Source organism: Achromobacter xylosoxidans (genome assembly GCF_014490035.1).
Lineage (GTDB): Bacteria > Pseudomonadota > Gammaproteobacteria > Burkholderiales > Burkholderiaceae_B > Achromobacter > Achromobacter bronchisepticus_A.
The window spans coordinates 2365079-2589633 of record NZ_CP061008.1 but is presented as its reverse complement, the minus strand read 5'-3'; the positions used below and the strand labels follow the sequence as shown (position 1 = coordinate 2589633).

Annotated in this window: 211 protein-coding genes and 2 riboswitches (2 of these 213 running past the window's edge); of the genes, 88 read left to right on the top strand and 123 right to left on the bottom strand. The window is 67.0% G+C overall.

The features are described 5' to 3' along the window. Positions 1-1092 carry the 5' portion of an alanine racemase gene (gene alr, locus IAG39_RS12155; RefSeq protein WP_118934915.1) on the bottom strand. It extends 36 nt beyond the left edge of the window, so the window shows 1092 of its 1128 coding nt (coding positions 1-1092); its start codon is at positions 1090-1092; the stop codon falls past the left edge of the window. A gap of 129 nt (positions 1093-1221) precedes the next feature. On the opposite strand from alr, the gene hpnC reads away from it, so the two are divergent. From hpnC to hpnE, 3 genes are read left to right on the top strand one after another with little or no spacing between them, the layout of a single operon-like run. Beyond that, on the top strand, positions 1222-2052 hold the full coding sequence (gene hpnC / locus IAG39_RS12150) for a squalene synthase HpnC (RefSeq protein WP_059379918.1): 831 nt from the start codon (positions 1222-1224) through the stop codon (positions 2050-2052). Between the two features lies 1 nt (position 2053). Beyond that, complete coding sequence (hpnD, locus tag IAG39_RS12145) at positions 2054-2917, top strand: presqualene diphosphate synthase HpnD (RefSeq protein WP_059379919.1); 864 nt, start codon at positions 2054-2056, stop codon at positions 2915-2917. After that, a complete protein-coding gene (hpnE, locus tag IAG39_RS12140; RefSeq protein ID WP_118934917.1) occupies positions 2914-4236 on the top strand; it encodes a hydroxysqualene dehydroxylase HpnE in 1323 nt (440 codons plus the stop codon). Before hpnD ends, hpnE begins: the two co-directional genes overlap by 4 nt. Before the next feature lie 16 nt (positions 4237-4252). Here the strand turns inward: hpnE and crcB are convergent, their stop codons facing one another. Both crcB and IAG39_RS12130 read right to left on the bottom strand, forming a co-directional pair. After that, positions 4253-4645 carry a fluoride efflux transporter CrcB gene (crcB, locus tag IAG39_RS12135; RefSeq protein ID WP_059379921.1) on the bottom strand — a complete coding sequence of 131 codons (393 nt, stop codon included), beginning with the start codon at positions 4643-4645 and terminating at the stop codon, positions 4253-4255. A gap of 6 nt (positions 4646-4651) precedes the next feature. Then, complete coding sequence (locus tag IAG39_RS12130; RefSeq protein ID WP_054452451.1) at positions 4652-5206, bottom strand: HdeD family acid-resistance protein; 555 nt, start codon at positions 5204-5206, stop codon at positions 4652-4654. 188 nt (positions 5207-5394) lie between these two features. On the opposite strand from IAG39_RS12130, the gene IAG39_RS12125 reads away from it, so the two are divergent. Genes IAG39_RS12125 through IAG39_RS12105 form a run of 5 tightly spaced genes read left to right on the top strand, consistent with a single transcriptional unit; the run spans position 5395 to position 9801 of the window. Next, positions 5395-6021, top strand: coding sequence for a PepSY-associated TM helix domain-containing protein (locus IAG39_RS12125; protein WP_059379922.1), 627 nt, complete (start codon positions 5395-5397; stop codon positions 6019-6021). A 28-nt stretch (positions 6022-6049) separates the two neighbouring features. Continuing rightward, a complete protein-coding gene (locus IAG39_RS12120; protein WP_059379923.1) occupies positions 6050-6565 on the top strand; it encodes a DUF2271 domain-containing protein in 516 nt (171 codons plus the stop codon). A 20-nt stretch (positions 6566-6585) separates the two neighbouring features. After that, positions 6586-7386 (top strand): DUF4198 domain-containing protein, encoded by an 801-nt coding sequence (locus tag IAG39_RS12115; RefSeq protein WP_059379924.1) that lies wholly within the window; start codon positions 6586-6588, stop codon positions 7384-7386. A gap of 14 nt (positions 7387-7400) precedes the next feature. Next, positions 7401-8426: an FAD:protein FMN transferase gene (locus tag IAG39_RS12110; RefSeq protein ID WP_187524018.1), complete on the top strand. Its 1026-nt coding sequence runs from the start codon at positions 7401-7403 to the stop codon at positions 8424-8426. A 4-nt stretch (positions 8427-8430) separates the two neighbouring features. Beyond that, positions 8431-9801 carry a sulfite reductase subunit alpha gene (locus IAG39_RS12105; protein ID WP_118934317.1) on the top strand — a complete coding sequence of 457 codons (1371 nt, stop codon included), beginning with the start codon at positions 8431-8433 and terminating at the stop codon, positions 9799-9801. A gap of 15 nt (positions 9802-9816) precedes the next feature. Here IAG39_RS12105 and IAG39_RS12100 read toward each other — a convergent pair whose 3' ends face one another. Both IAG39_RS12100 and IAG39_RS12095 read right to left on the bottom strand, forming a co-directional pair. Continuing rightward, the gene (locus IAG39_RS12100) at positions 9817-10776 is read right to left on the bottom strand and encodes a tripartite tricarboxylate transporter substrate binding protein BugE (RefSeq protein WP_165867952.1); all 960 of its coding nucleotides are present in this window, start codon (positions 10774-10776) and stop codon (positions 9817-9819) included. A 32-nt stretch (positions 10777-10808) separates the two neighbouring features. Continuing rightward, entirely contained in the window at positions 10809-12278 is a 1470-nt protein-coding gene (locus tag IAG39_RS12095) for an N-acyl-D-amino-acid deacylase family protein (protein ID WP_118934315.1), read from the bottom strand. A gap of 126 nt (positions 12279-12404) precedes the next feature. On the opposite strand from IAG39_RS12095, the gene IAG39_RS12090 reads away from it, so the two are divergent. Further along, positions 12405-13370, top strand: a complete 966-nt coding sequence (locus IAG39_RS12090; RefSeq protein WP_059379928.1) for a LysR family transcriptional regulator — start codon at positions 12405-12407, stop codon at positions 13368-13370. A gap of 16 nt (positions 13371-13386) precedes the next feature. Here the strand turns inward: IAG39_RS12090 and IAG39_RS12085 are convergent, their stop codons facing one another. Genes IAG39_RS12085 through IAG39_RS12075 form a run of 3 tightly spaced genes read right to left on the bottom strand, consistent with a single transcriptional unit; the run spans position 13387 to position 15940 of the window. Beyond that, positions 13387-13830: an SRPBCC family protein gene (locus tag IAG39_RS12085; RefSeq protein ID WP_059379929.1), complete on the bottom strand. Its 444-nt coding sequence runs from the start codon at positions 13828-13830 to the stop codon at positions 13387-13389. Between the two features lie 56 nt (positions 13831-13886). Beyond that, entirely contained in the window at positions 13887-14717 is an 831-nt protein-coding gene (locus tag IAG39_RS12080; RefSeq protein WP_118934313.1) for a phosphoenolpyruvate hydrolase family protein, read from the bottom strand. 11 nt (positions 14718-14728) lie between these two features. After that, on the bottom strand, positions 14729-15940 hold the full coding sequence (locus IAG39_RS12075; protein ID WP_118934311.1) for a Tm-1-like ATP-binding domain-containing protein: 1212 nt from the start codon (positions 15938-15940) through the stop codon (positions 14729-14731). A gap of 147 nt (positions 15941-16087) precedes the next feature. On the opposite strand from IAG39_RS12075, the gene IAG39_RS12070 reads away from it, so the two are divergent. Next, entirely contained in the window at positions 16088-16759 is a 672-nt protein-coding gene (locus tag IAG39_RS12070; RefSeq protein WP_118934321.1) for a TetR/AcrR family transcriptional regulator, read from the top strand. Between the two features lie 8 nt (positions 16760-16767). Here IAG39_RS12070 and IAG39_RS12065 read toward each other — a convergent pair whose 3' ends face one another. From IAG39_RS12065 to IAG39_RS12040, 6 genes are all read right to left on the bottom strand, one after another. Next, positions 16768-17418: a GntR family transcriptional regulator gene (locus IAG39_RS12065; RefSeq protein ID WP_059379932.1), complete on the bottom strand. Its 651-nt coding sequence runs from the start codon at positions 17416-17418 to the stop codon at positions 16768-16770. A gap of 73 nt (positions 17419-17491) precedes the next feature. Further along, on the bottom strand, positions 17492-18538 hold the full coding sequence (locus IAG39_RS12060; RefSeq protein ID WP_118934309.1) for a hydroxyacid dehydrogenase: 1047 nt from the start codon (positions 18536-18538) through the stop codon (positions 17492-17494). After that, on the bottom strand, positions 18535-19212 hold the full coding sequence (locus IAG39_RS12055; protein ID WP_118934307.1) for an RraA family protein: 678 nt from the start codon (positions 19210-19212) through the stop codon (positions 18535-18537). The genes IAG39_RS12060 and IAG39_RS12055 overlap by 4 nt, the downstream gene beginning before the upstream one ends. Positions 19213-19246: 34 nt before the next feature. Next, entirely contained in the window at positions 19247-20212 is a 966-nt protein-coding gene (locus tag IAG39_RS12050; RefSeq protein WP_059379934.1) for a Bug family tripartite tricarboxylate transporter substrate binding protein, read from the bottom strand. Positions 20213-20278: 66 nt separating this feature from the next. Further along, positions 20279-21154: an NAD(P)-dependent oxidoreductase gene (locus IAG39_RS12045; protein ID WP_118934305.1), complete on the bottom strand. Its 876-nt coding sequence runs from the start codon at positions 21152-21154 to the stop codon at positions 20279-20281. A 283-nt stretch (positions 21155-21437) separates the two neighbouring features. Beyond that, a complete protein-coding gene (locus tag IAG39_RS12040; protein WP_118934303.1) occupies positions 21438-22256 on the bottom strand; it encodes an IclR family transcriptional regulator C-terminal domain-containing protein in 819 nt (272 codons plus the stop codon). 140 nt (positions 22257-22396) lie between these two features. Between IAG39_RS12040 and IAG39_RS12035 the strand changes: the two genes are divergently transcribed. From IAG39_RS12035 to IAG39_RS11995, 9 genes are all read left to right on the top strand, one after another. Next, positions 22397-23974: an alkaline phosphatase family protein gene (locus tag IAG39_RS12035; protein WP_059379936.1), complete on the top strand. Its 1578-nt coding sequence runs from the start codon at positions 22397-22399 to the stop codon at positions 23972-23974. Positions 23975-24023: 49 nt separating this feature from the next. Further along, a complete protein-coding gene (locus IAG39_RS12030; protein WP_118934301.1) occupies positions 24024-24992 on the top strand; it encodes a Bug family tripartite tricarboxylate transporter substrate binding protein in 969 nt (322 codons plus the stop codon). A 71-nt stretch (positions 24993-25063) separates the two neighbouring features. Further along, the gene (locus IAG39_RS12025) at positions 25064-25558 is read left to right on the top strand and encodes a hydroxyquinol 1,2-dioxygenase (RefSeq protein ID WP_118934299.1); all 495 of its coding nucleotides are present in this window, start codon (positions 25064-25066) and stop codon (positions 25556-25558) included. Between the two features lie 36 nt (positions 25559-25594). Then, a complete protein-coding gene (locus IAG39_RS12020; RefSeq protein WP_059379939.1) occupies positions 25595-26614 on the top strand; it encodes a hypothetical protein in 1020 nt (339 codons plus the stop codon). 33 nt (positions 26615-26647) lie between these two features. Further along, a complete protein-coding gene (locus IAG39_RS12015) occupies positions 26648-28108 on the top strand; it encodes an aldehyde dehydrogenase family protein (RefSeq protein ID WP_059379940.1) in 1461 nt (486 codons plus the stop codon). Between the two features lie 9 nt (positions 28109-28117). Then, on the top strand, positions 28118-28990 hold the full coding sequence (locus tag IAG39_RS12010; protein WP_118934298.1) for an intradiol ring-cleavage dioxygenase: 873 nt from the start codon (positions 28118-28120) through the stop codon (positions 28988-28990). Continuing rightward, positions 28965-29327: a Rieske (2Fe-2S) protein gene (locus IAG39_RS12005; protein ID WP_118934296.1), complete on the top strand. Its 363-nt coding sequence runs from the start codon at positions 28965-28967 to the stop codon at positions 29325-29327. Before IAG39_RS12010 ends, IAG39_RS12005 begins: the two co-directional genes overlap by 26 nt. 125 nt (positions 29328-29452) lie before the next feature. Beyond that, positions 29453-30643, top strand: coding sequence for an FAD/NAD(P)-binding oxidoreductase (locus IAG39_RS12000; RefSeq protein ID WP_118934294.1), 1191 nt, complete (start codon positions 29453-29455; stop codon positions 30641-30643). Then, positions 30640-31068 carry a DUF1641 domain-containing protein gene (locus IAG39_RS11995; protein WP_059379944.1) on the top strand — a complete coding sequence of 143 codons (429 nt, stop codon included), beginning with the start codon at positions 30640-30642 and terminating at the stop codon, positions 31066-31068. Before IAG39_RS12000 ends, IAG39_RS11995 begins: the two co-directional genes overlap by 4 nt. Before the next feature lie 93 nt (positions 31069-31161). Here the strand turns inward: IAG39_RS11995 and clpB are convergent, their stop codons facing one another. After that, a complete protein-coding gene (gene clpB / locus IAG39_RS11990; protein WP_054452508.1) occupies positions 31162-33768 on the bottom strand; it encodes an ATP-dependent chaperone ClpB in 2607 nt (868 codons plus the stop codon). 137 nt (positions 33769-33905) lie between these two features. Between clpB and IAG39_RS11985 the strand changes: the two genes are divergently transcribed. From IAG39_RS11985 to IAG39_RS11950, 8 genes are all read left to right on the top strand, one after another. Beyond that, a complete protein-coding gene (locus tag IAG39_RS11985) occupies positions 33906-34340 on the top strand; it encodes a gamma-glutamylcyclotransferase (protein ID WP_059379945.1) in 435 nt (144 codons plus the stop codon). Positions 34341-34437: 97 nt separating this feature from the next. After that, positions 34438-35166 carry a helix-turn-helix domain-containing protein gene (locus IAG39_RS11980; RefSeq protein ID WP_013394848.1) on the top strand — a complete coding sequence of 243 codons (729 nt, stop codon included), beginning with the start codon at positions 34438-34440 and terminating at the stop codon, positions 35164-35166. 14 nt (positions 35167-35180) lie between these two features. Continuing rightward, positions 35181-36365 carry a hypothetical protein gene (locus IAG39_RS11975; protein ID WP_118934292.1) on the top strand — a complete coding sequence of 395 codons (1185 nt, stop codon included), beginning with the start codon at positions 35181-35183 and terminating at the stop codon, positions 36363-36365. 162 nt (positions 36366-36527) lie between these two features. After that, positions 36528-37832 (top strand): MFS transporter, encoded by a 1305-nt coding sequence (locus IAG39_RS11970; protein ID WP_059379946.1) that lies wholly within the window; start codon positions 36528-36530, stop codon positions 37830-37832. Positions 37833-37893: 61 nt separating this feature from the next. Next, complete coding sequence (locus IAG39_RS11965; protein ID WP_059379947.1) at positions 37894-38346, top strand: ArsR/SmtB family transcription factor; 453 nt, start codon at positions 37894-37896, stop codon at positions 38344-38346. Then, positions 38232-38696: an SRPBCC domain-containing protein gene (locus IAG39_RS11960; RefSeq protein WP_118934291.1), complete on the top strand. Its 465-nt coding sequence runs from the start codon at positions 38232-38234 to the stop codon at positions 38694-38696. Before IAG39_RS11965 ends, IAG39_RS11960 begins: the two co-directional genes overlap by 115 nt. Before the next feature lie 54 nt (positions 38697-38750). Further along, positions 38751-39452, top strand: coding sequence for a DUF899 domain-containing protein (locus IAG39_RS11955; RefSeq protein ID WP_059379949.1), 702 nt, complete (start codon positions 38751-38753; stop codon positions 39450-39452). Then, positions 39403-39888, top strand: coding sequence for a hypothetical protein (locus tag IAG39_RS11950; protein ID WP_262422099.1), 486 nt, complete (start codon positions 39403-39405; stop codon positions 39886-39888). The genes IAG39_RS11955 and IAG39_RS11950 overlap by 50 nt, the downstream gene beginning before the upstream one ends. Here the strand turns inward: IAG39_RS11950 and IAG39_RS11945 are convergent. The 3 genes from IAG39_RS11945 to IAG39_RS11935 all read right to left on the bottom strand — a co-directional run bounded on the left by IAG39_RS11945 (position 39869) and on the right by IAG39_RS11935 (position 41929). Beyond that, the gene (locus tag IAG39_RS11945; RefSeq protein WP_059379950.1) at positions 39869-40204 is read right to left on the bottom strand and encodes a 2Fe-2S iron-sulfur cluster-binding protein; all 336 of its coding nucleotides are present in this window, start codon (positions 40202-40204) and stop codon (positions 39869-39871) included. The two genes, IAG39_RS11950 and IAG39_RS11945, sit on opposite strands and share 20 nt — an antisense overlap. A 24-nt stretch (positions 40205-40228) precedes the next feature. After that, positions 40229-40816, bottom strand: a complete 588-nt coding sequence (locus IAG39_RS11940; protein WP_059379951.1) for an NUDIX domain-containing protein — start codon at positions 40814-40816, stop codon at positions 40229-40231. 93 nt (positions 40817-40909) lie between these two features. After that, positions 40910-41929, bottom strand: coding sequence for a zinc-dependent alcohol dehydrogenase family protein (locus IAG39_RS11935; protein ID WP_118935238.1), 1020 nt, complete (start codon positions 41927-41929; stop codon positions 40910-40912). 200 nt (positions 41930-42129) lie between these two features. On the opposite strand from IAG39_RS11935, the gene IAG39_RS11930 reads away from it, so the two are divergent. Then, the gene (locus IAG39_RS11930) at positions 42130-43050 is read left to right on the top strand and encodes a LysR family transcriptional regulator (RefSeq protein ID WP_118935240.1); all 921 of its coding nucleotides are present in this window, start codon (positions 42130-42132) and stop codon (positions 43048-43050) included. Between the two features lie 5 nt (positions 43051-43055). Here the strand turns inward: IAG39_RS11930 and IAG39_RS11925 are convergent, their stop codons facing one another. The 13 genes from IAG39_RS11925 to IAG39_RS11865 form a co-directional block, all read right to left on the bottom strand. After that, complete coding sequence (locus IAG39_RS11925) at positions 43056-44309, bottom strand: Hsp70 family protein (RefSeq protein ID WP_118935236.1); 1254 nt, start codon at positions 44307-44309, stop codon at positions 43056-43058. Positions 44310-44374: 65 nt separating this feature from the next. Then, on the bottom strand, positions 44375-45553 hold the full coding sequence (locus IAG39_RS11920) for a RhtX/FptX family siderophore transporter (protein ID WP_410469184.1): 1179 nt from the start codon (positions 45551-45553) through the stop codon (positions 44375-44377). Positions 45554-45573: 20 nt separating this feature from the next. Continuing rightward, a complete protein-coding gene (locus IAG39_RS11915) occupies positions 45574-46008 on the bottom strand; it encodes a cupin domain-containing protein (protein WP_118934325.1) in 435 nt (144 codons plus the stop codon). A 56-nt stretch (positions 46009-46064) separates the two neighbouring features. Beyond that, entirely contained in the window at positions 46065-48113 is a 2049-nt protein-coding gene (locus tag IAG39_RS11910; protein WP_276310571.1) for a TonB-dependent siderophore receptor, read from the bottom strand. Positions 48114-48303: 190 nt separating this feature from the next. Then, positions 48304-49182 (bottom strand): helix-turn-helix transcriptional regulator, encoded by an 879-nt coding sequence (locus IAG39_RS11905; protein ID WP_223283487.1) that lies wholly within the window; start codon positions 49180-49182, stop codon positions 48304-48306. Positions 49183-49283: 101 nt separating this feature from the next. Next, complete coding sequence (locus IAG39_RS11900; RefSeq protein ID WP_059379954.1) at positions 49284-49613, bottom strand: hypothetical protein; 330 nt, start codon at positions 49611-49613, stop codon at positions 49284-49286. 179 nt (positions 49614-49792) lie between these two features. Next, positions 49793-50017 carry a DUF3820 family protein gene (locus tag IAG39_RS11895; RefSeq protein ID WP_059379955.1) on the bottom strand — a complete coding sequence of 75 codons (225 nt, stop codon included), beginning with the start codon at positions 50015-50017 and terminating at the stop codon, positions 49793-49795. A gap of 5 nt (positions 50018-50022) precedes the next feature. Beyond that, positions 50023-50574, bottom strand: a complete 552-nt coding sequence (locus IAG39_RS11890) for a cysteine hydrolase family protein (protein WP_118934326.1) — start codon at positions 50572-50574, stop codon at positions 50023-50025. Positions 50575-50597: 23 nt separating this feature from the next. Beyond that, positions 50598-51155 carry a GNAT family N-acetyltransferase gene (locus IAG39_RS11885; protein WP_118934328.1) on the bottom strand — a complete coding sequence of 186 codons (558 nt, stop codon included), beginning with the start codon at positions 51153-51155 and terminating at the stop codon, positions 50598-50600. Then, positions 51136-52065 carry a sigma-70 family RNA polymerase sigma factor gene (locus IAG39_RS11880; protein ID WP_118934330.1) on the bottom strand — a complete coding sequence of 310 codons (930 nt, stop codon included), beginning with the start codon at positions 52063-52065 and terminating at the stop codon, positions 51136-51138. The genes IAG39_RS11885 and IAG39_RS11880 overlap by 20 nt, the downstream gene beginning before the upstream one ends. A gap of 11 nt (positions 52066-52076) precedes the next feature. Next, positions 52077-52523, bottom strand: coding sequence for a carboxymuconolactone decarboxylase family protein (locus tag IAG39_RS11875; RefSeq protein WP_118934332.1), 447 nt, complete (start codon positions 52521-52523; stop codon positions 52077-52079). A gap of 112 nt (positions 52524-52635) precedes the next feature. Then, positions 52636-53283 carry a glutathione S-transferase family protein gene (locus IAG39_RS11870; protein ID WP_118934334.1) on the bottom strand — a complete coding sequence of 216 codons (648 nt, stop codon included), beginning with the start codon at positions 53281-53283 and terminating at the stop codon, positions 52636-52638. Between the two features lie 11 nt (positions 53284-53294). After that, entirely contained in the window at positions 53295-53768 is a 474-nt protein-coding gene (locus IAG39_RS11865; protein ID WP_118934336.1) for an OsmC family protein, read from the bottom strand. A 162-nt stretch (positions 53769-53930) separates the two neighbouring features. Here IAG39_RS11865 and IAG39_RS11860 point away from each other — a divergent pair, with 162 nt between their 5' ends. Further along, positions 53931-54356 carry a copper resistance protein NlpE gene (locus IAG39_RS11860; RefSeq protein ID WP_059379961.1) on the top strand — a complete coding sequence of 142 codons (426 nt, stop codon included), beginning with the start codon at positions 53931-53933 and terminating at the stop codon, positions 54354-54356. Positions 54357-54440: 84 nt separating this feature from the next. Next, positions 54441-55178, top strand: a complete 738-nt coding sequence (locus tag IAG39_RS11855) for an ABC transporter substrate-binding protein (protein ID WP_118934338.1) — start codon at positions 54441-54443, stop codon at positions 55176-55178. 70 nt (positions 55179-55248) lie between these two features. Here IAG39_RS11855 and IAG39_RS11850 read toward each other — a convergent pair whose 3' ends face one another. Both IAG39_RS11850 and fmdA read right to left on the bottom strand, forming a co-directional pair. Beyond that, entirely contained in the window at positions 55249-55581 is a 333-nt protein-coding gene (locus IAG39_RS11850) for a zinc ribbon domain-containing protein (RefSeq protein ID WP_118934339.1), read from the bottom strand. A gap of 10 nt (positions 55582-55591) precedes the next feature. After that, a complete protein-coding gene (gene fmdA / locus IAG39_RS11845) occupies positions 55592-56821 on the bottom strand; it encodes a formamidase (RefSeq protein ID WP_059379964.1) in 1230 nt (409 codons plus the stop codon). Between the two features lie 340 nt (positions 56822-57161). Between fmdA and IAG39_RS11840 the strand changes: the two genes are divergently transcribed. Then, positions 57162-58250 carry a glycosyltransferase family 9 protein gene (locus tag IAG39_RS11840; RefSeq protein WP_240633426.1) on the top strand — a complete coding sequence of 363 codons (1089 nt, stop codon included), beginning with the start codon at positions 57162-57164 and terminating at the stop codon, positions 58248-58250. Positions 58251-58287: 37 nt separating this feature from the next. After that, positions 58288-58647: a hypothetical protein gene (locus IAG39_RS11835; RefSeq protein WP_118934343.1), complete on the top strand. Its 360-nt coding sequence runs from the start codon at positions 58288-58290 to the stop codon at positions 58645-58647. A 28-nt stretch (positions 58648-58675) separates the two neighbouring features. On the opposite strand, the gene IAG39_RS11830 is transcribed toward IAG39_RS11835, so the two are convergent. Next, positions 58676-60160 carry an aminotransferase class V-fold PLP-dependent enzyme gene (locus IAG39_RS11830; protein ID WP_059379967.1) on the bottom strand — a complete coding sequence of 495 codons (1485 nt, stop codon included), beginning with the start codon at positions 60158-60160 and terminating at the stop codon, positions 58676-58678. A 108-nt stretch (positions 60161-60268) separates the two neighbouring features. Between IAG39_RS11830 and IAG39_RS11825 the strand changes: the two genes are divergently transcribed. Continuing rightward, a complete protein-coding gene (locus IAG39_RS11825) occupies positions 60269-60742 on the top strand; it encodes an Lrp/AsnC family transcriptional regulator (protein ID WP_054452588.1) in 474 nt (157 codons plus the stop codon). Positions 60743-60948: 206 nt separating this feature from the next. After that, positions 60949-62106, top strand: coding sequence for a porin (locus IAG39_RS11820; RefSeq protein WP_118934345.1), 1158 nt, complete (start codon positions 60949-60951; stop codon positions 62104-62106). Between the two features lie 145 nt (positions 62107-62251). Here IAG39_RS11820 and IAG39_RS11815 read toward each other — a convergent pair whose 3' ends face one another. The 13 genes from IAG39_RS11815 to IAG39_RS11755 all read right to left on the bottom strand — a co-directional run bounded on the left by IAG39_RS11815 (position 62252) and on the right by IAG39_RS11755 (position 87693). Then, on the bottom strand, positions 62252-62614 hold the full coding sequence (locus IAG39_RS11815; RefSeq protein ID WP_118934348.1) for a winged helix-turn-helix domain-containing protein: 363 nt from the start codon (positions 62612-62614) through the stop codon (positions 62252-62254). Between the two features lie 26 nt (positions 62615-62640). Continuing rightward, entirely contained in the window at positions 62641-62949 is a 309-nt protein-coding gene (locus tag IAG39_RS11810; RefSeq protein WP_059379970.1) for a DUF4148 domain-containing protein, read from the bottom strand. A gap of 135 nt (positions 62950-63084) precedes the next feature. Further along, on the bottom strand, positions 63085-63747 hold the full coding sequence (locus tag IAG39_RS11805) for a class I SAM-dependent methyltransferase (protein WP_118934368.1): 663 nt from the start codon (positions 63745-63747) through the stop codon (positions 63085-63087). Between the two features lie 326 nt (positions 63748-64073). Then, positions 64074-65507: an energy transducer TonB gene (locus IAG39_RS11800; RefSeq protein WP_124260402.1), complete on the bottom strand. Its 1434-nt coding sequence runs from the start codon at positions 65505-65507 to the stop codon at positions 64074-64076. Positions 65508-65511: 4 nt separating this feature from the next. Continuing rightward, the gene (locus tag IAG39_RS11795) at positions 65512-67242 is read right to left on the bottom strand and encodes a molecular chaperone HscC (protein WP_118934352.1); all 1731 of its coding nucleotides are present in this window, start codon (positions 67240-67242) and stop codon (positions 65512-65514) included. A gap of 113 nt (positions 67243-67355) precedes the next feature. Then, entirely contained in the window at positions 67356-68030 is a 675-nt protein-coding gene (locus IAG39_RS11790; RefSeq protein ID WP_118934354.1) for a class I SAM-dependent methyltransferase, read from the bottom strand. Positions 68031-68941: 911 nt separating this feature from the next. After that, entirely contained in the window at positions 68942-69721 is a 780-nt protein-coding gene (locus IAG39_RS11785; protein ID WP_124260403.1) for a hypothetical protein, read from the bottom strand. Positions 69722-70009: 288 nt separating this feature from the next. Then, complete coding sequence (locus IAG39_RS11780; RefSeq protein WP_124260404.1) at positions 70010-70384, bottom strand: hypothetical protein; 375 nt, start codon at positions 70382-70384, stop codon at positions 70010-70012. Positions 70385-70460: 76 nt separating this feature from the next. After that, the gene (locus IAG39_RS11775) at positions 70461-71009 is read right to left on the bottom strand and encodes a hypothetical protein (protein ID WP_191295330.1); all 549 of its coding nucleotides are present in this window, start codon (positions 71007-71009) and stop codon (positions 70461-70463) included. A gap of 100 nt (positions 71010-71109) precedes the next feature. Continuing rightward, positions 71110-71676 (bottom strand): hypothetical protein, encoded by a 567-nt coding sequence (locus tag IAG39_RS11770; protein WP_118934358.1) that lies wholly within the window; start codon positions 71674-71676, stop codon positions 71110-71112. A gap of 442 nt (positions 71677-72118) precedes the next feature. Next, a complete protein-coding gene (locus IAG39_RS11765) occupies positions 72119-72334 on the bottom strand; it encodes a hypothetical protein (RefSeq protein ID WP_118934360.1) in 216 nt (71 codons plus the stop codon). A gap of 1 nt (position 72335) precedes the next feature. Then, the gene (locus IAG39_RS11760) at positions 72336-85931 is read right to left on the bottom strand and encodes a hemagglutinin repeat-containing protein (protein WP_187774100.1); all 13596 of its coding nucleotides are present in this window, start codon (positions 85929-85931) and stop codon (positions 72336-72338) included. A gap of 55 nt (positions 85932-85986) precedes the next feature. Next, positions 85987-87693 carry a ShlB/FhaC/HecB family hemolysin secretion/activation protein gene (locus tag IAG39_RS11755; RefSeq protein WP_118934725.1) on the bottom strand — a complete coding sequence of 569 codons (1707 nt, stop codon included), beginning with the start codon at positions 87691-87693 and terminating at the stop codon, positions 85987-85989. Between the two features lie 446 nt (positions 87694-88139). On the opposite strand from IAG39_RS11755, the gene IAG39_RS11750 reads away from it, so the two are divergent. The 7 genes from IAG39_RS11750 (at position 88140) to IAG39_RS11720 (ending at position 96395) form a co-directional block, all read left to right on the top strand. Next, positions 88140-88652, top strand: coding sequence for a winged helix DNA-binding protein (locus IAG39_RS11750; protein WP_059372716.1), 513 nt, complete (start codon positions 88140-88142; stop codon positions 88650-88652). A 9-nt stretch (positions 88653-88661) separates the two neighbouring features. Continuing rightward, positions 88662-90515: a dipeptide ABC transporter ATP-binding protein gene (locus IAG39_RS11745; protein WP_118934723.1), complete on the top strand. Its 1854-nt coding sequence runs from the start codon at positions 88662-88664 to the stop codon at positions 90513-90515. Between the two features lie 55 nt (positions 90516-90570). Next, positions 90571-92103 (top strand): ABC transporter substrate-binding protein, encoded by a 1533-nt coding sequence (locus IAG39_RS11740; RefSeq protein WP_118934720.1) that lies wholly within the window; start codon positions 90571-90573, stop codon positions 92101-92103. A 218-nt stretch (positions 92104-92321) separates the two neighbouring features. Then, entirely contained in the window at positions 92322-93245 is a 924-nt protein-coding gene (locus tag IAG39_RS11735; RefSeq protein WP_054452620.1) for an ABC transporter permease, read from the top strand. Positions 93246-93250: 5 nt separating this feature from the next. Continuing rightward, positions 93251-94120 carry an ABC transporter permease gene (locus IAG39_RS11730; protein ID WP_118934718.1) on the top strand — a complete coding sequence of 290 codons (870 nt, stop codon included), beginning with the start codon at positions 93251-93253 and terminating at the stop codon, positions 94118-94120. 34 nt (positions 94121-94154) lie between these two features. Then, positions 94155-95894, top strand: coding sequence for a peptidase M14 (locus IAG39_RS11725; protein WP_118934717.1), 1740 nt, complete (start codon positions 94155-94157; stop codon positions 95892-95894). Between the two features lie 63 nt (positions 95895-95957). Then, positions 95958-96395 (top strand): acetyltransferase, encoded by a 438-nt coding sequence (locus IAG39_RS11720; RefSeq protein WP_059372691.1) that lies wholly within the window; start codon positions 95958-95960, stop codon positions 96393-96395. Between the two features lie 7 nt (positions 96396-96402). Here the strand turns inward: IAG39_RS11720 and IAG39_RS11715 are convergent, their stop codons facing one another. The 6 genes from IAG39_RS11715 to IAG39_RS11690 form a co-directional block, all read right to left on the bottom strand. Then, positions 96403-96588: an oxidoreductase-like domain-containing protein gene (locus IAG39_RS11715; protein ID WP_054452636.1), complete on the bottom strand. Its 186-nt coding sequence runs from the start codon at positions 96586-96588 to the stop codon at positions 96403-96405. A 9-nt stretch (positions 96589-96597) separates the two neighbouring features. Then, positions 96598-97170 carry a GNAT family N-acetyltransferase gene (locus tag IAG39_RS11710; RefSeq protein WP_165867968.1) on the bottom strand — a complete coding sequence of 191 codons (573 nt, stop codon included), beginning with the start codon at positions 97168-97170 and terminating at the stop codon, positions 96598-96600. 108 nt (positions 97171-97278) lie between these two features. Continuing rightward, positions 97279-97881, bottom strand: a complete 603-nt coding sequence (locus IAG39_RS11705; protein WP_118934713.1) for a class I SAM-dependent methyltransferase — start codon at positions 97879-97881, stop codon at positions 97279-97281. Beyond that, entirely contained in the window at positions 97878-99503 is a 1626-nt protein-coding gene (locus IAG39_RS11700; protein WP_187774099.1) for a lytic murein transglycosylase, read from the bottom strand. The genes IAG39_RS11705 and IAG39_RS11700 overlap by 4 nt, the downstream gene beginning before the upstream one ends. Before the next feature lie 131 nt (positions 99504-99634). After that, positions 99635-101020, bottom strand: coding sequence for an MATE family efflux transporter (locus IAG39_RS11695; protein ID WP_223283495.1), 1386 nt, complete (start codon positions 101018-101020; stop codon positions 99635-99637). A gap of 54 nt (positions 101021-101074) precedes the next feature. Further along, positions 101075-101782: a hypothetical protein gene (locus tag IAG39_RS11690; RefSeq protein ID WP_059372680.1), complete on the bottom strand. Its 708-nt coding sequence runs from the start codon at positions 101780-101782 to the stop codon at positions 101075-101077. Positions 101783-101959: 177 nt separating this feature from the next. On the opposite strand from IAG39_RS11690, the gene IAG39_RS11685 reads away from it, so the two are divergent. The 4 genes from IAG39_RS11685 to IAG39_RS11670 all read left to right on the top strand — a co-directional run bounded on the left by IAG39_RS11685 (position 101960) and on the right by IAG39_RS11670 (position 106344). After that, complete coding sequence (locus IAG39_RS11685; RefSeq protein WP_118934619.1) at positions 101960-102895, top strand: LysR family transcriptional regulator; 936 nt, start codon at positions 101960-101962, stop codon at positions 102893-102895. A 58-nt stretch (positions 102896-102953) separates the two neighbouring features. Further along, positions 102954-103904, top strand: a complete 951-nt coding sequence (locus tag IAG39_RS11680; protein WP_059372676.1) for an adenosine deaminase — start codon at positions 102954-102956, stop codon at positions 103902-103904. Between the two features lie 147 nt (positions 103905-104051). Beyond that, positions 104052-105320 carry a carboxylesterase/lipase family protein gene (locus tag IAG39_RS11675; protein WP_118934617.1) on the top strand — a complete coding sequence of 423 codons (1269 nt, stop codon included), beginning with the start codon at positions 104052-104054 and terminating at the stop codon, positions 105318-105320. Between the two features lie 73 nt (positions 105321-105393). Then, on the top strand, positions 105394-106344 hold the full coding sequence (locus IAG39_RS11670) for a Bug family tripartite tricarboxylate transporter substrate binding protein (RefSeq protein ID WP_118934615.1): 951 nt from the start codon (positions 105394-105396) through the stop codon (positions 106342-106344). A 51-nt stretch (positions 106345-106395) separates the two neighbouring features. Here the strand turns inward: IAG39_RS11670 and IAG39_RS11665 are convergent, their stop codons facing one another. Continuing rightward, the gene (locus tag IAG39_RS11665) at positions 106396-107028 is read right to left on the bottom strand and encodes a TetR/AcrR family transcriptional regulator (RefSeq protein ID WP_059372670.1); all 633 of its coding nucleotides are present in this window, start codon (positions 107026-107028) and stop codon (positions 106396-106398) included. A gap of 143 nt (positions 107029-107171) precedes the next feature. On the opposite strand from IAG39_RS11665, the gene IAG39_RS11660 reads away from it, so the two are divergent. From IAG39_RS11660 to IAG39_RS11645, 4 genes are all read left to right on the top strand, one after another. Then, a complete protein-coding gene (locus tag IAG39_RS11660; protein WP_118934613.1) occupies positions 107172-108665 on the top strand; it encodes an MFS transporter in 1494 nt (497 codons plus the stop codon). Between the two features lie 144 nt (positions 108666-108809). Further along, entirely contained in the window at positions 108810-110198 is a 1389-nt protein-coding gene (locus IAG39_RS11655; RefSeq protein ID WP_059372662.1) for an amidohydrolase, read from the top strand. A gap of 147 nt (positions 110199-110345) precedes the next feature. Beyond that, positions 110346-111323 carry a Bug family tripartite tricarboxylate transporter substrate binding protein gene (locus IAG39_RS11650; RefSeq protein WP_118934611.1) on the top strand — a complete coding sequence of 326 codons (978 nt, stop codon included), beginning with the start codon at positions 110346-110348 and terminating at the stop codon, positions 111321-111323. Further along, positions 111320-112276 carry a BMP family ABC transporter substrate-binding protein gene (locus IAG39_RS11645; protein WP_118934609.1) on the top strand — a complete coding sequence of 319 codons (957 nt, stop codon included), beginning with the start codon at positions 111320-111322 and terminating at the stop codon, positions 112274-112276. The genes IAG39_RS11650 and IAG39_RS11645 overlap by 4 nt, the downstream gene beginning before the upstream one ends. Here IAG39_RS11645 and IAG39_RS11640 read toward each other — a convergent pair. Continuing rightward, a complete protein-coding gene (locus IAG39_RS11640; RefSeq protein ID WP_118934607.1) occupies positions 112249-112746 on the bottom strand; it encodes a GNAT family N-acetyltransferase in 498 nt (165 codons plus the stop codon). The two genes, IAG39_RS11645 and IAG39_RS11640, sit on opposite strands and share 28 nt — an antisense overlap. A gap of 176 nt (positions 112747-112922) precedes the next feature. Here IAG39_RS11640 and IAG39_RS11635 point away from each other — a divergent pair, with 176 nt between their 5' ends. Continuing rightward, on the top strand, positions 112923-113726 hold the full coding sequence (locus IAG39_RS11635) for an aspartate dehydrogenase (protein WP_118934605.1): 804 nt from the start codon (positions 112923-112925) through the stop codon (positions 113724-113726). A gap of 18 nt (positions 113727-113744) precedes the next feature. Here the strand turns inward: IAG39_RS11635 and IAG39_RS11630 are convergent, their stop codons facing one another. Next, positions 113745-115601 (bottom strand): ABC transporter ATP-binding protein/permease, encoded by a 1857-nt coding sequence (locus IAG39_RS11630; protein ID WP_118934603.1) that lies wholly within the window; start codon positions 115599-115601, stop codon positions 113745-113747. A gap of 198 nt (positions 115602-115799) precedes the next feature. On the opposite strand from IAG39_RS11630, the gene IAG39_RS11625 reads away from it, so the two are divergent. Then, positions 115800-116180, top strand: coding sequence for an RNA-binding S4 domain-containing protein (locus tag IAG39_RS11625; protein ID WP_118934601.1), 381 nt, complete (start codon positions 115800-115802; stop codon positions 116178-116180). A 54-nt stretch (positions 116181-116234) separates the two neighbouring features. Here IAG39_RS11625 and IAG39_RS11620 read toward each other — a convergent pair whose 3' ends face one another. From IAG39_RS11620 to IAG39_RS11610, 3 genes are read right to left on the bottom strand one after another with little or no spacing between them, the layout of a single operon-like run. Then, positions 116235-117668: an aldehyde dehydrogenase family protein gene (locus IAG39_RS11620; RefSeq protein WP_187524048.1), complete on the bottom strand. Its 1434-nt coding sequence runs from the start codon at positions 117666-117668 to the stop codon at positions 116235-116237. Between the two features lie 4 nt (positions 117669-117672). Continuing rightward, positions 117673-118749: an alcohol dehydrogenase catalytic domain-containing protein gene (locus tag IAG39_RS11615; protein ID WP_118934599.1), complete on the bottom strand. Its 1077-nt coding sequence runs from the start codon at positions 118747-118749 to the stop codon at positions 117673-117675. Further along, the gene (locus IAG39_RS11610) at positions 118746-119969 is read right to left on the bottom strand and encodes an ABC transporter substrate-binding protein (RefSeq protein WP_118934597.1); all 1224 of its coding nucleotides are present in this window, start codon (positions 119967-119969) and stop codon (positions 118746-118748) included. Before IAG39_RS11610 ends, IAG39_RS11615 begins: the two co-directional genes overlap by 4 nt. Positions 119970-120150: 181 nt before the next feature. On the opposite strand from IAG39_RS11610, the gene IAG39_RS11605 reads away from it, so the two are divergent. The 3 genes from IAG39_RS11605 to IAG39_RS11595 are packed head-to-tail and all read left to right on the top strand — an operon-like array spanning position 120151 to position 123640. Beyond that, positions 120151-122847 carry a LuxR C-terminal-related transcriptional regulator gene (locus tag IAG39_RS11605; protein ID WP_223283496.1) on the top strand — a complete coding sequence of 899 codons (2697 nt, stop codon included), beginning with the start codon at positions 120151-120153 and terminating at the stop codon, positions 122845-122847. Between the two features lie 57 nt (positions 122848-122904). Continuing rightward, on the top strand, positions 122905-123267 hold the full coding sequence (locus IAG39_RS11600; RefSeq protein ID WP_059372849.1) for a translation initiation factor Sui1: 363 nt from the start codon (positions 122905-122907) through the stop codon (positions 123265-123267). A gap of 19 nt (positions 123268-123286) precedes the next feature. After that, the gene (locus IAG39_RS11595) at positions 123287-123640 is read left to right on the top strand and encodes a DOPA 4,5-dioxygenase family protein (protein WP_059372634.1); all 354 of its coding nucleotides are present in this window, start codon (positions 123287-123289) and stop codon (positions 123638-123640) included. Positions 123641-123644: 4 nt separating this feature from the next. Here the strand turns inward: IAG39_RS11595 and ppk2 (IAG39_RS11590) are convergent, their stop codons facing one another. Continuing rightward, positions 123645-124913, bottom strand: coding sequence for a polyphosphate kinase 2 (ppk2, locus tag IAG39_RS11590; RefSeq protein ID WP_187774098.1), 1269 nt, complete (start codon positions 124911-124913; stop codon positions 123645-123647). A gap of 187 nt (positions 124914-125100) precedes the next feature. Between ppk2 (IAG39_RS11590) and IAG39_RS11585 the strand changes: the two genes are divergently transcribed. After that, the gene (locus IAG39_RS11585) at positions 125101-125562 is read left to right on the top strand and encodes a hypothetical protein (RefSeq protein ID WP_165867970.1); all 462 of its coding nucleotides are present in this window, start codon (positions 125101-125103) and stop codon (positions 125560-125562) included. Here the strand turns inward: IAG39_RS11585 and IAG39_RS11580 are convergent. From IAG39_RS11580 to IAG39_RS11550, 7 genes are all read right to left on the bottom strand, one after another. Beyond that, entirely contained in the window at positions 125537-126727 is a 1191-nt protein-coding gene (locus IAG39_RS11580) for a trans-sulfuration enzyme family protein (protein ID WP_118934755.1), read from the bottom strand. The two genes, IAG39_RS11585 and IAG39_RS11580, sit on opposite strands and share 26 nt — an antisense overlap. Before the next feature lie 54 nt (positions 126728-126781). Then, a complete protein-coding gene (locus tag IAG39_RS11575) occupies positions 126782-127438 on the bottom strand; it encodes a methionine ABC transporter permease (protein ID WP_059372625.1) in 657 nt (218 codons plus the stop codon). Beyond that, entirely contained in the window at positions 127419-128525 is a 1107-nt protein-coding gene (locus IAG39_RS11570) for a methionine ABC transporter ATP-binding protein (RefSeq protein WP_118934753.1), read from the bottom strand. Before IAG39_RS11570 ends, IAG39_RS11575 begins: the two co-directional genes overlap by 20 nt. Positions 128526-128540: 15 nt before the next feature. Continuing rightward, positions 128541-129356 carry a MetQ/NlpA family ABC transporter substrate-binding protein gene (locus IAG39_RS11565; protein ID WP_054452716.1) on the bottom strand — a complete coding sequence of 272 codons (816 nt, stop codon included), beginning with the start codon at positions 129354-129356 and terminating at the stop codon, positions 128541-128543. A 155-nt stretch (positions 129357-129511) separates the two neighbouring features. Then, positions 129512-129937 (bottom strand): CopD family protein, encoded by a 426-nt coding sequence (locus tag IAG39_RS11560; RefSeq protein ID WP_118934751.1) that lies wholly within the window; start codon positions 129935-129937, stop codon positions 129512-129514. 93 nt (positions 129938-130030) lie between these two features. Beyond that, the gene (locus IAG39_RS11555) at positions 130031-130891 is read right to left on the bottom strand and encodes a DUF2242 domain-containing protein (protein WP_118934749.1); all 861 of its coding nucleotides are present in this window, start codon (positions 130889-130891) and stop codon (positions 130031-130033) included. Positions 130892-131037: 146 nt separating this feature from the next. Beyond that, positions 131038-132414: a spinster family MFS transporter gene (locus IAG39_RS11550; RefSeq protein ID WP_118934747.1), complete on the bottom strand. Its 1377-nt coding sequence runs from the start codon at positions 132412-132414 to the stop codon at positions 131038-131040. A 149-nt stretch (positions 132415-132563) separates the two neighbouring features. On the opposite strand from IAG39_RS11550, the gene IAG39_RS11545 reads away from it, so the two are divergent. The 3 genes from IAG39_RS11545 (at position 132564) to IAG39_RS11535 (ending at position 135788) form a co-directional block, all read left to right on the top strand. After that, entirely contained in the window at positions 132564-133547 is a 984-nt protein-coding gene (locus IAG39_RS11545; RefSeq protein ID WP_118934745.1) for an AraC family transcriptional regulator, read from the top strand. A gap of 131 nt (positions 133548-133678) precedes the next feature. Then, complete coding sequence (locus IAG39_RS11540) at positions 133679-134776, top strand: NAD/NADP-dependent octopine/nopaline dehydrogenase family protein (protein WP_118934743.1); 1098 nt, start codon at positions 133679-133681, stop codon at positions 134774-134776. A 16-nt stretch (positions 134777-134792) separates the two neighbouring features. Next, positions 134793-135788, top strand: a complete 996-nt coding sequence (locus tag IAG39_RS11535) for a 3-hydroxybutyryl-CoA dehydrogenase (RefSeq protein ID WP_118934741.1) — start codon at positions 134793-134795, stop codon at positions 135786-135788. A 17-nt stretch (positions 135789-135805) separates the two neighbouring features. On the opposite strand, the gene ampC is transcribed toward IAG39_RS11535, so the two are convergent. Continuing rightward, positions 135806-136966 carry a class C beta-lactamase gene (ampC, locus tag IAG39_RS11530; protein WP_410469176.1) on the bottom strand — a complete coding sequence of 387 codons (1161 nt, stop codon included), beginning with the start codon at positions 136964-136966 and terminating at the stop codon, positions 135806-135808. Positions 136967-137094: 128 nt separating this feature from the next. After that, positions 137095-137186: riboswitch (glycine riboswitch) on the top strand. Position 137187: 1 nt separating this feature from the next. Beyond that, a riboswitch (glycine riboswitch) is annotated at positions 137188-137279 on the top strand. Between the two features lie 44 nt (positions 137280-137323). Between ampC and IAG39_RS11525 the strand changes: the two genes are divergently transcribed. Then, positions 137324-138553 (top strand): D-amino acid dehydrogenase, encoded by a 1230-nt coding sequence (locus IAG39_RS11525; RefSeq protein ID WP_118934737.1) that lies wholly within the window; start codon positions 137324-137326, stop codon positions 138551-138553. A gap of 150 nt (positions 138554-138703) precedes the next feature. After that, complete coding sequence (locus tag IAG39_RS11520) at positions 138704-138886, top strand: hypothetical protein (protein WP_124260413.1); 183 nt, start codon at positions 138704-138706, stop codon at positions 138884-138886. Positions 138887-139027: 141 nt separating this feature from the next. Here the strand turns inward: IAG39_RS11520 and IAG39_RS11515 are convergent, their stop codons facing one another. Further along, entirely contained in the window at positions 139028-140335 is a 1308-nt protein-coding gene (locus IAG39_RS11515; RefSeq protein WP_118934735.1) for a metal-dependent hydrolase family protein, read from the bottom strand. 66 nt (positions 140336-140401) lie between these two features. Further along, the gene (locus IAG39_RS11510; RefSeq protein WP_118934733.1) at positions 140402-141184 is read right to left on the bottom strand and encodes an alpha/beta fold hydrolase; all 783 of its coding nucleotides are present in this window, start codon (positions 141182-141184) and stop codon (positions 140402-140404) included. A gap of 258 nt (positions 141185-141442) precedes the next feature. On the opposite strand from IAG39_RS11510, the gene IAG39_RS11505 reads away from it, so the two are divergent. Further along, positions 141443-142297, top strand: coding sequence for a helix-turn-helix domain-containing protein (locus IAG39_RS11505; protein ID WP_059372584.1), 855 nt, complete (start codon positions 141443-141445; stop codon positions 142295-142297). Between the two features lie 34 nt (positions 142298-142331). On the opposite strand, the gene nadB is transcribed toward IAG39_RS11505, so the two are convergent. From nadB to IAG39_RS11470, 7 genes are all read right to left on the bottom strand, one after another. After that, on the bottom strand, positions 142332-143894 hold the full coding sequence (gene nadB / locus IAG39_RS11500) for an L-aspartate oxidase (protein WP_118934732.1): 1563 nt from the start codon (positions 143892-143894) through the stop codon (positions 142332-142334). A gap of 20 nt (positions 143895-143914) precedes the next feature. Further along, the gene (gene nadA, locus IAG39_RS11495) at positions 143915-145054 is read right to left on the bottom strand and encodes a quinolinate synthase NadA (protein ID WP_118934730.1); all 1140 of its coding nucleotides are present in this window, start codon (positions 145052-145054) and stop codon (positions 143915-143917) included. Between the two features lie 146 nt (positions 145055-145200). Beyond that, positions 145201-145989: a PhzF family phenazine biosynthesis protein gene (locus IAG39_RS11490; RefSeq protein ID WP_118934728.1), complete on the bottom strand. Its 789-nt coding sequence runs from the start codon at positions 145987-145989 to the stop codon at positions 145201-145203. A gap of 93 nt (positions 145990-146082) precedes the next feature. Continuing rightward, entirely contained in the window at positions 146083-146580 is a 498-nt protein-coding gene (locus IAG39_RS11485; RefSeq protein ID WP_059372576.1) for a transporter suffix domain-containing protein, read from the bottom strand. 14 nt (positions 146581-146594) lie between these two features. Beyond that, positions 146595-147653: a DUF2955 domain-containing protein gene (locus tag IAG39_RS11480; protein ID WP_187774097.1), complete on the bottom strand. Its 1059-nt coding sequence runs from the start codon at positions 147651-147653 to the stop codon at positions 146595-146597. Further along, positions 147643-148752 (bottom strand): HlyD family secretion protein, encoded by a 1110-nt coding sequence (locus IAG39_RS11475; RefSeq protein ID WP_118932486.1) that lies wholly within the window; start codon positions 148750-148752, stop codon positions 147643-147645. The genes IAG39_RS11480 and IAG39_RS11475 overlap by 11 nt, the downstream gene beginning before the upstream one ends. Next, on the bottom strand, positions 148745-150292 hold the full coding sequence (locus tag IAG39_RS11470) for an efflux transporter outer membrane subunit (RefSeq protein ID WP_059372566.1): 1548 nt from the start codon (positions 150290-150292) through the stop codon (positions 148745-148747). The genes IAG39_RS11475 and IAG39_RS11470 overlap by 8 nt, the downstream gene beginning before the upstream one ends. Positions 150293-150537: 245 nt before the next feature. On the opposite strand from IAG39_RS11470, the gene ppk2 (IAG39_RS11465) reads away from it, so the two are divergent. The 3 genes from ppk2 (IAG39_RS11465) (at position 150538) to IAG39_RS11455 (ending at position 152242) form a co-directional block, all read left to right on the top strand. After that, entirely contained in the window at positions 150538-151359 is an 822-nt protein-coding gene (ppk2, locus tag IAG39_RS11465) for a polyphosphate kinase 2 (protein WP_059372564.1), read from the top strand. A 46-nt stretch (positions 151360-151405) separates the two neighbouring features. Continuing rightward, positions 151406-151660, top strand: coding sequence for an RNA-binding protein (locus IAG39_RS11460; RefSeq protein ID WP_118932487.1), 255 nt, complete (start codon positions 151406-151408; stop codon positions 151658-151660). Between the two features lie 135 nt (positions 151661-151795). Further along, positions 151796-152242, top strand: a complete 447-nt coding sequence (locus IAG39_RS11455) for an SRPBCC family protein (RefSeq protein WP_059372558.1) — start codon at positions 151796-151798, stop codon at positions 152240-152242. Between the two features lie 22 nt (positions 152243-152264). Here the strand turns inward: IAG39_RS11455 and IAG39_RS11450 are convergent, their stop codons facing one another. Next, complete coding sequence (locus IAG39_RS11450) at positions 152265-152849, bottom strand: SAM-dependent methyltransferase (RefSeq protein ID WP_118932488.1); 585 nt, start codon at positions 152847-152849, stop codon at positions 152265-152267. Positions 152850-152975: 126 nt separating this feature from the next. Here IAG39_RS11450 and IAG39_RS11445 point away from each other — a divergent pair, with 126 nt between their 5' ends. Next, positions 152976-153437 (top strand): DUF1801 domain-containing protein, encoded by a 462-nt coding sequence (locus IAG39_RS11445; protein ID WP_059372553.1) that lies wholly within the window; start codon positions 152976-152978, stop codon positions 153435-153437. A 39-nt stretch (positions 153438-153476) separates the two neighbouring features. Here IAG39_RS11445 and IAG39_RS11440 read toward each other — a convergent pair whose 3' ends face one another. Next, positions 153477-154433, bottom strand: coding sequence for a LysR family transcriptional regulator (locus IAG39_RS11440; RefSeq protein WP_118932489.1), 957 nt, complete (start codon positions 154431-154433; stop codon positions 153477-153479). A 160-nt stretch (positions 154434-154593) separates the two neighbouring features. Here IAG39_RS11440 and IAG39_RS11435 point away from each other — a divergent pair, with 160 nt between their 5' ends. Together IAG39_RS11435 and IAG39_RS11430 are read left to right on the top strand one after the other, a co-directional pair. Then, positions 154594-155604: a Bug family tripartite tricarboxylate transporter substrate binding protein gene (locus IAG39_RS11435; protein WP_059372549.1), complete on the top strand. Its 1011-nt coding sequence runs from the start codon at positions 154594-154596 to the stop codon at positions 155602-155604. A 28-nt stretch (positions 155605-155632) separates the two neighbouring features. After that, complete coding sequence (locus tag IAG39_RS11430) at positions 155633-157348, top strand: N-acyl-D-amino-acid deacylase family protein (RefSeq protein WP_118932490.1); 1716 nt, start codon at positions 155633-155635, stop codon at positions 157346-157348. A 34-nt stretch (positions 157349-157382) separates the two neighbouring features. On the opposite strand, the gene IAG39_RS11425 is transcribed toward IAG39_RS11430, so the two are convergent. After that, a complete protein-coding gene (locus IAG39_RS11425) occupies positions 157383-158303 on the bottom strand; it encodes a LysR family transcriptional regulator (protein WP_118932491.1) in 921 nt (306 codons plus the stop codon). A gap of 140 nt (positions 158304-158443) precedes the next feature. Between IAG39_RS11425 and IAG39_RS11420 the strand changes: the two genes are divergently transcribed. Beyond that, the gene (locus tag IAG39_RS11420; RefSeq protein ID WP_059372543.1) at positions 158444-158848 is read left to right on the top strand and encodes a RidA family protein; all 405 of its coding nucleotides are present in this window, start codon (positions 158444-158446) and stop codon (positions 158846-158848) included. Between the two features lie 18 nt (positions 158849-158866). Here IAG39_RS11420 and IAG39_RS11415 read toward each other — a convergent pair whose 3' ends face one another. Then, positions 158867-159475, bottom strand: a complete 609-nt coding sequence (locus IAG39_RS11415; RefSeq protein ID WP_059372540.1) for a helix-turn-helix domain-containing protein — start codon at positions 159473-159475, stop codon at positions 158867-158869. Between the two features lie 133 nt (positions 159476-159608). Between IAG39_RS11415 and IAG39_RS11410 the strand changes: the two genes are divergently transcribed. Together IAG39_RS11410 and IAG39_RS11405 are read left to right on the top strand one after the other, a co-directional pair. After that, a complete protein-coding gene (locus tag IAG39_RS11410) occupies positions 159609-160577 on the top strand; it encodes a Bug family tripartite tricarboxylate transporter substrate binding protein (RefSeq protein ID WP_118932492.1) in 969 nt (322 codons plus the stop codon). Between the two features lie 14 nt (positions 160578-160591). Further along, complete coding sequence (locus IAG39_RS11405; protein WP_059372535.1) at positions 160592-161467, top strand: TauD/TfdA dioxygenase family protein; 876 nt, start codon at positions 160592-160594, stop codon at positions 161465-161467. Positions 161468-161494: 27 nt separating this feature from the next. On the opposite strand, the gene IAG39_RS11400 is transcribed toward IAG39_RS11405, so the two are convergent. Continuing rightward, complete coding sequence (locus IAG39_RS11400) at positions 161495-161974, bottom strand: thioesterase family protein (RefSeq protein ID WP_118932493.1); 480 nt, start codon at positions 161972-161974, stop codon at positions 161495-161497. Positions 161975-162335: 361 nt separating this feature from the next. On the opposite strand from IAG39_RS11400, the gene IAG39_RS11395 reads away from it, so the two are divergent. After that, positions 162336-162890, top strand: a complete 555-nt coding sequence (locus IAG39_RS11395) for a hypothetical protein (protein ID WP_118932494.1) — start codon at positions 162336-162338, stop codon at positions 162888-162890. 18 nt (positions 162891-162908) lie between these two features. Beyond that, positions 162909-163361 carry a GNAT family N-acetyltransferase gene (locus tag IAG39_RS11390; RefSeq protein ID WP_118932543.1) on the top strand — a complete coding sequence of 151 codons (453 nt, stop codon included), beginning with the start codon at positions 162909-162911 and terminating at the stop codon, positions 163359-163361. 5 nt (positions 163362-163366) lie between these two features. On the opposite strand, the gene IAG39_RS11385 is transcribed toward IAG39_RS11390, so the two are convergent. After that, on the bottom strand, positions 163367-164347 hold the full coding sequence (locus IAG39_RS11385; protein WP_118932495.1) for a GlxA family transcriptional regulator: 981 nt from the start codon (positions 164345-164347) through the stop codon (positions 163367-163369). Between the two features lie 170 nt (positions 164348-164517). Here IAG39_RS11385 and IAG39_RS11380 point away from each other — a divergent pair, with 170 nt between their 5' ends. Both IAG39_RS11380 and IAG39_RS11375 read left to right on the top strand, forming a co-directional pair. After that, positions 164518-164874, top strand: coding sequence for a DUF1428 domain-containing protein (locus tag IAG39_RS11380; protein WP_118932496.1), 357 nt, complete (start codon positions 164518-164520; stop codon positions 164872-164874). A gap of 52 nt (positions 164875-164926) precedes the next feature. Beyond that, positions 164927-165430: a VOC family protein gene (locus IAG39_RS11375; RefSeq protein ID WP_118932497.1), complete on the top strand. Its 504-nt coding sequence runs from the start codon at positions 164927-164929 to the stop codon at positions 165428-165430. Here the strand turns inward: IAG39_RS11375 and IAG39_RS11370 are convergent. Both IAG39_RS11370 and IAG39_RS11365 read right to left on the bottom strand, forming a co-directional pair. Further along, positions 165427-165948: a DUF1993 family protein gene (locus IAG39_RS11370; protein WP_118932498.1), complete on the bottom strand. Its 522-nt coding sequence runs from the start codon at positions 165946-165948 to the stop codon at positions 165427-165429. The genes IAG39_RS11375 and IAG39_RS11370 overlap by 4 nt on opposite strands. A 113-nt stretch (positions 165949-166061) precedes the next feature. Then, positions 166062-167144 carry an alpha/beta hydrolase family esterase gene (locus IAG39_RS11365; RefSeq protein ID WP_118932499.1) on the bottom strand — a complete coding sequence of 361 codons (1083 nt, stop codon included), beginning with the start codon at positions 167142-167144 and terminating at the stop codon, positions 166062-166064. 210 nt (positions 167145-167354) lie between these two features. Here IAG39_RS11365 and trhA point away from each other — a divergent pair, with 210 nt between their 5' ends. Continuing rightward, positions 167355-167999: a PAQR family membrane homeostasis protein TrhA gene (gene trhA / locus IAG39_RS11360; protein WP_059372515.1), complete on the top strand. Its 645-nt coding sequence runs from the start codon at positions 167355-167357 to the stop codon at positions 167997-167999. Positions 168000-168017: 18 nt separating this feature from the next. On the opposite strand, the gene IAG39_RS11355 is transcribed toward trhA, so the two are convergent. Both IAG39_RS11355 and IAG39_RS11350 read right to left on the bottom strand, forming a co-directional pair. Continuing rightward, on the bottom strand, positions 168018-169205 hold the full coding sequence (locus IAG39_RS11355; RefSeq protein ID WP_118932500.1) for an FAD-dependent oxidoreductase: 1188 nt from the start codon (positions 169203-169205) through the stop codon (positions 168018-168020). A 63-nt stretch (positions 169206-169268) separates the two neighbouring features. Next, positions 169269-170036, bottom strand: coding sequence for an AraC family transcriptional regulator (locus tag IAG39_RS11350; RefSeq protein WP_118932501.1), 768 nt, complete (start codon positions 170034-170036; stop codon positions 169269-169271). 175 nt (positions 170037-170211) lie between these two features. Here IAG39_RS11350 and IAG39_RS11345 point away from each other — a divergent pair, with 175 nt between their 5' ends. Together IAG39_RS11345 and IAG39_RS11340 are read left to right on the top strand one after the other, a co-directional pair. Then, positions 170212-171024 (top strand): sulfite exporter TauE/SafE family protein, encoded by an 813-nt coding sequence (locus IAG39_RS11345; RefSeq protein WP_118932502.1) that lies wholly within the window; start codon positions 170212-170214, stop codon positions 171022-171024. 209 nt (positions 171025-171233) lie between these two features. After that, entirely contained in the window at positions 171234-171647 is a 414-nt protein-coding gene (locus tag IAG39_RS11340; protein WP_059372506.1) for a DUF4168 domain-containing protein, read from the top strand. A 36-nt stretch (positions 171648-171683) separates the two neighbouring features. Here IAG39_RS11340 and IAG39_RS11335 read toward each other — a convergent pair whose 3' ends face one another. Beyond that, positions 171684-172118, bottom strand: a complete 435-nt coding sequence (locus IAG39_RS11335) for a helix-turn-helix domain-containing protein (RefSeq protein ID WP_118932503.1) — start codon at positions 172116-172118, stop codon at positions 171684-171686. A gap of 80 nt (positions 172119-172198) precedes the next feature. On the opposite strand from IAG39_RS11335, the gene IAG39_RS11330 reads away from it, so the two are divergent. Together IAG39_RS11330 and IAG39_RS11325 are read left to right on the top strand one after the other, a co-directional pair. Further along, positions 172199-172693: a DUF2938 domain-containing protein gene (locus tag IAG39_RS11330; RefSeq protein ID WP_118932504.1), complete on the top strand. Its 495-nt coding sequence runs from the start codon at positions 172199-172201 to the stop codon at positions 172691-172693. A gap of 93 nt (positions 172694-172786) precedes the next feature. Continuing rightward, positions 172787-173485 (top strand): glutathione S-transferase family protein, encoded by a 699-nt coding sequence (locus IAG39_RS11325; RefSeq protein ID WP_059372498.1) that lies wholly within the window; start codon positions 172787-172789, stop codon positions 173483-173485. 24 nt (positions 173486-173509) lie between these two features. Here the strand turns inward: IAG39_RS11325 and IAG39_RS11320 are convergent, their stop codons facing one another. The 6 genes from IAG39_RS11320 to IAG39_RS11295 all read right to left on the bottom strand — a co-directional run bounded on the left by IAG39_RS11320 (position 173510) and on the right by IAG39_RS11295 (position 179462). Further along, positions 173510-174271 carry an ABC transporter permease gene (locus IAG39_RS11320; protein ID WP_059372491.1) on the bottom strand — a complete coding sequence of 254 codons (762 nt, stop codon included), beginning with the start codon at positions 174269-174271 and terminating at the stop codon, positions 173510-173512. After that, positions 174268-175191 carry an ABC transporter ATP-binding protein gene (locus IAG39_RS11315; protein ID WP_059372488.1) on the bottom strand — a complete coding sequence of 308 codons (924 nt, stop codon included), beginning with the start codon at positions 175189-175191 and terminating at the stop codon, positions 174268-174270. Before IAG39_RS11315 ends, IAG39_RS11320 begins: the two co-directional genes overlap by 4 nt. Positions 175192-175295: 104 nt before the next feature. Next, a complete protein-coding gene (locus IAG39_RS11310) occupies positions 175296-176225 on the bottom strand; it encodes a dihydrodipicolinate synthase family protein (protein WP_118932505.1) in 930 nt (309 codons plus the stop codon). A 2-nt stretch (positions 176226-176227) separates the two neighbouring features. Further along, positions 176228-177400: an L-rhamnonate dehydratase gene (locus IAG39_RS11305; protein ID WP_118932506.1), complete on the bottom strand. Its 1173-nt coding sequence runs from the start codon at positions 177398-177400 to the stop codon at positions 176228-176230. Between the two features lie 45 nt (positions 177401-177445). Beyond that, positions 177446-178480, bottom strand: a complete 1035-nt coding sequence (locus tag IAG39_RS11300; protein ID WP_118932507.1) for a 4-hydroxythreonine-4-phosphate dehydrogenase PdxA — start codon at positions 178478-178480, stop codon at positions 177446-177448. A 7-nt stretch (positions 178481-178487) separates the two neighbouring features. Further along, positions 178488-179462 carry a Bug family tripartite tricarboxylate transporter substrate binding protein gene (locus tag IAG39_RS11295; protein WP_059372475.1) on the bottom strand — a complete coding sequence of 325 codons (975 nt, stop codon included), beginning with the start codon at positions 179460-179462 and terminating at the stop codon, positions 178488-178490. 127 nt (positions 179463-179589) lie between these two features. On the opposite strand from IAG39_RS11295, the gene IAG39_RS11290 reads away from it, so the two are divergent. Both IAG39_RS11290 and IAG39_RS11285 read left to right on the top strand, forming a co-directional pair. Then, positions 179590-180522: a LysR family transcriptional regulator gene (locus tag IAG39_RS11290; protein ID WP_118932508.1), complete on the top strand. Its 933-nt coding sequence runs from the start codon at positions 179590-179592 to the stop codon at positions 180520-180522. A gap of 109 nt (positions 180523-180631) precedes the next feature. Beyond that, positions 180632-180973, top strand: coding sequence for a zinc ribbon domain-containing protein YjdM (locus tag IAG39_RS11285; protein WP_059372471.1), 342 nt, complete (start codon positions 180632-180634; stop codon positions 180971-180973). A gap of 47 nt (positions 180974-181020) precedes the next feature. Here IAG39_RS11285 and IAG39_RS11280 read toward each other — a convergent pair whose 3' ends face one another. The 10 genes from IAG39_RS11280 to IAG39_RS11235 form a co-directional block, all read right to left on the bottom strand. Further along, on the bottom strand, positions 181021-181257 hold the full coding sequence (locus IAG39_RS11280) for a hypothetical protein (protein WP_059372469.1): 237 nt from the start codon (positions 181255-181257) through the stop codon (positions 181021-181023). A 15-nt stretch (positions 181258-181272) separates the two neighbouring features. After that, positions 181273-181482 (bottom strand): FixH family protein, encoded by a 210-nt coding sequence (locus IAG39_RS11275; RefSeq protein ID WP_059372466.1) that lies wholly within the window; start codon positions 181480-181482, stop codon positions 181273-181275. Between the two features lie 20 nt (positions 181483-181502). Further along, positions 181503-182993 carry a cytochrome c oxidase accessory protein CcoG gene (gene ccoG, locus IAG39_RS11270; protein ID WP_118932509.1) on the bottom strand — a complete coding sequence of 497 codons (1491 nt, stop codon included), beginning with the start codon at positions 182991-182993 and terminating at the stop codon, positions 181503-181505. A gap of 76 nt (positions 182994-183069) precedes the next feature. Continuing rightward, positions 183070-184020, bottom strand: a complete 951-nt coding sequence (gene ccoP / locus IAG39_RS11265; RefSeq protein WP_059372462.1) for a cytochrome-c oxidase, cbb3-type subunit III — start codon at positions 184018-184020, stop codon at positions 183070-183072. Further along, entirely contained in the window at positions 184017-184193 is a 177-nt protein-coding gene (locus tag IAG39_RS11260; RefSeq protein WP_054452859.1) for a cbb3-type cytochrome oxidase subunit 3, read from the bottom strand. The genes ccoP and IAG39_RS11260 overlap by 4 nt, the downstream gene beginning before the upstream one ends. A gap of 2 nt (positions 184194-184195) precedes the next feature. Further along, positions 184196-184921 (bottom strand): cytochrome-c oxidase, cbb3-type subunit II, encoded by a 726-nt coding sequence (ccoO, locus tag IAG39_RS11255; RefSeq protein ID WP_059372459.1) that lies wholly within the window; start codon positions 184919-184921, stop codon positions 184196-184198. 10 nt (positions 184922-184931) lie between these two features. Next, the gene (gene ccoN / locus IAG39_RS11250) at positions 184932-186419 is read right to left on the bottom strand and encodes a cytochrome-c oxidase, cbb3-type subunit I (RefSeq protein WP_059372455.1); all 1488 of its coding nucleotides are present in this window, start codon (positions 186417-186419) and stop codon (positions 184932-184934) included. 149 nt (positions 186420-186568) lie between these two features. Continuing rightward, positions 186569-186730 (bottom strand): cbb3-type cytochrome oxidase assembly protein CcoS, encoded by a 162-nt coding sequence (gene ccoS / locus IAG39_RS11245; protein ID WP_042794347.1) that lies wholly within the window; start codon positions 186728-186730, stop codon positions 186569-186571. Continuing rightward, a complete protein-coding gene (locus IAG39_RS11240) occupies positions 186727-187701 on the bottom strand; it encodes a hypothetical protein (RefSeq protein WP_118932510.1) in 975 nt (324 codons plus the stop codon). Before IAG39_RS11240 ends, ccoS begins: the two co-directional genes overlap by 4 nt. 98 nt (positions 187702-187799) lie before the next feature. Continuing rightward, positions 187800-189068 (bottom strand): adenosylmethionine--8-amino-7-oxononanoate transaminase, encoded by a 1269-nt coding sequence (locus IAG39_RS11235; RefSeq protein ID WP_118932511.1) that lies wholly within the window; start codon positions 189066-189068, stop codon positions 187800-187802. Between the two features lie 147 nt (positions 189069-189215). Between IAG39_RS11235 and IAG39_RS11230 the strand changes: the two genes are divergently transcribed. The 5 genes from IAG39_RS11230 (at position 189216) to IAG39_RS11210 (ending at position 201733) form a co-directional block, all read left to right on the top strand. Then, on the top strand, positions 189216-190403 hold the full coding sequence (locus tag IAG39_RS11230; RefSeq protein WP_118932512.1) for an aminotransferase class I/II-fold pyridoxal phosphate-dependent enzyme: 1188 nt from the start codon (positions 189216-189218) through the stop codon (positions 190401-190403). A 26-nt stretch (positions 190404-190429) separates the two neighbouring features. Continuing rightward, positions 190430-191086 (top strand): alpha/beta fold hydrolase, encoded by a 657-nt coding sequence (locus tag IAG39_RS11225; RefSeq protein ID WP_223283362.1) that lies wholly within the window; start codon positions 190430-190432, stop codon positions 191084-191086. After that, the gene (bioD, locus tag IAG39_RS11220; protein ID WP_118932514.1) at positions 191083-192519 is read left to right on the top strand and encodes a dethiobiotin synthase; all 1437 of its coding nucleotides are present in this window, start codon (positions 191083-191085) and stop codon (positions 192517-192519) included. Before IAG39_RS11225 ends, bioD begins: the two co-directional genes overlap by 4 nt. Before the next feature lie 376 nt (positions 192520-192895). Beyond that, on the top strand, positions 192896-197074 hold the full coding sequence (locus IAG39_RS11215; RefSeq protein WP_118932515.1) for a hypothetical protein: 4179 nt from the start codon (positions 192896-192898) through the stop codon (positions 197072-197074). A gap of 9 nt (positions 197075-197083) precedes the next feature. Then, positions 197084-201733 carry a hypothetical protein gene (locus IAG39_RS11210; protein WP_118932516.1) on the top strand — a complete coding sequence of 1550 codons (4650 nt, stop codon included), beginning with the start codon at positions 197084-197086 and terminating at the stop codon, positions 201731-201733. 33 nt (positions 201734-201766) lie between these two features. Here the strand turns inward: IAG39_RS11210 and IAG39_RS11205 are convergent, their stop codons facing one another. The 5 genes from IAG39_RS11205 to aceA all read right to left on the bottom strand — a co-directional run bounded on the left by IAG39_RS11205 (position 201767) and on the right by aceA (position 206275). Further along, the gene (locus tag IAG39_RS11205; RefSeq protein ID WP_059372441.1) at positions 201767-202894 is read right to left on the bottom strand and encodes a hypothetical protein; all 1128 of its coding nucleotides are present in this window, start codon (positions 202892-202894) and stop codon (positions 201767-201769) included. A gap of 11 nt (positions 202895-202905) precedes the next feature. After that, complete coding sequence (locus IAG39_RS11200; protein ID WP_118932517.1) at positions 202906-203238, bottom strand: DMT family transporter; 333 nt, start codon at positions 203236-203238, stop codon at positions 202906-202908. A gap of 2 nt (positions 203239-203240) precedes the next feature. After that, entirely contained in the window at positions 203241-204119 is an 879-nt protein-coding gene (locus IAG39_RS11195) for a decaprenyl-phosphate phosphoribosyltransferase (RefSeq protein WP_059372436.1), read from the bottom strand. Further along, positions 204116-204871, bottom strand: coding sequence for an HAD family hydrolase (locus tag IAG39_RS11190; RefSeq protein ID WP_240633251.1), 756 nt, complete (start codon positions 204869-204871; stop codon positions 204116-204118). The genes IAG39_RS11195 and IAG39_RS11190 overlap by 4 nt, the downstream gene beginning before the upstream one ends. An 84-nt stretch (positions 204872-204955) precedes the next feature. Then, on the bottom strand, positions 204956-206275 hold the full coding sequence (gene aceA, locus IAG39_RS11185) for an isocitrate lyase (RefSeq protein ID WP_042794353.1): 1320 nt from the start codon (positions 206273-206275) through the stop codon (positions 204956-204958). A gap of 324 nt (positions 206276-206599) precedes the next feature. Here aceA and queF point away from each other — a divergent pair, with 324 nt between their 5' ends. After that, positions 206600-207424 carry an NADPH-dependent 7-cyano-7-deazaguanine reductase QueF gene (gene queF / locus IAG39_RS11180; RefSeq protein ID WP_059372432.1) on the top strand — a complete coding sequence of 275 codons (825 nt, stop codon included), beginning with the start codon at positions 206600-206602 and terminating at the stop codon, positions 207422-207424. A gap of 15 nt (positions 207425-207439) precedes the next feature. On the opposite strand, the gene IAG39_RS11175 is transcribed toward queF, so the two are convergent. The 13 genes from IAG39_RS11175 to IAG39_RS11115 all read right to left on the bottom strand — a co-directional run bounded on the left by IAG39_RS11175 (position 207440) and on the right by IAG39_RS11115 (position 223593). Then, positions 207440-208441, bottom strand: coding sequence for a cytochrome-c peroxidase (locus tag IAG39_RS11175; RefSeq protein ID WP_118932518.1), 1002 nt, complete (start codon positions 208439-208441; stop codon positions 207440-207442). A gap of 112 nt (positions 208442-208553) precedes the next feature. Further along, entirely contained in the window at positions 208554-209858 is a 1305-nt protein-coding gene (locus IAG39_RS11170; protein WP_118932519.1) for an MFS transporter, read from the bottom strand. Between the two features lie 203 nt (positions 209859-210061). Then, complete coding sequence (gene pgsA / locus IAG39_RS11165; protein ID WP_059372426.1) at positions 210062-210634, bottom strand: CDP-diacylglycerol--glycerol-3-phosphate 3-phosphatidyltransferase; 573 nt, start codon at positions 210632-210634, stop codon at positions 210062-210064. A 235-nt stretch (positions 210635-210869) separates the two neighbouring features. Next, a complete protein-coding gene (uvrC, locus tag IAG39_RS11160) occupies positions 210870-212696 on the bottom strand; it encodes an excinuclease ABC subunit UvrC (RefSeq protein WP_059372423.1) in 1827 nt (608 codons plus the stop codon). Further along, entirely contained in the window at positions 212659-213717 is a 1059-nt protein-coding gene (nagZ, locus tag IAG39_RS11155; RefSeq protein ID WP_059372421.1) for a beta-N-acetylhexosaminidase, read from the bottom strand. The genes uvrC and nagZ overlap by 38 nt, the downstream gene beginning before the upstream one ends. Before the next feature lie 57 nt (positions 213718-213774). Beyond that, positions 213775-214206: a holo-ACP synthase gene (gene acpS / locus IAG39_RS11150; RefSeq protein ID WP_059372419.1), complete on the bottom strand. Its 432-nt coding sequence runs from the start codon at positions 214204-214206 to the stop codon at positions 213775-213777. A gap of 48 nt (positions 214207-214254) precedes the next feature. Continuing rightward, positions 214255-214995, bottom strand: coding sequence for a pyridoxine 5'-phosphate synthase (gene pdxJ / locus IAG39_RS11145; protein ID WP_059372417.1), 741 nt, complete (start codon positions 214993-214995; stop codon positions 214255-214257). Further along, entirely contained in the window at positions 214992-216479 is a 1488-nt protein-coding gene (locus IAG39_RS11140) for an efflux transporter outer membrane subunit (RefSeq protein ID WP_059372413.1), read from the bottom strand. The genes pdxJ and IAG39_RS11140 overlap by 4 nt, the downstream gene beginning before the upstream one ends. After that, positions 216476-219709, bottom strand: coding sequence for a multidrug efflux RND transporter permease subunit (locus tag IAG39_RS11135; protein ID WP_059372411.1), 3234 nt, complete (start codon positions 219707-219709; stop codon positions 216476-216478). The genes IAG39_RS11140 and IAG39_RS11135 overlap by 4 nt, the downstream gene beginning before the upstream one ends. A 62-nt stretch (positions 219710-219771) precedes the next feature. Then, positions 219772-221034, bottom strand: coding sequence for an efflux RND transporter periplasmic adaptor subunit (locus IAG39_RS11130; protein WP_118932520.1), 1263 nt, complete (start codon positions 221032-221034; stop codon positions 219772-219774). 185 nt (positions 221035-221219) lie between these two features. Next, on the bottom strand, positions 221220-221585 hold the full coding sequence (locus IAG39_RS11125) for a helix-turn-helix domain-containing protein (RefSeq protein ID WP_059372404.1): 366 nt from the start codon (positions 221583-221585) through the stop codon (positions 221220-221222). Positions 221586-221775: 190 nt separating this feature from the next. Next, complete coding sequence (locus IAG39_RS11120) at positions 221776-222969, bottom strand: DUF3734 domain-containing protein (RefSeq protein ID WP_118932521.1); 1194 nt, start codon at positions 222967-222969, stop codon at positions 221776-221778. Positions 222970-223002: 33 nt separating this feature from the next. After that, positions 223003-223593 (bottom strand): DUF4136 domain-containing protein, encoded by a 591-nt coding sequence (locus IAG39_RS11115; protein WP_059372399.1) that lies wholly within the window; start codon positions 223591-223593, stop codon positions 223003-223005. Between the two features lie 158 nt (positions 223594-223751). On the opposite strand from IAG39_RS11115, the gene IAG39_RS11110 reads away from it, so the two are divergent. Further along, complete coding sequence (locus IAG39_RS11110; protein WP_059372396.1) at positions 223752-224546, top strand: TOBE domain-containing protein; 795 nt, start codon at positions 223752-223754, stop codon at positions 224544-224546. Positions 224547-224551: 5 nt separating this feature from the next. Here the strand turns inward: IAG39_RS11110 and IAG39_RS11105 are convergent, their stop codons facing one another. Beyond that, positions 224552-224555, bottom strand: the final stretch of a protein-coding gene (locus IAG39_RS11105; RefSeq protein ID WP_118932522.1) for an ATP-binding cassette domain-containing protein. It continues 683 nt past the right edge of the window; 4 of the gene's 687 nt are visible here — the last part of the coding sequence; its start codon lies beyond the right edge, outside the window — the gene reads right to left on this strand; the stop codon is at positions 224552-224554.

Below are 224555 nucleotides of genomic sequence, written 5' to 3'. Positions count from 1 at the left end.
GGCGCACAGCAGCTCGTAGCCGATGGTGCCGGCGGCCAGGGCCACCTCGTCCACGGACGGGCCTTCCTCGCCCCAGAGCGACACGGGCGAGCCGACGCCGGCGGCGGGGACAGGCCCCAGATCGACGATCAGCATGTCCATGGAAACACGGCCCACCAATTGGGTGCGGATGCCGGCCACCACCACCGGCGTGCCGGTGGTCGCGTGGCGCGGATAGCCGTCGGCATAACCGCAGGCCACGATGCCGATGCGCATGGAGCGTTCGGCGCGGAAGATGGCGCCATAGCCGACCGAATCGCCGGCCTTCAGATCCTGCACGGCAATGATTTCCGACCGCAGCGACATGGCCGGTTTCAGACCGAAGGAAGAGGCTTCGGCGTCCGCGAACGGCGACGCGCCGTACAGGCAAATGCCCGGGCGCACCCAGTGCGCCTGGTTTTCCGAAGCGACCGCGATCTCGGCGAAGCGCAGCGTGGCAGCCGAATTGCAGACGCTGATGGCGCCCGGCATCTTATGCGTCACCGAATTGAACACCGCCAGTTGCTCGTTCACGCCCTGGGGGCCGTCGGCGCAGGCGAAATGGGTCATCTTGCCCACCGAGCCCAGCACGCCCTGCTGCTGCAACAGCATGGCGCGCTCATGCGCCGCGGCGTAGGCTGCGGGGCTGAAGCCCAGGCGGTTCATGCCGCTGTTCAGCTTGAGCATGATGTCGACGCGGCGCGAGAAGCGCGCGCGGGCCAGCATGTCCAGCTGCTCCCGGCTGTGCACCGTGGTGCTCAGGTGGTAGCGGTCGACGATGTCCAGGTCGGAGGGTTCGAAAAAGCCTTCCAGCAGCAGGATGGGGCCGCCCCAGCCCGCCTCGCGGCAGCGCACGGCTTCGTCCAGGTCCAGCATCGCCAAACCTTGCGCCTTGGAAAAGCCGGCCACGGCCTGCTCGATGCCGTGCCCATAGGCATTGGCCTTGATCACTGCCCAGATGGAAGGCGGCAGGCCGGAAGCGGCGGCCGCCGTCTGGTCCAGGTGGCGGCGCACGGCCGCAAGATTGTGCGCAAGCGCGGAAACGGAGACGGTGGCGGATATGGGACGCGGCATGGTGTGGGATCCTGTGGCGCTTAAGTCTAACTGATCCGCGTCCCGCACGGCGTCGCGCCATGCCGCCTGGATGCGACTACTCTAAAATGGATCGGTCCAGGCCCCCGGGCCAGATCCGCAAGTCCAAATATGCCCATCGATCACTACGAGAACTTTCCCGTCGCCTCGCTGCTGTTGCCGCGCAGGCTGCGCGGCGCCGTGACCGATATCTACCGTTTCGCCCGCGCAGCGGACGATATCGCCGACGAAGGCAGCGCCACCGACGCGCAACGGCTGAGCCAGCTGGCCGCGTTCCGCGCCGAGCTGCACCGCATCGGCGCCGAACCCGGCGCCACGCCCGCGCCCGGCTCGCCCGAACTGGCCGGCATCTTCGTGCCACTCGCGGCCACCATCGCGCGCCACCAGTTGCCCATCACGCCGTTCTACGACCTGCTGTCCGCCTTCGAACAGGACATCAGCGTCAAGCGCTACGAAGACTACGCCACGCTGGCGGATTACTGCACCCGCTCCGCCAATCCCGTGGGCAGGCTGATGCTGCACCTGTTCGAAGCCACCAATCCGCACAACGTGACCGAGGCCGACGCCATCTGCACCGGCCTGCAGCTGGTGAATTTCTGGCAGGATGTGCGGGTGGACTGGCACAAGCAGCGCGTCTACCTGCCGCAGGAAGACCTGCGCCGCCACGGCGTGACGGACGAGGACCTGGCCGCCTGCCGGTTGACGCCCGCCTGGCGCGACCTGATGGCCTTCGAAGTCGAACGCGCCCGCGCACTGCTACACTTCGGCGCTCCGCTGGCGCGCCGCCTGCCGGGCCGCATGGGCCTGGAGCTGCGCCTGGTGGTGCAAGGCGGGCTGCGCGTGCTGGAGCGTATCGAGGCGGGCGGCTACGATGTATTCATGAATCGCCCCGAATTGGGCGCCAAAGATTGGGCCATCATGTTGTGGCGCGCAATTACCTGATATGACCCCTGACGAATATTGCCAGGAGAAAGCCGCCAAGAGCGGTTCCAGCTTCTACTACTCGTTCCTCTTCCTGCCGCCCGAGCGGCGGCGTGCCATCACGGCCCTGTACGCGTTCTGCCGCGAAGTGGACGACGTGGTGGACGAGTGCACCGACCCGTCGCTGGCCCGCGTCAAGCTGGCCTGGTGGCGCACGCAGGTCGACCAGATGTACAACGGCAATCCGGACCACCCGGTGACGCGCGCCCTGCAGCCACACCTGCAAAGCTGTTCGATCACGCGCGAACGCCTGCTGGCCGTCATCGACGGCATGGAAATGGACCTGGACCAGACCCGCTACCTGGACTGGCCGGGCCTGCGCAAGTACTGCTGGCACGCCGCCGGCGTGGTGGGCGAACTGTCGGCCGGCGTCTTCGGCTATTCCGACCCCAAGACCCTGGTCTACGCGGAGAAGCTGGGCCTGGCGTTCCAGATGACCAACATCATCCGCGACGTGGGCGACGACGCCCGCCGCGGCCGCATCTACCTGCCCGTCAACGACATGCAGCAATTCGAGGTCAAGGCCTCGGACATCCTGAACGGCGAATACTCCGACCGCTTCAGCGCGCTGATGAAGTTCCAGGCCGAGCGCGCCCGCGGGCTGTACCGCGAGGCCATGAGCAACCTGCCCGAGGCCGACCGCCGCGCGCAGCGCCCGGGCCTGATGATGGCGGCCATCTACCACGCGCTGCTCGACGAGATCGAACGCGACAACTGGCAGGTGCTGCACCAGCGCATCTCGCTCACCCCTTTGCGCAAGCTGTGGCTCGCCTGGAAGACCTGGGTGGGCGGCGGACGCGGACTGGTCCGCCGGTTGGCGCGGTGAAGGCCGCGGTCATCGGCGCCGGCTGGGCTGGCCTGGCAGCCAGCGTCGCCCTGCGCGAAGCCGGCGCCAAAGTCACCGTCTTCGAAGCCGGCCATACGCCCGGCGGCCGCGCCCGGCGCGTCTTCCACACCGATTTCGACGCGCCGCTGGACAACGGCCAGCACCTGCTGTCGGGCGCCTACAGGCACACGCTGGCGCTGATGCGCCGCGTCGGCCGCAACCCCGACGCCTTGCTGATGCGCCGGCCGCTGCAGTTGGCCAGCCTGGACGGCCGCTTCCGCCTGGCCGCGCCGCGGCTGCCGGCGCCGTTGCATATGGCGGCGGCGATCCTGCGCGCGCGCGGCCTGGCCTGGAAGGACCGCCTGGCGACCCTGCGCCTGATGCGCGGCCTGAAAGCCATGGCCTGGACGCCGCCGCGCGAATGGACCGTCCTGCATCTGCTGCACTACCACGCGCAATCGGATGCGCTGATCCGTCAGGTCTGGGAACCGCTCTGCCTGGCCGCGCTGAACACGCCGACCGCCACGGCCAGCGCCGCGCTGTTTGCGCGCGTGCTGCGCGACAGCCTGACCGGCAGCCGCGAAAACAGCGACATGCTGCTGCCCTGCACCGACCTGTCCGCGCTCTGGCCCGACGCCGCCGCGCGCCAGGTGACCATGCGCTACGGCAGCACCGTGCGCCAGCTCCGCCCGTCGGCTGAAGGCATCGACATCAACCAGGAACGGTTCGATGCAGCCGTGCTGGCGGTGCCTCCCACCTTTGCCGCGCGGCTGCTCGACGCACCGTTGCGGGAAGCCTGCGCCACCGGGCTGCTGGATGCGCTCAAGGCGTTCGAATACATGCCCATCGCCACGCTGAACCTGCGGCTGCAGGATCCCTGGCGCCTGCCCGAACCCATGATGATGCTGCGCGAGGAATCCGCCCGCGACCACTACGGCCAATGGCTGTTCGACCGCGCGCAACTGGCCGGCGACACCAAGGCCGGCGAACTGGCGGTCGTGACCAGCGCGGCCACCGGCCTCGCGGAACGCAACCGCCGGCAGCTCATCGAGGCGCTGATCGACCAAGTGGCCGAACAGGCGGCGCGCCATCCCGCGCGCCTGCCGGCCATGCCGGAGGTGGCGGCCGCCGAACTGTTCATCGAAAAACGCGCGACCTTCGCGGCAGTGCCGGGCCTGACACGGCCGCTGAATACCACGCCCTGGCCCACCCTGGCGCTGGCCGGCGACTGGACCGACACGGGCTATCCGGGCGTGCTGGAAGGCGCGGTGCGCAGTGGCCTGCAGGCCGCTCGCGTGCTGAATCCGGCAGCGGCCTGAACGCCGCCCGCAGGCCTTAGCGTAACAGGCTGGCGGTGGCCAGGCCGGCCGCCGTCAGCAGCAGCGACCCGATCAGGCTGAACCCCGCATAGCCCAGCGCGCTGGCGTAGGCGCCGCGCTCCAGCATGGCCACCGTCTCGGCCGAAAAGGTCGAAAACGTGGTCAAGCCCCCCATGAAACCCGTGATTGCGCCCAGCCGCACCCAGGCCGGCCATTCCGGATGCCCGGCCACCAGCGCCAACGCCAGCCCAACCAGATAGCCGCCGGCCAGGTTCACCACGAAGGTGCCCCAGGGCCAGGACTCCACGTTGAGCCACATGCTGACCAGCCAGCGGGTCCAGGCGCCGAACATGGCGCCCAGGCCCACGGCCAGGAAATTCAGGGGAATCAGGGTTTGGTATGCGGACATCGGATTTCAGGACGCCTTGTGCTGTTTGAGGCGGAAGGAAAAGACCAGCAGCAGTATGCCGAAAAACACGGCGTAGGCGCCGATGACCCAGACCAGCGCCAGCGCGCCCGCGCCGGGCTGCATGATCAGCATGCCGCCGAACAGGATGGACACCAGGCCCGAGAGGCCCAGCAGCCACTCATTACGGATGTCCTTGCGGAAACGGATCGCCGCCACGACCTGGAATATGCCGGACACCAGCGCCCAGATCGCAATGATATAGAGCAGGACCAGCGCGGTCAGGCCGGGATAGAGGAAGGTGACGATGCCGGCCGCGATCCCCAGCAGGCCCACGATGATGAGCGCCCACAGGGGTTTGCCGTTGTCGCGGATGCGCACGCCGGCAACCAGGGCCAGCACGCCGTCCACCAGCGCGAAAGCGCCCCACACCAGCACCAGCGCGGACAAGGTGATGGCGGGCATGAGCAAGGCCATGAGCCCGAACAGGATGGCGACGACGCCGCGCAATGCCACCCAACCCCAATGACGACCGATCTGATCCACGACTTGCTGTTCAAGCATGACGACCTCCGGTGTTTGTAACGGGTGGCCTATCTTATCGCTGCTGGCAGACAGGCGCCACGACGCCCCCGCCCCGCCGCGACGCGCGGCCCGAAATCGATTGAAATTTCCTCGGGCGGGCAGACGCAACATTTATAAGAGTCATTCTCATTAAATGTTAGAATCCGCGGGCTTTCACCCTATACCCCATGGACAGTCAACCCACTCCCCGCCGCCGTGCCTATTGGCTCAAGACACTGCACCAATGGCATTGGATCAGCTCGGCGCTGTGCCTGCTGGGCATGCTGTTGTTCGCGGTGACGGGCCTGACCCTGAACAACGCCTCGCACATCGAGGCCCGGGCGGTCGTGACCAGCCGCGAGGCCCGCATGCCGGACGCCGTGCTGCAGCAATTGTCCCCTCCTCCCGCGCAAAAAAAGGCCCCATTGCCCGCGCCCGTGGCGCAATGGCTGGACCAGACGCTGGACGCCTCTGCCGCCGGCAAACCCGCCGAATGGTCGGCCGACGAGGTCTACCTGTCGCTGCCGCGCGCCGGCGGCGACGCCTGGCTGTCCATCGACCTGGCCAGCGGCGACGTGGAATACGAACGCACCGACCGCGGCTGGATCTCGTACCTGAACGACCTGCACAAGGGCCGCAACACCGGCCTGGCCTGGAGCTGGTTCCTGGACATCTTCGCCGTCGCCTGTCTGGTCTTTTCGCTGACCGGCCTGGTGCTGCTCAAGATGCACGCCGGCAACCGCAGCGCGACCTGGCCCATGGTCGGCCTGGGCGTGGTGATCCCGGTGGTGCTGGCCCTGCTTTTCATACATTGATTCCAACGATCCGCCCCTGGAGATTTCCATGCGCAAGCTGTTGTTGTCGGCCCTGCTGGCCGGCCTGATCGCCCGAACGGCCCAAGCGGCCGACATCGGCCTGTCCATCGAGATCCCGCGCCTGGACGTGGCGGAATACCACCGTCCCTACGTCGCGATCTGGATCGAAAACCCGGATCAGAGCGTCGCGACCGACCTGGCCGTCTGGTACGACGTGGCCAAGAAGAACAACGAAGGCACGGAATGGCTCAAGGACATGCGCCAATGGTGGCGCCGCAGCGGCCGCAATCAGCAGTTCCCGGTGGACGGCGTCAGCGGCGCGACCAAGCCCGTGGGCAAGCACGCGCTGAGCTTTGACGCGGCCAGCAAGCCGCTGTCGGGCCTGAAGCCTGGCCAGTACGCCGTGGTGGTCGAAGCCGCGCGAGAAGTCGGCGGCCGCGAGCTGCTGCGCATTCCCTTCCAATGGCCGCCGCAAAAGGCCGGGCAATTGACCGCGCGCGGCGAACACGAACTGGGCGCCATCGCGCTCGACCTGAAACCTTGAGATCTCCTAGGAGCGCAACGATGAAATCCGCCGCCAAACTGGCCGCCGCCCTGGCGCTGTGCCTGCCCTTCGCCTCCCAGGCGCATGACGTCTGGATGGTGCCGTCCTCGACGGTGCTGTCCGGCGTCGACAGCTGGGTCACCGTCGACGCCGCCGTCGGCAACGACAAGTTCTATTTCAACCACGCCCCGCTGCGCCTGGACGGCCTGGCCGTGACGGCTCCGGACGGCAGCGCCGCCGAAGCCGAAAACGTCAATAAGGGCAAGCTGCGCAGCACCTTCGACCTGCAACTGAAGCAGGCCGGCACGTACCGCGTGGCCGTGGTCAACGACGGCGTGTTCGCGCGCTGGAAGGAAGACGGCAAGAACAAGCGCTACTTCGGCAAGCCCGAAGGCCTGGCGCAGGCCGTGCCGGCCAAGGCCGATGAGCTGGAAGTCTCGCAAAGCCTGGGTCGCGTCGAAACCTTCGTGACCGCCGGCAAGCCCTCGGCCGTCAAGCCGGTCGGCCGCGGCCTGGAACTGGCCCCCGTGACCCACCCGAACGACCTGTTCACCGACGAGCCCGCCACCTTCCAGATGCTGCTGGACGGCAAGCCCGCCGCCGACCTGGAAGTCAACGTGGTGCCCGGCGGCAGCCGTTATCGCGACAAGGTCGGCGAAATCCAGCTGAAGACGGACAAGGACGGCAAGTTCTCCGTGAAGTGGCCGCAGCCCGGCCTGTACTGGATCGAGGCTGGCATGGAAGATGCCAAGGTCAGCGTGCCGCAAGCCAAGAAGCGCCGCCTGTCCTACGCAGGCACGGTCGAAGTGCTGCAGCCCTAACCCGCCGCAGGCGCATGGCCAACTCTCCTTCCTACGCCCAGAGCGGCGCGCCGGCTACTGCCGTGCGCGTCGCCTATGGCGCCATGCCCGCAATGCCGGCAGCGCCCGCGGCGCTGGCCGGCGCCACCATGGGCACCACCTGGTCGGCGCGCATGGCGCTGCCGGCCGGGCGCACGGAAGCCGCGGCGCGCCGTGCCATCCAGGCGGCACTGGACGAAGTGGTCGCCCAGATGAGCACCTGGGAAGCGGATTCCGACATCACGCGCTACAACCAGGCCGCCGCTGGCTGGCAGGAATTGCCGGCGGGATTCTTCCATGTGCTGAGCCACGCGCTGGCGCTGGCCGGGGACACTGGCGGCGCTTATGACCCCACGGTGGGACCGCTGGTGAACGCCTGGGGGTTCGGTCCGCACCAGCGCGCCTTCGAGCCGCCCGCGCCTGCCGCCATCGAGGCCGCGCGCGCCCGCTGCGGCTGGCGCCGCGTGCAGCTGGACACCGACCGCCGCGCCGCGCTGCAGCCGGGCGGCGCCTATCTGGATCTTTCCTCCATCGCCAAGGGTTACGGCGTGGACCGCGCCGCGATGGCGCTCGATGCGCTGGGCATCACCCAATACCTGGTCGAAGTCGGCGGCGAATTGCGCGCGCGCGGCAAACGGCCCGACGGCCAGCCCTGGCGCGTGGCGATCGAAGTGCCGGACGCCAGCGACGACCATGCGCTGGCGCTGCCGCTGTCCGACCGCAGCATCGCCACCTCGGGCGATTACCGCCGCCACGCGGGCAGCGGCGACGAGCGCTACGCCCACACCATCGATCCGCGCACGGGTATGCCGGTGCGCAACAATCTGGCCTCGGTCACCGTGCTGCATCCCGGATGCATGCAGGCCGACGCGCTCGCCACCGCCCTGACCGTGCTGGGCGCAGACGAGGGCCTGGCCTATGCGCGCCGCCACGATCTGGCGGCCTTGTTCATCCTGCGCGAGCGCGACGCCTGGCGCGTCGTTGCCACGCCCGCATTCCAGGCGCTGGCCGCCATAGCCTGACGACATGCCAGCAACCCGGTTGATCGCGGCAGCATGCGTGGTGGGAGCCTGGTTGCTCCTGTGCCTCTGGGCCCGCCGCCGCGCCAAGCGCCATGAGGCGCAACAGGCGCTGGCACTGCAAGCCCTGCAAGCGCCCGTCCCCGAAGACACCTTGCTGGTCGCCTACGCCACGCAGACCGGCTACGCCGAATCGCTGGCGGCGCAGACCGCCGAATCCCTGCGCGCGGGCGGCCTCGCCGTGCGCGTGGCGGCGCTGGAACAGCTGGACGCCAAGCGTCTGGCGGCGTATCGCCGCATGCTGTTCGTGGTCAGCACCTATGGCGAAGGCGATCCGCCCGACGCCGCCGCGGTCTTCGCCGAACAGATGCAGCTGGCGGTCCCGGCGCTTGCCGGCGCGCACTACGCGGTGCTGGCGCTGGGCGACAGCGAATATGCCCAGTTCTGCGGCTTCGGCCATCGCCTGGACGACTGGCTGCACGCCCAGGGCGCAACGCCGTTGTTCGACCTGGTTGAAGTCGACAACGGCGACCCCGCCGCCCTGCGCCATTGGCAGCATCACCTGGGCCTGCTGGCAGGACGCAGCGACCTGCCCGATTGGCAGGCGCCCGTCTACGAATCGTGGCGCCTGGCCGCGCGCGAACAGCTCAATCCGCACAGCCAGGGCGGCCCCTGCTATCTGCTGACGCTGACGCCGCCAGCCGATGGCGTGCGCGGCTGGCAGGCCGGCGACATCGCCGAGATCGGCCCGCGGCGCGAAGCCGGCGGCCCCTTGCTCGCGCACCGCGAATACTCGATCGCATCGCTGCCGGAAGACGGTTCGATCCAATTGCTGGTGCGCCAGATGCGCGGCGCCGATGGCGCGCTGGGCCTGGGCAGCGGCTGGCTCACCCATATCGCGCAGCCCGGCGACGCGATCGACCTGCGCGTGCGCGTCAACCGCAATTTCCACGCGCCTGCCGACGACCGCCCGCTGCTGCTGGTGGGCAATGGCACCGGCCTGGCCGGCCTGCGCGCGCTGATCAAGGCGCGCCGCGCCGCGGGCCAGCGCCGCAACTGGCTGGTGTTCGGCGAACGCAACGCGGCGCACGACTGGTTCTGCCGGGAAGAGATCGACGCCTGGCGCAATGACGGCACGCTGGAACGCGTGGACGGGGTGTTCTCGCGTGACCAGGCCGAGCGCCGCTACGTGCAGCACCATCTGCGCGAACAAGCTGAAGCCGTGCGCGCCTGGGCCGACGCGGGCGCCGCCATCTACGTCTGCGGCAGCCTGCAAGGCATGGCCGGCGGCGTGGACGCCGCCCTGCAGGACATACTGGGCGCCACGCGCCTGCAGGCCATGCAGCGCGACGGCCGCTACCGCCGCGACGTGTATTGAACGCGTCCGCTGCGTTTACTGCAGCTTGATGTCGGCCTTCTCGATCACGGTCTTCCAGCGGTCGCGTTCGGCGCGGATCTGCTGGCCGAACTCGGCCGGGGTATTGCCCAGCGGAAATGCGCCCGTCTCTTCCATCTTGGCCGCTGTCGCCGGATCGCGCACGGCGCGGGCGAAGGCGTCGGCCAGCTTGTCTCGCACGTCGTCAGGCATGCCGGCAGGTCCCACCACGCCGTACCAGGCCGTCACATCGTAGTCCTTGTAGCCCTGCTCCGCGAACGTCGGCACGTCCGGCAGACGCGGGTTGCGCTGGGCGCCGGTGATGGCCAGGGCGCGCAGGTGATTGCTCTTCAGGTAGGGCAGCGACGACGGGAAGTTATCGAAGATCACCGGCACCACCCCGCCCACCGTATCGGTCAGCGCGGGCGCCGAACCGCGATAGGAAATGCTGTTCATCTTGCCGCCGATGATCTGCAGGAACCAGATCATGCCCAGGTCGTTCACGCCGCCGGCGCCGGCGTTGGCATAGCCGTCCTTGTTGGGATTGGCGCGCACGTGCTCGACGAACTCGCCCAGCGTCTTGGCCGGGAACTGCGGATTCACGCTGAGGATGTTGGGGCTGGTGACCAGGTTGCTGACGGGCGTGAAATCCTTGACCGGATCGTAGGTCAGCTTCGGGAACAGGTGCGGCGCGGTGCCGTGCGTGCTGACGGTGGCCAGGCCCACGGTGTAGCCGTCCGGCTTGGCGCGCGCCGTGGCGGTCATGCCTATGGTGCCGGACGCGCCCGTGCGGTTCTCCACGACGATCTGCTGGCCCAGGATCTCGCCCGCCTTGGCGGCCGCGAGCCGGCCCACGATGTCGGTCGGGCCGCCCGCCGGGAACGGCACGATCAGCGTGATGGGATGGTCGGGAAAAGCCGCGTGGGCAGCGGGCAGCATGGCGGCCAGCGCCAGGGCTACGCAAGTCTTGCGCATCATGGGTATGTCTCCTGTAGGGATGGTTGGAATTCTTATGCGGCCGCGCCGGCGGCGGCTTGCGCCATTGCTTCACGGCGCAGGATCTTGCCAGGCCGCGCCATGCCGGCTTCAGCCGGAAAGACCTGCTGGCCGTTGACCAGCACGTGCTCCACGCCCGCGGAGGCCAGCGTCGGCGCCTCCCAGGTGGCGCGGTCCTCGACCGTGTCGGCGTCGAACACGACGATGTCGGCCCAGGCGCCCTCGCTCAACTGGCCGCGCCCGGCCAGGCCGAACACGCGGGCCGGCAGGGAAGTCATCTTGGCCACGGCGGTCTCCAGCGTCATGAGCTCGGCCTCGCGCACGTAACGGCCCAGCACGCGCGTGAAGCTGCCCCACAGCCGGGGATGCGGATGGGCGTCGTTGGGCAGGCCGTCCGAACCCACCATGCAGCACTCGTGCTGGAAGATGCGCTGTACCTCGGCCTCGTCCATGGCGAAGTAGATCGCGCCCGCCGGACACAGGCGCTGCGCCGCGGTGGTCTTGTCGCAGCCCCAGCGCGCCGCAATGTCGCTGAGGAACTGGCCGCCGCATTCGGGATGCGGCGTGGACCAGGTGATACGTATGTCCTCGATGGTTTCGGCGCGCTCCGGAATCAGGATGGTGGAGCTGCCGGGGTACGGGTAAATGTCCAGCGCCACCTCCACGCCCTCGCCGCGCGCGCGGTCGATGTTCGCCAGCGTGGCGCGGCTCTTGCCCCAGTTCTGCGGCATCATGCATTTGTGGTGCGACAGCACGGTGGCGCAACCCGTGTTGCGCCCCACCGAGAGCACCTCGTCGACGGCTGCCTCGACCTCGTCGCCCTCGTTGCGGATATGGCTGGTGTGCATGGCGCCACGCGCCGCCGCCACCCGCGCGAGCCCCTCCAGTTCGGCGGGACGCGCCGCGCCGCCAGGCTGGTAGGCCAGGCCGGTGCTGAAGCCCACCGCGCCCGCGGCCAGGGCTTCGTCCAGCATGCGCTGCATGCTTTCCTGTTCCTCGGCCGTAGGCTGCGCCGCCGGGTCGCGCATGGCGGCCAAGCGCAGGTTGGCGTGCCCCACCAGGGCCGCCACGTTGATCATGGGCTGCTGCGCGCGCAGCTCGCCGAAATAGGCCTGCATGTCGGCGAACAAGGGCGTTTCCCCCAGCAGGGCCAGCGCCGCGGCGGTATTGCCCGGCAAGGGCGCCGGCGCGCCGCTCACGCCGCAATTGCCCACCACCACCGACGTGATGCCTTGCGTGGTCTTCCATTCCAGGCCAGGCCGCTCCACGAACATCAGGTCGTCATGGCCGTGCACGTCGATGAAGCCGGGAGCCACGATCTTGCCGCGCGCATCCACCCGGCGCGCGGCCGCCTTGCCCGACAGGTCGCCGATGGCGGCGATGCGCTCGCCCGCCACGCCCACGTCGGCGCGCCGCCTAGGGCCGCCCAGGCCGTCAATGACCCACCCGCCTTCAATGATCAGATCCAGAGGTTCCTGCCGCATGGTGCTCCTGCCTTGAGGGTCTTGTCGGCGGATACGCCAGGCCAGCGGACGCCGAAAGGGTCTAGTATCGTCCGCCCGATCAATCTGGGAAAATTGTTTTTATTGATCCATCTATCGTGATTTGAAATGAATCGTCTGCCCAAGCACGTCACCCTGAAGCACCTGACCGCCTTCGTCGCCGTGGCCCAGGAATCCAGCTTCACGCACGCCGCCAAGCGCCTGTTCCAGACGCAGTCGTCGGTGACCAGCCTGGTGCGGCAGCTGGAGGACGCGCTCGCCACGCAGCTCTTCGCGCGCACCAGCCGGCGCGTGCTGCTGACGGCGGCCGGCGAGGAATTCCTGCCGCGCGTCATGCGGCTGCTGGCGGATTTCGATGGCGTGATAGACGACGTGCAACGCTATGGCGCACTGGAACGCGGGCGCGTGGGAGTGGCGGCGGCACCGTCTGCCATCACGCAGATCATCGCGCCCGCCGCCGCGGCCTTTTCCGCCCGCTACCCGGCCGTGCGCCTGTATCTCAGCGACGACAACTCCGGCCGCATCCAGCGCAAGGTCGCCGCGCGCGAAGTGGACTTTGGCCTGACCAGCCGCTGGGCCGACGCGCCCGGCCTGCAGTTCGACGCCCTGCTGGAAGACCGTTTCGGCGTGTTGTACCGGGAAGACGACGCCAGCCTGCGCCCCGCGCGCGACGGCACGATGCGCTGGTCGGACCTGGCCGGCCGCAAACTGGTGGGGGTGGTGGACGAGACCGGCATCATGGCGCTGCTGCGCGCCCGCGCCGACTTGCCGATAGAAGCCGGCGCGCCGTTCTACGAAGCGTCCAGCACCACCTCGCAGGCGGCGCTGGTCCAGGCCGGCCTGGGCGTGGCGCTATTGCCGGCGCTGGCCGCGCAGCGGGTGATGGAGCCGGGCCTGGCCTACGCGCTGCTGGCCCGTCCCACGGTCATACGCACGGTCTGCATCATCCGGCACAAGGAATACCCCTTGAGCCCCGCCGCGCAGGCGCTGATCCGCGCGATCCACGACTACCTGCGCACCGCGCCGCTGCCGGCCGGCTGCAAGCGCATGCCGGCCAAGGGTTTGAAAGCCTGAAGGATACCCGGCGCGGTCAGGCCCCGCGCAGCTTCTCATCCAGCGCCGCCAGCCCCGCCGCGAACACATTGCGGCCCACGGCGTTGGCCACGTCGCTCAACTCCGCGCCCTCGACGCGGAAATCCGCCCACCACTCCACCAGCGTGTGGCCGCCTTCGGTGATGGCATGCAGCGCCACGCCGGCGACATAGTCGCGCATGGGCAGATCGGTTTCGATGATGGAATAGCGCAGCGCCGTGCCCGGATCGTCCAGCATCAGCAACTGCTCGCGCACGAAGCCGGAAGGCTTGAGCGACAGATGCCGCACGCTGCCTACGGCGTCGTGGCGGCCGCCCTCTTCCAGGCGGCTTTCGGCGATGCCGGGATGCCAGGCGGCCAGGCCGTTGAAATCTCGGAAACTGGCCCAGACCTGCTGTAGCGGCGCGTGGATGATGGCGCTGACGTGTACGGTATGCGGCATGCGGACTCCTGCGGGCGCGCGGCCCAGGGATTGGGAAAACGTCGGAAACGACGGAATCAGAACGTCAGGCTCTTGAACTCGCGGGTCGCCGCGGTCAGCGCCTGTTCGGTGGGCAGCCGCTCCATCGAGCTTGCGCCATAGAAGCCATGGCAATGCTTGCACGCGCGCAGCACGTAGGCCGCGTCCTCGGGCGTGGCGATGGGGCCTCCATGGCACAGCACGATGATATCCGGCCGCACCGCCAGCGCGGCCGCGGCGATGCGGTCGATAGCCGCCACGCAGCCGTCCAGCGTCTGCGCGGTCTCGGCGCCGATCGAACCGCCGGTCGTCAGGCCCATATGGGCCACGATGATGTCGGCGCCGGCCTTAGTCATGGCCACGGCGTCGTCCTCGTTGAACACGTAGGGCGTGGTCAGCATGCCCTTCTTGTGCGCCAGGCGGATCATGTCCACTTCCAGCGCGTAGCCCATGCCGGTCTCTTCCAGGTTGGCGCGGAAGGTGCCGTCGATGAGGCCCACGGTGGGGAAGTTCTGCACGCCGGCAAAGCCCTGGCGCTTGAGGTCGTCCAGGAACACGTCGAAATCGCAGAACGGGTCGGTGCCGTTGACGCCGGCCAGCACCGGCGTCTTCTTCACCACCGGCAGGACTTCGCGTCCCATGTCCACCACGATCTCGTTGGCGTTGCCATACGCCAGCAGCCCCGCCAGCGATCCACGGCCCGCCATGCGATAACGGCCCGAGTTGTAGATCACGATCAGATCGATGCCGCCCGCTTCCTCGCACTTGGCCGACAGGCCGGTGCCCGCGCCACCGCCGACGATAGGCGTGCGCGCGCGCACCATGGCGCGATACTTGTCCAGGAGTTCGTTGCGGTCAAAGCGCGGCATGGCGGCGGTCCTCAGTGTGTAGCGATTTCAAGAAATTGGTCGACCGCGGTCTGGGCGAAGAGCGGGTCGTTGATGTGGCAAGGCACGCGCACCAGGCGGCGCTCGGCGGTCTGCACCAGGTTTTTCTCCAGCGCCGCGAACAGCGCCGCGTCGGCCTGCGGATCCCAGAACGCCTGCCCCGGCGCGTCCAGCGCGGAGACGCCGCCCTCCGGAATCAGGAAGCGCACCGGACCCTGGCATTGATTCAGCCTGGCGGCGATCCACTCGCCCTGGCGGGTGTTTTCTTCCACGGTGGTGCGCATCAGCGTCACCTGCGGATTGTGCGGATAGAACTTGCGGCCGCGGTAGCGTTCCGGAACAGTGTCCATGGCGCCGAAGTTCACCATGTCCAGCGCGCCGCAGGAGCCCACGTAGGGCAGGCCGGTGCGGGCCACGGCGCCGAAACGGTCCTCGGTGCAGGCCAGCACGCCGCCGAACAGGAAGTCGCAGACTTCGGTGGTGGTCAGGTCCAGCACGCCGCCCAGCAGATGGCTGTCCAGCAGCTTCTCCATCGATTGCCCGCCCGTGCCGGTGGCATGGAACACCAGACAGTCGTAGCGGGACTCCAGCAGCGGCGTCACCTGCTGCACGCAGGCGGTAGTGACGCCGAACATGGTGATGCCCACGGCGGGCCGGCCGTCATCGGCCGCGGCGTTCGCCGCCTGCTTGAAGGCGCCGCCGATTGCGCCGGCGGCATTGGCCAGCACCCGGCGCGAAATGCGGTTCAGGCCCGCGACGTCGGTCACGGAATACATCATGGCGATGTCCGAGGGCCCGACATAGGGCGCGACATTGCCCGAGGCCATCGTCGACACCATCAGCTTGGGCGTGCCGATCGGCAGCGCGCGCATCGCGGGCGTGATCAAGGCGGTGCCGCCGGAGCCGCCCAGTCCCAGCAGCGCGCCGATCCCGGCGTTGCCGGCCGCATAGCGTTCGAACGCCAGCGCCATGGCCGCGATGGCCGTGCCCCGGTCGCCGGTGAAGACCGCGCCGGCGCCGTCCGGATGGCTGGCGGCCACTACGCTGGCCTGCACCTGCGCCGCGCTGGCGGCGCCGGAAGTGGACACGTCCACCGACACCGGATCCAGTCCGTCCCGGCGCAGCAGGTCCATCACGTATTCAGCCTCTTGGCCCTTGGTGTCGTAGGTGGCGGCCACGTAGACCCGCCGGTTCGAATGCGTCATGACTCCTCCGCGGGCGGCTACACTCGGTGCGCGCCTCGATATGTGAGGCCGCGAGGCCTGTAGAATCTAGAAATGAGACGAAAGAATCATACTGAGACACCTGTCTCACGTCAAACTCCCGCCCCCTCCACGGCCGGCACGGCGCGCCTGATCGCGCCCGCCAGCCCGCAGGCCGCCGCCAGCGGCGAACCGCCGCATGGGCCGCGCGCGCGCATGCGCAAGATCCTGCTGGATGCGGCGCAACGGCTGATGGCCCAGGGCATCACGCCGTCGGTGGCCGAACTGGCCGAACACGCGCAGGTATCGCGCGCCACCGCCTACCGCTACTTCCCCAGCCAGAGCGCGCTGATCGCCGCCGTGGTAGACGAGAGCCTCGGGCCCATCCTGGCCTGGGACTCCGCCGCGCCCGACGCCGCCGAACGCGTCGACGAACTGCTGCGCTTCGCCTACCCCCGGCTGGCAGCGCACGAAGCGCCGCTGCGCGCCGCCATCATGGTGTCGCTGCAGCAGCACGCCGAAGCCAGCGCCGGACGCGCCGCAACCGAGCCCCGGCTGGTGCGCGGCCATCGCGTCGACATCCTCAGGCGCGCCATCGCGCCGCTGGCGCCCGAGCTGACGCCGGCCCAGCTGGACCGCGTGGCCCAGGCCCTGTCGCTGGTCTATGGAACGGAGGTGTTCCTGGTGTTGAAGGACATCTGGAAACTGGAGCTGCCCGAGCTCACGGACGTGGCGCGCTGGACCGCCCAGGCCATCATCGCGCAGGCGCGGGCCGAGGCCCGATCCGAGAAAAAACAACCGGGAAAGCGCGTTCAGGGGTAAGCCCTGGGCTACTGGCCCGGCTTGCGGTGGCTGCGGAACAGCAGATGCGTGGCAGCCAGGTGGAAGCGCATGGCGATCTGCGCGCATTCCGCATCGCGCGCGCGCAGCGCCGCGATGATCTGGCGATGATGCTCCACGCTGCGCAGCATGTCGTCCTTGGTGTAGAAGTAGAACGAGCCGATGATGATGGGCATGTCCAGCAGGTTTTCCACCATGGAACGCACCCGCGCGGACTGCGCCGCGTCGAGCAGCGCGTGGTGGAACTGGTTGTTGTAGTGCTGCACCTGCGCCACGCTGTCGGGCGCATCGGCGTTGATGGCATCGAGCATGCACTGATTGATGCGCTCGAGTTCGAGTATCTGCTCCGGGCTGGCCCGTTCGGCGGCCGCCTTGGCGGAATACGGTTCAAGCAGCATGCGCAGCTCGAAGGCTTCATCGATGTCCCGGTCTTGCCAGCCCAATACCACCGCTCCGCGCCGGCCTTCGTGCTTGACCAGGCCGTCCGTCACCAGGCGCTCGATCGCGCTGCGCACCGGCGTCCGGCTGACGGAAAGCTCGGCCGCGATGTGCTCTTCGCGCAGCCGTTCACCGGGCATGAAAGAGCCTGCCATCAAGCGGCGGCGCAGCTCTGCATAGACGTAATCGCGGGCGCTCGACATGATGGCGCATGACTCCTGATCCGGGTTCCCGAACTATACCGGAAGGCTGTCCCGGCATTCGCGCCTGGCCGCGTCAACGCTGGCGTTGCGCGAGGCGCTCCAGGAACCTGGGCCAGACCTCTGGATTCAGCAGCCGGGCGGGACGGCGACCGGCCAGCATGTCGATGATCTGGCTGGCGGACCCTTGCGCGACCTTGCGCCGGCCCTCGTGCGTGACGCCTCCGGTGTGATAGGTTGCCACCACATCGGAACGCAGCAGCAGACCATGCCCGGGCGAAGGAGGTTCCTGGCTCCAGACATCCAGTCCCGCTCCCGCCAGCCGTCCGTCCTGCAAGGCGGCAAGCAGCGCCTGCTCGTCGTGGATGCCGCCGCGCGCGGTCGAGATGAACAGCGCACCGGCACGCATCCTGGCGTACGCTTCGGTCCCGATCATGCCCCGCGTGTCGTCATTCAGCGGACAATGCAGGCTCACCACGTCGGCCTGTTCGAGCAACTGCGCGAGGCTCACGGGTTCGGCGCCGCGCGCCCGGATTTCCTCGGGAGGCAGCAGCGGGTCGCAGGCAATCGCCCGCATGCCGAAGCCAGCGGCAATGCGCGCGACTCTGCGGCCGATTTCACCGATGCCCACGATGCCCAGCACGCGTCCGTCGATCTCGCGCCCCATCAGGGCCTCGCGCGTAGCGGCGGATCCCGCTTGCAGCGCGGCCTGGGATTCGCGCAGGCGCTTGACCAGCGACAGCAGCAAGGCGAACGTCATTTCCGCCACCGACGCGGCATTGGCGCCTGCCTGGTTCACCACCGCAACCCCGGCCCGCGTGCAGGCGGCGACGTCCACGGTGTCGTAGCCCGCGCCGCCCGAGGACACGCAAAGCAATTCCGGACACTGCGCCAGCAGGCTTTCCGTTACCTGCCAGCGCGCGGGGACTTCGTCCTTGGCCGCGCTGACATGATACGCATCCGCGCCGGCCAGCCCCGCCGCCGTGATCGCGTCACCCTTCGCAGGCAACACTTCGATGCTCAGGGCCGGCTCGCGCCCGAGGCAGGCGTCGAACGCAGGATCGATCCAGAGGTCCAGCCGGACGACGCGCATCTTGTCCGCCAGCCGCGCCGTCAGGCTCACGGCCGCGCCTCCGCGCAGCCCAGTTGCTTGAGCCGGGCATCGACCCAGGACGTGTCCAGCGAACCCGCCGCGATATCCGCCAGCATCTTCGTTTCCAGTTCGTGCTTGGACTGAGCGGCCTGGTAAACCGCTTCCGTCTGCTCGAACGGAATCGACAGCAGGCCGTCCTCGTCGCCCAGGATCAGATCTCCCGGCGCAATCGTCATGCCATTCAAGGCAATGACGCAGTTGATCTCGCCAGGCCCGTCCTTGTAGGGCCCGCGGTGGGTCACGCCGGCCGCGTAGACGGGAAACGCGCCGCGGCGGATCGTGCCGCTATCGCGGATGGCGCCGTTGATCACGATGCCTGCGATGCCCCGTGTCTGCGCGTAGCTGGTCATGATTTCGCCGATGATGGCGTTGGTCAGGTCGCCGCCCGCATCCACCACGATCACGTCGCCGGGCTGCGCCAGATCAAGCGCCTTGTGCACCAGCAGGTTGTCGCCAGGACGGGTGCGCACGGTCAGGGCCGGACCGGCCAGCGGGCTGCCGTCGTGCATGGGTTGCAAGGGCGCGCCGCCGGCCGTCATCCGCGACATGCAGTCGCTGATATTGGCAACCGGCACGCCTTTGAACTTGTCCACGGTTTGCTTGCTCACCGCGCGCTTGCGGGCATGGATCTCGAAACCGATCATTTTTGCTCCTGTCGGGAATTGCAATGCGTTGCCATTACTGCTTGGGAATGCCGGCGTCCTGCACCACCTTGCCGAAGATCTCGTGGTCCGCCCGATGCTGGCGGGCCAGATCCTCGGGCGTGCCCTTGAGCACGCTATAGCCGGCGTCCTCCAGTTTCTTCACCAGCTCGGGCTGGGACTGGACTTGCTGCAGAGCCTTGTTCAGCGCGGCAACCACGTCGTCCGGCGTCTTCGCGGGAGCCATCAGGCCCCACCAGATCGATTGGTCTATCGTCTTGAATCCGCTTTCCGCGAACGTGGGCACGTCGGGCAAGGCCGGCGCGCGCTCCTTGGCAACCACGGCCAGCGCGCGGACCTTGCCGCCGCGGATCTGCGGCAGCAGCGAAGCCACCGAGCCCACATACATGTCGATGCGGCCGCTGGCCAGGTCCGGGAACGCCTGGCCCCAGCCGCGGTACGGCACGTGCATCAATTCGATGTTCGCCGCCTTGCGCCAGAGATAGCCCGTCAGGTCGCCAGTGCCGCCGATGCCGGGAATCCCCAGCGACACCACGCCGGGGCGGGCCTGTGCCGCCTTGACCACATCGCCGACCGTCTTGAACGGCGATTCGGGCAGCACCACGAAAACGCTCGGCGACGTGGCCACCGGGCCGACCGGCTTGAAATCCTTGAACGTGTCGTAGCTGAGCTTGTTGTAGAGCCAGGGATTCAGCACGATGTTGTCGGTCTGGGCCATCACCAGCGTATGTCCATCCGGACGCGCGCGGGCGGTGGCGTCCAGCGCCAGGTTGCCGCCGGCGCCCGGCTTGTTCTCCACCACCATGTTCCAGCCCTGGTCCTGGCCGATCGCGCTGCCGATCATGCGCGTCAGCGTATCCGTGCCGCCTCCGGGCGGGAACGGGGAAATGAGCGTGATGGGCGCCGTGCCCATATCGGCCGCGTTCGCGGCGGCGCAGCCCAGCACAAGCGTGGCGGCCAGGAGTTTCTTCAGGACCTTCATTGTCTTCCTCACACAGTTGGTTTTTGTTGGATATGCCGTCCGCGGCATCGCGTTGCGGTACGACGTTCAGCGTTCGCGCGCCAGCGTCGTGAGCCAGGCCAGGCGGGCCTCGACGGTGTCCGGCAGCGTGAAATCGCCATCCGCCCGCGCATCCTGGATACCTCTGCTGGTGCGGCCAAAAAGCCGTTCGACGCCGTCGAGAACCAGCGGCTCCAGTCCCGCCTCCAGCAGTTGCTCGCGGGCCTCCTGGACTTCCGCCTGGCGGCGCTGCGCATGCAGCACGTGGGATCGGACGAACGAATCCATGAAGGCCGTAAGCGGCGTCTGGTCGATATCCGCCAGCACCTCGTACAGCGAGGCTCTCAATCCCATGGACTCGGCTGCCACCAGGCATTCCACGGCCAGGCTTTCCATGCCCTTGGTCATGATGCTGCGCAGCAGCTTCAGGCGCACGGCATCGCCCGCCGCTCCTTGTATGGCGCGCGCCGGCGCCCCGCCGCTCTCGGCCAGCCGCAGCACGGTGTCCGTGCCGGTCCCGGCGCAGAGCAAGGGCGTGCGTTCCGCCAGCAGGGCAATCGCGCCCATGATCGCGACGTCGGTGAAGTCGATGTTCTGTGCGGCGGCGGCGGCCGAAGCGGCCTGCATGTCCGGCGCGCTGGCTGTCGTGAAGTCGGCGTAGACCGCGTCCTGGCGCATGTGCGGGAAGCTCTGCCGCGCCATCTCCAGCGCCGCATGGCCATACACCGCCGACACCACGATGTCCGCCTCGCCCAGCCATGCCCCCGGCTCGGCATGCAATCCGGCGCCATGACGCCGGGCGCGGCCCGCCATTTCCTGGTCCTGCCGCAGCTCGCAGATCCCGACCACCGCATGCCCGGCGGCGCTCCAAGCCTGCGCATAGCAGGAACCAACCTCACCGCAGCCCATCAGAGCAATTTTCATCTCTATAAATACAATAAAAAAACAATGAAGCTTTATAGAATGAAAATATTGCCGATATTATTCGTATAAACCCTAGTATTTGTCTATTTTTTAGTACATAGAAAAAACAATCTATGAATCAAGCGGTGAGAACCAGACAGACGCGCAAGGGCCGCGCCACGCAGGATGGGCGCCGGATTGGCACGTGTGCCTACGATGGTTTACGGTTGCTTGGAGAGGCGTGACGGGGCGCGATCCGCGCGGCCGCCCTGAAGGCAAGGCGCGGCAGCGCCTACCCGGCGCTTCAGGCGCGCCGGTTCATGCCGGCGGAGATGGCGCGCGCCGTGCGGCACAGCGGCTCCAGGCACTGCTCCACCATCTGCTCGGTCGAGCGCACGCCCTGGATCCACACGATGTTGACGCAGCCGTAGAGCCGCCCCGGTCCGGCCATGATGGGCAGGGCGATGGCCTCGAGCCTGTCGTTCTGGTCCTTGCGCGTCTTGTCGTAGTCGCCGCCAAAGCGCTGTTCGCGCAGGCCATAGCCCTGGCGGCGCGTCTGTTCCAGCATTTTCTCCACGGCGGCGCAATCGTGGGCCAGCGCGTCGCCCTCGCGGCGGCTGCGGCGCAGCGCGGCCAGGATCGAATCGCGCTCTTTCTCGGCGCAGAACGCCAGATAGGCGCGCCCCACCGCGGAGCGCAGCATGTTGATCTGGAAGCCGATGTTGTCGCGGCGGATGGTGAAGTACGACTGGCTGCGATTGGTTTCGCGCACGATCATGGCATTGCCGCGGCGCACCGTCAGGTCCGACGGCCACAGCACCTGCGCCTGCAGGCGGTCCAGTTCCGGCGCCGCGCACTGGCCCAGCAGATCCAGCACGCGCGCGCGCCGGCTGGGCTCGTTGAGCGAGCTGGCGGGGCAGAAATAGTCGTCCGCGATCCGGCGCCAGATCAGGCCGCGCAATTGCAGCGTCGCCAGAATGCGCAGCAGCGTGGCCTTGGCGTAGCCGGTGCGCAGGTGGAGTTCCTGCAGGCTGGCGCCCTGCGTGGCGCGCACCTCGTCCAGCACGATCAGGCCGCGCTCCAGCGCGTCTATGGTCTTCACCTTCGGCGTCCAACGGCTCATTGCGCCCTCTCTTTCCGCATCGCCATAAATTTCACTGAGTGAAACTCTAGCAAAACCTGCTTGAGCCGCCCAGTCCCGGCGAAATATCGTGGCGTCTAACGCAAGCCGTGGTGGCTGGCGGAACGGGAAGAGAGGCGGGAATGAGCGGACAGGCTGTACGCAATGTGCTCTGGATCATGTGCGACCAACTGCGCTGGGACTACCTGTCCTGCTATGGACACCCGCGCCTGCACACCCCCAATATCGACCGCCTGGCCGCCGAAGGCCTGCGTTTCGACAATGCCTTCGTGCAGGGCCCGGTATGCGGGCCGTCGCGCATGTCCTATTACACCGGCCGCTATGTCACCAGCCACGGCGCGGTGTGGAACTTCGTCCCCATGCCTGTCAGCGAAATGACGCTGGGCGACTACCTGCGCCCCTTGGGCGTGCGCGTGGCGGTGGCGGGCAAGACCCACGTGGAGGCCGACAGGTCCGGCATGCGGCGCCTGGGCATAGACCCGGCAAGCGCGAGCGGCCTGCTGGCCGCGCAAGGCGGATTCGAACCCTACGACCGCGACGACGGCATCTGGCCGCCGGGCTTCAGCGACGAATCGCACCACTACACGCAATACCTGCGCAAGCAAGGCTACGACGGCGGCAATCCCTGGCACGACCACGCCAATTCGGCGCTGGGCGCCAACGGCGAGATCCTCTCCGGCTGGAACATGCGCTATGCCGGCCTGCCGGCGCGCGTCGCGGAAGCCGATTCCGAAACGCCCTACATGACACGGCGCGCGATCGAATTCATGGAACAAAGCGGCGAGCAGCCCTGGGTACTGCATCTGTCCTACATCAAGCCGCATTGGCCCTATGTCGCGCCGGCGCCCTATCACGCGATGTACTCGGTCGACGACGTGCCCGCCGCGAAGAGATCCGCTCGCGAACTGGACAACGCGCATCCCGTATTGCAGGGCTTTCGCCAGGCCGAGGTCAGCAGGAACTTCTCCTGCGACCAGGTGCGAGAGACCGTGATACCCACCTACATGGGTCTCATCAAGCAGGTCGACGACCAGTTGGGCGTGCTGTTCGACTACCTGCGGCGCAGCGGCCGCGACCAGGACACCATGGTCATCTTCTGCAGCGACCATGGCGACTACCTGGGAGATCACTACCTGGGCGAGAAAGAGCTGTTCCACGATTGCGTGGCCAAGGTGCCGCTGATCGTGCGCCTGCCCGGCGACGGCGCGCGCCGCGGCGCGGTGGAATCGCGGCTGGTGGAAGCCATAGACCTGGTGCCCACCATCCTGGACGCCCTGGGCGCCGAGATCCCCGACCACATTCTCGAAGGCCGCTCCCTGCTGCCGCTGCTGCGCGGCGAGCAGCCCGCCGACTGGCGCCGCGCCGTGTTCTCGGAGAACAACTACGCGTTCCGCGACTTCGTTCGCGAACCGCTGGGCCGTCCCGCCGACGGCTGCCACACCATCATGGTGCGCGACCACGATTGGAAGTACGTCCATTTCGAAGGCCTGCGTCCGCAGCTGTTCGATTTGCGCGCCGACCCGGACGAGTACGACGACCTGGGCTCGGATCCCGCGCACGCGTCCGTGCGGGAACGCTACCAGGCCATGCTGTTCGACTGGCTGCGCAACCGCAGGATCCACCCCACCGTCAGCCACGCCGCCATGACGGGATGGACACGCAAGGAGGACTCGGTCGGCATCCATATCGGCAGGTGGTAGCGCAGCGCGCCCGGACCAGGGCGCCTGAAAAATAAACTCAGGAGACAGCATGAAACCGCAATTACTTGCGCTGACAGCCTGTATGGCCGCCAGCACGGCGTCGCACGTCCAGGCGCAGGAGGAGTGGCCCGCGCGCGCCATCCGCATCGTGGTCGCCTTCCCCGCGGGATCGCCGGGCGACACCGCCGCGCGCATCGTGGCCGACGCCGTGGGGCAGTCGCTCAAGCAGCCCGTCATCATCGAGAACCGCCCCGGCGCGGGCGGCAACATCGGCGCCGAAGCGGTGGCCCGTGCTCCCGCCGACGGCTACACCTTCCTCGAAGCGCCCGACACCGTCGTCACCATCAATCCCGCCATCTACCGCAAGCTGAATTTCAAGGCCGACGACCTCACGCCGGTGGTCGCGCTGGCGAACTTCAACCAGATGCTGGTGTGCTCGGCCGCTTCGGGCCTGCGCACACTGGCGCAGCTGGACACGCAGGCCAAGAAGACGCCCGGCGCCCTCAGCTATGCCTCCGGCGGCCAGGGCGTGCCTGGCCATCTGGCAATGGAGCTCTATTTGTCGGGCGCCGGCCTGGACATCCTGCACGTCCCTTACAAGGGGCCGTCGCCCGCCACGCAGGACGTGCTGGCCGGCCAGGTGCCCTGCGGCTATCTGGCCTCGCCGGTGGTAGCGCCCTACGTCGCGGCCGGCAAGCTCCACGGGCTGGCAGTGTCGGGCAGCGCACGCTCGGTCCAGGCGCCCGACGTGCCGACCATGCAGCAGGCCGGCGTGGCCGGCTACGACGCCACCTTCCGCGAAATGCTGTTCGCGCCCAAAGGCACGCCGGCCGCCATCGTGCAACGCATGAATACCGAGGTGGCGCGCGCCCTGGCGCTTCCGGAAGTGAAGCAGAAGCTGCAGGGCAACGACCTCGATCCGCAGCCAGAATCGCCCGACGCCACGGCGCAGCGTTTGCGCGACGACGCCGCCAAATGGACCGGCGTCATCCGCAAGATCAATCTCAAGGTGGACTGACACGCCCACCCCGCTCCCCACGTCCGCGCCACCCCGCCGCGCGGCCAGCAGTACCCGACACAGGAGGCTCCATGAACACCGCAACACCGACCACCGTCTTCGGCTCGCTGAAGGACTACCGCAAGGGCTCCATCGAGATCACGCAAGGCTCGCCGCGCCACTACGTCTTTTCCAACATCTTCGAGGTGGCCGCGAACTCGGCGCCCTACGAAAAGGTCGTCGTCGGCAAAAACCTGGAATACGTCATCGAAACGCTGCGCGCCGAAGGCGTGTCGCCCTGGTACGCCTGCAGCCACGACGAGTTCGCGATCCTGATGGACGGCCAGGTCGAGGTTGAGTTCCTGGCGCTGGACCAGCCCCCCGCAGCCGCGGACGGCACGGTGCTGGCGGGCGCGGCGCCCGCCGGCAAGGCCATGGGCCGCGTGCTGCTGGGCCGCGGACACCAATGCCTCTTGCCCGCCGGCTGCGCCTACCGCTTTACCGCGCCGTATCCGGGCGTGCTGCTGGTCCAGACCCGCGCCGGCGAATTGTCCGTCGAGAAGTGGGCGGGCATCTGCCTGCAGTAAGCCGCTACCCCCTCATCCCCTTTCAGGAGTACCGATATGGCCATGCTGGACACCCCCGCTCCCGCCGCTTCCTTTGCCGCCGGCAAAGTCGCGGCCAGCTCCGCCGACGCCGCCACCGGCTACAAGCGTTTCGATCTCGGCGCGTTCACCTTCACCCGCGACGAGTACTTCGTCAAGGTGCACTGGCCTTCCAAGGGCCAGACACGCACCCACGCGATCGCGGCCGATGCGTTCCTGCGCGCATTGATGCGCGACGTGGCCTGGGGCTTCTTCTACGGCTGGGTCAACTTCGACCACGTGTTCGGCACGCGCAACCACTACGGCAAGGTGGACGTCTACGCCGGCTCGTTCAACGGCGTCATGAAGGCCGCGGGCGTGGACTACACGGAGACTTTCGAAACGCCGCTCATCATGGCCACCTTCAAGGCCATGCTGCACGACTGGACCAACGAAGGCTTCGACCCCTTCGCCGCGCCCGAGGAAACCGGCTCCGCCTTCGGCCGCAAGCACGGCGACAACATCGCCGCCATCGAGCGGTCGCGCATCGCTACCCGCCGCATGCCAGGCCTGCCGGAAGACTCGCCGCTGCGCGACGACCTGCCCGTCAACCGGGCCTTCGCCGACGTAACCCAGGATGAGCCGCAGATCCAGGCCGAACCCGGCTACGAAGGCGCGCTGCATGCGTTCAGCCTGTTCAAGTACCTGTCGCGCTCCGACGTCACCTGGAATCCCTCCGTCACTTCCGTCTGCGGCGCCAGCCTGTTCTGCCCCACCACCGAGGAATTCATCCTGCCGGTGTTCCATGGCAACGACCGCGTCGAATGGTTTCTGCAATTGTCCGACGAGATCGTCTGGGACATCGGCGACAAGGACACCGGCGCGCCGCGCGCCCGCATCACCATGCGCGCCGGCGACATCTGCGCCATGCCCGCCGATATCCGCCATCAGGGCTATTCGACCAAGCGCTCGATGCTGCTGGTCTGGGAGAACGCCACCCCCGACCTGCCCCAGCGCTACGAAAGCGGCGAACTCGCGCCCTACCCCGTCGAGTTCTGACCCTCCCTTCCCACTCAACACGTATCCAGAGCCATGCAGAACAAACTCTTTATCGACGGCCGCTTCGTGGACGCGGCCGCAGGCGGCACCATCGACGTGCTCAACCCGCACGACGCGACCCTCATCACCGCCATCGCCGCCGCCGAAGCCGAAGACGTGGACCGCGCCGTAGCGGCCGCGCAACGCGCCTTTCCCGCCTGGTCGCGCATGGCGGCGGCCGAACGCGGACGCCTGCTGCTCAAGCTGGCCGACCTGATCGAAGCCAACGCGGAAGAACTGGCGCAGCTGGAAACGCTGGACACCGGCCATCCGATACGCGACACGCGCGGCCTGGACGTGCCGCGCACCGCCGGCTGCTTCCGTTACTTCGGCGGCATGGCCGACAAGCTGCAGGGCAGCGTCATCCCGGTGGAAGCGGGCTTTCTCAACTACGTGCAGCGCGCCCCCATCGGCGTGGTCGGGCAGATCGTGCCGTGGAACTTCCCGCTGATGTTCACCAGCTGGAAGCTGGGCCCGGCGCTGGCCGCTGGCAATACGGTGGTGCTCAAGCCGTCCGAACTCACCCCGCTGTCGACCCTGCGCATCGCCGAACTGATGGCTCAGGCGGGCTTTCCGGAAGGCGTGGTCAATATGGTCCCCGGCTACGGCCACACCGCTGGCCAACGCCTGGCCGAGCATCCCGGCGTGGGCAAGATCGCCTTCACGGGGTCGACTGCCACCGGCCGCCGCATCGTGCAAGCGTCCCAGGGCAACCTCAAGCGCGTACAGCTGGAACTCGGCGGCAAGGGCGCCAACATCGTATTCGATGACGCCAACCTCGACGCCGCCGTCAATGGCGCGGCCTGGGCCATCTTCCACAACCAGGGCCAGGCCTGCATCGCGGGCTCGCGCCTGATGCTGCATGAGAAGATCGCCGATGCCTTTCTGGAGCGCTTCACGACGCTGGCGAACTCCATCCGGCTGGGCGACCCGCGTTCGCCCGACACCGAAATGGGGCCGTTGACCTCGGCGCAGCATCGCGACAAGGTCCTGTCCTACGTGGGCATCGCCGCCGAACAGGGCGCGCGCCTGCTGGCTGGCGGCAAGGCGCCCGGCGGCGAGCTGGCCCGCGGCTACTACGTCGCGCCCACCATCGTCGAGGCCCGGCCGCAGGACCGCGTCGCGCAGGAAGAAGTCTTCGGCCCTTTCGTCACGGTGCTGCGCTTTGGCAGCGACGAGGAGGCGCTCTCCATCGCCAACGCCACCGACTACGGCCTGGGCAGCGGCTTGTGGACGCGCGACCTGGCGCGCGCCCACAAGCTGGCGGGCGCCATCCATGCCGGCATGTGCTGGATCAATTGCTACAAGCGGGTCAATCCCGGCAGTCCGTTCGGCGGCGTGGGCCAGTCCGGCTATGGACGCGAAATGGGCTTCGAAGCCATGCATGACTACACTGAGGCCAGGTCCGTGTGGGTCAACGTGGACGCCGCCGTGCCGCCGCACTACAAGCGCTGAGGAGCCGCCATGAACCCTGCCATGCCGAACGCCGAAACCGCCTTGACCGACACGGTCGCCGCCGCCTTTGCCCAAACCCCGGATCCCAGGCTGCGCCAGCTGATGCAGTCCCTGGTGCGGCATCTGCACGCCTTCGTTGCCGACGTCGAGCCCACCGAGGCCGAATGGATGGCGGCGATCCGGTTCCTGACCGACACCGGCCAGATCTGTGACGGCGCGGTGCGGCAGGAGTTCATCCTGCTGTCCGACACGCTGGGCGTGTCGATGCTGGTGGACGCGATCAACCACCGCAAGCCGGGCCAGGCCACCGAGAGCACGGTGTTCGGCCCCTTCTACATGGCCGGCATGCCCGAGCGCGCGGCGGGCGAGGACATGGCGCAAACGCCGGGCGAACCCGCGCTGGTGCACGGGACCGTGCGCGACACCGAGGGCCGGCCGCTGGCCGGCGCGGTTCTCGACGTGTGGCAGACGGCCGCCAACGGCATGTACTCGGGCCAGGACCTGAACCAGCCGCACGGCAATCTGCGCGGCCGCTACCGCAGCGGCGAGGACGGCAGTTTCGCGATCCGCAGCATCCTGCCAGTGTCCTATCCGATCCCGGGCGACGGTCCGGTCGGCCGCATGATGGCGGCGACCGGCCGGCACATCTTCCGGCCCGCGCACCTGCATTTCATGATCGACGCGCCGGGGCACCAGCGGCTGGTCACCCACCTGTTCAATGCCGGCGATCCCTATCTCGCGTCGGACGCGGTGTTCGGCGTGAAGCCGTCGCTGGTGCTGCAATACAGCCGGCAGGCCGCCGATTCGGCGATGGGCAAGCACTATGGCTTCGAGTCGGACTTCCACGAGGGACGCTATGACTTCGTGCTGCCCCGCGCCTGAAGCAGCCGCCGGAGCGGCGCTGTGCCGGATCGAGGACATACCGGATGGGGGATCCCTGACGGCGGCAATCGGCGCGCGGCCGGTGATCCTGCTGCGCCGCGGCCAGGCGGTATGGGCTTACTTGAACCGCTGTCCGCACTTCTCGGTCACGTTGGACGCGGCACATGGCGCCGTCCTCACCTATGACGCTCAGGTGCTGATGTGCGCGCATCACTCGGCCCTGTTCCGCTTCGAGGACGGGCTCTGCATCGAAGGCCCTTGCCAGGGCGCGGCGCTGGATCCGCAGCCGCTGCGCGTGGACGCGGGCCGCGTCTACGCGGCCGATTCGAGCCAGTAACCAGCCCGACCCCAAGCCCACGCGGCAATGGGATATTGATTGAAAGGTTGACGCCGCCGACAACAGTTGTTACACACACAGACGCACTGCACTTGCCCTCAGGATCTCTCCACAAGAGGTGGTTTATGAACAAGCGTATTGTTGTCGTAGGCGGCGGCGTAGGCGGCACCATGCTCGCCAATCAGCTCGCCGGAAAGCTCTACCCCGAAATCAGCCGCGGTGAAGTCTCCATCACGCTGCTCTCGGACACGCCGGATCACTACTACAAACCGGCATTCATGTACGTGGCCTTCAACCTCTTCTTCCAAGAGGAATTGAAACGGCCGGAACGTTCCCTGCTGCGCCCCGAAATCGAGTTCCGCGTCGACAAGGTCACGCGGTTCCACTTCGACCGCCAGGAAGTCGCCACGCAGAGCGGCAAGCGTTACGGCTATGACTACCTGGTCATCGCCACCGGCTGCGTGCCCTCGCCCGAGCGCATCGAAGGCCTGAAGGAAGCCGGAGACCACTTCTACCAGTACGCGCCCGCCAGGCAGCTGGCCGACCGCCTGTCGCGCATCGAGCGCGGGCGGGTGTTCATCAGCGTCACCTTCCCCAAGACGCCCAACGTCCCGCACCAGTGCGGCATCGCGCCGATCGAAACCACGCTGATGCTGGACGACTACCTGCGGCGGCGCGGCGTGCGCGACAAGGTGGAGATCATCTACACCTACCCGACTACCTCGCAGCTGCTGCGCAACTGCCTGTTCCTGCAACGGCCGACCTGCGAAGTGCTGCCCGCCATCTTCGAGCAGAAGGGCATCCAGTTTCAACGCGGCTTCACCTTGTCGCGGGTCGATCCCGACCGGCGCATCGCCTACTCGGAGGAAGGCGGCGAGCAACCCTTCGACATCCTCATGGCCACGCCGCCGATCCGCGCGGTGGACGTGGTGCTGGAGTCCGGCGTGTCGCAAGCCGAGAACAACGAAGGCTGGCTGCCGACCGACCACGAGACGCTGCAGGTCTACGGGCTGCAGAACGTCTACGTCATCGGCGACACCGTCGACCTGCCGGTCAGCAAGGCGGGCGGCTCCTGCCATAACCAGGCGCCCGTCATCGCCAACAACATCGCCGGCGAGATACGGCTGGGCCGTCCGTGCAGCGCCTATGACGGCCGGGTGCAGGCGGTGGCCCAGATGGGGCTGAACGCCGGCATGCCGCTCTGGTACGACTACACCCATGACGTGCTGCCCACGCCGCCCACCAAGCTCGGCGGCCTGCTGCGCCACGGGTTCAACCGCGGCCTGTACTGGGCCGTCGCAAGGGGAATGCTATGAACGCGCCGCACGAAGCAAGCGCCACGCAGGCCGCCGACGCGGCCGCTCCGTTCCTGGGCGGCGGCCCGGGCGCGCGCGCCCTGGCCGACAGGCTGGGCCTGCTGGCCGAAGCGGGACGGCTGGACAACATCGCCGACCTGCTGTCGCTGGCGTCCGACCTGGTGGACCTGCTGGACCAGTCCATGGTGGAAAAGCTGGCGCTGCTGTCGGAACAGGCCAGCAGCGCGGCCTGGACCGCCGCCAACACGCTGCGCGATGCCCACGCGCGCACATTGCAGGAGGCGCGTCCTCCGAGCCTGACAGGCCTCATCGGCCTGATGCGCGATGAGGACACCCGCCGCGGCATGGCCGTGGTGCTGCGGGCGCTGCAAACGCTGGGCCGTCAGATGGCGGCGCAGCGCAAGGACTACGCCGACGCGACCTGAAGGCCCACGTAAAAACCCCCGGAAACTGGATGTCAGTCCAGCTTCCGGGGGTTGTTTTCATGCGCGGCTTGGATCTCGCCGCGCCGGGTCCGTTTACTGCAGGGTCCGCGTAAAGACGAACTGCCCGTCCTGCCAGTCCACCGGCACCACGTCGCGCGGGCCGAAGCGGCCTTCCAGGATCAGGCGCGCCACCGGGTTCTCGATCTGCTGCTGGATCGCGCGCTTCAAGGGGCGCGCGCCGAACACCGGATCGAAGCCGGAGCGGGCCAGTTCCGCCAACGCGGGTTCGCTCACTTCGAGACGCATCTCCTGCTTTTCCAGGCGCTCGCCCAGGCGGCGCAGCTGGATGCGGGCGATGGACTCGATGTGCTGCGCTTCCAGGCCATGGAACACGACGACTTCGTCGATGCGGTTCAGGAACTCGGGGCGCAGGGTCTGCTTGAGCTCGTCCCACACCACTTCCTTGACCACTTCGTACGGCTTGCCGGCCAGGCTCTGGATATGGTGCGAACCCAGGTTGGACGTCATCACGATCACCGTGTTGCGGAAGTCCACCGTACGGCCCTGGCCATCGGTCAGGCGGCCGTCGTCCAGCACCTGCAGCAGCACGTTGAAGACGTCCGGATGGGCCTTTTCGACTTCATCCAGCAACACCACGCTGTACGGCTTGCGGCGCACGGCCTCGGTCAGGTAGCCGCCTTCTTCGTAGCCCACGTATCCCGGCGGCGCGCCAATCAGGCGGGCCACCGAATGCTTCTCCATGAATTCGCTCATGTCGATGCGGATCATGTGCTCTTCGGAATCGAACAGGAACTCGGCCAGCGCGCGCGTCAGCTCGGTCTTGCCCACGCCCGTGGGGCCCAGGAACAGGAAGGAGCCATAGGGGCGCGACGGGTCCGCCAGCCCGGCGCGCGAACGCCGGATGGCATCGGACACCAGGCGCACGGCCTCGTCCTGGCCCACCACGCGCTTGTGCAGGTATTCCTCCATGTGCAGCAGCTTCTCGCGTTCGCCCTGCATCATCTTGGACACCGGAATGCCGGTGGCGCGCGACACGACCTCGGCGATTTCCTCGGCGCCGACGCGGGTGCGCAACAGGCGCGGACGCCCTTCGCCGCCCTCGGCTTCCTCGGCCGCTTCCGCGGCGCCCACTTCGGCCGCCTTCAGGCGCGCTTCCAGGTCAGGCAGCTTGCCGTACTGCAGCTCGGCCAGTTTGTCGAACTGGCCCTTGCGCTGCAGTTCCGCCATTTCGGCGCGCACGCTGTCGATTTCTTCCTTGATGGCCTGCGTGCCTTGCACCGCGGCTTTCTCGGCCTTCCAGATTTCCTCGAAGTCGTTGTACTCGCGTTGCAGCTTTTCGAGTTCGTCCTCGATCACGCCCAGGCGGCGCTTGGAAGCGTCATCGGATTCCTTCTTGACGGCTTCGCGTTCGATCTTGAGCTGGATGATGCGGCGGTCGAGCTTGTCCATCACTTCCGGCTTGGAATCGATTTCCATGCGGATGCGCGCGCCGGCCTCGTCGATCAGGTCGATGGCCTTGTCGGGCAGGAAGCGGTCGGTGATGTAGCGGTGCGAGAGTTCGGCCGCGGCCACGATGGCCGGGTCGGTGATCTCGACGCCGTGGTGGATTTCATAGCGTTCCTGCAGACCGCGCAGGATGGCGATGGTGGATTCCACGTCGGGTTCGTCGACCAGCACCTTCTGGAAGCGCCGCTCCAGCGCCGCGTCCTTCTCGATGTACTTGCGATATTCGTCCAGCGTGGTGGCGCCGATGCAGTGCAGCTCGCCGCGCGCCAGCGCGGGCTTGAGCATGTTGCCCGCGTCCATCGCGCCTTCGGCCTTGCCCGCGCCCACCATGGTGTGGAGTTCGTCGATGAAGACGATGTTGCTGCCGTCGTCCAGCGACAGCTCCTTCAGCACGGCCTTCAGGCGTTCTTCGAATTCGCCGCGGAACTTGGCGCCGGCCAGCAGCGCGGCCAGGTCCAGCGACAGCACGCGCTTGCCGCGCAGGGTTTCGGGCACTTCGTCGTTGACGATGCGCTGCGCCAGGCCTTCGACGATGGCGGTCTTGCCGACGCCGGGTTCGCCGATCAGCACGGGGTTGTTCTTGGTGCGGCGCTGCAGGATCTGGATGGTGCGGCGGATTTCGTCGTCGCGGCCGATCACCGGGTCGAGCTTGCCCTGGCGGGCGCGCTCGGTCAGGTCCATGGTGTACTTGGACAGGGCTTCGCGGTTGGATTCGCCTTCCGCGCCGGAGACGTTCTCGCCGCCGCGCACGGCGTCGATCGCGGCCTCCAGGGCCTTTTTCTGCAGGCCCGCGTCGCGCAGGATGCGGCCGGCGTCGCCCTTGTCGTCCGCCAGCGCCAGCAGGAACAATTCACTGGCAATATAGGTGTCGCCACGGCGCGCGGCTTCCTTGTCAGTGCGGGTCAGCACCGCCTGCAGATCGCGGCCGACCTGGACGTTGTCGTCGCCCTGCACCTGCGGCAGGGACTTCAGGGCGCTGTCGATGGCCGACTGCACCCGGTTGACGGCCACGCCGGCGCGCGCCAGCAGGCTGCCCGCGCCGCTGTCGGAATCCGACAGCAAGGCGGAGAGCACGTGGATGGGCTCGATGTAGGGATGGTCGTTGCGGGCGGCCAGACTTTGAGCGTCGGCCAGGGCTTGCTGGAACTTGGTAGTCAGTTTGTCGAATCGCATAATGGTCGTTTGGCTTGTTGGGGAGCCTGACCGATACGTGCCGGCTGGCTCGATATCCTGAATATGCGGCCGGATGCGAGAATTTCAACACCCTGCCCGCGCCATGGTTTTTTCGACGTGCAGCAACAACCTGACTTATGAGCATATACGTTTTTGTCTACGGCACCCTACGCGCGGGCGAAATCAATGATCTGGCTCAAGCCGCCGCCCGGCGCGGCCTGCCCGCGGCCCGCCATGTCGGTCCGGCCAGCGTGCCGGGCCGGCTGGTGGATTTCGGCGACTGGCCCGGCCTGATCCCGGCGGACGACGGCCGGCGCGTGCGCGGCGATGTTTTCCAGGTGGAACCGGCCCTGGTGGCGCTGATGGACGAAATCGAAGAGTACGAGCCCGGCAAGCCCTGCTGCTTCGTGCGGCGCGAGGTCGTGGCGCGCCTGGAACCGCCCGCGCAAGCGTCGGAACTGCGCTGCCAGTACTACCCGATAGACCCCGCCCTGCGCGGCGCGGCGGTCGATATTGCCTCCGACGACTGGGTCGCGTACCGCCTTGCCCGCCCTCTCTCGGACGACCCGTAAGACGCCCGTAGTAACAACGGACTACAATACAGCTTGTCTTAAGCTTTATACCCATTCCGGCAACCGTCCGCGCAATGGGCACTATAGAGGTCATCGTATGCAAAAACGGGTCCCCGTTGCCCCTGATGCCGCCCATTGCTCCACATGCATGCTGGGGCATGTGTGCGTGCCCGTGGGCATGGCAGCCGCCGAAGTGGAAAAGCTGGACGAACTGGTCAGGGAACGCGTGCGCCTTGAAAAAGGCAAGCCGCTCTATTCGCTGAACCACCCGCTCGACGCGGTCTACAGCGTGCGCTTCGGCAGCCTCAAGACGCAGTTGGAAGACGCGACCGGCCAGATCCAGGTCACCGGCTTTCATCTGCCCGGCGAAATCGTCGGCATGGACGGCATGCTGGACGGCAAGCACGTCTCGACCGCCGTGGCGCTGGAAGATTCCGAGGTCTGCGTCATCCGCCTGGCCGATATCGACCGGGTCGCGGCCCACCTGCCCTCGTTGCAGCAGCAATTCCGCCGCCTGATGAGCCGCGAGATCAACCGCTCGCACCAGATGCTGGCATCGCTGGGCTCCATGCGCTCCGAGCAGCGCCTGGCCGCGTTCCTGCTGAACCTGTCGCAGCGCTACGCATCGCTGGGCTATTCCTCCACCGAATTCGTGCTGCGCATGAGCCGCGAGGAAATCGGCAACTATCTCGGCCTGACCCTGGAAACGGTCAGCCGGCTGTTCTCGCGCTTTGCTCGCGACGGCCTCATCAAGATCAACCAGCGCGAGGTCCGCATCCTGGACCTGCCCGCGCTCAAGCAGTTGCTGGGCCAAGAGAGCTGCTGAATCTCCGCCGCGCCATGCGCCGCGCCCTCATCCTCCCCTTGCTTCAAGCGCGGCCGGACCGCATGTGCGGCCTGGCTGCGTTATTCGCCCTGGCGGCGCTCGCGCCGCTGGCCGCGCGCGCCCAGACGCCCCTGCCCGACCCTTACGACTACAGCGAGACCGCACCCGCGCCCAAGCGCGCGGCGCCCTTGCGCTGGCAGTCCGTGGAACTGGGCAAGCCCGGCCACCGCTACAAGATGCCGGTCTACGCCAACCGCGACCTGGCCAAGGACGACCTGCGCAACATCAAGCAGGTCGTGGTCGTGATCCACGGCGTCAAGCGCGATGCCGACCGCTATTACGAATCGGTCGCCGCGCTGCTGGCGCACAACCCGGAGCGGGCGCGCGACACCCTGATCCTGGCGCCGCGCTTCTCGGGTTCGATCGATTCGGGTTTCGGCGGCATGGCGGCCTGGCGCAAGGCCAGCTGGGAAGAAGGAGAAGACAGCGTGCAGGCCGCGGGACGCCCCGCGCCCGTCAGCTCGTTCCAGGTGCTCGACGACCTGCTGCGCAGCCTGGATGACCGCAAGCGCCTGGCCTCGCTGGCCGGCATCGTGCTGGCTGGCCACTCGGCCGGCGGGCAATTGGTGCAGCGCTACGCGGTGCTGAACAATATCGACGGCACGCTGCGGCGCGACGGGCTGGCGCTGCGCTACGTGGTCGCCAATCCCTCGTCCTACCTGTACCTGAGCAACGAGCGCCCGCGCGCCGACGGCAAGGGCTACGCGCCCTACGAGCGCGGCATCTGCCCCACCTACAACCAGTACAAGTACGGCCCGGACAAGCTGCCCGCGTACTCGCGCGAGACCGACGAATCCAAGCTCTTCGTGCGCTACGCGGCGCGCGACGTCACCTATCTGCTGGGCGGCGCCGACAACAATCCCGAAGACCGCCTGCTGGACAAGACCTGCGGCGCGGAAGCCCAGGGCGCGACCCGGCTGGCCCGCGGCACGGGCTACGCGCAATACGAACACGTGCTGGCCGCCCGCGGCGCCAAACCCGTGGCGCTGCACCGGCGCGCCTTCGAAGTGGCCGGCATCGGCCACAACAGCAAGGGCATGTTCGGTTCGGCCTGCGGCGCGCAGGCGCTGCTGGGCGACGAGGCCAAGGCGGCCGACGGCGCCGCGCCCTGCGAAGTCATCAAGCCGCGCGGCAAGTGAGCCGGCGCGGCCCGGCCTGACAAAAAGCTGAACAAGAAGCGCTATTGATACGCGTGCATTTCCGCGCGCACAGGCGCAACATAACGCAATGCATGTTCCATTCGCGGCCCGCCCGCGATCGCGTGTCCGGCGTCCCCCGACAAACGCACCCGAAGGATGGATATGACACAAGCGCATCTCGACATCCCCGACGCCAAGCGCCGCATCAAGGCGATTTTCATCGGCTCCATGGGCAATCTGGTGGAGTGGTATGACTTCTACGCCTATACCGCTTTCGCGCTGTACTTCGCCCCCGCCTTCTTCCCGTCGCACGACCCGGTGGTCCAGCAACTGAACGCGGCCACGCTGTTCGCGGCCGGCTTCATCGTGCGCCCGCTGGGCGGCTGGCTGTTCGGCCATCTGGCCGACCGCCATGGACGGCGCCTGTCGCTGATGGTGTCGGTGGGGATGATGTGCGTGGGCTCGCTGATCATCGCGGTCACGCCCACCTACGCCACCATCGGCCTGGCCGCGCCCGCGCTGCTGGCCCTGGCGCGCGTGGTCGAAGGCCTGAGCCTGGGCGGCGAGTATGGCGCCAGCGCCACCTACCTGACCGAGATCGCGGACCCCGAGCATCGCGGCTTCTATTCCAGCTTCCAGTACGTCACGCTGATCGGCGGCCAGCTCTGCGCCATCCTGGTGCTGCTGCTGTTGCAGAACGTGTTCCTGACCCACGAGCAGCTGGTGGCATGGGGCTGGCGCATCCCCTTCGTGATCGGCGCCATGCTGGCCATCATCACTGCCCTGATGCGGCGCGACATGCCCGAGACGGACTCCTACAAGGAAGCCCAGAAGGCGCCCAAGCCGCAGACCAGTTCGCTGCGCGGCCTGCTGAAGTATCCGCGCGAAGTCGCGATCGTGGTGGGCCTGACCGCGGGCGGCACGGCGGCGTTCTATACCTTCACCACCTACATGCAGACCTTCGTGCGGCAGACCTCGGGCTTCTCCGACATCGTCACGACCTACATCATCGCCGGGTCGCTGATCTTCGCGCTGATCCTGCAGCCGGTCTATGGCGCGCTGTCCGACAAGATCGGGCGCAAGCCGTTGCTGGTGTTCTTCGGCGTGGCAGGCGCGGCGCTCACGGTGCCCATCCTGATGACGCTGTCGCATACGCGTTCGCCCTTCATGGCCTTCCTGTTGATCTGCGGCGCCTGGGTGTTCACGGCCGGCTATACCTCCATCAACGCGGTAGTGAAGGCGGAGCTCTTCCCCACCAACATCCGCGCCACCGGCGTGGCCGTGCCCTACGCCGTAACGGTGTCGATCTTCGGCGGCACGGCGCCGGCCATCGCCCTGTTCTTCAAACAGCAGGGGCATGAGGAGTGGTTCTACTACTACCTCGCCGGCATCATCTTCCTGTCGCTGCTGGTGTACGCCACCATGCGCGACACCAAGCACCAGTCGGCCATGCACCAGCACGCCTGATTCCTTTCGCGCCAACTTTGTTGCTTGACAGTCCGGCGGCTTCGGCTTAATACTTAACCCTATGGTTAAGTTTAAAGACGATACGCTGGACAGCATCTTTTCAGCGCTGGCTGACGGCACGCGGCGCCGGGTGCTGGCCGACCTGGAACAAGGCGCGGCCTCGGTCAGCGAGCTGGCCCGGCCGCACGCCATGTCCCTGCCCGCTTTCATGAAGCATCTGCGCGTGCTGGAAGACGCCGGCCTGATCGCCCGCGCCAAGGACGGCCGGGTCGTGAACTGCACGCTATCGCCCGAACCCATGCGGGCGGCATCCGACTGGCTGGCCCGCTACGAGAAGTTCTGGAACGGTCAGTTGGATTCGCTGGCGCGGTACCTGTACCACGAGGAAGAGGTCCACCCATGGAAAAACGAAGCACCCGACACGAAGCAGCTCCCATCGAACTCCGCCTCAAACGCCGCTTCGACGCCCCCATCGAACGCGTCTGGCGCGCCTGGACGGACCCGCAAGCGCTGATGCGCTGGTTCGGTCCCGCCGAAACCCGCAAGGTGCTGCGGGCGGAAACCGACGTGCGCGTGGGCGGGGCCTACCAGGTGGGCTTCGCCACCGAGGACGGGCTGGAGCACCACGCCAGCGGCCACTACCGCGAAGTCGAGCCGCAGCGCCGGCTGGTGTTCACCTGGGCCTGGCGCGACACGCCCGCGGAAATCTCGCTGATCACGCTTGAGTTCAGCCCCGCGGACGGCGGCACGGAGCTCGCCTTCCTGCAAACCCCGTTCGTCGACCAGGCCACCCGCGACAGCCACCAGCATGGCTGGCTGGGCGCGCTGGAGCGGCTGGCGGCCCATCTGGCGAAGCCGGCCTGAATCCCTGCCGTTCGCCCTATCCGGGCCTGCCGGCCCGATCCAAGGAGACACACGATGCAGACCGATCACCCCGTCGTATCCCGAGCGCAATGGGACATCGCGCGCGAGGCGCTGTTGCGGCGCGAAAAAGAACTGACGCGGGCCCAGGACGCCCTGGCCCGCGAGCGCATGGCCCTGCCCTGGGTCAAGGTGGACAAGCCCTACCGCTTCCAGGGCGCCGCCGGCTCCGTGGATCTGGCCGGACTGTTCCAGGGCAGGAGCCAGCTTATCGTCTACCACTTCATGTTCGGCCCGGACTGGGAGGAAGGCTGCGTGGGCTGCTCGTTCCTGGCCGACCACATGGACAGCGCGATCATGCACCTGCGCCAGCATGACGTGACGGTGGTCGCCGTGTCACGAGCCCCCTACGCCAAGCTGGAGGCATTCAAGCGACGCATGGGCTGGCAGTTTCCCTGGTACTCGTCCGAAGGCAGCGACTTCAATTTCGACCTGCAGGCTTCCGTGCCCAAGGCCGACGGCAGCATGGAGGAAAACTCCGGCGCCAGCGCTTTCTTCCGCGACCCGGACGGCGAGATCTTCCACACCTACTCAAGCTTCTCGCGCGGCGTGGAAAGGCTGGCCGGAGCCTACAACTACCTGGAATTGGCGCCCCTGGGCCGCAACGAGAACGGCCCGCACTTCAACCTGGGCGACTGGGTACGCCACCATGACCGCTACGACGACGCCCGGGCGCACGCCTGCCACGCCTGCGGCTAGGCGCAAGCCCGGCCGCGCCGTCAGCATGGCCTCCGACGCGGCCTTCCTGTGGCTGGCCTGCACCGCGGCCATGGCCGCGGGGTTGTGGGCGGACACGCTGCGCACGCCGGCGACGCTGCTGGCCAGCCTGTGCGGAGCGTCCGGCGGGCTGCTGGAACAAGCGTGGCGCCATGCGGCCCTGATGCCCGCCAGCAGCGCAGCCATGCTGATTGCCGCGCTATTGCCGCTGCCGGGCGCGCCCCGCATGGCCGCGCGGCTGGCCTGCGCGCTGGCGATGGGACTGGGCATGCTGGCGGGGGCTCAATGGGGCATGGCGGCGGCGCTGGCCGCGGGCGCCGCGCCGTTCGGCGGCATGGCTGCCGGCATGGCGCTGGGAATGGGCCTCGCCACGGCCGCCGCGGCGCTGATTGCAGGCGCTAGCGCCGCGCCCCGGTGAGCGGGCGCGGCTGTGCCTGAGGCGCGGCCTCGATCGGCGCGGCCAGCGGCGCCTGGATTTCCAGGGCCGATTCCGCCCGCGCCACGCAGGGCAGGATCCAGCCCTCTTCCTTTTCGTCGCGCGACAGCCCCGGCCACTCGATGCGGTACGAGATTTCGCCTTCCAGCAACAGGCACATGCAGGCGCGGCAAGTGCCGTTGCGGCACGAGCTGGGCAGCTTGATGCCGGCCGCCTGCGCCGCCAGCAACACGGAGGTATCGGCCGGCGCGTCGAAGCGCAGGCCGGCTGGCAGCACCAGAACGGGAAAAGCGGACATGGCTGGACAGATCCCGCGCGGGCCTCAGCCCGCGTTGTCCTGCCAGTCCAGCTGCCAGGCGCCGGACAGCACGTTCTGCATCCACAGCACGCAGGTCAGCGTCTTGGCGTCGGTGACCTCGCCCTTGGCGCAGGCGGCGATCAGTTCGGCGGGGTCCGCGCTGATCACATCCAGGAATTCGTCCTGGTCCAGTTGGCGCGGCCCGGCGCGCAGGCCGCGGGCGAAGTAGATGTGGATGATCTCGGTGGAATAGGCGATGGCCAGGTGCAGCGCCCCCGCATGCGCCCACTGATCCGCGGCATAGCCGGTTTCCTCCAGCAGCTCGCGCTTGCCGCAGGCCAGCGGATCCTCGCCCGGATCCAGCTTTCCGGCCGGGAACTCGGTCATCACGCGTCCGATGGGATAGCGGAACTGCCGCTCCAGCAGGACCCGGCCATCGTCCAGCAGGGGGATCACCACCACCGCGCCCGGATGCACCACGTACTCGCGCGTGGCCGTGTTGCCGTTGGGCAGGCTGACCGTGTCGCGGCGGATCTTCAGGAAGGCGCCGTTGTATGGCGCCTCGCTGGCGACGAGTTTTTCTTCGAGATGGGAGTCGGGCTTGCGGGTCATGGCGGGTCGGATACCTCAAGGGACGCGCGGATGATGGCCAGTCCGCGCGGGCAGCCCGAGCTTACCATCGCCGCCCGCCTCCCCCGATGACGCCTACTCCGCGACCCGGATGACGAGCTTCCCGAAGTGCCGGCCCGACGCCAGGTGCTCGAACGCCTCGCGTGCCTCGGCAAAGGGGTAGACGCGGTCGATGACGGGCGCGATGCGCGACACGTCGACGAAACGCGCCACGTCCTCGAGCATCTTGCGGCTGCCGACGAAGATGCCTTCCAGCCGCTTGACGCCCGCGATCAGGGCCAGGGGCGCAACCGGCACGGCTGCGAAGCCGCTGACGCCGCCGATGACCGCAATGGTGCCGCCCATGCGCGCAGCCGCCACGGAACGTTCGAGCGTGCCTTCGCCGCCCACTTCCACCACCACGTGCGCGCCCTCGCCGCCGGTCAGGCGCAGCACTTCGTCCTGCCATTGCGGCGTTTCGCGGTAGTTGATCGTCAGGTCCGCGCCCAGTTCGCGCGCGCGGGCCAGCTTGTCGGCGCTGGACGAGGTGATGATGGCGCGCATGCCGGCCGCCTTGGCCAGTTGCAGGCCCCAGATGGAAACGCCCCCAGTGCCCAGGAACAGCGCCGTCTGGCCCGCCTTGGCGCGTCCGGCGACGAACAGCGCGTTCCATGCCGTGACGGCGGCGCAAGGCAGGGTCGAGGCCTGCTCGTCGCTCAAGGAGGCCGGGGTGGCGACCAGGGCATGCTCGGCAAAAATGCTCTCGGTGGACAGCAGGCCGTCGGTGGCGGCGCCGGGCGCCAGCGCCACCGTGGCGGGAGTGGGCTCGCCGTCGATCCAATCCGGCATGAACGCGCCCATGACGCGGTCGCCGACCTTGAAGCGGGTCACGCCCGTCCCTACCTCGATCACCTCGCCGGCAGCATCCGAGGCGGGAATGACCGGCTCGGCCGCAGCCTTCAGATAATTGCCGCGCGCCACCATCAGGTCGCGATAGTTCAGCGACACGGCCTTGATGCGCACGCGCAGCTCCAAGGGACCCAGGCTGCGCGGCTGGCGCGTAACGCGCTCCAGCGAAGCGATGTCCTTGCCGCTGGTGACGGTGTATGCCTGCATGTTGTTTCTCCTGTATCGATTCAAGAATGGCCGCCCCGCTGCGCCTTCGGCTTGCAGCCTCTCGAGGCTTTCTTGCCTTGAGACGGCTACCCGTGGCGGCCAAGTACCGATAAGATATATGGGAATCAATTTCCCTAGTGGCGAATATTTTTCATTTCATCGGATCGCCATAGGAACCAATAACAAACAGGGAGTCCATGATGGCGACCGCGATCACGTATGACCGCCTGAGCGGCATCGAAGTCTTCGTGCAGGCCGTGGAAGCCGGCAGCTTCGCGCTGGCGGCGGAACGCCTGAACCTCACGCGCTCCGCGGTGGGCAAGTCCATCGCGCGGCTGGAGGCGCGGCTGGGCGCCAGGCTGTTCCACCGCACCACCCGCCAGCAAAGCCTGACCGATGATGGCCAGGCCTACTACGACCGTTGCGTGCGCGCGCTGGCCGAACTGCAAACCGCCGAGGCCGAGCTGGACAGCGGCCGCCGCGAGCCCCAGGGGCGTCTGCGGGTCAGCGCGCCGCTGGTGTTCGGCCGGCATTGCGTCGCACCCGTGCTGCGCGAACTGGCGCTTGCGCATCCGCAGCTGCAGGTCGAGATTTCATTCAACGACAGGGTCGTCGATCTGATCGAGGAAGGCTACGATCTGGGCATCCGCGTGGGCGAACTGCCCGATAGCGCCAGCCTGGCCGCGCGCAGGCTGGGCATGCAGACCATGGGCATAGGGGCCGCGCCCGCCTACATCCAGGCGCATGGCCGTCCAACCACCGTGGACGAGCTGCGGCAGCATGCCGCCATCGTCTACACGCGCAACGGCGTGGACAAGGCCTGGGCGCTGAATGGGCCGGACGGCCAGGAGCTGGAGCTGCGCCCGCGCCCCAGCCTGCGCGTGGACGACCTGCAAGCCATTGCGGATGCCGCCATCGCTGGCGCAGGACTCGCCTGGCTGCCCTGCTGGATGCTGACGCACTATGTGCGCACCGGCGAACTGGACGTGCTGATGCACGGCGATCGCCTGGCCGCGCAAGAGGTGCACGCCGTCTGGCCGCAAGCGCGCTATCTGCCGTCCAAGACGCGCGCCGCCATCGACGCGCTGGCGGCGCGCGTACCCTCGATGCTGGCCGCCTGAGCGGCTCAGCCGAACTTGCGGCGGGCGTCCAGCGCCAGGCCGGCGCCGATGCTGCCGAACAGATCGCCTTCGACGCTGCGCGCGCCCGGCACCAGGGCCGAGACGGATTCGCGCAGACGCGGCACGCGGCTGGAACCGCCGGTGAAGAACACCGTGTCCACATCCGCGGTCGATACGCCGGCGTCGCGCAACAGCGCGCGCACCGTGGTCTCGACCTTTTCGATCAGGCGGCCCACGCAGGCATCGAACGAGGGGCGCGTCACGTCCACGCCCAGCTCCGGCGCGATGCGCGACAGGTCGATGCGCGCGGCGGGCGTCTCCGACAGCGCTATCTTGGCCTCTTCGACCTGCACCGCCACCCAGTGGCCGGCGCGCTGTTTGACCAGGTTCAGCAGCAGATCGATCTTCTCGCGGTCGCCGGCTTCGGCGCGGATGTAGGCGAAGTGTTCGGCGGCCTTGCGGGTATAGGCCTGGTTGATGGTGTGCCAGCAGGCCAGGTTGCCGTATTGCGTGGACGGCACGTCCTTGCCGCTGCGCAACTGGCTACCCAGCCCCAGCATGGGCATCACGTGCGCCAGGCTGAGCTGCTTGTCGAAGTCCACCCCGCCGATGTGCACGCCGCCGTAGGCCAGGATGTCCTCGCGGCGGTCGGCCTTGTTGGCGCGGCCGGGCCCCAGGCGGATCAGCGAAAAGTCGGAAGTACCGCCGCCGATGTCGATGACCAGCACCAGCTCTTCGCGGTCGATCTGCGATTCGTAGTCGAATGCGGCGGCCAGCGGTTCGAACTGGAATTCGATATCGGTGAAGCCGACGCTGCGCGCGATCTCGCCCAGAGTGTCCTGGGCGGTCTGGTCGGCGGCCGGATTGTCGTCCACGAAAAACACCGGCCGGCCGAGCACCGCGCGCGTGAAGCCGCGCCCCGCCGCCGTTTCGGCGCGGCGCTTGAGTTCGGCGATGAAGCGCGTGAGCAGGACGCGGAACGGAATCGAACGGCCCTGCACTTCCGTCGAACCGTCGATCAGCGAGCTGCCCAGCAGGCTCTTCATCGAGCGCATCAGGCGCCCGTCGTAGCCCGCGAGATAGTCGGAGATGGCGGCGCGGCCATAGCTGACTTCGGCGTCTTCGTCATGGAAGAAAATGGCAGAGGGCAAGGTGGTCTTGCCGTCTTCCAGGGCGAGGAGCGCGCGCTGATCGGGGCGGCTCCAGCCGACGGTGGAATTGGACGTGCCGAAGTCGACGCCGCATGCGGTGGAAATCATGGGGAATTCTGGTGCTGAAAGCAAAACGGCGCACAAGTGTAGCCGCAACCGCCAGAATCGCCATATCAGCCCGTGCGCGCCAGCGCCCTGGCCGTGAACGCCAGCGTCGCGGCCGCCACCAGCAGGCCGCTGGCAAAGCCCCCGACGTAGCCGACCTGGGCCGCCAGCCCGGTCATGAGGGACGAGGTCAGGATCTCGCCCAGGTCGCGCGCGCTTTGCACCGCGGTCATGTCGGTGCCGGCCTGCTCGCCGCGGCTGGCAAAGCGCATGGCCAGCGTCATCAGGGCCACGGACGCGGCGCCCGCGCCGAACGCCCCCAGCGCCTGCGCGCCCAGGGCCGTGCCCGTCTGCGCCGGCATCCAGCCCTGGGCCTGCGCCATCCAGGCCAGCGCAGCCGCGCCCGAGGCGGCCAGGCCCAGCGCCAGCACCGCGCGCGCGCCCAGCCGGCCGATCAGCCAGGCGCCGCCGCCGCAGCCCAGCAGCACCGTCACCACGCCGCCCGCCATGCCGACGCGCCCCACGGCCTCGACCGCCCAGCCCGCATCCACCAGGAATAGTTTGGACAGGCCATAGCCCGCCACCGCGGTCATGGCCGACAGGAAGGCGGCTGCGGCCAGAGCCCAGGCGCCGGGGCGGCGCACGAAGGCGCCCAGCGTGGCGCGCCGCCTGGCCGCGGACATGGCCAGTTCGGTTTCACGCCAGGCGGCCGCCAGCAGCAGGCTGAACGCCACCACGGCCGCCAAGGTCAGCAGCGCGCCGGTCTGTCCGATATGGCCCGCCAGCATCAGGCAACCCGGTCCGCCGAAGAAGAAGCCCACCATGGTGCCGCCCACCTGCACGGCATTGGCGCGCGCCAGATCCTGCCCCTGGAAGCGCTCGGCCGTCAGGCCGTCAGTGGCGATGTCCTGCGTCGCGCTGGCCAACGACGCCAGCGCCATCAGGGCGACCACCCAGGCCGCCGCCGCGGCATCGATGCCCAGCCAAGACAGCGCCAGCAGGCAGGCCAGGACCACGGCCTGCATCGGCAGGATCCAGCTGCGCCGCCGGCCCAGGGCGCGGGTCCAGCGGTTGTCGACCACGGGCGCCCACAGAAACTTCAGCACCCACGGCAGGCCGACCAGCGGCAGCCAGGCCAGCGCGTGCAGGTCCGCGCCGTCGCGGCGCAGCAGCGTGGGCAAAGCCTCCATGGCCACGCCCAGCGGTATGCCTTGGGAAAAATACAAGGCGCCTATCATCACGAACATGCGTGCGTCTGCAATACGGTTCACTTCAGATTTCCTTCGACGAGGGGCTGCGGGATTGCGGCGGCATCCGCGCGGCGGTGTTCGCTGCCCTGCCCCGGCGTCACGAACAGGATCTTGCCGGGACAGGCGACGTGCAGGCGGTGCCACACGCCGCGCGGCACGATGGCGCTGCGCCGGGTATCCAGCAGCATGTCGGTCTGGGCGCCGTCTTCCGCCATCAGTGTGACCACCACGCGCCCTTCCAACACGCAGAGCATTTCATCGCCCGCCGGGTGGCGCTCCCACACATCGCCATGCACGTCGGCGTCGCTGGCCACGGCCTTGATGCCGACCAGCCATTCGTCCTGCGGCGCGAGCCGGCGCAAACGGCCCACATCGCGCATGGCGCCCTCGCGCCCCAGCGCCACGAAGTGGTCCAGCCAGTCGAACACCGGTCCGGTATCGGGTGCACTCATCGATCTCTCCTTCTGGTTGCCGGCGGGCGCGCGCGGACGGCGCCCGCCGCGGGTCATCAGTATTCGGCGCGCAGGGTCAGCATGACGTTGCGGGGCTCGCCGTAGCGGTTGTTCCAGGCCGTACCCGACAGGCTCTGGTAATAGCCGCGGTCGAACAGGTTGTTGACGTTGAGCGCCGCGGTCACGTGCTTGTCCACCCGGTACGCCATGCGCAGGTCCACCAGCGCATAGCCGCCCTGGCGCAGCGTGACGGGACCGGACACCGTGGAGTAGCCCGACTGCACTTGCAGCCCGCCGCCCACGCTCAGCCGCCGCTCCAGGCCGGGCAAGGCATAGTTGGTCCATACGCGGAAGATGTGCTTGGGCGTGAAGCGCGCGAACGGCTGTCCGCCGGATTCCGAATCCGTCAGGTACTTGCTGGTGTTGAAGGTGTAGCCCGCGGCCACTGTCCAATAGGGCGTAATGCTGCCGGAGGCTTCGGCCTCGACGCCGCGGCTGCGCACTTCCCCGCCCGAGATGTAGTAGCAGTTGCGGCCCACGCACGGCCAGGCGGGGTCCTCCTGCGCGCGGTTCTTCTGCTGGATCTGAAACACGGCCAGCGACACGTTCAAGGCGCCGTCCGCCAGCTCGCCTTTGACGCCGGCCTCGTAGTTGGTGCCGGTAATGGGATCCAGCGGCTTGCCGTCGCGCGTCAGCTCGCCCTGCGGCTGGAAGACCTGCGCATAGCTGCCATATAGCGACCACTGACGGTCGAGGTCCACGATCAATCCGCCATACGGCGTGAACTCCGGATCAATGCGCTGGCGCGCGCGAGGCGCGCTCTGGTTCCACCAGCTCATGCGTCCGCCCAGCACCAACGTCACCGGATCGGCCAGCGAAAAGCGGCCCATGCCGTAAACGCCCTGCTGCTTGAGCCGCGTTTCGCCGGGCGAGGTGTATGGCCCCACGCCAGGCTCGGGCACGCTGTGCGGATCCCAGTCGAAGACGTTGACCGGCACGTTCGGATAGGGCGTCAGGTCCGCGCTGTATTGCTCGGACGTAGTGCGCTGGGCATTGCCGCCCAGCAATAGTTCATGGCGCCGGCCGAACAGTTGCACCGGGCCGCCGACATAGGCGTCCACGCTGGCCTGCGTGTTGTCGAACTTGTAGGCCGCGCCCATCAAGGAGGAACCCAGCCCGGTCTGGCGGTCTATCGCGCCATAGGCGCCTGCGTACTTCAGGTTGCTGTCCGCAGTCAGGTAATTGGCGCTGATCTTGGCGCTCCAGCCTTGGCCGAAGCGATGCTCCAGGTCCGCGAACACGCGCGTCGTATCCCAGTTGAAGCGGTCCCAGGCCACGTCCAGGTAGGTCGAACGCTTCAGGCCGATATCGCCGCCGTCCTTGTAGCGCGGCACGCCGGCCATGTTGGTGGTAGAGCGGATGCGTTGGGTCTGCAGGCCGGCGGACAGCACCGTGTCCGGCCCCAGGTCCACCTCGCCTATGGCGTAAAGCAGGGCCGACTGCTGATCCGCGACGTCATAGAAATAGCCGCGGTCCTCCATGGCGCCGACGATGCGGCCGCGCACGCTGCCGCTATCGTTCAACGGACCGCCCAGGTCGGCCTCCGCGCGGTAGCGGTCCCAGCTTCCAGCGCTGAGGGAACCGCTGAACGAGAACTCGCGTTGCGGCCGCTTGCGCACCAGGTTCACCGTGGCGGCGGGATTGCCTGCGCCATGCATCAGGCCGTTGGCGCCGCGCAGGATCTCCACGCGTTCGTACACCGCCATGTCCTGAGGCGATGCCGCCATGTTGCCCATCAGCACCGGCACGCCGTCCTGCTCGAACGAATCCACCTTGAAGCCGCGCGCGTAGTACGCGGTGGTCAGCAGCTGATAGGGCTGCACCGTGATACCGGTGGCGTGCTGCATCACCTCGTCCAGGCTTTGCAGGTTCTGCTCGCGCATCCGCTCCTGCCCGATCACCGTCACCGACTGCGGAATCTCGCGCAGCGTCAGCGGCAGCTTGCCGAGGGTCGCCGTGTCCTGCGCCACGCCCTCGCCGCTGACCGTCACCGCCGGCAGCGACGCGGCCTCCTGCGCCTGCGCTGGCGCCACCGTCACCGCCACCGCAAGCCACAGCGGCCAATGCTGCGCCCGCGCCGCGTTCCTGCGCGGCGCCCCCGTTTTCACCTGTTTTCGCACTGCCTGTCCTCTTAGAACTTTATTGAGAATAATTCTCAAGTAATTCTAGGAATGACGGCAGCCGTGCGCTGGCGATTGCGGAAGTCTTGCTGGCGATTGCGGAAGTTTTGACGCCTCAGCGGCCCGGCCCGACGCTGCTGGGCAGCACGCCGTAGCGGCGCAGGAACGCCTTGGTGAAGTGCGAATCGGTATAGCCGCAGGCGTAGGCCGCCTCGGATACGGTATAGGCGCCTTCGGCCAGCAGGACCTGGGCTTGCTCCATGCGTCGTTCACGCACGTAGGCGTAGACGCTCTGGCCAAACAGCTTGCGAAAGCCGGTGGTGAGCTTGTTGACGTTCACGCCCGCGCGCCGCGCCAGTTCGGGCAGGGACGGCGGATCCTGCAGGTTCGCCGCCACCAGGTCGCGCGCGTATTGCAGGCGTTCCACGTCGGCGCGCGTCAGGCCGCGAATGGGCGCGACCTGCTCCGCCGGCTGCAGCGCGCCCAGGGCCAGCGCGGCCAGTTCCAGCGCCTTGGCCGAGAGGTACATGCGCTTGAGCGCACCCTGCACCGGGCAGGCCAGCATCTGGTGGCCCAGGGCCTCCAGCTTGCGGTCCGCCCGCATATTGGCCTCGGCGTACGCGCCTACGGCCCGCGGCGCGCACAGCAGGCCCGCCAAGTGGGCCGGATCCACGGAAAAGGCCTCGCGCAGATGGTCCAGGCTCGTGCGCAAGGACACGAAGCGCAAGGACTGATGCGCGCCGAACTCATGCTCCATGCCCATGGCGTCCTGGCACACGCTCAGGTGCAGCGCGGGCCCGCTCACGCGGGTGGGCGCGGCGCCGCGCACGCTGTAGCGCAGGTCCCCGTCCAGCACGAGCACCAGCTTCAGGCCCGGCTCCAGGCGCTCCTGCACGCGCTCGTCGCGACCGAAGCGCAGCGTGCCGCCCGCCAGCGACATGGCGGGCGTGGCGGCCGATACGGTCCAATCAGGTTCGGGATGGGCGGCGGTCAAGATGGCGGCTCCGTCGCGGCGGGCAGCGCTGTTGATGAGATTGAATATTATTACCGTTTGACCAGAACGGAAAGCCGCCCGTTGGGCGGCCTGTGTAGTTCTTACTGCTGGCGGCGCTGCTCCAGCTCTTTCAGGCACTGCGCCACGCCGGCCTGCATCTGCGCGTTCGACACGGCGGCGCGGTCCGATACCTCGCGGCAACGCACGTACTGGGCCTGGCTTTCCGGCGTGTCGCGGATGACCGCGGGCGCGGAGCCGGATTCGGGCGTGACCGTCATGCGCAGCGTGGAAGGCGGCGACAAGCTGCCATCCTTCGAGCGTACGCTGGGGTACTGGTATTCCTGCGTGACGGGCGCCGCATTCTGCGCCTGCACGGCGCCGGCCGCGCACAGGGCGGCAAGCAGGAAGGCGGAAATGTGGAGTTTCTTCATGACGACCTCTTTTCAATGAACTGACATCCAGGGCGCGGACCGCAGCCCTGGACACGCCGCCCTATCGTATCCCCGGCCGCCAGCGTGCGGCGTGCCAAGACGCTACACAATCCGCCACAGTTGTTTCCCGCGGTTTCCCCGCCAGGCCGCCCCACGCGGGCCGCCCTACGCGGGCCGCCCTACTTCCTCGGCGCGGATTGGCGCAGCGGCGCCAGCAATGACGAAAGTCCGTTGTGGTCCAGCTCGTGCATCAAGGCCAGCAGGCGCCCCAGCTCGCCCGGCGGAAAGCCCTTGCGCGCGAACCAGGCCAGATATGGTCCGGGCAGGTCGGCGATCAGGCGCCCCTGGTACTTGCCGAAAGGCATGGTGCGCGTGACCAGCAGCGACAGCAGCTCGGGATCCATGGAGCTCACCGCGCCGTCGCGGCGCCGAAGACGATGTCCGCCGCGGGCACGGCGGCGATCTTCACGCCGAAACTGGAGATGGACGACAAGGTCGCGTTGTGATGCGCGCGGATCTGCGCGCCCGGCGCATGCGGCTTGTCCTGAGTGGTGTGGGCGTCGGCGGCCAGCGTGACGGGGTAGCCCAGCGCCGCCGCGCGGCGCACGGTCGTGTCCACGCAGAACTCGCTGGCGTAGCCGCACACAACCAGTTGCGTGGCGCCGGCCTGAGTCAGCGCATCGTCAAGACCGGTGCGCAGGAAAGAGTCCGGCGTAGTCTTGCGCACGCGGACGTCGCCATCCGCTGGTTGCAGCCGCAAGTCCAGCTGCCAGCCCGGCAGGCCGTGGTCCATGGCGCTGCCAGGGCTTTCGTGCTGCACGTAGATGACGGGCGCGCCTGCTGCGCGGGCGCGTTCGGCCAGCGCATTGATGCGCGCCAACACGGCCTCGGCATCGGCGGGCGCGGGAGTCGTCTCGAACAGCGCGCGCTGCACGTCTATCACGATCAAAGCGGTTGTCATGGGTTCCTCAAAATGATTGGGCTTCAGCCCTGCGCGGCGTTGACGCGCGCGTACATCCAGAAATCGCGAGGTTCGCCGCGCACCAGGCGGTAGCGCCGCAGCAGCCCTTCGCGTTGAAAACCGCAGCGCTCCAGCACGCCGGCCGACGCCACGTTCGTATCCAGCACGGTGGCCTGGATGCGCGCAAAGCCCAGCTCGCGCAAGGCCCACTCGGTCAATGTCACGCAGGCGCGCGTGGCGATGCCGCGCCGCCAATAAGACGGCGCGACGTCATAGGCGATTTCCGCGCGCCGCGCGGACGCAGCGATCTCATTCAAGCCTATGGTGCCTGCCAAAGCGCCGCCCCCCGTGACGATGGCCAGGCGCAGGCTGTGCGATGCCGCCGGCTGACCATAACCGCGGATCAGGCGGACCAGCGTATCCGGCCCGTCCAACTGCCAGCTGGTATGGCGCGTGACCGCCTCGTCGCGCAGATACGCATGCCAATCGTCGGCGTCCGCTTCCCGCAATGGGCGCAGCAGCAAGCCATCAAATCCCAGTTCGGGCAGGTCCTGCGGGTAGTCAGTGAGGTGCGGAATCATCCTGGGGCGCGGCCGGCTGCGGCGCCAGCGCCGCGACATGGCGCAGCTTATCAGGGTTGCGCACGATATAGATGGCGGCGATCCTGCCGTCGCGCACCTCCAGCGTGGTGGACCGCGGCAGGCCGTCCAGTTCGGTCGCCAGCACGCCCGGCATGCCGTTCAATTGGGTCACCACGGCGTCCAGGAACTGGCCGCTGGGTTTTTTCGCCAGGCCGGCGAAAAAGCGCGCGATCTTGTCGCTGCCCAGGATGGGTCTGAACACGGCCAGCTTCTTGCCGCCGCCGTCGGCATGCAGCACGGCGTCCTGCGCCAGCAGGCTGCGCAGGGCGTCCACATCGCCCGCGCGCGACGCCTGCCAGAATGCATCGGCGATGCGCGCGCCTTCCCGTTCCGTCACCGCGAACCGCGGACGCGCATCGCGCACGCGGCTGCGCGCCCGCGCGGCCAACTGCCGGCAGGCCGCCTCGTTGCGGCCCAGCGTCGCCGCAATCTCCGCGAACGGTATGTCGAACACATCGTGCAGCAGGAAAGCGGCCCGTTCCAGCGCGGACAGGCGCTCCAGCGCCAGCATCAGCGCCACCGACAGATCGTGCGCAATCTCCCCCGCCCCCGGCGCCTCATAACTGCCCGCATCAGGCAAGGGTTCCGGCAGCCATGGCCCCACGTACTCCTCGCGCCGCACGCGCGCCGACTTCAGCTGGTCCAGGCACAACCGCGTGACGGTGCGCGAGAGGAAGGCGCGCGGCGTCTCGACTTGAGCGCGGTCCGCGTCGCGCCAGCGCAGCCAGGCGTCCTGCACGATGTCCTCGGCCTCTGCCCATGACCCCAGCATGCGGTAAGCCAGGCCCTGCAGGTGCTTGCGATGGGGCTCGAAATCGGCCACGGCACCGGGAATGGCGGACGCGCTCATACAGCCGGGCCTCACTGCTTGGGATGCTGCGAGCGGAACCCGACGGCGATGCGGTTCCAGCTGTTGATCATGTTGATGGCGACCGTCAGGTTGACCTGCTCTTCCTCGCTGAAATGCCTGGCCATTTCGGCATAGTCGGCGTCCGGCGCGCGGGTGTCGGCAAGCCGGGTCAACGCCTCCGTCCACGCCAGCGCGGCGCGCTCGCGTTCGCTGTACAGCGAGGATTCGCGCCAGGCATCCAGCAGGTACAGGCGCATTTCGCTCTCGCCCTGCTTGCGGGCATCGGTGGAATGCATGTGCAGGCAGTAGGCGCAGCCGTTGATCTGCGAAGCGCGCATCTTCACCAGTTCAAGCAGGCTGTGTTCCAGGCCGCAGCCCTCGACAAAGTCGTTCAGGGCGATCATGGCCTTCATGGCCTTGGGCGAGGCGGTGTAGGCGTTCAGGCGGGCGGTGCTCATGGCGTGTCTCCGGCAAGGCAGGCATGCGCCGCGGGATGCGGCGCCATTACCCCTAGGACGAGACAGCCTGCCACGATGTGACATCGCCCGCCGGAAAATTTGTAAATCCGGCCTAGAAAGCCAGCCGCCCGCGCAATTCCCCGAACGGCACCATCACATGTTCGCGATAGGCGGGACGGGCCTGCAGGCGCTCGTACCAGGCCTGCAGATGGGGCATGGACGGATGCGGAATGTCCACTTCGAAGTAGCGGTAGAGCGTGGTGCCGGCGGGAATGTCGGCCAGGCCCAGGGTTTCGCCACCCAGATACGGGCGGTCCGCCAGCGCGCGGTCCAGTTGCCGCAGGCAGGCATGCGTGGCGGCGATGGCGCGCTCGATGGCCGCCGTGTCGCGCTGCGCCTCGGGGGTGCGGTAATAGCCCCAGAACACGCCGGTCAGAAAGGCAGGCTGCAAGGCGGTCTGGGCCCAGTCCATCCAGCCGTCGGCGCCGGCCCGCTGCGCGGGGTCGTCCGCCCAGAAGCGGCCGGCGCCGTCGCGCGCGGCCAGATAGCGCAGGATGGCATGGGACTCCCAGACCGTGGTCGCGCCATCGCGCAGCAGCGGCACCTTGCCGTGCGGATTCATGGCGCGGAACTCGGCCGTGTCCAGCAGCCCGTGCGGGCCGCCGGCCAGCACATGCTCGTACTCCAGGCCCAGCTCTCCCGCCAGCCACAACACCTTCTGCACATTGAACGAGCTACGACGCCCCCAAATGGTCAGCATGACGATAGTCCTCAGGCAGCGTGCACGATGCGCGGCTCGCAACGCACCGGGAAGTTGACCGAATTGGCGATGAAGCAGAAATGGTGCGCGCGCTCGTGCAGTTCGGCCGCCAGCGCCGCGTCGTCGCCAGCACGGATGGTCACTTCGGGACGCAGGGTGACGGCGCTGAAGGCGCCGCCGCGCTGGCGGTCCTCGACCATGACGCCTTCGGCCTCGTCGCGGTAGGCCTCCACCGTCACCCCTTCGACCGCGCAGAAGTGCAGATACCAGAGCTTGTGGCACGCGGACAGCGACGCCACCAGCATGTCCTCGGGATTCCAGCGCGCGGGATCGCCGCGAAAGGCCGGGTCGGACGATCCCGGCACATCGGGCTTGCCCGCCGCTCGGATCAGGTGGTCGCGGGAATAGGCCGCGTAGCTGGACGTGCCCGAGCCGGTGTTGCCGGTCCAGTCGACGGTGACGTTGTAACGGTGTTCGCCTTTCATCGGAATCGTCCTGTTCAAGAGGGAGGCCCGGGCAGGTGCGCCTGGAAAGTAAGGTAGCGTAGCGCATGCGCGGCCGCGACCGGCCCTTGCGCTTTACATCCCGTTTCAGCACAGCCCCGTTACTGTCCGTATCGTGACCGGTTTGCCAAACAGGAGCTCGCCATGATGAAAACCACCCTGACCTGCGCCCTGACGCTAGCCCTGCTCGCCGGCTGCGCGCCCACCCGGCCCGGCGCCGGCGGTTCCGCCCCCGTCGACAGCCACACCGCCCGCGATTCGCTGGACTGGGCCGGCAGCTACGAGGGCACCCTGCCCTGCGCCGACTGCCCGGGCATCCGCACCCGCCTGACGCTCGAACAGGACGGCCGCTACCAAAGACAGACCCAGTATTTGGACCGCCAGCCGCAACCCGAGGTCGTCACGGGTTCATTCAGCTGGGAGTCCGACGGCAGCACCATCCGTCTGGATGCGTCCGGCGACAGCCAGCGCTACTTCGTCGGCGAAAACCAGGTGACCATGCTGTACCGCGACGGCACCCGCCCGACCGGCCCGCTGGCCCCCCACTACGTGCTGCGCCGCGCGCAATAAGGCATCGCGCAACGCGCGCGCTTGCGGCTATGCTTGCCGCAACATCCGCGCCCACGCGCGGGGCCCTCTCCGCCCAAGGAAACCATGAAGACCGACCACGAGCTGCTTTCCGCCTTCGCCCCCACCGGCGCGCTGCGCGCGTCCATCAACCTGGGCAATCCCATCCTGGCGCACGCCGACCCCGTCACCGGCCAGGCCGGCGGCGTCTCGGTCGACCTGGCCACGGAACTGGCGCGGCGCCTGGACGTCCAGCTGGAGCTGGTGGTGTTCAAGTCGGCCGGTGAATCCGTCAACGCCGTGGCTGCCGAAGAGGCCGACGTGGGCTTCTTCGCCATCGATCCGCTGCGCGGCGCGCAGATCGCCTTCACCGCGCCCTACGTGGTGATCGAAGGCGCGTACCTGGTGCGCCAGGACTCGCCCATCGCGAGCATGGACGAGGTGGACCGCAAGGGCCAGCGCGTGGTGGTCGGCAAGGGCAGCGCCTACGACCTGTACCTTACGCGGGAACTCAAGCAGGCGGAGATCTTCCGCGCGCCCACCTCGCCCGCCGTCGTCGACACCTTCATGCAGGAAAACATGGAAGTCGCCGCAGGCGTGAAGCAGCAGCTTGAAGCCGACGCGCAGCGCCTGGGCGGTCTGCGCCTGCTGGACGGCCACTTCATGCTGATCCGGCAGGCCATGGGCGTGCCCAAGAGCCGCGGCGACAAGGCCAGCGCCTACCTGGCCGCCTTCGTCGAGGCCATGAAGAAATCGGGCTTCGTCGCCGAAGCCCTGGCCCGCCACAAGATCCAGGGCGCCGCGGTGGCGCCGCTGCAAGCCTGAGCCCGCTGCTCCCGCCCCGCAAAAACAAGGCCCCGCGCAAGCGGGGCCTTTGCACGCCGGCGGCGCGTCCTCAGTGGCTGATCATCCAGGGCCTTGCGCCCGCGAACGATTTCGCCCCATCCGGCGTGGTGCGCGTCTTGCCGGCCGCCTTGCCGCCGGAACAGCATCCGCAGTTCATGCCATGGCCGGAGCGCGAGCTGCGCGGTTCGTGGGCGCTGCGCTCGTTGACCGCGCGCGCCCGGTTCACGGCGGACGACAGCGCCGAGATCGCCGGCGCTCCCCCCAGGATGCGGCCGCACATCACGCCGCATTGCGGGCAGGCGGCGGGATCGCGCCACCTGGCCAGGGGCACCAGCGCCGCAAACTCGCCGCAATCGCCGCAGGCATAGTCATACATGGGCATGGGATGGCTCCTAGCGGTCGCGCGACAGCGGCATGTCCACGCCGCCCTGGATGTGCTTGACGGGGCCGGACGCCGACGGCTGGATGTCGAAGTCGAAGATCTCCGTCGGCAGCCACAACGTGGCGCAGGAGTTGGGGATGTCCACCACCCCGCTGATATGCCCCTGCACCGGCGCGCAGCCCAGCAGCGAATACGCCTGGGCGCCCGAATAGCCGAACTTCTTCAGGTACTCGATGGCGTTAAGGCAGGCTTGCCGGTACGCGACGTTGACGTCCAGGTAGTGCTGCTTGCCGGACTCGTCCACCGAAATGCCTTCGAAGATCAGGAAGTCCTTGTAGGCCGGCGTGATCGGGCTGGGCTTGAAGATCGGGTTCTTGATCGCGTACTTCTCCATGCCGCCCTTGATCAGCGACACGCGCATGTGCACCCAACCCGCCATTTCAATGGCGCCGCAGAACGTGATCTCGCCGTCGCCCTGAGAGAAATGCAGGTCGCCCACCGACAGGCCGCCGCCCTTCACGTAGACCGGGAAGAACACCCGCGCGCCGCGCGACAGGTCCTTGATGTCGCAGTTGCCGCCATGCTCGCGCGGCGGCACCGTGCGCGCGCCCTCGCCCGCCGCCTTGTCGCGCGCCGCGCCCTGCATGGCGCCCATGTGCGCCGTCTTCGGCGCGGGCGGATTGGCCAGCGGCGGCACGCGGTTGGGATTGGTGTCGATCAGCGCCTGTTCGCGCCGGTTCCAGGTGTCCAGCAGCTTCTTGTCCGGCAGGCAGCCGATCAGCCCGGGATGGATCAGCCCGGCGAAGTTGACGCCGGGAATATGGCGCGACGAGGTGAACATGCCATGGAAATCCCAGATGGATTTCTGCGCATGCGGAAAATGCTCGGTCAGGAAGCCGCCGCCGTTGTTGCGGCTGAAGAAGCCATTGAACCCCCACAGGCTGTCCGGCTTGGCGCCGATGTCCAGCAGGTCCACCACCAAGAGGTCGCCGGGCTCGGCCCCTTCCACGCCCACCGGCCCCGAAAGAAAGTGCACCGTGGACAGGTCCACGTCGCGGACGTCGTCGGCGCTGTCATCGTTCTTGATCGCGCCGCCGGTCCAGTCATAGGTTTCCAGCACGAAGTCATCCCCGGGCTTGACCCACACGGCCATCGGAATATCCGGATGCCAGCGATTGTGGATCTGCGCGTTCTCGTAGGGGGATTGGGCCAGGTCGACCTTGATGAGGGTATCGGTCATTCTCTTTCATCTCCAACGTAACTTGTTGATAAAACAGAAATTTATATCGACGACCGTGTAATTCGATGGCGCCGTGCAGCGCTTGTAAGTCGTTGATATGTAAAGCACAGTAGGCGAGTTTTAGATAACCGTAAACTGGGTATCCGACCAGTAGCCTTGGCGTCGGACGCAGGCGGCATGGGGCGCTTCCCACACTCACCGCAACCCATGTACCATCACCTCATCCGGGCGCCATCGCGCATAACTTTTTCGAACATTTAATACAAAACACTACGCGACCAATAAACATACCTCCACCAGACTAATAGATTCGAAGTTCGATATCTTTTTTGAAAATGCAGTGAGCGTATTTTTATTGGATGCCATGCCTGCCGCCTCTTCCGTCTCCCGTAGTACAGCGCGAAATTGTGCGATTTATATTTCCGGCGGCATCGGCGACGGAGTGCTCAGCATGGTTTTTGTCCGAGCGCTGGCCGAACAAGCCGGAGGGACCGTTTCATTGCTGATGACTCAAAATGAGTCAGCACAGGAACTGTTCCGCGCTCAGCCGTACGTGAAGGAAGTCATCTCTCTGCGTTCGGAGAACCGTTTGCGAGGTTGGGAGCGCATCACGCGGGTGAAACAGATACTGGCGGACCGCGCCTACGACAGTCTGTTTCTCTTTACCTTCCGTACTCACATTGCGTTGGCGGCCCGCCTGGCGGGAATTCCGCAACGTATCGGTTTCGTACGCATGCACCAGCCGCATCTTGCAGCGCTGCTCACGCATCGCATTTGGGTACGCCGCAAAGGGACCCCGCACCCTGACATCTATACATGGCTGCCGTTGCTGTATGCGAAGGCAGGCTATCAGTTTGAACCGCGCTATCCCTCGCTGTTCTGTACGGATTCGGCGAGCAGCAAGGCCATGCAGTTCTGCCATGCGCAATCCCGCACGATTGGATTCGGCTTGAATGGTTCGATACCCTGTAAACGCTATAGCGGCAGGGCTTTTGCGCAAGTGGCGCGCATCTTGCATGCGCGGGATGGCGGACTGCGTTTTGTATTGGTGGGCGGCAGCGATGTCCAGGACATTGCACAAGAAATTCGCAGCTTGCTACCCGAATCCATAACTTTGTTGGATGCGACGCAACAGGCCAAGGACATATGCGATAGCCAGGCACTGATCGCGAGCTGTTCGGTGTTTGTCTCCAACGACAGCATGGGCATGCACATTGCAGCGGCCCACGGAATCCCGACGATAGGACTGTTCGGCGCCACTCCCGCATTGCGGTACGTACCCTGGTTGTACCCGGTAGAGGCCACAGTAAAAGGCGACATGGCCACCATCGCGCCGCAGACAGTGGCCGAGGCGATCTGGAAGCATCTGGCGACAACGGATTCGCACGGAGCTGCCGCTCCGGCGGGCCGATGCTCCCCCCAGTTATGATGCTGCCCATTCAGTCGCATTCCCAAGGTATCCCCGCATGGCCGTTCTTGACCGCCGCTCCCTCGCCATCCTGCTCCTCTGCGCCGCCAGCGCCCCCGCCGTCGCGCAAGACTGCGTTGCGCAGGTCCAGGCGGAGCAGGCGCGCATCGACCGCGCGCAGGACGTGCAGCGCACGCGCGAAGCATCCAACGATCTGCAATTGAATCGCGAGCTGTGCCAAGGCCGCCTGGACCTGCTGGATGCCAGGTACGCCCTGGTCGACGACTTCGAGGCCTGCCGCCGCAAAGGCGTGGAGTTCCCGGCAAAGATGGCGCGCGCGCTAAGCGACGCGTCCGAGGAATTGGCCGACAAAAAGGCCGCATGGATCAGAACCTGCGGCCTGCACATGAAAGACTGAGCGGCCCGCCAGGCGGCGGGCGCATGGCTCAGGCGGCCTGCTTTTCGGCGCTGTGCGGGAAGAAAATCGCACGGCTCGGATCGAAACCGTAGCGATGCTCGAACTCGGTCGCGTCCGCGGCCAGCGCCAGCACCGAATCCAGGATGAAATCGGCCTTCTCGTCCGGCAGCAGCACGCTGAAGTTCAGGCGGATGAAGCCTGGCTTTTCCATTTCCCGGCCATCCAGGATGGCCTGGCGCATCTGCTGCGACTCATCCGCGCCGATATCCAGCAGGCGATGCACATAGGGTCCCGCGCAGGCGCAGCCGCCGCGCGCCTGGATGCCGAAGCGGTCGCTCAGCATGCGCGTCACCAGTTGCTGGTGCACGAAACCGCCGCGGCCGTTGCGCACCCGGAACGAGAAGATCGGCAGGCGTGCCGCCGTCAGCGAACCCAGCAGCTCCAGCTGCTCGGCGCCCTGCCACCTGGCCAGCGCGCGCTCTACGAAGTGTTGATTGCGCTGGCGCATGAACTCGGCGCCCAGGGCTTCCTTCACCAGCAGCACCAGCGCCGCGCGGATATCGCCCACCACGTTGGGCGTGCCCGCTTCCTCGCGCGCTTCCAGGCTGCCGCTGTAGTCGTGGCCCGCGGGCGAAACGAAGCGCACCGTGCCGCCGCCGGGCCAGGTGGGCTTGGTGTCCAGCACCGCGTCGCGGCGCACGATCAGCACGCCCGACGCGCCCGGACCGCCGATGAACTTGTGGGGCGAGAAAACAATCGCGTCGATCGCCGCGTCGGCAGCAGGCGTCATCCGGATCGTCAGATAGGGCGCGCCGCCTGCGTAGTCCCACAGCATCTTCGCGCCCGCGGCCTTGACGCGCCGGGTCACTTCCGCCACGTCCGCCACGATGCCCGTCACGTTCGAAGCCGCCGACAGCGCGCAGATGACCAGCGCGCCCTCCCCGGCTTGCAGCGCCGCGTCCAGCTGCGCCAGGTCGGGGCCGCCTGCCGGGCTTTCCGCCAGCTCGACGATTTCCGCGCCGCATTCGCGCCACGGCAGGATATTGGAATGGTGTTCGTAGGGGCCGATGATGACGCGCACCTGGCGGCCCGCGGCGATGGCCTCGCGCACGCCGAACAGGTGCACCAGCCGGTTGATGCCCGCCGTCGCGCCCGACCCCGCAAAAATCACGGCGTGCTCATCGCTCGCGCCGCAGCACCGCGCAATCGCCGCGCGCGCCTCGCGGCGCAACCGGGTAATGAAGCCGCCGCAGTAGGAAGCCTCGGTATGCGAGTTGGCGTAGTACGGCAGCACCTGCTCAAGAATGAAACGCTCGACCTGCATCAACGCCCGGCCGGACGCCACGTAATCGGCGTACACCAGCGGCTTGACGCCATAGGGGCCATCGACCACCGCATCCTTGCCGATCAGCCCTTCGGCCAGCGCCGCGGCGACGTCGGCCGTCTTCAGGCTTTCTAGGAATTGCTGCAACGGCGTGATCTTGGCGGGGGTCGTTTTGGTAGGCGTATTCATGTCGGGGATGTTCCTGGGCACACCGAAATATCATACGATGGAAAGAAATTTGAAACCTCACCTAAATTTTGCCGAAAACCTCATAAATTGGGTCATTTGATCTTTTAAATGGAAAAAATAGATAAATTTGATCTGAATATCATCTCCTGCCTGCAAAAGGATGGCGCGCTGTCGCAGCGCGAGCTGGCCGATCGCGTCGGGCTGTCGCAAAACGCCTGCTGGCGCAGGCTGCAGCGCTTGAACGCCTGCGGCATCATTCGCGGCACCCGCGCCGAGGTCAATCTGGTCGAACTGGGGCTGGACCTGACGGTATTCGTAATGATCCGCACCAGCCACCACGCCAAGGCCTGGGCCGACGGATTTCGCCAGCACGTGGAACGCCTGCCCGAAGTGACAGAGTTCTATCGCATCGGCGGAGACTGGGACTACCTGATCAAGGTGGTCTGCCGCGGCATGGCCGGGTACGACCGCTTCTACCAGAAGCTGATCACGGATTTCGAGCTTTCCACGGTGACGGGGTTCTTCAGCATGGAGGCCATCATCGAGAACCGGCCGCCGGATCTGGGGGGATTGGAGGGATAAGGCAGGCGAGCATGGCGCACGGGACGCCCGACCCATGCGGACATGACAGAACCGTGACGGCGGGACGATCGGATTTGTAATTCCAATGACCGCGGATTGTCGGGCGACGGCCTGCACACTGGCCCCGCCAATCCGCCAGAAGACATGGTTCCCGTGGCTTCCGGTCGGTAGACGCATATCGATCTTCCCCGCTCACGGAGTCCCCCATGAAAAAGCTATATGCCGCGGCGGTCGCCACGGCACTGTCCGGCGCCGCCTATGCGCAGCCCTCTTCCGTCACGCTCTATGGCCTTATCGACACCGGCATCGGCTATGCCAACGTCGATGGCGCCTACACCGATCCCGCCACCGGCAACCGCACCCGCGTCGACAGCAGCCGTATCGGATCCACCACCGGCACCACCGCCGGTTCGCGCTGGGGCCTGCGCGGCAAGGAAGACCTGGGCGACGGCCTGTACGTGCTCTTCCAGCTGGAGTCCGGCTACGACAGCCGCAACGGCAACTCGTTGCAAAGCGGCCGCCTGTTCGGCCGCGAAGCCACTGTGGCCCTGGGCAGCGCCGACTGGGGCGGGGTACGCCTGGGTCGGCAATACAACATTGCCTCGCGCTACTTCACCGGCATGTTCGGCTCGTCGTTCGGCGGCGGCTTCAATCAGTTGAACACCGGCGCAGGCCTGGGCTTCAGCTCGGCCAACTTCGTGCGCTACGACAACCTGGTCGTCTATGAAACCCCGTCGATGGGCGGCTTCACGGGCGCCATCGGCTACGCCTTCAACGCCGACGACCGCCGCCTCGCCCAGACCGGTTTCGCCACGGCCGACAACACCCGCGCCATCTCGGCCGGCCTGCGCTATGACAACGGCCCCATCATGGGTTTTGCCACCTACGACCAGCTCAATGCCTCGAACAAGCTGAGCCCAAGCCAGACCGACGCCACGCCGCGCTCCTACATCGTCGGCGGCTCCTACGACTTCGAAGTCGTCAAGGTGGCCCTGGCCTACAACCGCATGAGCGATGGCTGGTTCGCAGGCAAAGGTTTCCCCAATGGCGGCAGCATCGGCGGCTTTACCGGCACACCTTCCTACGCCTTCGTCAAAGGCTTCCGCTCGAATGCCTACATGCTGGCGCTGGCCGTTCCCGTCGGCAGATCCGGCGGCGCGTTCGCGTCATGGCAGCGCGCCGACGCCAACAGCAAGCAGCTCACGGGCGGTGACGCCGCCAGCAACACCTATAGCCTCGGCTACAACTACAACCTGTCCAAGCGGACCGATCTCTATGCCGTGGCGTCCTACACCACCAACTGGGCGTTCCAGGACAACGTCAAGGCGACTGAAGTGAACATGGGCATCCGCCACCGGTTCTAACGCAAGGTTTCATAAGACGCTGTATGCAGGGAATCCCTTGATTGCGCCCTCTCCGCGAAGGGACGGCCAGATGATCGCCGCGCGCCCTTCCAGCGCGCGCTTTTTCTGATGCCGCGCGGTTGCCGGGCTCGCATGCGTGCGCTGATCACAAGGGCCGCGCCGCCAGCATGTAGCTGCCGCCCCGCATCGTATGCAGCAGCTTGGGCCCCGGCCCTGCGTCGACCTTCCTGCGCAACCTGCGCATCGCGACCGCAACCGCATGCGACTTGAAATTGCGTTTGTCTTGGATATGCAGCTTCATTTTCCAGACCTGCTCGGCCAGCTCCCATTCCACGCACACGACCCCGGGCCGCTGCATCAGAAAAGCCAGCAAACCGAATTCCTTGGGCGTGAGCTGCAGGAACTGCCGGCCACGGTAGGCGCGGCAGCGCAATAAGTCCAGCTCCAGGTCGGCAAGCTGCAACCTGGGGCTGGACTCGGGGGGATTGATCACGGAGGATTCAGCCACGCCGGGCTCGCCTGCCGCGCCGGCGGCTATCGCCCCGACGCGTTCTGGCGTTGTACTTCAGCCTGGTACTCCGGCCCCGAACGCAGGCGGAAATACTCCGTAAATGCGGCCTTGTACTGCGGGCTGTAAATATCCGGCGTCTCTTCGCCGCGCCAGAACCGGTCCACGCCCGCGCGCTTCCAAAGCGCCAGGTCGGCCAGCACTTCGGCGCGCGTCAACGAGGGACCATAAGGATTGGCCAACCCAGCGGGCGGCGGCGCGGACTGCGCCAGCGCCGTGCCGGTAGCGGCGGCCGACAGCGCCAGGATCAATGCGGCTTTGCGGATAATCTGCATGTTTGCTTCCTATGTATCGTGGAGGGGACTGCACGATCAAATTCTAGGAAAGCGATGCGGACAGAAAGCGGATAGCGGGATTACGTTTTTGAAATGGCGGGCCGGCCTGACGCAGCCCCGCGCTTTCCGATGCCCCTACCAGGCCAGCCCCTGCTGCGCCAGTCCAAGGCGCCGCGGTCTCAAGAACACATAACAATGCTGGAACCCGTCCGCCACGACGTGGCGCGCGCCCGTCATCCCCGTTATGCCGGGCTCGAATGTCTTGAAGACCTGAAAGCCCTTGGCCTGCTCGACCTTGAAGCTCAGGCGATCGGGCTTGTCGTTATAGCCGAGCACCAACATCCCATCGTCGGCCAGCACGTGATGGCATTCAAACATCAACTGATTGAATGCGTCTTCCGTATCCAGGCCGAAGCCGATCAGTCCGTTGGCGAACACCACATCAAAGCCATGCGGCGGATAGTACGAAGACAGTTCAGTCGCCGAACCCACCACGTGCCTGTTGGGCGGGCCGTAGGCGGCGTTGCGCGGATTCAGGTCTATCGAATAGAAGTCCAGATCCAGCAACCGGTCATAGTGCCAGTTGTGCTTGTCCAGACCGATGAAAAGGCACCTGGCCGCCGGCGCCGCCGCGCCGCGCCGGAAATGCTGGTTGACGTAGTCGAAGACCTCTTGCTCCATGAACATCCGGCTAGGCACCCGCAGCCGGAAATCGACGCCTAGCGTCTTGGCAAGAGCCGGAGAAACCCGGAAAGCCGCGCGCTTCAGGGCATATGATATTTTTTTGATGAACTTCATGATCCCCAAAACCCGAATAACGCCAATATCCGAGTGGCCTTCCAGCAGGCCATCAGCCTCATTTTTTTGAATTCTAGGTTGGGGCTTTTTCTTCTATCCTGAGTTTTTCTGGACTCGTATTTACCTATTCTTGTAGCGGCATTGGACCGCAGGTCCGGACCTGCAAGACAAGGCTCAAGGCCTCCATGATTCCTGGCGTCCGGCATTCACGTGTTGCGTACTGACTTGGCGTCGCGGGTCGTGAATTGGCCGTCCCAGGGTCGATGAGACCCATACTGTCAATCTCCTTTTTTCATCGCAATCTGAACTGCACGTCAGTACCGGATTCAGGGAGCGGCGATCTCATAGCTGAACACAAGCACCGCCTGGCTCGGTACGGCGTTGCCATCCTGGATTGCGGGCATCATTCGCACCCCGCTCGAGGCTACGACGGCGGCCTGATCCAAGGTGCTGTTCCCTGAGGGGAAAATCAGCGCGCTACGCAGCACCTTCCCCTGAACATCCAGCATCACACGTACCCAGACTGTGCCCTTGGCCCCAGCCGACTTGGCCTGCGGCGGATAGGAGAGCGCGGGAGCTCCGGTAATGAACAGCGCCTTGGGCATGGCCATCGGCCATGGCTCAGGCGAGGCCTGACCCGTCTGCGCCGCGGGACATCCCAGCGGTGGCGAAAGCGGAGCTGGAACCAGGCACGGCTGAACTTCGGGCGCCGCGCGCTGCGCATGCACGGTCACCAGGCCATTTGCCAATTGCTCCCGGGTCGGCCCAGGCTTTTCATAGGTCGTGCCGTCGCGCGCGTCCCGGTACATCAAGGCCAATCCCATGACGCAAATCGCCGCAAGCCCCATCTTCATCTTGTTGGCGGCCAGCCACCGCAGCGCATTCCGTCCGCGGTCAAAACGCGCCGAAGCCGTGCGCCATGCCTCGACGCGCGCCCATCCCAGATCCAGCACCGACAAATGAGGCGCAATGCTTAGCAACTGCGCGAAATCCCGTCCATGCCAGTACGCCTGCACAAGATTTGGCTCAGCCCACCTGTGCGCCAACCTCAGGACTGCATCCAAGCGCACACGCAGGGGCGGCGGCAGCTGGCTGTACTGTTCCATCTGGTCCAACAGCATGTCGACCCAATCGGAGAGGTCCGGGTCCTGCGGAAACGCCGCACTCAGGCCGTTCCAGTCGAACGCCCGGCGCGCGCCATTGAAGAGGGCAAGGCGGCCATCCGGCTGCAGACGCATCGCCCGGGCAAGACTCCAGGCCAGAGCGTCCCTGGCCTCCAGATGGTCAAGCCGGCGGTCAGCCAGGGCGGTCTCGAGCATCTGCGCAACCTCGTCATCGGACGCCTGCATCAGACGGCGGGTCCAGTGCTCGATACCCTCTTCCAGCTCCTCTCGGGATGGCGAAAACCATCCAGATTGAACTGCTGGCCCTGGCTCTTGCGCATGCGTCGACTGCGCCTGCGTCTGGACGGCTTCCATCCCGGACACTGGCGCGAACTCGGGCACGGCACGCGGCATCGCGTCAGCTCCCGCTGGCGGCGCGTCCGACAAAGTCAACGCGCTGCAAGCGGCGGACTCCCCTTCCTCGACCTGTATCTCGGCCCAGGCGCGCGCATGCTCGTATGCGCCGCGCAGGATGGCAAAGCCTTCCGGGTCAGCGGCCTGGTCGATCCGCTTGAGCGCCGCCGCATAGGCGCGGCGGATGGCCTTCTGGTCGCTGGTGGGCTCAATGCCCAATCTGGTAAAGCTCGCTGCTGCCACGGTACTAGTCCTGTTGCGTGGGATCAAAGCCTGGAGCAAACACGGCGGCCCGTTCAAGCACGTCGACCACGCGACGCAGCCGCTCTGCGGCACGCACGGCAAGCCGCTCCTCCTGGGTTTCCAGCGCCTGTTCAAACAGCACTATTTCGTGGGCGAGCAGTTCGCGGTCATCGCCACGCAGCACCTGGTAGACGCGCTCGGCCCGCGCCACCAAGGCGCGGTTGACCGCCAGTTCCCGAGGATGGATCTTCAACTCGGCCAGTTCGCCCAAGCGGCGCTGGATATCGGCGTCGCTCATCTGCGCGCCGCCGCCCTGGATCACCAGACGTTGTGCCGCGCCGCCTCGCGCCAGCGCAGCCTCGACCTCCAGCAAGCCATTCACGTCATAGGTAAAACGCACGTTGATGGCGCTTTCCAGACGCGACAAGCGCGGCAACGACATGTTCAGAGTGCCTAGCAGGATGTTGTCGCGGACAAGGCGGGACTCCCCCTGGTAGATGTGCAGCTCGACCTCGCCCTGGCCGTCTTCCATCGGCATGTATGTTTCCTGGCGGCTGACGGGCACGATGGTGTTGCGTTCGATGATGGGTGCAAACTGGCCTGGCAGACGCTGTCCGGACGAGGTGGTGCGCGTGGTACTGATGCCCAGCGTGTAGGGGCATACGTCGGTCATCACGACCTCTTCCAGCGCCTGGTCCTTCATCTTCAGTCCCGCCATCACCGCAGCGCCAGCCGCCACCACTTGATCGGGATCCATCTCGGCATTCGGAAAGCGGCCGAACATGCGCGTGACCAGCTGGCGCACCAGCGGCATGCGCGTGGCGCCGCCCGCCAGCACCACGGTAGCAATGTCCTGGCTCTTGATGTTGGCGTCGCGCAATGAGCGCTCAACCGGCATGCGCAAACGCGTCAGCAGCGGCGCGCACAACTGCCCAAGCAGTTCCTGGCTCAATTCGAGCGCATATTCTTCGCCGCGCCAGTCCAACGCAATGCGGGCGGCAGGTTGGGTCGACAACTGGCGCTTGGCGCTTTCAGCCTGCGCCAGCAACCGTTGCATGAAGCGCCGGTCCTCGCGCGCGGCCGCGGCCCGCGCATGGGTATCGAAGAACTTCTGAACGATCTCATTGACGAAATCCTCGCCGCCAAGGAAGTTGTCGCCCGCCGTGGCGCGCACCTCCATCACGCCTTCGAAGAGTTCCAGCACCGACACATCGAAAGTGCCGCCACCAAGGTCAAAAACCAGGAACTGGGTCTCGTCCTCGCTCTGGTGCAGGCCATAGGCCAGCGCGGCCGCGGTGGGTTCGTTGACCAGACGTTCGACGGTCAGGCCCGCCAACTTCCCCGCGTTGCGCGTTGCCTTACGCTGCGAGTCGGAAAAGTAGGCCGGCACGCTGATCACGGCCTCGGTGACCGGATAGCCCAACACGGCTTCGGCGTCTGCCTTCAGCGCGCGCAGCACCAGCGACGATAGTTCTTCCGCCCGGAACTCCTGGTCGCCCAACTGGAACAGCTTGTCGCTGCCCATGTGCCGCTTGAACAACGCAGCGGTGCGCTCGGGATGCGTTTGAAGACGCTCTTGGGCGGCCTGCCCCACCAATACGCGGCCATCTTCATCCAGGCTTACGCAGGAGGGTGTCAGAAAGCTCCCCAACGGATTGGGCACCAGGCGCGCCCGGCCGTCCTGCCACAGCGCCGCCAAACTATTTGTCGTACCCAGGTCGATACCGATGATCATGAGAAAAGCCTGTTTCGGTTCCAATAATGCGGGCGCTCCGCGCAAGCGCGAAACGCCCCATGGACCTACGATTAACGGACAGGAAGGAGAGAAATGTAGCGGGCGGGGCCAGGTCAGGCCGCAGCAACCAGATCCATCTGGCCCGCCGCATGACCCAAACGCCGCGGTCGCAGAAACACATAGCAATGCCGGAACCCGTCCTCCACGATGTGACGCGCGCCAGTCATTCCTGTTATGCCAGGCTCAAAAGTCTTGAAAACCTCAAAACCCGCGGCCTGTTCAACCTTGAAGCTCAGGCGGTCGGGCTTGTCGTTGTAGCCAAGCACCAGCATCCCGTCGCTGGCCAAGACGTGATGGCATTCGAACATCAACTGATTGAACGCTTCCTCGGTATCCAGGCCGAAACCGATCAGCCCATTCGCAAAAACCACATCGAAGCTGTTCGGCGGATAGTGCGAAGACAATTCGGTCGCCGAACCTACCACGTGTCTGCCGGGCGGGCCGTAGGCCGCATTGCGCGGATTCAAATCTATTGAATAAAAGTCGAGGTCCAGCAACCGGTCGTAATGCCAATTGTGCTTGTCCAGGCCGATGAACAAGCACCTCGCCGCCGGAGCGGTCGTTGCGCGCCGGAACTGCTGATTGACATACTTGAAGACCTCTTGCTCCATGAACATCCGGCTAGGCACCCGCAAGCGGAAATCAAGGCCTAGGGTTCTGGCAAGAGCCGGAGACGCGCGAAAAACGGCGCGCTTCAGCGCGTAAGGTATTTTTTTGACGAACTTCATGATCCTCCAGAACTTCAAAAACAAACCCGTATGGCACCAAGTACCAAAGCAGCCCCCGCGGGCCGCCAGCCTCACTTGCTTTTTGTGAGGTCCATTCTTTATTCGAATTCTTCCTTGACCTTGCCGACAGCCGACGAATCGTAGCTATCTCAGCCCGGATATTATTTATTCGAAGATTTTTCAGTCCGATACCGCTATGCCAGCCGCAAGCCGCGCCGCGCCCGTCCAGAGCCTTGGACATGAACGCATTGCGTGGAGAGGATCCTGGCTGGGCCGCCCGATGGATGGCTGTTTATTGGTTCACCTGTCCAGCGTTTCCCCAATGCATCGCCCCGCAGCGCTGCATTGAGACAGGATCTTTGCGTCCTACCGTTCCAGATGGAAGCCAGACGCTGCGCCCCATCTACTTATTTCTAACGGCTAGGTACGACCATTCTTAATGGCGCTCTTATTTTTTTATTTTTGGTCGAATGGCGCCAAAAATAAACACCGTTTTACTAGTTTTCATGCATACAACATCATGCCGACTAACGGACATTGACAAGACAGTCGCGCCACTCCGACTACCTTGCCGCCCCTTCAGGCAACGCAAGAAGGCCATTCAACTCCAGGCCGCCGCCTTGGTTGGTGCTACCTGCCGAGGTCTATACATGCCTCCCAGCAACCTCTAAAGGGAGCATCAGGAGCGACCAATCGCCACAGTTCACGCGAGGCAACACACTGAAACCACCGTTCTTCCAGACCGAAAATCTGGTACCGGCTTTGCACGGCAACCTCGACTGCCAAACCTGCGTCTACCTGTACCACAATCCACTTCAGAAATCTCTCGTACTCGTTTAGAGAGAAAAATCCATCAATCTTCTCCCATGGGCAATCGGTCATCGCGCTATCCATGGCGAATCACCTGAAAATCAATCCGCACTACACGCTGCGAGCGAGGAATTCGCGCGTTCTTCCGAGGGCGTCAAAGCCAGCGTCCGATAGCTGACGGACATCGAAGTCACGGAAACCAAAGTAAAGGCGAATGTGGAAATGGCGGTGTACAGATAAAACGCCACGCCTGGCGCCCGCGGCATCTGTAGCAGAAAGATCCGGACAGCCTCTAGCAAGAGCAATAGCGGCACTGGCAACATGGCCACCGCCAGCAGGCGTAACCGGTTGCCCTTCACCAGCCCCGCAATCCGCGACAGGTCCAATCTGCCGGTCAAGGCCGCGTGCGGCAACGCCAGAAAGAAATATCCCAGGAAAATGCACGGCGACAATATCAACAACAGCACCAACACCATGCCAAGCCAATGCGGGCCGGCTGGCCCCTTGGAGAACAGCATCACGATGTAGGCCAGAAGCGCAACCACGAACGCTAACGCGGCACTCACCAACAGTACGATGAAATACATGCGTTCGGGCTTGCCTGCCACGGGGCGAGGCGCAGGAGTTTCGTTTAGAAGGATGCACCGATGCCAAGCCACCGCCGCCAGGACTGGGGCGGCGGTACTCACCATCCATCCGGCCAGCTCCAGCAGTTTGCTCTGCTCGACATATGCCATGTCGTTCAGATACATGCCCAAGACCACGCCACCTAGCAGAATCAGGATCAATAGCGGCGATGCGCCGATCAGCCGTCCGCCATGGTCGCCTAGATAATCCAAGGTCTGGCGGATGACCCGCAGTATGGGGAGTTTCTTCCGCATGTATTGCTCCATGATGTGCGTTGGCCGTCGCTGCTTCGCAAGGGCTGCTTTATGGCAGACCAAGCGTGGCCTGTTCAGGATCTTTGCAGCCCAATCGGTCAGGAACTTGGCTGTAGTTCCTCTGATTAATAACGGCGGGTCATGGAGTTTCTTAATTCTAAATGTAGTCTGACAATTCTTTTGAACGCAAAACACGTTCGACGTATCGCCCGGATTACACCTAATCTCTTGATGGGCGTAACGGTATTTTTTCGCCAACAGAATTCCGAGATAGTTCAGCCTGACACCCTATTTTTCTGACTCATGCCAAAGAGAAAAATCAAGCAAGTACTTCTTCGAGCTCGGCCCAAGCTCTAGATAAACATTATTTTTAATTTCCAAATTGCCAGAAATAGAATTATCCAGAGCTTCCAACAGTCCCGTGGCAACTGCTGTGCAAAGCTCATCATCAGGGGAATTAATTCCCTCCTCTATCAGATGAAATATTCTTGACCGAGAAGACGGTGAAAGCTGTGCAAAATTTTCCGCCATTCCTTTTCCAAGAATGGAAAAAAGCACAGTCATTGGAATATCTTCCCCCCAATCTTGCACGGCAGAATTTCTCGCCTTTTGCAAGAAAGAAAACTCCATAAACTGATTAACGAACCTCATCGAAAATTCCATATTCTATTTCCCCAAAAAAGGTGTCAGACGACACTTTCATATTCGGAAAATGTTGTCTGACACCTTTTTACGGTTCTTAACTTCCGTTGACCGCACAGGCCTTCGTTGGAGTGAGTTCAATGAGTCGGTTGGCGCTGTCTACGCCTAGCTCTTCGACGATTACTTTGCGATCCCGCACATATATCTCGTAGTTCGCGCCAGCTATCGGAGTGAAATAGCCTGCGTCACGCGTTTCGTGCTTATAAATGGAGACGCCCGGCGAATGATACGTACCACCGACCTGACCATATATGGTCAAAGGAATGCCGGCCTTTATGATGAATTCATCGAAGACAGCATCACCACGCCTTGAAGTGGGAGGCATGCCAACACTGCGACTACCCTGATAATGGCTACGCTGCATGGTCTCCAACCCTTCCCCATGCCCCAACAGGCCAGGACTGGTGTAGCAGGTACGATCAAAATCCAGGCGAATTCGGTCGGCGGTGTAGACAAAAACACGGACGCGTGAATTTTGGGTCCCATCATAGCTATTGAGAACATTAGGATTGGTTGCTGAGCAACCTGAGAGCCCGCCAGAAATCACTAATACAGGGACCACTATTCGAAACACAAAATTCGACACTTCACGAACCTCGGCGCAAGATAGATTTTGATGCTTGCATCAAGCGGAGACTATGGTTTCAGCTGAAAAAAACTAGTCCGACGCCCTGCTAATTGATACATTATTTCCCGAATGCATCGCGAGGTTCCGCGAAACGCAGCAGACCGGTCTTGTGGCATTGGTATGGGTACTTTTCGGCGCACCGCTGTACCATGGAGCGCGCCAGTTTATTCGCGACATCCGCCGCAATCCGCTGTCCCTCGGCATTCGGCCCACGATTTGAAAAATCACGCAGAGAGATCCCATACGTATCCTCGGCCATGCCACGGTACTCGCCCGACTCTGCGTCATACAGACGGATACCCACCGACACACTGGCAGGATACTGTTGAGAACCCTCGAATGCGCGCGGCTCGCTCACAGCAACCACATATTTGACACCTGCCGCCAACGCATCCTTGTTCATCGTTTCCGGCCTGGCCGTCTTGAGATCGAACTTGCGCAACTTGAATACAGCCTTAACTCCCGCTGCGTCCATGGCACCTGGCAGTTCGGCATTCAATGCGTTGCATACTGATTCGGCAGCGTAGGTCGCAGGATAGGCTGTTCTGGCACCTATGAAACCGACACTCTCGATCTTCTTTTTAAAATCGCAATCGGTGGTGTAGATCAGCACCGGACTGATCATCTTGCGAGGTTCCGGGTTCGTTGCCAAGGCTGCCGGCGGCGAGCCCATGATGAAGGAGCAGCCTGCGGAAGCGAATAGCGAGGCGAGTGTCAATATGAATCTACAGAAAAGCATAGTCTTCTTATTCTCTGATTTCTAAGAAATTCACCTAAAAGAGCTTCCACCCGGAATCGACCATCATCCCTGGACATTTACACACTCACTCGTCATCAGCTGATTGACGCCTCTGTGTCAGACTAAATTTAGATAGCCAGAAAATCTAGCCTGATATCTTATTTAGACACGTTATTTATGTAGTCTGACTATCTTATTTATGGAAGCCGTCATTGCGATCAATTTTAGCCCGCACGAGAATTTCTCCCGTTTTCCGTGATTTTCTACTCGACCAAAAAAATACCCGACGCTCATCTTTTCGAGCCCCTGAACGCAATAACCTTAAAATTCAGTACTTCCCTTTTTCCCTGAAGGGCTTGACATTAACCATAGCGGCCTTCGCTGCATACATACCCACGCCCCCAATAACCACGCCGATCAGGGCCAAAAAATAAAGATCAAACCGCAATCCAAGCAGGGCCAAGACAACCCCGACCCAAATTAACAATCCTCGGAACCAGCGCTTGAAATTTCCTTCCGCGATTATCACGCCATAGAAACTCATGTTATCTCCTACCAACACTATTCAAATAACCATTGCTCTTTACCAACTCCGCAAGCTCATTAATAGCGGGCGCAAGCACTGGATATCTATCTGACGCAAAAGCGCCTACCATATCAACGGTCGAATCACTTACAGATTTTTTCCAATTTGGCCTCACCATTTGCTCGAACAGACTACTTGCAGCACCTATCGCGGTGGCGGCACCAGCAACTGGGGCATTTCCCGCGGCAGTTGCTGCAGCAGCGATTCTCCCGGCCATACTCGACACCCAAGCGGCGTTATCTGCAGCTCGAATCGCCTGTTGAACATGACCCAGCTGAGTCATGTTCGGAGTCAAACCAGCTACACATTCGGCTGTTGCGCAGTACCTAGCCACAGTATCATCAATTGGAATATAGCCTGTTCGTGGACTAGTATCACGAAAAATCGGAGCAGGCACATACTGGGCCATATATGGAATTTCACTTTTATTTACGAAATCAGCTATGAATGCCTGAATAGCCGGATCCACCTTTCCCGCTTTCTGAACATAGACAACCGAGCCAGCCTCATTTGACCATACGGCTCCCGAGTCAGTTTGCGTCACACCACCAATCTGAACATCAGGTACCCCAGGATAAGTCGTGCCTCCGATCACGAAACTCATCTGGCGCATTTGATCTTCAATATATTCAAGCGAAACATCTCCACCTTTCGCGCGTATGGCATCGGCAATTTTTTTTGCGACCGCCCTTTCTTCGGGATGCAATTGCCGGTTGTACATGTCCGCAACGGAGGCTCCCCCTGCTCCGCTGAGCCCCCCAACAGCCCCGCCAGCAGCACTACCGATGACGTTCAGAATCACCCTGGTAACTTGTTCTCGCGCTTCGCCTGACAAGCCTGCAACGGCTTGTTCCACCTGCTCCTTAACCAAGTTGGTTGCGAGATCTCCAGCAACCGTGCCCGCTACAGCCCCAGCTACATTCCCTCCCCCCAACGCTGCAGCTATCCCCGCCACCGCAGCATGCAGCCCGATCGCGCCCGGCTTACCTTCCCCCCAAAGATCCGGATCCTTCTCCTTTAGGGTCTTCAGCGCATCCCCGGCAAGCTGCATCCCCAACTGCCCGAACGCTTGCTGGAACTCCAACTGCTCGCGGACCTTGTCCTTGTCGAAGATCTGCCCGATGCTGCCGTTCGCGCCGGCAGTATCCCGGCTAAGTCCCGCCGTGCTATCCCGGCCGCTGTCCTTGTCCGAGCGCACCTCAATCGTCCCCGGAGCAATCGCAGCGTAGGTGGTGCCGGAATCGCTGCCGCTGGTTTGGCCGAAGCTGAACCCTGACGGACCGGCCTTGTTTGCGCCGCCCTTGTTGGCAACGTCGAAGGCTCCTGACATGCCCAGGTTCACGCCCACGGTGGTGGACTTGTAGTCGGCCTTGTTCTTCAGATCGGTAAAGCCCAACGTTTCCGTCAACAGCCTGTTCTTCGCGGCATCGGCGTCGCTGGCGATCACCGCGCCGTTGAGTTGGGTATGTTTGCCCACGGAGACGTCGAAGCCGCCCGACCCCGCATACAGTCCGGACTGCTCAATCACGCTGTCGTAGTTCGACTTGGTCTTGCCCGTGCTGGCGCCGATGTAGGCGCTGCCGGTCATGGAACCGAAGCTGAAGCTGCCACCCGCGTTGGCCTGCTTTTGCTTGGCGTTGTAGCGGTCGGTGTCTTGCTGGCTGGCAATGGTCAGATTCCTGCCGATGTCTGCACGGATGCTGTCGGCGCGCGCCTGCGCGCCTTCCAGCAACGTGTCGCGGCCCGAAGCCAGCGTCAGGTTGTCGCGGGCGCTAATCTGGGTTTCGCGGTACGTCGTGCCGTTGCCCTTGGCGTTGCCGCTGCCCATGTAGCCGCTGGCGAAGATATTGATGCCTCCGCCACTGCCGCTATCGGACACGCCGATGCCCACACCGACCTTCCAGCCGCTGTTCTTGTTGGTTGAGGTCTCTGTGGAACTCTGTGCCTGGCTCAACAGCGAAAGATCGTTCGTGGCTCCCAGCAGTACGTTCTTGCCAGTGACATCGCTTCCGATGATGGACAGATTGCCCGAGCCTGGAACGCCTCGCTCGCCCAGGGCCACGATGGAGACATTGCCGCCTCCCATGACGGAAGAGCCGAACACCGATTCCTGCGTGCGCTTCGTTTCGCTGACGGATTTGCTGGCGCCTATGCTGATCTGGATCTGGGCGCTGGCGTTCTCCTTGTCGGCTGCCGTGGCGTTGGCTCCTTCTGCCGCCTCCAGCATGCGATTGGCCTGCACCGCCTGATAGGCGGCCTGGCCCACCTTGACCGCGGCCAGGCGGCTGCTCTTGGCGTCGTCTGCCTGTTTGAGCGTGCCGTGTATCTGTTGGGCAGCACCGAGCACGCCGCCCGCCACGCCTATCGTGATTCCGGACTGCTTGAACTCGTGGTATTCGTGCTGGCGGGCTTCACCCACGCCGGCGACGATCGCCACATTGCGGCCGCTGATCGAGATATCACCGTCCTGCGCCAGTACGTTGCTGGCGAAGATCCCCACGTCGCGCCCGGCGTCGATGGTCAGATTGCCGCCCACGCTGCCGACAGTGCTGCTGGAGTAGCCTCCGCTTTCGCCCTTCATCCAGTCGGTTCGTTGCTGCTTGCTATAGCCGACGCTGAAGCCGCCACCACCGCCAAAGCCAGACTTGGTCACCTTCTCGTACTGGTAATCCTTGTACGACTCGGTCGCCGCGGCAATGTTGATGTCCCGATTCGCCATCAGCGTGACCTCGTTGTCGCCGATGACATTCGACCCCACCACATTCAAATCCCGCCCCGCCATCAACACCGCCGTATCGCCGGTAAAGGTCGACCCCTTGGCCTGTTCCCAGTCGCTGGAGGTAATGGTGTGCGTGGTCTTGGACGACAGGAAGCTCTTGGTCTTGTAGCGGACCTCGTCGTAGGCCGAGCCGGTTTCCACCCCTGCGACCAGATTGATGTCACGTCCCGCGCCCACCGCCAGCTGCTTGCCTGCGGTGACTTCGGCCGCACGCGCATTGACGTCCTGCCCCGCGACCAGCGTGAGGTTGCCGCCCGCCGCGATGGTCGAACCGACTTCCGAACTGGTGCTCAGGTCGTGGCGGTTGTTCTTCTTCAAGACCAGCGATTCGCCATGGCTCTCCGTAAGCGTTTCCAGCGCGATGTCGCGCCCAGCCTGCAGGCGCGCGTCGTCCTTGACCGAGACTTGCGCCGCGGTCAGGGTGATATCGCGGCCGGCCTGCATGTTGAGGCTGCCGGCATCGACACGGGCCACGCCGCTGACGTGCGTGCCCCAGGTGCTGCCGAAGTTCTCGGACGCTGCGGTGGACGTCAGGGCGATGTCGTTCCCCGCCTTCAGGGCGACGTTGTCGCCCTTGATCAGCGATACCAGGTTGGTCAGATCCTCGCGTGCGGCGAGGTCGACGGTGGAACCCTGGATCAGCCCGCCGCCCTGGTTGACGATGTTGCCGGCGGTCATGACGGTGGCTTCGCGTGCGCCGATGGTGCCGCTGTTGACGATGTCGCCTTCGGCCTCCAGCTTGACGTTGCGGCCGGCCATGAGGGTGCCGTCGCCCTTCAGGTCGCCTTCGCGCACCAGCAGGTAGACCTGCGGGACCAGCACGGTCTCGGTGGTGCCGTCGGGCAGCGTGACGGTCTGTTCGACCAGCCAGACCAGGTCGGTGGTGAGCTGGCGCTGTTGCGCCTCGGTCAGCGCGACGCCGAGCTGGATGCCGTTGTCGCGGGCGAATTGCGCGCCGGCTGCGAGCAGGGCCTTGTACTGGCCGTCGTTGTCGCTGTACTTGTCGAGGAAGCGCTGGCCGGTGGTGGCAAGGATCTGGTCGGACACGAGCTTCTGTTCATAGAAGCCGTCTCCCAGGCGCTTGGGTTGGCCCGAAGGCGTCAGGAACTTGGCGCCTGCGGGCACCAGGGAATCCCAGCTGCCCAGGCGCGCGCCGGACAGGTTCTGGCCGTCGGCCGCGGCGGTGGCGCCACTGGCGGAGAGCGAGCCGCCCGCGCCGAACGCGGCGCCGGCGGGGCCGGATACGCCTTGCGCGTCCAGGCGCTGGCCGTCCAGGCCGCCGCTGGAGCCGACCGTGGCGCCGGCCTGGCCCGCGTTCGAGACCGAACCCGCACCGACGCCCGCATTGACCGTGCCGGCCGCGCCGGGCTGGTCGTTGCGTTGGCCTGCCAGGCCGCCGCCCGAGCCGGCGCCGTTGCCGATGGTGGTGCCGGGCAGCGCGCCCGGCTGGCTCAGCAGGTCCAGCAGGTAGTCGCTGGAGACGGTTGGACGCTGGCCGACGAAACGCGGATCGGTGGCGACGACGTAAGGCGCGTCCGGCCTGCCGTTGACGGTGTAGAGCTGGCTGTCCGGAATACCGGCAGGATTGGAGACGGTGCGCACCACCGTGCCGCCGGGCAGGCCGACGCTGGCGACCAGCACCGGTCCGGGCGCGACGCCGCCATTGCTGGCGCCGGGCTTGGAACCGTTGAGCTGGACGGCGACATTGCCGCCGGACGTGCCGACCGGCAGTTCGATGGGCTGGCCGGCCAGGGTTGCGTTGTAAGCGCTGGAATATTCCTTGCGATCACGCGAACGCGCCTGGGTGACGGTCATGGTCCCTGTGCGCGTGATGGTGCGCTCGCCGCCCGCGCCGATGTTGTTGATGGCGGGACCGTTTACCGAGAGCGTGCCGCCTGCGGCGATCTGGCTCTTGTCGTTGGTGACGGCGCCGGTGAGCATCATGGCCCCGCCCGACAGGATCTTGCCGGGGTCGGAGGACAGGGTGCGGGTTTCGGTGACCGTCTCTTGCACCCGGTAGTAGGTGAAGGTGCCCACCAGGCGGTTGTTGAAGTCGGCGTTGAACTCGCGGATGCGCGCTTCCAACTCCATGTGCGGCGCCTTGTACGCGGCGTAGGCGTCTTCGTAGGCCTTGCGGCGCGCGTTCTCGGCGGCGCAGCCATCGATGATCGCGCAGTTGTCGTAGAGCGGCGGCACCCAGACCGGCATCGGGCCGGACGGTGGCGTGACACCGAAGACAGCCCAGATACGCTCTCCGGAACCGTAGAGGAACTTCTCCGGCGTGTCCCAGCAAAGATCGGCCGCGTCGCCGCCGCTGCAGCCGACGTCACGCGGGGTATAGGTCGGCGTGATAGGCGACGTCTCGCCACCCCTGCCCTTCTTGCTAGGCGCGTAATCAAACGGCGGCCCATACCGCGACGCCGGATACTTGGTGGACGGCAGCAGGAACATGCGTTCGGGATCGTCGTCCAGCCAGGCCGGATCCTTGCTGCACATCGGCGTCACTTCGTCGCACAGCCAATTGGTCTCGGCGTCGTACATGTCGGTGGTGCCGGCCGGGGTGAAGTACACCTTGGACGTGCTGGACACCTGCACCGTTTCGCTGGTGTAGCGGTCGTTCTGATTGCGGATGGACGCGGCCGAGATGTCGGCATTGCCTGCCGCTTCAATGGTGGCGGAGGCGTTCAGCAGCGAACCGGCCTGGCCGATGGCGCGGCCGGCGGCATCCAGCGCGCCGCCGATGCGCAGGTCGGCGCCCGAGTAGATCAACGCGTGGTCGCGGTTGATGAGCGATCCCACGCCCAGGTCCATGTTCGCGCGCGATGCGATGACGGCGCCGCCGCCCGCGCCCGCGCCGTTGACCAGGGCGCCTGCCTGGATCGACACGGCATCGCCGTAGATGCGGCCGGTGTTGTCGACGTGGCCCGCGGTGATGCGGGTGGAACCTCCGTCGATGAGGCCGGCGTTGGTCAGGCCCTGCGTCACCGTGATGCGGTTCTGGCCGCCGGCCAGCAATTGGCCGGAGGCCTGGTTGTTCAGCGAGTCCGCCGAGATGCTCAGGTCGCGGCCGGCGCTGATCTTGGCGCGGTTGTCCATCGCGCCGCCGACCGACAGGTTGAGGTCGCGGCCGCTGGAGATGTCGCCCTCCTGGTTCAGCGGGCCCGCATACGTGAACGACAGGTCGCCCGCGGATTGCAGCACGCCCAGCCCTTGCAGCGCCTGCGCGATGACGGTCAGGCTCTTGCCCGCCTGCAGCGTGCCTTGGGTGTTCTTGAGCATGTCCGCGACAATGCGCGCGTTGCCTTGGGAAGCGACTGTGCCGCCCGTGTTGTCCAGTTCCTTGGTGGTAAGGGTCAGGTCCTCGATCGCCTCGATGGAGCCGCCCTGGTTGTTGACGCGGTCGGCCATGATGGAGACGACCTTGCCCAGCACGCCCTTGGGCGGTGTGCCGGCCGCGGTCAGCGTGCCGCTGTTGTCCAGGCTGGCGGCGTTCAGCGTCAGCACATTGTCGGCCTGGATCAGGCCGCCGCGGTTGTCCACCGCGCCCGTGGCCGTGACGGTCAGGTCGCGAGCTGCCAGCGTGCCGTCGCGGTTGACAATGCTTGCGGCTTCGAGGCGCGCATCGCCGGCGGCGGCGACCACCCCGCCAGTGTTGTTCAACGCGCCGCTCAGCTTGATCGCGGCATCGCCCGTGGACGTCAGTTTGCCGCCCTGGTTGTGAAGATTGGCGGCGGCGATATCCAGAGCGCCGCCCTGCACGACCGCGTTGCGGCTGTCGATATCACCCGGCGTGGCCAGCGTGACCTTGCCGATGGCGGACAGCTTGCCGCCCGCCAGGTTCAAACTGCCTGCCGACAGGCTCAGATCACGGCCGGCGAGGCTGGTGCCGCCATGAACGATGGAACCCCCGGTCAACCTGATGCTGCCCGGCTGGCTGAGCGAGCCGTCGGCGCCCACGCCCGCCACGAAGCGGCCGCCATTGGAAAGTTGGCCCAAGGCGGTGGCGATGAGATCGCCGCCAGCCAGCACCGAGCCGGTGTTGTCCAGCGTGGATCCCGCCCACAGCTTGGCATTCGTACCCGCGGACGCGATGCCCGCGTTGAGCAGCGCGCCGCCCGCGCTCAGGTCCAGCGCCGCGCCGGACTGCAAGCGGCCGTCCGCCGTGACGGTGAGTTTGCCGCCGGCGCTAGCGACCAGGTCGCCTGCCTGCGTGGCGGCGATGCCGCCCAGCGTCGCGTCCGTGCCGGCCCGCAAGGTCATGCCTTGTTCCGCGGCGGCCGAGCCGAGCGCGGTAAGCGCGCCCCCCGCCTGCGCGGTCAGCGCGCCCCCTGCCTGCAGGCGCGACGCCGCGCCCAGCGCGATATCGCCGCGCTGCGTGGTAAGCGACAAGTTGCCTTGCAAGGCGGCCACCGTGCCGTCGACCGTGATCTTGTCGCCCGCGGTCAAGGTTTGCGAGCCGCCGGCCAGCATGCGCCCCGCCGCCTGCAGCACGCCTTGCGCGGTGGCGGTCAACGTGCGGCCGGCCTGCGCCAGCCCGGCCGCGCCGACGGTCACGTCGCGGCCCGTCAGCGTCAGGTTGGCATCGGCGGCGGCAGTGCCCTCCACTCGCGCGTCGCGCGCGGCGGCCAGCAGCATGTCGCCCACCGAACTCAGCGCGCCCGTTGCGTACAGGTCGCGATCCGCGCGGGCAGTCAGCGTGCCTGCGGCTTGCAGTTGGCCGTTCTGTTTGACGATGAGATCGCGTCCCGCCGTGATCGAGGCATTGCCCGCCGCGCGTTCGCCCAGGGCGGCAGCAAGGCCGCCCAACAGGACGTCTCCACTTGCGGCGAGCGTCAGGCCGCCGCCCGCGGCAATGACGCCGTCTGATCCCAGGTTGCCGCCTGCGCGGGCGTTCAGCCCGTCGAAGGCCTGCATCCTACCGCCCGCGCCGACGAGCAGGTTTCCGCCCGCGTCGGCCGTCAGGCCGCCTTCCAGCGCCGTGGCGATGCCATCGATGCGGATGTCGCGCTGCGCGCCCAGGACGATGGGCGAACCGGCGGTCACCGTGCCCGTGATGAACAGGTCGCGGCCCGCCTGCGCCTGCAAGCTGCCGCCCGCGGCGCCGGCGCCCGTGGCGGTGCCCGCCGTGCCTGCGATGCGCAAGTCCTGGCCCGCGCCCAGCAGCAGCTTGTTGCTGCCCTGGGCCAGGCCGGCCTGGCCGATGCTCAGGTTTCCGACCGCATCTGCGCGAAGCGTGCCGTTGGCGACGGTCTTGCCGTTCAGTTCGGCGTCCGTGCCCGCCTTCAGCGTAATGTCCTGCTCGCCCGAAATCGTACCGTTGGCCAGCAGCTTGCCGCCGGCCTGCGCTTGCAACAGTCCGCCCGCTTGCAGCGCGCTGGCACCGCCCAGTGTCATGGCGCCGCCGCTCTCCACCGTGAGCGCGCCCGCGTCGGCCAGGACCGTGCCGTCTATCGCCAGATCCTTGTCGATCCGCAGCGTCGCGGCTTGCCCGGCCACCAGCGTGCCCGCCAAGGTGGCGCTGTCGGCCTGCACATCGACCGAGCCATCGGCCTGCAGGCGCGCGTTCGCGCCGGTGGCCAAAGCGCCGCCCGCCTGTAGGGTCAGGTTGCCGGCGGCCAGGTTCTGGCCGTCGAGGCTGATATTGGCGACCGCGTCCAGGATCAGATCGGCCAGCGAGGAAATCGTGCCCGCCGCCGTCAGCGAACCGCCCGCGCTCGCCTGCAGCGCGCCGCCAGACAGCGCGCGGCTGCCGGCCGCCAGAGCCAGGTCTTCACCCGCTTTCAGGTCCAGGGCGCCGTTGGCGGATGCCGCCGTGCCGGACATATCCAGGCGACCTCCGGCATCCAGGCTTGCGCCCTTGTCGCCGCGCACGACGCCGGCCATCTCCAGGTTGCCCGCAGCCGCAATGCGCGCCTGGTCCGCGGCGTCCAGTTGCGCCGCCGCGCCGATGCGCAGATTGCCCCCGGCGCCAAGATCCAGCGCGCCGTCGGCGCCCAGCTTGCCGTCCACGCGCGCATCGCGCACCGCCTGGAGTTCCGCGCCCGCGGTGGACACCAGAACGCCGCCCAGCGCCAGGTCGCGCCCGGCGTCAGCCTGCACGCCCTTGCCTTGCAGCTGGCTGCCCGCGCCCAGCAGCAGGTCATTGCCGCTCTTGAGCTGCAGCGCTCCGCCATAGGCGAGTGCATTGCCGTCCACGCGCAGGTCGCGCGATGCGTCCAGCGACATGCCGCCTTCGGCCAGCGCCGTGCCGGCGAGGTTCAGATCCTGCCCGGCCGCAAGCGTCATCGAGGCGTCGGATTGCAGGTGCGAACCGCCTGCCGCCGTCAGCGTCTGGCCTGCCTTCAGGTCCAAACCGCGCGCCGCGTAGACCTGCCCCGCCACGGCCGCGTTGCGCGCGGCCTGTAGCGTCAGGGCGTCCAACGAACTGAGCGCGCCCGCCACGCGGAGATCGCCCAGCGTCGTGACGTTGACCGCGCCCTTGGCCGCGACCCGCGCCAGTTCGCCCATCGACAGGTCGCCGCCGGCGTTCAAGCTCAGGCCGCCAGCACTGGCGGCAAGCGTGCCGTCCACGGACAGCTTGCCCGCGGCGTCGATGTTCATGTCGCCGTTGCCGCGCCAGGCGCCGGCCAGCGTCATGCCCTGGCCGGCCTGGGCGCGCGAAGCGCCTTCGACGTCCCATTGCGCCGTCTTGCCCATGACAAGGTCACGCGCGGCAATCAGCGAGGTGTTGCCGGTGGCAGCGGCCTTGCTGTCAATGCGCGCGTCGCGTCCCGCGCTCAAGAGGATGTCGCCACGCGCGGCCATGGCGCCGCCCGCCAGCAGATCGCCCATGGCGCGCGCCTCCACGCCCACGCCCTGCGTGCGGCTGGCGTCGCCCAAGCGCAGGTCCTTGCCCGCGTTCATGGCCAATTGGCCGCCGTAGGCCAGCGCCGCGCCATCCACCTGCAGGTCGCGCCCGGCATCCAGCGTCACGCCCTTGTTGGCTTCCGCCTCTCCGGCCAGGACCAGGTCCTGCCCCGCGCGCAAGGCCATGGCGCTTTCCGATTGGAGGCGCGCGTCCGCGCCGGCCTGCAACTGTCCTATCGCCTCCAGCAGCAGCGGGCCGCCGGCCAGCAGCTTGCCCGTGACCGTTGCATCGGTTCCCGCTTGCGCCGTCAAGCCGGCTAGCGAGGACACTGTGCCCGCCACGTTCAGCGCGCCCTTCGCGACCATGGACAAGGGGCCGCCGGATTGGGCGCTGCCGCCCACCGTCATGTCGCCGTCCGAGGCCAGGGTCAATGGGCCCGAAGCCGCGCCGGCCGTGCCGCTGAGGTCCAGCGCGCCTCCCGCGCGCAGTTCCGTGCCTTGGTTGCTGAGCAGGCTGCCCGACAGCGCCACGTCGCCGCCGGCTTGCAGGCTGGCCGCGCCCGTCGTTTGCAGTTCGCCCGTGACCTTCGCCGATTCCTGCGCGCGCAGCGTCAGGTCGCCGTCGGCGCCGAGCTTGGCGCCGAACACCGCGTCGCGGCCCGCCGTGAGGCCGGCTGATCCCGCCGCCACCATTTCACCGGCGGTGATGAGGTCGCGCCCGGCTTGGGCCGTGACGCCCTTGCCCTGCGTCTTGCTGGCTGCCCCCAGCAGCAGATCGCTGCCGGCGTTCATGGACAAGCCGCCGCCGTAGGCCAGCGCGCTGCCGTCCACGCGCAGCTCGCGTGTGGCGTCGATCGCGATGCCGCCATCGCTCAGGGCAGCGCCCGCGAGGCTGGCGTCCTGGCCCGCGCTCAGCGTCATGTTCTTGGACGATTGCAGCTGCGCCGTCTGTCCCGTGCGCAGGTCCTTGCCTGCCCGCAACGACAAGGCGTCGCCCGACAGCAGCTTGCCGTCCACCGTTGCGCCGCCCACCGATACGAAGGTCAACGCGCCCTGGCCGGCCAGTTCGCCATCCACGCGCAACGCGCCGCCGCTTGCGCCGCTGAGCGCCCCGCCCGCGTATGCCTTGCCCTGCGCGCCCACGGACAGGTCGCCGCCTGCGAGCAAATCGATGGCGCCCGCGACAGACGAAGTTTCTCCGTCCAGCCGCAGCTTGCCGGCGGCGTCGATGCGTATGCCCTGATTGGTGCGCACAGCGCCGGCCAGCGTGGCGTCCTGCCCCGCCTGGATCTGTGCGGAGCGTTCCGCTTCCAGCTGCGCGCCCTGCGCAATGGCCAGATTGCGTCCGCCCTTCAGCGTCACGTCGTTGGTGGCGACCGTCTTGCCGCCGAGCTGCGCATCGCGCCCCGCGGTCAATGCGATATCGCCGCGCGCGGCCATCGCGCCGTCCGCCTGCAGGTCACCGCCCGCGCGCGCCGACACGCCCTCGCCCTGCGTGCGGCTGGCATTGGTCAAACGCAGATCCTGGCCCGCATCCATCGACAATACGCCGCCATAGGCCAGCGCCGCGCCGTCCATGCGCAGGTCGCGGCCCGCGCCCAGCGTCAGGCCGGCATTGGTTTCCGCCACGCCGGCCAGAAGCATGTTTTGGCCGGCGCGCAGCTGCATGGCGCCGTCCGATTGCAGACGCGAGTCCGCGCCCGCCGCCACCTGGCCTATCGCTTCCAGCAGCAGCGGACCGCCGGCCAGCAGTTTGCCGTCGACCGCGGCATCGCGCGCGGCCTGGGCCGTCAATCCGGCCAGCGAGGAGACCGTACCCGCCACGTTCAGCGCGCCCTGCGTGCTCAACCTGACCGGGCCGCCTGCCTGCGCGCTGCCGCTGACCGACAGGTCGCCGCCGGAAGCCAGCGTCAGTTCACCCGCTGCCGCGCCCACCGCACCGCTGATGGCGAGCGGACCCGCCGCGCGCATGTCCACGCCCTGATTACCGCTCAGGCTACCCGCAAGCGAAATGCCTGCTCCGGACTGCAGCCGCGCGCGACCCAGCGCTTCCACCTGTCCGGTGACAGCCGTGGCGCCTTGCGCGCTCAGGGCCAGATCGCCGCGCGCCAGCACGCGGGCGTCCACCGCGGCCTCGCGTCCGGCCTTCAGTTCAGCGGCCGTCTCCGACACCAGTTCGCCATCGGCCCGCAGATCGCGCGCCGCATCGATTCCAACACGCTTGCCCTGCGCCTTGCTGGCCGCGCCCATGCGCAGATCGCCGCCGCTCTTCAGGTCCAGCGCGCCGCCATAAGCCAGCGCGCTGCCGTCCAGGCGCAGGTCGCGCGTGGATTCGACCAACATCGCGCCATCGGTCAAGGCCGCGCCGGCCAGCGTAACGCCTGAACCCGCGCGTATCGCCATGCCGCCTGCCGACTGCAACTGTGCGCCGGCCTCCGACACCGCGTCCGCGCCCGCCTGCGCCTGCAACACGCCGGACGCATACACCTGGCGCGACAACAGCATGTCGCGTCCCGCCTGCAACGTGACGCCTTCCTTCGCGGAAACCACGCCGCCCGCCGTGGAAACGCCGCCACTCGGTTCGCCCGGCGCGGCCGGGTCGGGAGTCTTGCCGGGTTCGCCGCCGGTAGCCGATCCAGATCCAGTCCCCGACCCGGAGCCGGAGCCCGAACCATTGCCGGTTCCCGCACCGGCGCCGGTCCCGCCACCCGTGCTCCCGCCTTGCCCAGGCTGCGGTGCGACCGTCCGGCCCGCCACCTTCAGGTTGCGTCCGGCTTGCGCACGCACGTCCTGGTCCGAAGTCAGCAGGTCTCCCGACAAGGAGATATCCTTGCCCGCCGCCACGCGCAGGGCGCCTTGCGTGCGCAGGCTGCCCTGCGCGCCGACAGCCACGTCGCCGCCAGCATCGAGCGTCAAGGCGCCACCGGCGCCGGCCGCGCCCTGCACGGAAACGTCGCGCGCAGCCACAAGCGCCGCACTGCCGCCGGCCTGTGCCGCGCCTTGGACGGCCAGATCGCGGCCGCTGTCCACACGCAGATTGCCCGCTGCCTGCGCGGTGCCGCGCGGCGCAATGCGGACGTCGCCCGCGGCCGTAACCTGCAGGTCGCCGGTCAGCGCCACCAGGTTGCCGCCGATGTTCACGCCCACGCCGGCCTCGGTGCCGATCAGGCGCACGCTGTTGGCATACATGCCGCCCAGCGCCGCGGTATCCAGCGCCACCTCGGGCGCCGCGCCTTCGCCCGCCTGGGCGGACACGGCTCCCGTGGCGTAGTCGACGCGCGCCGCGCCTGCGGTCACGTTGAGCTTGTCGGCCCATACGTCCGCGTTGATCTCCAGCGTGCGCGCCAGCAGGTCCACCTGGCTGAGGTTGGAGCCGTTCAAGCCGGCGCCTTCGACGCGGATCTTGCCCGAGGCAATATCGAAGCCGATGCTGCCGTCCGGTCCGACCTGGGGCTTGCCCGTGGTCAAGGTGGCGCGGTCCGCGTTCAAAAAACCGCAGCCGTTGCAGGTGATGCCCGCCGGGTTGGCGACGATCACGTTGGCGCGGTTGCCGGCCACCTCCATCGTGCCCAGCAGTTGCGACGGGTTGGGCGCGGTGACCTGGTTGAGAATGGTGCTGGCGCGCTGATTGCCCAGCATGGGGTTGCCGCCGACCTGCCCCGCCAGTTGGGTCTGGCTGGCGCCGCCGCTGTTGTTGAGCACCGCGCCGGACGGGCCGACGTTGAATTGCGTGTAGCGGTTGTTGGACACGCCGCCCGCCGACGGCGGCGCGATGTTGATGACCGGCACGCCGTTGCTGACGCCGACGGAGGGCTTCGCGCCCGCCACGCTCTTGTCCACCGAGATCGGCAAGGTCTGCGCCAATACTGGCGACCAGACCTGGGTGAAGACGACGGACCAGACTATGAGGGAGCGAAGTTTGGACATCATGCGTATCCGGTGGGACTAAGGATGGACTGCGGTTTCGCGGCGCAAGGCCGCCGGATCAGAACTCGAACATCAGCACCGCCGCGAACACGGTCGAGGCGGTTTTCAGGGACTCGGGCTTTTTCAGCGGCCAGCCGGCAGACAGGTCATAGCTGGCGTTGACATAGGGCATGGCGAGCCGTCCGCGCAGCCCGGCCACGGCGCCGACCAATGTGCGGCCGGACAGCGACGCCGCCGACGGGCCTCCCACCCGGCCCACGTCCAGGCCCGTGTACAACTGGTGGCCAGGCACGCGCAGCAGCTTGTCCAGGCCCAGCGACAAGTCGTTGCGCAAGGTCCAGCCGTCCTCGGCGGCCAGCGTCATCTGGCCGTCGAAACCCCGCACCGCATAGCGGTTGCCGATGGTGAAGTAGTCGGACGGCACGATGGGGGTCTTGGCGTGCTGGATCTGCCAATTCAGCTGGTAAGCCCAAGGCTGCTCCGCCAATTCGAACGGCAGATACAGGCCCGCATTGGCCGACACTATGGTGCTGCGCCCGTTCCAATCCGGATCGCCATAGACGTAGCCCGGCCGGTCGGACAGCCCGGTCAGCGTGCCGCGCACGCCCCCGCCGACGTCCAGCGCGGCGCGGCCCAGATAGTGGCGATGCCCCAGGTTGAACTCGTAGCCGGTGACGTCGCGCCGCTGCACCTCGATGTCCACGTCGTTGAGCGTGCTGGTGGTGCGCTTGCGCAGCAGGGTCAGCGATGCCGTGCCCTTGTAGGTGGCGCTGCGATACGGCACCACCGAGACGCCTGCCTGCACCTGCTTGGTGGTGCCGCCGTAGATGATGGGTTCATCGAAGCCGGCCACGGTCTGCCGGTAGGTGGATTTGCTGGCGCCGGCGAAGAAGGTCCAGTAGCCGAAAGGAATGCTGTAGTTCAGGGAGGCGGCGCGCGTGTTCGACTCGGCGTCGCGCCAGCGCGCATTGCTGTTCCACGACACCGACAGCTGGTCGTACAGGAACAGGGGCGAGTCCAGGGTCAGGCCGGCGTTGACCTGGTACTTGCCGATGGCGTCCATGCCGGCGTTGTCGCCGCCGATGTACCCATGCCAGCGCTTGCCGGTGCCGGGACGGATGAGGATGTCGGAATCGCCCAGCTCCGGCCCGGGCGCGACGTCGATGGACGCGTCGGCCTGGCTGCCCAGCCTGCGGATGTTTTCCAGCGCCTGGTCCAGGTCGCGCTGGTTCACCTCACCGCCCGGCCCCGTGGGCAAGGCCGCGCGCCACCAGCCGATGGCGCCCTCGCCCTTGACGGCGGATATGCGGCCCGGCAGGTAGCGCAGCGTCAGCGTGCCCGCGGCCAGGGATTGTTCCGGCACGACCACTCGCGCGGTGACGAGTCCGCGATCGATCAGCAGGCCGATCAGATGTTCCTGCAAGGCCCGCAACCCCAGGCCGCCCACGCAATGGCCAATGACGGCGTCGGCTGCCCGCGCCAGCGATTCGGCAGGCTGCGCTCCGTCCCAAACCACTTCCTTCAGGGCAAAGCAAGGCGTTTCGACCGGCAGGACCAGGCCGCCGGCTACCGGCGCGGCGGGCGACAGCACGTCCGGCCGTTCGGCCGCTCGGGCGCGCTGCGCCCCAATTTCCTGCTCTTGGCGACGTTCGATTTCGGTGGCGCGCACTGCTGCCTCGGGCAGAGATTGCGCGCCGGATCCAGCCGGGAAAAAGCCAGCCGCCAACATGCCCGCGGCCATGCGCAGGCGCCAATAGTGATTCATGCCGGTATGGCGCCTGCGGACGTGCGCGGCGCTCCTTGTTATCGCTTTGTGAAACCAAATGTTTTCCGAGTTTGCCTTAAAGCACAATTAATAACAATAAATATCTGAATGTATAAGCTCATAAATTAACGGAATTGGTCGAACTTAGAGCATAAAGAAGCGCAAATTGATGCGTGAATGCCATAGTTCCGCAGCCCGGAACTATCACGATCGCAGCAGGAGCGATTTGATGTGAAACAAATCGCAAGCAGCTCGAAGCCCGCGAGCCGGCAGTGTTTTTTTACGCGGACACGCGTCGCGGGCAAATAGGAGAAGTCCGAGATCTGGCGGCAAAACCTAGGACCGGCCGCTTGCACACGGGTTATCCCCGATACGGACATATCAACAAATCGTCAATAATTCGCCAACGTTTTATCGCCGATCCGTCCCCTTCCCCCTGCCAGCCCATGCCTGTATCCGTCCGGGACGCCATTGTTTCCTCCTCCCATCTGGCCTCTTCAGCCCCCGAGCTTTCCGAAGTCGAATTCGGCCTGATCATCGCCTCGCACGCGTTCAACCGCTGGATGGTGCGCTGCATGGCCTGCGCCGGACTGCCCGAGCTGACCTCGCTGGACATCCTGGTGCTCAACCACGTGTTCCACCGCGGCCGGGGCAAGAAATTGGCGGACATCTGCTTCACGCTCAACGTCGAAGACACCCACCTGGTGAATTACTCGTTGAAGAAGCTGGAGCGCCTGGGCGTGGTGCAAAGCGCCAAGACGGGCAAGGAAGTGATCTACACGGCGACCGACGCTGGCGCGGCCGCCATCCAGCGCTACGCTGAAGTGCGCGAGCAATGCCTCGTCAAACCCTTCATCGACTCCCCCACGGCGGACGACGCCAGCCATCAGCTGGCCAACACCCTGCGCGCCCTCTCGGGCCTGTACGACCAGGCCGCCCGCGCCGCCACCTCCCTGTGAGAATCCACGTTGTCTAGCACCACCGCATCTTCTTCCGCTCCGCTGCTGTCCGTGCGCGGCGTGTCGGTCGACTTCAATACCGAAAATGGCGTGTTCCGCGCCGTCGACAACCTGGATTTCGAGGTGCGCCCCGGCAGGACGCTGGCCATCGTCGGCGAGTCGGGCTCGGGCAAGTCGGTCACGTCCATGGCCATCATGCGCCTGACCGACTACACCAGCGGCCGCATCGCCACGGGACAGATCCTGTTCCGCGACGACTCCGACCGCGAGATCGACCTGACCGCGGCCTCCGATGAGGACATGCGCGCCATCCGCGGCAACGACATCGCGATGATCTTCCAGGAGCCGATGACCTCGCTGAACCCGGTGTTCACCGTCGGCGACCAGATCGTCGAGGCCATCATGCTGCACCAGCAGCTGTCGCGCTCGGCCGCGCGCCTGGCGGCGCGCAAACTGCTGGAGAAGGTGCGCCTGCCGGACGCCGAACAGATGCTGGACCGCTACCCGCACCAGTTGTCGGGCGGCATGCGCCAGCGCGTGATGATCGCGATGGCGCTGTCGTGCCAGCCGCGCCTGCTGATCGCCGACGAGCCGACCACCGCGCTGGACGTCACCATCCAGGCGCAGATCCTGAACACCATCCGCGAACTGCAGCGCGACCTGGGCACCGCGGTGATCTTCATCACGCACGACATGGGCGTGGTGGCGGAAATGGCCGACGACGTGGTCGTGATGCTGCGCGGCAAGAAGGTCGAGCAAGGCACCGTGGACGAGATCTTCAACGCGCCCAAGCATCCCTATACCCGCGCGCTGCTGGCGGCGGTGCCGCGCCTGGGCAGCCTGACCGGCCGCGACCTGCCGCTGCGCACGCCGCAGACCGTGCTGGAAGGCGACACGCTGCGCGAAGTGGGCGAGACGCGCGAGCAGGACACCGCGCGCTACGACAAGCCCGTGCTGCGCGTGGAAAAACTGACCACCCGCTTCGACGTGGGCCACAACTTCTTCGGCCGGGTCACGCACCGCGTGCACGCCGTCGAGGAAGTGAGCTTCGACGTCTATCCCGGCGAAACGCTGGCGCTGGTGGGCGAGTCCGGCAGCGGCAAGTCCACCATCGGCAAGACCTTGCAGCAGCTGGTGGCGCCGACCTCGGGCGCCGTGCGCTACAACGGCCAGGACATTTTCTCGATGGACAGCGCCGGCCGCCAGCGCCTGCGCCAGGAGATCCAGTACATCTTCCAGGATCCCTACGCCTCGCTGGATCCGCGCAAGACGGTGGCGTTCAGCATCGCCGAGCCGATCCGCACGCACGGCCTGTTGACCAGCGAAGACGCCATCGCCCGCCGCATCGGCGAACTGCTGGAACAGGTCGGCCTGAAGCCCGAACACGCCAAGCGCTACCCGCATGAATTCTCGGGCGGGCAGCGCCAGCGCGTTTGCATTGCGCGCGCACTGGCCAGCAATCCCAAACTGATCATCGCGGACGAATCCGTGTCGGCGCTGGACGTGTCGATCCAGGCGCAGATCCTGAACCTGCTGATGGATCTGCAGAAGGACCGCGGCCTGTCCTATCTGTTCATCACGCACGACATGGCGGTGGTGGAGAAAGTCAGCCACCGCGTCGCGGTCCTGTACCTGGGCCAGATCGTCGAACTCGGCACCCGCCGCCAGATTTTCGAATCGCCGCAACACGCGTACACGAAGAAGCTGCTGGCCGCCGTGCCGGTGGCCGAACCCGGCCGCCACATCGACACCTCGCTGATCGAAGGCGAGATCCCCAGCCCGGTGCGGCGCGTCGGCGACGAGCCCGCCATCATTCCCCTGGTTGAATTCGCGCCCGGCCACCAGGTGGCCCGCGCGGCTTGAGCCGCAACCCCTTTTTCACGTCGGCCCGCCCGGCTTCCCGTTCCTGGAGTTGAACATGCTCTCCCTACGCAAAACCTACACCGCCACCGCCCTGGCCCTGGCGCTGGGCGGCGCGCTGCCCGCCGTCTTCGTGACCGCTCACGCCGCCGGCACGCTCAATGTCGCCATCAACCAGGACCCGGGCAGCTGGGACCCGATCGACACCTTCGTGACCTTCTGGGGTTCGGTGGGCAGCAACCTGTATGACGGCCTGACCATGCGCGGCGCCGACCTCAAGCTGCAGCCGGGCCTGGCCACCAGCTGGGAATACCTGGACGACAACAAGCGCCTGCGCTTCAAGCTGCGCGAAGGCGTCAAGTTCCACAACGGCGAACCCTTCAACGCCGAAGCCGTGAAGTTCACCTTCGAGCGCCTCCTGGGCGCGGAAGGCGCCAAGGGCCCGCAGAAGTCCAACTACGACTCGATCGGCGAGATCAAGGTGGTGGACGAATACACCGTGGACTTCATCCTGAAGCAGCCCGATCCCGTCCTGCTGACCAAGCTGGCCGGCTATGGCGCCATGATCGTGCCGCCCAAATACATCAAGGAAAAGGGCGAAGACAACTTCAACACCAACCCGGTCGGCACCGGCCCGTTCAAGTTCGAAAGCTACCAGCCCAAGGTCAACGTGACGCTGGCGCGCAACGACGACTACTGGGGCGGCAAGCCCAAGCTGGACAAGGTGGTCTACCGCTTCATCGGTGAGCCGGGCACGCAAGTCGCCGAACTGCAGGCCGGCCGCATCGACGTCGCCACCCTGATTCCGCTGGGCCTGATCGAAACCGTGAAGAAGTCCGGCAACGCCGACGTCATCTCCACCGGCGGCCCGGTCGCTTTCGCGCTGCGCTACAACACCAAGAGCGGCATCACGCAGAACCGCGACGTGCGCCGCGCGCTGATCATGGCCGTGGACCGCGACGCCATCGTCAAGCAGCTGCTGCTGGGCCAGGCCAAGACCATCGCCAGCTTCCAGGGTCCGCAGTCCTTCGGCTACAACCCCGAGCAGAAGCCCCTGCCCTTCAACCCAGCCGAAGCCAAGAAGCTGCTGGCCGCCGCCGGCGTGAAGCCGGGCGCCACCGTGCAGATCGACGTGCGCGGCAGCGATTCGAACTTCCGCGAAGTGGCCCAGGCCGTCTCGGGCTACCTGCAAGGCGTGGGCGTGCGCGCCACGATCAAGCCGTATGAAACCGGCGTGCTGCTCAACGACATCATCCCCGGCGGCAAGACCGGCGAAATGTGGCAGAACCAGTGGGGCGGCTGGACCTACGACTACGACAACACGGCCTACCTGATGTACCACACGGGCCAGAAGTGGAACCCGTACGACAACGACGCCAAGCTCAACGGCATGCTGGAAGCGCAGCGCACGGTCTACGACGTGAAGAAGCGCGAAGCCATGCTGCAGGAGATCGCCGGCTACGTGGCCGACCAGGCGCTGGAAATGCCGCTGTACAGCCTGAACACGATCGTCGGGGTGAACAAGCGCGTGAAGGATCTGGAAGTGCCGGGCGACATCCGCTTCCGTTTCCTGAACGCTTCTGTGGAGTAGAGTAGGTCCCCCCCCCGAAGCGCTGCGCGCTTCCCCCCCAGGGGGGCATGCCTGCGGACCGGCAGAGCCCGGATCCGCGGCATCCCGCTGGGGGAGGACCGGTTGCTCATGGTGCGATGGCGCTATGAACAACCGGCACTTTTTTTGGAATGCTTTTGGCGCTGCCTTGAGGCATTAACCTTACCGACCCGTCCCGGCGCAAGCCGGGACGGCGACTTATGACCGGATTTCTCATCAAACGCGTGTTGCAGGCCGTCTTCGTGATCGTGGCCGTGACGCTGCTCGTCTCCTATGCCGTGCGCCTGACCGGCGACCCCGCGCTGATGCTCAGCCAGGGTTCGGGCAGCGTCACTGAGCAGGACCTGGCCAATATCCGCCAGGCGCTGGGCCTGAACCGCCCGTTCTACGAGCAGTACCTGTCCTATATGCAGGGGCTGCTGCATGGCGATTTCGGCCGCAGCTTCATGGGCGGCACGTCGGTCGCCAAGCTGATCGGCGATGCGCTGCCCGCCACGCTGATGCTGGCATTCACCTCGCTGCTGGCGTCGATCCTGATCTCGCTGCCGCTGGGCATCCAGGCCGCGATCAAGCGCGGCAAGACCACGGACCAGGCGATCCGCATCCTGTCGCTGGTGGGACTGTCCTTTCCCAATTTCTGGCTGGCGCTGATGCTGGTGCTGCTGCTGTCGATCACCTTCCCGCTGCTGCCGCCGTCCGGCTGGAGCGGGCCCGCCAGCCTGGTGCTGCCGTCGCTGACGATGGCCATCATCCTCAGCGCCACCAATATCCGCCTGGTGCGCACCACCATGCTGGAAACGCTGTCGGCGCAATACATCATGGTGGCGCGCAGCAAAGGCCTGAAGGAACGCGTGGTGCTGTACAAGCACGCGCTGCGCAACTGCGCGATTCCGCTCATCACCTACCTGGGCCTGCAATTCGGCGGCCTGATCGGCGGCATCGTGGTCATCGAAATGGTCTTCAACTGGCCCGGCCTGGGTACGCTGGCGTTCGACGCCATCTCCGGCCGCGACTACCCGGTGCTGCAGGGCACGGTCACCGTGCTGGCCTCCGTCATCGTCCTGGTCAACCTGATCGTCGACATCGCCTACGGCATCGTCGACCCCCGCATCCGCACGCGCTGAGCCTTATGCAGACTACTACCCCCACCGCCGCCGCCCCCAAGGCGGCCAAGCCCCGCAGCCGCTACCGCTCGCTGGAATTCGTGCTGGGCGCGCTGCTGACCGGCACCATGATCGTGCTGGTGCTGACCTCCGGCTGGCTGTTCCCCGACGGCGGCGAAGCCATGGACCTGGCCGCCCGCCTGATGGCGCCCTTCACCTCGGCGGCCCACCCCTTCGGCACCGACCCGCTGGGCCGCGACGTGCTGGCCCGCGTCATCGTCGGCGGCAAGATCTCGCTGACGGTGGGCTTCGCCTCGGTCGTCGGCGGCGCGCTGCTGGGCATCGTCATGGGCCTGATCGCCGGCTACTACCGCGGCTTCTGGGACATGATCGTCATGCGCTTTGCCGATGTGCAGCTGGCGCTGCCGTTCATCCTGGTGGCCATCACTTTCATCGCCATCCTGGGCGGCGGGCTGTTCAACGTCATCTTCTTCATGATCGTGTCGCAGTGGGTGCAGTATGCGCGCCTGGTGCGCGCCCAGGTCCTGGCCCTGCGCGAGCGCGAGTTCGTGCTGGCCGCCCGCGCCTTCGGCGTGCGCGACCTGGCCATGATCCGCCACCACATCGTGCCCAACCTGCTGGGGCCGCTGGTCATCCTGATGACGCTGAACGTCGCCAACAACATCCTGCTGGAAAGCAGTCTGACCTTCCTCGGCCTGGGCGTGGATCCCATGATCCCGAGCTGGGGCGGTATGCTTGCCGACGGCCGCACGTATATGCAGACGGCCTGGTGGGTCAGCGTCTTTCCGGGCCTGGCCATCATGCTGACGGTGCTGGGCCTGAACCTGCTGGGCGACTGGCTGCGCGACCGCCTGGACCCGACCGGCAAGGTCTGAAGCCGCCCCGGTCCGTCTGAAAGGAATATCGAGTATGTCTTTGCTGGAAAAAACATTCGACCGCACGCTGGACGCCTGGACCCATGCCTACATGGCGCCGGCCTGGCGCGGCGCGGTCGTGGAAGGCTGGCTGTTCGAAGGCGTGGAGGCGCGCCGCGCGGCCCAGGAGCGCCTGGCGCAAGCCGGCGTCACCGCGCGCTTTCGCAGCGCCTACAAGCCGCTGCTGCACTACTTCCTGGAAGAGGTCGAGCGCGAAGGGCTGGCGTCCGTCGTGGTGCGCTATCCGCTGCACGAACACGCCCAGGCCAAGCGCTTCACCCTGGAAGCCTATCCGCTCATCGCGCTGCTGCAAGGCGTGGAAGTCGCTATGCAGCCCGGCGCCGACGATCTGCACTACGACGTCAGCCTGCGCTACGCCGATGGCCGCAAGCTCGATACCCGCGTCTATGCGCCCAACCAGGTCGGCTACGCCCAGGATGGCACGCCCGAGCTGTCGCCCACCGGCTGGCTGCGCGTGCGCGACGCCGAAGGCGTGCTGCAGACCGATGCCGCCCAGGCCACCGAATACCAGCAGGCGTTCCGCGCCATCGTGGACACGGTGCGCAGCCATGCCTGGGGCGCGCACGAGCCCTATTTCGAGCGCCTGGAAATCCGCGTGGATTTGCCGGGCATCGACTTCGCCCTGCCGGTGGACGAGGAAATCGTCAGCACCTTCGAAGCGCTGCACGAAGACATCTATTTTTCGCTGCTGGAACACTTCCAGAAGCACTCGGGCCGCCCGTCCGGCGACCGCGGCCTGCAACCCGGCCAGATCATTCCCGACATCCGCCGCCACGACGGCGCAGCGCGCGTGCTGATATCGCTGGAGCATTTCGACGCCTTGGCGCCCGTTGCGCCCGCGCCGCTCGATGCGCCGCTGGCCCAGGTCCGCGAACCGCTGTCGGCCGGCCAGATCGCCAGCTGCATGGCGGCGTTCGGCGGCGATACCTTCCAGGCCGTATCGCGCCAGGGCCGTCCGGTGCTGGGTACGTACCTGCGCGGTCCCGGCCCCGCAGTGTTCATCTCGGGCGCGCAGCACGCCAATGAAACTTCCGGCGTGGTCGGCGCCCTGCGCGCCGCGCAGACGCTGGCCGAGCGCGGCGACGCGCATTTCGCCCTGATCGCCGCCGAAAATCCGGACGGCTACGCGCTGTTCAACCGCCTGCGCGCGCACCATCCGCGCCACATGCTGCATGCCTCGCGCTACAGCGCGCTGGGCGACGACATCGCCTACCGCGAACGCGCCCCGTTCTTCGAACGCGAAGGCCGCCACCAGGCGCACGCCATCAGCGGCGCTCAGCTGCACATCAACCTGCACGGCTATCCCGCCCATGAATGGACCCGGCCGCTATCCGGCTACCTGCCGCGCCATTTCGAGCTGTGGACCATCCCCAAGGGCTTCTTCCTGGTGCTGCGCCATCACCCGGGCTGGGGCGACCGCGCCCGCCGCCTGATCGAGGGCGTTACCGCCAGGCTGGCCCGCAACGTTCCCGGCCTGGTCGAGTTCAACGCGCGGCAACTTGAACTATTCCAGGCGCACGCGCTCGAAACCGGATTCGACGTACTGAACGGCATCCCGGTGCAGATCAGCGAAAGCGACCGCGAAGACTTGCCCATGGCGTTGATTTCCGAGTTTCCGGATGAAACCGTCTACGGCGACCGCTTCGTTTTCGCGCATACTGTACAGATGGAAACCGTCCTGGCGGCGACCGAGCTCTACCGCGCAGGGCTCTAGCGGCAAAAAGACCGGCGTAGCCAAGGACCGCGCCGGCACCCGACCTGTAAAACCATTAGAAAAATGAATATCCGAGAACGCAACCACGGCGATGACCTGGCCCTGGTGGACATCTGGCTCCGTTCGGTACGCGCCACCCACACGTTCCTGACGGAAAAGGAAATCCAGGCCATGTACCCGCAGGTGCTGAACACCGACCTGCCTTCGGTGCGGGTCTGGGTCTGTGAGGACGATGCCGGCGAAGTTGCCGGCTTCATGGGCCTGAACGGCAACAAGGTCCAGATGCTGTTCGTGGATGCCAACAAGCGCGGCAAGGGAGCAGGCCGGCGCCTGCTGAACTTCGCGCGTTCGCTGCACGGCACCCTGCTGGTGGACGTGAACGAACAGAATCCCCAGGCCCACGGCTTCTACAAGCACTACGGTTTCGAGGACGTGGGCCGCTCGGAGCAGGACGACGCGGGTCGCCCTCGTCCCATCATCCACATGAAGCTGGCGGGCTGACGGGCGCCTAGCCCTTGGACTGTTCCGGATGCCTGGCCCGCCAGGCTTTCAGCGCTTCCCGGTAATCGTCCATGGCTTCGTTATAGGTGTCATAGACACAGGGGATGCAGCCGCTGTTGCAACACTCTTCGGGTTCGGGCGCGACGGGCGGAACGGGCTGCGGGTCGTCGTCGGGGATCTGCTTGGTGCTCATATCCCAATCTTAGCGCCGATGGCCGGCGCCGGCCGCCGCGCCCGCGTCCGGCAGCGGCCATTCGGCGCGGCTGATTTCGTAGAGACGCTTGCCCGCGCCGCCCGCTCCCGCACCGCCAATCTGGCGCATGCCGCATTTTTCCAGCACCCGGCAGGACGCGGCATTCTCTTCCAGCGCCACGGCCGACAGCGCCTCGACCGGCAAGCGGCCGAATCCCAGCGCCAGGAGCGCATGGGCGATTTCGGTGGCGTATCCCATGCCCCAGCTCGCGGGCAGGAAGGCATACGCGACCTCGACCTCGTCGCGGCCCCGAGATTGGGTGCGCTTCAAGCCCGCCCGGCCCGCCAGCGCGCCGCTGGCGCGGTCGGCCAGCACATACATGCCGTAGCCCAGCTCGGTCCAATGCTCGACGTTCTGCAGCAGATAACGGCGGCTGGCCGCGTCTGTCCGGGTGCCGCCCATGGTGGCCATGAGGCGCTCGTCCGCATGCATCGCGGCAATGAAGGAATAATCGGTTTCGTCCATGCGCCGGGCTTGCAGCCGGGCGGTCTGGAAAGTGTCGGGGAGCAGTGCGGCGGACATGGAAGGCTGAAGAAATGGCGTGGCGGACATGATACCGGCGGACGGCCCGCCGGCCCATCGTCCAACGGACGAATCCCCCAGGCCGAGTCCGGCCCCGGGGCATGGCTTTCAGGTGCGGCGCAGGCCCAGGAAACTCCAGCGCACGTCGGCGCGGTCCAGCATGTCTTCGCGCGAACTGAGATGGTGCGAGGACAGGCCGTGGCCGGCCGCCAGCGTGATCGTTTCCTGCGCGGACACGTCGAACATGCGGCGGCCAGGAGGCACCGGGCCGTGCCGCAGCGACATCAGGATCTGGCCCTGCGGCGCCAAGAGCGCGGCCAGCGCCTGCATGCCCTGGCGGCGTTCGTCGGCGTCCAGGTGCATCCACACGGCCGTCAGCATGATCACGTCGAACGCCCGGTCTTGACCGCGCAGCACGGCCAGTTCCGGCAAGGCGTCGTCGATCCATTCCAGGTTGGGCAGCGCATGGCGGCGCTGACCCTCCTGGCGCAGCCCGGGCGTGGGCTCGGCCGCCACCACCGAATGCCCCATCCGCGCCAGCGCGGCGGCGTCGCGCCCCGATCCCGCGCCGATGTCGGCGATGCGCGACGGCGCCGCGGGGATCAGGTGCGCCACGTCGCGGTGCACGTCCGCGAACGCGATGCTCTCGTACTGGTCTGCCAGGGCCGCGGCGTTTTCACCGTAGCCCTGCGTGCCGGAAGCCCCTGTCATTGCTGGGCTGTCGGCCGAACCTGGATCGCCGCGGGCGGCCAGGTGGCCTTGATGGCGTCGTAGATGCGCTTGCCCACGCGGCCGTCTTCCGGCAGCTTGCGCTTGACCTGCTCTTCGCGCACGGCGTCGCGGGTCTTGCTGCCCGGAATGCCGTCGGCCACGCCCACGTCGTAGCCCAGGCCGTAGAGCATCTCCTGCAGCTCCTTGATCTGCGCGCGCGACAAGCCGGGGTCGTCCGTGGGCCAGGCCGCGACGAGATCCGGCCCGCCCTGCAGGCGATTGAGCAGCATCGATACCGCCAGGCCATAACGGCGCGACTGGTTGTAATGCAGGATGGCGTCGAAATTCACCGTCGCCAGGAACACCGGGCCGGCGGAACCCGTGGGCGCGAACAGATAGGCCTGCTCGTCGTTGCCCGACGCCAGCTTCAAGGCCGAACCGTTGCCCTGCTTCACGCCGGCCTGGGCCCACTGGGCGATCGTGCGGCGATCCTGCGAACCCACGTATTCGGCTTCGGGCGAGGCCGGAATGGCGGCGGCCAGCTCGGCCGGCACGCGCACTTCGATCACGGCGGGCAGGCTGTGCGTCCACTTGGCACGGCGCTTGCGCAGGTGATTGGCAGTCGACGCCAACGCGTCGGGCAGCGAGTTGTAGAGATCGATCTTGCCGTTGCCGTCGCCATCGGCGGCCAGCTCATAGAACGAGGTCGGGATGAACTGCGTCATGCCGAAAGCGCCGCTCCAGGAGCCGACGAAGCTGTCCGCCGGCACCACGCCGTCACGCAGCAGGCGCACCGAGGCGTAGGCGTTCTTTTCCCACAGCGGCTTGTTCTCGGTGCAGGCGCGCGTCAGCCAGGCGTCCAGCACATTGGTCTTGCCGACCTGCCGGCCGTAGTTGGTCTCGATGCCGAAGATCGCGACCAGCGTGGCCGGATCCACCTGGTATTGCTGGCTGATGGCCGACAGCTGCGGACCATATTTGGCGAGCACGCCCAGGCCGTCGCGCACGCGCTCCTCGTCCACGGTCTTGGCGATGTAATCCCACCAGGCCTCGCGCCCCTCGGGCTGGCCCTTGGCGGATGCGACCGTGGTGGGCAGCAGCTTGGCGTTGGCGGTGTACTTGTCCCAATCGGCCACGGTCAGGCCGTTGGCCGTGGCGCCCTTGCGCAGCTTGGCGATGCAGGCCTTGGTGTCGAGTTCGGTCGGGATGATGACCGTGGGAGCGGGGGTGGCGGTGGCGGCGGGCGCAGCGGTGGCGGCGGGCGCAGCAGGCGCTGCGGTCGCTGCCGGGGCTGCCGTGGCCGCAGCGGGTGCGGGCAAGGCGGCGGGCGCAGGCAGGGTTGCCGGCGCGGGCGCCGCCGACCTGGGAGGCAGCGCCTGCCCGGCGCGGTCATCGACCGGAGCCGCCGGCGTGTTGGCGGCAGGCGCGGGAGTGTCGTCGAAGCTGCGCTTGGGCGTCAGGGCCGGCAGGGTCTGCACCGGCACCGCGGGCTGGGCGCGCGATCCGGTGGCGGAAGCTGGTCCCTGCGCCTGCGCGGCGCCGGCAGCGGCGGCGGTGACGGCCGCGGCCAGCAGCACGCGGGAGAAGGTGTCGATTCGAAGGCGTACGGAACGCTGACGCATGGCAATCCTGAAAAATCGAAGTCAGCCGGGATCGTACCGCGACCGGGCGTCAAAATCGAACGGCCCGCAGGGCGGGTCCGCCAGCACTGCCACTCAAACGCCCTGCAGGCTGGAAGCGGCTTCGCAGCGCCCTAGGCTGCCTGCCGCGCTTGCACCGCCACGCTCGCGGGCGGCGCACGCAGCACGCGTCGGCACAGCAACATGGCGATCAGGCTGAACAGGGCAAAGCCCGCGGTCTGCCCCGCCAGCACGCCTTCCGGGCCGCCGTAATGCGCGCCCAGCCAGACAAAGGGCAAGGTGCCCACGGTGGCGCGCAGCCAGCCGATCGCGGTGGAGTACGCGGCATAGCCCAGATTGTTGAACACCGCGATGGCGACGAAATACAGGCTGTTGAGCGCCCACGCGAAACTGCCGTAGCGGCAGAAGAAAACGATCAGGTCGCGCCCCGGCCCGCTCACCTGGAACAGATCCGGCATCCAGGGCGCCAGCACGGCCAGCACGACCGCCACGCCGAAGCCGTACATCAAGGACCAGCGCGCGGTCAGGCGCGCCGTCTCCTGCACGCGGTCCCACTGCCCCGCGCCCAGGTTCTGCCCAAGAATGGGCCCGATGGCGCCCGGCAGCACGAAGAACAGCGCATAGGCCAGTTGCAGCACCCGGTCCACCACGGTGGCGCCCGCCATCACGCTGGAGCCAAAGCCGGCGTAGGTGGACAGGGTGAAAATGACCGCCGCGGGCGTAGCCAGCGTGGTCAGCGCGGCAGGCAAGGCGATCCGCCCGATTGCAGCCAGGTGCGCGCGCAGCGCCGCGCCGGCCGGCCAGGCCACCAGGCGATGCTTGCCGAACACCAGCCAGGCGCCCAGCGCCACGGTGACCAGACGGCCCACGCCGCCGGCCCAGGCCACGCCCTCCATGCCGCCGTCCAGCACGAAAATGACCAGCGGGTCCAGCGCCGCGACCGTCGCCGTCCCCGCCAGCAGCACCCACATGGACTGGCGGCCACGGCCCGCGGCGCGCAGCAGGTTGGACAACATCATGCCCACGCCCATCACGACCGCGAACGGGGTCGTGATGAGCACGTAGGACAGCAGATGCGCGCGCACGTCCTCTGCCAGGTCGATGGCCGCCGTGTAGGGGCCGATCACGGCCAGGAACAAGGCGCCGGACACGAGCGCGGCGGCGGCCATCAGGACCAGCGAGGCGCCCGCCAGCGCGCGGGCGCGCGGCGCATCGCCCGCCCCCAGCGCGCGCGACACCAGGGCCGTGCCGCCCACGGTCACGCCTATGCAGACCGAGATGATGGTGAACTGCGTCATCGATCCGAAGCCCACCGCGCCCAGCACCGCCTCATCCTTGAGCGTGCCCAGGTACAGCAGCGACAGGAACTCCACCGCGAACACGGCCAGCATGCTGGCCCAGCCGGTCAGGACCATTTCCAGCACATGCGGACCCATCGGCCCCGAGACGAAGCGGGCGCGCGGATCGGAAGCGGCGGAGGACGAGTTTTCAGACGTCATGAGGCTGTTGGATGGAACGCGGCCAAGGCCGCGCGAAAGTTGCCGGGTCCGCGCTCAGCGGCCCGCGGGCGCGAACCAATACTGGTACACGCTGCCGTCATTCGAATACCAAGGCAGCAGGCCGATGGTGTCGGATTCACGCTGCACGGTCACCAGCAGGCCTCCTGCCTGGGGCCGCAGCAGCGCCACGTGGCGCCGCACTCCCATGGACTCGTACTGGCGCCAGTCGTGCCGCACGCTGATCCACAGCCGGCCCTGCGTGCAACCGCCTAGGCGCCGGATGCCGTCCGGCCTGGAGGGCCGGGCCGCGCCAGGCAGGGCGGCAGGATCCTGCATACCGTTCAACTGCGGCAGGCGGCCGGAAGCGCGCGCGCCCTGTCCGTCCAGCGCCAATATCTCCCATCCGTCCGCGGCGGCCGTGAAAGCCACGGTGGCCTCGGGCCCGGAGCGCCATTCCGGCAACGGGTTGTCGCCCATGCCCGGTAGGTCCAGGGGATATTGCAGGAAATTGCGCAGGTCCATCGATGCGCCGGCCTCGCGGTCGCCAGACACGAACTCGCCTTGCGCCCGATAGACGCCGGCCAGATCCGGGCATTGGGCCGGATCCGTTGGCAACGCCGCAAGCGTCCCGTCTCGAAAGGGAGGCCAGGCAACGGACACGCCGTCGACCCGGGATGCGCCGCAGCCACTCAAGGCCAGCGCAGCCAGCGCCGCCGCCGCAAGCCTGCCCACTCTCCACGCGCCACGCACCGCTGTCTTCATGCCTGCCCTCTGCTCTTGCCGGCCGTCGCGCTGGCCCAGGCGGCGCCTCCGACTATCGGTCTGGCGCGAACTATATCCGAAACCCGGCCGGCCGAAACCTGCGCGGCCCTAACCCGCCCCGCGTTGCCAAGCACGCGCCGGGAGAGAATAATCGGCATCTCCCTTCCGACCCGCGCCATGACACCGTTCCGAGGCAAGCTCCGCATCCGGCATCTGGAAATCGTGCTGACCGTCGCCGAATTGGGCAACCTGTCCAAGGCAGCCGCGCAATTGCACAGCACGCAGTCGGGCCTGTCGCGCGCCATCGCCGAGATCGAAGAACTGGTGGGCGCGCGGCTGTTCGAACGCACTGCCAAGGGCACCACCTGCACGCCGCTGGGCGAAACCATGTGCCGCCATGCCCGCCTGCTGCTCACCGACTTCCGCAAGGCCGAGATCGATCTCGCCGCGGTCTCGCGCGGCGACGAAGGCAGCCTGACCGTAGGCTGTTTTTCGATGTTCGCGGGCTGGCCGGTGGCCGAGGCCGCGCGCGCCTACCGCCAAGCCTATCCGCGCATCACGCTCACCATCGAGATCGGCACGCATGAACGGCTGATCGAGGACCTGGACGCCGGCGCGCTGGACGTGCTGATCAGCCGCTTCTCGTCCACCGTCAATCCGCAGATCTATCGCTCCACCACGCTGCTGGAGGATCCCGTGGTGCTGGCCTGCGCCACGCATCATCCGCTGGCCGGCCAGCCTGGCGCCACGCTGGCCGACTACGTGGCCTATCCCTGGATCACCGCCCTGCCCGGCAGCCGCATCCGTGGCGAACTGGAAATGTCGCTGCGCCAGGCCGGCCTGGCGATTCCGGATATGATCGGCGCCCTGTCGCTGGAATTCGGCCGCGAAATGCTGCTGGACGGCCTGTACCTGTGGATGCTGCCCGGCAGCGTGGCCGCTATCCGGCAGGCGCGCGGCGAGCTCGTAGTCCTGGCCGACAGGCCGGTCCTGCGCAAATCGCCGCTGGCCGCGATCTGGCGCCGCGACCGTCCCAGCACGCGGCAGGCGCGCGCCTTCGCCGCCCAGCTCCAGCTCGCCATCCAGGCCGATGCCGTCACATTGACGGCCTGAGCCCGCCGGCGCGTTGCGCGTTATTCTGGACAGGCAACACTTTTTGATCGGAGCACCCATGTACGACTGGCTCAACGCACTGCCCAAGGCGGAATTGCACCTGCACCTGGAAGGTTCGCTCGAACCCGAGCTGCTGTTCCGGCTGGCGCAGCGCAACGGCGTGGCGCTGCCGTGGCCGGACATCGAGTCCCTGCGCGCCGCCTACGACTACGGCAATCTCCAGGAATTCCTGGACCTCTACTACCGCGGCGCCGACGTGCTGCGCACCGAGCAGGATTTCTACGACCTGACCTGGGCCTATCTGCTCAAGTGCCGCGAGCAGAACGTGGTGCATACCGAGCCGTTCTTCGACCCGCAGACCCATACCGACCGCGGCGTGCCCTTCGAGGCTGTGCTGGCCGGCATCAGCCAGGCGCTCGAAGATGGCCGCAAGCAACTGGGCGTGAACAGCGGACTGATCCTGAGCTTTCTGCGCCATCTGCCCGAAGAGCAGGCCATGCGCACGCTGGAAGCCGCCCTGCCCCACCGCGACGCCTTCATCGCCGTGGGCCTGGACAGCAGCGAAATGGGTTTTCCGCCGCGCCTGTTCCAGCGCGTGTTCGACCGCGCCCGCGCCGAAGGATTGCCAGGCGTCGCGCACGCCGGCGAGGAAGGCCCGCCGGAATACATCTGGGAAGCGCTGGACCTGTTGAAGGTGCTGCGCATCGACCACGGCGTGCGCGCCGCCGAAGACCCCAAGCTGATCGGGCGCCTGATCGACGAGCAGATCCCGCTGACGGTCTGTCCGCTGTCCAACACCCGGCTGCGCGTGTTCCAGCACATGCGCGACCACAACATCCTGTCGCTGCTGGACGCGGGCGTGAAGGTCACCGTGAACTCCGACGATCCCGCGTATTTCGGCGGCTACGTCAACGAGAACTTCCACGCGCTGTACGAGCATCTGGGCATGTCGCGGGCGCAGGCCCAGGCCCTGGCGGACAACAGCCTGGACGCGCGCATCCTCAAGTAGCCGGCGCGCCCCGCCGCCAGCCATGCGGATTGCGCATGGCAATGTTCAAAACCTGCATGCCTGGCGCGGCCCATTCCTCCCTACCATAGTCCGACCGCCGCGGCGCCTGCCGCGGCCGGGCCACAGACCAGAAACAGGGGGCAGGATATGAGTCAGTTCGTGGAAGCGTCGCTGCAGGCAGGCACGCTGACCGGCGTGCTGGAAGGCGGCGTGTGCCGCTACAGCGCCATTCCCTATGCGCAGGCGCCGATCGGCGCGCTGCGTTTCGCACCGCCGCAGCCGGCCGCTTGGCGCGGCAGGCTGGACGCCACCCGGCCGGGACCGGTCGCGCCGCAACTGCCCTCGCGCCTGCGCGGCGCCATGGGCGACTTCGACGCCGAACAATCCGAGGACTGCCTGCACCTGACCGTGTGGACGCCCGCCGCCGACGGCAAGCGGCGGCCGGTGGTCGTGTGGCTGCACGGCGGCGCCTGGCAAAGCGGCGGCGGCGCGCTGGACTGGTATGACGGCGCCAACCTCGCGCAGCGCGGCGACGTGGTGGTGGTCGCGGTCAACTACCGGCTGGCCGCGCTGGGCTGGCTGTACGTACCCGGCCAGACGGCCAATTCGGGCCTGCTGGACCAGGAGGCCGCCATCGATTGGGTGCTGGCCAACATCCAGGACCTGGGCGGCGATCCCGGACAAGTCACCGTCATGGGCCAGTCGGCGGGCGCGTCCTCGATCTGCGCCATGCTGGCGCGCCAGCCGCGCTTCTCGCGTGCCATCCTGCAAAGCGCGGCGCTGGGCCGGGGGTTTCGCAGCGCAAAGCAGGCCGATGCGCTGGGACAGGCCTTCCTGCGCGCCGCGGGAGCCGATTCCCTGGAAGCCGCGCGCGAGCTGCCCGTGGCGGCCTTGCTGGCGGCGCAGCAGGCGCCCGCCGTCGCCGAAACGCTGCGCGCCGAGGGCAGCAGCCGCAGCCAGTTCGCGCCGGTGCTCGACGGCCAGGTGCTGCCACATGACATCGCGCCCGCGCTCAAGCGGGCGTCGTCCCGCGCCGACGTGCTGGTCTGCTACACGCGCGACGAAATGGCCGCCTTTCCGGGCAATGGCCGCAGCGCCGCCGACCAGGACCTGGGCGACGAGGTATTCGGCGCGCCCTCGCGCCAGTGGGCCGCCGACGCCGCGGCCCAAGGCCGCCAAGCCTGGCTGGCGCGGTTCGACGTGGCGCCCACGGCGAACTTCGGCGCCTGCCATTGCATCGAACTGCCCTTCGTCTTCGACACGTTGCCGGCGTATGCCAGCGCGCCCATGCTCGCCGGCCTGCCCGCGGAACAGGCGCGCCAGCTTGCACGCGCCACGCAGCAGGCATGGATCGCGTTCATCCGCGGCGACGCGCCAGGCTGGCCGGCGGCGCCGCACATGCAGATCCTGGCCTAGGCCGGGACGGCATCTGCGGGGCCGCGGGCGGATACCGCCCGCGCATCAAACACACCAAAACAAGGGGAATTCCATGTTCAAGCAAACCGCGCTCGCGCTGGCGCTGCTGGCGCCGCTGGCGGCCACCGCCGCCTATCCCGACAAGCCCGTCAAGATCATCGTGTCCAACCCGCCCGGCGGCCCCGTGGACGTCATGCTGCGCGTGCTGGCCAGCAAACTGGGCGCCGCCTGGGGCCAGCCCGTGGTGGTGGAGAACAAGCCCGGCGCGTCCGGCATCATCAGCACCGGCGCGCTGGTCAAGTCCGCGCCCGACGGCTACACGCTGGGCATGGTGGTGGCCTCGTCCGTCACCATCGTGCCCTTCGCCGTGGACAGCCTGCCGTTCGACACGCAAAAGGACCTCAAGCCGATCTCGCTGGTGGCGCGCACGCCCTTCATCTTCATCGTACCCAAGGACAGCCCGCTCAAGACCTGGGAAGACTTCGTGCGCGAAAGCAAGGCGCGCAATCTCAGCGTAGGTTCGTTCTCCATCGGCACGGCGTTCCATCTGGTCTGGGAACAGACGGCGCGCCGCGCCGGCATCAAGGCCTTGTACGTGCCCTCGTCCTCGTCGGGCAAGACGCAGAACGACTTGATCGGCGGCCAGCTCGACGTGGGCCTGGACGCGCCTTCGAGTTCCAAGGGCCTGATCGACAGCGGCCGGCTGCGCGCGCTCGCGATCACCAGTCCGGAACGCTTCGACGGCCTGCCCGATACGCCCACGCTGAAGGAGTCCGGCTTGAAGGACTACGCGCCGCAGCCCTGGATCGGGCTGATGGCGCCGGCGGGCATTCCGGACGACCGCGTGGCGCTGATCCAGAAATCGGTGGCGGACATCCTGAAGGAACCCGCGATGCGCGCGCAAATGGAAACCCTGGGCATGATTCCCATCGGCAGCACGCCAGAGGAACTGGCCGCGACCATCGAGGCCGACCGCGCCGACATGGGGCCGCTGATCAAGGAGCTGGGCATCAAGCTGCAATAGCGGCGCTTGCAGCGGCGCGGGTTTACAGCCGCGCCCTTCAGGCCGCGTGCCTCAGCCCGCGCCCAGCGTGCGCAGGAACATCGCCGACAAGGGGCCGGACAGCGCTTGCGCGTCCCGCCGGCCCTGCGCGATGGCAGCGTCCACCGCGCCATGCATGCCGTGGTACAGGACGATGGCGGCCAGCGCCGCGTCGTCCAGCTTCCAGCAGCCTGCGCGCGCGCCGGCCTCGAGTATCGCTTCCAGCTGTTCCAGCACGGCGCTCTTTTCGGCCACGCCGCGGTCGGGATGCTGGGCATCGTGGAACACCACGTCATGCAGTTCGTAGCCGTCGAAGTAGGCCTCGACGCCAGCGCGGGTCCAGGCGCGCAGCCGCGCCACGCCGTCGTCCGGCGCACAGGCCCGCACCTCGCGGTCGATATGGTCCAGGAACCCCTGCGAGAACTTGGCCCGCAGCGCCGCCAGCATGTCGTTCTTGGACGTGAAGTAGTGATAGAAGGTGCCCTTGGCCACGCCGGCGCGCTCGACGATCTCGCTGATGGTGGTGGCCTCGACGCCCTTCTGGATGAAGAGCGCTTGCGCGGCCTCCATCAACTCATCCAGCCGCACGGCGGCCGGCTTGGTGCGGGGCTTGGAAGCGGCGTCCGGGCCAGGCGGGGAAAGCGGGTCGGCGGGAACAGCGGGCATATCGTCCAGGGTCAGTTCAGCAGCAAGGCGCCAGTGTAGAGGAGGCGCAGGGCTGAGGCCAAAAGCTGAGAATCGTTCTTCTTTTCATTGACCGACGGTCGGTCGATGCATAGAATACCCCTTCCCCCACTCTGCGTCCCGCCATGCATCCCGCACGCCGCCGCGCCCTGGTCCTTGCCGTCAACCTGGGCAGCTTCATCACCATCCTGGACATCAGCATCGTCAACGTGGCGCTGCCCACCATGCAGGCGGCCCTGCGCATCGACATGGCCGGACTGCAATGGGTGGTGGACGCCTACGCCCTGTTCCTGTCGGCCTTCATGCTGTCCGCCGGGCCTTTGGGCGACCGCTATGGACGCAAGCGCTCCTGGCTGGCGGGCGTGCTGCTGTTCACCGCGGGCTCCGCGCTGTGCGGCCTGGCGGACAACCTGACGGCGCTGCTGATCGGCCGCGCCGTGCAGGGCGTGGCCGGCGCCCTGCTGGTGCCGGGCGCGCTGTCGCTCCTGACCCAGGCCTTTCCCGATCCCAAGGAACGCGCCCAGGCCATCGGCATATGGGCCTCGTGCAACGCGATTTCGCTCATCGTGGGACCCATGCTTGGCGGCGTGCTGGTCGCTCACTTCAACTGGCAGAGCATCTTCCTCATCAACCTGCCGGTGGGCGCGCTGGCCATCGCGCTGGGCGCCTGGAGCATCACGGAAAGCGCCCATCCCGAACACGCGGCCTTCGACCCCGCCGGCCAGGCGCTCAGCGTGCTGTGGCTGGGCGCGCTGACCTATGGTCTGATCGCCGCCGGCGAACATGGCTGGGCTGCGCCAGAAGCCACGGTCGCGCTCGCCATCGCCGCCGCCGGGCTGCTCGCCTTTCTGTGGGTCGAGCACCGCGCCGCGCGGCCCATCCTGCCGCTGGGGCTGTTCCGCGACGCGGGCTTCGCCATCACCAACTTCGCGTCCTTCGTGCTGGGCTTTTCCGCCTACAGCAGCCTGTTCTTCTTTTCGCTCTACCTGCAACACGTGCAGGGACTGTCGCCGCTGGCCACCGGCTGGCAACTGGCGCCGCAGTTCGCGGCGGCCGGGCTGGTGTCGCTGGTCTTCGGCCGGCTCAACCTGCGCTTCGGCCTGCCGCGCCTGATGATCGCGGGCTTCGCCTTCATCGGCCTGGCCATGCTGGGCATGACGCGCTTCGAAGCGCACACGCCTTATCTCGTGTCAGGTTCGCTGCTGGTGCTGCTGGGCCTGGGCACCGGCCTGGCCGTGCCTTCGACCAGCATGGCCGTGATGGCCACGGTGCCGCGCGAGCGTTCCGGCATGGCCTCGGCCACCATGAACGCGCTGCGCCAGACCGGCATGACGATAGGCATCGCGCTCTTGGGCGCGCTGATGAGCGGACGCGCCATCGAGGCGCTGACGGGCTCGCTGTCGCGGCTGGGCGCGCCCGATGCGCAAGCCCTGGCGCGCGCCGCCATCACCCTGCATGAACTGCCCGCGCAGCCCGCCAATGCGGCCGAGCTGGCCGCCGCGGCGCTGGCCGGCGGCTTCCATGCCGCCATGCTTTTCGCAGGCGTCGCATCGCTGCTGGCGGCACTGTTGCTGCTGTTCCTGGCACGCGGCGCAAAGAACGTCCTGCACGCCGCATGACCTCCGGATTCCGGCGCGCGGAATTCCATCGGCCGGAATCAAAACAGCCTGTTTTTAAGCGTTGGTAACAAACGCTCGCGCCGTCTTGCGCTTCGGTAAGATCCTCGTCCAATAACAGGTTAACAACCACGAGGAGAGCAAAGCATGCCTTACCGCAAACCCCTGTTCCGCCTGGCCCCGCTGGCGCTCGCCGCCCACCTGCTGATGGCGGGTCCGGCCGCCGCGCAAAGCGCGCCCGGCACGCAAGGCCCGCTGGTCCCCGCGCCCAATCCGGCATTGGCCGCGCAGATCGATCAACGCGCCAAGGCCATCGAAGACAAGCTCATCGCCTGGCGCCGCGATATCCACGAACACCCCGAACTGGGCAACCAGGAAAACCGCACCGCCAAGCTGGTCGCCGACCATCTGCGCGCGCTGGGCATGGAAGTGAAAACCGGCGTCGCCGGCACCGGCGTGGTCGCCGTGCTCAAGGGCGGCAAGCCCGGTCCGGTGGTGGCGCTGCGCGCCGACATGGACGCGCTGCCCGTCAAGGAACAGGTAGACCTGCCCTTTGCGTCCAAGGCAAAGGGCACCTACCTGGGCAAGGAAGTGGACGTGATGCATGCCTGCGGCCACGACACCCACACCGCCATCCTGATGGCCACGGCCGAAGTGCTGGCCGGCATGAAAGACGAGCTTCCCGGCAGCGTGAAATTCATCTTCCAGCCCGCGGAGGAAAGCCCCGCCGACTTCGAGCCCGACGGCAAGAAGATCTGGGGCGCCAAGATGATGGTGCAGGAAGGCGTGCTGGAAAATCCCAAGGTGGACGCCATCTTCGGCCTGCACGTGTCCAGCGCCTATCCCGCCGGCAAGCTCAGCTGGCGCAGCGGCCCCGCCATGGCCGCCGCCGACCAGTTCTGGATCGACGTCACCGGCAAGCAGACGCACGGCGCGCGGCCCTGGTCCGGCATCGATCCCATCGTGGTCAGTTCGCAGATCATCCTGGGCCTGCAGACCATCCCCAGCCGCCAGATCAACAGCATGCTGGAGCCGGCCGTCATCACCGTGGGCGCCATCCACGGCGGCAACCGCATGAACATCGTGCCGGACAACGTGGCCATGACCGGCACCATCCGCACCTATGACGAAGGCATGAAGAAGGACATACATCAACGCATCGCGCGTACCGCCGACATGATCGCGCAGAGCGCGGGCGCCAAGGCGGACGTGCGCGTGGTGGAGCTGTACAACGCCACCGTCAACAATCCCGCGCTGACCGAGCAGATGGGCCCGACGCTGCGGCGCGTGGCGGGCGAAGGCAACTACGGGCTGCAGCCCAAGTCGACCGCGTCGGAGGACTTCTCGTTCTATCAGGAGAAGGTGCCGGGCATGTTCTTCTATTTGGGCGTGACGCCCAAGGGTACCGACGTCGAGAAGGCTGCGCCGAACCATTCGCCGCGCTTCTACGTCGATGAGTCCGGCCTCATCAACGGCGTGCGTGCGTTGTCGAACCTGACCGTGGACTACATGGCGCAGGCGCAGAAAGGCAGCTGATCCGCGCGCCGCGCGCGCGTTTGAAAAATGCCCGCCGCGCGATGCGGCGGGCATAAGCAAACGGCTACAAATTCTTTGTCAGGCCCGGCCTGGCTTTCTACAGTACGCCCCTTTGCCGCCCCGCGGCAGCCATGTAGAAGCCACGCCATGCCGATCTCCCGTCGAACCTTCATGCTTGCCGGCGCACTGGCGCTGCCATTGGCGCGGCCGCGCATCGCGCGCGCAGCCGCCTGGCCCGAGCGTCCGATCCGGCTCGTCGTCACCTTCCCGCCCGGCGGCGCCAGCGACATCGCCGCGCGCCTCATCGCGCCCGCGCTGGCCGAACGGCTGGGCCAGCCCATCGTCATCGAAAACAGGCCCGGCGCGGGCTCGACCATAGGCGCGAGCCTGGTCGCGCAAGCGCCCAACGACGGCTACACGCTGCTGATGTCGAACTCGGCGCCGCTGTCCATTTCGCCTGCCCTGATGCCGCAAGGCGGATACGACGCGCTCGCCAGCTTCGACCACATCGCCTACCTGGGCGCGGTGCCCGCCGTGTTCGTGGTCCACCCTTCCGTGCCTGTGTCCAGCTTCGCGGAGCTGACCGCCTGGATCCGCGCGCAGGACCAGCCGGTGCAGTACGGCAGTGGCGGACTGGCATCGGTGGGCCAGATCGTGGGTGAGCTGTATTCGCGGCAAACCGGCGCGCGCCTGCAGCACATTCCGTACAAGGGTTCGGGCGCGATGCGCAACGATCTGCTGGGCGGTCAGATCCGCTTCGCGGTGGATGCGCTGCCGCAGAACCTGCCGTTCCTGCGGTCCGGCCAACTACGCCTGCTGGCGGTCACCACCGGCAAGCCGGTGCCGCAGGCGCCCGACATCCCCGCTGTGGGCGAGCTGGGCTATCCGGGCCTGATCGCCGAGAACTTCGTCGGACTGTCCGGACCCGCCGGCCTGCCCACGGCGGTCTCGCAGCGCTTGAACGACGCCATCGCGCAGACGCTGGCCAGCGCCGACATCCGCGCCAGGCTGGAAGGACAGGGCTTCGTCCTGTCGCAAAAATCCCCCGCCGAGTTCACCGATTTCGTCCGTCGCCAGGCCGAAGCCTGGGGACCGGTGGTGCGTTCCACGGGAGCCAGCCTATGAGCGCCCGCCGCATGCTTGTGCTGTTCGGCCATCCGGGCCGCGGCGGCTTCAACGAAGCGGCCCTCCGTGGCGCGGAGCGCGCCGCGCAAGCGGGCCAGCCCTTGCAGCTGGAATGGATCTCCGACCACGACTCCGCCGCGCGCGCCGGGCGCATCGCGCAACTGTGCGACGCCGGCCCGGAGCTGGTCATCGTGCATGGCGGCCAGGGCGATGCCCCCGTGGCCGAGGTGGCGCCGCGCTACCCGCGCACGCAATTCGCCATCACCCAGGGGCACCACACCGCGGCCAACGTCGCGTCATACGAGATCCAGCAGGAGCACTCGGCCTTTCTGGCCGGCGTGTTGGCGGGCCTGCGCGCGGCCAACGGGCGGGCCGCCCATCTGTCCGGCGAAAAAGTGCGGCCCGGCCTGAAAGGCCGCGCCGCCTATGCCGATGGCGTGCGGCGCGTCACGGGCCGGGATCCGCTGACCGCCTTCTGCGGCAACCAGCACGATCCGGCGCTGGGCGCGGCCTGGGCCCGCGCGCTGTCCGCCCGCGACGCGCGCGTGCTGTTCGCCATGATGGACGGCGGCCGCGACGGCGTGACGCGCGTGTGCCGCGAAACGGGCGTCTGGCAGATCGGCAATGTGCTGGACTGGGTGGCGCGCGACCCGCAGGTCTATCTGGCATCGGCGCTGGCCGATTCGGGACTGTGCGTGCAGCGCGCCGCCGCGGACCATGCCGCGGGCGCGCTGGCGGTGGGTCGCGTGACCCGTTACGGCCTGGAGGAAGCCGCGTCGCTGCGGCTGGTGCTGGGCGCGAAGGTCGGCGCGGAAGAACGCCGCGTCCTGGATGAATGGGCGGGGCGGCTCGCAGCGGGAGCGCTGGACATCGCCTCTGACTACAGCGGGCCGGAATTCACGCTGCCCGCGCCGCCCCCTGCCCGCTACGCGGTCGCTTCGAACGCCTTGTGATAGGCCACGTCTCCTTGCGCCGGGCGCGTGTAGGCCTGCGCCATGAAGTACTCGGGCGGCACCCCGGGATAGGTCAGCGCGGGCGTCTGCGCAAAACCGAATCGCGTGTAGTACGCCGGATCGCCCATCACCACGCAGCCCGCCGCGCCCAGCGCCTCAAGGCGCGCCAGGCCGTCCTGGATCAAGGCCGCGCCTATGCCCCGGCCTTGCAGTTCCGGCAGCACCGCGACCGGCCCCAGACCGTACCAGTCCGCCGAGCCGTCGCTGATCACCACCGGAGAAAACGCGATGTGGCCCGCGACGCGCCCGTCCACCCGCGCCACCAGCGACAGCGTCAGCGCGCCGGCCTCGCGCAGCGCGTTCGTGATGTAGCCTTCGGTCTGCTGGCTGTGGGGATTGTCCTTGAACGCAGCCTGCGTCAGCGCGAAGATCGCCTCGCGGTCGTTTGGTGTTTCGGGAAGGATATGCATGCCTCGACTCCTGTAGGCTCAGGCGCAAAGTGTAGCCGGGCATGGTCGCCATTCCGCATTGACGCCTGCCGGCACGGTGGCTACAGTGGCCGGCAGTCCGGCGCCGCGTCATCGCGGCGGCGTGCAGCCCCTTTCCGAACCGCCCGCGGCGCGCCGCGGCCCTACTCTGGACCCTTATGAACAGCTACCGTGTCGGCATCGCCGGCTTCGGCGCCATCGGCCAGGCCGTGGCGCAATCCCTGGACGCCGGCCTGCCCGGCCTGACGCTCGCGGCCATCGCGGTGCGCGATCCCAAGGCCCCGCCGGCCTTCGCCTGGACCCAGGCCACGCCCGCCTACACCACCATCGATGCGCTGCACGAACACTGCGACGTGGTCGTGGAATGCGCCCCCGCCGCAGTGTTCCGCGACATCGCCGAGCCCGTGCTGCGCGCCGGCAAGAAGATGGTGGTGCTGAGCTCGGGCGCGCTGCTGCGCCATGACGACCTGATCGAACTCGCCCGCCAACACCATGGCCAGATCCTGGTGCCTTCGGGCGCCATCCTGGGCCTGGATGCCATCACGGCGGCTGCCGAGGGCGTCATCCATTCCGTCACCATGATCACCCGCAAGCCGGTGCGCGGCCTGCTGGGCGCGCCCTACCTGACCGACAACAACATCGATATCGCGGACATCACCGAACCGCGCCTGATCTTCCGCGGCTCGCCGCGGGAAGCGGCGGTGGGCTTTCCGGCCAATCTGAACGTGGCGGTCAGCGTGTCGCTGGCCGGCATCGGCCCGGACAAGACCACGCTGGAAATCTGGGCCGATCCCTCGCTCGAGCGCAATCTGCACCGCGTCGAGGTCGTGTCCGACTCGGCCTCGTTCTCGATGGAAATCCAGAACATCCCCTCGGCCAATCCCAAGACCGGCCGCATCACCGCGCAAAGCGTGGTCGCCGCGCTGCGCAAGCTGACCGGTCCGCTGCGCGTGGGTACCTGAATCGCGGCGGGCACGGCGCTAGGCCGCCGCCCGCTGCGGCCCGTCCGCCGGGCGCAGGCGCTCACCTGCAGCGCCCGCCCGCGCCATCGGTCCCACCCGCCAGTTCCCCGCGCCATCCAGGTCCAGCCTGTGCGTATGGAACACGTCCAGCGTGCTGCGATGCCCCACGCTGACCAGCATGCATGACGGCAGCGCCTCGCGCAGCAGGCTGTACAGCGCATGCTCCAGCCCTTCGTCGGTAGCGGACGTGGCCTCGTCCAGGAACACGATGGCGGGCCGGTTGTAAAGCACGCGCGCGAACGCCACGCGCTGCTGTTCGCCGATGGAAAGCATGCGCGACCAATCCGCGACTTCATCCAGGCGCCCGGTCAGATGCCCCAGATTGACCCGCCGCAAGGCGTCGGCCAGGCGCGCATCGTCCTCGGGCTGTGCCAGCCCCGGATACGCGACCGCGCCGCGCAAATCACCCAGGGGCAGATAGGGCCGCTGCGACAGGAACAGGGCGGAGGCGCCCTGCGGCCGGCGCACCGAGCCCTGCGCATAGGGCCACAAGCCCGCCAGCGCGCGCAGCAAGGTGGTCTTGCCGCTGCCCGAAGGCCCTTTGATCAGTAGCGCCTGGCCCGGCCGCAAGCTCAGGTTCAGGTCGCGCAGCAGCACCGTGCCGTCCGGGCGCGCCACCTGCACCGATTCGATATCCAGGCCGTCCGGCAGGCTCTCCGTCTGCACCGCAGGCAGCGCGCGCGCGGCCTCGTTGGCGTCCAGAAAGCCATTCAGCCGGTCCAGCGTGGCGCGGTACTGCGCGAAGGTGTCGTAGGAGGTGCGGAAGAACGACAAGGAATCCTGCACCTGCCCGAAGGCCTGCGACGTCTGGATCACGTCGCCCAGCTTGATCGCACCGCTAAAAAAACGCGGCGCCTGCAGGATGAACGGGAACACCACGGCCACCTGGCTCACCGACAGGTTGAAGCCGTCGAATTTCAGCCCCCGGTACACGCGCGCCCACAGGTTGGCGATGTAGGCCGAGAAACGCGTCCACAAGGTGGCGCGCTCGACGTTCTCGCCCTGATAGAACGCCACGTTCTCGGCGTTCTCGCGCAGGCGGACCAGCGCGTAACGGAAGTTCGCCGTCAGGCGCTCGGACAGGAAATTCAGCTTGATCAGCGGGCGCCCGATCTTGAACGCGAACAGCGTTGCCACGATGACGTACAGGTACACCATGAACACCATGGCGCGCGGAATCTCCACCCCCGCCACCGTCAAGGCGCCGGACAGTCCCCAGAGGATGGACGTGAACGCCACCAGCGAGACGACCGCGCTCAGCGCGCCGATCGCCAGCGTGCGCGAACCCGTCACGAACATGGCGATGTCCTGTTCGATGCGCTGGTCGGGGTTGTCGACCGGGGCATCGACGAAATGGCCGCGGTAGTAGGCGCCCGCGCCCAGCCAGTCGCGGGTCAGCCTGTCGTTGAGCCACACGCGCCAGCGGATGTCGAAGGCCTGCCCGGCATAACTGTCGGCCAGGGTACGCACCACGTGCACACAGGCCAGCACCGAAAAGATGCCCAAAAAGCGCCAGAACGCGCTCTGGTCCAGCGCCTGCAACGCGCTGTAGAAGCCGTTGTACCAGAACGAAAACAGCACCGTCATGCGCACGGCGAACATCGCCAGGAACAACAGCAGCGCCAGCGTCAACAGGGGCTGCCAGCTGCGCCTGGGATCGAGATACGGCCGCGCCAGCCGCCAGAACTTGCGTCCCCAATCCGTGTAACGCGCAAGCAGGCCCCCGACCAGCATCAGCGCGATGGCCGAAATGCCGAACGCACGCGCCAGCCAGAGCCCGCTTTCCGCTAGTTGCTGCTGCCAGTTCAGGTCCATGAGTCGATTGCCCTCCGATACGCGCTTCTGGTTAGACGGGACGCGCGCATCGAGTTCCGGCGCGGGGACCGTTTTAAGCCAGGCTTAAGCGTTGCAGCTGGGTGATCGAAAGCCATCTGACAGCCAGCGCGCCGCGGCAAGGCGGCGTACGGCGGCTATCATGGACGCCTGAGCAGCAATACCGGCAGGTAAGGAACCATGGACAAGATCCGGCTAGACAAGTGGCTATGGGCCGCGCGCTTCTACAAGACGCGCAGCCTGGCCGTGCAGGAAATCGGCAAGGGCCGGGTATTGGTGAACGACCAGCCCGCCAAGCCCGCGCGCGAAGTCGCGCCAGGCGATCTGGTCACGGTGCGCAAGGAAGACCCGGCGCTGCATGTGCGGGTGATGGCGATCAGCGGCGTGCGCGGCCCCGCCCCCGTCGCGCGCCAGCTATACGAGGAAACGCCCGAGAGCGCGGCAGCGCGCGAGCGCGCAGCGGAAATGCGCCGCCTGGCGCCCGAGCCCACGCTGGGCATAGAAGCCGGACGCCCGACCAAGCGCGACCGGCGGTTGATAGACCAGATGCGGGGCAAGTAGAGCCTCCGGGGCCGCCGGGGCGCTTACGCATGTCCCGGCCGCATTCCATAACGCTCAAGCGCCATCGTCCGCCAACACCGCCACCGTCTGCACGCTGGTGTATTCCAGCAGCCCTTCCAACCCGTTCTCCACGCCCAGGCCCGACTGCTTGCGGCCGCCGAACGGCACGTCCGGCGACATGGCGTGGATATGGTTGATCCATACCGTGCCGGTTTCCAGGCGCCGCGCGATGGACCGCGCCAGCGCCAGGTCCTTGGACCATACCGACCCGCCCAGCCCGTAGTCGGAGTCATTGGCGCGTTGGACAACGTCGTCGATGTCCCGGTATTTCAGCAAGGGCAGCACCGGTCCGAACGCCTCTTCCACCACGCTGCGCGCGTCGTCCGGCGGATTGTCCAGGATGGCGACCGGCACGAAATAGCCCTTGCCCTGGGGCACATCGCCGCCCGCCAGAAAGCGCACGCCGTTGCGATGCGCGTCGGCGATGAGATCCTTGACCCGCTCGTACTGCGGACGGTTCTGGATCGGCCCCAGACCGGTCCCCGGCTGCGCGCCATCGCCCATGACGACGCCCCTGGCGTGTTCCACCAACGCCGCGGCGAACTCGTCATAGATGGATTCGTGCACATACAGCCGCTTGGTGGCCAGGCAGAACTGCGAGGAATTGCGGAATGCTCCCCAGAACAGCTTGGCGGCCGTGTCGCGCACGTCCACATCCGGCAGCACGATGGCCGCATCGTTGCCGCCCAGCTCCAGCGTGATGCGTTTGAGCCTGCCGGATGCGCTCTGCATGACGCGCCTGCCCGTCGCGGTCGAGCCGGTAAAGGCGATCTTGTCGATGCCCGGATGCTCGGTCAGCCAAGGTCCCAGCCGGTCCCCGCCGCACACCACGTTCAGCGCGCCTGGCGGCAGCAGGTCGCGAAACAGCTCGCCCATCTTCAATGAAGTCAGCGGCGTGAACGGCGACGGCTTCAACACGACGGTGTTGCCCGCCAGCAAGGCCGGGGCGATCTTCCAGATGGCCAGCGTCATCGGAAAATTCCAAGGTGCGATCGCCGCCACCACGCCGATAGGCACATGGCGCGTCTCGAACACGCGGCCCGCGCCGTCGTCCAGCCGCGCCGCAGGCAGATCGCGCGCCGCGGTCGCGCGCAGCCAGGCGACGCAACGGCCGACCTCGGCGCGCGCGTCGGCGTGGGGCTTGCCCTGCTCGCGCGTCAGCAGGCGCATGAAGCCTTCGGTGTACTCCTCCAGCCTGTCTGCCATGGCAAGAAGCGCGGCCTGGCGCCGTGCCAGGGACGTCTCGCTCCATGGCGCAAAGGCGCGCCTCGCGGCCGCGACTGCTTCGTTCAACTGCGCCAGCGACGCGTCCGGCACGGTGGCGATGCGTTCCTCCGTGGCGGGGTTGAGCACATCGAAGGTTTGCACCGACGTTTCCGCGCGGCCATCCACCGTCATGGAATAGCCGGAATCCAGATTCAGCTGCATGGTTCTATGCCTGTTTCGCGTTGGGTTGATCGGGACAGAGGACCTGGCGCCCCACCACGCGGCCGGCCGCCAGATCGAGAAGCGCTGCCTGAGCCTCCTGCAGGCAGCGGCAGGAAATCGGAATGGCGCGCGGCCCACGCTCCCGCACCAAGGCCATGAGTTGCTGCAGTTCGGCCAGCGTGCCGATGTAGGATCCTTCGATGCTGATGGCGCGCATGGGCACCAAGGCCGTCGACAGCGGCAACTCTCCGCCGAACAGCCCGATCAGGATCAATTGCCCGCCCTTGGCCAGCAGATCCATGCCCTGCTTCACCGTGCTTGCCGCGCCCACGCAATCGATCACCGCCCAGACCTCGCCCGCGGCGCGCCGAACCTCGTCCAGCGCGCTGGCGGCGTGCGCGTCCACGGCCAGGCTGGCGCCAGCGGCCAGCGCGGCGCCCCGGCGCGCGCCATCGGGTTCCAGCACGATCACCCGCGGGCATCCCAAGGCGCGCAGCAAGCTCACGCACATGAGGCCCAGGCCGCCTGCGCCGACCACCACGACCGCCTCCGCCTGCAGCACCTCCGGCGCAATCTTGCGGATGGCGCTATAGGACGTCAGGCCCGAACATGCGTAAGGCGCGGCCTGCTCGGGCCGCAGGTCGCCGATTTCGATCAGGTAGCGGGCGTCCGGCACCAGGATGTGGTCGCTATAGCCGCCCGGCCGGAAGATCCCCAGGAAGCGCGGCGCGGCGCACAGGTTTTCGCGCCCGCGCCGGCAGACCTTGCAGTCGCCGCAACCGATCCACGGATACACCAGATAGCGCTGTCCCGTGGTCACCCCATTCGCGTCTGGCCCGGCGGCGACCACCACGCCTGCCGTCTCATGGCCCAGGGTCAACGGCAGCGTGACGCCGCGCTGCTCCACGCGCAGGCGCTTGTCGCCGCCCAGGTCGTAGTAGCCCTCCCACGTATGCACGTCGGTGTGGCACACGCCCGCGGCAAGCACCCTCAGCAATACCTGCGCTCCCCGCGGTTCGGGCGCCGGGCGCTCGATCGGGACCAGCGGCTGGCCAAAGGCGGTTACGTCGTAGCTGATCATCGCATCACCTGCTTGATCAAGGGGCAGCCGCCGCGGTCCTCTGGCCGGAATGCGACGTCGCCCGGGATGACCGCAACCTGCTTATACAGATCCCACTCGCTGCGGGATTCCTCCGGCTTCTTCACTTCGAATAGGTACATGTCGCGCACCACCCGCCCGTCCGCGCGCAACCGTCCGTTGCGCGTCATGAAGTCGTTGATGGGCGTCTCCCGCATCTTGGCCATGACGGCGTCGGCGTCCTTGGTGCCGGCCGCCTTGACCGCGTTCAAGTAATGCAGCACCGCGCCGTAGGTGCCGGCCTGGGTCATGGTCGGCTTGCGTCCGACCTTGTCCTGGAAGCGTTGCGACCAGGCCCGCGTGGCGTCGTTCTGGTCCCAGTAGAACGCCTCGGTCAACAGCAGCCCCTGGCCCAAGGGCAGCCCGATGGACTTCACGTCCGACAGGAACGCCAGCAGCGCCACCAGCTTCTGCTGGCCGCCCGGCCGGCCAATGCCGAAGTCCGCCGCCTGCTTGATCGCGCTGATGACGTCGTTGCCGCCCAGCGCCAGGCCGATGATGCCCGCTTTGGAAGCCTGCGCCTGCAACAGATAGGAACTGAAGTCCGGCGTATTCAGGGGCGACCGCACCGCCCCCAGCACCTTGCCGCCGTTCTTCTCGATGACCGCGGAGGCATCGGCCTGCAGCGCGTAGCCGAACGAGTAATCCGCGGTCATGAAATACCATTTCTTGCCGCCCTGCGCGGACACCGCCGCGCCCGTACCGTTGGCCAGCGCGTAGGTATCGTAGGTCCAGTGGACGGTATAGGGCGAGCACGCCTTGGCGGTCAGCTCCGACGTCGACGCGCTCGTCACCATGACGATCCTTTTCTTCTCGCGGCCGAGTTCGCTGATGGCCAGCGCCAGCGCCGACGTGGGCAGATCGGTGACCATGTCCACGCCATCCTGGTCGAACCAGCGCCGCGCCGCCGCGCTGGCGACGTCGACCTTGTTCTGGCCATCGGTGTACACCAGTTCGACCGGCTGGCCCAACACGCTGCCGCCGAAATCCTGCACGGCCATGCGCGCGGCCTCCACCAGCCCCTTGCCGCCGATGTCGGAGTACGCCGAGCTCATGTCCGCCATGACGCCGATCTTCACTGGGCCGCCGGCAGGCTGCGCTTGCACGCCTGCTGCAACGAGTGCGGCGCCCGCCAACGCGTACACCGTTTTCACGATTGCCATCGATATGTCTCCGTTATGAGTAAACGCCATTTGCGCAGCAACTGGCCTATTGCCCCGGCACGAGTCCTTTTGTATCGTAGGCACGCATTTTTCAGCTTCGTCCAAAGCGACGATTTTCGTGTTGCTTGCGGGTTTCCCCGAGCCGGCGGCGCGCAATCGTTCCTCACCCAACAGGCAGATCATGCGCCCTATGTTTTCGCCCGGACATGCGCTGGCCAGCGGCAAGCTCGGCGTCCCCGCTGCCCACCCCGACCATATCCCGCGTGTATCGCTGTGCGCGCAAATCTGCGCGCCCGGCAGCCCCAGGGTCGTCCTCGCGCGCGGCCCCGCCGGCTACGGCAAGACCACGCTGCTGGCTCAGTGCCAGACCCGGTTGAGCGCGCAATCCGTGCACGGCGCCTGGCTGACGCTGGACCGCGGCGATAACGATCTGCCGCGCTTTCTGCGATGCCTGACCGCCGCGCTGGAGCCCCTGGCCGCGCCGCCCGGGGCGCTGGCCGACCTGGAGGCCGACGACGCGCTGGCGCTCGCCCTCATCGAAGCCATCGCCACACAGACCGCTCCCTTTGCGCTGGTGCTGGACGAGTTCGAGGCCATCGTCGCGCCAGGCGTGCTGGACTTCGTGCAGAACCTGATCAACCGCCTGCCGCCGCAGGGCCGGCTGCTGATCGGCTCGCGCCATGCCACCGGCCTGGAACTGGGACGCTTGCGGGCCGACGGCCGGCTGCTCGAAATCGACGCTGCCCAGCTCTGCTTTTCGCTGGAGGAGACCACCCTGTTCTTTGCCCGGCGCAACCCTGTGGTCACACGCGCCGAAATCGGCCAGCTTCACCACAAGACCGAAGGCTGGATCGCCGCGCTCTGGCTGGCCTGCGCCTCGCTGGCGCGGCAGGACTCCGCCGCGGCGTTCATCGAACGCTTTTCGGGCAGCGACCAGTCCGTCTCCGACTATCTGGCCCAGGATGTTCTTGCCGGACAGACGCCCGAGTTGCGGCGCTTTCTGCTGCGTACCAGCATCCTGAAGCAACTGAACGCGGCGCTATGCCAAGCGTTGCTGCCGGACCTGGACTGCGGTCGCATCCTGCGCGAACTCGAGGACGGGCAGGTCCTGCTGTCGCGCTCCTCCGCGGACGCGGCTCAATACCGCTACCACGGCCTGTTCGCGAGCCATCTGCAATCCACACTGCGGCAGCAGGATCCAGCGGACATCCCCGCGCTGCATCTGGCGGCGTCCCGCTGGTACGCCGAGCAAGGCCGTCCCGTTCCTGCCATCGATCACGCCATCGAAGGCGGCGACTTCGAGCACGCCCTCGCTTTGCTGGGTACAAACGCGGAAGCGTTGCTGGCCGAGGGGCGCATGCGGCTGCTCTCCCGCTGGTTCGCGCAGTTGCCTGCGGCCGTCCTGGCCCGCCGCCCGGCCCTGCAGGCGGTGCAGGTATGGGCAACCTGTTTTACCCGGGGCGCCAGCGAGGCATCGTTGCAGCTGGACGAGTTGAGACTGGCCCGCAGCCCCGATCCCGACGTCCGCGCGCACGTGCAGGCGCTGCGGCCCTTGCTGCTCTCCATGACCGACCGCCACGAAGAGGCCTACGCGCTAGGCATGCCTGGCATCGCCGCGGCGGCGAACGCGTCCACCTTCGCGGCAACCGCCCTGGCCAACGCCATGGCCAACGTCGCCGCCGTGCTTGGCCGCTACCAGGAAGCGCAACGGCTGCTGGACGCCGCCCGCCGCGCGCAGAGCCTGGCCGCCAGCGCTTTCAATCAGATGTACTCCGAAGCGGTGGAAGGCATCATCGATCTGCAGGAGGGGCGCATGCGCCAGGCTGGCGCGCATTTCCGCATGGCCGTCCACGCCACCCGCAAGGGCGCGTACGGCCAGGCCAACGGCAACGCCTGGGCCGGCGTGCTGTACGCGGCCGGGGTTTACGAAGCCGGCGATCTGGAGCAGGCCGCCCGGCTGTTGCGCGTCTACGTGCCTCTTGGGCGGGACACGGGACACCCGGACCACTTGATACTCGGCTATGTGATGCTGGCGCGCATCGCATTTCTGTCGGGCGACATCGTGCAGACCTTCTATCTGCTGGGCGAACTGGAATACCTCGGCCATCAGCGCCGCCTGCCCCGGATCGCCGGCAGCGCGCGCGTGGAGCGCGCGCGCGTGCTGCTGCTGCAAGGACATCCGCAGGCCGCGCAGGACGAGCTCAAACGCGCGGAAGACAACGATCTGTGGGCTCGCATCGAAACACTGCGCCTGCCCTCCAACGACTTGCTGTACCCGCGGCTGGGGATGCTGCGCGTGCAGTCCTACACGGGCAAGCCCGAGGATGCGTTGCGCCAGCTGGATGCCGACATTGCGTGCGCCGTATCGTCCCGCCGCATCCGGCGCGCCTACAAATTGCAAATGTTCCGCGCCGTCGCCCTGGCGCGCGCAGGCGAAGAGGCGCAGGCCCACCAGCAGTTGGCAACCTTGCTGGACACCGCGCAGGCCGAGGGGCTATGCCGCGTACTGGCTGACGAAGGCGGCGCCTTTCTCTCGCTGCTGCCGCGCTTCTTTTCGTCGACAGACGGCTGCGCATGGTTGAATGGCTGCGCGTCGGCCCAAGCCTGGCTCAACCGCTTCCAACGCCATGCCGGGATGCCCGCGGACTCCAGCCCGGCCACGCCAGCCGCCGAGCGCGCGCCGGCCGAGGCTTTGACAGCCAAGGAACTGAACGTGCTGCGCCTGGTTGCGGACGGCCATTCCAACAACGCCATCGCCCAGCGCCTGTTCGTGTCCGAAAGCACCGTGCGCACCCATCTGCGCAACCTGAACGTAAAACTGTGCGCCGACAGCCGCACCCGCGCCGTGGCCCTGGCGCGCGAAGCCGGTCTGCTGTAGGGCCGGGACTGGCTGGCCTGCCGGCGATTAAGATAGGGACTTTTGCGCGTGTCCATCATGAAAAGCAGTTCTACAGGCGGCCTGGTCTACTCCACCGACGGCGGCCGCATGTGCCCCGAATGCCGCAAGCCGCTGGCGCAGTGCCTGTGCAAGCAGACCGCCCGTGCGGCCCCCGCCGGCGACGGCGTGGCCCGCGTGTCGCGCGAAACCAAGGGCCGTGGCGGCAAGAGCGTCACCGTGGTCAAGGGCGTGGCGCTGGACGGCGCGGCGCTGAACGCGCTGGGCAAGCAGCTGCGCAACGCCTGCGGCTCCGGCGGAACGGTAAAGGACGGCGTGATCGAGATCCAGGGCGACCACTGCGAACGCGTCATGGAAACCCTGCAAAAACAAGGCATCCGCGCCAAGCGCGCGGGCGGCTGACACCGACGGAGCAACAGCAATGACCGAATCCCAAACCAGCGCCGTCGCCAGTTGGCACGCCCATGTGTATTTCGACGCCGCCAGCCGCGACGCCGCGCACGCCCTGCGCGAACGGATCGCCGCGCGCTTTGCCGGCCAGATGGAGCTGGGGCGCTTCCATGAGCGCCCCGTCGGCCCGCATCCCCAGTGGAGCTACCAGATTGCCTTCACGCCCGAGCGCTTCGCGGAGATCGCCACCTGGCTGACGCTGCACCACGGAGCGCTGGATGTCTTCATGCATCCCAACACCGGCGACTCCCTGCGCGACCACCGCGACTGCGCCGTGTGGATCGGCCGCAGCCACACCCTGAACCTGCAGGCGCTGGGCGCCTGAACCGCTACAGCGCGCGGCCCACGATCAGCGAATCCAGCGCCATCATGGGATCGCTGCTCTTGCCTTCGTATGGCAGGCGGCTGAGCACGTAGCGCATCGCATTGATCCGCGCGCGCTTCTTGCAGTCGGACTTGACCACCACCCAGGGCGCGTCGGCCGTGTCGGTATGCGCGAACATGGCTTCCTTGGCGCGGGTGTAGTCGTCCCACTTGTCCAGCGAGGCCAGGTCCACCGGGCTGAGCTTCCACTGCTTGAGCGGATGCACCTTGCGCTGCAGGAAGCGGCGGCGCTGTTCTTCCTGGCTGACCGAGAACCAGAACTTGATCAGGTGGATGCCGCTGCTGACCAGGTGGCGCTCGAAATCCGGCACCTGGCGCAGGAAGTCCAGGTATTCGTTCTGGGTGCAAAAGCCCATCACGCGCTCGACGCCGGCGCGGTTATACCAGGAGCGGTCGAACATGACGATCTCGCCCGCGGTCGGCAAATGCTGCACGTAGCGCTGGAAGTACCACTGGCCCTTTTCCGTGTCGGAAGGCTTTTCCAGCGCGACCACGCGCGCGCCGCGCGGGTTCAGGTGTTCCATCATGCGCTTGATGGTGCCGCCCTTGCCGGCGGCGTCGCGGCCTTCGAACAGGATCACGACGCGCTGGCCGGTGGCCTTGACCCAGGCCTGCAGCTTCAGCAGTTCGACCTGCAGGCTGTACTTCTGCTTTTCGTAGTTACGGCGCAGCATGCGGTGGCGATAGGGATAGATGCCTTCGCGCCAGTCCGCGGCCAGCTCATCGTCGGGATTGCGGCGCGTGCGCGGCGCCGCCGAATTGGCTTCCAGCAACGCGCGGTGCACGGCCTGCGCATCGTCCGGCGACAGTTCCTCGATGACCGAGCGCAGCGCCTCGCGCGCCTGGGCCGGCGCGCTGACGTTGTAGCGGCGCGCGATGTCGGCCAGCACGGCGACGGTTTCCTGACGCGCGGCGTCCTGGCGGGCGACGACTCGCTTGCGCACATCGAGGGCCGGCTCGGCAGCGGCGGCGGCCGATACGGGGTCAACCGGCGCGGGCGCTCCCGCCGCGAGATCGCCCGCCGCGGGAGCGCCCGCCGCGGGATCCACCGCGGCAGGCGCCTTGGCCGCGCGCGGCCTGCGGCTGGTGGTTACCGGCGTGACGACCGTCTTGACCGCCGGCCTCTTGGAGGCGCTGGCGGTCCGCTTGGCCGCGCGCTTGCGCGGCGTGTCGGCTACGGCTTGTTCGGTGGCTGGGGGGGTCTTGTCTGTCATCGATCCTGTCCTCGCTGCGCTGATCGTCCTGTCCGCGCCGGCCAGGCTTGCGCCTGCGGCCTCAGTCGGGAAAAGCGCAAACGCTACTCCGAGCCCTGCCCCGCGGATTTGACTTTGATCAAACGTTGTAACATTTTTGCAGCAACGAAGGCCGCTACACTGGCCTCCCTACACCCGCCCCTGCGCCATGTGGTCATTCATCAAACGGCTGCTAGCCGGCCCGACGCCGCCCGAAGATCCCCTGCGCGAAACCGTGAGCTTCGATGAAGCCGGTTTCACGCGCAGCAGCGAACTGGCGCGCGCCCTGGGCCAGCAGGAATTCTGGCCCTGGAGCGACATCCATGAATTCGGCTTCCGCTACACGCAGGCCGTCTTTCCCGATCCCTGGTCGGGCGACTACATGGAAGGCCTGTGGTTCCTGCGCGTACCCAGCGACGGCGGCGGGCTGATGGCCATGGAATTCGACGAGGCCACGCTCGACGCCGAACGACTGCCTGCCGCCCTGCTGCGGAACATGCCGGGCCTGGACATGGGCGCGCTGCGCGCGGGGCTGGCCGCGGCCGCGCGCGGGCCGCGCAACTTCGAGGACCATGGGGAATGGGTGGCGTGGCGGCGCGTGGCCACTACGCCCGATCCAGGCCCTGCTTGAGGTCGGCCAGGATGTCCTCGGGCGTCTCCAGGCCCACCGACAGCCGCAGCAAGCCCTCGGACAGTCCATAGCGCTCGCGGTCCTCGGCAGAGTAGCTGGCATGCGTCATGGACGCGGGATGCTGGATCAGGGTTTCCGGATCGCCCAGGCTGACCGCGATGCGCGCCAGCTTCAGGCTGTTGAGCAGGCGGCGCCCCGCCGCCAGTCCACCCTTGAGTTCGAACGCGACCAGGCCGCCGCCGGCCGATTGCTGGCGGCGCGCGATCTCCGCGCCCGCCGTATCCGCCAGGCCCGGATAGAACACGTCTGCCACCGCGGGATGCTCGCGCAGCAGCTTGGCCACCTTCAGCGCGGATTCACTGTGGCGCGCCACGCGCAGCTCCAGCGTCTTGATGCCGCGCAGCACCAGGAAGGCGGTGAAGGGCGACAAGGTCGCGCCGGTGAAGTAGCGCAGCCCTTGCAGCCGGATCGCATCGATGTGTTCCTTGCGCCCCAGCACCGCCCCCGCCAGCAGGTCGCCGTGGCCGCCCAGGTACTTGGTGGCCGAATGCAGCACGACGTCGGCGCCATGCTCCAGCGGACGCTGCAGCACCGGCGTTGCGAAAGTGTTGTCGACGATGGTCAGCAGACCCTTGCCGCGGGCAATGGCGGACACCGCCGCGATATCCACCAGGCGCAGGTTGGGATTGGCCGGCGTCTCGAAGTAGACCGCGCGCGTCTTGGGGCCGATGGCCGCCGCCACGGTCTCGGGGCGGGTGAAATCGGCAAACACCGCGCGCACGCCAAAGCGCGCCAGGCCTTGCGTGAACAGGGTGAAGGCGGTGCCATACACGATCTGGTCCACGACGATTTCATCGCCGCTCTGCAGCAGCGAGAACAGGGTCGCCGAAATCGCCGCCATGCCGGAGGCGGTCACCACGCCGGCCTCGGCGCCTTCCAGCGAGGCCAGGCGCTCTTCCAGCAGCGCCTGCGTCGGATTGCGCGTGCGGCCGTAGACGTAACCCTGCTTTTCGCCCAGGCGGATCTGGTCGAAGGATTCGATGCTGTCCTGGGTGTAGGTGGAGGTCAGATAGAGCGGCGGAGCCAGGGCGCCCTGCTCGTCCAGCGGGTCATAGCCCAGGTGGATGGCGCGCGTGGCAAAACCGTGTTGCGAGGAGTCGGACATTTCAGCGTTCCTGTGTTTTCGGGTAAGGCCGGGGCGCGCAGCCCCGGCGTGGAGTCAGCGTTTGTGGTCGGCGCGGCGCGACAGCCATTCGCCGGTGAATTGCACAATGGAGACCAGCGCGATCAGGATCACGATCACCTCGAACATCACGCGGGTCTCGTAGCGTTCGTAGCCGTAGCGGATGGCCAGATCGCCCAGGCCGCCCGCGCCTACGGCGCCCGCCATGGCCGAAGCGTTGATCATCGCGATGACGCTGACGGTCATGCCGCCGATGATGCCCGGCAAGGCTTCCGGCAACAGCACGTGGCGCACGATGTGCCAACGGCGGCAACCCATGGCCCTGGCCGCCTCCACCAGCCCGTGATCCACGTCGTTCAGGCTGACCTGGGCGATGCGCGCGAAGAACGGCACCAGATTGGCCGATAGCGGCACGATGGCGGCCCAGGTGCCCAGTGTGGTGCCCACCAGAAAGCGCGTGAACGGCAGCATCGCCACCAGCAGGATGATGAAGGGGATGGCGCGGAAGGTATTGACCGTCACCGACAGGACCTTGTTGAAGCGCGGCCGGGGATACAGATTGCCCGGCGCGGTGACGGTCAGCACCACGGCCAGCGCCAGGCCGAGAACGATGGCGATGACGGCGGACACGCTCACCATCGCCAGGGTCTGCAGGAAAGCCTGCAGGTATTTATCAAGCATTGGCAGCGACATAACCCAGCACCTTGATTTGATCGGCCACCAGCGCGGCGCGCGCGGCCTCTTCCTGTAATGCGCCCGCGGGCACGGACACCAGCAGGCTGCCCTGCGCATGGCCGCGCAGGCGATCCAGTCCGCCGTGCAGCAGCGTCGCGCCGGGGCCGAGCGCGGCCAGCGCCTGCAAGGACACGCCGTCCGGACGCCCCTGCCCCGTAAAGCGCAGCCGCAGCACGGCTACGCCCGCGCGGCCCTGCAGGTCGGGCACCAGCCTGCTGGCGAGATCGGGCGGCAAGTCGTGCTGCAAGGGCCGCAGCAAGGCGCGCGTGGCGTCGGCCTGGGGATTGCCGAACACGCGCCAGACCTCGCCTTCCTCGACCTTGCGGCCGCCGTCCAGCACCAGCACCCTGTGGCAGACCTCGCGGATCACCGCCATGTCGTGCGTGATCAACACCACCGTCAGGCCCAGCTTGCGGTTGATGTCCAGCAACAAGGCCAGGATCGACTGCGTGGTTTCCGGGTCCAGCGCCGACGTGGCTTCGTCGCACAGCAGGATCTCCGGTTCATGCACCAGCGCGCGGGCGATCCCCACCCGCTGCTTTTGGCCGCCGGACAGTTTTGCCGGATAAACGTCGGCCTTGTCGCGCAGCCCCACCAGCTCCAGCAGTTCCTCTACCCGCGCCCGCGCCGCGGCGGGCTTGACGCCCGCCACGCGCAAGGGCAAGGCCACGTTCTCGGCCACCGTCTTGGCCGACAGCAGATTGAAGTGCTGGAAGATCATGCCGATGCGGCGGCGCAGGCCCACCAGCGCGTTTTCGTCCAGGCCGCCCGCGTCCACGCCGTCCACCAGCACGCGGCCGGCGCTGGGCCGCTCCAGCATGTTGATGGAACGCAGCAGCGTGGACTTGCCCGCGCCGCTGCGGCCGATGATGCCGTAGACCTCGCCGCGGGCGATGGCGAACGACACGTCGGACAGCGCGGCCACCGGCCCCTGCGCCCCCTCGTAGCGCTTCTGCAGCCCTTCGAACACGATGTGCGCATCTGCGGCCTGGGTTCGCGGCGCGGCATCGGTCAGCGTGGCCATGGAGAATTCGTGTTGCATCATTGCCCGGCTCCGATCTCAGAAAACCGGAATCACCGAGCCTTCGTACTTGCTCAGGATGAACTGGCGCACTTCCTCGGAGTGATAGGCCTTGACCAGTTCAGGCACCCAGGGCGCGTTCTTGTCCTGTTCGCGCACCGCGATGATGTTGACGTAAGGATTGTTTTCCTTCTTCTCCACCGCGATGCCGTCGCGCGTGGCGATCAGCCCGGCCTGATAGGCGAAGCTGTTGACGATGGCCGCGGTGTCCACGTCCGGCAGCGAACGCGCCAGCACCACGGATGCGCTTTCCACGAAGTTGAGCTTCTTGGGGTTGGAGGTCACGTCCGCCAAGGTCGCCGTGCCGGTGGCCGGATCGAACCCGTCCTTCAGCGTGATCAGGCCCTGGTCGCGCAGGATGACCAGCGCGCGCGTCTGGTTGCTGGGGTCGTTGGGAATGCCGACGCGGGCGCCTTCGGGCAGCTCATTGAGCGACTTGTACTTCCTGGAGTAGAACGCGATGGGCGAGATCAGCGTGTTGGCCACGGACACGAGCTTGTAGCCGCGCTGCTTGATCTGGTCGTTCAGGAAGGGAATGTGCTGGAAGGCATTGGCGTTCAGGTCGCCGTTGTTGAGCGCCTCGTTCGGGCTGGCGGTGCCGGTGATCACCACGGGCTCGACCGCCAGGCCGTTCTTCTTGGCGACCTGGGCCACCACTTCCCAGATCTGCTCGTCGACGCCGCCGCGCACGCCCACCTTCAGCGGCTTGGGATCGGCCGAAAAAGCCGGGCCATGGAACATTGCCGCCGAAGCCAGCACCGCGCCCAGCAGGCGCTTGAAGAAACGGGAAGTCATGTTGGAATCGCCTCTCAGGCTATGCGGTTATGAGAGAAACGATTCTAGGGAGGGGGACGGACCCGGCGAACGAATAGTTCGTTGAGTCCTTATTACAGGGGCGTTTGGTTATGGCGGCTGGGCATATGGTCCCGGCACATGCCCCGCCGCGCGGATCAGAAGGGCTTGACGACCACCAGCGTCACGATGGCCGCGGACGCGATGACGGTGAAGGGCGCGTACAGATCCACCAGCGGCGGACGCTGGGCGCTGCCATTGGCCATGCGCCGCAATGCCGCGCTCTGGATGCCGAGCAGCGCCGACAGCGCCAGCGCGAAGCCCACCTTGACCCAGATCCAGGTCATGGCGAACCAGCCGAAGGTCATGGCCAGGTGCAGGCCGACCAGCCACGTGAGCACCATGGCCGGCGTGGTCACGTAGAGCGTCCAGCGGCGCAAGGCGCCCAGCATCTTGCGTTCCTTGGGCGCTTCTTCACTGTCCTGCGGCTGCGAGGACAGCAGGAACAGGGACACGAACAGCGATCCGCCCAGCCAGGCGACCACGGCCGCCACGTGTAGCATTTTCAGGAGTTGATAGGTCATGATGACCGCGATTATCGCCGGATGCGGACCGCGCCGTGTATCGGCACGGCGTATCCGTTTGCGCTACGGCAAGCGGCGCCCGGCAACGCAGCCTTACTTGGCCGCCTCGGGGCTGGCCGGGGCGGCGGGCGCGGGAGTCGATGCGGGCGCGCTGGATGCGGGGGCAGCAGATGCAGGGGCAGCAGATGCGGGCGCGGGAACTGCGGGTGCAGGCACCGTCGGCGCGGGAGCCGCAGCGGCGGGCGCGGCCGGCGAACTGGAGCCTCCCGCGGCAGGTGTTTTCGGCGTTTCGCTGCCGCCGTTGGCCGCGGCCGGATTCAAGGTATCGGCGGGCTTGTCGGGAGATTCCGCCGGCTCGGCCGGCGCGGCCTTGGGTTGCGCCTTGGCCCGGCCGCCTGCGGGCGCATGCGGCGCGGCGGCGGCCTGCGCGTCCGGCAGGAAACGCTGTAGCAGCTGGAAGAAGCCTTCATAGAACTTGGGCCGCGCAACCGTCTGGCTGCCCGTCTTCACCAGCGAATCGTCGCTGGACCCGAACGGCATGGACACCTGGCCCAGCACGCTCACGCCCACGCTGGCCGAGCTATTGGTGCGCTTGATCGAATAGCGGTCCTGCACGGCGTTGGCAAACACCGTGGCGCGCTCATTCGCGCTGCCATCGGAGGCGCATTCGATGTTGAAGGCAATCTGCGTATGCTGGCCGTTTTCGTCCTGGAAATTCTTGTGCCCCGTGACCCGCGAACCCTCGAACTTGTCGATGTTGTAGCCCTGGCTCAGCAAGGCGCGGCGGCCCGCGTCGCAGGCGGCGACGTTACTCGCATCGACGGTGCGCGAGTAAGTGTTGTTCTGGGTGAAGTCTTCTTTTTCGAACTCTGGCTTGGGGGATGAGCATCCCGCCAGGACGCCCACCAGGGCAACGGACAGGGCCAGCGACGGACTGCGGGAAAAACGGGGCATGAATTGGGGGAACAGTAATGCGTCAAGCGTCCGTTATAGCGCATCCCCGGCACCATTTCTTTTACGAGGAATGTGCAGTTCAACGGAGAGGTAACAGAGTTAAAAAAAGGGCCGCATCGCGGCCCGGGCAGCCCTGGCTGCCGCGTTCAGGGCGACACGCGCGCAGGCGCGAGCGGCGGCGCCTCCTGCGCCTCCAGGTTCAGGCTGCGCCGGTAATGCTTGCAGCCCGCGGCCAGCAGGCCGATGCACAACACCGTGGCCACGCCAACCAGGACCGACATGGACTGCCCTACCGCTGCCGGGTTCTTGAACAGCCGGTCCGTCAGCATGGCCACGGCGGTGGTGCCCAGGCCCAATCCGATCAGGTTCGAGATCAGCAGGAACAGCGCCGATACCTGGGCGCGCAGCTGATTGGGCGGCAGTATCTGCATCGCGGCGGTCGAGGTCGGCATCGGAAACGAGGCGAAGAACATGGCCGGCAGCAGCAAGCCCACCGACCACCACAGCGAATCGACCTGGGTGAAGACCACCGCAGGCAGGGCCATGCCGGCCGCGCCAATCACGCCAGCGCGCAACGGCGCATCGCTGTAGCCCCGCTTGGCCAGCCAATCCATCAGCCAGCCGCCGCAGAACACCCCGGCGGTATTGGCGACCAGCACCACCACGCCCAGCATGTAGCCGGCTTCCGAGGGCGACATGCCGAACTTGCGCATGTAGAACGCCGGCGTCCAGCCCAGCAGTGCGAACAGCACCATCGCATAGAACGAGAAGCCCAGGTAGTGGCAGAAGAAGGTGCTGCGATGGCGCCCCAGGAAGCGGAAGGTATCTTCCATGGCGGGCTTCTGCACCTGCCCCGAGGCATTGCGCCGCAAGCCCAGCCGCTGCGGATCGCGCACCGTCAGCAGGATCAGCAGCGCAATCAGCAGGCCAGGCAATCCCACAATGAAGAAGGTCACCTGCCAGGGCCGCATTGCGCCTATCCACGGCAAGGCAACCGTATCCACGCTCTTGAGCAGGTTGATGACGTAGCCGCCGATCAGGAACGCCATGCCGCCGCCGATGAACGAGCCGATCGAATAGATGCCGACGGCGCGCCCCAGCTTCTCGCGCGGGAACATGTCGCTGAGCATGGAGTACGTGGCAGGCGAGAGCGCCGCCTCGCCCACGCCCACGCCGATCCGCGCGAGAAACATCTGCGCGAAATTGCGCGAAAGGCCACAGGCCGCCGTGGCCAGGCTCCAGAACGCCACGCCGATCGCGATGATCCGGGGCCGCGAATAGCGATCCGCCAGCAAGGCTATCGGTATGCCCATGAAGGCGTAGAACAAGGAAAACGCCAGCCCGTGCAGCAAGCTGAATTGCGTGTCGGACAGCTGCAGGTCGTGCTTGATGGGTTCGATCATCAGCGCCAGGATCTGCCTGTCGACGAAGGAAAATATGTACGCTAGCATGCATATCACCACGACGTACCACTCGTAGGCGTAGCTAGGTTTTGATCCGTGCCGCGGGCTGCCGTCAGTCATGGTTTGTTTCCCTTGTATGGTGGTGAGATCTGCCCATGCCCAAGGGCCGGGTTGTGTCTCACTTGCTTGCAGGCCCATCTTTTGTAGGTCTTTGCGCAGCCAGCCTCTATACGCCTGACGCAAGGACTGTTCCCGCTGCGCAGGAAAGCATGTTCAACGACACCAATCCGCTGGACCGCCATTGCTTGCTGGACTCGGGCAACATCGCCGAGATCAAGGACCAGGTCAGCCAGCACCTATGGTCGCACCGCATGTGCGTTCCCCCGGGAAAACCCCTGCAATCGCGCCTGTACGGCGTCTTCTTCGGCAACGCAGCCTTGTTCGACCTGCACTATGGCGCGGAAGTCGAGATCGACGCCGGCGACATCGCCAGCTACTACCTGATCCGCATCACGCTGCAAGGCTCCGGGCTGATCACGCTGGGCAAGCGCAGCGCGTCGATGAACGCGGGCAGCCTGACCATTTCCTCGCCGTCCGAGCGCAGCGTGATCCGCATCGGCCGCGACTGCCGCAACCTGATCCTGCGCATCGAGCGCGAGGCGCTGGAACGCCAGCTGCAGCGGCTGCTCGAGCGCCCCGCCAAACAGGCGCTGGTGTTCGACCTGCAAATGGATGCCGACGCGCCCGGACCGGTGGCAGTGCGCGAAACGCTGGACTATCTGTGCCGGCTGTACCGCCATCCCGCCATCGAAGGCGTCACGCAAACGCTGGCCGCCGGCTTTTCAGACTACCTGCTGACGCTGCTGCTGACCCAGCTGCCGCACAACTACTCCGAGGCCTTGCAGGCAGACCGCCGCCAACCGCTGCCCCTGCATGTGCGGCGCGCGCGCGATTACATAGAAAGCCATCTGGACCAGCCGCTATCGCTGACGGACCTGGCGGCCCACTGCGGCGTCTCCGTGCGCACGCTGCAAAACGGCTTCTCGCAGTTCCTGAAGCAGAGTCCCAGCGACTACGTGCGCAACCAGCGGCTGGCCCAGGTGCACGCGGCGCTTGCGCAAGCCGGCGAAGGCGACAGCGTCACCGACATCCTGCTGCGGCACGGCATTTCCAGCTTCGGGCATTTCGCCACCCACTATCGCAAGCGCTACGGCTGCCTGCCGTCGGACACCCTGCGCCAAAGCAGGCATTAGGCATTAGGCATTAGGCGTTGCACGGCAGCGCCAGGATTCGCTTGCCGGATCGGAACGCCGCTTGCGCGTTCGGCGCAGCCCCGCCAGCGCGCCGCCGCTAGGATCAAGGCTCCATCAGACGGAGCTTGACCATGAGAATCAGCGTCATAGGCGGCGGCCACGGCTGCTACGCGGCAGCGGCCGAGCTGTTCGAGAAAGGCCATCACGTGCGCTGGTGGCGCCGGGACTGGACGGCCTTCCAGGACTTGCGGGATGCGGCCGCGCTGACGGTCACCGACTATCGCGGCAGCCGCCAGATTCCGCTGGGCGACGGCCCCCGCCAGTTGCAGCTGGTGCGCGACCTGGCCACTGCCGTGGAGAATGCGGAGCTGCTGGTCATTCCCCTGCCTTCCACCACCCACGAAGCGCTGGCCCGGGAATTGGCGCCGCTGCTGCGCGACGGCCAGGTTGTGTTCCTGCCGCCGGGCACCTTCGGCTGCTACGTCTTCGCCCGCGCCATGAAAGAAGCAGGAAATGCCGCGAACACGGCCTTCGCCGAGACCGGCACCCTGCCCTACCTGGCCCGCAAACATGGCGAAAAAGTCGTGATCAGCGGCTACGCCACCCGCCTGCCCACCGGCGTCTTTCCGCGACGGCTGTCGGAGCAGGCGCTGGCCGTGATCCATCGCGCCTACCCCAGCATCGAACCGATAGAGGACGGGCTTTCGGGCGCGCTGATGAACGCCGGCCCCATCATCCATCCGCCGCTCATCATGATGAATGCAGGGCCGCTGGAACACTTCGACAAATGGGACATCCACAACGAAGGCACCCAGGCCTCCATACGGCGCGTGACCGACGCGCTGGACGCGGAGCGCATCGCCATCCGCGTGGCCCTGGGCTATGCCGCGCCGCACTTCCCGTTGGCCGACCACTATGCCGCCGAAGGCGATGAATGGATGTACGGCCGCGGCGCCCATGGCAGGCTCACCGACAGCGGCGACTGGCGCGAGGACATAGACCTGCACACGCACCGCTACATGCTGGAGGACACGCGGCTTGGCCTGTCATTCCTGGTGTCCGCCGGCCGCTGGGCGGGCGTGCCGACGCCTGTCGCACAAGGCCTGCTGAGCCTGGCCAGCGCGGTCACGGGACGCGACCTTTACGCCGAAGGACGCACGTTCGAACGCCTGGGCCTGGACCGCCTGTCGCGCGCGGACATGCGCCAGCTTCTGGCCAAAGGCTGCTGACACGGAGATGCAAGCCATGAACGAAAGACTCTGCGTAATCGGCGCCGGCCGCATGGGCGTGGGCATCACGCTGTCATACATCCATGCCGGACTGGACGTCACGCTGATAGACATCAAGCCGCGCCCGCCCGCCGAGCAGGCCGATTACTTCGCACGCGTGCGGGACGATCTGCGCCGCGAACTCGGCATCCTGTGCAGGCTGGGCTTGCTCGATGCCGCGCAGGCAGAGGTGGCGCTGGCGCGCATCCGCCTATGCACGCGCGAGGATGCCGAAGCAGATCTGCGGCAGGCGCGCGTGGTGTTCGAAGCCGTGCCTGAACGCCTGGACGCCAAGCGCGATGCCTTTCTGTGGTTGGGAGCGGCCTGCGCGCCGGACAGCATCATCGCGTCCACCACGTCCACCTTTCTGGTCACCGAACTGGCGGAGCTGGTGCAAGGTCCGCAGCGCTTCCTGAACGCGCACTGGCTCAACCCCGCCTACCTGATACCGCTGGTGGAAGTGAGCCGCGGCCCCCAGACCAGCGAGGCCGCGACGCAAGGGCTGCTGGCAGCGCTGCGCCTGGCGGGCAAGAAGCCCGTGCAGTGCGCCCCCGCTGCCGGCTACATCGTGCCCCGCATCCAGGCCCTGGCCATGAACGAAGCGGCCCGCATGGTGGAGGAAGGCGTGGCCAGCGCCGAAGACATCGACACGGCCGTGCGCCTGGGCTTCGGCCTGCGGTTTTCGGTTCTGGGGCTGCTGGAGTTCATCGACTGGGGCGGCGGCGACATCCTCTACTACGCCTCGCGCTACCTCGCCGATGCCATCGATCCGCGCTTCGCCTCGCCTGCCGTCATCGCCAGCAACATGGAACAAGGGCGCAACGGGCTGCGCGACGGCCAGGGCTTCTATGACTACGCCGGCATGGACGTAAATGCCTACAAGATGGAGCGGCTGGCGCAATTGTGCAAGCGTCTGGAAGTGATGGACCTGTTGCCCCGCCACAACGCGGCAAGGCAGCCGCCCGCGCGATAGCGCGCCGGCCTGCGCGCCTACTTTTCCAATTCGCCCAGGATCCGGTACGCCAGCCGGACCCTGGCCTCGTTCGGATAGTTGCGGTTGGCCAGTATCACGATGCCCAGCTTCTTCGACGGCACGAATGCCACATAGCCGCCGAAGCCGTTGGTCGAACCCGTCTTGTTGATCCACACGGCCTCCTGCGGCGGCAGCGGCGGGTTCAATGCGGTCACGGGCTGGCTCTGGCTGTTGTAGTTGCCGGCATTGGCCGTCAGCAACGCGTCCAGCGTCGCCGGATAGCGCAATTGCTCCCAGGCCAGGTCCTGGGTCATGTCGCCCAGCTGGTAATAGCCGACGTGCGTCTGCGCAATCGCGCCGCGCAGTTCGGCATCCGCGAGGTTCAAGCCCATGTTCGCGTCGACGAAGCGGATCAGGTCGCGCGCGCTGGTCTTCACGCCATAGGCTTCGTCGGCCAGCACGCCCGGATTCACGCGCACGGGCGCATCCTGCTTGTTGTAGCCCTGCGCGTAGTCCGCCATCCTGGCGGCCGGCACGTCGATGTAGGTGCTGGTCAGGCCCAGCTTGGGAAACAGGTCCCGCTCCATGGCCGCCTTGAACGGCCGGTTCAGGCTCTTGGCCGCAACCACGCCCAGCATGCCGATGCTGGGGTTGGCGTAGGTGCGATACGTGCCAGCGGCATGCTCGGGCTTCCAGGCCTTGAGGTAAGCCATCATCTGCGCCTGGTTCGTGACCGCGTCGGGCACCTGCAAGGGAAAGCCGCCGGTCGTGTGCGTCCCCAGGTTGATCAGGCTCAGTTTGGCGAAGTCGCTGCCGGCGAGCTCGGGCAGATACTTGGCCGGGCTGTCGCTCAGCGCCAGGCGGCCGCGCGCCTGTGCGTAGGTTGCCAGGGTTGCCGTGTAGGTCTTGCTGATGGAGCCGATCTCGTACAGCGTGTCGCTGTCGGCCCGCCTGCCGGTTTGCCTGGATGCCACGCCATAGTTGTAGAAATGTTGCGTCCCGTTGCGGGTCACGGCGATCGACATTCCCGCAATGCCATGTTCGCGCATGACGGCCTGGACCGCCTCGTCGACCTTGCTGTCGGTCTCCGCCTGTCCGGCCTGCGCCAGCCCGCAGCCTGCGGCCATCAGCGTAAACAATCCCGTGCGCAGCATGCTGTTCAAGCGCATTCTCGTCATTCCCTGTCGTGTCGGATCGGTGGCGCCGCGACGGCGGCGCGCAAGCATCGTAACGCGGCGCGGCGCCTTATTGGTACTAACCCTTGGTCTCATTTTGGGGGATTTTGGCTATCCTCGCCTCGTCGATCCAAAACCCCGCAGAAGAGACCTGCCCCCGCGGCAGGCGCCGACGGAGCAACCGCCCCGGAAACTCTCAGGCAAACAGGACTGCGCGGTCTAGACAATCTGGAGAGAGGCGCGGATTGCGCCCACCGAAGGGGAACCCGCCGCCGCCTGCGCCGCGGGTGAAGCTCTCAGGTACAGAGACAGATGGGGTGCTGCGGCCGGGTGGCCGCGGCCACTCAATCTGGAGCCATCATGCCCCGCATCGCCATCATTGGCGCCGGTATCACCGGCGTCACGTCCGCCTATGCCCTGAGCAAACTGGGATACCACGTCACCGTCTACGACCGCCAGCGCTATCCGGCCATGGAGACTTCCTACGCCAACGGCGGCCAGTTGTCGGCCAGCAACGCCGAGGTCTGGAACAGCACCGCCACCATCATGAAAGGCCTGCGCTGGCTCGGCCGCCACAACGCGCCGCTGCTGCTCAATCCCCGCTTCAGCTGGCACAAGTACTCCTGGCTGGCGCAGTTCATCGGACAGATCCGCAACTACCGCCGCAACACCATCGAGACCACGCGGCTTGCCATTGCCGCGCGCCAGCACCTGTACGCCATGGCGGAAGAAGAAGGCATAGATTTCGACCTGGAGCGCCGCGGCATCCTGCATATCTACCACGACGCCACCAGCTTCGAGACCGCGCGCCGCGCCAATGCGCTGCTGCAGGAAGGCGGGCTGGAGCGCTACGCGGTGTCGCCCGAGGAAGCGCGCAGCATCGAACCCACGCTGCAAACCCCTTGCCATGGCGGCTTCTACACGCCCTCGGACGCCACCGGCGACATCCACAAGTTCACCAGCGGCCTGGCCCGCGCCTGCGAGCGCCGCGGCGTGCGCTTCGCGCAGGACGCCGACATCCGCAACATCAGCGTGGACGGCGCGCCCTACGTGCTCGACGTCGCGCGCGAGGGCGGCGCGCGCCGCGAGCAGCACGAGGCCGACGCCATCGTCGTCTGCGCCGGCGCCGTCAGCCGGCAGTTCGCCAGGCAGCTGGGCGACACGCTCAACATCTACCCGGTCAAGGGCTATTCCATCAGCGTGCACCTGGACGACGCCGCCAGCCAGGCGGCCGCACCGCACGTCAGCCTGCTGGACGAAGCCGCCAAGATCGTCACCAGCCGCCTCGGCGACCGCTTCCGCGTGGCCGGCACGGCCGAGTTCAACGGCTTCAACATGGACATCCGCGCCGAACGCGTGCAGCCGCTGGTGGACTGGACCCGCAAGCACTTCCCCGGCATCCGAACTTCGCGCGTGGTGCCGTGGTGCGGGCTGCGCCCCATGACCCCGAGCATGATGCCCCGCGTGGGTCCGGGCAGGCGGCCCGGCGTGTTCTACAACACGGGGCATGGGCATCTGGGCTGGACCTTGTCGGCGGCGACGGCGCAGATGCTGGCGGCTAGCGTGAGGGAGGGGGTGGGAGAGGCTTGAGTTGAGGCGAGCAAACCCAGCATTGATGCAACCAGGTTTGCTCGTACCGCTTCGCCTACTTTCTGTCCGAATAATGGGAGAAAAGCCGGCGGATAAGTGAACTCCAGTCTACAGTTGCACCTGTCGGTACTTGCACTGGAGGCCCATGCCGTGAAACGCTCGCATCAAGACCAGGCGATTCCATACTGCAATCGCAGCGGGGATAAGGCGGAAGCCTATGCCCTGCTCAAGCTAATCGATCGAGGCCGGCGCGAAATATCGCAGGGAAACGTCATTCCTGCGGGCCACGTCTTTGCCCAATTTGAAGCAATGGACAAAGATGCCGAGGAATGACACTCCCGATTGCATTTCTTCCGCCCGTGGTGAATCTGTTCGCGGAAATTGATCTGCAAGCTCAATAATGCAAGCTCGCTACGAATGCTCAGGTCCCGACGCTGCGCGCTCCAACTCCTTGTGTGTGTAACGCCGCGTCGGTCAATGTACTAAGGCCGCATCCCTGTCTTCGGCAGTCAGCAGTTCCGCGTCCGCATCGTGCCGGAGACTGTCCTTGCACACCTCCCCATCCTTCACAACCAGCAAGATCCTCTCCGGATCCACCAGCAGCGACAGATCCTTCAGCGGATCCCCGTCGACCATGACCACGTCCGCCAGATAGCCGGGACGCAGCATGCCCAATTCCTGCGGTCGTTGCATGATCTCGCCGCCCAGCCGAGTGGCGGACACCAGCGCTTCGGTCGGGGTCATGCCGATGTAGTCCACGAAGTATTGCAGGTCGCGGGCGTTGGTGCCGTGCGGCATCCAGGCAAAGCCGTAGTCGCCGCCGGGCAGGATGCGGATGCCCCGCTTGTGCATCTTGCGCAGCGACTCCGAGGCGATTTCCAGTTCGCGCTTGTAGCCCATCTGCTCGGCGATGGCGGGCGTGATGCCGTACTCGGACGCGTTGAAGGCCGTCCTGATCAGCCAGCCTATGCCCGGCGCGACGAAGTGGCTGTCTTTCCTGGCTTCCAGCATGTCGAGCGCCTCTTCATCGGCAAAGCTGGCGTGGTAGATCATCTCGATGCCGTGGCGCACGCATTGCTTGACCGACTCGCTGGAGCGCGCGTGCGCCGCGACGCGCTTGCCATAGCGCTTGGCCTCGTTCGCCAGCATGGCGATCTCGTCTTCTGCGAACGGCGACATCTCGGCCGGCAGCCCGGCGATGTACTCGCCGGACAGATTTATCTTCAGGTGATCGACACCGTATTTGATGAAGGTGCGCGCCGAGCGCCGGATCTCTTCAGGGCCACAGCACACGCTGCCGAAGCTAAGCTCGTCGAACGGCATGTGCGGCAGCGAGTTGTCGCCCAGCGCGCCTATGGTGGTGATCTCCTGGCTGCCCGCCAGGTAACGCGGCCCCGGGCATTCGCCGGCGTTGATGGCGTTACGCAGCACCACGTCCAGGCGCGGCTTGGCCGCGGCCGCGCCGATGGCCGAGGTCCAGCCCATTTCCAGATAGCGTTTGGCCACGCGCACGCACCAGAGAATGTGCTCCTCCGGCGGCATGAACTGGATCGCCGCCAGCGTGGGCTGGTCGTTCCAGGAGAAATGCGTGTGCGCTTCCGTCATGCCGGGCATCAGGAAGCGGCCGCGCCCGTCGATGAGGCGCGCGCCCTCCCGGCTCACCTGCTCAGGCGCGCGCGCGACCTGCGCGATGCGCGCGCCATCGATCAACACTTCGCCTTGAAAGGGTTCCATGCCGCTGCCATCGAAGATGGCGACATTGGTAATGGCAATTCTGGACATGACAGGTCTCCTCCGGCCCGCGTCGAGGGGCCGATTTCTTATGTTGAAACGCCAGGAAAACGTGGCCTAGCGCAGCGCCGCGTGGAACTCCCGCAGGGCCTGCATGCAGGCTTGGGGCTTTTCGTAGGTGGTCCAGTGGCCGCATCCGTCCAGCACGATGCGGCGGCTGCCAGCGATGCGCGCGGCCAGGGCGTCAACGTTGGCGGGCGGCGCCACGCCGTCCTGGTCGCCGGTAATCAGGACAGTCGGTACGCCTATCGCTTCCGCGGCGGCCGGCTGCGCATCCGCCAGCGCCTCGCAGCTCTGCGCATAGCCTTCCGGCGGCTGGCGCATCACGCTCTCGCGCACCAGCGCCAGCACGGCGGGCTGATCCTGCCTGGTCTGGGCGCTGGTCGCGGCCTTGACGATGGCGTCAGCGATCTCCTGCATGGCCGCGTCGCCACCGCGGGCAAGCTGCGCCCGCGCACGGATGCCGGGCCGCCCCGCGTCCGGCGGCGCGGCCAGCGGGCCGAACAAGGCCAGCGACTTGACCCTGCCCGGATGCGTCACGGCAAGATGCTGGGCGACCACGGTACCCAGCGAATGCGCGGCGATGTGCGCCGCATCTACGTCCAGTACGTCCAGCAGTCCGGCCAATGCGTCCACATAGGCGGCGATGGACAGGCGCTTTTCGCCCAACGCCGAGCGCGCGCTGCCCGGCAGGTCGGGACGGATCACGCGAAAGCCGTCGAAGGCGCCCATGACGGGCGTCCAGGTATTCGAGGAACCGCCCAGGCCGTGTATGCACAACAGTGCCGGCCCCTCGCCGTCGATCTCCACGGCCATGCCGTTGACGTGTTGCGTGCTCATGCCGCCGTCTCCCTTTATCTGAACAGTCGCTGTCTGCATCGGCATTGCGCCGACGATTTTTCAGGACTGTATCGGCGCAGGCGGCGGCGCGCTTATCGCCGGGTGCGCGGACTTATCGCAGAGTCAGATTTTGTGCCTAGTGAATACACCTAGCGTGGAGAAGCGCGCAAACGCCCATAAAATTCCCGGAGCGCCGCACCCGCCCGCACGCAAGCCCAGGCTTGCGCGGCGAGGCGATAAGAAAAACGGGAGACAGAGATGCAGGAGACCTACGCCTTGCACGAAGGCGCGTTCGGCCGCGCCGTCGTGCTGGAACTGCGCGACGACCTGATCGCGCACGCGCATGCGGAAGTGCAGCTGGCCCTGTGGCTGGGCGGCGCGCGCGTGCAGGGCCATGTCGGCCAGACTCCGGTCCCCTACAGCGAACATCTGGCGCTAGGCACCAATACGTACGAATCGCACGACGCCAGGCTGCTTGAACGGTCGGGCCCGGCCATTTTCCTGGTGCTCTACATCGCCAAGCCCTGGCTGGACGAACGGCGCGCCGCCACGGGCCGCCCCTTCCACTTCGCGGCGCCGGGCGTGCCCATCGACGCGGCGGTGCGCCAGGGCTGTTGGCGCTTGCTGCACAAGATCGTGGCGCCGCAGGACCACCCCGGCGCGGACCTGGATGCCGAGGTCGAGGCCCTGCTGCAAGCGGCGATCGAATCGTCCATCGAGCCGGATCGCCCGCGCAACCAGATGCCCGCGGCGCCGGCGCTGGACCGCCGGCTGCGCGCGGCGATCGCCTACATGCGCGAGCACGCCCATGAACCGATCACGGCGGAAGAGGTCGCCAGCCGCGTGGGACTGTCGCGCGGCCATTTCTTCGCGCTGTTCCGCGATCAGCTCAATACCACGCCGCAAGTCTTCTGGAGCGCCGTGCGCGTCGAAGAAGCCGTGCGCCTGCTGGTGCACCAGGAGCAGCCCCTGACCTCCGTGGCGCTGGACCTGGGCTTCTCCACGCCCGGCAATTTCTCCCGCTTCTTCCGCGAGCACATGGGCGTGTCGCCGTCGCGTTTCAGGCGCGCGGCGACGGGCGCCGCGCAGCATCTGCTGACCGGGGTTTCCTGAGCCGCCGGCCGGCCGGAAACTGCCCTGCCCGCGCCTACGCGGTTGCGGCAGGCGCGCGCGGCCGCAAATCCACGGCGTCCGAGCCAGGCCGGTCCCGGTTGAAATGCGCCCCCCTGCTCTCACCGCGCGCACTCGCCGCCCGCACGATGAGATCAGCCGCCAGGGCGAGGTTGCGCAGCTCCAGCAATTCCAGGCTCAAGCCCTCGCGCAGCAACCGCGCGTCCGTCTCTGCTCGCAACGGACCGATGAATGCGGCCGCGCGCGCCAGCGAGGCATCGCTGCGCAGCACGCCCACGTCCCGGCTCATCAACTGGCGCAGGTCGCGCCGCAGCCGCGCCAGATCGGGCGACGCCGGCACGGCGGTTGCGTCGGCAGCCGGAGTTCGATGGGGAACATCGGCCGGCACCTGGCCCAAGATGTCTTGCGCGGCAGCCCGTCCCGTCACCACGCACTCCAGCAGCGAATTGCTGGCCAGGCGGTTGGCGCCGTGCAGTCCGGTGCAGGCGGCTTCGCCCACCGCGTACAAACCGGACAGATTGCTGCGTCCGGCCTGGTCGGCAACGATGCCGCCGCAGGTGTAATGCGCGGAGGGCGCAACCGGGATGGGAGTCGTCGTGATGTCGATGCCCAGCGCCAGGCAGCGCGCCTGGATGGTAGGAAAATGTTCCTGCAGGAATCCCGGCGATTGGTGACTGATATCCAGGTACACGCACTCCAGTCCATGGCGTTCCATTTCGCCCTGGATCGCGCGGGCGACGATATCGCGCGGCGCCAACTCGGCGCGGGCATCGTAGGCCGGCATGAAGCGCGCGCCATCGGGCAGGCGCAGTATGCCGCCCTCGCCGCGCACCGCCTCGGAAATGAGGAATCCTCCCGCTTGCGCATGGTGCAGGCCGGTAGGATGGAATTGCGTGAACTCCATGTTGGCGATCCGGCAGCCCGCGCGCCAGGCCATGGCGATGCCGTCGCCGGTCGCGGCCGGCGGCGCGGTAGTCGTCTGGTATGCCTGCCCCGCGCCGCCCGTGGCCAGCACGACATGGCTGGCGGACGCATCGAAAATCCGTCCGCTGCGCAGGTCCAGCAGGCGCACGCCGCGGCAACGCGCCGCAGCCGTACCTGCGGCGCCGTCCAGGATCAGGTCCACGGCGCAATGCGCCTGCAGCAACGTGATGCCGGCTTGCCGCCGCACGCGGTCCTCCAGGGCCGCGACGATGGCGCTGCCGGTCGCGTCCGCCGCGTGCGCGATACGGCGCAGGCCGTGCCCGCCTTCACGCGTCAGATGCAATCCGCCGAGCTCCGGCGTGAACGCGACGCCCTGCTCCTGCAGCCAGGCTATCGCGCCGCAGGCCCGGGAAATGATGTTCCGCGTGGCCGGCAGATCGCACAGGCCGGCGCCCGCGACCAGGGTATCGTTGACGTGCGCCTCGATGCTGTCGTCGGCGCCCAGCGGCGCGGCAATGCCCCCCTGGGCGCGGTTGCTGGCGCTGTCGCGCAGTTCGCCCTTGGACACGAGGGCGACCCGTTTGCGCGGGGCCAGTTCCAGCGCCGCGGCCATGCCGGCCAGGCCGCTGCCGATGATGATGACGTCGAATTCCATGAGCGGACCTCCGCTAGTCCCTAGGCCGGCCCGACGCTGGCATACAGCGCCGTGTCGCGCGCGAAGTCGCCGCTGGCCTGCACGCGGCGCTTGCGCCGTTCCGCGAAGTCCAGCATGCGGTCGATCGGCGCCTTGGCACGCAGGCCCAGCGCGGGGTCCAGTGTGATTTCGTTGCGACCATGCTCCAGCGTCCCGGCCAGGTTGCCCAGGGCATTCATGGCCATCCAGGGGCAATGCGCGCAGCTCTTGCAACTGGCGCTGTTGCCCGCGGTGGGCGCGGCCAGGAAGGTCTTGCCGGGCGCTGCGGCGCGCATCTTGTGCAGGATGCCCTGGTCGGTCGCGACGATCAGCAGCTCCGCGTCGAACTTGCGCGCGGCATCGATCAGCTGCGTGGTCGAGCCCACCACGTCGGCCTGCGCCAGCACGGCGGCGGGCGATTCCGGATGCGCCAGCACCTTGGCTTGCGGGTGCTCGGCGCGAAGCAGTTCCAGTTCGGTGCCCTTGAACTCGTCATGTACCAGGCAGGACCCCTGCCACAGCAGCATGTCGGCGCCGGTCTGGCGTTGCACGTAGTCGCCCAGATGGCGGTCCGGCGCCCACAGGATTTTCTCGCCGCGCGCATGCAGGTCGGCGATTACGTCCAGCGCGATCGACGAGGTCACGACCCAGTCCGCGCGCGCCTTCACTTCAGCGCTGGTATTGGCGTAGACCACCACCGTCCGGTCCGGATGGGCATCGCACCAGGCGGCGAAATCGGCGGCCGGACAGCCCAGGTCCAGCGAGCAGGTGGCGTCGAGGTCCGGCATCAGGATGCGCTTGTCCGGGCTCAGGATCTTGGCGGTCTCGCCCATGAAGCGCACGCCGGCCACCACCAGCGTGCGGGCCTCATGGTCGCGGCCGAAGCGCGCCATCTCCAGCGAGTCGCCGACGCAGCCGCCGGTCTGTTCGGCCAGTTCCTGCAACTCCGCATCGACGTAATAGTGCGCGACCAGCACGGCGCGCTCCCGCGCCAGCAGTTCGCGTATGCGCGCCACGCAGGCGGCGCGTTCGCTGGCTGGCAAGGGTTCGGGCACGCGGGCCCAGGCCTGGCCGACGGCGCTGGGGCAGCTCGGTGTGGCAGGCAGATCGAATTCGACGTACCGGCGATTGGGGGTGTCCATGGAGGCGTCTCCTCGCGAGATTTTATGCTCATATTGAGCATTTATTGGGCAAAAAAAGAGCACGGTTTATGCTAGTGTTGAGCATAAACCGTGTCAACGTCTCTTTTGTTACGCCGCCGCGAGCCGGGGCTGCGCCCCGCCCGGCCTCAGATGAAGATCGTGCCGCGCAGGTACAACGCCGCCTGGCCGCTGATGATCACCCGGCCGTTATCCAGCACCTCGCATTGCAACTGCCCCTTGCGCGCCCCGCCCTGCTGCGCGCTCAGGCTGCGCTTGCCCAGGCGTTGGGCCCAGTACGGCGCCAACGAGGTGTGCGCCGAGCCGGTCACCGGATCCTCGTTCACGCCCACCCGCGGCCCGAACCAGCGTGTCACGAAATCGAATTGCGCCGACGGCGCCGTCACCGCCACCCCGCGCGTGTCGAAGCCCGCGAGCGCGGCGAAGTCCGGCTTCAGGGCATCGATGCGCGATTCATCGTCGATCACCACCAGATAGTCGTCCGTCTTGTAGAACGCCTGCGCGCCCGGCAGGCCCAGCGCCTGCAGCAGGCCCGGCGGGATCGGCTGCGCTTCGGGCCGCTTGGCCGGAAAATCCATCGCCAGCCTGTCGCCCGCGCGACGCACCTGCAGTTCGCCGCTGCGCGTGGCAAAGCGCAGCACGTCTTCCGTTGCGCCCAGCTGTTCGAACAGCACCCAGGCCGACGCCAGCGTGGCATGGCCGCACAGGTCCACCTCCACCGCGGGCGTGAACCAGCGCAGCTCGTGGACATCGCCCTTGCGCACGAAGTAGGCGGTTTCGGACAGGTTGTTTTCTTCTGCGATGCGTTGCAGCGTTTCGTCCGGCAGCCAGGCCTGCAGCGGCACGACCGCTGCGGGGTTGCCGCCGAAAGGCGCGGCAGTGAAGGCGTCTACCTGATAGATGTCGAGTTGCGGCATGGCGGGTCCTGGTTGATGGCTGAGGTTGCGCGTCGGAACGCGAGCCGGCATTTTCCTACGAAAACGCCGGCTTCGATCGTGGCGCCCTGCCCGCTACACCGTGCGCACGAACAGCGCCCTCAGCTTGTTCCAGAAATCCCCGCCCAGCACGAAGAAGCTGGCAATCAGCATGAGGTCTCCGGCCAGCTGGGCCTGCCACAGATTGGGCCGCAGGCCCGGCCACATTTCGTCTATGTAGGGTTCCAGCGCCGAGGTCAGGATGGGCAGCAGGAACATGACCAGGCCGATGGCATGGCGCACGGGGCCAACCTTCTGCACGGGAGCGAGTTTCTTGGCCTGGCCGAACACGATGGACTTCAGCCGCTGGAAGCCCTCCTTGCCCATGACTGCGATGCAGCTCAGCAGCAAGACCTTGTTGGCGATGAAGATGGTGCCGGTCAACGCGGCGATGCGCGGACCCGGCACGTCCATATAGCCCGCCACCGGAAGGAGGAACCACAGGGCGAAGGCGATGATGAACAATCCGATCCCGCATTTGAAGCGCCACCCCGCCGAGTGCGAGGGTGGGGCCGGTTCGTCTGGCAATGACATGGCTGCCTCCTGATTCAAGCGTCTGAGGGGACTGCGGTTGAAGGATTCCGACGGGGTTCCCGGCTGTCCGGCGCCCGGGGTTCGAGCAGGCGCAGCATCAGGCAGGCATAGAGCGTGACGCCGATGAACAAGCCCATGCGCACCGCGAACGCGGTGTAGACGTCCTTGCCGGCGGCGCTGTCCTGCACTGACTGGCCCAGCAGGATGACGAGCGTCACCAGCGTGTTCAGCCAGAAGCTGGGCGGATGGCGGGTCGGAACCAGCCGGTAGAGCTTGCGCGCGGCCATGAGGCCGAACAGCAGCATCCAGAGAAAGAACATCCACAGGTTCACGAACAGGCTCAAAGCGCACCAGAAGGCGACCGCCAGCGCGCCGCCCAGCAGGGTCGAGCCCAGCAGTTCGCGGGCCGCGCCCTGCGCGGCGGTGACGCAGCTCTGGCGCCCCAGGCTGACCGATTTCAGGATGATGGGCATGTAGCCCAGCGGGTCGGTCAGCGCCAGCAGGAACGCCGGCATCACCACGAGCGCGGCCCGCAGGGCCAGCCGGCTGGCCGCGTCCGGCGGCAGGACCGGCGCCGCGGGCGGCGCGGGCGCGGCCGCTGGCTCCGGGAACAGCAGATGGCAGCCGCCCAGCGCCAGGACCGCGACCAGCAGCCCTTTGCCCAGCGCTTCGATCACCAGGGCGGCCAGCGCGAAGTCGACGGTGCCGGCGGCGGAAATCATGGTCAACCCGATGATGAGAAAGGTCGACAGCAGGCCATTGCCGCCGCGCAGGCCGTGACGGAAGGCGAAGTAAAGGCACAGTGCGATGAGCAGCACCCCGCTCAGAGGGTAGTAGCGCAGCAAGGGACTCAGCAGCAGGCCGATCGCGGTGGCAAGCAGCGCCATCAGCAGCAGGCCCAGCCCGCTCTTGAACGACAGGGGCCGGTTCATCGATGCCAACAGCATGACGCCCAGCACCGGCGCGACCATGGGGATGGGCAGGGCCAGGCCGTAGCTGATGGCCGTGCAGAAGGCGGTGCCCGCGCCCACGCGCAGGGCGCGTCGCCCGCGGGGATCGGGATCAGTATGCATAGGAAAGCCAGCTCATCAGCCGCATGTATGCGCGGCCCAGCAGGTTGAGCGGATTGCCGGAACTGGGAAACGCCATGACCTCGGCCTGGCCGCCCACGCGCACGCCGCTCAACGCCGGCAAGTCGCCGGGATCGAATTCCACAATGACTGGAAAGCGCTGCGCGGGCCGCAGCCAGTCGCGGCTGTTCTGCACCGTGGGCAGGCTGCCGGGCGGTGAGCCGGGCCCCACGTTGACGCCATACCCGACGCTGCGCACGCGGCCCTTGAAGATCTGCCCGGGCAGCGCGTCCAGGATGATGGCCACCGGCGTGCCGGGCTCCATGTGGCCCAGGTTGTTCTCGGTCATTTCAGCGCTGATCCAGACGTCGTGGATCGCGATCAGCGTCATGACGGGATTGCCGGCGGCGGCGAATTGCCCGGCGTCGGTGCGCAGGTCGGTGATCAAGCCTGCGGAACGCGCCCGCACCTGCGTATTGGCCAGGTCCAGCTCGGCTTTCTCCAGGGCGGCGGCGGCGCTGCGCAGCTTGGCGTTGTCTTCCTCGCTGCCACCTTCCTGTTCGCGCGCGCGCTGCACCTCGGCGCGCGCGGCCGCGACCTGGCTGATGGCCTGGGTCAGATTCGCCCGCGCGATTTCCAGCCGCCGCAGCGAGACGGTGCCCTGGTCCTGGCGGTACAACCCTTCGAGCCGGGTGCTGTCCTGGCGGGCTTTCAGCTCGTTGGCCTGGGCCGCGCGCAAAGAGGCCTGCGCCGAATCGATGCCCGCGGTGCCGGCGCCGATCTGCCTGCGCGTGGACTCCAGGTCCGCGCGGGCGCGGTCGACGGCAATGCGGTAATGCTCCGGGTCGACGTCGAACAGCGCCGCGCCAGCTTCGACGTCCTGGTTGTTGCGCACATACACCCGGGTCACGCGCCCCGAAACCTCGGAGGCCACCGGCACGACAAAGGCCTGCACCCGCGCCTGCTGCGTGTACGGCGTATAGCGGTCGGCCAGCAGATACCAGGCCAGGCTCAGCACGATGAACAGGACCGTCCAAAGGACGCCCTTTTTTGCGGGATCCGGCGCGGGGGCCGCGGCGGGCGGGGACGGCGAGTCACTCATCGGATCGCACCTTTTGAGCGGACACGGCGGCGGCGGAGGCAGGCGCCGGTTCGGATAGCAGATCGCCCCAATCGGTGCGCTGCCGCATCTGTTCGCGGGTCGCCGGGTCGAGCACCGGCTCCGCGCTATACCAGCCGCCGCCCAGGGCCTTGTAGAGGGCGATGAGGTCGCTCACGGCGCCGCCCCGGTTCACGACGTACGCATCCTGCTGGACGGCCAGCGCCTGCTGCGCGTCCAGTACCCGCTGGAAATCGGTATAGCCTTCGCGGTAGAGCGCGTTGGCCAGCGTGAGCGAACGCCCCGCGGCCTGCGCCGACTGCTGCAGGATGCCGTCGCGTTCCAGCGCCTTGATCAGGCCGCTGGCCGCGTCGTCGGCTTCGCGCGCCGCCTGCCGGACGTCGTCCTGGTAGGCCACGATCAGCTGCTGCAGCCGGGCGTCCTGCACCCGCACATTGTTTTGCAGGCGGCCGTGGTCGAACACGTTCCAGCTGAGGACGGGGCCGGCCAGCAGCGCGGCGCCGCCCGCCGTGCCCGCCAACGAGGTGGCGGACCAGGCGATGCTGCCCAGCAAGGTCAACGAGGGATAGAGGTCCGCCGCAGCCACGCCCACCTGCGCCGACTGCGCGGCGATGCGCAGTTCGGCTGCGCGGACGTCGGGACGGCGCAGCAGCAGATTGGCGGGCACGTCCTGCAGCACGGCGCGGTCGACCAGCGGCACCTCCGCCGTCTTGTCGTCCAGTTCCGGCATGGGACCGGGCGGCCGGCCCGCCAGGACCGCCAGGGCGTTGCGGGTCCGCATGATCTGGCTTTCGAATTCGGGAATGGTGCCGAGCGTGCTCAGGTACTGCGTGCGGGCCTGCTGCAGGTCCAGTTCGTCGGTTTCGCCGCTGCGGAACAGCTTTTGCGTGATTTCGTAGCTGCGCTTCTGGATGGCGGCATTGTCGCGGGCGATCCGCAGCCGCGCCTCGGCGGTGCGCAGCGCGTAGTAGCTCTCGGCCACCTGCGCGTGCAGCAGCACCAGCACGTCGTCGCGATTGGCCTGGGCCTCGAAGTACAGGGCGTCGGCCGACTCGATGGCGCGGCTGAACCGGCCCCAGAAGTCCAGCTCCCAGCCTATGTCGAAGCCGGCGCTGTATTGCCAGAAGCTGCTGGGGCGCGGGTTGCCTTCGGCCGAACGCGAGGACCGGTGCTGGTAAAGGGCGTTGGCCCCGACCACCTGGGATTGCGGGTAGCGCCCGCTCTGGGCGATGCCCAGCTGCGCGCGCGCTTCCATGATGCGCAGGCCGGCGATGCGCAGGCCCGCGTTATTGGCGTCGGCCTGGGCGATCAGGGCCTCCAGGATGGGATCGCCGAAGATCTGCCACCACTGCCGGGCGTCCGGCTGCAATTGCTGGCGGCTGGCCTGCTGCAGCGCGGGTGTGCTCCAGTCCGCGGCCCAGCTGGTGCGCTGGGGCTCGAAGTCCGGCCCCACACGCATGCAGCCGCCCAGGCAGAGCATGCCGATCAGCAACAGCCGATTCGAACAGGTCAGCGGCGACATCGGGTATCGGGTCCGTGTAGAGCCTAACCGCCAAGGTCCACGACGCAGCTCCAGCCTTGCCGAAGCGCGGCGTGCGAATTGATTCTATTGACCTTTTCCGCTTACCGCCAGCGGATCGTTTTGACGCAGGCACTAGATAAAAAGTACTGCTGCGGCGAGCTTGTGTACAAGCGCCAACGGTCGGCGCTACAGTGAAAAATTCGAACCCTCCCACCCTTACCGCGCAGCATATTCTGGAGTCCGTCATGAACGCTCAGAAGAAAGCAGCAACAGAGGACAAACCGCTGGCGCAAGCCAAGCTCTCGGGCAAGAAATACGCCGAGGAACTGGCCCGGCTGCACGTGGAACTGGTCAGGCTCCAGGAATGGGTCAGCCAGACGGGCGCCAAGGTCTGCATCCTTTTCGAAGGACGCGACGGCGCCGGCAAGGGCGGGACGATCAAGGCAATCACCGAGCGCGTCAGCCCGCGCGTGTTCCGGGTGATCGCCCTGCCCGCCCCCTCGGACCGCGAGAAAACCCAGATGTACGTGCAGCGCTACCTGCCCCACCTGCCGGCGGCGGGCGAGATCGTGATCTTCGACCGCAGCTGGTACAACCGGGCCGGCGTCGAGCGGGTGATGGGGTTCTGCTCCAAGGACGACGTCAAGATCTTCCTGAAAGGCGTGCCGCTGGTTGAACGGGCCATCATCGGCTCGGGCATCATCCTGCTGAAGTACTGGCTGGAAGTCAGCGAGGAAGAACAGACCCGCAGGCTGCAAGCCCGCATCACGGACGAGCGCAAGGTCTGGAAGCTGACCAAGATGGACCTGGATTCCTACAGCCGCTGGTACGACTACTCGCGCGCCCGCGACGACATGTTCGCGGCCACGGACACCAGCGTATCGCCCTGGTTCGTGGCGCAGTCGGACGACAAGAAAAAGGCGCGGCTGAACATCATCAGCCACCTGCTTTCCCAGATTCCGTACAAGCGCATGCCGCGGGCCAAGGTCAAGCTGCCCAAGCGGCAGAAGGCGGGCGGCTACCGCGATCCGGGGCATCCGTTGCGCATGGTCCCCGCCAAATTCTGAGCGGCGCGCGCCTCCGACGCCCGCGGAGTCCCCAAGGAGAACGATCATGGCTGCCCTGCTGATCAACCACGTGGAAGAAAGCACCTCGGACGAGGACATCCGGAGTTTTCTCATGAAGTACGGCTTTCCGTCCTTCGACCGCATCCAGCGCGTGCCGAGCGAGGGGGAGCGCCCAGCCGTCCTGGTGACGTTTGACGGCACGGGTCCCGAGGAGCTGCGTGCGCTCGCGCCCCGCATCCATCAGGTGTTCTGGAAAAACCACACCATCGCGGTGCTGGTGATGCGCGAGCCCATCGAATAAGGGGCCGCATTGCACCCGTCCAAATCGTGACCAGATGTGCTTTTTAAGGGTTTGTCCCAGGATTCCGGCTGTCGATTTCCGGTCAACTCGTACGTCGTGTCAGTACGCACAACTTTCCTGAAAGGCGGACTCACCATGACTACCGGAACCGTAACCCTCCACCGCGTGATGCGCGCGCCGGCCGAACGCATCTATCGGGCCTTCCTGGAGCCCGACGCGATCGCGCGCTGGCTTCCCCCTTACGGCTACACCTGCCAGGTCCATCAACTGGACGCCAGGGTCGGCGGCATGCACAAGATGTCGTTCCGCAATTTCGGCACGGGCCATAGCCACGACTTCGGCGGCGAATACCTGGAACTGGCGCCGGGCCAGAAGATCCGTTATTCAGACCAGTTCGACGATCCGAACCTGCCCGGCCGCATGCAGACCACCGTTACGCTGCGGCAGGTCGCCTGCGGCACGGAGGTGAGCATCGTGCAGGAAGGCATACCGGCGGCGATACCGCCGGAGATGTGCTATCTGGGCTGGCAGGAGTCGCTGGCCCAACTGATGCGGCTGGTGGAACCGGAGATTCCCGAGTGAGGGGCGGGCCTGCCGCCCGCCTTCACTTCTTTCTGGCGATGAACTGCACCACGCATGCCGGTCCCGTGTGGAATATGCCCTCGATGACGTCGCGTTCGATTTCCCGCGCAAGCAGCACCTGGCAATCCGGAAACTCCTGCTCCAGGTCCGCGCGCGCCATCAGCATGTCCGCATCCGGGGGGCCGCCAGTGCCACGGCCGAACTGCGCCTTCCGGTATGCCTCCAGCAAGATGATGCCGCCTGGCCGCAAGGACCGTTCTGCCAGGCGGTGCAGTCTCTTGCGCACATGGCTGGGCGTGTGGGCGAAGATCGACACGACGGCGCCAAAGGAGTCCGGCGGCGGCTCGTACTCGGCCAAGTCCGCCTTTTCGGTGCGGATCGATACGCCCTGCGCCCCCGCCAGCCTGCGCGCCTTGGCCAGTCCGACCGCGGAGCCGTCCACGCCAAGCACGTCCAGACCCAACGAGGCCAAGAAGACGGCATTGCGTCCCTCTCCTTCGGCCAGGCTTAGCACCGGCCCGCAGAGCAGGCCGGCGTTTTCCGCCAGGAAGGCGTTCGGCTCGGTTCCATACACGTATTCTTCAACGGCGTAGCGTTCATCCCACATCTGCTTGAACTCCCAGGTTGCTGGTCAGTGGCCGCGGCAAGAAAACACTTCCAGTCCGCCGCGTGCCGGAACGCAGATAGTCTTTCACTTCAAGTCGACTTGAGGTCAAGCAAAAGGAGCCCGTGCATGGCAGAAAAGTCCCCCGCAAAATCGGTGAAAACCAGCAGGCAGGCAGATTCAGATTCGCAACCCGTCCTGCTGTCCGGCGGCAATCCCCAGATCGCCAAAGGCGCGGGCGACGCGCCGGTGCAGGCCTACATCGCGGCCATGCCGGGCTGGAAAAGCGATCTCGGACGCCGCCTGGACGCGTTGATCGAGCGCGCCGCGCCCGGCGTGCAGAAGGCGGTCAAGTGGAACTCGCCGCTGTATGGCCTGGACGGCCAGGCCTGGTTCCTGAGCATCCATTGCTTTACCAAGTACGTGAAGGTAGCGTTCTTTCGCGGCGCGCAGCTGCGGCCCGTGCCGCCGGGGCCATCCAAGAGCCAGGACACGCGTTATCTCGACATCCGCGAGGACGACGAGCTGGACGAAGCGCAGTTCATGGACTGGGTGCAGCAGGCCAGCGCGCTGCCCGGCGAACGGATGTAGGCGCGGATCCAGGCATTCAGCCGCCCTCGGGCCGGGATGCTAGCGCCGTGCCCGGCGCTTCTTCCCGGCGGCGGCCTGCGGCCCGGCAGCGCCGGACAGCAGGTCCTGCACCAGCTCGATGACCCGCTCGGCGGTCGGGGACAGCGTGCGGCGCGCGCGGTGGATGACGCTGTAGGTCAGCGGGCCGGCGGCGGGATAGGAAAGCGGCAAGGGCTCCAGCACGCCCTGCGCCAGCTCGGCCGCGATGGCCTCGCGCGTGCAGAACAGCACCACGTCGCTACCCAGCGCCACCTCGCGCAGCGTGGCGACGCTGTCGCATTCGAAGGCGATGGGCAGGTCTTCCGGGCGCGCCACCTGGTACAGCCGGGCCAGGTACTCGCGCGCCCGCAGCGGCAGGTCGGTGGCGGCCAGCCGGTACTGCGCCAGCGCGGCGCGCAGCCGCGGCTTGCCCAGGCCCTGCAGCGGATGGCCGGCGCGCGTGAACAGGCCGCCATGCTGCGGCGGCAAGGGCCGCACCGAAAAGTCATCGGGCGGCGGCAGGCTGTGCGTCACGGCCACCGCGAAATCCAGCTTGTCCTGCTGCAGCTTGTCCAGCAGGCGCTGCCAGCTTTCGATCTCGACGTGCACGCTCAAGCCCGGATGTTCGCGCGCGATGCGCACCAGCAGCGGCGACAGGAAGCCGGCCGCCGGAAACGCCCCCACGCCCAGATTCACGCGGCCAGTGTCGTGGCCGCGGATCAATTCGGCTTCGCGCCGCAGGTCGCGGGTTTCTGCCAGGATGCGCTGCGCGCGCTCCAGCACCATGCGCCCGGCCTGCGTGGGCGTGACGCCCGTGGACGCCCGGTCCACCAGCACCAGGCCCAGCGAGTCCTCCAGCGACTGAATGCTGCGGGTCAACGCGGACTGCGTCAGATGCAGCCGCTGCGCCGCGCGGGAGTAGTGCTTTTCCTCGACCAGCACGGCGTAGTGCTGGAGCGACCGTATTGTGAGGCTCATGTATTTTTCTCATCAATATTGCGCCAAATATGCATTTGATTGAGCGCAAAGGCAAGACTACAAAAGACTTGCCGCGACGGAAAATTGCAGCGCCGGCGCCCTGTGGTGAACCTCATTCCAGAGCAATGCCTGACATTGCCTACCCCCAGGAGGAGACAATATGAACCGCAAGTCGTTCTTGAAGCTGTTGGGTAGCGGCGGGGCTGCCATGCTGGGCGCCCTGGCCTGTCTTTCGGCGACGGCCGCGCCGGTGACGCAGGCCCCACCCTGGCCGGGCGGCGGCAAGCCCATCCGCCTGGTGGTGCCGTTTCCGGCCGGGTCCGGGTCGGACGCGCTGGCGCGCATGCTGGCGATGAAGGTCACGCAACGCACCGGGGCGCCAGTCATCGTCGACAACAAGCCCGGCGCCGGCACCATGATAGGCGCGCAGGAAGTGGCCCGCGCCAGCCCCGATGGCTACACCCTGCTCTACACCATCGTCGTCACGCACACGCAGAATCCGCATCTGTACAAAAAGCTGCCCTACGACCCGGTGAAGGATTTCACCCCGGTCATCCAGGTGGTGCGCTCGGCCACCGTGCTGGTCGCCAACAAGGACGCGCCCTTTTCGACCACGGCGCAGATGATCGACTACGCCCGGGCCAATCCTGGCAAGCTGAACTTCGCTTCCTACAGCCCCGGGTCCACCTCGCATCTGAACGGCGAGATACTCAAGCAACAGACCGGCATCGACATCGTGCACGTGCCCTACAAGGGCACCGCCGACGCCAGCCGCGCGCTGTTGGCGGGCGACGTCCAGGTCTATTTCGACGGCACGGCCACCGCCGTGGAGAACGCGCGCGCCGGCAAGGTCAAGCTGCTGGGCCCGGCCACCGACCGCCGCCTGAGCGTGCTGCCGGACCTGCCTACCCTGAAGGAGCAAGGCATACCCGGGCTGGACATCGTCGGCTGGCAGGGCATTTTCGGCCCCGGCGACATGCCGCCGGCGCTGGCGGAGCGCGTGGCCCAGGTGTTCCGCGAGGCGCTGGAAACACCCGAAGTGACGCAGAGCATCGTGTCGCAGGGCAATGAGGTCAGCGGCGCGGGACCGAAGGAATTCTCGCAGATCGTCCAGCGGGACAGCGAACGCTGGGGCGCGGTGATCAAGCGCATCGGCCTGGTCCTCCAATAAACCCGGCGCGTATCGAAAGGAGAGCGCAATGCATGATCTGGTCATCCGCGGCGGCACGATCGTCGATGGGTCGGGCCGGCCCCGCTACCAGGCGGACCTGGCGATCGAAGATGGACGCGTGGTCCAGGCCGAAGGCCGGGCCGGCGCCGCCCGCCGCGAGATCCGCGCAGACGGCTGCCTGGTCGCCCCGGGCTGGGTGGACATCCACACCCACTACGACGGCCAGGCCACCTGGGACCCGTACCTCAGCCCTTCCACCTGGCACGGTGTCACCACGGCCATCATGGGCAACTGCGGCGTGGGCTTCGCTCCCGTCAAGCCCGAGCGGCGCGAATGGCTGATCAAGGTCATGGAGGGCGTCGAGGACATCCCCGGCTCGGTGCTGTCCGAAGGCATCCAGTGGGACTGGGAGACCTTTCCCGAATACCTGGACGCGCTGGACCGCCGCCCCAAGGCCCTGGACGTGGGCGCGCAGATCCCGCACAGCGCGGTGCGCGCCTATGTGATGGGCGAACGCGCCATCCACCACGACGAGGCCTCGCCCGCCGACCTGATCGCCATGCGCGAAGTGGTGCGCGCAGCGCTGGAGGCCGGCGCGGTGGGCTTTTCCACCTCGCGCACCTTCCTGCACAAGTACGACGAGCGCAAGTATCCGCCCGGCACCTTCGCCACCGGCGAGGAGATCACCGCCCTGGGCTCGGTCATGGGCGAGGTCGGACATGGCGTGTTCCAGATGACCGCCAACCATCCCGCCATGGAAGGCGAAATGCCCTGGCTGGAGCAGCTGGCGCGCCACAACCGCCTGCCCGTGCTGTTCAACCTGCAGCAGACCGACGCCGCGCCCGATGTGTGGAAGCAGATCGCCAGCAGCCTGGACCGGGCGCACCGCGAAGGCGTGCCGCTGCTGGCAGGCATCAGCGGACGTCCGCTGGGCATCCTGTTTTCGTGGCAAAGCACGCTGCATCCGTTCATCGCGCATCCCAGCTACCAGGCGCTGCATGCCCTGCCGCTGGCGGAACAGCTGGCCCGCCTGCGCGACCCCGCGACGCGCAGCCGCATCATGAACGAACAGCGCGGCCTGCTGGACCGACGCGCCGAAACGCTGTTCAGCAGCTTCCACAAGATCTACCGGCTGGGCAGCGATCCCGACTACGAGCCGGTACCCGAGGAAAGCGTGGCCGCCATGGCGCAGCGCAGCGGCCGCGCGCCGTTGGAGATCGTCTACGACCTGATGCTGGAGAACGAAGGCCAGGCCATCCTGTACTACCCGTCGTTCAACTATTCGTACGAGAACCTGGACCATCTGCACCAGCTGATGCAGCAGCCCTACACGGTCAACAGCCTGTCCGACGGCGGCGCGCATTGCGGCTACATCTGCGACGTGAGCATGCCCACCTTCATGCTCAGCCACTGGGCCCGCGACCGCCGCCGCGGCCCGCTGCTGGACCTGGAGCACGTGGTCAAGCGCCAGACGCGCGACACCGCCAGCGTGTACGGGCTGCTGGACCGGGGCCTGCTGCAGCCTGGCTACAAGGCCGACGTCAACATCATCGATCCCGATGCGGTACGCGTGCATTGCCCGGAGATGGTGTTCGACCTGCCCGGCGGGGGCCGCCGCCTGATCCAGCGCGCCGACGGCTACGTGGCCACGCTGGTCAACGGCCTGCCGATCTTCGAAGGCGGCGCGGCCACCGGCGCATTGCCGGGCAAGCTGCTGCGCGGCGCACGCAGCCAGCAGGTTTGAACAAGGCGAGGCCGGTCCGTGTCGCGCGCGAGGCTCAGCCGCGCGGCGGCTCGGGCGTGTACTGCCCCAACAGCCCGGCGACCCAATCGATGAACACGCGCAGCTTGGCGCTCACGTGCCGGTTGGGCGGAAACGCCACGTACATCGGCATGGAATCCAGGCGCCAGTCTTGGAACAGCGGCACCAGCTCGCCGCTGTCGACGTGAGCGCGTGACATATAGTCGGGCAGCCAGAGCACTCCCAGCCCGGCCAGACCGGCCGCCAGATAGGCGTTGCCGTCGTCGACCGCCAGCACATGGCGGCCATGCACCTTGATGCTCTCGCCGTCGCGGCGCATGGCGTAGGGCAGCGCCTTGCCGTTGCGCGCCCATAGAAAGCCCACGATGCGGTGGTGCGTGTCCTCCAGCTCGCGCGGATGCGCGGGCGTGCCGGCGCGCTCCAGGTACTCCGGCGCCGCGTACACGCCCAGCCGCAGATCGCCCACGCGCCGCGCCATCAGCGACTGGTCGGTGAGTTCCCCGCCGCGCACCACGCAGTCGACGTTCTCGCCGATCAGATCGACGATCCGGTCGCTCACGCCCATATCCAGCTGGATGTCCGGGTACTGTGCATGGAACGCCGGCAAGGCCGGCACCAGGATCATGCGCGCCAGCGGGCTGGGCACGTCCACGCGCAAACGCCCCCGCGGCACGGCCGAGGCGCCGGACAGGCTGGTCTCGGCATCGTCCATGTCGGCCAGCAGCCGCAGCACGCGCTCATAGTAGGCAGCGCCGTCGGCGGTCACGTTGACCTTGCGGGTGGTGCGGTTCAACAGCTTGACGCGCAAGCGCGCCTCCAACTGCTGCACCAGTTGCGTCACGCTGGTCTTGCTCATGTGCAGGGTCTCGGCGGCCTTGGTGAAGCTGCCGGTTTCCACCACCCGGGCAAAGGCCTGCATCGCGTCGAAACGGTCCATCTCTGCTCCCGCTCTTCCAGATTATTTGGATTCTACAAACAGTGATGGCTGGACTTGCCCGTTTATCGCGGCGGCGCGGCCGCCTACAGTCCCTGCATCGTTAACGCCGGGCCGCAAGCGGCCCACAGATGGAGATAAGCATGACCCAACGCGACGTCGTTTTTCCGCCCGGCCGCCAGGCCCTGTATGAACGCAACCGCTATTCCCCCGCGATCCGCTCCAACGGCTTTCTGTTCGTTTCGGGACAGGTCGGCAGCCGCGACGACGGCACGCCGGAGCCGGACCTGCAGGCGCAAGTCCGGCTTGCGTTCCGCAACTTGCAGGCCGTGCTGGCGGCGGCCGGCTGCAGCTTCGACGACGTGGTCGACGTGACGGTATTCATGGTCGATCCGGCGGCCAAGTTCGAGAAAATCTGGCAGGTGGTGCCGGAGTACTGGGGCGAGGCGCCGCATCCGACGCTGACCGCGGTGGGCGTGACCTGGCTATACGGCTTCGACTTCGAGATCAAGGTGATCGCGAAATTGCCGCAAGCTGCCGAAAACTGAACCCCCGCCCCGCCACGCTCACACCACGCCGACCCGGATCACCCCGGCGATGGTCTGCGCCGCCTGCTGCAAGGCGGGCACCATGTCGGCTTCCAGCCGGTTCCCTTCCACTTCCGGGGCGGCCACCGAAATCCCCACCGACAACAGGCGCGAGCCGGCCTGCGGCACGGGCACGGCCACCGACACCTGGTTGCTGTCCGGATAGTCGAACCGGGTCCACTCCCCCGGCGCCAGGCGCAAGCCGCCGGCCAGCGCGCTGGCCGGCGGCAGCACGCTGCCCACGCGCAGGTTCATCACCACCAGGCGGCGGCGTTCGGCCGGCGCCATGGCGCGGCCGATGATGATCACGCCTTCGGGGTTAGCCTCGCCCAGGTTGGACGTGCCGGAATAGGCGTCGGCCAGGTTCTGCAGGATCTCCTGCACGGCGTCCGTCACGCCCAGGCTTTCCATGGCGGCAAAACCCAGTTCGAACACCAGCGGCGTAAGGCGCCAGCGGCTGTCTTCGCGCGCCGCGTAGCCCTCTTCTTCCAGCGTCTGCAGAAACCGCAGCACGGTCGCGTGCGGCAGGTCCACGGCGCGCGCCAGTTCGGCCAGTGTGGGCCGGCCGTTGCCGCGGAAGGCCCGCATGATGGATAGACACCGTTGAATCGATCTATTATTCTTCAATCGTTCACCTAATAAACGTATTGATCACTAGGTGAACAATACACATAAACGACGCTCCCGGCAAGACCGGCGAGCCCGGGAAGGAGACATAGCTATGAAACGCATCGCACTCGCCTTGGCGGCGGGTCTCGTGTTCTGTACGGGATCCGCCGCGGCGCAAGCAACCTGGCCGGCGCAGCCAGTCAAATGGATCGTGCCCTACCCGCCGGGCGGATCGACCGACATGCTGGCCCGCTTGGTCAGCCACAAGCTCGGCGAACGGTTGGGCCAGCCCGTCATCGTCGAGAACAAGGCCGGGGCCGGCGGCAACATCGGCACCGATTTCGCGGTCAAGCAGCCGGCCGACGGCTACACCATCGTGATGGGCAATATCGGCCCCATCTCCATCAACCCCGCCCTCTATCCGGACCTGCCCTACAAGCCGCAGCGCGACCTGGCGCCCGTCACGATGCTGATGAGCGTGCCCAACCTGCTGGTGGTCAATCCCGCGCTGCCGGTGCGCTCGGTGCAGGAACTGATCGCCTACGCGAAGAAGTCGAAAGCGCCGCTGGACTACGCCACCCCCGGCGCCGGCACCTCGCTGCACCTGGCGGGCGAACTGTTCGCCTCGTCCGCAGGCGTGCGCCTGACCCACGTGCCTTACCGCGGCAGCGCGCCGGGCTTGAACGACACCGTGGCGGGCCACGTGCCGATGATGTTCGACAACATGCCGTCGGCGCTGCAGCTGGTGAAGGCCGGCAAGCTGCGCGCGCTGGCGATCACCAGCACGGCGCGCTCGCCGCAGCTGCCCGACGTGCCGACGATGGCGGAGGCCGGCCTGCCGGGCTACGAGATCGCCGGATGGTTCGGCGTGCTGGCGCCGGCGGCCACGCCCAAGCCCATCATCGAGCGCCTGAACAAGGAACTGCTGGCCGTGCTGGCCATGCCCGACGTGCGCGAACAGATCGGCGCCATGGGCGGCATCATTTCGGCCGAAGGGCCAGCGGACTTCAGTCGCTACATCGCGGCGGAAACCGACAAGTGGGGCGCGCTGGTGAGCAAGGCGCAGATCAAGCTTCAATAGGCAAGGAGACAAGCATGACCACGTATCGCCATCTGGAAACCCAACCGATAGCCGGCGCGCTGGGCGCCGAAATCCGCGGCATCGACCTGTCACGACCGCTGTCGGACGATCAGTTCGACGAGGTGCGCAACGCGCTGCACGAGCACCTGGTGGTGTTCTTCCGCGACCAGCAACTGACGCCCCAGCAGCATATCGATTTCAGCTCGCGCTTCGGCGAGCTGCTGGAAGTGCCTTTCGTGCGGGCGCTGGAAGGACACCCCACCATTCTGCCCGTCATGAAGGGCCGCGCCGAAACCACCCGGCGCCTGTTCGGCGGACTGTGGCACACGGACATGAGCTACGCCGAAGAACCGCCGCTGGGCTCGGCGCTGTACGGCCGCGTCATTCCGCCCTACGGCGGCGACACCATGTGGGCGAACATGTACCGCGCCTACGACGCGCTGTCGGACCGGCTGAAGCAGATCCTGGACGGGCTGGGCGCGGTGCACAGCGCGGTGCGCTCCTATGGCGCGGGCGGCGCGGTGGTGAACAACGGCGACCCCGCCCACAAGATGGACGTGCGCACCGACGACCGCGCCACGAGCGAGGTGATCCACCCCGTGGTGCGCGTACACCCGGCCACGGGCAGGAAGGCGCTGTACGTGAACAGCACCTACACCTTGCGCTTTGACGGCATGACCCAGGAAGAAAGCGAGCCCCTGCTGCAGTTCCTGTACCGCCACGCGGCGCGGCCGGAGTTCACCTGCCGCTTCCGCTGGGCGCCGGGCTCGCTGGCGCTGTGGGACAACCGCTGCACCCAGCACCTGGCCATGAACGACTACGACGGCTTCGACCGCGAGATGCACCGCACCACGATCTCGGGCGACCGGCCGATCGCGGTCGCGCGCTGAGCGGTCGGGCCGGTCAGGCGCGATGACTCAACGCGGCGGCTTCAGCGGCAAGAGCCGCCGGTAGCCGGTCGGCAGCGGCTGGGCGGCGTGCGCCGCGACCGTGCGCGCCAGCCGCTGCGCCAGCTCCGGCGGAAACGACTTGGCGCGCCGCGTTTCCAGGTCCACGTGCAGTGACAGCTGCTCCATCGTGGCCGCGACGTAGCCGTCGCGGGTCTGCATCAGCTCCATCAGGCACAGCAGGCGCTTGTCGTCCGCTTCCAGCAGGCGGATGCGCAGCGCCAGCGGATCGCCCGCCAGCACTTCACGCAAATAGGCCACGTGCACGTTCATCGTGTAGATGCCGCAGCGCGTGGCCTCGGTGTAATCCAGCCCCACCCCCACCTCGCGCAACAACTGGAAGCCGACGCGGTCGAAGATGCCCACGTAATGGGCGGCGTTCATGTGGCCGTACTCGTCGATCCAGGCGGGATCCACGCTCAGGGTCGTGGACGGAAGGACTGATGTCATGGTTTCCTCGGGGGCAGGGTTGGGCGAAGCCCTTGACCATAGCCGACGCCCGCTGATGGAGCAACGCCTGCGACTACGCGGCGGGAAGTCCGCCAAAGGCGGTACGCCCTGCGGACCGCAAGCCGTGCCGGCCATCGCCCATCGAACTCATCCTTTGCGCCAGCCGGCGCCGGCCAGACGGCCGATGCGTCGCCGCGCCGCCGGAACAATCGTCCATATGCGCACGGCCACCTTGCCGATGGTCGAACTGCGCCATATCCCGCACCCTGGCGGACAGGCGTAAATGGACAAGTTCGCGTCTTGATTCTCAAGGCGACGCTGACAACGCGCAGGGGCGCGCGCTCGAGGTCGGGGAACCAAGATGAATATCCTGCTGGCGTTCGCGCCGTTCATCGTGTTTGTCATCATTGAAAGAACCGTCGGCGTGCTGGAAGGGCTTGCCGCCGGCACTTTCGTATCCGCCGGGCTGGTGCTGCGCGACTGGCTCAGCCCCGAGCGGCGCATCAAGATCCTGGAAACCGGCACGCTGCTGCTGTTCATGGGGATGACCCTGTATGCCCCGATGGCGGACGGGGATTCCTGGACCATCGCCCAGGCGCGCCTGCGGGTCGATGCCGGCATGCTGCTCCTGGTGTTGCTGACCCTGGCGCTGCGCCGGCCGTTCGCACTGGAATACGCACGCGAAAAGGAACCGGAATACGTCTGGAAGAACCGTCGCTACGCGCGCATGAACTATGCCGTGACCACAGCCTGGGCGCTGGCGTTTGCGAGCATGGTGGCGGCCGACGCGTTGCTGCTGTACAAGCCGCAGTTGCCGCAGGCGGTCGCCATCGCAGTGACGGTGGCGGCGCTGGCCGGCGCGATGAAATTCACCGCTTGGTATCCGGACAGAGTGTCGGCTACAACACTCAGGTAGCCCACCCGGGAGAGCATGATGCCCCCTCCAGGAAATGAAGTCGAAGTCGTGCTCGCCACCCAGGCCAGCGCTGCGCTGGTCGCGGCATTCGCCCGTCTCTTGCCGCAACTGTCCAGAACCGCGGCGCCGCCGACGCGCGAGGCGCTGGACGAGATCATCCGATCCCCGTGCACCCACCTGTTCATCGCCACCATGGGCAGCGACAAGCGCATCGTCGGCACGCTGACGCTGGTGCACTTCCGCATTCCCACCGGCGTGCGGGCGTGGATCGAAGACGTGGTGGTGGACGAACAGGCCCGCGGCCTGAAGGTCGGCATGGCGCTGACGCATGCCGCCATCGTCAAAAGCCGCGAACTCGGGGCCAAGACGCTGGACCTGACCTCCAACCCGAGCCGGCTGTCCGCGCACCACCTGTATGAGTCCGCGGGCTTTGTGATGCGCGATACGCGGGTGTACCGGCACCAGGGCTGAAGCCGCTACTGAAAGTGGTAGCGCTCGCGGTAGCCCACCGGCGACATGCCGCAATACTTGCTGAAGATGTCGCGGAAGGCCTTGGTGTCGTTGTAGCCGACTTCGTACATGACTTCGGCCACGCTCTTGCGCGAGGTCTCCAGGCGCTTCTTGGCGGCTTCCACCCGCACCCGCTGCACGTACTCGACGATGCTGTTGCCGGTGGCCTGGCGAAAGCGGCGCTCCAGCGTGCGGCGTCCCATGGCATGACGGTCCGCCAGTTCCTCGACGGTGATCTTTTCCGTGTAGCGGCCTTCGATGTAATCCTGCACCGCGCGCACGACCTCGTCGGCGTGCGACTTCTGCCCCACGAACACCGAGAACGGCAACTGGCTCTGGCGGCTCCAGTCCAGCTGGAAGTACTTGGCGCACCAGATGGCGGTGTCGCGGTCGGTGTACTTTTCGATCAGGTGCAGCACCAGGTGCGCCGCGGAGAACGCGCCGCCGCTGGTGTAGATGCCGTTGTCCGCCATGACGACGCGGTCGCTGACCCATTGCACGCTGGGAAACAGGCTGGCGTAGAGGTTCTGGGCCACCCAGTGGACCACCGCCTGCTGGCCGTCCAGGACGCCGCCCGCCGCCAGCAGCGCGGCGCCCATGCACAGGCTGGCGACTTCGCCGCCCTCGCGGTGATGGCGCGACAGCCATTCGATCAGTTCGCGGTTGGACAGCACCGCGTCGGACACCGAACCCAGCAGCGGCGGCGCGATGCAGATGTCGATGTCGTGGGCATCGGCCAGGACCATGTCGGCCTGCACCGTGATGCGGCCCTGGTCCAGCCGGACTTCGCGGGTCAGGGCCAGCGTGCGCACCGTGAACCTGGGTTCGCGCCCGTGCGCGGCCAGGTATTCATTGGCGACCAGGAAGCCATGCCGGGCGGTTTCCAGCGAGGCGATGTTCGCCCCCAGGGGCAGTAGGAAGGCGACGTTTTTCATCCTGCAAAGCATACGCCTGCCAACTGTCGCAATCCACCCTCAAGATTGTCGCAATCGCCTATCTGAAATCGCCGGCGATCCCGATACAGTGACACTTACCGGAATGAGATCCGGGGTAGCGCCAAGGCGGCTTGCGGGGCGTCCTTGCGCGGAACAGAACAACGTGGATCAAGGAGTTACTGATGGAAAAGTATGTAGACGGCTTCCTGCTGCCCGTACCCAAGGCCAACCTCGAAGCCTACCGGAAGATGGCGCAGCGAGCGCAGACGGTCTGGCTGGAACACGGCGCGCTGGATTACCGCGAATGCGTGGCGGAAGAAATCGACAAGGAAGGCGCCGGCTCGTTCAGCGCCGCCGCGGGCGCGCGCGAGGGGGAAACGGTGGTGTTCGCCTGGATCACCTACCCCAGCAAGGCGGATCGCGACCGGATCAACGCCAAGGTCATGGCGGACCCGCGCCTGGCGGAGCACTGCTGCGACGACGTGTTCGATATCAAGCGCATGTGCTGGGGCGGCTTCACCACTCTGGTAGGCGACTGAGGCGGCGGGATCCGTTCCCGCCCGTTCAAACGGAACAATCTGGAGATACCTCATGGCAAACCCTGCAAGCAAACCCATCCCCGACGGCATGCACACGCTCACCCCGCACATTGTGTGCGAAGGCGCGGCGCAGGCCATCGACTTCTACAAGAAAGCCTTCAACGCGGAGGAGCTGGCCCGGCTGCCCGGCCCCAACGGCAAGATCATGCATGCCGCCATACGCATCGGCGATTCCGTGATGATGCTGATGGACGACTTCCCCGAATGGGGCAGCCTGGGCCCGAAGGCGCTCAAAGGCACGCCCGTGACCCTGCATCTCTACGTCAACGACGTAGACGCCGCCATGAAGCAGGCGGTGGCGGCCGGCGCCCAGGTGACCATGCCCGTGGCGGACATGTTCTGGGGCGACCGCTACGGCCAGGTGGTCGACCCTTGCGGGCACCGCTGGTCCATCGCCACGCACAAGTTCGACCTGACGCCGCAGGAAGTGCAGGAGAACATGGCGAAGATGGGTCCGATGGAAGGCTGCGGCGACGCGTCAAAGAAGCAAGGCTAGGCAGCCGGCTGCGGATACGGCCCCAGGAAATCGAGCTTGCCGATCTTCACGCCCGCGTGGCGCAGGATGGCGTAGGCCGTCGTGACGTGGAAGTAGAAGTTCGGCAGCGCGAACGTCAGCAGGTAGTCGTCGCCGCGGAACTCCTGCTTGAAGTCGCCGAACGCCAGCGAAACCTTGCGGCCTTCGGCGCCATCCAGCCGGTCCGCCGGCACGTCCTGCAGATACGCGACGGTGGCGGCGATGCGCTGCTGCAACTGCTCGAACGTGGTTTCCTCATCCGGAAACTTGGGCGCTTCCACCCGCGACAGGCGCTGCACCGCGAACTTGGACGCGTCGCTGGCGCGCTGGATCTGGCCGCTCAACGGGTACATGTCCGGCGCCAGCCGGGCATTGACCAGTTCGGCCGGGTCCATGCCGGCCGCCGCCGCGTGGTCGGCGGCCTTTTGCAGCAGCGCGGCCAGCACGTTCAGGCCGCGGACGAAGGCAGGCACGCTGGCCTGATACATGGAAAGTGACATGGCTGGACTCCGGACAGGGACGAGGCGGCTGGCGCGGAACGCGCCGGGAATACGCTGATCTTACTGCCGTGGCCGGGACGGGACTGCCGCTCGCTGCGCGGACCGACCCCGGCTTATTCCGCCTGTCCGCGCGCCGCGCGGCGGTGCGTCTGGAAGAAGCGCCAGATCAGCGCCGAGGCATCCGGTCCATTGCGCGCGTGATAGCGCACCGAGGCGTCGCCGCCGCTCCAGGCGTGCTCCACCAGCGTGATTTCGCATAGCCGCAGCAGCGTGCGGCTGCCGCGCAGCATATCGACGCGACGGTAGGATTTCTCCGTGCCCAGTCCCAGCACGCGCTCGACCGGCACGCTTTCGGGCGGCAGATCGTTGACGGCGCGGAACTGTTCGAACAATTGCCTGGCGTTTCGCGGCGCCACCGTCGGATCCAGCTGCCCCTGCAGAATCATGGCGGGCATGCCCAGGCGGAACACCGCCGGGTCCGCGACTTTTTCCAGCAAGGGCAGCAGCGGCTTGAGCGCGCCGCGCCGCATGGTGCCGATACCGCCCGCAGCGCTGTGGGCATCGCCCGCAACCGGCCCGGAATGCATGGCCACGGCGGCAATCAGGCGCGGATGCCGCAAGGCCACCAGCGCGGCCATGCCGGCCCCGGCTGACAATCCCGCGATGTAGACGCGTTCGGGGTCCAGCGCATGCCGGGCACACTCCGCGCGGATCAGGGCGGCGATCAGGTCCGCTTCCGCCCCGCCGTGCGCGTCGTCGGGCTGGAACCAGCGCCAGCAGCGCTGCACCTGACGGGTCATCGATTGCTGCGGATACAGCACCATGAAGCCGCCCGCGTCGGCCCATTGATTCATGCGCGAACCGCGGGCGAACGACAGCGCCGTCTGCCTGCAGCCATGCAGCATCACTACCAGCGGCATGCCGGCGCGCGGCGCCGCGGCGGGCGTGTAGCGCGCGAAAGTGAGACGGCGGCCCTGGGCATCGGAAAATTGCCGGGAGGCTTCCCAGCGGCCGGTCCCCAACGACGGCGCGGCAGCGCTGCGGGAAGCGGAGGCCGCAGCGGGCTTGGCGGCCCGGCGCTTGGGCGCGCTGCGCTTCTTGGCAGCCTTGGGCGTGGCCATGCGCAAGGCCGCGCGCTGCAGCTTGCCGATATTCTTCGCGGCCTTGAAAAACAAGTTGGTGAAACTGCGCGCCATTGCTGGGCCTCGGCCAGTAAACCTGCGTTTGCTTGCGCGCTGAATGTATCACAGAGTAACTTCCAGGCAGCGCTTTCGGGACGCCGACACGCAGGTCGATTTGCAGTAGATCAAACGGAGACCGCCTCGGCCGCGACCGGCTGGCTCGCCGCCTTGAGCCGCCGCCCCAAAGCGCCTAAGGTGTAGGCCTGAACCAACCTAGACGCATTCATGTTTCCCAACGACAGACCCCAGACCCTGGGCGAGGAAATCGCCAATGCCATCAGCCACGGCGTCGGCGCCGCGGGCGCCGTGGCCTCCGCTCCCATCCTGATCCTGGCCGCCGTGCGCCAGGGCGATGCCGCCTTCATCGCGGGCGCCGCGGTCTTCGCCGCGACGATGTGCCTGCTGTACCTGGCGTCCACCATCTATCACGCGCTGCCCAAGAGCCGCGCCAAGCAGCTCTTCAACGTGCTGGACCATTCCGCCATCTATCTGCTGATCGCGGGCACCTACACGCCTTTCGCCCTGGGCGCCCTGCGCGGCCCCTGGGGCTGGACCCTGTTCGGCCTGGTCTGGGGCATGGCCCTGCTGGGCGTCGGGCTGAAAGCCAGCAAGCGGCTCAACCGCCCCGCCATCTCCACGGGCCTGTATCTGGCGATGGGCTGGCTGGTGATCATCGCGGTCAATCCCCTGATCGAGCGCGTGCCCACGGGCGGCCTGTGGTGGCTGGTGGCGGGCGGGCTGGCCTATACCGGCGGCGTGGTGTTCTTCGTGCTCGACAACCGCTGGCGCTACAGCCATTTCATCTGGCATCTGTTCGTGCTCGCCGGCACTGCGTGCCACTTCTTCGCCGTGCTCTGGTACGCGGCCTGAGGGCCGCCGCGCGGCGGATCAGCCGCGGCCCGGCTCCCCCGGCTGCGGCATGGCGAGCAGGCCGCGCTTCATCAGCGACTTCATCCCGGGCACGAGCAGCCCGCCACCGAACAGCAGGTCGCGCCACAACCCCGGCCCCGAAGCCTGGAAACATGGCGTCAGCGCCCGGCTGAGGCTCTGGTACAGGCGCGAAGGCAATAACCGGCTGCGGGCGTAGCGCGCCGGTCCCGCTGCGGCGCCGTGCTGCCCCAGGGCCCGCGCCAGCGCCATCGCATCCAGCACCGCCAGCGTCGTTCCCAATCCCAGCTGAGGACTCATCGCGTGGCCCGCGTCGCCCACCGCGCAATACGGGCCGGCAGCCAAGCCGCGCGGCCAGGTATGCCGGTATGTGGCCACCGCCAGGTCCTCGTGCCGCGAAATCTGATCCACCACGGGCGCGGCCTCGGGCCACAGGGACAGCATGCGGTCCTTCCAGGCGCCGATGGGCGCGGCGCGCCAGGCCGGCAAGGCGTCGTGCCGGATGCTCCAGAACAGCGACAGCCGCACGCCCTGGGGGCCGATCTCGGTGGGCAGCAGGCCCATCATTTCGCGGGTGCCGCGAAAGCGCTGCAGCAGCTGCGTCGCCCCGCTCCAGCCGGGCGTCCAGAACTGGCCCCACAACGCGCCCCAGGCGTAGGCGCGCGAACTCGCCGCCAGGCCGACCTGCTCGCGCAGCGCGGACGCGGCGCCATCGGCCACCACGAACACATCGAAACTGGACTCGGCGCGGGCTTCCCCCGCGCCGTGCGTCACGTGGGCCCTGCCCTCGCGGGTCGCCAGCGTCTCGACCGGACAGCCGAACGAGAACTCGGCGCCCGCGCGCCGCGCGGCCTCGAACAGCACTCCGCCCAAGGCTGCCCGCGTCACGGCCCGCGCGCCGTCACCCACGTAATCGATGTCCACGACTCGCCAGCCGCGATGCGACAGGCCCAGCAGGCGGTCGATCGGCGCGCCTACGTTCAGCGCCGCGACGTCGACGCCCAGGGATTTGAGCGCGCGCACCCCGGGCGGCTGCAGCAGCAGCCCGGCGCCCAGCGTGGTGAACCCCTGGTGTTTTTCAAAGACGCGCACCTGATGGCCGGCTTGCGCCAGCGCCAGCGCGGCGGCCAGTCCGGCGCTGCCCGCGCCGGCGATGCCGATGGATAACGGCGTATGCGTAGTGGTCATGGAATGGCGTGGCCCGGCGGCCCGAAGGGGCCGCCACGGGAGCCGGCATAGTACCAACTGCCTTCAGCTCTCGCGCAGATACTCGGTGGGCGGGCGGCCCAGCACCCGCCGGAACATCGTGGAGAAGGCCGCCGGGCTCTGGTAGCCGAAATCCAGCGCAATGGCGGTCACCGACTCGCCCGAGGCCAACCGGGCCAAGGCCAGCACCACGCAGGCGCGCTGCCGCCATTCCGAAAACGCCATGCCCGTCTGCTGTCGGAAATGGCGGCTGAAGGTGCGCGGGCTCATGTGCAGGCGCTCGGCCCAGGCCCGCGGCGCGGCGCGCGCGTCAGGCGCCGCGATGAAGGCCTTGCACAAGGGCGCCAGGCGCCTGTCGCGTGGCAGCGGGATATGCAGCGGCAGCACCGGCGCGCGCTCGACCTCATGCAGCAGCAGGGCCGCCAGCGCGCCGTCACGCCCCGCCAGATCGTAGGCGGGAGGCATGTCGACCGCGTCCAGCAATAGCTGCCTCAACAGCGGCGACACCTCGATCACTTCGCAGGCCTCGCGGTCCGCGCGCGCCGAACCCGGCTCGATGTAGGCGCTGCGCGTGCTGACGTCCAGCATTCGGACCTGATGCGTCACGCCGGCCGGGATCCATACCGCGCGCTGCGGCGGCACCACCCAGTTGCCGTCGCGCGTGACCACGTGCATGACGCCGGTTGCGCCATACAACAGTTGCGCGCGGCGATGCGCGTGGGCCGGCAGCAGCCGGCCAGGCGGATAGTCGTTGCCGATGGCGACGACGGCGCGGTCCAGATGGTCGTAGCGGTCGATGTGGGTATTGCGCATAGTCTGGGACGCATGGCCTGTCTGAGGCGCATGGCCTGGGACTCATGGCCTGTTGATGCCGCCTGCCCGGCGGCAGGTCGATTGGCCGAAACTCGAACATTATTGTCTCATCCTCGAAAGCGGGCCACCTTCGGCCGCCGTATCGTGGCGTTTTCCCCCCAGGAAGGACGCAGCAATGCTTTATCTGGTTCTGGCCCTGTTCGGCTGCTTGAGCGGCGTGACGACCGTGCTGTTCGGCTTTGGCGGAGGCTTTGTGGTGGTGCCCGTGCTGTATGCGGTGTTGACGGCGGCGCACGGCGCGCACGACGCCATCGGCCTGGCGGCCATGCACATCGCGGTGGCCACGTCCACCTGCGTCATGATCGTGAATTCGGTGGCGGCCACGCGCAAGCACCAGCGCGCCGGCAACATCCTGCGGGCCTATGTCTGGCCGCTGGCCGGCTTCATCGCCGCAGGCGCGGCGCTGGGCGCGCTCGCCGCCACGCGCGCCAGCGGCGACTTCGTGCGCTACGCCTTCATCGCCTATCTGGGCGTGACCATCCTGGATTGCCTGCTGCGCCAGGGTTTCATGGCCCAGGAGGACGCGCATCCCCGGCCTCTGGACCGCGGCGTCCTGGTCGGCGGCGGCGTGATCATCGGCGCGGTGGCGGCCTTCCTGGGCGTGGGCGGCAGCGTCATGACGGTGCCGCTGCTGCGCCGCCGCGGCCTGCCCATGGCCAAGGCGGCGGCCATGGCCAATCCGCTGACGCTGCCGGTGGCGGTGGTGGGAACACTGACCTACATGGCTGCGGCCGGCGGCCTGGCCGACCCGCTGGCGCCCTGGATCGTGGGCTATGTGGACCTGCTGGCCTTCGCCGCGCTGGCGCTGGGGTCGCTGGCCGGCATCCGGCTGGCCGCGCCGCTGATCCCGCGCATCCCGGACCACCTGCACGCCCGCGTCTACGTGCTGCTGCTGGCGCTGGTGCTGCTGAGCATGCTGATCGTATAGACCCGTCCCGCATAAATTTAAGGAAACATCGCGGCCAGCAGCGACTACGAAACCGCGCAAAACGTTTCGGCCGCGCCCCGGGGGGCTCCCTCCCGGGGCGCGCGCGCATCCCGTGGCCTGCCGAAACAGGAAAACACATCGCGAAACTTGCCCCCGCACCGTCCGGGTCGTCATCATGGCCCGACATTCAACCGGAACAAGGAGGTTTCATGCAGCGTTCCACTTATGCATTCCTGTCCGCCGCCCTGCTGGCGACGGCGCTGTCCGGTGCTCCCGCCCTTGCGCAGCAAGCCAGCCAGGCGCAAGGCCAGGCCCAGGCTCAACCGCGCATGGCGCCCCCGCCCGCGATCCAGCCGACCGACCAGCAATTGCAGCGTTTCGCTTCGGCATCGCAGAAGATTTCCGGCGTCGTCGACGAGTACCGCCCCAAGGTCGACGCCGCCAAGACGGATGCCGCCAAGCAGAAGGTCGTCGAGGAAGCCGACGCCAAGATGGTGAAACTGGTGCAGGCCGACGGTCTGAGCGTCGACGAATTCAACGGCATAGGCCAGGCCATACAGCAGGACCCCCAGCTCAAGCAACGCCTGATGAGCATGAGCAAGGGCGCCCCCGCCGCGAAGTAAGGCTCTCCGAGAGCCAGCCCTGGCGCCATCCGCCCATTACGGGTGGATGGCGTTTTTTTGCTTGCCGGCCGCCGCCCTGTTCTGCTTCAACCGTCCCGCGGCGGCCTTCAACAGCCGCTGGAAAGTCGGGCATTGCGCATGGTTGGCGGCGGGACATACCGCGGCATGGCGCAGGCCCTGGCTCATCGCCCGCAGGCGCTTGATGGTCGCATCGATGCTGTCGGCCTTGTCCAGCAACAACTGCCTGTCCACCCGCAACGCGCCCTCGGGCGAGAGCATGGCCTGGATCTCGTCCAGCGACAGGCCACCGGCCTGCCCCAGCGCGATCAGCGCCAATTGATCCAGCACGCCAGGCGCGAAACGCCGGCGTTCGCCGGCGGCGCTGACCGCCTTGATCAAGCCCTTGTTTTCATAGAAGCGCAGCGTGGAGGCCGGCAGGCCCGTGCGCCGGGCGACTTCCGAAATATCCATGGCGCCCTCCTTGACTTGAAGTTGACTTCAACTTCTATCATGCCTGCAAACAATGCGGTCGGCAATGCAAGGAACAAGACATGGAATCGATGGAAGTGGCGGCAAAAGTGGTTTTGATCGGTATCGGCGCGACGATCGTGATGGACGTGTGGGGCATGCTCCAGAAGGCCTTGGGCATGCCCACACTGGGCTATGCGCTGGTCGGCCGGTGGGCCGGCCACCTGTGCCGGGGCACGCTTGCCCACGCCAATATCGGCCGGGCCGAGCCCGTCGCGGGCGAATCGGCGCTGGGATGGACGATCCACTACGCCGTGGGTCTCGTCTTCGCCGCGCTGCTGGTCGGCATCGAGGGCGCGGCATGGCTGCGCGATCCCACATGGCTGCCCGCCCTGGCCGTGGGCGTCGCGACCGTCGTGATGCCGTTTTTCGTCATGCAGCCCGCCATGGGCGCGGGGATCGCCGCGTCCCGCACGCCCACGCCCTGGAAGAACCGCCTGCGCAGCCTGGCGACGCATGCGGTGTTCGGCTGCGGCCTGTATCTGTCGGCGGCGGCGCTCAGGCAGGTGTGGAGCTGACCGCGGCGCAAGGCGCCCGCCCGCCGTCTGTCCTGCGCAACCGGTTATCCTGTTCCGGTTTCCCTCACCGACACGTAGAAGGAGCGCAGTATCTTGACCCCGGATCTCACTCTCTATGACCTGGCCGGCGCCGATGCGTCGCTACGCTTCAGCCCGCATTGCTGGAAGACCCGCATGGCCCTGGCCCACAAGGGCCTGACCGCGACGACCGTGCCGTGGCGCTTCACGGAAAAGGAAGCCATAGACTTTTCCGGCCAGAAACTGGTGCCGGTGCTGGTGCATGGCGAACATGTCGTCAGCGATTCCTGGCAGATCGCCTGCTACCTGGAAGACACCTTCCCCGAGCGGCCCTCGTTGTTCGGCGGCGCCAGCGGCCGCGCGCTGAGCCTGTTCGTGAATTCATGGTCGGACACGACCCTGGTGCCGACGCTGGCGCGGTTGCTGCTGCCCAGCATCCACGGCCTGATCCACGAAAAGGACCGGGACTATTTCCGCGCCACGCGGGAGAAGCGCTTCGGCAGGCTGGAAGACCTGCCGGCGGGCTATGAAGACCAGATCGCCGCGCTGCGCGCGGCGCTGCTGCCCTTGCGGCAGATGCTGGGCAAGCAGCCCTATCTGGCAGGCGCTCAGCCGGCCTATGCCGACTATGCGGTGTTCGGCATGTTCATGTGGGCGCGCTGCACCAGCACGCTGGAACTGCTGGCCCAGGACGATCCGGTCCACGCCTGGCGCGAGCGCCTGCTCGACGCGCATGACGGCCTGGCCCGCCGCGCGCCGGCGGCGCAAGCCTGAGCCGCCGCGCCCGGTCTGTCTGCGCTAGGTCTTCAGCCGGTAACCGGTCTTGAAGATCCAGCGCACCCCAATCAGGCAGGCCAGCAGGAACACCAGCGTCATGCCCACGCTGACGCCGACGCTGACGTCCGCGACGCCATAGAAGGCCCAGCGAAAGCCGCTGACCAGATACACCACCGGGTTGAACAGCGTGGCGGTCTGCCAGAACGGCGGCAGCATCTTGATGGAATAGAAAGTGCCGCCCAGGAAGGTCAGCGGCGTGATGATCATCAGCGGGATGATCTGCAGCTTTTCGAAGCCGTCGGCCCAGATGCCGATGATGAAGCCGAACAGGCTGAAGGTCACGGCCGTCAGCACCAGGAAGCCCAGCATCCAGAACGGATGCGCGACCTCGAACGACACGAACAGCCGCGCCGTGGCCAACATGATGAGCCCCAGGATGATGGACTTGCTGGCTGCGGCGCCCACATAGCCCATGACGATCTCCACATAGGAGATGGGCGCCGAGTGGATTTCGTAGATGGTGCCCGAGAAGCGCGGCATGTAGATGCCGAAGGACGCGTTGGCGATGCTTTGCGTCAGCAGCGCCAGCATGATCATGCCAGGCACGATGAAGGCGCCGTAGCTCACGCCGTCGATCTCGACCATGTGCGAACCAATGGCTGAACCGAACACCACGAAATACAGCGAGGTGGAGATCACGGGCGACAGCACGCTCTGCATCAGCGTGCGCCACGCGCGGGCCATTTCAAACAGGTAGATAGCGCGGATGGCGTAGAAGTTCATGATTGACCGTGCACCAGGCTGACAAAGATATCCTCGAGAGAGCTTTCCGACGAATTCAGGTCGGTGAATTCGATCTCCAGGCGCGACAGTTCATGCAGCAGCCGGGAGATTTCCCCGCCGCCCTGGTTGTCGTAGGTGTAGACCAGCTTGTGCCCGTTGTCGGACAGGTCCAGCTGGAAGGCGTCCAGCGCCGTCGGGATGCCCGGCAGCGGCGCCTTCAGGGTCAGCGCCAGCTGGCGCTTGCCCAGCTTGGCCATCAGCGCGTGCTTCTCTTCGACCAGGATGATCTCGCCCTTGCGGATAACGCCGATGCGGTCGGCCATTTCCTGGGCTTCCTCGATGTAGTGCGTGGTGAGGATGATGGTGACGCCGCTTTCGCGCAGCCGCCGCACCATTTCCCACATGCCGCGCCGCAGCTCCACGTCCACGCCGGCGGTGGGCTCGTCCAGGAACAGGATCGCGGGCTCATGCGACAACGCCTTGGCGATCATGACGCGCCGCTTCATGCCGCCCGACAGCGCCATGATGCGGCTGTCCTTCTTGTCCCACAGGGACAGGTCGCGCAGCACCTTCTCGACGTAGGCGTGGTCGGTCGGCTTGCCGAACAGGCCGCGGCTGAAGTTGACGGTGTTCCAGACGCTTTCGAACGCGTCGGTGGAAATTTCCTGCGGCACCAGGCCGATCTTGGCGCGGGCCGCGCGGAACTCCGTGACGATGTCGTGGCCATCGGCCAGCACGCGGCCGGCGGTGGGATTGACGATGCCGCAGATGATGCTGATCAGCGTGGTCTTGCCCGCGCCGTTGGGCCCGAGCAGGGCGAAGATCTCGCCGCGCCGGATGTCCAGGTTCACGCTCTTGAGCGCCTGGAATCCGGATGCGTACCGTTTGGATAGATCCTGAACTGAAATGACCGGCTGCACACGCGCCCCCGACTGGATGGATAGCCAGGGATTTTAACCGTCACGCGCGACAGGCTTGTTCGCCGTGACGGAACAGTGTGTTTGGCGGGCTGATCAATCCCTGCTCAACGCCCCCAGCGCAGGACCAGCGGATCCAGGCGGCTCGCGGTCTCCAGCAGGCCCTGCCGGACCTCCGCGCGCATGGCCGGCCACGGGTGCCGCGGCGCATCGCAGGCGATCACGCCGCCGGCCTTCATCAAGGCCTTGGCCGTGAGGATGCCGCCCTGCCGGTTCTCGTAATTGATCAGGGGCAGCCAGCGCTCGTACAGGCGGTAGGCCTCGTCGCGCTTGCCCGCGCGGTGGGCCTCGATGATGGGCCGCAGGCCATCGGCGAAACCGCCGCCGGTCATGGAGCCGGTGGCGCCGGCATCCAGGTCGGGCAGCAGCGTGATGGCTTCCTCGCCGTCCCAGGGTCCTTCCACGGTGTCCCCGCCCAGCGCGATCAGGTCGCGCAGCTTGGAGGCCGCGCCCGCGGTCTCGATCTTGAAGTAGGCGACGTGCTCGATCTCGCGCGCCATCCGCGCCAGCGCCGCGGCCGACAACGGCGTGCCGGCGACCGGCGCGTCCTGGATCATCATGGGGATGTCCACCGCGTCCGACACGCGCTGGAAGAATCCCGTCACCTGTTCCTCGGACACGCGGATCGTCGCGCCATGGTAAGGCGGCATGATCATCAGCATCGCGGCGCCCTGCTCCTGCGCGCGACGGCTGCGCGCGGCGCAGACCTGGGTGCTGAAGTGCGTGGTGGTCACGATCACCGGCACGCGGCCGGCGACGTGCTCCAGGATGGTCCGCGTCAGGACTTCGCGCTCGTCGTCAGACAGCACGAACTGCTCGGAAAAATTGGCCAGGATGCAAAGCCCGTCGACGCCCGAGTCGATCATGAAATCCACGGCCCGCTTCTGGCTGGGAAGATCCAGCTCGCCGGATTCGGTGAAGGTGGTGGGCACGACCGGGAAGATGCCGCGATAGCGCGGGTTCTGGTAGGTAGCCATGGTTATTCGATGATGTTGAAGTCTTTGAGGTATTCGGTCTTCAGCGTCAGGCCCAGCCCCGGCTTGTCGTCGTCCAGGTCGATGAAGCCTTCCTTGGCCACCGGCTCGCCATCGAAGATGTAATAGAACAGTTCGTTGCCGACCTCCACGTCGAACATGGGGAAGTACTCGCTCATGGGCGAGGCCAGCGTGCTCATGGTCAGGTGGTAGTTGTGCATCTGGCCGGCATGCGGCACCACCGGCACGCTGTAGGCCTCGCACAGCGCGTTGATCTTGTGCGCCGCCGTGATGCCGCCGACGCGGTTGGTGTCGTACTGCACCACCGACACCGCCTTGCGGTCCAGCAGCTGCTTGAAGCCGTAGAGCGAGAATTCGTGTTCGCCGCCGGAGATCGGGATCGAGGTGAGCTGGTTCAGTTCCGCATAGCCGTCGATGTCGTCGGCGATGACGGGTTCCTCCAGCCAGCGCGGCTCGAACTTCTCCAGCTTGGGCAGGATGCGCTTGGCGTACTCAAGATTCCAGCCCATGTAGCACTCCAGCATCAGGTCGGTGTCGTAGCCGATCACCTCGCGCACCGCCTCCACCGACTTCAGGTTCTCCGACACGCCTTTCTGCAGGTGCGCCGGGCCATAGCCGAAGCGCATCTTGAAAGCGGTGAAGCCCTGGTCCAGATAGGTCTGGGCCTCTTCCTGCATGGCCTTCAGGTCGGTGCGATAGAGCTTGGAGTAATAGACCGGGATCTTTTCCTTGGTGCGGCCGCCCAGCAGCTTGAAGACCGGCTTGTTCACCGACTTGCCCAGGATGTCCCAGATGGCCAGGTCCACCGCCGAGATCGCCGCCATGGTCACGCCCTTGCGGCCCCAGGCATGGGTGGACCGATACATGCGCTGCCACAGGTATTCGTAGTCCCAGGGATCCTGCCCGATCACCAGCGGGGCCAGGTACTGGTCGATGATGGCCTTGGCCACGCGCGGCGCCAGCGCCACGTTGCCCAGGCCCACGATGCCGTCGTCCGTCTCCACCTCGACCACGGTCCAGCCATGGAAGCGGAAGGTGCTCATGGTTTCCTGCTTGGAATACAGCAGGTCCATGGCGTTGGAGCAGAAATTGCCCTGCGGCGGCACGGTCTTGCCGGTCCACTCGTAGACGCGGGCGCGGACGGATTTGATCTTCATGAGGAGTTCCTGCTTGGAATAAGGGTATGGAATGAAAGCGGCGGATCAGCCGGCCTGCGTCCGCGCGGCGCGGTGCGACAGGCCCATGCGGCAGGCGATGAGAAAGGCCTGCCAGGTGGCGTCCAGGTTGGCGCGGCCGAGGCCTGCGATGTCGTACGCCGTGCCGTGGGCCGGCGTGGTGATGGGGATGGGCAGGCCGCCCTGCACCGTCACGCCGCGCGAGAAGCCCAGCAGCTTGATCGCGATCTGGCCCTGGTCGTGGTACATGGTGACGATGGCCTGGAACTCGCCGGCCTGGGCCTTCAGGAAGATGGTGTCGGCGGGGAACGGCCCTTGCACCGGCAGCCCCTCTTCATTCAGTTGCCGCACGGCCGGCGCGATGATGTCCACCTCTTCGCGGCCGCAGGTGCCGCCGTCGCCGCCATGCGGGTTGAAGGCCGCCACCGCCACGCGCGGCTCGGCAATGCCGTTGGCCTGCAGCGAACGGTAGATCAGTCGGGTGGCGTCCTTGATGCCGTCGATGCTGAGCGCCGCCGCCGCGTCCTTCAGCGGGATATGCGAGGACACGCGCGAGGTCCACAGGTCGCCCAGGGTGTTGAACTCGCAGAAGTAGCCGGTCACGCCCAGGTACTGCGCAAAATGGTGCAACTCGTCGTCATGCCCCAGGCCGCCCAGCTTCATGGCGTACTTGTTCAAGGGCGCGAAACAGATGGCGTCGACGTGGCCGTCGCGCGCCGCGTCCATGCAGGCGTTGAGCACCCGCAGCACCGACGCGCCGCCCGCGGCCTCGGCCTGACCCACATGCACCTGGCCGGGTTTGATGGTGTCCACCCCCAGCCAGGCGGGCGCGCCGGTGTCCGGCCGGCCGCGCACCGCCTCGATGCTGTCCACGGGCTGGGTGGCGACCTGCACACCCGCCACCCGCTGGCCTTCGCGCCACAGCCACTCGTCGCCCACCAGCACGATGTTCGCCTGCTGCGTGGCTTCTGGCCTGGCCAGCAGGCGGGCGATCAGTTCGGCGCCGATGCCGGCGGGGTCGCCCAGGGTCAGGGCAATGACGGGTTTCTGCTGCGTACTCATGTCTGGGTCATTCCACGGAAATGTTGTTCTTCTTGATGACGCCGGCGTAGCGCTGGTTCTCGCTCTTGTGGAACTGCGCGAACTGCTCCTGGCTCATCGGGTTGATATCGGCGCCGATCGCCTGCAGGCGGGTCTGCGTGTCGGGCAGGGCCAGGATGCCGTTGACGGCGTCATGGATGCGCTTCTGATTGGCGGCGGGCGTGGCGCTGGGCATGTAGATGCCGTACCAGGCGCTCATTTCCACGCCCGGCACGCCGGCCTCGGCCATGGTCGGCACGTCGGGCAGCTGGGCGTTGCGCTTGGCGCTCAGCACGGCCAACGCGCGCACCTTGCCGCTCTTGATATGGGGGATCACGGAAGACGCGGTCTCGAACGCGATCTGCACCTGCCCGCCCATCAGGTCCACCAGCGCCGGGCCGCTGCCGCGGTACGGGATGTGGATCATCTGCACGCCGGTGGCGTCCTTGAACAGCTCGGCGGCGATGTGCTGGGTGCTGCCGGAACCGCTGCTGGCGAAGTTGTAGGTGCCGGGCTTGCTCTTGAGCAAGGCGATCAATTCCTGCACCGACTTGGCCGGCACGTCGTTGTTGACCACCAGGATGTTGGGCACGGCGCCCACGAACACCACCGGCGTCAGGTCGCGGTCGTTGTCATAGCCCAGCTTCAGCAGGTGCGGCGCGATGGCATGGGCGGTCGACACCCCCATCACCATGGTGTGGCCGTCCGTGGACTTGGCCGCCAGGTCGGCCGCCAGCGTGTTCGACGCGCCCGGCTTGTTCTCGACCACCACGGTCTGCTTGAGCAAGGGCCCCAGCTTGTCCGCCACGGCGCGCGCCATGGCGTCGGTGCCGCCGCCCGGCGCGGATCCCACCAGCAGGCGCAGTGGCTTGTTGGGCCAGTCGGCGGTCTGCGCCTGGACGGGCGCCAGGGCCGACAGGCACAGGGCGCCAGCCGCCATCGCGGCCAATAGCCGAGTCTTCATGGTTGTCTCCTTGGTTGATGTTTTTTTGCCCTTGCGGGGGCAATCTTTTGTGGGTCCATCTTAGAAAGAAGTGCTGTTTCCGTAAAATGAAACTTTTGCACCAATCGTTCACCTGAGGCGATCAATCATGGAACGCGCGATCCACGTCCCTGCCCTGCTGGCCCGGCTGCGCATGCGGCAGATCGTCCTGCTGCTGGCGATCGAGGAGCGCGGCACGCTGCGCGCCGCCGCCAACCAGCTCAACATGACCCAGTCCGCAGCCAGCAAGATGCTGCATGAACTGGAACTGGCCATCGGCCAGCCGCTGTACGGACGGGTCGGCCGGGGCCTTGCGCTGACCGCGGCGGGCGAATGCGTGATGGGGTACTTCCGGGGCATGCGCGGCACGGTCTCGTCGCTGGCGCGCGAACTGGAGGAGCTGCGCCTGGGCAGCGCGGGCAAGCTGTTCATCGGCAGCATCATGGCGGCTTCGCCCGGCCACCTGACCGACGCCCTGCTGCGCCTGAAAGAGACTTTCCCGCTGCTCGCGGTGGAGATTTCCACCGGCACCAGCGACCTGCTGATGGGCCGCATGAACGAAGGCAAGCTGGACGTGGTGATCGGCCGCATGCTGACGCCGTCGGACTGCCAGTATGTGTTCCGCCCCATCGGCGATGAAGCGCTGTCCGTGATCGCGGCGGTGGACCATCCGCTGGCCGGCCGCAAGCGCGTGAGCTTCGAGGCCATGCTGGCCTATCCCTGGGTATTGCAGCCGCACGGCAGTCCGATGCGCGACGTCATCGAACAGGAGTTCCGCTCGCACGATGCCGCCACGCCCAAGGGCCTGATCGAATCGGCCTCCATCCTGACCACGACCAACCTGGCGATGAAGTCCACGATGCTGGGCGTGATTCCGGAGTCGGTGGCCAGCCGCTATGCGGCGCATGGTCTCCTGGCGATACTGCCCTACCAGATCCGGCAGAGCCTGACGGCCTTCGGCAGCATCGTGCCGCGCGACCGGCCGCTGAGCGCCGCGGCTAGGCATTTCGTGGGCTTGCTGCACGGCGACGCAGCGGCTTGAGAGCGCGCAATGCAAAGGGGGAAAACGCCCGCGGCGCAGGAGAAAACTGCATGCGGCGCAGTACAATCGCGTGTTGCGCATCGCGCGTTTTTTACACTGAGGTCCACACGTGAGCGCACTGCCCGCCTGTCCCAAATGCCAGTCCGAATACACCTATGAAGACGGCGCCCTGTACGTCTGCCCGGAATGCGCGCATGAATGGCCGGCGCAGGCCGCGGAATCTGCCGATGAAGCCGCCCGCGTCTACCGCGATTCGGCCGGCAATGTGCTGCAGGACGGCGACACCGTCACCGTCATCAAGGACCTGAAACTCAAGGGTTCCGGCGGCGTGGTCAAGATGGGCACCAAGGTCAAGGGCATCCGCCTGGTCGATGGCGACCACGACATCGATTGCAAGATCGACGGCTTCGGGGCGATGAGCCTGAAGTCGGAGTTTGTGAAGAAGGTATAAGCCGCCACTTGCGACGGCTCCGGGGCTGCGGCAGCGCCGCGCCCTGGCTACAGGTCCTCGGGCTCCTCGGCCTTGGGCATCAGGTACGCGGTCAGCGTGCTGGACAGCCCCGCCATCACCCACAGCACGAAGAAAGCCACCGTGTAGAAGCCGGTGCGCCCGGTGGGCACATGCCCGAAGATCGCCACGTCCAGGGGATCGATCAGGGCGAAGATCAGCGCGCTCCCCGCCGCGGCCGCCATGAAGGACGGCCACAGGATCCACATCAACGATCGCAAGCCCATCTGTGTTCTCCCCGGTTACGGATTGGCGCTGGGCGCCGCCTGCTCGATGACCAGGCCGCGCTTGACCACGCCCTCCTGGATCGGCTGGTTGCTGAAATTGGTGAAAGCGAAATAGATCGTGACGAAGCAGCCTATCATGGCCGCGAACGGGCCGGCCATCAGGATCCAGGGCCAGGGCTCGCGGTACCAGGGCTTGGCGGTCTTGGCGGGTTGGGCGGCGGTCATGGGCTTGTCCTTTTCAGTATTCAGTCGGGTACGTAGAAGCTGGCGGGCTCGTCGGTCTCGACCGCACGGCTCTCGCCATCCTGGCCGCGCGCGCGCAGCGTGATGGCATGGGCGCCGGGCTCGGCGCCGGCCGGCGCGCGGATGACCATGGGCACCAGCTTGTTGGCCGCGGCCTCGACGTCGACGGTGTCCGAGCCTTGTCGTCCGGTCATCACCTTCAGGCCGGGCATGCCGTCGGCCGAGAGTTGCAGGCGCATCGGCTGGTCGGAGGTATTGATGATCTGCAGGCGGTATACGTTTTCGATCATGCCGCCGGCCACTTCGCGCCCCAGCGCGCCGCGGTCGCGGATCACGTCCACCCGCAGGGGGTTGCGCATGGCCAGCGATGCGACGAAGGCGATGGCCAGCGCCAGGATCAGCGTGCCGTAGATCAGCACGCGCGGGCGCAGCAGATGGGAGCGCGCGCTCTTGGCGGACAAGCCGTCCAGCATGGCGCGTTCCGAGGTATAGCGGATCAGGCCGGGTTCGTACTGCATCTTGTCCATGACCTGTTCACAGGCATCGATACAGGCGCCGCAGCCTATGCACATGTACTGCAGGCCGTCGCGGATATCGATGCCGGTCGGACAGACCTGCACGCACAGGCTGCAATCGACGCAATCGCCCAGCCCGGCGGCCTTGTGGTCCACCTTGCGCGAGCGGCCGCCGCGCGGATCGCCGCGGCGCTTGTCGTAGGTGACCACGAAGGTGTCGGGGTCCACCATCACGCTCTGGAAGCGCGCGTAGGGGCACATGTACTTGCACACGGATTCGCGCATGAAGCCGGCGTTGCCCCAGGTGGCGAAGCCGTAGAACAGCATCCAGAACCACTGCCAGGGGCCGAGTTGCAGCGCGAACAGCTCATGGCCCAGTTCGCGGATGGGCGCGAAGTAGCCAATGAAGGTGGAACCCGTCCACCAGGCCAGCGCGATCCACAGGAAATGCTTGGTGATCTTCAGGCGCGCCTTGCGCCAGGTCCAGGGCGATTCGTCCAGGCGGATGCGCGCGACGCGGTCGCCTTCGACCTTGCGCTCGATCCACATGAAGATTTCGGTATAGACGGTCTGCGGACAGGCGTAGCCGCAGAACAGCCGCCCCGCCACCGCGGTGAACAGGAACAGCGCCAGCGCCGAAATCACCAGCAGCACCGCCAGATAGACCACGTCCTGCGGCCACAGCACCAGGCCGAAGAGATAGAACTTGCGCGCGCCCAGGTCGAACAGCACGGCCTGGCGGCCGTTCCATTGCAGCCAGGGCAGGCCATAGAAAATCAGCTGGGTGAGAAAGACGAATGCGATGCGCCAGCGGGCGAAGATGCCGCTGACGGACCGGGGGTAGATCTTGCTGCGCACGCCCGCCAGCGTCTGCTCCAGGGTTTCCGTCCCGGGGCGCGGCGGCTTTACGTGCGGCCGCCAGGGCGGCGGGTCACCGTCAGGCGAATTGCCGGTCCTTGCGGCTGACCCATCTTCCATTTCCTGCTCCCTGCTGTATGTCCAGTGATATGGGGGCCACGCCAGGCGCGGCCCCCAAAAACGCGCTGTAAAGCCTTTACTTCGTTACCGTGCCCGGCGCGGCCCCGGCCGTCGCTTCGGGCTTGTTCGACAAGCCCCAGACCCAGGCCGTCAGGATCTTGATCTGCTCCGGCGTCAGGATGTCGCCATGCGCCGGCATGCGGTTGTCGCGGCCATCCAGGATGGTCTTGACGATGGTGGCTTCCGAGCTGCCGTAGAGCCAGACATCGTCCGTCAGGTTGGGCGCGCCCAGCGCCTGGTTGCCCTTGCCGTCGACGCCGTGACAGGCCACGCAGTAGTTGGCGAACTCGCGCTTGCCGCGGAACACGCGCACCGGATCTGCCGTGAGGCCCGACAGCGAACGCACGTACTGGGCGATGTCGGCCGCCGTCTTGGCGTCGATCGCGGCCTTCCAGGGCGGCATCACGCCCACGCGGCCCTGCGTGATGGTCTGCGTGATGGCTTCAGGCGAGCCGCCGTGCAGCCAGTCGCCGTCGGCCAGGTTGGGAAAGCTGGGGCCGCCCTTGGCGTCCGAGCCATGGCATTGCGCGCAGGTATTCAGGAACAGGCGCTGGCCGATTTCGCGGGCGCCCGGATCCTGGGCGATCTGCGGAATGTCCATGGTTTCGAAGCGCGCGTAGATCGGACGCACGGCTTCGGCCATCTTGGCCTGCTGCCTGGCCACTTCCTCGGTGCTGCTGTAGCCCAGTTGGCCCTTGTACTCACCCAGGCCCGGCATGAAGAACAGGTAGCCCAGCGCGAAGGCGCAGGCCAGCAGGTACATCCAGGTCCACCAGCCCGGCACCGGGTTGTTCAGCTCGGTCAGGTCGCCGTCCCAGACGTGGCCCGTGTCCTCGACCTTGCCGTTGGCCGGCTTGGTGCTGAGCCAGCGGCGCTGCGTGTACAGCAGCCACACGCACCAGACCACGCCGCCCACCGCGACGATCGAGATGAAATATCCCCAGAAGCCATTAACGAAATCGCTCATGACCGATTCGCTCCATCTTGTTGTCCCTGCCCGAACTCATCGGGCAGTGCGAACGGCAGCATGGCCGATTCGCGGTTGGCGCTCTGGCGGCCGCGCGAGCAGGCCCACCAGACGATGCCGAAGAAAGTTGCCATCGAAATGGCGGTGACGACTGCGCTCAGGTAGCCCAGCATGGTCAGCCTCCCGCGGCCGCGGGCGCGGCGGCTTGGGTCGCGGGCTGTGCCGCGGGTTGCGCGGCGGCCTTCTTGGCCTCTTCCGCCTTCCTGGCCTGCTCGGCCTTGCGCACGCCCACGCCCAACCCTTGCAGGTAGGCGACCAGCGCGTCTTCCTCGGTCTTGCCTTCGATGGCCTTGGGCGCCGCGGCGATTTCCTCGTCGGTGTAGGGCACGCCCAGCGTGCGCAGGGCGCGCATGCGGTCGCTCACGTTCTCGCCGGTGATGACCGTCTTTTCCAGCCAGGGATAGGCGGGCATGTTGGATTCCGGCACCACCTTGCGCGGGTCGCGCAGGTGGATGCGGTGCCAGTCATCCGAATAGCGTTCGCCCACGCGCGCCAGATCGGGACCGGTGCGCTTGGAGCCCCACAGGAAGGGATGGTCGAAGACCGATTCCGAGGCCACCGAGTACGGGCCGTAGCGCTGCACTTCGGCCGCCAGCACCCGCACCTGCTGCGAATGGCAGCCGACGCAGCCTTCGCGGATGTAGACGTCGCGGCCCATCAGGCGCAGCGGGCTGTAGGGTTCCACGCCCGCGATGGGCTGGGTCGTGCTGTGCTGGAAGAACAGCGGCACGATCTGGACCAGGCCCGCGAAGGACACCACCAGGATGCTGGCGATGATCATCCAGCCGATGTTCTTCTCGAGCGTCTGGTGGGAAAAGAAACCAGATTTATGGTTGGCCATGATGTCCTCGTCAAACGGTGGCCGGCGCGGCGGTCACGGGGACCGGCTGGCGAGCGGCATGGGGATCGTCTTGCGGAATCGCGGGATTGACCGGCTGCGCGCCGCGCACCGTCATCCACACGTTCCAGGCCATGACGAACACACCCGACAGGAACAAGGTGCCGCCCAGCAAACGGATCAGGTAGTACGGGACGCGCGTCTTCAGTTCCTCGACGAAGCTGTAGACCAGGGTGCCGTCGCTGGCGGTGTCGCGCCACATCAGGCCCTGCTGCACGCCGGCGATCCACATGGCGGCGATGTACAGCACCACGCCGATGGTCGCGATCCAGAAGTGCAGTTCGATGGCCTTGACGCTGTACATCTTCTCGCGGCCGTAGAGACGCGGGATCAGGTAGTAGAGCGAACCGAAGGAGATCATGGCGACCCAGCCCAGCGCGCCGGAGTGCACGTGGCCGATGGTCCAGTCCGTGTAGTGCGACAGCGCGTTGACCGTGCGGATCGACATCATCGAGCCTTCGAAGGTCGACATGCCGTAGAACGACAGGGCCGTCACCATGAACTTCAGGATCGGATCGGTGCGCAGCTTGTACCAGGCGCCCTGCAGCGTCATGATGCCGTTGATCATGCCGCCCCAGGACGGCGCCAGCAGGATCAGCGAGAAGGTCATGCCCAGCGACTGGGTCCAGTCGGGCAACGAGGTGTACAGCAGGTGGTGCGGGCCCGCCCACATGTAGGTGAAGGCCAGCGCCCAGAAGTGGACGATGGACAGGCGGTAGGAATAGATGGGACGGCCGGCCTGCTTGGGCACGAAGTAATACATCATGCCCAGGAAGCTGGTGGTCAGGAAGAAGCCCACGGCGTTATGGCCGTACCACCACTGCACCATGGCGTCCTGCACGCCCGAGTAGGCGGAGTAGGACTTCCACATCGACACCGGCATTTCGATGTTATTGAAGATGTGCAGGATGGCGATGGTCAGGATGTACGAGCCGAAGAACCAGTTGGCCACGTAGATGTGCTTGGAACGGCGCTTGACGATGGTGCCGAAGAACACGATGGCGTAAGCCACCCAGACCAGGGTGATCAGGATGTCGATGGGCCATTCGAGTTCGGCGTATTCCTTGCTGCTGGTGAAACCCATGGGCAAGGTGATGGCGGCGGCGACGATGACGATCTGCCAGCCCCAGAACGTGAACGCGGCCAGCGGGCCGCAGAACAGGCGCGCCTGACAGGTGCGCTGGACCACGTAGTACGACGTCGTAAACAACGCGCTGCCGCCGAACGCGAAGATCACCGCGTTGGTGTGCAGCGGGCGCAGGCGGCCATAGCTCAGCCATGCGGTGTCAAAGTTCAGCTGCGGCCAGATAAGCTGCGCAGCGAGAAAAACGCCCACAGCCATGCCGACGATGCCCCACACTACCGTCATGAGCGCGAATTGCCTCACGATCTTGTAGTTGAAGGTGTCGGCCTTGCTTGCGATTGCGGCGCAATCGTTCATCGCCCTTCCCCTAAAGTTACAGATAGCTCCAGGCTGCAATGATGGGACTAGTCAAACAAGGCAGCGTTGATCTGGATCAAGCATCTGGTTACACGGTGGGGAACGCGGCGCCGGCGCAACGGGTCCAGGCGCGAAATCAAACGCGCCGCTCAGCCGCGGCTGGCGGGTCCGCTGTCGTCGTCGAGCAGGATGGCGCGGCCGGCATCATCGGTGTCGTCGTACTGGCCGTTGAAAACGGCCCACCACAGCGACACCCCGATGGCCAGCACGAACAGCAGGGACAGGGGCAGAAGCAGATAGAGGATGGTCATTGCGCCGTTTCCAGCGCGGCGGCGGGCGCCGGCGCGCCAGCCCAGTCGCGGCGGCACAAGCGCCACGAGTTGTAGGCGACCGCCAGCGAGGACACCAGCATGGTGATCGCGGCCAGCCACGGCGTCACCCAGCCGACCAGCGCCAGCGGGGTCATCAGCAGGTGCCAGACCACCGATCCGTACAGGTTCTGGCGAGCGCGGCGCCGCGCCTCGCCCAGCAGCTCGTCCAGCGCCGCGTCGGACATATTGGGATGGGCGGCCAGCGCCGAATGGGCGGAGGCCATGGCGGTGGGCACCGCCATCGACATGGCGCAGGGACAGCTCATCACCAGCAACGCCACCATCACCGGAACGCTGTGCGCCGCATCGATGTAGGCCCAGGCGGCCGCGGCGGCCAGCGCCAACGCGACCTGGACCATGACGAAGCGCGAGGCCAGCCGATCGGCGCGCGCGCCCAGCTCCAGGCGCTGCGCCTCCACGCGCTCGTGGCGCAAGCCGCCTGCCGCGCCGCCGAAGGACTGGCGGGCGCACAGCTCCAGATAGCGCGCGGTCAGCAGGAAGGCCACGAACATCGTGACCGAATCGAAGTAGACCTCGCCGCGCCCCGTGTAGGTGGCGTGGACGCTGGGAATGAAGGCGGCGACGATGCCCAGGGCCACCGGCACGTCCATGCCGGCGCGGCCATGGCGCAGGTTGTCGCCCGCGTGGCGCCAGATCGGCCAGGCCGAATAGACCACCACGGGCACGGTCAGCGCGAAGCTGGCCCAGTTCATCAGCACGATGGCCCAGTCCAGCGTTTCCAGCGCATCGGCCGGCATGCTTTCATGCCGCAGGTAGCCGGGCCAGGCGAACATCATCACCTGCATCATGGCCAGCCACGCCAGCGACAGGCGCACCAGCGCATGGCGGCGCTGCTGGCGGTCGGCGTCGGACAGGGCGGCCGGGACGGCGAAGATCGATTTTGCTCGCATGCGCCGATGTTACCCAGCGCGTTACAAAGCCGCCTTGATCTGGATCAAGGCGGGTCCGGCGGGTTTGCCCCGGCCACGCGGGCCGGGCGCCATCCGGCTCAGGGGCGCTGGCGGCGCAGCACCTCGACCACCGCCCGCATCAGGCTGGCGAGATCGTCCTCGGCGATGGTCAGCGCCGGCGTCAGGTAGACCACATTGCCGAACGGCCGCACCCACACGCCGGCGTCGACCAGGCGCCGCTTCAGGCCCTCGCGGTCGGCGATGCCGTCCAGCTCGACCACGCCGATCGCGCCCAGCACGCGCACGTCGCGCACCCAGGGCAGCTCGCGGCACGGTTCCAGGCCCGCGGCCAGGCTCGCGGAGATCGATTGCGCCTGCGCCAGCCGCGGTTCGGTCTCGAAGAGATCCAGCGAGGCGTTGGCCGCGGCGCAGGCCAACGCGTTGCCCATGAAGGTGGGGCCGTGCATCAGCGCGTGCGAAGGGTCATCGGACCAGAACGCCTCGAACACCCGGCTGCTGGCCACCGTGGCGGCCAGCGGCAAGGTGCCGCCGGTCAGAGCCTTGGACAAGGTCACGATGTCCGGGCGGATGCCGGCCTGCTCGAAGGCGAACATCGTGCCGGTGCGGCCGAAGCCGGTGAAGATCTCGTCGAAGATCAGCAGCAGGCCGTGGCGGTCGGCCACGCGGCGCAGACGGCGCAGCACTTCCGGGTCGTGCAGCAGCATGCCGCCCGCGCCCTGCACCAGCGGCTCGACCAGGATGCCCGCCAGCCGGGAGGCATGGACTTCCAGGTGCGCCTCCAGCGCGGCCAGTTCGGCCTCGCTGCACGGCAGGTCGACGATGTCGTGTTCGGCCAGCATGCCGCGGTACAGGCTGTGCATGCCCTCGTCCGGATCGCACACCGCCATGGTGCCGAAGGTGTCGCCGTGATAGCCGCCGCGGAACGCCAGGAAACGGCTGCGGCCGCGTTCTCCCTGGTTCAGCCAGAACTGCAGCGCCATCTTCATGGCGACTTCCACCGCCACCGAGCCGGAATCGGTGTAGAAGACGCGGTCCAGTCCCGGCCCCAGCATGGCGGCCAGCCGGCGCGCCAGGGTCAGCGCCGGCTCATGGGTCAGCCCGCCGAACATGACGTGCGGCATGGCGTCCAGCTGCGCGCGCACGGCCTGGGCGATGTGCGGGTGGTTGTACCCATGGCAGGCCGTCCACCAGGACGCGACGCCATCGATCAGGCTGCGGCCGTCGGCCAGTTCAAGCCGGCTGCCATGGCTGCGCACCACGGGCAGCGGCGGCGTGGCCGTCTTCATTTGGGCATAGGGTAGCCAGATATGGGGCTGGCCCTGGGCCACCCAGTCGGGCATGTGCATGATTCACCTCTCGATACCGGCGGCGCGCCCCGGGGTCCGCCCGGCGCATCCGGCCGGAACGGGGGCCACGCCCGCCTCCACTACAATGGCCCGCATTCTACGGCCTGGCGCGGCCTCCCCCCTGCCCGGCCGCTGCAGGAAATATAGATGTCCAAGCTGGATCCGCTTTTCTCCTCCGAACTGGCGCGCGCGCAAGCGCGCCGCGTGCGCCGCCGCCTGCGCACGGCCTCCGCCGCCGCTCCGGGACGCCTCGTCCTCGAGGGCGAGCCGGTCCTGAACTTCTCCAGCAACGATTACCTCGGCCTGTCGCGGCATCCGCTGCTGGTCGAGCGCTCGCGCGAATGGGCGGCCCGCCACGGCGCGGGCGCCCAGGCGTCGCGCCTGGTGACCGGCAATCTGGACCTGCACGAACAGGTGGAAGCCAAGCTGGCCCGGCTGAAAGGCACCGAGGCCGCGCTGCTGCTGGCCTCGGGCTGGCAGGCCAACGCCGCCGTACTGCCCGCCCTGCTGCGCGCGGCCGCCAGCCAGGGCGAGGTCGAGCTGTATGCCGACAAGCTCAACCACGCCAGCCTGCACCATGGTTGCCAGGCGGCGGGCGTGAAGCAGATCCGCTTCCGGCACAACGACCTGGCTCATCTGGAAAGCCTGCTGGCCGCCAAGGCGGAGAGCGCGGCCGGCCAGCCCGTGTCGCGATTCATCGTCACCGAAAGCGTGTTCAGCATGGACGGCGACCGGACCGACGTGGAACGGCTGGCAACCCTGGCCGACCGTTACCGCGCCTTCGTCTACCTGGACGAAGCGCACGCCACCGGCGTGCTGGGTCCGCGCGGCATGGGGCTGGCAGGGCTGGCGCCCGGCCGCATCGACCTGGCCATGGGCACGTTCAGCAAGGCGCTGGGCGGATTCGGCGCCTACGTCGCCGGTTCGCGCGCGCTGTGCGACTACCTGATCAACGCCTGCTCGGGCTTCATCTACACCACGGCGCTGCCGCCCGCGGTGCTGGGCGCCATGGACGCGGCGCTGGACCTGGTACCCACGCTGGACGCCGAACGCGCCCGCCTGGCGGCTGCGGGCGACAATCTGCGCGCCGCGCTGCGCGGCATGGGGCTGGACACGGGGGCTTCGTCCACCCAGATCGTGCCGGCCATCGTGGGCGACGAAGCCCGCGCCCTGGAACTGGCCTCGGGGCTGGAGCAGCGCGGCCTGCTGGCCGTGGCGATCCGCCCGCCCACCGTCCCCGCCGGCACCAGCCGCCTGCGCGTCACCCTGAGCGCGGCGCACCGCGATGTGGACGTGGCGCGCCTGATCGACGGTTTCGCCGCCGCGCTGGCGTGATGACCGCCGTCTCCATGCAAGCCGGCATGCCCCGCCCCACCCTGCTGTTCGTACACGGCTGGGCCTTCGACGCTTCGGTCTGGGCGCCGCTGCGCGCTGAACTCGAAGACTGGCCGCAAGCCGTCTTCGACGCGGGCTATTTCGGGCCGGCGCAGGAGCCGGTCTTGGCCGGCCCGGTGATCGCCATTGGCCATTCGCTGGGCCTGCTGCGCCTCTTGCGCGGACAGCCGCAAGACTGCCTCGGCCTGGTGTCGATCAACGGCTTCGCCCGCTTCGCGGCCGGCCCCGGCTTCGAGGCCGGCGTGGCGCCGCGTGTGCTGGAACGCATGTCCCGGCGCCTGTCCGCTGACCCTGCGGCGGTGCTGCGCGACTTCCGCCAGCGCTGCGGCGACGCGACCGATTTCGGCGACCCGCAACTTGCGCCGCTGACGCGCGACCTGGAAGTCCTGCGCGACGAAGACCGGCGCGAGGCCCTGGCGGCGCTGCCCGTGCCGCTGCTGGTCCTGGCTGGCGCCGACGACCCCATCGTGCCTCAGGCCATGACGCAGGCGGTCTTTGCCGGCGGGGCCGACGCGGAGATCCATATGCGGACACGCGGCGGCCACCTGCTGCCAGTGTCGGACGCGCCCTGGTGCGCGGAGCGCATCCGCGCCTTCATTGACGGCCTGGCGCGCGCCGCATGACGCAAGCCCCCCGCAACGCCGGCATCGGCGCGCGCTTTGGCGCCGCCGCACCCGCCTATGAAGACCACGCGTCCGTCCAGCGGCTGGCTGCCGAGCGGCTGGCCGGCGATATCGCCCTGCTGCCCCTGCCGCGCCGCCCCCGCATCCTGGAAATCGGTTGCGGCACCGGCCTGCTGACCCAGGCGCTGGCGCGCCGCATCGGTCCCGCCGACTGGACCGTCACCGACATCGCCCCCGGCATGCTCGCGGCCGCGCAGCGCGGCCCCTCACTGCCTGGCCGGGCTCGCTACCAATTGCTGGACGGCGAGCATCCCGCCGGACTCGAAGGCGGCTACGACCTGATCTGCTCCAGCCTGGCGGTGCAATGGTTCTCCGACCTGAACGCCGGGCTGGGCCGGCTGGCCGCGCTGCTCGCGCCGGGCGGCTGCCTGGCGGTGGCGACGCTGGCGGACGGCACCTTCCACGAATGGCAGGCCGCGCATGCCGCGGCGGGGCTTGCCCCCGCCACGCCGCGCTATCCGGCCGCCGCCGCCATCCATCCGGACAGGGGCAATCTGGCGGGTGGCGTGCGCAGCGAACGGCTGATACAAAATCATCCTGACGGGCTGCATTTCCTGCGCGCCCTGAAAGGCATAGGCGCCACCACGCCCGCCCCCGGACGCGCGCCACTGGGCGCAGCGCAACTGCGGCGGGTGCTGGCGGCGTTTGACGAACAAGGAGCCGGGGTGACCTATCACCTGGCCTACGGTATGTGGAAAAAATCAAACCAGTCCCCCGCCGGCGTCTTCGTGACCGGCACTGACACTGGCATCGGCAAGACCCTGGTGTCCGCGATCCTGGCGCGCGCCTGGAACGCCGACTATTGGAAGCCCGTGCAGACGGGCGTGGCCGAAGAACCCGGCGACACCGAAACCGTGGCGCAACTGGCCGGGCTGCCGCCCGAACGCCTGCACCTGCCGGCCTACGTGCTGCAGGCGCCGCTGTCGCCCTGGGCCGCGGCCACGCTGGAAGACGCCATCGTCGACGCCACCAGCATCGTCCCGCCGGCCACGCAGGCGCCGCTGGTGGTGGAAGGCGCGGGCGGCCTCTACGTGCCGATCGACGACACCCACATGATGATCGACTTGATTGCGCGGCTGGACATGCCGGTGGTGCTGGCCGCCCGCAGCGGACTGGGCACCATCAACCACACCCTGCTCAGCCTTGAGGCCCTCAAGCGCCGCGGCATTCCGGTGCTGGGCGTGATCATGAGCGGGCCGCTCTCGGCGGGCAACAAGGAAGCCATCGAACGCTTTGGCGATGTGCGCGTGCTGGCCGAGATTCCACCCTTGGCCAAGGTTGACGCGCAAACCGTCCAGGCGCTGGCCAGCGCCATTCCTCCGCTGGCGGAATGCCTGGAGGCGCTGGGCGGCGCGCCCGCGGTCGCCAGTTGAGATCCCGGCCCGGCCGCGGATGGCGTGATTTCCGGGGCCGTAGCCGTTACGCATTCGTACAAAATAAATTCCGCTGACGGCCACCCGTCCCCCATGCGGATAGGCACCGCCTTACCCCTTCCCGAGTCTGAAGATGGCGGCAAAAGTCTCATGCAAAGCATGAGCTTCCCCAGCGAAAGCTTGCCTCTTCTACATCTTTCGGCCACATCCGGATTCTCAAACCGGCGCTGTCGCGGCAGCCGCTGCCGCAGGCCCGTGCGTTGTTGACTACTAACGCAACACAACGATAATTTTCGCCACATTGGCAGTTCGATTCGCAGGTAGCTGGACGTGCAGGATTTCGTTCCTGGGTTTCCTTATTTGCAGGAGAACTGGCATGGTCACCAGAAGGCTGAACATTCCTGTTTTGGCCCCCAATCCCAACCGCAATTTCTTCGACGGCACCCGCCCCGGCCATGCCGTGCTGCGCCCGGCCGATCTGCTGGCCTTGCGGCTGGAGCTGCGCAACCTGACGGTCACGCCGGGCCAGCCGCCCCGCCTGAAGAAAGCTGGCGACGGCGCCGCCACGCTCATCGTCCACTTCCCGCCGCAGTCGATCAGCGAAGAGACGTTTTTCGAACGTCCGCCTCCCGACGTCTTCAAGCAGCCGCCGCCCCGTCCCACGCCGGACAAGCCGGAACCCGCAGGCGGCGTGGAAGATCCCACCGGTCCGCCGGTGCGCGCGCGCATCGCGGGCGAGTCGCGGCTGGCCTTTGCCGTTCCCGACGGCTTCGACGTGCCCTACACGCTGGAAGGCGTGCTGGCCGCGATGGAGTCGCTGCCGTTGACCGTGGCCGCCAATGCGCGCCCGCCCGGGCCCAGCGCGCCGCGCCTGAACCTGCGCGATCTGTTCGACACCCGCATCGACAAGCTCTCGCCGGTGCAACGCGCGGCGCTGTCGAGCTTCGCGCTGCGCAGCGCGCGCATCGCCACGCAGCAGAACGCGCCCGGGGCGCTGCTGCTGCGGCAGGCAGGCGGCGCGCCAGGCCTGCGCGCATTGCGCGTGGGCGGCGGCGCGCCGGTCCGTGAGGTTCAGCGCACCAGCGCCCTGATCGAAATCCTCAGGCGCGGCCCCAAGCCCGCGCTGCCCGCCGCGCAGCAGACGGCGATAGAACTGCCGTGGCGGCTGATCCTCAGCCCGCATGCGGACGAACGCTGGCGCCACGCCAAGGCGCCGGCGACTTCCGCCGCCACGCAGCACACCGAACTCTGGCATACCCAGTTGCTGGCCGCGCAGCCGGAGAACAGCGCGACGGCGCCGCAGGCGGACGATCCCAAGCCCACCGTGCGCGCCGTCTGGGCGCTGGGTGGCGAAGGCACCACCAAGCCGATGCAGGCGGCGTTCCCGGTGCCGGCGACGACCTATCTGCCGCAGCCGAATACCTCGCCCTTCCGCATGCCGATGGACGATTTCGACCGCTTCCAGATCGCGCACCTGTCTTCCAACTTTTCCGTCGCCAACTACACGCCGCAGCCGGTGGACGCCAAGCTGCTGATGCTGTCCGCGCTGGGCGCCTGGCTGGACTCGCGCGGCAACTGGGACGCGCCCGGGCTGTCGCTGGAAGAATGGACGCATCGCGGCGCCATGGGCCGCGATCATTACGTCCGCGTGGTCTACAAGGGCCTGCTGTTTCCCTTCGGCCATCGCGCCTCGCTGGTGAAGGTCAGCGAACGCAAGTTCCATACGGGCGCCCCGGCCGGCAACACCGCCTACCTGCGCCAGCGCATGTTCCTCATCGTGCGCCAGCGCGAACGCCAGTACGCCGACCCGCTGCTGCAGGCGCGCGACGACTCGGGGAACATGATCTTCCTGCACCGCCAGATGCCGTTCTCCAGCGTGCGCATCCTGACCACCGTCACGCCCAGCCTGGATGCACCCACCTCTCCGGACAGCGACATCGACGGCCTGGGGCAGGTGCTGTTCTGGCCGTGCATAGACAAAATCCCCTTCCGCTTCGCCTGTTCGGCCACCGACATCGACGGCCGCATCGTGCAGTTCGACCTGCCCATGATCTTCATGGACGGCGGCCATGCCTGCCCGCGCAAGATCAGCGGCCAATGGCTGACGCCCGACTACGTGAATGCCGAGCTTTTCGCGAAGCAAACGCGCAAGGCCTGGCGCGACGCCGAATCCGGCCGCCGCACGGCGCAGTTCAAGCAGCAACGCGTCACGTTCGCCTCCCCGCTCAAGCCGGGCGATACCGCGGCGCAAGCGGAGACGATCGAGTTCGACGGCCTGGTCGATCCTGGCAACACCCAGCTGCGCGCCTATAGCGACTCGCTGAACGGCCCCTTGTTCTATCCCGGCGTCAAGCGCGCCGAGATCCGCATTGCCGCGCTGGCTGAACTGACCGGCAGCGACAGCAACAACGTGCTGAGCTGGAACGACCACTACCTGCGGTTCGGATTCGACTCCGGCAACGTCGGCCAGGTCTTCGGCAACATAGACGCCGAGCCCGGCTACCGCGGCGACGCGGTGCTGAACTTTTCCGCGCAAGGCGACCGCGCGGGCGGCTTCGTCCAGCCGAATCTGCGCCCCACGGCGCTGTCGCGCATGGCAGGTCCGGTCAGCGGCAAGGTGGCGGACTTCGTCGCCGGCAAGATGAACGGCCCGGACATCTTCCCCAAGGTCATGTCCCCGGACCTGCCCTTTCCGCTGCTGTTCGGCTGCATACCGCTGGGCGACGTGATTGAAGCGGTGTCCAACGCCGCCGGCACGCCGGAGCAGGTGCCGCGCTTCGTATCGGAAGCCTGTTCCCAGTTGGAAAGCCTGGTCAACGAGATGGGCCGGCTCTATGGCCTGGTGGCGGACCTGGCGCAACAGCCGGGCCGCATCGCCGAGGCCGCGTTGCAGGTGCTGAACGACACGCTGGAGGACCTGCTCAGCCAGGCGCAGGCCTACGCGCAGAACCTGGTGCAGGACGCAAAGGCCCGCGTCAACGATCTGATCGCCGCGCTGGCAGCCGTGCGCGCGCAGGTCGCGCTGCTGGCCGGACTGTCCTTCGACGCCGCGCCCGCGCTGCCGGGACTGCCCGCCGTGCTCACCGCCGCGCGCGATGCCGCCCGGGCGTTGGGCACGGCGGCGGACGCGCAAGTGAACGGCGCGCACTTGCCGGATGGCCTGCGGCAATCGCTGCGCCAGACAGCCAACACCGCCCAGACGCTGCTGGATAGCGTCGGCGTCGTGCCGGCGCTGCTGGTGCAGGGCAAGGCGCTGTACGACGCGCTCGATGCGGTGGTGGGCCACCCCGACCAGCTGGACGAACTGTTTGCCGACGCCGCGACGCTCAGGACGCGCCTGCAGGCCATCACAAACGCGGTCGATCCTCTGTCCGTCACCATAGGCGGCGCGCGCCTGCTGGAAGGCGCGCCGCGCCAGATCGCGCAGACTGCGCTGCAGGCGGTCAAGCTGGCGGTGGACGCCGTGCTGGCCAGCGCGGAACTGCTGGAGCTGTTGACCGGCGATGAACTCACCATCCGCTTCGACTGGAACCCGGTGATCAAGAGCTGGTCGATCAAGCCGGGCGATCCGCCGCTGTTCCGCGTCAACGATGCGCGCGGCTTTCGCGTGGCGGTGGAGGCGCGCGTGCGCAAGAACGGGCAGAGCGCGCCCAAGATGTCGGTGGTCTGCTCTCTGAAGGACTTCGACCTGGTCCTGATCGCGCCTGCCAGCTTCATGGAGCTGAACTTCGAGAAGATCGAGTTCCGCATCGACACGGCCGCGAAGATGGACGTGGACGTGCTGCTGACCGACATCAAGTTCGTGGGCCCCTTGTCCTTCGTCGAAACGCTGCGCGACCTGATCCCGCTGGATGGATTCTCCGACCCGCCTTACCTGGATATCTCGGCCAAGGGCGTGGACGCAGGTTTCGACCTGGCGCTGCCAGCCGTCGCCATCGGCGTCTTCAACCTGTCCAACCTCAGCCTGGGCGCGGGCTTCACCGTGCCCTTCATCGGCCAACCGCTGGCCGTGCGCTTCAACTTCTGCACGCGCGAACAGCCCTTCAATCTGTCGGTGTGCATGTTCGGCGGCGGCGGCTTTTTCGGCATCACGCTGGATCCCAGCGGGATCCAGCTGATGGAAGCCGCCTTCGAGTTCGGCGCCAGCGTGTCGGTGAACCTGGGCGTGGCCTCCGGCGGCGTGCACGTCATGGCGGGCATTTATTTCCGCATGGAAAAGAACGCCTGCTCGCTGGCCGGCTACTTCCGCATGGGCGGCTGCGTCAGCGTGCTGGGCATCGTCAGCATTTCCATCGAGATCTACCTGGAACTGCGTTACGAGTTCGAAAGCGGCAAGTGCGCGGGGCGCGCCACCATCACCGTCGAGATCGAAGTCTTCATGTTCTCGATGAGCGTGTCGCTGTCGTGCGAACGCAAGTTCGCCGGGTCCAATGGCGACCCGGGTTTCCGCGACCTGATGGGGCCGCATCCCGACCTGCCGCTGGCGCAGGAGCTGGCGCAGATCGACGACGGCACCGAGTACGCCTGGCGCGAATACGCCGAAGCCTTTGCCTGAGGAACGTCCATGGCCAAGCAAACGATAGTCTGGACCGCGATCCCCAACGGCCGCGTACCCGCCGGCCCCGACGCCGGCCGGCTGCGCATCTCCATCGTGGCCTCGCCGCGCCTGACGCCGCAGGCCGTGAACGAGCAGCAGCTGCACGCGTTCGCCGACTGGGTCAACTGGCCGCGCACGCTGGAGCGGGTGCGCTTCGCGCTGAACACCGGCGCGGCGGAGATCGAGCTGGAGCCGCAGGCGCAAGCCGACGCGGCGCTGTGGGAACGGCTGCTGCCCAAGACCACGCCGGTCGCCGGTTTCGTGTTCCGCGACATGAGCAAAGTCAACCTGTTCTCGTACTCGGTGGCGGGCGTGCTGGGCCTGGCGCGCAAGCACTACGGCAGGCTGGCGGTGCAGGCCACCGGCACGCCGCCCACGCTGCTGCCCTGGCGCGACGCGCATCCGGGCCTGAAGGACATGCTGAGCGACTGCGGCACGCGCACGGCCTTCATCTCGCTGGGCGACCGGCGCGTCGAAATGCCGCTGCCCGGCTTCGACCGCTTCTTCGACGACGGCGGCGACGGCGCCGAGCGCGTGCTGCGCTCCCAGGTCTACGGCCCGCATAGCGTCTACGAAGGCCACGCTGCGGCGCCGGGCGTGAACGCCGAGGGCAATCCCCAGCCCGGGGCGAGCTTCCCGCTGCGCGCCCTGCCCACCCGCTGGAACGATGGCGGCCTCGCCGGCCCCGACCAGAACCTGATGAAGCTGTGGAACTCGCAGGCCGAGTACACCCTGTTCCAGGCCAACCGTTTCTACCGCCGCAACCCGCCCACGGCGCAACAACGCAGCATCCGCCGGCCTGACGGCGCAAACGTGCCCGCGCCGCCTGCGCAGCCGGAAATGGACTTCCACGCCATCGTGGCGTCCTACGGCGATTACCCGGCGCTGCTGCGCCAGCTCGGACTGGTCATCGACTGCCTGGTCCCGGCGAGTTCGGTCTTGGAACAGCAGTTGGCGGCGGCGCCCGCCGCGCAGGGCTATTTCTTCCTGACCCTGCGCTGGGAGGACGGCCACGACGCCGGTGATGACGCCTGCCCCGCCACCGCCTGGACGGGCGACGCGGAACGCTTCACCACGCGTCCCCGCAATCCCGCCGACCATGAACGCGGCATGCTGAAGCTGCGCCGCGCGGACGACAGCTGGAACCTGTACGAACCACGCACGCCGTTCGACGTCTACCAGGTCGACGCCGACGGCGCCGCGCTAAAAACCGTGGACTTCGTGCTCAGCGCCCAGAACCTGATCGCCAAGAGCCTGGCGCTGGGCGCCGACGGCGCGGTGACCTACACCACCGGCGACAAGCAGGGCGTGGCTGCGCTGCGCTCGGGCGGCCTGGGCGTGGCGCGGCGCGGCCGCGCCTGGGAGGTCGCGCAGAACGCCGCGGCCGCGGCCCTGAAGAACGCGGCGCTGTCGGGCGCGCCGGGCAGCATCGTGCTCTATGCCGAGGATCTGCTGCGCGGCTATCGCGTGGATGCGCAGCCGCAGGCGCCTGGCGATCCTCCGAAATGGCGCTCGTTGTGCCAGCGCGCCGGCACCTACCGCTGCACGGATGGCGGCGCGCCGTTGCAACTGCCTGACGACGAGGGCTATGTAAAAGGCGCCTCCACCAGCGGCGGCGAGGACCCGGACGACCAATACCTGCATGAATCGCTGTTCCGCTGGACCGGCTGGAGCCTGGTGGCTCCGCGGCCCGGGCGCACGCTGCGTGACCGCGTCGATCCGGACAGCGGTGTGCAAGGCGAGGCGCCGGAAGACGTGCAGGACACGGCCGCGGAAAAAGGCAACGGCCTGGCGGTCAGCTTCGCGGCGGCCAAGGGCAGCCTGCCGCGCCTGCGCTTCGGCATGCCGTACCGCTTCCGCGCGCGCCTGGTGGACCTGGCCGGCAACAGCCTGGCGCATGACGATCCCTCGCTGGAGCGCGACGACAACGCCACCCAGCCCGTCGTCTACTGGCGCTTCGAGCCGGTGGACCCGCCGGCGCTGGTGCAACGCGCCCGCCTGAGTGAAGGCGAGTCGCTGGAGCGCTTGGTGATTCGAAGCAATACCGGCATGGACCCGGCCACCTACCTCGACAGCCCCGATTTCAAGGCTGCCCGCCTGGAGGACGCCTCCAAGGACTACACGTATACCGCCATCAATGAACGCCACGTGGTGCCGCCCAAGGCTTCGCAGCTGCAATGCGAAACGCACGGCCTGTTCGACGCCATGATGGGCAGCCCCGCCGGCATCAAGCAGGCCTACGAGATCGCAGCCCGCGACGCCGGTACGCTCTACGACGAGGGGCCGGGCACGGACATAGAACTGGTGACGCCGCAGGTGCTGAAAGCGGTCGCCACCACCGAACAGGTGCCGCCGAAAGAACCCTCGGCCGAGCATCCCACCGGCGAGCGCCTGGCCGCCGGGCAATATGTCATCCACCGCGAAGCCCAGGTGCTCACGCCTTATCTGCCGGACCCGGCCGCGGGCGGCATCGCGCTGCGCGCCCAGCCCGGCCATGCCCTGCCCGGCGTCACGGGACCGAAGGTGCTGGGACCCAGCGCGGTAATCGCGCTGACGCCCGCGCAAGAGCTTGTGCTGCTGGTGGCGCATGCATCCAAGTGGCCGGACACGCTGGGCTTGCGCATCGTGCTGGAAGAGCGTCGCGCCACCCTGACCGACCCGCCCTGCTCGGAGGACTTCCTGGACGACGGCCTCCCCAGCTGGGACGAAGCCAAGCGGGTCCTGACCTTCTACCTGCCCAAAGGGCGCATTGCCCGGCTGCGCTATTCCAGCTTCGTGAATCCCGGCCTGGCCAACACCTTCGGCATCCCCGCCTGGGCGAACAGCGAAGGCGAGCGCGGCACGCTGCGCCTGTCTTCCGTACTGGGCGGCTGCTGGATGGTCACGCCGTACCGCTCGCTGGTGCTGGTCCATGCGACGCAGCAACCAATCTGCGAGCCGCTGCTGCTGATGGCAGAGGAACCGCAACGCGGACCTGGCGATGCCCACGCGGACCTGTACGCCCGCGTACGGCTGCACGGCCCCACCACCGGCAAGGTCGAGATCGAGGCCGATTGGCACGAATGGGTGGACGACCTGCAGAAGCCGCGCCCGGAACGCCAGGCCGGCCATGGCGTGCTGGCCGAGGTTCCCTTGTCGGAAAACTACGCGAACCTCTTCACCCTGAGCAACGCGGTGAAGGAACAACTGAACGCGGACGGCAAGCTGCGCGCGCGCGGCGACCGCCATGAATTCGGCGACACCCGATTCCGCCTCATCCGCTACCGTCTGCGCGCCGCCACGCGGTTCCGCGAATACCTGCCGCCCTCGCTGTACGCGCAGGCGGACAAGGTCACGCGGCTGGGGCCCGTTGCCGACGGCCCGCTGGTGGAAACGGGCGCGGACGATGACCCTGGCGCCCCGGTGCTCAGGCGCGACGGTACGGCACAGAACACCATCGTGCGCGCCAGCGCGCCGCCGGACGCCCCCGTCCTGACCTACGTGGTGCCGACCTTCCGCTGGGAGGAAACGGCGGGCGACGGCAAGCTGGACGTAACGCGGCTGGGCAACGGCCTGCGGGTCTGGCTGGAGCGGCCCTGGTTCTCCTCCGGCGACGGCGAGTTGCTGGGCGTGGTGATCGCGGGCGACGGCCAGAACTTCACCGACATCACCAACCCGCTGACGCCGCTGGTGACGCAATGGGGCCTGGATCCGTTGTGGGAAACGGCCCCGCCCAAGCACAAGGCACGCGTGTCGGACTTCTCGGCGCGCGTCACCGACGAGCAGGTCTATCTGCAGGAAATCCCGGCCAAGCTGGTGCATGTGGTCGGACACCGCGTGCGCTGGAGCGAGGAACGCGCGCGCTGGTATTGCGACATCGAGCTCGACCCCGGCCGGACCTACATGCCCTTCGTGCGCCTGGCGCTGGCCCGCTATCAGCCCAACGCCATCGGTTCGGCCAAGCTGTCGCGGGTGGTGCAGGCCGAGTTCTCCCAGGTGCTGCCGCGCCGCCGCGCCGTGTTCGAGCAGAAACGCGGCCGGCTGACGTTCAGCCTGCGCGGCGTGGTGCCCAAACACGGGCCGATGAAGTTCCCGCTGGACTCCGAGTACCTGAACATCTCCTTCATTCCCGGCATAGGCCAGACGGCCGAAAGCGGCCGCAACCGCGTCGAGCTGGTGCTGCAGACGCGCGACCCGGCACTGGACAGCGACCTGGCCTGGAGCGATGCCGCCGTACTGGCCTCGGGCCTGCTGGATCCGTCAGGACCGGCGCCCCAGCCGCCAGGCCCGATACCTGGCCCCATACTCATAGACCGCATGCGCGAACTGCCCATCCTGGAAACCGCCACGCCCACGACGCTCGCCGATCTCTCGCGCCTGGGCAACGTGGTCGTCGGCCCGGTGGTGCGTTTTCCGCCAGTGCTGGAAGGCCCCCTGCTGGGCGAGCTGCTGGATCCGGTCATCTGGTCCGCCAGCGTCACGCTGCCCGACCGCGGCGGCAAGCCTGCGCGCATCGCGGTGCGCGAATACGAACGCTACTACACCGACAACGCCGTGCCCGAACGGCGCGCCGGCGCCACGCAGCAGCGCCGCGTGGTGGAGGAAAGGCTGGTGTACTCGGCGTTCTTCGGGCTCTGACGCCAAGCGCCGCGCAGAATTGCCGGGCTTCCCTTATCGGGACCGGTTGGCGTGGCCGGCCCCGGCCAGCCACGCCGACAGCGCGCAGGCGATCAACAGCAGCAACGTGGGATACAGCATGCTGAGATTGCGCATTTCACCAGGCGAACAGAACAGGAAGAACAGGGGCAGATTGATCGCCGCGGCTGTCGCGCCATGGTTGCGCAAGGCGGCAGGCAAGCTGCGCCATGCCTTGGCCAGCAGGCCGGCAAAGACAAGCATGAACACGATGCTGAAACCGCGCGGCAACAGAATGCCGTACGTGTTCTCAGTGCGGAACCAGTTGCCGGGATCCGCGTAGAACAGCAGGTTGTCCCATAGCTGGAAATCCACCGTCGTACCGGGATTTCCGGCATAGCGCAGCCGCATCGCCAGGTAGACGCAGCCGCCGACCAACATCAACGCGGAAACCAGGCCAGCCGCGCGCACGCGGTCCAAGTGCCCGCGCAGGAGCGGATAGAGCGCCGGCGTAAACCAGAAGAACGCCTCCTTGTTCCACGTCGCCAGCCCCGCCAGCGCCAGCAGGAGCGGCACCCGCCATGAACGCAGCGTTGTCATGCCCAGCGCAAGCGTCACGGCGCTCATGATGAAGAGCGCCTCGGTGAAGTCGTAGAAGTAGCCGCCCTCGGTCAGCATGAACGGCAAGAGCAAGGCCATGACCGCCGGCGCGGCGATCGCGGCCGGCGCCGTCGCCCCGACCCGCAGGCAGAGTGCGCGCATGACGTAAAGGCAGGCGACCAAGGCGAAGAAGGTCAGGTAATAGACGATGTAATAGCGCAAGGCGACTGCCGGCTTCAGGGCCTCTGATTCGGGATACTTCATCGCCAGGCTGGAGCGGCTGTTCACTTTCCGCGGGTCCGACAGGCTCTTGGAAATCCGCTCCACGCTTGCCGGCGGCAGCCAGGCCTGGACCTGATTGGCAATGGCGGGAAGCAGCTGGCGATAGACGTAGGGTCGAGCGGCGGTCCCTTCAACCATGTACGACAAGCCCAGCGAAGGATGGCCGTCGTTCAGGCGCCACTTCGTATAGAAGCCATTGAACGAGGCCGCCGCCACCATCAGGAAAAAGAACAGCAACAGGAAACCGCTGTAGAAGCGGCTGCCGAAGAATCTCGTCATCATCGGATCGGCTTTTATTGAGAGAGTAGGAAGATGCCGAGGGCGATGAGCGCGGCGCCCGCCAGGCGATACGCGCCGAGTTCCTCGGCGCCTGAAAATGCCCCATACGCGAAGATGCCAAGTATGGATATGGCGACCATCAGCGGATACGCCAGCGTAAGGTCCAAGCGGCGCAGCGACAGCGCGTAAAAGCCAAAGCCCGCGCCGTATGAGGCGATGGCCAGGACATAAGTCGCGCCGCCCGGCACGCCGAACAAGGGCATGCCGCGGGACGTTCCCGCGATTTTCAAGGCAATGCTCGCAGCGACGCTGCATGCGCTGGCCAGGAATAGGAATAGGTATGCCATGGTTATCTGACCAGAAGGAAAACCGCGAGAGCCCAGGCGATCACCGCCAGGCGGATCGGCGCATCGGACAGCAAATCCCGGCCGGTGTCTTCCCCCGCCCCTTCCCGGTAGATCAGGTACAAGTATCGGAAAAGGCCGAAGGTCACGATGGGCAGGGTGATGATCAGATTGTCAGTGCCATGCATGGCTGCGGTCGTGGCATCCACGGTGTAGAGCCCGTAGGTCACCAGCGTCATGCTCACGGTTACCGCCATGAGCACGTCCAGCATCTGAGGCGAATAATGTCGCAGCACCTGACGCGTGGCCCCGTGCCCGGCGGCTTCCCCGGACAAGGCCGGGCCGAACTCCGCACGACGCTTCGCAAATCCCAGGAACAAAGTGAGCATGAACGAGCAAAGCAGCATCCAGCGCGACGGCGTGATGCCCACGGCGTAGGTTCCGCAGACCAGGCGGATCATGAATCCCGCCACGATGCAGAACACGTCCACCAGGACCACATGCTTGAGCTTGAAGGTATACGCGATATTGAGGGCGAGATAGGCAGCCACGGCAGCCATCACCCCCCACAGGCCGAACCACGCGGGCAGCGACAGCGCCCCCGCAACCAATGCCGCCACCAGCATGCGGGCGCTGCGCAGGCTTACGCTTCCGCTCGCGATGGGGCGCATCTTCTTCCTGGGGTGGCGCGCGTCGGCCTCGCGGTCGTGGTAGTCGTTGAACACGTAGACGGCGCTGGACGCCATGCAAAATGCCACGAATCCGATCGCGACGGCCATGACCAGGCCGGGATCGTTCCAGTAATGCCCGAACAGCAGCCCGACCAGCACGAATCCGTTCTTGAGCCACTGATGGGGCCGCAGCAGGGTCCATGCCGGCATCATCGAACCACCCTCTTCCCGTTGAGCCAGGCGCAATCCGCGGCCTTCAGCATCCAGGCATCGCCGCTGCTGTCTCCGTAAGCGTGCAACGCGTAGTCGCCGATAGGCCCGAAACGCGCTTCCAGGCGCGCCACCTTCTCCGGCCCCCAGCAATTTGGCGTGCTGAAACGTCCGGTCAGGCGGCCTCCCTCCGTTTCCAACCTGGTGCAAATGAGTTCAGCCCCCAGGCCCCGGGCCACATCCTCGAGATAGAGGTCGGGGGAAGCGCTGACGATCACCACCTGGTGCCCGGACTCTTGATGTGCCCGCAATCGAGCGAGCATGTCGGGCCGCAGCGCGATGCCAGGAATCCAACGGGCAGCCAGCGCCTTCAGGTCGGACTGCCTGCGGCCGCGCAACACGACGCTGCACAGGCGCTGTTTCGCGCGTTCCCTTCTGGCCATGCCATGGTCGTTGCCCCCCTGTCCGCACATGAGCAGCGCTAGGGCCGGAGACACCATGGCCAGGCCTAGCGCCAGCTTGGGCCACGACACTCGCGCCAGAAATGGGAGCAGCGTGTCCCGATAGGTCAGCGTTCCGTCGAAGTCGAAGGCCGCGACCACGGGCATGGCAGCTGAGGATGGAGGTTCTTGAGGCATTCTGAAAGCAAGAAATAGGCCGATCCAGAAGTGGGACGGCTGCGCGAATCGCTCGAATTCACAAAGCTTCTTATTGTAACGGAGTGTGTGGACCCAAAGGATGTCGAACGACGCCAAGCGCCAAGTAAAAAAAAGGGTGCCCGAAGGCACCCGAATCCACCCTACAACAGCAACTACAACTGCATAACTCTCCTGCGATGCTTACGCGGCCTTCTGTTCCTTGCCGTGTTCGAACTGGGCTTCTTCCGTCGAACCGGTCAGCGCGGTGGTCGAGGACTGGCCGCCTTCGATGGTCTGCGTCACGGCGTCGAAGTAGCCGGTGCCGACTTCGCGCTGGTGCTTCACGGCGGTGAAGCCCATTTCAGCGGCGGCGAACTCCTTCTGCTGCAGTTCGACGAAGGCGCTCATCTGGCGGCGGGCGTAGCCGTGGGCCAGTTCGAACATGCCGTAGTTCAGCGCGTGGAAGCCGGCCAGCGTGATGAACTGGAACTTGTAGCCCATGGCGCCCAGCTCGCGCTGGAACTTGGCGATGGTGCCGTCGTCCAGGTTCTTCTTCCAGTTGAACGAGGGCGAGCAGTTGTAGGCCAGCAGCTTGCCCGGGAACTGGCGATGGATGGCCTCGGCGAACTTGCGGGCGTACTCCAGGTTGGGCGTGGACGTTTCGCACCAGATCAGGTCGGCGTACGGCGCATAGGCCAGGCCGCGCGAGATGGCCTGGTCGATGCCGGCCTTGGTGCGGAAGAAGCCTTCAACGGTGCGCTCGCCGGTGATGAAGGGACGGTCGTTCTCGTCGACGTCGCTGGTCACCAGGTCGGCCGCGTCGGCGTCGGTGCGGGCCAGCAGCACGGTGGGCGTGCCCATCGTGTCGGCCGCCAGGCGCGCCGACACCAGCTTGGCGACGGCTTCGCGGGTCGGAACCAGCACCTTGCCGCCCATATGGCCGCACTTCTTGACCGAAGCCAGCTGGTCTTCGAAGTGCACGCCCGAGGCGCCGGCCTCGATCATGGCCTTCATCAGTTCGAATGCGTTCAGCACGCCGCCGAAACCGGCTTCGGCGTCCGCGACGATCGGGGCGAAGAAATCGATGTAGCCTTCGTCGCCCGGGTTCTTGCCTTCCATCCACTGGATCTGGTCGCAGCGGGTCAGCGAATTGTTGATGCGGCGGACCACTTGCGGCACCGAATTGGCGGGGTACAGCGACTGGTCGGGGTACATCTCGCCGGCCAGGTTGGCGTCGCCGGCAACCTGCCAGCCCGACAGGTAGATCGCCTTCAGACCGGCCTTGACCTGCTGCATGGCCTGGTTGCCGGTCAGGGCGCCCAGCGAATTCACGAAAGGCTCGCTATGCAGCAGTTCCCACAGGCGGGTGGCACCGCGGCGCGCCAGCGTGTGTTCCACGCCGATCGAGCCGCGCAGGCGGATGACGTCCTCGGCGCTGTAGTCGCGCTTGATGCCTTGCCAGCGGGCATTTTCGGCCCAGTCCTTCTGCAGATTGCGGATTTCGGTTTCGCGGTTGCTCATGTTGATGCTCCTGGTCAGTGATGGGAAGACTTCAAAAGATTCGCGTCCTGCGTTGCGTGAATCGTTGGACAAAGTCTATGCCTCTGCTGCGGAGCAATGTGGACTGATGTCTTATACAAGACGAAAAATATTATTCTTATAAATCAATGAATTACAAACTTGATTTCGTATTGCGGAACGCAATTATCATCTGTGAAATGGGTTCCCGCTGCTGCGCAGCAGCGGCTTTCACATGACGAAGGTTACATTTCACAATGTGGAAAATCGGGCTTTTTTCCTACCGCCTACAATGCGCTCATTCTTCAAGTTTCCGATGACTCCGCTATGACGCTGTCCCACGGCCCGCTGGGCCAGAGCGTGGCCTACGCCTCGCAATACGACCCCTCGCTGCTCTTCCCCATCGCGCGCTCGCACAATCGCGCGGCGCTGAACCTGGAAGCCGGCAAGCTGCCCTTCACCGGGGTGGACCTGTGGAATGCCTATGAACTGTCCTGGCTGGACGCCAAGGGCAAGCCGCGCGTAGCCATGGCCACCTTCTCGGTGCCGGCCGACAGCCCCAACATCATCGAGTCCAAATCCTTCAAGCTGTACCTGAACTCGTTCAACCAGACCCGCCTGGTCAATTCGGCCGCCCTGCGCGGCCGCCTGGAACGCGACCTGAGCGCCGCCGCCGGCGCGCCGGTGGGGCTGGATTTCTTCCTGCCGCAGCGCTTCTCCGAATTGCGGATGGGCGAGATGGACGGCATCTATATAGACAAGCTGGACATCGAGATCGACACCTACGAGCCCGCGCCCGAAGTGCTGCGCACCCGCCCGGGCGACGTGGTCGAGGAAACGCTGGCCTCGCGCCTCCTGAAATCGAACTGCCCCGTCACGGGCCAGCCCGACTGGGCCAGCGTGCAGATCCGCTACCGGGGCGCGCCGATAGACCGCGAATCGCTGCTGCGCTACGTCGTCTCGTTCCGCCAACATGCGGAATTCCACGAGCATTGCGTCGAGCGCATCTTCAGCGACATCATGCAGGCCTGCCAGCCGGAGCAGCTGACGGTCTACGCGCGCTATACGCGCCGCGGCGGGCTGGACATCAACCCCTGGCGCAGCAACTTCGAAGCCGGGCCGCCGGCGGACGTGCGCACCGTCCGCCAGTAGGCGCCGGAAACCGCGTTACTTCACAAAGGGCTCGGGCCGCGGCGTGTCGTCGGCCGACGGCGGCAGCACCGGGTATTGGATCGCCGGCTGATCGCCCGTCAGGGTTTTCAGGAACGCCACGATCTGCGCGTTCTCGTCCGGCGTGAAAGTCCGGCCCAGCTGCAACCGGCCCATCACGTCCACCGCCTGCGTCAAGGTGGCCGCCTCGCCGTCATGGAAGTACGGATAGGTCAGCGCCACGTTGCGCAGCGTCGGCACCTTGAAGTTGAAGCGGTCGGCGTCCTTGCCCGTCACCGCCGCGCGGCCCTCGGCCTTGTTCTCGGTGACGTAGGGCGTGACCAGACCCATCTTCTGGAACGAATTGCCACCCACCGCCACGCCGTTGTGGCAGGCCACGCAGCCGCTGTTCTTGAAGAGTTCATAGCCGGCCAGCTCGCGCACCGTCAGCGCCTTCTGGTCACCGCGCAGCCACTGGTCGAAGCGCGAGTTGGGCGTCACCAGCGTTTCCTCGAACGCGGCCAGGGCGCCGGTAACCTCGTCGATGGTGATGTCGTCCTTGCCGAAGACCTGCTTGAATTCCGCCCGATAGCCGGGGATGGAGTTCAGCACCTGCACCGCCAGTTCGTGGGTGGAGGCCATCTCCATGGGATTGGCGATGGGGCCGCCCGCCTGCTCGCGCAAGTCCTTGGCGCGGCCGTCCCAGAACTGGGCGATGTTCAGGCTGGAGTTGAGCACTGTCGGCGAATTGATCGAGCCCTGCTGCCACTTGTGGCCAATCGAGGCCTTGAGATTGTCCGCGCCGCCCATGCCCAGGTTGTGGCAGGAATTACAGGAAATCGCGCCGGAGCGGGACAGGCGCGGGTCAAAGAAGAGCTTCTTGCCCAGCTCGACCTTGGCCGGCTCCTTGATGACCGCTGGCTCCACCGGCTGTATCGGCTCTTGCGAGGCCGCGTGGGCCAGACCGATCCAACCGCCCAAGGCGACTCCCGCCGCCAGCAACGCGCTTGCCCTTCTCATTTCGCTTCTCCTGTGAATAACCTTTTTCAAATAAGGGTTATTACATCAGAGGGAAACGGGTCGAACCTTGCGGCGGGTCAAACAGCCGGCCCCCGTGCGGGGCCCGCCAGAATCAGGAGCGCGCAGCCGCCGAAGCCGCGGCCGCGGGTTCCGCGCGCCGGGCCTGCACCGCGATCCATTGCGCCAAGAAGGCGGCGGCAGCGAATGCCACGCCCGCGCCCACCCAGGGGCCCTGGCGCAATCCGGCGTCCAGCAGCAGGCCAAATGCCAGCGGGCCCAGCGCCGAACCCACGTCCATGCCGGAATACACCAGCCCGTAGACGGATCCGGTGGATCCCTTGGGCGTGACGCGGCGGATCAGCATGTCGCGTGACGGCGCCGCAACGCCCGAGCAGAAGCCCGCCAGCGCCACCACAGGCGCGGCCAGGACCGCGGGCACCAGGCCCAGCGCCAGCACCACCAGCGTCAGGCCCGCCAGGATCAGGGCCACCATCACGGTGCGTTCGGTGCGCGGATTGGCCGACACCAGAAAGCCGCCCGCGGCCATGCCCACGGCCGAAGCCACCATATACCCGGACAGCGCCGAGCTGGCCGCGACCTTCGACAGGTCGTACAGCTGGCCCAGCAAGGGAATGGTGTAGTTCTGCACCGAGGACAGCGCGATGGAGGTGCACGCAAAGAACAGGAACGCGCCCCACAGCGCAGGCTTGGACAAAAGCGTGGCCAGCGTGGTCAGCACGCTTTCCTGTGGTTTCGCCGCGGGCTTGGCGGCAGCCTTGCCGGCTTCCGCGTCCGCATGGTGCTCCAGAGGCGAAGGCCCGCCGATCAGGTCGCGGCCCAGCACCGTCAGCAGCAGGACCAGCGCCACCAGGCCGGCCGCGCTATAGGCCGCCACGCGCCAGTCCGCCAGCAAGGTGATGCTGGTCATGAACACCGGCGTCAGCGCCCAGCCCAGATTGCCCGTCAGCCCGTGCGTGGAGAAAGCGTGTCCCAGGCGCGGCGCGGAAATGCGATGGTTGATGATGGAATAGTCGGCGGGATGGAACACGGAGTTGCCGATGCCGCCCACGACCGCCGCCGCGATCAGCATGGCATAGCCGTTGGCCGACCCGATCAGCACGCCCGACAGCACGAAGCACGTCAGCCCGAACCACAGCACCGGCCGCGCGCCGATGCGGTCCACGACGAAGCCCGACGAGGCCTGGCCGATGCCGGACACCACGTAGAACGTTGACACCAGCAGCCCCAGGCGGGCGAAGTCCAGGCCGAACTCATTGCCCAGCGAGACATAAAGCGAGGGCAGGACCAGCTGGAAAAAGTGCGAGGAAGCGTGGGCCACCCCGATCAGCAGGATGATCTTCCAGTCGCGCCGGCGGGCGGCGGCGTCCAGGGCCAGGGTATTCGCAGCGGTGTTCATTGCGGGCGGCCGCGGTCAGCGGCAGGTAGCGCGGCGCCGGATGGGGCGGTGCGCGGGTTGTCTCCGGCAACGTCCGGATGCTCCGGGCGTTGGACTCTGAGGCGCCGTGCCGGACACGCCGGTGGATCGCTCTTGGTATTCAACGGCGGCCGCCTTGCGCGAGCCGAGCCGCCGTTCTGTCAAACAATAAATCGGACTCTGGACTACATGGCCTTTTCGCGGATGGCGGGCCAGGCGCGCTGCAGGTAATACAGCATCGACCACACCGTCAGCACCGCCGCCACGATGATCAGCACATCGCCCAGCAGGCGGGCGCTGATGCCGTAGATCGGCTGGTTGTACAGCAGGCACGGAATCGCCACCATCTGCGCGGCGGTCTTGAACTTGCCCAGCCGGTGCACCGCCACGCTGGCGCTGGCGCCGATCTTGGCCATCCATTCGCGCAGCGCGGAAATCGTGATTTCACGGCCGATGATGATCAGGGAAATAAAGGCGTCGACGCGGCTGAGGTCCAGCAGGACGATCAGGGCCGCGCAGACCATCAGCTTGTCGGCGACAGGATCCAGGAAGGCTCCGAACGCCGAGGTCTGGTTCCAGCGGCGGGCCAGCCAGCCATCGAACCAGTCGGTCAACGCCGCAATAATGAAAGCCCAGGCGGCGAAAGTGTCGCGTACAGGGACCGACATCCAGCTTTCGGGCAGGTAGAACAGCCCGACCACCAGCGGAATCATGGCGATGCGCAGCCATGTCAGGATAATGGGTACATTAATTGGCATAGTGTCCGTATGCTACATCAAGAGCCCCCCCCGAAGCGCCGGAGGCGCTTCCCCCCCAGGGGGGCGCCGCTGCGGACCGGCGGAGCCGGATCCGCGCGGCCCGGCTGGCGCTACGCCGGTTGCGGCGTCTGCGTCCGACGCTTTGAGGAAACAGGTGGTTGGGACTGGGGGCCTTTTTGCAGCCGGCGTTTTTGCACACCGGCATTTTTACAGCTGGCGGTGATGTGCGGCGGCATTACCGCAGCGCTTCATAGATGCGGATCGCGAGGTCTTGGGAGATGCCGTCGACCGAGGCCAGGTCTTCGATGCTGGCCGAGGCCACGCCGGAGAAGCCGCCGAAGCGGGCCAGCAGGCGCTGGCGGCGGCGGGCGCCGATGCCTTCTATTTCTTCCAGGCGAGAGACGTTGCGGGCCTTGGCGCGGCGGGCGCGCATGCCGGTGATGGCGAAGCGGTGGGCTTCGTCGCGCACCTGCGCGATCAGCATCAGCGCGGCGGATTCGCCGCCCAGCGCCACCGGCGGGCGGGCGTCGGCGAACACCAGGGTTTCCAGGCCGACCTTGCGCCCTTCCCCCTTGGCTACGCCTACCAATGTCTGGATATCCAGGCCCAGTTCCACGAACACCTGGCGGGCGACTTCCACCTGGCCCTTGCCGCCGTCGATCAGCACCAGGCCTGGCATGGGCGCCTCGCCGTCCGCCACCTTGGCGAAGCGGCGGCTCAGCACCTGGCGCATCGCGGCGTAATCGTCGCCCGGCGTGATGCCGGCGATGTTGTAGCGGCGGTAAAGCGACGGCTGCATGTCGTGGTGTTCGAACACCACGCAGGACGCCTGGGTTGCTTCGCCGGCCGTGTGGCTGATGTCGAAGCATTCGATGCGCAACGCGTCGAGCGCCGCTTCGTCCGTGTCCAGGTCCAGCGCTTCGGCCAGCGCCAAGGTGCGGGCGGCGCGGGCGCCGGATTCGGTCAAGGCGCGAGCCAGGGCCATCTCGGCGTTTTTGCCCGCCTGCTCCAGCCAGGCGCGGCGCGCGCCTTGCGGGCGTGTCAACACGCGCGAAGGCCGGCCGCCAGCCTGCTCGACCAACAGGCCGATCAGGTCGGGATCCGGCAAGGCGTGCGAACAGACCAGCACCGGCGGCATGGCATTGTCGGTGTAGTGCTGGGCGACGAAAGCCTCCAGCACCTGCGGCGCGGCTTCGCCTTCGGCGTGCGTGGGAAAGAACGGCTTGTCGCCCAGATGGCGGCCGCCCCGCACCATGGCCAGATTGACGCAGACCTTGCCGCCCGCGATCGCCACCGCGATGATGTCGGTGTCCTCGCCGCTGACGTTCTCCATGGTCTGCTGGTGCAGCACGCGCGCCAGCGACCCCATCTGATCGCGCAGCGCCGCCGCTTCCTCGAAGCGCAGTTCGCCGGCGGCCTGCTGCATCCGGCTTTCGATTTCACCCATCACGTCCTTGGCTTCCCCGTTGAGGAAGCGCACGGCGCGCTGCACGTCGCGCTCGTAGTCGGCGGCCTCGATCGCGCCGACGCAGGGCGCCGAACAGCGCCCGATCTGATGCAGCAGACAGGGCCGCGAACGGTTGGCGAAAACCGAGTCCTCACAGGTCCGCAGGCGGAATACCTTCTGCAGGATCTGGATGGTCTCGCGCACGGCCCAGGCGTTGGGGAACGGCCCGAAATACTGCCCGCGCTTGTTGGTGGCGCCGCGGTAATAGGCGATGCGCGGCCAGTCATGGCCGGTGATCAGCAGGTAGGGATAAGACTTGTCGTCGCGGAACAGGATGTTGTAGCGCGGCTTCAGCGTCTTGATGAGGTTGTTTTCGAGGATCAGCGCTTCCGCTTCGGAGCGCGTCACCGTCACCTCCAGCCGCGCCACCTTCGCCACCATCTGGGCGATGCGGGGACTGGCCAGGTTCTTCTGGAAATACGACGAGACGCGCTTTTTCAGATCGCGCGCCTTGCCGACATACATGACCTCGCCGGCCGCATCCAGATGCCGGTAAACGCCCGGCAGATGCGGCAGGTCAGCCAGGAACGATTTGAGATTGAAGTCGTCGGGCATTCTGATAACGGCTTTCGGCCTGCAAGGTATCCCAGTCCGGCGCGTCAAAGCGCGGCATCAGGCGGCGGATGCGCTCGACGGATTCGGGCGCGTGCTCGAACTTCAGGCGTTCGAGCAATTCGTCCGCCAGGTCCGGCCGGTTGCACACCAGCACCATGTCGCAGCCGGCGCCCAGAGCCGCGTTGGCACGGTCCAGGATGTCGCCCGCGACCGAGGCGCCTTCCATGGTCAGGTCGTCCGAGAACACCACTCCATCGTAGCCCAGGCGGGTGCGCAGGATATCCTGCACCCAGCGCTTGGAGAAGCCGGCCGGGTGCTTGTCGACCTTGGGATAGATCACGTGCGCGGGCATCACCGACGGCAGCACCGCGTCGCCCAGCCACGCGTACGGCGCGGCGTCGTCCTTCAGGATCTTGTCCAAGGGACGCGGGTCCACCGGGATCTCGTGGTGCGAATCCGCTTCCACGAAACCATGGCCGGGGAAATGCTTGCCGCAAGCCGACATGCCCGCCAGCTGCAGGCCCTGGATCAGCGCGCGCGACAGCATCGTGACCACGCGCGGGTCCTGGTGGAAGGCGCGGGTGCCGATCACCTTGCTGACGCCATAGTCCAGGTCCAGCACCGGGGTGAAGCTCATGTCCACGCCGCAGGCGCGCAACTCGGCGGCCAGCACGTAGCCGGCTTCGGTCGCGAGGCGCATGGCCTGCAGCGGATCGCGGTCCCACAGCACGCCCAGGTCGCGCATGGCGGGCAGCGCCGTGAAGCCGTCTTCGCGGAAACGCTGCACGCGGCCGCCCTCATGGTCCACCAGGATCAGCAGGGGTTCCTTGCGGGCCTTGTGGATCTGGCGCGTCAGTTCGGTCAGTTGCTTGCGGCTTTCGAAGTTGCGCGCAAACAGAATCACGCCGCCCACCAGCGGGTGGCGCAGACGCTTCTTCTCCGCTTTCGTCAGCGAGTATCCCGCCACATCGACCATCACGGGGCCGGGCGGCAGGACCGCCCTGGATTTCTTCTTGGCCATGTCAGGCTGTCCTTCTGTCTAAGTCTGGCAAGCCGGCGGCGGACACGGGTCCGCGGGTCAGGGCTTGCGTTCGACCACCACGTAAGCGGCGGCCATGTCGGATTCGTCGGTAATGGAAACGTGGGCCGCGCCGAAACGCTGCTCATACCATGACAGCAGTTCGGGCGCGATCACCAGCACGGGACGCCCGCCGGGCGCATTCAGCGTCTGCACGCGCCGCCACGTCATGGGCATGCGCATGCCCAGGCCGATGGCCTTGGAAAACGCCTCCTTGGCCGCAAACCGCGTGGCCAGGAAACGCAGGCCGCGCACCGGGTCGCGGGCGCGGCGCGCGTGGAACTTCTGCAATTCTTCGACGCCCAGGATCTTTTCCGCGAAACGGTCGCCGTGGCGCGCCAGCGCGCGCTCGATGCGGTCGATGCGCAGCAGGTCCATGCCGATGCCGGCAATGGCGCCCGCGGGCGCGGCGGGGCGGGAAGCGTCAGACATGGTTGTGAGCGCGCGTCCGGCGGCAGGCAGGACGCATCGGGTCCGCGGTCACAGCCCGCGCAGCGCTTGCAGGCGGGCCTGCACCATCAGCGCCTTCATGTCGCGCACCGCCTTTTCCCAGCCGTCGAACACGGCCTGCGCCACGATGGCGTGGCCGATGTTGAGTTCGGAAATGCCTTCCAGCGCGGCCACCGGCTTGACGTTGCCGTAGTGCAGGCCATGGCCTGCGTTCACGCGCAAGCCGTGGCGCAGCCCTTCGGTCACGGCCAGGCGCAGGCGCTGCAGTTCGGCCTCGGCGGCCTCGCCTTCAGCTTCGGCGTAGGCGCCGGTATGCAATTCGATCACCGGCGCGCCGGCCTTGGCCGCGGCCGCGATCTGCACCGGATCCGGATCGATGAAAAGCGACACGCGGATGCCAGCCTCGGCCAGCAGGCCCACCGCATCCGATACGGGGCCCATGGCGCCAGCGACTTCCAGGCCGCCTTCGGTCGTGAGTTCGGTGCGCTTTTCAGGCACAAGGCAGACGTCATTCGGCTTGACCGCGCAGGCAATCTCCAGCATTTCCGCCGTCACCGCGCATTCCAGGTTCATGCGCGTGCGCAGTTGCGGACGCATGGCATAGACGTCCTTGTCCTGGATATGGCGCCGGTCTTCGCGCAGATGCAGCGTGATCAGGTCGGCGCCGGCGTCCTCCGCGCGCAACGCGGCGAGCACCGGGTCCGGATAGGTCGTGTGGCGTTGTTGCCGCAGCGTGGCAACGTGATCGATGTTTACACCAAGTTCTATCATTGCACTTTCGTTGTTTCTTCCCAGCCGCCGCCCAGGGCCTTGTAGAGCTCCACGCGGTTGATCAGCGCAGCCAGTCCAGTCTGGACCAGCGCGAGCTGGGCATTGAAAAAGTCCACCTGCGCGGTCTGCACCTGCAGGTAGCTGTCGATACCATTGGTATAGCGCAGATTCGACAGTTCCAGCGTGCGGCCGGACGCATCCTGCAAGGCGCGCTGGGCATCCAGTTGCGCCCCGTAGGTGGCTTCGCCCGCCAGCGCGTCCGACACTTCGCGGAACGCCTGCTGGATGGACTGTTCGTACTGCGCCACGGCGATATTGTCGCGCGCCTTGGCCAGGTTCAGCCCTTCGCGGATACTGCCGCCGGCGAACAGCGGCGTGGTGATTGACGGCGAGAAGCTCCAATAGCCCTGGCCGCCCTTGAACAGGTCGCCCAACGAGGGGCTGGCCACGCCCAGCAGGCCGGTCAGCGAGATGGTCGGGAAGAACGCCGCGCGCGCCGCGCCGATATTGGCGTTGGCGGACAGCAGCTGGTTCTCCGCGGCCATGATGTCCGGACGGCGCTCCAGCAGATCGGACGGCAGGCCTGCGGGCACCGTCGCCAGCAGCTGGTCGCGGCCGAACACGGCCGGCGCCGGCAGGTCCGGCGGCAAGGGCGCGCCGACCAGCAGCACCAGGGCGTTCATGGCCTGGGCCTGGGCGCGGGCCAGTTGCGCCAGGTCGGACGAGGCCGTATCCAGCAGCGTCTTGGCCTGGTTCAGATCCAGCTCCGAAGCCACGCCGCCGTCGAAACGGCGCTTGACCAGGTCGTAGGATTCCTGGCGCGAGGCCAGCGTGCGCTTGGTCAGGTCCAGCTGGACCTCGGCCGCGCGCAGGTTGAAATACGACTGCGCAACCGAACCCACCAGCGTGATGTGCACGCTCTTCTGCGCCTGCTCCGTCGACAGGTACTGCTGGTACGCCGCTTCGGACAGATTACGCAGGCGGCCGAACAGGTCGATCTCGAAGGTGGTCAGGCCGATGCCCGCCTGGTACGAACTGCTGATGGAGCCAGCACCTTGCGCCCGCATGTTCTGCGGCAAATGCTGGCGCTGGCCCTGGATGCCGGCGCCGATGCTGGGCCATTGCGCGCCGCGCTGGACGCCGTACTGGGCACGGGCCTCTTCCACCCGCTGCACCGCCACGCGCAGGTCGCGGTTGTTGACCAGCGCCAGCTCGATCAGGCTTTGCAGGCGCGGATCACGGAAGAACTCGCGCCAGCCCAGATTGGCCGCCGGCGTGCCGTCCTGCGGCATGACAGCGGTGGACGGCTGGGTGCCCAGCGAGGTGGGCTTGGCGTAGCCGCCGTATTGCACCTTGGGCTGGTCGGGCCACGTGCCGGAAACCGGCGCATCGGGGCGCTTGTAATCAGGCGCCAGCGAGCAGCCGGCCAACGCCACCGCCACGAAAGCGGACAAGGCGGTCTGTTTGAACTTCAGGGCTTTCATTCCTTGCCCTCCTGGCCACCGTTGGGTTGTGCGGGATGTTGCGCGGGCGCGTCCGGCGCAGCCTGCCCGGCGGCAGCCTTCTTGGCCGCCTGCTCTTCTTCGAAGGCGCGCAGTTCGGCGCCCAGCAGGCGCGGACGGGTCTTGAACAGGCCCAGCACCACCACGAAGAACGTCGGCACGAAAATCACCGCGAACGGCGTGGCGGCCAACATGCCGCCCAGCACGCCCAGACCCACGGCGCGCTGGCTGGCGGCGCCAGCGCCGGTCGCCATGGCCAGGGGCACCACGCCCAGGATGAAGGCCAGCGAGGTCATCAGGATGGGACGGAACCGCAGCCTCGCGGCTTCCACCGCGGACTCGTACAGCCCCATGCCGCGGGCGTACTGGTCCTTGGCGAATTCCACGATAAGAATGGCGTTCTTGGCCGCCAAGCCGATCACGGTCACCATGCCCACCTGGAAGTACACGTCGTTGGACATGCCCAGCGCGCTGATCAGCGCCACCGCGCCCAGCATGCCCAGCGGCACCACCAGCATCACCGAAATCGGGATGGCCCAGCTTTCATACAGGGCGGCCAGCACCAGGAACACCACCAGCAGCGACAGGCCCATCAGGATCGGAGCCTGGTTGCCAGCCTGGCGTTCCTGATACGAAAGGCCGTTCCACTCGTAGCCGAAGCCCTGTGGCAACTGGCCCACCAGGCGTTCCATCTCGGCCATCGCCTCGCCCGTGGTGTAGCCAGGGGCGGCGTTGCCGCTGATGCGCATGGACTCGTAACTGTTGTAGCGCACCACCTGCACCGGGCCCTGCTTCCATTCGGCCCTGACGAAGGTGGACAGCGGCACCATGCCACCCTGGCTGTTGCGCGCATTCAGCTGCAGCACGTCATTGAGCTGCATGCGGTACGGCGCGTCGGCCTGCACCCAGATGTTCTGCATCCGGCCCAGGTTGGGGAACTTGCTCAGGTAGGCGGAGCCGACCGCGGTGGAAATCAGCGAGGCGGCCTCGTTGAAGTCCACGCCCAGCGCGGCCGCCTTGTCGCGGTCGATGGTCAGGCTGAGCTGCGCGCCCGGTCCGAGGCCGGTGATGCGCACCTGCGACAGCACGGGGCTCTTCATGACCAGGCCCATGAGTTCGCCGGTGGCCGAGGCCAGGGCGGCCGAACCCGCCGCGCCGCGATCCTGCAGGCGGAAGTCGAAGCCGGTGGCGTTGCCCAGGGACGAAATGGCGGGCGGCACCAAGGTGAACACCTGCGCGTCATGGATGCCCATCAACTGCTTTTCGAAGGCATGGAAGGCAATGGCGCCCGCCGAGTCCTGGCGCGACTTGCGCTCGCTGAAGTCTTTCAGCGTGACGAAGGCGATAGCGGCGTTCAGGCCGTTGCCGTTGAAGCTGTAGCCCTGCACCGCGATGATGTTCTCGACCGCGGGCACGTCCGAGAAGTACTTCTCGACCTGCTCGATGACCTCGACCGTGCGGTTGGCCGTGGCGCCGGTGGGCAGCTCGATGTTGCTGACCACGTAGCCCTGGTCTTCCTCGGGCAGGAAGGACGAAGGCAGGCGCAGGTACAGCCAGCCCAGCAGCACGACCAGCAGCAGGAACGCCAGCATCATGCGGCCGCCCTTGTGCAGGATGCGCGACACCCAGTTCTGGTAGTTGTGGGTGGTGGCGTCGAACTTGCGGTTGAACCAGCCGAAGAAGCCCTTCTTGTCCTCGTGGTGGCCCTTGGGCACCGGCTTGAGGATGGTGGCGCACAGCGCCGGCGTGAAGGTCAGGGCCAGCAGCGCCGAGAAGAAGATCGACACGGCCATCGCGATCGAGAACTGGCGATAGATCACGCCCACCGAACCGCTCATGAAGGCCAGCGGCAGGAACACCGTCACCAGCACCAGCGTAATGCCGATGATGGCGCCGCTGATCTGCGGCATGGCTTTCTTGGTGGCTTCTTTCGGTGGCAATCCCTCTGTGGACATGATCCGCTCGACGTTCTCCACCACCACGATGGCATCGTCCACCAGAATCCCGATGGCCAGCACCATGGCGAACATGGTCAGCACGTTGATGGAGAAGCCCAGCGCCAGCATCACCGCGAACGCCCCCAGCATGGCCACCGGCACCACCAGGGCCGGTATCAGGGTATAGCGGACGTTCTGCAGGAACAGGTACATCACCAGGAACACCAGCACCATGGCTTCCGCCAGGGTGTGGACCACCTGCTCGATGGACACCTTCACGTAGGGCGCGGTGTCGTACGGAATGGAATAGGTGATGTTGCCCGGGAAGTACTTGGACAGTTCCTGCATCTGCTGGCGCACACCCTGGGCGGTGGCCAGCGCGTTGGCGTTGGGCGACAGCACGATGGCGAATGCGGCCGTCGGCTTGCCGTTCAGGCGGGCGCCGAACTGGTAGTTGTCCGCGCCGACTTCGATGCGGGCGACGTCGCGCAGCAGCACCTGGGAGCCGTCGGTATTGGCGCGCAGGACGATCTTGCCGAAGCCCTCCACCGTACTCAGCTGGCCGTTGGCCGTGACCGTGGCGGTGATGCGCTGCGAATCCGGGTTGGGCGGCGCGCCGATGCTGCCGCCGGAAATCACCACGTTCTGCTGGGCGATGGCCTGGTTGACCTGCGACATGCTCAGGTTGAAGCCGACCAGCTTGGCGGGATCGACCCACACGCGCATGGCGCGCGGCGCCGCGAACAGCTGGAACTGGCCCACGCCGGGCACGCGGGAAACCGGGTTCTTGATGTTGCGGGTGATGTAGTCGGCCAGCGCCGTCTGGTCCAGGGAACCGTCGGTGGAGGACACCGCCGCCACCATCAGGAAGCCGGTACTGGTCTGCTCATACTGCAGGCCCTGCTGCTGCACGGCGGTGGGCAGCTGCGCGACCACGTTGGACACGCGGTTCTGCACGTCCACCTGCGCAAGGTCCGGATTGGTGCCCGGAGCGAAGGACGCGGTGATGGTCGAAGTGCCGTAGGAATCGCTGACCGACTCGTAGTAGATCAGGCCCTTGGCGCCGTTGAGCTGGTCTTCGATGATACTGGTGACCTGCTCGGCCACTTCGTTGGCCGAAGCGCCGGGATAGGTAGCCGTGATCGTGATCGCGGGCGGCGCCACGTCCGGGTACTGCGAAATCGGCATGTTCGGGATCGCCAGCACCCCGGCCAGCAGGATGAACAGGGCGACTACCCAAGCGAAAATCGGTCTATCAATAAAAAATTGCGGCATGTGGGCTGACTCTGAAAGCGATGCTCACCAAAGAGGAACGCGGCGCCTGCGCCGCGTGCCGCTTAAGATTTCTGGCCTGCGGCCTTGTCCTGCTGCGCAGGCTCGGCCGGTTTTGCGCCAGGCTGCGGGGCGGATTCCGCGGGCTTGGCGCCCGGTTGCGCGGGAGCCTGGCCGCCCGGGGCGGGCGTGCCGTTCTTCCATTCGCTGGCCTGCACCGGAGCGCCCGGGCGAACCTTCTGGAATCCTTCCACCACGACCACGTCGCCAGCCTTCAGGCCGCTGGTGACGATCCAGTTGCTGTTGAGGGCGCCGCCGGTGGTGACCGGGATCTGCTCGATCTTGTTGTCCTTGACCAGCAACAGGCTCTGCAGGCCGTCCGCGGTACGCTGCAGCGCCTGCTGCGGCACCATCAGGGCCTTGTCATCCACGCCCTGCTCCAGGCGCACGCGCACGTACATGCCGGGCAACAGGATGCCGTCGGGGTTGGGGACTTCGGCGCGAAGGTTCACCTGGCCCGTGGTCGGATCCACGGTGATGCCGGTGAACAGCAGCTTGCCCGGCTGGCTGTATTCAGAGCCGTCTTCCAGCACGATGGTGGCGCGCGCCGTATCCTTGCCGACCTGCTGCAGCTGGCCGCTGGCAAAGGCGCGGCGCAGGGACGCGAGCTGCGCGGTGGACTGGGTGAAGTCGACGTAGATCGGATCCAGCTGCTGCACCGTGGCCATCTGCGTGGCCGAGGTGGTCTCGACCAGCGCGCCTTCGGTGACCAGCGGCTTGCCGATGCGGCCGGTGATCGGCGAGGTCACGTCGGTGTAGCCGAGGTTGATCGCGGCGTTGTCCTGCGCCGCCTTGGCGGCGGCGACAGCGGCGTCTGCCTGGCGGTACGAAGCCACGGCGTTGTCGTATTCCTGCTTGCTGACGGCGTTGGCCTTGACCAGCGGCGCGTAGCGGTCGGCCAGCAGCTTGGCGCTGAACAGGTTGGCCTGCGCCTGCTTGAGCTGCGCCGTCGCCTGATCGTAGGCCGCCTTGTAGGGCGCCGGATCGATCTTGAAGAGCAGCTGGTTTTCCTTGACGTCCCCGCCTTGTTCGAAGGCGATCTTCTGGACGATGCCGGTCACCCGGGCACGGATCTGCGCATCCCGGACGGCATCGACGCGGCCAGGCAGCTCAGACACGATGGGCGCGCGCTGCGGCTGGATCGTGATGACGCTGACCTGGGGCATGCCAGGATTCATTTGCGGCTTTTCGCCGCACCCAGCCAATATCAGTGCGAGGAGCCCACCGGAAAAAGCCAGGCCGGAAACACGTTTAGGCGAAAACCGCATTGAAACCCCCGCGTAGCGTAATAAACCGTAATCGCAGCATTTAACCGCGACTTACACCGCGGTCACAACAAAAAGCATGCGTCATCACGGCGCGTAATCAGCCCAATAATGTAACTCAGTTGTTGGGGAAATCACTGATTTTTAATGCTTCAAATGCCACACCCACGGGGATTCCATACAACAGATCAGCTCTCGGAAAGCTCTCGCAGCTTGCCCAGGAACACATAGCCCATGCCGTGCACCGTATGCAGCGGCAGCCGGGCGCCGGCCAGCAGGACCTTGCCGCGCAAGCGGCAGATCGCCACATTCAGCGTGCGCATGGTGGTGCGTTTACGCAGGGCCATGAACGCATCGCGCCGCAACTCCCTGGCGGGATTGCCCGCCAGGCAAAGCAGGCAGGTGCGTTCCAGGGCCGTCAGGCCGATGCGGGCGCCATGGGGCGTAAGCAGTGTCCAGCCCTGGTAGGCCAGCGACCACCAACCATCCGTGGCGTAGGGAGTATCGGCCGCGCGGGCGGGAGCGACCTGTGCAAGGCGAGCGGGGGCATTCACGACGGATCTCCATCCAGGACGGCCCGCGCCGCACGGGGTGGCGGCCGGTTCCCGGAACAAGGTTGCAATTTGCCCCGAAAGACTACCGCTGGAACCCGCGGGCGTTGTGGCTGCAAGACATCTATCAGACCAATCCGCTGAGAAATCTGCCCGAAATCCGTCCAGATGCCACGCCCCCCTGCCCGGCAGTTCAGGTGCGCGTGCCGTTGCGATGGATATCGTGAGTGACGAAACAACTGTCCTCGGTCGGACGGGCCAGGATGCCAGGCTTGGCGAGCGTGGCGCGGATGTCCGCCAGGCCCGACTCCCAGTGCTCGCGCATGGCCTCGGTGCCGAACTCGTAGTCCTTGGAGTAACGCTCCCGGTGCTTGGACTCGTAGATGAGGTTGATGATGTTGGTGGCCGGCGTATGGGACAGCTTGCGGATGTCGGCGAACTCCGCCGCGTTGCGCTCGGCGGCCGGCAGCTTCGCCAGCAGACGCTGCAAGCCATGGCGCAGCTTGAGCACGCGCCTCAACTGGTCCGTGACCAGGCGGGTGCGGCTGGAGTACTGGATGTCCTTCTGGCGTTCGGCCACTTCCTCCAGGTTGGTCGGCAGGCCGCCGCGCGCGGGCCACAGGTCGACCTGGAACGCCAGCGTGTCCCGCATGCTGTCCGTCGTCAGCACCTGGGCCAACGGCGTGTTGGACACGACGCCGCCGTCCCAATAGTGTTCACCGTCGATCTCGACAGAAGGGAAACCCGGCGGCAAGGCGCCGGAGGCCATGATGTGCTCGGGCCGCAGCGTGTCCTTCAGGCTGTCGAAATAGGCGAAGTTGCCGGTCCGCACGTTGACCACGCCGAAACTGGCGCGCACGGACCCGCTGTTAAGCAGGTCGAAATCCACGAACTCCCGCAAGGTCGCGGCCAGCGGCGTGGTGTCATAGAAGCTGGTGGACGCCGCGCCCCTGCCGTGCACCAGGTAGGGCGGCGGAAAACGCGGCTTGAAGAAGCCCGGCTGGCCCGAGAACAAGGCCTGGAAGGCGGACACATGCCCGTTCATGACGGGCGAACCGAAGCCGAACGGCAAGCCTTCGAACATGGGACCGAGCGTCTCGCCCCAGGGAACCGAGGCGAAGCCAGCCGGCCGACAGATGGTTTCCCAGAAACCGCGCAGACGCCCCACACGCTCGTCCTCGGGAGAGCCCGCGATGATCGCCGCGTTGATCGACCCGATGGAAATGCCGGAAATCCAGTTGGGCCGTATACCCGCTTCGTGCAGCCCCTGGTACACCCCGGCCTGGTAGGCCCCCAGCGCCCCGCCGCCTTGCAGCACCAGGGCCACGACTTCATAGGGCGGCGTATCGCCGGTGTCTTGCTTCGGAGCCTTGCGGCGAGTACTCATACGGCTTCCTCTAGGCAGGGCCGGCGGACCGCCCTACTTGCTTTTGTCCGGCAACTGCGGCGCAGCCACGCCCGCGCGGAACGGATACTTGGAGAAAATCTGCGCAACCACCTTGTCCGTGTTCTCGGGCGACGCGCTGGCATCGGGCTGGACCTCGCCCACCGCCACGCCTTCCCACACCAACTGCCTGCGACGCGCGTCGACGAGGTCGATGTTCAAGGTGCCTTCAGTATATTGGTAGACGTCATCGCCCCAGCCGTAGCCGGGCCAACCGCCGTAGAAGCCGGTGCGATAGCCGTAGTACGGCCCCATGGGCGGCGGGGCCGGAGTGACCTGCACCTTCTGCTGCAGCTTGGCGCTGAAGTTGAGCAGCAGGTCGGGGTTGGCGGCGCTATAGGTGTAGCCGCGCATTTCCATCTGGCCGCGCGTGGCGTTTTTCAGACGCTCGGTCAGCAGGGTGCTGTAGCCGGCCTTGTCGGTACCCAGCGGCGTCATGTACCCGAAGGTTCGGTACTGCGCGAAATTCGCCTGATGATCGTAATCGCTCTTGACGTCAGGGCCTGTGGCGCAAGCCGCCAACAACGCCGTCATGGAACCCGCAGCCAGCAATTTGAACGCTTTCATGTCGTTTTCTCCGTGAGCCCGATGCCTGAACATAGTGCCGCCAAGCCTGCAAAATTTCAACAGAATCTCATTCTCATCGCGTTCGTCTCGCTCCGCCAGGGCTGCGGCCGTCCATTACACTTTCAGCTGTCCCATACCCTGACCACGGCACGATAACGATGTTGGAACTCGACGGCTCGATTTGGTTTCGCTCCGGCGCCCAGACCTGGGGCGGAAAAAACCGCATAGACCTGCTGGCGCAGATCGACGCCACCGGCTCGATCACGGCCGCCGCGCGCGCCGTGGGCATGAGCTACAAGGGCGCATGGGACGCCATCGACGCCATGAACAACCTGGCGGGCGAGCCTTTGGTGATCAGGGCCGCCGGCGGCAAGGGCGGCGGCGGCACGCGCCTGACGGACCGCGCGCGCGGCCTGATCGGCACCTTCCGCGCCCTGGAAGCCGAACACCGCAAGTTCATGGAAAACCTGACCCGCGCCGGCGTGAACGCCGCCGGCGACATCGACCTCATGAGGCGATTCATGCTCAAGACCAGCGCGCGCAACAAACTGCTAGGCACCGTCATCCAGATCCGCGCCGGCGCCGTCAACGACGAAATCGTGCTGCGCATCGCGGGCGGCCTGACCATCACGGCCACCATCACCCGCGAAAGCACACAGGAATTGGGACTGGCCGCGGGCAAGGAAGCGATCGCGCTGGTCAAGGCGTCGTCCGTCATCGTGGGCGCGCCCGGCCCCGGCCTGCGCCTGTCGGCGCGCAATCAACTGCCGGGCAAGATCACGGCGCTGCGCCCGGGCGCCGTCAACAGCGAGATCCTGATCGGACTGGACGGCGGCGTGACGCTGGCAGCCATCGTCACCAATGAAAGCGCGCAGGACCTGGGCCTGGACGTAGGCGCCGACGCGGTCGCGATCTTCAAGGCTTCCAGCGTGATCCTGGGCGTGCTGGACTGAGCCGCTCAG

Excerpts from the sequence above, each read along its gene's own strand:
- IAG39_RS11320 (WP_059372491.1), bottom strand. The coding sequence starts at position 174,271 with ATGAACTTCTACGCCATCCGCGCTATCTACCTGTTTGAAATGGCCCGC.
- IAG39_RS11120 (WP_118932521.1), bottom strand. The coding sequence starts at position 222,969 with ATGAGTACTCGCCGCAAGGCTCCGAAGCAAGACACCGGCGATACGCCG.
- fmdA (WP_059379964.1), bottom strand. The coding sequence starts at position 56,821 with ATGACCGATACCCTCATCAAGGTCGACCTGGCCCAATCCCCCTACGAG.
- IAG39_RS11995 (WP_059379944.1), top strand. The coding sequence starts at position 30,640 with ATGAACGCGCCGCACGAAGCAAGCGCCACGCAGGCCGCCGACGCGGCC.
- IAG39_RS11420 (WP_059372543.1), top strand. The coding sequence starts at position 158,444 with ATGACCCAACGCGACGTCGTTTTTCCGCCCGGCCGCCAGGCCCTGTAT.
- IAG39_RS11855 (WP_118934338.1), top strand. The coding sequence starts at position 54,441 with ATGAAGACCGACCACGAGCTGCTTTCCGCCTTCGCCCCCACCGGCGCG.
- IAG39_RS12100 (WP_165867952.1), bottom strand. The coding sequence starts at position 10,776 with ATGATGCGCAAGACTTGCGTAGCCCTGGCGCTGGCCGCCATGCTGCCC.
- IAG39_RS11940 (WP_059379951.1), bottom strand. The coding sequence starts at position 40,816 with ATGACCCGCAAGCCCGACTCCCATCTCGAAGAAAAACTCGTCGCCAGC.
- IAG39_RS11340 (WP_059372506.1), top strand. The coding sequence starts at position 171,234 with ATGCAGCGTTCCACTTATGCATTCCTGTCCGCCGCCCTGCTGGCGACG.
- IAG39_RS11750 (WP_059372716.1), top strand. The coding sequence starts at position 88,140 with ATGCCTGTATCCGTCCGGGACGCCATTGTTTCCTCCTCCCATCTGGCC.
- IAG39_RS11295 (WP_059372475.1), bottom strand. The coding sequence starts at position 179,462 with ATGAAGACTCGGCTATTGGCCGCGATGGCGGCTGGCGCCCTGTGCCTG.
- IAG39_RS12065 (WP_059379932.1), bottom strand. The coding sequence starts at position 17,418 with ATGTCGAGCGCCCGCGATTACGTCTATGCAGAGCTGCGCCGCCGCTTG.
- IAG39_RS11130 (WP_118932520.1), bottom strand. The coding sequence starts at position 221,034 with ATGCGGTTTTCGCCTAAACGTGTTTCCGGCCTGGCTTTTTCCGGTGGG.
- bioD (WP_118932514.1), top strand. The coding sequence starts at position 191,083 with ATGACGCAAGCCCCCCGCAACGCCGGCATCGGCGCGCGCTTTGGCGCC.
- IAG39_RS11330 (WP_118932504.1), top strand. The coding sequence starts at position 172,199 with ATGGAATCGATGGAAGTGGCGGCAAAAGTGGTTTTGATCGGTATCGGC.
- IAG39_RS11455 (WP_059372558.1), top strand. The coding sequence starts at position 151,796 with ATGACTACCGGAACCGTAACCCTCCACCGCGTGATGCGCGCGCCGGCC.
- IAG39_RS11475 (WP_118932486.1), bottom strand. The coding sequence starts at position 148,752 with ATGAGTGACTCGCCGTCCCCGCCCGCCGCGGCCCCCGCGCCGGATCCC.
- IAG39_RS11825 (WP_054452588.1), top strand. The coding sequence starts at position 60,269 with ATGGAAAAAATAGATAAATTTGATCTGAATATCATCTCCTGCCTGCAA.
- IAG39_RS11860 (WP_059379961.1), top strand. The coding sequence starts at position 53,931 with ATGATGAAAACCACCCTGACCTGCGCCCTGACGCTAGCCCTGCTCGCC.
- nadA (WP_118934730.1), bottom strand. The coding sequence starts at position 145,054 with ATGGACACCCCCAATCGCCGGTACGTCGAATTCGATCTGCCTGCCACA.
- IAG39_RS11525 (WP_118934737.1), top strand. The coding sequence starts at position 137,324 with ATGCCCCGCATCGCCATCATTGGCGCCGGTATCACCGGCGTCACGTCC.
- IAG39_RS12090 (WP_059379928.1), top strand. The coding sequence starts at position 12,405 with ATGAATCGTCTGCCCAAGCACGTCACCCTGAAGCACCTGACCGCCTTC.
- ppk2 (WP_059372564.1), top strand. The coding sequence starts at position 150,538 with ATGAACGCTCAGAAGAAAGCAGCAACAGAGGACAAACCGCTGGCGCAA.
- IAG39_RS11515 (WP_118934735.1), bottom strand. The coding sequence starts at position 140,335 with ATGTCCAGAATTGCCATTACCAATGTCGCCATCTTCGATGGCAGCGGC.
- IAG39_RS11880 (WP_118934330.1), bottom strand. The coding sequence starts at position 52,065 with ATGAGCGCGTCCGCCATTCCCGGTGCCGTGGCCGATTTCGAGCCCCAT.
- IAG39_RS11400 (WP_118932493.1), bottom strand. The coding sequence starts at position 161,974 with ATGACATCAGTCCTTCCGTCCACGACCCTGAGCGTGGATCCCGCCTGG.
- IAG39_RS11875 (WP_118934332.1), bottom strand. The coding sequence starts at position 52,523 with ATGAGCACCGCCCGCCTGAACGCCTACACCGCCTCGCCCAAGGCCATG.
- acpS (WP_059372419.1), bottom strand. The coding sequence starts at position 214,206 with ATGTCTGACGCTTCCCGCCCCGCCGCGCCCGCGGGCGCCATTGCCGGC.
- IAG39_RS12015 (WP_059379940.1), top strand. The coding sequence starts at position 26,648 with ATGCAGAACAAACTCTTTATCGACGGCCGCTTCGTGGACGCGGCCGCA.
- IAG39_RS11280 (WP_059372469.1), bottom strand. The coding sequence starts at position 181,257 with ATGGGCTTGCGATCGTTGATGTGGATCCTGTGGCCGTCCTTCATGGCG.
- IAG39_RS11435 (WP_059372549.1), top strand. The coding sequence starts at position 154,594 with ATGAACCGCAAGTCGTTCTTGAAGCTGTTGGGTAGCGGCGGGGCTGCC.
- IAG39_RS11510 (WP_118934733.1), bottom strand. The coding sequence starts at position 141,184 with ATGAGCACGCAACACGTCAACGGCATGGCCGTGGAGATCGACGGCGAG.
- ccoS (WP_042794347.1), bottom strand. The coding sequence starts at position 186,730 with ATGACCATCCTCTATCTGCTTCTGCCCCTGTCCCTGCTGTTCGTGCTG.
- IAG39_RS11835 (WP_118934343.1), top strand. The coding sequence starts at position 58,288 with ATGGCCGTTCTTGACCGCCGCTCCCTCGCCATCCTGCTCCTCTGCGCC.
- IAG39_RS11615 (WP_118934599.1), bottom strand. The coding sequence starts at position 118,749 with ATGATCAGCTACGACGTAACCGCCTTTGGCCAGCCGCTGGTCCCGATC.
- IAG39_RS11470 (WP_059372566.1), bottom strand. The coding sequence starts at position 150,292 with ATGTCGCCGCTGACCTGTTCGAATCGGCTGTTGCTGATCGGCATGCTC.
- IAG39_RS11535 (WP_118934741.1), top strand. The coding sequence starts at position 134,793 with ATGAACGAAAGACTCTGCGTAATCGGCGCCGGCCGCATGGGCGTGGGC.
- IAG39_RS11770 (WP_118934358.1), bottom strand. The coding sequence starts at position 71,676 with ATGATCAGTCCGGTGCTGATCTACACCACCGATTGCGATTTTAAAAAG.
- IAG39_RS11290 (WP_118932508.1), top strand. The coding sequence starts at position 179,590 with ATGGAACGCGCGATCCACGTCCCTGCCCTGCTGGCCCGGCTGCGCATG.
- IAG39_RS11235 (WP_118932511.1), bottom strand. The coding sequence starts at position 189,068 with ATGCACATGCCCGACTGGGTGGCCCAGGGCCAGCCCCATATCTGGCTA.
- IAG39_RS11930 (WP_118935240.1), top strand. The coding sequence starts at position 42,130 with ATGGCGACCGCGATCACGTATGACCGCCTGAGCGGCATCGAAGTCTTC.
- IAG39_RS11350 (WP_118932501.1), bottom strand. The coding sequence starts at position 170,036 with ATGCGCAATACCCACATCGACCGCTACGACCATCTGGACCGCGCCGTC.
- IAG39_RS11655 (WP_059372662.1), top strand. The coding sequence starts at position 108,810 with ATGCCTTACCGCAAACCCCTGTTCCGCCTGGCCCCGCTGGCGCTCGCC.
- IAG39_RS11625 (WP_118934601.1), top strand. The coding sequence starts at position 115,800 with ATGGACAAGATCCGGCTAGACAAGTGGCTATGGGCCGCGCGCTTCTAC.
- pgsA (WP_059372426.1), bottom strand. The coding sequence starts at position 210,634 with ATGCCAATTAATGTACCCATTATCCTGACATGGCTGCGCATCGCCATG.
- IAG39_RS11740 (WP_118934720.1), top strand. The coding sequence starts at position 90,571 with ATGCTCTCCCTACGCAAAACCTACACCGCCACCGCCCTGGCCCTGGCG.
- IAG39_RS11680 (WP_059372676.1), top strand. The coding sequence starts at position 102,954 with ATGTACGACTGGCTCAACGCACTGCCCAAGGCGGAATTGCACCTGCAC.
- IAG39_RS11760 (WP_187774100.1), bottom strand. The coding sequence starts at position 85,931 with ATGATGTCCAAACTTCGCTCCCTCATAGTCTGGTCCGTCGTCTTCACC.
- IAG39_RS11555 (WP_118934749.1), bottom strand. The coding sequence starts at position 130,891 with ATGCCCCGTTTTTCCCGCAGTCCGTCGCTGGCCCTGTCCGTTGCCCTG.
- IAG39_RS11785 (WP_124260403.1), bottom strand. The coding sequence starts at position 69,721 with ATGCGGAAGAAACTCCCCATACTGCGGGTCATCCGCCAGACCTTGGAT.
- IAG39_RS11925 (WP_118935236.1), bottom strand. The coding sequence starts at position 44,309 with ATGATTTCCACCGCATGCGGCGTCGACTTCGGCACGTCCAATTCCACC.
- IAG39_RS12005 (WP_118934296.1), top strand. The coding sequence starts at position 28,965 with ATGACTTCGTGCTGCCCCGCGCCTGAAGCAGCCGCCGGAGCGGCGCTG.
- IAG39_RS11790 (WP_118934354.1), bottom strand. The coding sequence starts at position 68,030 with ATGAAGTTCGTCAAAAAAATACCTTACGCGCTGAAGCGCGCCGTTTTT.
- IAG39_RS11425 (WP_118932491.1), bottom strand. The coding sequence starts at position 158,303 with ATGGACCGTTTCGACGCGATGCAGGCCTTTGCCCGGGTGGTGGAAACC.
- IAG39_RS11225 (WP_223283362.1), top strand. The coding sequence starts at position 190,430 with ATGCCCCGCCCCACCCTGCTGTTCGTACACGGCTGGGCCTTCGACGCT.
- clpB (WP_054452508.1), bottom strand. The coding sequence starts at position 33,768 with ATGCGATTCGACAAACTGACTACCAAGTTCCAGCAAGCCCTGGCCGAC.
- IAG39_RS12105 (WP_118934317.1), top strand. The coding sequence starts at position 8,431 with ATGCCAGCAACCCGGTTGATCGCGGCAGCATGCGTGGTGGGAGCCTGG.
- IAG39_RS12095 (WP_118934315.1), bottom strand. The coding sequence starts at position 12,278 with ATGCGGCAGGAACCTCTGGATCTGATCATTGAAGGCGGGTGGGTCATT.
- IAG39_RS11725 (WP_118934717.1), top strand. The coding sequence starts at position 94,155 with ATGTCTTTGCTGGAAAAAACATTCGACCGCACGCTGGACGCCTGGACC.
- IAG39_RS11140 (WP_059372413.1), bottom strand. The coding sequence starts at position 216,479 with ATGAAAGCCCTGAAGTTCAAACAGACCGCCTTGTCCGCTTTCGTGGCG.
- aceA (WP_042794353.1), bottom strand. The coding sequence starts at position 206,275 with ATGAGCAACCGCGAAACCGAAATCCGCAATCTGCAGAAGGACTGGGCC.
- IAG39_RS11870 (WP_118934334.1), bottom strand. The coding sequence starts at position 53,283 with ATGCTGACCATTTGGGGGCGTCGTAGCTCGTTCAATGTGCAGAAGGTG.
- IAG39_RS11545 (WP_118934745.1), top strand. The coding sequence starts at position 132,564 with ATGTTCAACGACACCAATCCGCTGGACCGCCATTGCTTGCTGGACTCG.
- IAG39_RS11450 (WP_118932488.1), bottom strand. The coding sequence starts at position 152,849 with ATGTGGGATGAACGCTACGCCGTTGAAGAATACGTGTATGGAACCGAG.
- IAG39_RS11690 (WP_059372680.1), bottom strand. The coding sequence starts at position 101,782 with ATGAAGACAGCGGTGCGTGGCGCGTGGAGAGTGGGCAGGCTTGCGGCG.
- IAG39_RS11970 (WP_059379946.1), top strand. The coding sequence starts at position 36,528 with ATGACACAAGCGCATCTCGACATCCCCGACGCCAAGCGCCGCATCAAG.
- IAG39_RS11730 (WP_118934718.1), top strand. The coding sequence starts at position 93,251 with ATGCAGACTACTACCCCCACCGCCGCCGCCCCCAAGGCGGCCAAGCCC.
- IAG39_RS11110 (WP_059372396.1), top strand. The coding sequence starts at position 223,752 with ATGTTGGAACTCGACGGCTCGATTTGGTTTCGCTCCGGCGCCCAGACC.
- IAG39_RS12085 (WP_059379929.1), bottom strand. The coding sequence starts at position 13,830 with ATGCCGCATACCGTACACGTCAGCGCCATCATCCACGCGCCGCTACAG.
- IAG39_RS11955 (WP_059379949.1), top strand. The coding sequence starts at position 38,751 with ATGCAGACCGATCACCCCGTCGTATCCCGAGCGCAATGGGACATCGCG.
- IAG39_RS11965 (WP_059379947.1), top strand. The coding sequence starts at position 37,894 with ATGGTTAAGTTTAAAGACGATACGCTGGACAGCATCTTTTCAGCGCTG.
- IAG39_RS12055 (WP_118934307.1), bottom strand. The coding sequence starts at position 19,212 with ATGATCGGTTTCGAGATCCATGCCCGCAAGCGCGCGGTGAGCAAGCAA.
- IAG39_RS11305 (WP_118932506.1), bottom strand. The coding sequence starts at position 177,400 with ATGAAGATCAAATCCGTCCGCGCCCGCGTCTACGAGTGGACCGGCAAG.
- IAG39_RS11705 (WP_118934713.1), bottom strand. The coding sequence starts at position 97,881 with ATGACAGGGGCTTCCGGCACGCAGGGCTACGGTGAAAACGCCGCGGCC.
- IAG39_RS11720 (WP_059372691.1), top strand. The coding sequence starts at position 95,958 with ATGAATATCCGAGAACGCAACCACGGCGATGACCTGGCCCTGGTGGAC.
- IAG39_RS11570 (WP_118934753.1), bottom strand. The coding sequence starts at position 128,525 with ATGATGCAACACGAATTCTCCATGGCCACGCTGACCGATGCCGCGCCG.
- IAG39_RS11765 (WP_118934360.1), bottom strand. The coding sequence starts at position 72,334 with ATGAGTTTCTATGGCGTGATAATCGCGGAAGGAAATTTCAAGCGCTGG.
- IAG39_RS11595 (WP_059372634.1), top strand. The coding sequence starts at position 123,287 with ATGACCGAATCCCAAACCAGCGCCGTCGCCAGTTGGCACGCCCATGTG.
- IAG39_RS11335 (WP_118932503.1), bottom strand. The coding sequence starts at position 172,118 with ATGGATATTTCGGAAGTCGCCCGGCGCACGGGCCTGCCGGCCTCCACG.
- IAG39_RS11780 (WP_124260404.1), bottom strand. The coding sequence starts at position 70,384 with ATGGAATTTTCGATGAGGTTCGTTAATCAGTTTATGGAGTTTTCTTTC.
- IAG39_RS12130 (WP_054452451.1), bottom strand. The coding sequence starts at position 5,206 with ATGCTTGAACAGCAAGTCGTGGATCAGATCGGTCGTCATTGGGGTTGG.
- IAG39_RS11540 (WP_118934743.1), top strand. The coding sequence starts at position 133,679 with ATGAGAATCAGCGTCATAGGCGGCGGCCACGGCTGCTACGCGGCAGCG.
- ppk2 (WP_187774098.1), bottom strand. The coding sequence starts at position 124,913 with ATGACAGACAAGACCCCCCCAGCCACCGAACAAGCCGTAGCCGACACG.
- IAG39_RS11795 (WP_118934352.1), bottom strand. The coding sequence starts at position 67,242 with ATGATCATCGGTATCGACCTGGGTACGACAAATAGTTTGGCGGCGCTG.
- IAG39_RS11170 (WP_118932519.1), bottom strand. The coding sequence starts at position 209,858 with ATGAACACCGCTGCGAATACCCTGGCCCTGGACGCCGCCGCCCGCCGG.
- IAG39_RS12010 (WP_118934298.1), top strand. The coding sequence starts at position 28,118 with ATGAACCCTGCCATGCCGAACGCCGAAACCGCCTTGACCGACACGGTC.
- IAG39_RS12030 (WP_118934301.1), top strand. The coding sequence starts at position 24,024 with ATGAAACCGCAATTACTTGCGCTGACAGCCTGTATGGCCGCCAGCACG.
- IAG39_RS11935 (WP_118935238.1), bottom strand. The coding sequence starts at position 41,929 with ATGCAGGCATACACCGTCACCAGCGGCAAGGACATCGCTTCGCTGGAG.
- IAG39_RS11700 (WP_187774099.1), bottom strand. The coding sequence starts at position 99,503 with ATGCGTCAGCGTTCCGTACGCCTTCGAATCGACACCTTCTCCCGCGTG.
- IAG39_RS11630 (WP_118934603.1), bottom strand. The coding sequence starts at position 115,601 with ATGGACCTGAACTGGCAGCAGCAACTAGCGGAAAGCGGGCTCTGGCTG.
- IAG39_RS12075 (WP_118934311.1), bottom strand. The coding sequence starts at position 15,940 with ATGACGCATTCGAACCGGCGGGTCTACGTGGCCGCCACCTACGACACC.
- IAG39_RS11640 (WP_118934607.1), bottom strand. The coding sequence starts at position 112,746 with ATGCATATCCTTCCCGAAACACCAAACGACCGCGAGGCGATCTTCGCG.
- IAG39_RS11805 (WP_118934368.1), bottom strand. The coding sequence starts at position 63,747 with ATGAAGTTCATCAAAAAAATATCATATGCCCTGAAGCGCGCGGCTTTC.
- IAG39_RS11885 (WP_118934328.1), bottom strand. The coding sequence starts at position 51,155 with ATGATTCCGCACCTCACTGACTACCCGCAGGACCTGCCCGAACTGGGA.
- IAG39_RS11600 (WP_059372849.1), top strand. The coding sequence starts at position 122,905 with ATGAAAAGCAGTTCTACAGGCGGCCTGGTCTACTCCACCGACGGCGGC.
- hpnD (WP_059379919.1), top strand. The coding sequence starts at position 2,054 with ATGACCCCTGACGAATATTGCCAGGAGAAAGCCGCCAAGAGCGGTTCC.
- IAG39_RS11300 (WP_118932507.1), bottom strand. The coding sequence starts at position 178,480 with ATGAGTACGCAGCAGAAACCCGTCATTGCCCTGACCCTGGGCGACCCC.
- IAG39_RS11560 (WP_118934751.1), bottom strand. The coding sequence starts at position 129,937 with ATGACCTATCAACTCCTGAAAATGCTACACGTGGCGGCCGTGGTCGCC.
- nadB (WP_118934732.1), bottom strand. The coding sequence starts at position 143,894 with ATGGAATTCGACGTCATCATCATCGGCAGCGGCCTGGCCGGCATGGCC.
- IAG39_RS11945 (WP_059379950.1), bottom strand. The coding sequence starts at position 40,204 with ATGTCCGCTTTTCCCGTTCTGGTGCTGCCAGCCGGCCTGCGCTTCGAC.
- IAG39_RS11485 (WP_059372576.1), bottom strand. The coding sequence starts at position 146,580 with ATGTCATTGCCAGACGAACCGGCCCCACCCTCGCACTCGGCGGGGTGG.
- IAG39_RS12045 (WP_118934305.1), bottom strand. The coding sequence starts at position 21,154 with ATGAAAATTGCTCTGATGGGCTGCGGTGAGGTTGGTTCCTGCTATGCG.
- IAG39_RS11585 (WP_165867970.1), top strand. The coding sequence starts at position 125,101 with ATGTGGTCATTCATCAAACGGCTGCTAGCCGGCCCGACGCCGCCCGAA.
- trhA (WP_059372515.1), top strand. The coding sequence starts at position 167,355 with ATGTTTCCCAACGACAGACCCCAGACCCTGGGCGAGGAAATCGCCAAT.
- IAG39_RS11675 (WP_118934617.1), top strand. The coding sequence starts at position 104,052 with ATGAGTCAGTTCGTGGAAGCGTCGCTGCAGGCAGGCACGCTGACCGGC.
- IAG39_RS11665 (WP_059372670.1), bottom strand. The coding sequence starts at position 107,028 with ATGCCCGCTGTTCCCGCCGACCCGCTTTCCCCGCCTGGCCCGGACGCC.
- IAG39_RS11865 (WP_118934336.1), bottom strand. The coding sequence starts at position 53,768 with ATGAAAGGCGAACACCGTTACAACGTCACCGTCGACTGGACCGGCAAC.
- IAG39_RS11355 (WP_118932500.1), bottom strand. The coding sequence starts at position 169,205 with ATGACCACTACGCATACGCCGTTATCCATCGGCATCGCCGGCGCGGGC.
- ccoN (WP_059372455.1), bottom strand. The coding sequence starts at position 186,419 with ATGAACGATTGCGCCGCAATCGCAAGCAAGGCCGACACCTTCAACTAC.
- IAG39_RS11620 (WP_187524048.1), bottom strand. The coding sequence starts at position 117,668 with ATGCAGCTGAATCTGGATTCCGGCTATTCCATGACGGTGGATGGCCGC.
- ccoP (WP_059372462.1), bottom strand. The coding sequence starts at position 184,020 with ATGAGCGATTTCGTTAATGGCTTCTGGGGATATTTCATCTCGATCGTC.
- IAG39_RS11440 (WP_118932489.1), bottom strand. The coding sequence starts at position 154,433 with ATGAGCCTCACAATACGGTCGCTCCAGCACTACGCCGTGCTGGTCGAG.
- IAG39_RS12025 (WP_118934299.1), top strand. The coding sequence starts at position 25,064 with ATGAACACCGCAACACCGACCACCGTCTTCGGCTCGCTGAAGGACTAC.
- IAG39_RS11685 (WP_118934619.1), top strand. The coding sequence starts at position 101,960 with ATGACACCGTTCCGAGGCAAGCTCCGCATCCGGCATCTGGAAATCGTG.
- IAG39_RS12080 (WP_118934313.1), bottom strand. The coding sequence starts at position 14,717 with ATGCCGCGCTTTGACCGCAACGAACTCCTGGACAAGTATCGCGCCATG.
- IAG39_RS12040 (WP_118934303.1), bottom strand. The coding sequence starts at position 22,256 with ATGAGCCGTTGGACGCCGAAGGTGAAGACCATAGACGCGCTGGAGCGC.
- IAG39_RS11260 (WP_054452859.1), bottom strand. The coding sequence starts at position 184,193 with ATGCTGGGCTACCTGAGCGCAGTCGTCACCGCCATTTCGATGGCAACT.
- ampC (WP_410469176.1), bottom strand. The coding sequence starts at position 136,966 with ATGACGAGAATGCGCTTGAACAGCATGCTGCGCACGGGATTGTTTACG.
- IAG39_RS11975 (WP_118934292.1), top strand. The coding sequence starts at position 35,181 with ATGCGCCGCGCCCTCATCCTCCCCTTGCTTCAAGCGCGGCCGGACCGC.
- IAG39_RS11430 (WP_118932490.1), top strand. The coding sequence starts at position 155,633 with ATGCATGATCTGGTCATCCGCGGCGGCACGATCGTCGATGGGTCGGGC.
- IAG39_RS11135 (WP_059372411.1), bottom strand. The coding sequence starts at position 219,709 with ATGCCGCAATTTTTTATTGATAGACCGATTTTCGCTTGGGTAGTCGCC.
- IAG39_RS11375 (WP_118932497.1), top strand. The coding sequence starts at position 164,927 with ATGGCAAACCCTGCAAGCAAACCCATCCCCGACGGCATGCACACGCTC.
- IAG39_RS11445 (WP_059372553.1), top strand. The coding sequence starts at position 152,976 with ATGGCAGAAAAGTCCCCCGCAAAATCGGTGAAAACCAGCAGGCAGGCA.
- IAG39_RS11710 (WP_165867968.1), bottom strand. The coding sequence starts at position 97,170 with ATGTCCGCCGCACTGCTCCCCGACACTTTCCAGACCGCCCGGCTGCAA.
- IAG39_RS12000 (WP_118934294.1), top strand. The coding sequence starts at position 29,453 with ATGAACAAGCGTATTGTTGTCGTAGGCGGCGGCGTAGGCGGCACCATG.
- IAG39_RS11735 (WP_054452620.1), top strand. The coding sequence starts at position 92,322 with ATGACCGGATTTCTCATCAAACGCGTGTTGCAGGCCGTCTTCGTGATC.
- crcB (WP_059379921.1), bottom strand. The coding sequence starts at position 4,645 with ATGTCCGCATACCAAACCCTGATTCCCCTGAATTTCCTGGCCGTGGGC.
- IAG39_RS11460 (WP_118932487.1), top strand. The coding sequence starts at position 151,406 with ATGGCTGCCCTGCTGATCAACCACGTGGAAGAAAGCACCTCGGACGAG.
- hpnC (WP_059379918.1), top strand. The coding sequence starts at position 1,222 with ATGCCCATCGATCACTACGAGAACTTTCCCGTCGCCTCGCTGCTGTTG.
- IAG39_RS11365 (WP_118932499.1), bottom strand. The coding sequence starts at position 167,144 with ATGGCGCGCAGTTTCACCAACTTGTTTTTCAAGGCCGCGAAGAATATC.
- IAG39_RS11645 (WP_118934609.1), top strand. The coding sequence starts at position 111,320 with ATGAGCGCCCGCCGCATGCTTGTGCTGTTCGGCCATCCGGGCCGCGGC.
- pdxJ (WP_059372417.1), bottom strand. The coding sequence starts at position 214,995 with ATGATAGAACTTGGTGTAAACATCGATCACGTTGCCACGCTGCGGCAA.
- IAG39_RS11980 (WP_013394848.1), top strand. The coding sequence starts at position 34,438 with ATGCAAAAACGGGTCCCCGTTGCCCCTGATGCCGCCCATTGCTCCACA.
- IAG39_RS11830 (WP_059379967.1), bottom strand. The coding sequence starts at position 60,160 with ATGAATACGCCTACCAAAACGACCCCCGCCAAGATCACGCCGTTGCAG.
- IAG39_RS11380 (WP_118932496.1), top strand. The coding sequence starts at position 164,518 with ATGGAAAAGTATGTAGACGGCTTCCTGCTGCCCGTACCCAAGGCCAAC.
- IAG39_RS11390 (WP_118932543.1), top strand. The coding sequence starts at position 162,909 with ATGCCCCCTCCAGGAAATGAAGTCGAAGTCGTGCTCGCCACCCAGGCC.
- IAG39_RS11755 (WP_118934725.1), bottom strand. The coding sequence starts at position 87,693 with ATGAATCACTATTGGCGCCTGCGCATGGCCGCGGGCATGTTGGCGGCT.
- IAG39_RS11610 (WP_118934597.1), bottom strand. The coding sequence starts at position 119,969 with ATGGCAATCGTGAAAACGGTGTACGCGTTGGCGGGCGCCGCACTCGTT.
- IAG39_RS11345 (WP_118932502.1), top strand. The coding sequence starts at position 170,212 with ATGCTTTATCTGGTTCTGGCCCTGTTCGGCTGCTTGAGCGGCGTGACG.
- IAG39_RS11695 (WP_223283495.1), bottom strand. The coding sequence starts at position 101,020 with ATGACGTCTGAAAACTCGTCCTCCGCCGCTTCCGATCCGCGCGCCCGC.
- IAG39_RS11650 (WP_118934611.1), top strand. The coding sequence starts at position 110,346 with ATGCCGATCTCCCGTCGAACCTTCATGCTTGCCGGCGCACTGGCGCTG.
- IAG39_RS12120 (WP_059379923.1), top strand. The coding sequence starts at position 6,050 with ATGCGCAAGCTGTTGTTGTCGGCCCTGCTGGCCGGCCTGATCGCCCGA.
- IAG39_RS11950 (WP_262422099.1), top strand. The coding sequence starts at position 39,403 with ATGACCGCTACGACGACGCCCGGGCGCACGCCTGCCACGCCTGCGGCT.
- IAG39_RS11900 (WP_059379954.1), bottom strand. The coding sequence starts at position 49,613 with ATGAAGAAACTCCACATTTCCGCCTTCCTGCTTGCCGCCCTGTGCGCG.
- IAG39_RS12125 (WP_059379922.1), top strand. The coding sequence starts at position 5,395 with ATGGACAGTCAACCCACTCCCCGCCGCCGTGCCTATTGGCTCAAGACA.
- IAG39_RS11395 (WP_118932494.1), top strand. The coding sequence starts at position 162,336 with ATGAATATCCTGCTGGCGTTCGCGCCGTTCATCGTGTTTGTCATCATT.
- IAG39_RS11960 (WP_118934291.1), top strand. The coding sequence starts at position 38,232 with ATGGAAAAACGAAGCACCCGACACGAAGCAGCTCCCATCGAACTCCGC.
- IAG39_RS11490 (WP_118934728.1), bottom strand. The coding sequence starts at position 145,989 with ATGCCGCAACTCGACATCTATCAGGTAGACGCCTTCACTGCCGCGCCT.
- IAG39_RS12115 (WP_059379924.1), top strand. The coding sequence starts at position 6,586 with ATGAAATCCGCCGCCAAACTGGCCGCCGCCCTGGCGCTGTGCCTGCCC.
- uvrC (WP_059372423.1), bottom strand. The coding sequence starts at position 212,696 with ATGCCCGACGACTTCAATCTCAAATCGTTCCTGGCTGACCTGCCGCAT.
- IAG39_RS11575 (WP_059372625.1), bottom strand. The coding sequence starts at position 127,438 with ATGTCGCTGCCAATGCTTGATAAATACCTGCAGGCTTTCCTGCAGACC.
- IAG39_RS11920 (WP_410469184.1), bottom strand. The coding sequence starts at position 45,553 with ATGTTCGTGATGATAGGCGCCTTGTATTTTTCCCAAGGCATACCGCTG.
- IAG39_RS11195 (WP_059372436.1), bottom strand. The coding sequence starts at position 204,119 with ATGATGCCGGCATGGACCCTGCTGCGGCCCCATCAGTGGCTCAAGAAC.
- IAG39_RS11310 (WP_118932505.1), bottom strand. The coding sequence starts at position 176,225 with ATGGCTACCTACCAGAACCCGCGCTATCGCGGCATCTTCCCGGTCGTG.
- IAG39_RS11205 (WP_059372441.1), bottom strand. The coding sequence starts at position 202,894 with ATGATGACGAGATTCTTCGGCAGCCGCTTCTACAGCGGTTTCCTGTTG.
- IAG39_RS11890 (WP_118934326.1), bottom strand. The coding sequence starts at position 50,574 with ATGACAACCGCTTTGATCGTGATAGACGTGCAGCGCGCGCTGTTCGAG.
- IAG39_RS11635 (WP_118934605.1), top strand. The coding sequence starts at position 112,923 with ATGAACAGCTACCGTGTCGGCATCGCCGGCTTCGGCGCCATCGGCCAG.
- IAG39_RS12110 (WP_187524018.1), top strand. The coding sequence starts at position 7,401 with ATGGCCAACTCTCCTTCCTACGCCCAGAGCGGCGCGCCGGCTACTGCC.
- IAG39_RS11215 (WP_118932515.1), top strand. The coding sequence starts at position 192,896 with ATGGTCACCAGAAGGCTGAACATTCCTGTTTTGGCCCCCAATCCCAAC.
- IAG39_RS11915 (WP_118934325.1), bottom strand. The coding sequence starts at position 46,008 with ATGAGTGCACCCGATACCGGACCGGTGTTCGACTGGCTGGACCACTTC.
- IAG39_RS11200 (WP_118932517.1), bottom strand. The coding sequence starts at position 203,238 with ATGGCATACCTATTCCTATTCCTGGCCAGCGCATGCAGCGTCGCTGCG.
- IAG39_RS12020 (WP_059379939.1), top strand. The coding sequence starts at position 25,595 with ATGGCCATGCTGGACACCCCCGCTCCCGCCGCTTCCTTTGCCGCCGGC.
- IAG39_RS11505 (WP_059372584.1), top strand. The coding sequence starts at position 141,443 with ATGCAGGAGACCTACGCCTTGCACGAAGGCGCGTTCGGCCGCGCCGTC.
- IAG39_RS12035 (WP_059379936.1), top strand. The coding sequence starts at position 22,397 with ATGAGCGGACAGGCTGTACGCAATGTGCTCTGGATCATGTGCGACCAA.
- IAG39_RS11240 (WP_118932510.1), bottom strand. The coding sequence starts at position 187,701 with ATGCGAGCAAAATCGATCTTCGCCGTCCCGGCCGCCCTGTCCGACGCC.
- IAG39_RS11850 (WP_118934339.1), bottom strand. The coding sequence starts at position 55,581 with ATGCCCATGTATGACTATGCCTGCGGCGATTGCGGCGAGTTTGCGGCG.
- IAG39_RS11660 (WP_118934613.1), top strand. The coding sequence starts at position 107,172 with ATGCATCCCGCACGCCGCCGCGCCCTGGTCCTTGCCGTCAACCTGGGC.
- queF (WP_059372432.1), top strand. The coding sequence starts at position 206,600 with ATGACGCTGTCCCACGGCCCGCTGGGCCAGAGCGTGGCCTACGCCTCG.
- ccoO (WP_059372459.1), bottom strand. The coding sequence starts at position 184,921 with ATGGCCAACCATAAATCTGGTTTCTTTTCCCACCAGACGCTCGAGAAG.
- IAG39_RS11550 (WP_118934747.1), bottom strand. The coding sequence starts at position 132,414 with ATGACTGACGGCAGCCCGCGGCACGGATCAAAACCTAGCTACGCCTAC.
- IAG39_RS11405 (WP_059372535.1), top strand. The coding sequence starts at position 160,592 with ATGACCACGTATCGCCATCTGGAAACCCAACCGATAGCCGGCGCGCTG.
- IAG39_RS11410 (WP_118932492.1), top strand. The coding sequence starts at position 159,609 with ATGAAACGCATCGCACTCGCCTTGGCGGCGGGTCTCGTGTTCTGTACG.
- IAG39_RS11895 (WP_059379955.1), bottom strand. The coding sequence starts at position 50,017 with ATGGATCCCGAGCTGCTGTCGCTGCTGGTCACGCGCACCATGCCTTTC.
- IAG39_RS11565 (WP_054452716.1), bottom strand. The coding sequence starts at position 129,356 with ATGACTTCCCGTTTCTTCAAGCGCCTGCTGGGCGCGGTGCTGGCTTCG.
- IAG39_RS11370 (WP_118932498.1), bottom strand. The coding sequence starts at position 165,948 with ATGTCACTTTCCATGTATCAGGCCAGCGTGCCTGCCTTCGTCCGCGGC.
- IAG39_RS11810 (WP_059379970.1), bottom strand. The coding sequence starts at position 62,949 with ATGCAGATTATCCGCAAAGCCGCATTGATCCTGGCGCTGTCGGCCGCC.
- IAG39_RS11985 (WP_059379945.1), top strand. The coding sequence starts at position 33,906 with ATGAGCATATACGTTTTTGTCTACGGCACCCTACGCGCGGGCGAAATC.
- IAG39_RS11115 (WP_059372399.1), bottom strand. The coding sequence starts at position 223,593 with ATGAAAGCGTTCAAATTGCTGGCTGCGGGTTCCATGACGGCGTTGTTG.
- IAG39_RS11230 (WP_118932512.1), top strand. The coding sequence starts at position 189,216 with ATGTCCAAGCTGGATCCGCTTTTCTCCTCCGAACTGGCGCGCGCGCAA.
- IAG39_RS11605 (WP_223283496.1), top strand. The coding sequence starts at position 120,151 with ATGCGCCCTATGTTTTCGCCCGGACATGCGCTGGCCAGCGGCAAGCTC.
- IAG39_RS11580 (WP_118934755.1), bottom strand. The coding sequence starts at position 126,727 with ATGTCCGACTCCTCGCAACACGGTTTTGCCACGCGCGCCATCCACCTG.
- IAG39_RS11175 (WP_118932518.1), bottom strand. The coding sequence starts at position 208,441 with ATGAGAAGGGCAAGCGCGTTGCTGGCGGCGGGAGTCGCCTTGGGCGGT.
- IAG39_RS11275 (WP_059372466.1), bottom strand. The coding sequence starts at position 181,482 with ATGACCGCCGCCCAACCCGCCAAGACCGCCAAGCCCTGGTACCGCGAG.
- IAG39_RS11210 (WP_118932516.1), top strand. The coding sequence starts at position 197,084 with ATGGCCAAGCAAACGATAGTCTGGACCGCGATCCCCAACGGCCGCGTA.
- nagZ (WP_059372421.1), bottom strand. The coding sequence starts at position 213,717 with ATGGCCAAGAAGAAATCCAGGGCGGTCCTGCCGCCCGGCCCCGTGATG.
- IAG39_RS11415 (WP_059372540.1), bottom strand. The coding sequence starts at position 159,475 with ATGCGGGCCTTCCGCGGCAACGGCCGGCCCACACTGGCCGAACTGGCG.
- IAG39_RS11820 (WP_118934345.1), top strand. The coding sequence starts at position 60,949 with ATGAAAAAGCTATATGCCGCGGCGGTCGCCACGGCACTGTCCGGCGCC.
- IAG39_RS11385 (WP_118932495.1), bottom strand. The coding sequence starts at position 164,347 with ATGCTTTGCAGGATGAAAAACGTCGCCTTCCTACTGCCCCTGGGGGCG.
- IAG39_RS12050 (WP_059379934.1), bottom strand. The coding sequence starts at position 20,212 with ATGAAGGTCCTGAAGAAACTCCTGGCCGCCACGCTTGTGCTGGGCTGC.
- IAG39_RS11670 (WP_118934615.1), top strand. The coding sequence starts at position 105,394 with ATGTTCAAGCAAACCGCGCTCGCGCTGGCGCTGCTGGCGCCGCTGGCG.
- IAG39_RS11715 (WP_054452636.1), bottom strand. The coding sequence starts at position 96,588 with ATGAGCACCAAGCAGATCCCCGACGACGACCCGCAGCCCGTTCCGCCC.
- ccoG (WP_118932509.1), bottom strand. The coding sequence starts at position 182,993 with ATGGAAGATGGGTCAGCCGCAAGGACCGGCAATTCGCCTGACGGTGAC.
- IAG39_RS11480 (WP_187774097.1), bottom strand. The coding sequence starts at position 147,653 with ATGCATACTGATCCCGATCCCCGCGGGCGACGCGCCCTGCGCGTGGGC.